At 40.0% G+C, this 194000-nt stretch carries 145 protein-coding genes, 1 tRNA gene and 1 pseudogene; 79 read left to right on the forward strand and 68 right to left on the reverse strand.

Going from position 1 to position 194000, the window contains the following annotated elements; genetic code table 11:
• Positions 1-228: 228 nt before the first annotated feature.
• The 5 genes from H6G76_RS09440 to H6G76_RS09460 all read left to right on the forward strand — a co-directional run bounded on the left by H6G76_RS09440 (position 229) and on the right by H6G76_RS09460 (position 16650).
• On the forward strand, positions 229-1119 hold the full coding sequence (locus H6G76_RS09440) for a hypothetical protein (protein ID WP_190698891.1): 891 nt from the start codon (positions 229-231) through the stop codon (positions 1117-1119).
• 24 nt (positions 1120-1143) lie between these two features.
• Positions 1144-4971 carry a caspase family protein gene (locus H6G76_RS09445; RefSeq protein WP_190698894.1) on the forward strand — a complete coding sequence of 1276 codons (3828 nt, stop codon included), beginning with the start codon at positions 1144-1146 and terminating at the stop codon, positions 4969-4971.
• 131 nt (positions 4972-5102) lie between these two features.
• The gene (locus tag H6G76_RS09450; protein WP_190698897.1) at positions 5103-6761 is read left to right on the forward strand and encodes an alpha/beta hydrolase; all 1659 of its coding nucleotides are present in this window, start codon (positions 5103-5105) and stop codon (positions 6759-6761) included.
• A 60-nt stretch (positions 6762-6821) separates the two neighbouring features.
• Positions 6822-11870 (forward strand): tetratricopeptide repeat protein, encoded by a 5049-nt coding sequence (locus tag H6G76_RS09455; protein ID WP_190698900.1) that lies wholly within the window; start codon positions 6822-6824, stop codon positions 11868-11870.
• Between the two features lie 103 nt (positions 11871-11973).
• A complete protein-coding gene (locus H6G76_RS09460) occupies positions 11974-16650 on the forward strand; it encodes an eIF2A-related protein (RefSeq protein ID WP_190698903.1) in 4677 nt (1558 codons plus the stop codon).
• Between the two features lie 520 nt (positions 16651-17170).
• Here the strand turns inward: H6G76_RS09460 and H6G76_RS09465 are convergent.
• The 8 genes from H6G76_RS09465 to H6G76_RS09495 all read right to left on the reverse strand — a co-directional run bounded on the left by H6G76_RS09465 (position 17171) and on the right by H6G76_RS09495 (position 26573).
• Positions 17171-18550 carry a TniQ family protein gene (locus H6G76_RS09465; protein ID WP_190698907.1) on the reverse strand — a complete coding sequence of 460 codons (1380 nt, stop codon included), beginning with the start codon at positions 18548-18550 and terminating at the stop codon, positions 17171-17173.
• 18 nt (positions 18551-18568) lie between these two features.
• Entirely contained in the window at positions 18569-20152 is a 1584-nt protein-coding gene (locus H6G76_RS09470; protein WP_190698908.1) for a TniQ family protein, read from the reverse strand.
• Positions 20142-21347, reverse strand: a complete 1206-nt coding sequence (locus H6G76_RS09475; RefSeq protein WP_190698910.1) for an AAA family ATPase — start codon at positions 21345-21347, stop codon at positions 20142-20144. Before H6G76_RS09475 ends, H6G76_RS09470 begins: the two co-directional genes overlap by 11 nt.
• Positions 21348-21349: 2 nt before the next feature.
• Positions 21350-23521 carry a DDE-type integrase/transposase/recombinase gene (locus H6G76_RS09480; RefSeq protein ID WP_242056357.1) on the reverse strand — a complete coding sequence of 724 codons (2172 nt, stop codon included), beginning with the start codon at positions 23519-23521 and terminating at the stop codon, positions 21350-21352.
• The gene (locus H6G76_RS36935) at positions 23514-24074 is read right to left on the reverse strand and encodes a heteromeric transposase endonuclease subunit TnsA (protein WP_242056358.1); all 561 of its coding nucleotides are present in this window, start codon (positions 24072-24074) and stop codon (positions 23514-23516) included. Before H6G76_RS36935 ends, H6G76_RS09480 begins: the two co-directional genes overlap by 8 nt.
• A 501-nt stretch (positions 24075-24575) precedes the next feature.
• Positions 24576-25883 carry a hypothetical protein gene (locus H6G76_RS09485; RefSeq protein ID WP_190698912.1) on the reverse strand — a complete coding sequence of 436 codons (1308 nt, stop codon included), beginning with the start codon at positions 25881-25883 and terminating at the stop codon, positions 24576-24578.
• A gap of 104 nt (positions 25884-25987) precedes the next feature.
• The gene (locus H6G76_RS09490; protein WP_190698914.1) at positions 25988-26269 is read right to left on the reverse strand and encodes a helix-turn-helix domain-containing protein; all 282 of its coding nucleotides are present in this window, start codon (positions 26267-26269) and stop codon (positions 25988-25990) included.
• Positions 26262-26573: a hypothetical protein gene (locus tag H6G76_RS09495; RefSeq protein WP_199337310.1), complete on the reverse strand. Its 312-nt coding sequence runs from the start codon at positions 26571-26573 to the stop codon at positions 26262-26264. The genes H6G76_RS09490 and H6G76_RS09495 overlap by 8 nt, the downstream gene beginning before the upstream one ends.
• A gap of 98 nt (positions 26574-26671) precedes the next feature.
• Here H6G76_RS09495 and H6G76_RS09500 point away from each other — a divergent pair, with 98 nt between their 5' ends.
• From H6G76_RS09500 to dut, 7 genes are all read left to right on the forward strand, one after another.
• Complete coding sequence (locus tag H6G76_RS09500; RefSeq protein WP_190698916.1) at positions 26672-26932, forward strand: helix-turn-helix domain-containing protein; 261 nt, start codon at positions 26672-26674, stop codon at positions 26930-26932.
• Between the two features lie 120 nt (positions 26933-27052).
• Positions 27053-29278, forward strand: a complete 2226-nt coding sequence (locus H6G76_RS09505; protein WP_190698918.1) for a type I restriction endonuclease subunit R — start codon at positions 27053-27055, stop codon at positions 29276-29278.
• Between the two features lie 9 nt (positions 29279-29287).
• Positions 29288-30940 carry a class I SAM-dependent DNA methyltransferase gene (locus H6G76_RS09510; protein WP_190698922.1) on the forward strand — a complete coding sequence of 551 codons (1653 nt, stop codon included), beginning with the start codon at positions 29288-29290 and terminating at the stop codon, positions 30938-30940.
• Positions 30937-32259: a restriction endonuclease subunit S gene (locus tag H6G76_RS09515; RefSeq protein WP_190698925.1), complete on the forward strand. Its 1323-nt coding sequence runs from the start codon at positions 30937-30939 to the stop codon at positions 32257-32259. Before H6G76_RS09510 ends, H6G76_RS09515 begins: the two co-directional genes overlap by 4 nt.
• A gap of 72 nt (positions 32260-32331) precedes the next feature.
• On the forward strand, positions 32332-34110 hold the full coding sequence (locus H6G76_RS09520; protein ID WP_190698928.1) for a DUF3696 domain-containing protein: 1779 nt from the start codon (positions 32332-32334) through the stop codon (positions 34108-34110).
• On the forward strand, positions 34085-35140 hold the full coding sequence (locus H6G76_RS09525; RefSeq protein ID WP_190698931.1) for a hypothetical protein: 1056 nt from the start codon (positions 34085-34087) through the stop codon (positions 35138-35140). Before H6G76_RS09520 ends, H6G76_RS09525 begins: the two co-directional genes overlap by 26 nt.
• A 1269-nt stretch (positions 35141-36409) precedes the next feature.
• Complete coding sequence (dut, locus tag H6G76_RS09530) at positions 36410-36865, forward strand: dUTP diphosphatase (protein WP_190698934.1); 456 nt, start codon at positions 36410-36412, stop codon at positions 36863-36865.
• A gap of 80 nt (positions 36866-36945) precedes the next feature.
• On the opposite strand, the gene H6G76_RS09535 is transcribed toward dut, so the two are convergent.
• The 5 genes from H6G76_RS09535 to ebsA all read right to left on the reverse strand — a co-directional run bounded on the left by H6G76_RS09535 (position 36946) and on the right by ebsA (position 41466).
• Positions 36946-37524, reverse strand: a complete 579-nt coding sequence (locus H6G76_RS09535) for a dCMP deaminase family protein (protein WP_190698937.1) — start codon at positions 37522-37524, stop codon at positions 36946-36948.
• Between the two features lie 388 nt (positions 37525-37912).
• Entirely contained in the window at positions 37913-38404 is a 492-nt protein-coding gene (locus tag H6G76_RS09540; RefSeq protein WP_190698940.1) for a YajQ family cyclic di-GMP-binding protein, read from the reverse strand.
• A gap of 476 nt (positions 38405-38880) precedes the next feature.
• Positions 38881-39384, reverse strand: coding sequence for a DNA recombination-mediator protein A (locus H6G76_RS09545; RefSeq protein WP_190698944.1), 504 nt, complete (start codon positions 39382-39384; stop codon positions 38881-38883).
• Between the two features lie 284 nt (positions 39385-39668).
• Entirely contained in the window at positions 39669-40763 is a 1095-nt protein-coding gene (locus H6G76_RS09550) for a DRTGG domain-containing protein (RefSeq protein ID WP_190698947.1), read from the reverse strand.
• Positions 40764-41091: 328 nt separating this feature from the next.
• On the reverse strand, positions 41092-41466 hold the full coding sequence (ebsA, locus tag H6G76_RS09555) for a type IV pilus biogenesis protein EbsA (protein WP_190698950.1): 375 nt from the start codon (positions 41464-41466) through the stop codon (positions 41092-41094).
• Between the two features lie 723 nt (positions 41467-42189).
• On the opposite strand from ebsA, the gene H6G76_RS09560 reads away from it, so the two are divergent.
• Together H6G76_RS09560 and H6G76_RS09565 are read left to right on the forward strand one after the other, a co-directional pair.
• The gene (locus tag H6G76_RS09560; RefSeq protein ID WP_190698952.1) at positions 42190-43596 is read left to right on the forward strand and encodes a glycosyltransferase family 2 protein; all 1407 of its coding nucleotides are present in this window, start codon (positions 42190-42192) and stop codon (positions 43594-43596) included.
• Positions 43597-43705: 109 nt separating this feature from the next.
• Positions 43706-44443, forward strand: a complete 738-nt coding sequence (locus H6G76_RS09565; protein ID WP_190698955.1) for a class I SAM-dependent methyltransferase — start codon at positions 43706-43708, stop codon at positions 44441-44443.
• Between the two features lie 33 nt (positions 44444-44476).
• On the opposite strand, the gene H6G76_RS09570 is transcribed toward H6G76_RS09565, so the two are convergent.
• The gene (locus H6G76_RS09570) at positions 44477-46393 is read right to left on the reverse strand and encodes a DNA polymerase III subunit gamma/tau (RefSeq protein WP_190698957.1); all 1917 of its coding nucleotides are present in this window, start codon (positions 46391-46393) and stop codon (positions 44477-44479) included.
• Positions 46394-46588: 195 nt separating this feature from the next.
• On the opposite strand from H6G76_RS09570, the gene H6G76_RS09575 reads away from it, so the two are divergent.
• Together H6G76_RS09575 and H6G76_RS09580 are read left to right on the forward strand one after the other, a co-directional pair.
• Positions 46589-47287, forward strand: a complete 699-nt coding sequence (locus H6G76_RS09575; RefSeq protein WP_242056359.1) for a hypothetical protein — start codon at positions 46589-46591, stop codon at positions 47285-47287.
• A gap of 211 nt (positions 47288-47498) precedes the next feature.
• On the forward strand, positions 47499-51458 hold the full coding sequence (locus tag H6G76_RS09580; protein ID WP_190698959.1) for a CHAT domain-containing protein: 3960 nt from the start codon (positions 47499-47501) through the stop codon (positions 51456-51458).
• Between the two features lie 360 nt (positions 51459-51818).
• On the opposite strand, the gene H6G76_RS09585 is transcribed toward H6G76_RS09580, so the two are convergent.
• From H6G76_RS09585 to H6G76_RS09595, 3 genes are all read right to left on the reverse strand, one after another.
• A complete protein-coding gene (locus H6G76_RS09585; RefSeq protein ID WP_190698962.1) occupies positions 51819-51995 on the reverse strand; it encodes a hypothetical protein in 177 nt (58 codons plus the stop codon).
• A 677-nt stretch (positions 51996-52672) separates the two neighbouring features.
• Positions 52673-53008: a hypothetical protein gene (locus H6G76_RS09590; protein WP_190698963.1), complete on the reverse strand. Its 336-nt coding sequence runs from the start codon at positions 53006-53008 to the stop codon at positions 52673-52675.
• A gap of 201 nt (positions 53009-53209) precedes the next feature.
• Complete coding sequence (locus H6G76_RS09595; protein ID WP_190698966.1) at positions 53210-53611, reverse strand: fasciclin domain-containing protein; 402 nt, start codon at positions 53609-53611, stop codon at positions 53210-53212.
• Between the two features lie 196 nt (positions 53612-53807).
• Here H6G76_RS09595 and H6G76_RS09600 point away from each other — a divergent pair, with 196 nt between their 5' ends.
• Positions 53808-54746 carry a putative 2-dehydropantoate 2-reductase gene (locus H6G76_RS09600; RefSeq protein ID WP_190699253.1) on the forward strand — a complete coding sequence of 313 codons (939 nt, stop codon included), beginning with the start codon at positions 53808-53810 and terminating at the stop codon, positions 54744-54746.
• Positions 54747-54909: 163 nt separating this feature from the next.
• Here H6G76_RS09600 and H6G76_RS09605 read toward each other — a convergent pair whose 3' ends face one another.
• The gene (locus tag H6G76_RS09605; protein ID WP_190698969.1) at positions 54910-55314 is read right to left on the reverse strand and encodes a hypothetical protein; all 405 of its coding nucleotides are present in this window, start codon (positions 55312-55314) and stop codon (positions 54910-54912) included.
• 347 nt (positions 55315-55661) lie between these two features.
• Between H6G76_RS09605 and H6G76_RS09610 the strand changes: the two genes are divergently transcribed.
• Positions 55662-55802: a hypothetical protein gene (locus tag H6G76_RS09610; protein ID WP_190699281.1), complete on the forward strand. Its 141-nt coding sequence runs from the start codon at positions 55662-55664 to the stop codon at positions 55800-55802.
• A 205-nt stretch (positions 55803-56007) separates the two neighbouring features.
• Here H6G76_RS09610 and H6G76_RS36550 read toward each other — a convergent pair whose 3' ends face one another.
• The 3 genes from H6G76_RS36550 to H6G76_RS09620 all read right to left on the reverse strand — a co-directional run bounded on the left by H6G76_RS36550 (position 56008) and on the right by H6G76_RS09620 (position 57386).
• Positions 56008-56220 (reverse strand): DUF1830 domain-containing protein, encoded by a 213-nt coding sequence (locus H6G76_RS36550; protein WP_199337311.1) that lies wholly within the window; start codon positions 56218-56220, stop codon positions 56008-56010.
• A gap of 24 nt (positions 56221-56244) precedes the next feature.
• On the reverse strand, positions 56245-56541 hold the full coding sequence (locus H6G76_RS36555; RefSeq protein ID WP_199337312.1) for a hypothetical protein: 297 nt from the start codon (positions 56539-56541) through the stop codon (positions 56245-56247).
• A 152-nt stretch (positions 56542-56693) separates the two neighbouring features.
• The gene (locus tag H6G76_RS09620; RefSeq protein WP_190698971.1) at positions 56694-57386 is read right to left on the reverse strand and encodes a response regulator transcription factor; all 693 of its coding nucleotides are present in this window, start codon (positions 57384-57386) and stop codon (positions 56694-56696) included.
• A gap of 274 nt (positions 57387-57660) precedes the next feature.
• Between H6G76_RS09620 and H6G76_RS09625 the strand changes: the two genes are divergently transcribed.
• Positions 57661-59052: an ATP-binding protein gene (locus tag H6G76_RS09625; RefSeq protein ID WP_242056360.1), complete on the forward strand. Its 1392-nt coding sequence runs from the start codon at positions 57661-57663 to the stop codon at positions 59050-59052.
• A 306-nt stretch (positions 59053-59358) separates the two neighbouring features.
• Here the strand turns inward: H6G76_RS09625 and H6G76_RS09630 are convergent, their stop codons facing one another.
• The 3 genes from H6G76_RS09630 to H6G76_RS09640 all read right to left on the reverse strand — a co-directional run bounded on the left by H6G76_RS09630 (position 59359) and on the right by H6G76_RS09640 (position 65271).
• Positions 59359-59736, reverse strand: a complete 378-nt coding sequence (locus tag H6G76_RS09630; protein ID WP_190698974.1) for a response regulator transcription factor — start codon at positions 59734-59736, stop codon at positions 59359-59361.
• A gap of 171 nt (positions 59737-59907) precedes the next feature.
• On the reverse strand, positions 59908-63279 hold the full coding sequence (locus H6G76_RS09635; RefSeq protein ID WP_190698977.1) for a PAS domain S-box protein: 3372 nt from the start codon (positions 63277-63279) through the stop codon (positions 59908-59910).
• A 12-nt stretch (positions 63280-63291) separates the two neighbouring features.
• A complete protein-coding gene (locus tag H6G76_RS09640) occupies positions 63292-65271 on the reverse strand; it encodes an ATP-binding protein (RefSeq protein WP_190698979.1) in 1980 nt (659 codons plus the stop codon).
• A gap of 846 nt (positions 65272-66117) precedes the next feature.
• Between H6G76_RS09640 and H6G76_RS09645 the strand changes: the two genes are divergently transcribed.
• Positions 66118-67323, forward strand: a complete 1206-nt coding sequence (locus H6G76_RS09645; protein ID WP_190698982.1) for an HhoA/HhoB/HtrA family serine endopeptidase — start codon at positions 66118-66120, stop codon at positions 67321-67323.
• Between the two features lie 137 nt (positions 67324-67460).
• Here the strand turns inward: H6G76_RS09645 and H6G76_RS09650 are convergent, their stop codons facing one another.
• The 3 genes from H6G76_RS09650 to ispD all read right to left on the reverse strand — a co-directional run bounded on the left by H6G76_RS09650 (position 67461) and on the right by ispD (position 69507).
• The gene (locus H6G76_RS09650; protein ID WP_190698985.1) at positions 67461-67808 is read right to left on the reverse strand and encodes a DUF760 domain-containing protein; all 348 of its coding nucleotides are present in this window, start codon (positions 67806-67808) and stop codon (positions 67461-67463) included.
• A gap of 192 nt (positions 67809-68000) precedes the next feature.
• Entirely contained in the window at positions 68001-68552 is a 552-nt protein-coding gene (scpB, locus tag H6G76_RS09655) for an SMC-Scp complex subunit ScpB (protein ID WP_190698987.1), read from the reverse strand.
• Between the two features lie 277 nt (positions 68553-68829).
• A complete protein-coding gene (ispD, locus tag H6G76_RS09660; RefSeq protein ID WP_190698989.1) occupies positions 68830-69507 on the reverse strand; it encodes a 2-C-methyl-D-erythritol 4-phosphate cytidylyltransferase in 678 nt (225 codons plus the stop codon).
• A gap of 184 nt (positions 69508-69691) precedes the next feature.
• On the opposite strand from ispD, the gene H6G76_RS09665 reads away from it, so the two are divergent.
• Positions 69692-70651, forward strand: coding sequence for a glycosyltransferase family 9 protein (locus H6G76_RS09665; RefSeq protein ID WP_190698992.1), 960 nt, complete (start codon positions 69692-69694; stop codon positions 70649-70651).
• Between the two features lie 90 nt (positions 70652-70741).
• Here H6G76_RS09665 and H6G76_RS09670 read toward each other — a convergent pair whose 3' ends face one another.
• From H6G76_RS09670 to H6G76_RS09690, 5 genes are all read right to left on the reverse strand, one after another.
• Positions 70742-71290, reverse strand: coding sequence for a Uma2 family endonuclease (locus H6G76_RS09670; protein ID WP_242056361.1), 549 nt, complete (start codon positions 71288-71290; stop codon positions 70742-70744).
• Positions 71291-71375: 85 nt separating this feature from the next.
• Complete coding sequence (locus tag H6G76_RS09675) at positions 71376-73046, reverse strand: hypothetical protein (protein WP_190698994.1); 1671 nt, start codon at positions 73044-73046, stop codon at positions 71376-71378.
• Positions 73047-73214: 168 nt separating this feature from the next.
• Positions 73215-74951, reverse strand: a complete 1737-nt coding sequence (locus H6G76_RS09680; RefSeq protein WP_190698997.1) for a diflavin flavoprotein — start codon at positions 74949-74951, stop codon at positions 73215-73217.
• Positions 74952-75081: 130 nt separating this feature from the next.
• Positions 75082-75570, reverse strand: a complete 489-nt coding sequence (locus H6G76_RS09685) for a phosphate-starvation-inducible PsiE family protein (RefSeq protein WP_190699000.1) — start codon at positions 75568-75570, stop codon at positions 75082-75084.
• 164 nt (positions 75571-75734) lie between these two features.
• Positions 75735-77465: a diflavin flavoprotein gene (locus tag H6G76_RS09690; RefSeq protein WP_190699003.1), complete on the reverse strand. Its 1731-nt coding sequence runs from the start codon at positions 77463-77465 to the stop codon at positions 75735-75737.
• Between the two features lie 298 nt (positions 77466-77763).
• On the opposite strand from H6G76_RS09690, the gene H6G76_RS09695 reads away from it, so the two are divergent.
• A complete protein-coding gene (locus H6G76_RS09695) occupies positions 77764-78693 on the forward strand; it encodes a 1-aminocyclopropane-1-carboxylate deaminase/D-cysteine desulfhydrase (RefSeq protein ID WP_190699006.1) in 930 nt (309 codons plus the stop codon).
• Between the two features lie 130 nt (positions 78694-78823).
• Here H6G76_RS09695 and H6G76_RS09700 read toward each other — a convergent pair whose 3' ends face one another.
• Entirely contained in the window at positions 78824-79084 is a 261-nt protein-coding gene (locus H6G76_RS09700) for a hypothetical protein (protein WP_190699009.1), read from the reverse strand.
• 197 nt (positions 79085-79281) lie between these two features.
• On the opposite strand from H6G76_RS09700, the gene H6G76_RS09705 reads away from it, so the two are divergent.
• The 6 genes from H6G76_RS09705 (at position 79282) to minE (ending at position 83945) form a co-directional block, all read left to right on the forward strand.
• The gene (locus tag H6G76_RS09705; protein WP_190699011.1) at positions 79282-79635 is read left to right on the forward strand and encodes a Rieske (2Fe-2S) protein; all 354 of its coding nucleotides are present in this window, start codon (positions 79282-79284) and stop codon (positions 79633-79635) included.
• A 197-nt stretch (positions 79636-79832) separates the two neighbouring features.
• Positions 79833-81155, forward strand: coding sequence for a four-carbon acid sugar kinase family protein (locus tag H6G76_RS09710; protein WP_190699014.1), 1323 nt, complete (start codon positions 79833-79835; stop codon positions 81153-81155).
• A gap of 203 nt (positions 81156-81358) precedes the next feature.
• Positions 81359-81523: a hypothetical protein gene (locus tag H6G76_RS09715; protein ID WP_190699015.1), complete on the forward strand. Its 165-nt coding sequence runs from the start codon at positions 81359-81361 to the stop codon at positions 81521-81523.
• Between the two features lie 90 nt (positions 81524-81613).
• Complete coding sequence (gene minC, locus H6G76_RS09720; protein ID WP_190699018.1) at positions 81614-82765, forward strand: septum site-determining protein MinC; 1152 nt, start codon at positions 81614-81616, stop codon at positions 82763-82765.
• Between the two features lie 45 nt (positions 82766-82810).
• Positions 82811-83617 (forward strand): septum site-determining protein MinD, encoded by an 807-nt coding sequence (gene minD, locus H6G76_RS09725; RefSeq protein ID WP_062287403.1) that lies wholly within the window; start codon positions 82811-82813, stop codon positions 83615-83617.
• 28 nt (positions 83618-83645) lie between these two features.
• On the forward strand, positions 83646-83945 hold the full coding sequence (minE, locus tag H6G76_RS09730; protein WP_190699021.1) for a cell division topological specificity factor MinE: 300 nt from the start codon (positions 83646-83648) through the stop codon (positions 83943-83945).
• 417 nt (positions 83946-84362) lie between these two features.
• On the opposite strand, the gene H6G76_RS09735 is transcribed toward minE, so the two are convergent.
• Entirely contained in the window at positions 84363-85679 is a 1317-nt protein-coding gene (locus H6G76_RS09735; protein ID WP_190699023.1) for a hypothetical protein, read from the reverse strand.
• Between the two features lie 982 nt (positions 85680-86661).
• On the opposite strand from H6G76_RS09735, the gene fmt reads away from it, so the two are divergent.
• Complete coding sequence (gene fmt, locus H6G76_RS09740) at positions 86662-87657, forward strand: methionyl-tRNA formyltransferase (RefSeq protein ID WP_190699026.1); 996 nt, start codon at positions 86662-86664, stop codon at positions 87655-87657.
• A gap of 24 nt (positions 87658-87681) precedes the next feature.
• Here fmt and H6G76_RS09745 read toward each other — a convergent pair whose 3' ends face one another.
• On the reverse strand, positions 87682-88041 hold the full coding sequence (locus tag H6G76_RS09745; RefSeq protein WP_190699029.1) for a DUF6464 family protein: 360 nt from the start codon (positions 88039-88041) through the stop codon (positions 87682-87684).
• Between the two features lie 90 nt (positions 88042-88131).
• Positions 88132-89133 (reverse strand): glycerophosphodiester phosphodiesterase, encoded by a 1002-nt coding sequence (locus H6G76_RS09750; protein WP_190699032.1) that lies wholly within the window; start codon positions 89131-89133, stop codon positions 88132-88134.
• 365 nt (positions 89134-89498) lie between these two features.
• Between H6G76_RS09750 and ligA the strand changes: the two genes are divergently transcribed.
• Together ligA and eis are read left to right on the forward strand one after the other, a co-directional pair.
• Complete coding sequence (gene ligA, locus H6G76_RS09755) at positions 89499-91532, forward strand: NAD-dependent DNA ligase LigA (protein WP_190699034.1); 2034 nt, start codon at positions 89499-89501, stop codon at positions 91530-91532.
• A gap of 147 nt (positions 91533-91679) precedes the next feature.
• Positions 91680-92858 carry an enhanced intracellular survival protein Eis gene (gene eis, locus H6G76_RS09760; RefSeq protein ID WP_190699037.1) on the forward strand — a complete coding sequence of 393 codons (1179 nt, stop codon included), beginning with the start codon at positions 91680-91682 and terminating at the stop codon, positions 92856-92858.
• Positions 92859-93174: 316 nt separating this feature from the next.
• On the opposite strand, the gene H6G76_RS09765 is transcribed toward eis, so the two are convergent.
• Positions 93175-95172, reverse strand: coding sequence for a cytochrome-c peroxidase (locus H6G76_RS09765; RefSeq protein WP_242056362.1), 1998 nt, complete (start codon positions 95170-95172; stop codon positions 93175-93177).
• 324 nt (positions 95173-95496) lie between these two features.
• Here H6G76_RS09765 and H6G76_RS09770 point away from each other — a divergent pair, with 324 nt between their 5' ends.
• The 3 genes from H6G76_RS09770 (at position 95497) to truB (ending at position 99589) form a co-directional block, all read left to right on the forward strand.
• Positions 95497-96426, forward strand: coding sequence for a DMT family transporter (locus H6G76_RS09770; protein WP_190699040.1), 930 nt, complete (start codon positions 95497-95499; stop codon positions 96424-96426).
• Between the two features lie 392 nt (positions 96427-96818).
• On the forward strand, positions 96819-98573 hold the full coding sequence (locus tag H6G76_RS09775; RefSeq protein WP_190699043.1) for an alpha/beta hydrolase: 1755 nt from the start codon (positions 96819-96821) through the stop codon (positions 98571-98573).
• Positions 98574-98710: 137 nt separating this feature from the next.
• Positions 98711-99589, forward strand: a complete 879-nt coding sequence (gene truB, locus H6G76_RS09780) for a tRNA pseudouridine(55) synthase TruB (protein WP_190699046.1) — start codon at positions 98711-98713, stop codon at positions 99587-99589.
• A gap of 277 nt (positions 99590-99866) precedes the next feature.
• Here the strand turns inward: truB and H6G76_RS09785 are convergent, their stop codons facing one another.
• From H6G76_RS09785 to H6G76_RS09795, 3 genes are all read right to left on the reverse strand, one after another.
• Positions 99867-100565, reverse strand: a complete 699-nt coding sequence (locus H6G76_RS09785) for a J domain-containing protein (RefSeq protein ID WP_190699049.1) — start codon at positions 100563-100565, stop codon at positions 99867-99869.
• Between the two features lie 158 nt (positions 100566-100723).
• Positions 100724-101317 (reverse strand): ATP-dependent Clp protease proteolytic subunit, encoded by a 594-nt coding sequence (locus H6G76_RS09790; protein ID WP_190699052.1) that lies wholly within the window; start codon positions 101315-101317, stop codon positions 100724-100726.
• 102 nt (positions 101318-101419) lie between these two features.
• Entirely contained in the window at positions 101420-102082 is a 663-nt protein-coding gene (locus H6G76_RS09795; RefSeq protein WP_190699053.1) for an ATP-dependent Clp protease proteolytic subunit, read from the reverse strand.
• Between the two features lie 234 nt (positions 102083-102316).
• Here H6G76_RS09795 and H6G76_RS09800 point away from each other — a divergent pair, with 234 nt between their 5' ends.
• Genes H6G76_RS09800 through H6G76_RS09810 form a run of 3 tightly spaced genes read left to right on the forward strand, consistent with a single transcriptional unit; the run spans position 102317 to position 105265 of the window.
• The gene (locus H6G76_RS09800; RefSeq protein WP_190699056.1) at positions 102317-103573 is read left to right on the forward strand and encodes a VWA domain-containing protein; all 1257 of its coding nucleotides are present in this window, start codon (positions 102317-102319) and stop codon (positions 103571-103573) included.
• Positions 103570-104853, forward strand: a complete 1284-nt coding sequence (locus tag H6G76_RS09805; RefSeq protein ID WP_190699059.1) for a VWA domain-containing protein — start codon at positions 103570-103572, stop codon at positions 104851-104853. The genes H6G76_RS09800 and H6G76_RS09805 overlap by 4 nt, the downstream gene beginning before the upstream one ends.
• A gap of 25 nt (positions 104854-104878) precedes the next feature.
• Complete coding sequence (locus tag H6G76_RS09810; RefSeq protein ID WP_190699061.1) at positions 104879-105265, forward strand: VOC family protein; 387 nt, start codon at positions 104879-104881, stop codon at positions 105263-105265.
• A 14-nt stretch (positions 105266-105279) separates the two neighbouring features.
• Here the strand turns inward: H6G76_RS09810 and H6G76_RS09815 are convergent, their stop codons facing one another.
• On the reverse strand, positions 105280-105468 hold the full coding sequence (locus H6G76_RS09815; RefSeq protein WP_190699063.1) for a hypothetical protein: 189 nt from the start codon (positions 105466-105468) through the stop codon (positions 105280-105282).
• A 49-nt stretch (positions 105469-105517) separates the two neighbouring features.
• Between H6G76_RS09815 and H6G76_RS09820 the strand changes: the two genes are divergently transcribed.
• Positions 105518-106291, forward strand: coding sequence for an Rpn family recombination-promoting nuclease/putative transposase (locus tag H6G76_RS09820; protein WP_190699066.1), 774 nt, complete (start codon positions 105518-105520; stop codon positions 106289-106291).
• A gap of 216 nt (positions 106292-106507) precedes the next feature.
• Here the strand turns inward: H6G76_RS09820 and H6G76_RS09825 are convergent, their stop codons facing one another.
• Positions 106508-107584 (reverse strand): PIN/TRAM domain-containing protein, encoded by a 1077-nt coding sequence (locus H6G76_RS09825; RefSeq protein WP_190699068.1) that lies wholly within the window; start codon positions 107582-107584, stop codon positions 106508-106510.
• Positions 107585-107832: 248 nt separating this feature from the next.
• On the opposite strand from H6G76_RS09825, the gene hemW reads away from it, so the two are divergent.
• Positions 107833-109014: a radical SAM family heme chaperone HemW gene (gene hemW, locus H6G76_RS09830; RefSeq protein ID WP_190699071.1), complete on the forward strand. Its 1182-nt coding sequence runs from the start codon at positions 107833-107835 to the stop codon at positions 109012-109014.
• Between the two features lie 61 nt (positions 109015-109075).
• Here hemW and H6G76_RS09835 read toward each other — a convergent pair whose 3' ends face one another.
• On the reverse strand, positions 109076-109633 hold the full coding sequence (locus H6G76_RS09835) for a DUF2808 domain-containing protein (protein ID WP_190699073.1): 558 nt from the start codon (positions 109631-109633) through the stop codon (positions 109076-109078).
• 770 nt (positions 109634-110403) lie between these two features.
• On the opposite strand from H6G76_RS09835, the gene H6G76_RS09840 reads away from it, so the two are divergent.
• The gene (locus tag H6G76_RS09840; protein ID WP_190699075.1) at positions 110404-111993 is read left to right on the forward strand and encodes a glycoside hydrolase family 57 protein; all 1590 of its coding nucleotides are present in this window, start codon (positions 110404-110406) and stop codon (positions 111991-111993) included.
• 106 nt (positions 111994-112099) lie between these two features.
• Here the strand turns inward: H6G76_RS09840 and H6G76_RS09845 are convergent, their stop codons facing one another.
• On the reverse strand, positions 112100-112666 hold the full coding sequence (locus tag H6G76_RS09845) for a dual specificity protein phosphatase family protein (protein WP_190699079.1): 567 nt from the start codon (positions 112664-112666) through the stop codon (positions 112100-112102).
• Between the two features lie 70 nt (positions 112667-112736).
• Between H6G76_RS09845 and H6G76_RS09850 the strand changes: the two are divergent.
• Positions 112737-113132, forward strand: a pseudogene (locus tag H6G76_RS09850) (DUF2887 domain-containing protein); the annotation flags it as partial.
• 60 nt (positions 113133-113192) lie between these two features.
• On the opposite strand, the gene H6G76_RS09855 reads toward H6G76_RS09850, so the two are convergent.
• Entirely contained in the window at positions 113193-113420 is a 228-nt protein-coding gene (locus tag H6G76_RS09855; RefSeq protein ID WP_190699087.1) for a photosystem II protein, Psb35-related, read from the reverse strand.
• 164 nt (positions 113421-113584) lie between these two features.
• On the opposite strand from H6G76_RS09855, the gene H6G76_RS09860 reads away from it, so the two are divergent.
• Positions 113585-114385, forward strand: a complete 801-nt coding sequence (locus tag H6G76_RS09860; RefSeq protein ID WP_190699090.1) for a carbonic anhydrase — start codon at positions 113585-113587, stop codon at positions 114383-114385.
• Between the two features lie 146 nt (positions 114386-114531).
• Here the strand turns inward: H6G76_RS09860 and H6G76_RS09865 are convergent, their stop codons facing one another.
• On the reverse strand, positions 114532-115350 hold the full coding sequence (locus H6G76_RS09865; protein ID WP_190699093.1) for a response regulator: 819 nt from the start codon (positions 115348-115350) through the stop codon (positions 114532-114534).
• Between the two features lie 1089 nt (positions 115351-116439).
• On the opposite strand from H6G76_RS09865, the gene scyA reads away from it, so the two are divergent.
• The 24 genes from scyA (at position 116440) to H6G76_RS36560 (ending at position 147438) form a co-directional block, all read left to right on the forward strand.
• Entirely contained in the window at positions 116440-118341 is a 1902-nt protein-coding gene (scyA, locus tag H6G76_RS09870) for a scytonemin biosynthesis protein ScyA (RefSeq protein WP_190699096.1), read from the forward strand.
• A 227-nt stretch (positions 118342-118568) separates the two neighbouring features.
• Positions 118569-119630, forward strand: coding sequence for a tryptophan dehydrogenase ScyB (gene scyB / locus H6G76_RS09875; RefSeq protein ID WP_190699100.1), 1062 nt, complete (start codon positions 118569-118571; stop codon positions 119628-119630).
• A gap of 36 nt (positions 119631-119666) precedes the next feature.
• The gene (gene scyC / locus H6G76_RS09880) at positions 119667-120641 is read left to right on the forward strand and encodes a scytonemin biosynthesis cyclase/decarboxylase ScyC (RefSeq protein ID WP_190699104.1); all 975 of its coding nucleotides are present in this window, start codon (positions 119667-119669) and stop codon (positions 120639-120641) included.
• 126 nt (positions 120642-120767) lie between these two features.
• Positions 120768-122033: a ScyD/ScyE family protein gene (locus H6G76_RS09885; RefSeq protein WP_313934763.1), complete on the forward strand. Its 1266-nt coding sequence runs from the start codon at positions 120768-120770 to the stop codon at positions 122031-122033.
• Positions 122034-122099: 66 nt separating this feature from the next.
• Complete coding sequence (locus tag H6G76_RS09890) at positions 122100-123434, forward strand: ScyD/ScyE family protein (RefSeq protein WP_190699109.1); 1335 nt, start codon at positions 122100-122102, stop codon at positions 123432-123434.
• Positions 123435-123576: 142 nt separating this feature from the next.
• On the forward strand, positions 123577-124734 hold the full coding sequence (scyF, locus tag H6G76_RS09895; protein ID WP_190699112.1) for a scytonemin biosynthesis PEP-CTERM protein ScyF: 1158 nt from the start codon (positions 123577-123579) through the stop codon (positions 124732-124734).
• Between the two features lie 307 nt (positions 124735-125041).
• The gene (locus tag H6G76_RS09900) at positions 125042-125797 is read left to right on the forward strand and encodes an EboA family metabolite traffic protein (protein ID WP_190699116.1); all 756 of its coding nucleotides are present in this window, start codon (positions 125042-125044) and stop codon (positions 125795-125797) included.
• On the forward strand, positions 125790-126725 hold the full coding sequence (locus H6G76_RS09905; RefSeq protein ID WP_242056363.1) for a TatD family hydrolase: 936 nt from the start codon (positions 125790-125792) through the stop codon (positions 126723-126725). The genes H6G76_RS09900 and H6G76_RS09905 overlap by 8 nt, the downstream gene beginning before the upstream one ends.
• A gap of 73 nt (positions 126726-126798) precedes the next feature.
• Positions 126799-127698 (forward strand): UbiA-like protein EboC, encoded by a 900-nt coding sequence (gene eboC, locus H6G76_RS09910; RefSeq protein WP_190699118.1) that lies wholly within the window; start codon positions 126799-126801, stop codon positions 127696-127698.
• A 110-nt stretch (positions 127699-127808) separates the two neighbouring features.
• Complete coding sequence (locus tag H6G76_RS09915; RefSeq protein ID WP_190699121.1) at positions 127809-129098, forward strand: glycosyltransferase family 4 protein; 1290 nt, start codon at positions 127809-127811, stop codon at positions 129096-129098.
• A 17-nt stretch (positions 129099-129115) separates the two neighbouring features.
• Positions 129116-129946, forward strand: coding sequence for a bifunctional chorismate mutase/prephenate dehydrogenase (gene tyrA, locus H6G76_RS09920; protein ID WP_190699123.1), 831 nt, complete (start codon positions 129116-129118; stop codon positions 129944-129946).
• 221 nt (positions 129947-130167) lie between these two features.
• Positions 130168-131370, forward strand: a complete 1203-nt coding sequence (locus H6G76_RS09925; protein WP_190699126.1) for a 3-dehydroquinate synthase — start codon at positions 130168-130170, stop codon at positions 131368-131370.
• A 107-nt stretch (positions 131371-131477) separates the two neighbouring features.
• Positions 131478-132719, forward strand: coding sequence for a metabolite traffic protein EboE (eboE, locus tag H6G76_RS09930; RefSeq protein ID WP_190699129.1), 1242 nt, complete (start codon positions 131478-131480; stop codon positions 132717-132719).
• An 81-nt stretch (positions 132720-132800) separates the two neighbouring features.
• Entirely contained in the window at positions 132801-134177 is a 1377-nt protein-coding gene (locus H6G76_RS09935) for an alkaline phosphatase family protein (protein WP_190699131.1), read from the forward strand.
• Between the two features lie 304 nt (positions 134178-134481).
• Complete coding sequence (locus tag H6G76_RS09940; protein WP_190699134.1) at positions 134482-136686, forward strand: anthranilate synthase; 2205 nt, start codon at positions 134482-134484, stop codon at positions 136684-136686.
• Positions 136687-136729: 43 nt separating this feature from the next.
• A complete protein-coding gene (gene trpC / locus H6G76_RS09945; RefSeq protein ID WP_190699137.1) occupies positions 136730-137554 on the forward strand; it encodes an indole-3-glycerol phosphate synthase TrpC in 825 nt (274 codons plus the stop codon).
• A 6-nt stretch (positions 137555-137560) separates the two neighbouring features.
• Positions 137561-138379: a tryptophan synthase subunit alpha gene (gene trpA / locus H6G76_RS09950; RefSeq protein WP_190699140.1), complete on the forward strand. Its 819-nt coding sequence runs from the start codon at positions 137561-137563 to the stop codon at positions 138377-138379.
• A gap of 124 nt (positions 138380-138503) precedes the next feature.
• Entirely contained in the window at positions 138504-139820 is a 1317-nt protein-coding gene (locus H6G76_RS09955; protein ID WP_190699142.1) for a tyrosinase family protein, read from the forward strand.
• A gap of 13 nt (positions 139821-139833) precedes the next feature.
• Positions 139834-141060, forward strand: coding sequence for a tryptophan synthase subunit beta (trpB, locus tag H6G76_RS09960; protein ID WP_190699145.1), 1227 nt, complete (start codon positions 139834-139836; stop codon positions 141058-141060).
• Between the two features lie 6 nt (positions 141061-141066).
• Positions 141067-142158: an anthranilate phosphoribosyltransferase gene (gene trpD / locus H6G76_RS09965; RefSeq protein ID WP_190699149.1), complete on the forward strand. Its 1092-nt coding sequence runs from the start codon at positions 141067-141069 to the stop codon at positions 142156-142158.
• Positions 142159-142315: 157 nt separating this feature from the next.
• Positions 142316-143380 carry a 3-deoxy-7-phosphoheptulonate synthase gene (aroF, locus tag H6G76_RS09970; protein ID WP_190699153.1) on the forward strand — a complete coding sequence of 355 codons (1065 nt, stop codon included), beginning with the start codon at positions 142316-142318 and terminating at the stop codon, positions 143378-143380.
• Positions 143381-143826: 446 nt separating this feature from the next.
• Positions 143827-144609, forward strand: coding sequence for a hypothetical protein (locus H6G76_RS09975; protein WP_190699156.1), 783 nt, complete (start codon positions 143827-143829; stop codon positions 144607-144609).
• A 410-nt stretch (positions 144610-145019) separates the two neighbouring features.
• Positions 145020-146306: a hypothetical protein gene (locus H6G76_RS09980; RefSeq protein WP_190699159.1), complete on the forward strand. Its 1287-nt coding sequence runs from the start codon at positions 145020-145022 to the stop codon at positions 146304-146306.
• Positions 146307-146499: 193 nt separating this feature from the next.
• A complete protein-coding gene (locus H6G76_RS36560; protein WP_199337314.1) occupies positions 146500-147438 on the forward strand; it encodes a DUF6174 domain-containing protein in 939 nt (312 codons plus the stop codon).
• Positions 147439-147680: 242 nt separating this feature from the next.
• On the opposite strand, the gene H6G76_RS09990 is transcribed toward H6G76_RS36560, so the two are convergent.
• Both H6G76_RS09990 and H6G76_RS09995 read right to left on the reverse strand, forming a co-directional pair.
• Entirely contained in the window at positions 147681-148424 is a 744-nt protein-coding gene (locus tag H6G76_RS09990) for a carbonic anhydrase (RefSeq protein ID WP_190699162.1), read from the reverse strand.
• Between the two features lie 329 nt (positions 148425-148753).
• Entirely contained in the window at positions 148754-149467 is a 714-nt protein-coding gene (locus tag H6G76_RS09995; RefSeq protein WP_190699165.1) for a carbonic anhydrase, read from the reverse strand.
• A 454-nt stretch (positions 149468-149921) separates the two neighbouring features.
• On the opposite strand from H6G76_RS09995, the gene H6G76_RS10000 reads away from it, so the two are divergent.
• Complete coding sequence (locus H6G76_RS10000; protein ID WP_190699168.1) at positions 149922-151340, forward strand: choice-of-anchor Q domain-containing protein; 1419 nt, start codon at positions 149922-149924, stop codon at positions 151338-151340.
• A 39-nt stretch (positions 151341-151379) separates the two neighbouring features.
• On the opposite strand, the gene H6G76_RS10005 is transcribed toward H6G76_RS10000, so the two are convergent.
• From H6G76_RS10005 to H6G76_RS10050, 10 genes are all read right to left on the reverse strand, one after another.
• A complete protein-coding gene (locus tag H6G76_RS10005) occupies positions 151380-153623 on the reverse strand; it encodes a polysaccharide biosynthesis tyrosine autokinase (protein WP_190699170.1) in 2244 nt (747 codons plus the stop codon).
• 252 nt (positions 153624-153875) lie between these two features.
• Positions 153876-155039, reverse strand: a complete 1164-nt coding sequence (locus H6G76_RS10010; RefSeq protein ID WP_190699173.1) for an endo-1,4-beta-xylanase — start codon at positions 155037-155039, stop codon at positions 153876-153878.
• Between the two features lie 4 nt (positions 155040-155043).
• A complete protein-coding gene (locus tag H6G76_RS10015) occupies positions 155044-156165 on the reverse strand; it encodes a glycosyltransferase (protein WP_190699176.1) in 1122 nt (373 codons plus the stop codon).
• A gap of 66 nt (positions 156166-156231) precedes the next feature.
• Positions 156232-156981 (reverse strand): WecB/TagA/CpsF family glycosyltransferase, encoded by a 750-nt coding sequence (locus H6G76_RS10020; protein WP_190699179.1) that lies wholly within the window; start codon positions 156979-156981, stop codon positions 156232-156234.
• 20 nt (positions 156982-157001) lie between these two features.
• A complete protein-coding gene (locus tag H6G76_RS10025) occupies positions 157002-158069 on the reverse strand; it encodes a glycosyltransferase family 4 protein (RefSeq protein ID WP_190699182.1) in 1068 nt (355 codons plus the stop codon).
• Positions 158070-158085: 16 nt separating this feature from the next.
• Entirely contained in the window at positions 158086-159336 is a 1251-nt protein-coding gene (locus H6G76_RS10030) for an O-antigen ligase (RefSeq protein ID WP_190699184.1), read from the reverse strand.
• 156 nt (positions 159337-159492) lie between these two features.
• Positions 159493-160500 (reverse strand): glycosyltransferase family 2 protein, encoded by a 1008-nt coding sequence (locus tag H6G76_RS10035; RefSeq protein WP_190699187.1) that lies wholly within the window; start codon positions 160498-160500, stop codon positions 159493-159495.
• Positions 160501-160538: 38 nt separating this feature from the next.
• Entirely contained in the window at positions 160539-161981 is a 1443-nt protein-coding gene (locus H6G76_RS10040) for an oligosaccharide flippase family protein (RefSeq protein WP_190699190.1), read from the reverse strand.
• A gap of 51 nt (positions 161982-162032) precedes the next feature.
• A complete protein-coding gene (locus H6G76_RS10045) occupies positions 162033-163034 on the reverse strand; it encodes a glycosyltransferase family 2 protein (RefSeq protein WP_313934759.1) in 1002 nt (333 codons plus the stop codon).
• Positions 163035-163310: 276 nt separating this feature from the next.
• Complete coding sequence (locus H6G76_RS10050; protein WP_190699193.1) at positions 163311-164762, reverse strand: sugar transferase; 1452 nt, start codon at positions 164760-164762, stop codon at positions 163311-163313.
• Positions 164763-165623: 861 nt separating this feature from the next.
• On the opposite strand from H6G76_RS10050, the gene H6G76_RS10055 reads away from it, so the two are divergent.
• The gene (locus H6G76_RS10055; protein ID WP_190699195.1) at positions 165624-166265 is read left to right on the forward strand and encodes a nuclear transport factor 2 family protein; all 642 of its coding nucleotides are present in this window, start codon (positions 165624-165626) and stop codon (positions 166263-166265) included.
• Between the two features lies 1 nt (position 166266).
• On the forward strand, positions 166267-167535 hold the full coding sequence (locus H6G76_RS10060; protein ID WP_190699198.1) for a glycosyltransferase family 2 protein: 1269 nt from the start codon (positions 166267-166269) through the stop codon (positions 167533-167535).
• Between the two features lie 8 nt (positions 167536-167543).
• Here H6G76_RS10060 and H6G76_RS10065 read toward each other — a convergent pair.
• A tRNA-Ala gene (locus H6G76_RS10065) sits at positions 167544-167616 on the reverse strand.
• 72 nt (positions 167617-167688) lie between these two features.
• On the opposite strand from H6G76_RS10065, the gene H6G76_RS10070 reads away from it, so the two are divergent.
• From H6G76_RS10070 to H6G76_RS10080, 3 genes are all read left to right on the forward strand, one after another.
• A complete protein-coding gene (locus tag H6G76_RS10070) occupies positions 167689-168594 on the forward strand; it encodes a rhodanese-related sulfurtransferase (protein ID WP_190699201.1) in 906 nt (301 codons plus the stop codon).
• Between the two features lie 316 nt (positions 168595-168910).
• Positions 168911-169102, forward strand: a complete 192-nt coding sequence (locus H6G76_RS10075; protein WP_190699204.1) for a hypothetical protein — start codon at positions 168911-168913, stop codon at positions 169100-169102.
• A gap of 328 nt (positions 169103-169430) precedes the next feature.
• Entirely contained in the window at positions 169431-169886 is a 456-nt protein-coding gene (locus tag H6G76_RS10080; protein ID WP_190699207.1) for a response regulator, read from the forward strand.
• Positions 169887-169941: 55 nt separating this feature from the next.
• On the opposite strand, the gene H6G76_RS10085 is transcribed toward H6G76_RS10080, so the two are convergent.
• From H6G76_RS10085 to H6G76_RS38010, 5 genes are all read right to left on the reverse strand, one after another.
• Positions 169942-171141, reverse strand: coding sequence for an argininosuccinate synthase (locus tag H6G76_RS10085; protein ID WP_190699211.1), 1200 nt, complete (start codon positions 171139-171141; stop codon positions 169942-169944).
• Between the two features lie 159 nt (positions 171142-171300).
• Positions 171301-172494: an ATP-binding protein gene (locus H6G76_RS10090; protein ID WP_190699213.1), complete on the reverse strand. Its 1194-nt coding sequence runs from the start codon at positions 172492-172494 to the stop codon at positions 171301-171303.
• A gap of 34 nt (positions 172495-172528) precedes the next feature.
• Positions 172529-174253 carry a WD40 repeat domain-containing protein gene (locus tag H6G76_RS10095; protein ID WP_190699215.1) on the reverse strand — a complete coding sequence of 575 codons (1725 nt, stop codon included), beginning with the start codon at positions 174251-174253 and terminating at the stop codon, positions 172529-172531.
• A 252-nt stretch (positions 174254-174505) separates the two neighbouring features.
• Positions 174506-175138 carry a hypothetical protein gene (locus tag H6G76_RS38005; RefSeq protein WP_313934760.1) on the reverse strand — a complete coding sequence of 211 codons (633 nt, stop codon included), beginning with the start codon at positions 175136-175138 and terminating at the stop codon, positions 174506-174508.
• 93 nt (positions 175139-175231) lie between these two features.
• Positions 175232-176071: a hypothetical protein gene (locus H6G76_RS38010; RefSeq protein WP_313934761.1), complete on the reverse strand. Its 840-nt coding sequence runs from the start codon at positions 176069-176071 to the stop codon at positions 175232-175234.
• A 154-nt stretch (positions 176072-176225) separates the two neighbouring features.
• On the opposite strand from H6G76_RS38010, the gene H6G76_RS10105 reads away from it, so the two are divergent.
• Positions 176226-176513 carry a hypothetical protein gene (locus tag H6G76_RS10105; RefSeq protein ID WP_190699218.1) on the forward strand — a complete coding sequence of 96 codons (288 nt, stop codon included), beginning with the start codon at positions 176226-176228 and terminating at the stop codon, positions 176511-176513.
• A gap of 457 nt (positions 176514-176970) precedes the next feature.
• Positions 176971-178413, forward strand: a complete 1443-nt coding sequence (locus tag H6G76_RS10110; protein WP_190699221.1) for a sensor histidine kinase KdpD — start codon at positions 176971-176973, stop codon at positions 178411-178413.
• An 86-nt stretch (positions 178414-178499) separates the two neighbouring features.
• On the opposite strand, the gene H6G76_RS10115 is transcribed toward H6G76_RS10110, so the two are convergent.
• From H6G76_RS10115 to H6G76_RS10130, 4 genes are all read right to left on the reverse strand, one after another.
• Entirely contained in the window at positions 178500-179858 is a 1359-nt protein-coding gene (locus H6G76_RS10115) for a DICT sensory domain-containing protein (protein ID WP_190699224.1), read from the reverse strand.
• 319 nt (positions 179859-180177) lie between these two features.
• Positions 180178-181680, reverse strand: coding sequence for a UDP-N-acetylmuramoyl-L-alanyl-D-glutamate--2,6-diaminopimelate ligase (locus tag H6G76_RS10120; RefSeq protein WP_190699227.1), 1503 nt, complete (start codon positions 181678-181680; stop codon positions 180178-180180).
• Positions 181681-181712: 32 nt separating this feature from the next.
• Complete coding sequence (locus tag H6G76_RS10125; protein WP_190699230.1) at positions 181713-182018, reverse strand: glutaredoxin family protein; 306 nt, start codon at positions 182016-182018, stop codon at positions 181713-181715.
• A 306-nt stretch (positions 182019-182324) separates the two neighbouring features.
• A complete protein-coding gene (locus H6G76_RS10130) occupies positions 182325-184058 on the reverse strand; it encodes a pentapeptide repeat-containing protein (RefSeq protein ID WP_190699233.1) in 1734 nt (577 codons plus the stop codon).
• 982 nt (positions 184059-185040) lie between these two features.
• Here H6G76_RS10130 and sbcD point away from each other — a divergent pair.
• The 5 genes from sbcD (at position 185041) to H6G76_RS10155 (ending at position 193740) form a co-directional block, all read left to right on the forward strand.
• Complete coding sequence (gene sbcD / locus H6G76_RS10135) at positions 185041-186294, forward strand: exonuclease subunit SbcD (protein ID WP_190699236.1); 1254 nt, start codon at positions 185041-185043, stop codon at positions 186292-186294.
• Between the two features lie 426 nt (positions 186295-186720).
• The gene (locus tag H6G76_RS10140; protein ID WP_190699238.1) at positions 186721-188211 is read left to right on the forward strand and encodes a catalase; all 1491 of its coding nucleotides are present in this window, start codon (positions 186721-186723) and stop codon (positions 188209-188211) included.
• 1076 nt (positions 188212-189287) lie between these two features.
• Positions 189288-190055 (forward strand): hypothetical protein, encoded by a 768-nt coding sequence (locus tag H6G76_RS10145; protein ID WP_190699241.1) that lies wholly within the window; start codon positions 189288-189290, stop codon positions 190053-190055.
• A 66-nt stretch (positions 190056-190121) separates the two neighbouring features.
• Positions 190122-192818: a filamentous hemagglutinin N-terminal domain-containing protein gene (locus tag H6G76_RS10150; protein ID WP_313934762.1), complete on the forward strand. Its 2697-nt coding sequence runs from the start codon at positions 190122-190124 to the stop codon at positions 192816-192818.
• A gap of 595 nt (positions 192819-193413) precedes the next feature.
• The gene (locus tag H6G76_RS10155) at positions 193414-193740 is read left to right on the forward strand and encodes a hypothetical protein (protein ID WP_190699244.1); all 327 of its coding nucleotides are present in this window, start codon (positions 193414-193416) and stop codon (positions 193738-193740) included.
• Positions 193741-194000 lie beyond the last annotated feature (260 nt).

Raw genomic sequence — 194000 nt, forward strand, 5'->3', positions numbered from 1 at the left:
CGAACTCTAGCTAGTGCCACTGCCAAACTCAACCTCTGCTTCATCAGGCTCATGATTAAGAGGCTTGCAGGTTCTTCCTAAGATGTCAAATGGGTTCTATAAAGGTGTACTTTTAATTACACTTTTACAAGCTGGTTTATCTATTATCAAATAGACAGAAAACATCATGCAAAATGGTGCAAATCAGCTTGTCTATAATCACAACAAATTAATATCCAATACTTACGTATGATGAGAAATTTTCACAAAACATTCGTAGTAGTTGCGATTATTGCAACCTTCGCAAGTGGCTGTAGGTCTACAGATGAGTATAAAAAATTTGCCGAAGCAGGAAATAGTTTTGCTGAAGCTACTAATTCTCTATTGATGGATGCTGAGAAAATTACAATCAATACAACATCTGAAAGATTACTAAATGATAGAAGAACTAGCGGAGAATTTCAGCCTAGTGATGAAGCTGCTAAAAATTTTGTTGCTCGGTACACTAAATTATCAGAAGAAGATAAAAATCGGTTGGAACTTATCAAGGAGCTTCGTAGGCATAACCAATTTTTGCAAGCTTACTTTAATAAACTTATAGAGCTAACTGGTTCTGACTCTCCTGAAAGAAGTAAAACCGCAGTTGAGAGTATAGCCAGCAATTTACAAAATAGTGGTAGCAAACTTGTAAGCCGAAGTCCCATCAAAATTGATAGGCTACCATCGGTAACTAAGATAGTTCTTGATGCTCGGATTCGTGGCGCACTTAAAGAAGAATTAGAAAAACGTAAATACACTATTTATCAAGAAATAACTACCCAAGAAAAAATACTAAAACAAATCAGCGATTCAGTGGAAAAAGATATAACAGAACTACGAAAATTACAAGAATATCGCTTAGTCTTAAAACCCCTTACTCAGTCAGAAGAAGTTGATGACAATACCTGGATAGAAACAAGATATAAGGTTCTGACACAGGATGCTGAAGTAGTAACAAAAATCAAGGATGCAAGTGAGAAATTAACAAAATTCAAAGAGTTATTTATTGCTTCCATAGAGGGAGATTTAACCAGTAAACGTCTTGATAATTTCATCCAAGAAACTAATTCATTCTCAGCACTTGTTTACAGCCAACAATAATTGTTATTCAGGAAAAATTTAAATATGTCTATTAATTCTGAAGCTGAAGCTCAAGCACTTTTGGAGAAATTAAGACAAGTTGATGCAAAACTTAACTCTCCACAAGTTTTATTCACCATTGATAATGAAAGAGATCAACGTAAAAAAGATGCTTTTAACGAAGCGAGAACTAAAATCGCTGTGAAAATTCGACAACTAGAAAATCAGAGCCTTTCTTTATTATTAACAGGTCTACAATCAAATGAAGCTTCCTTCAAAAAAGGAATAGATAACTTAAACCGCGAAATTGAAACAACTAATAATATAGCTAAAATTACACAGGCAATTGATAGAGTTTTGAGTGTTGTAACTGCGATAGTTATTCCCACACGAGGAATCGGAAGCCGGAAAATATACGTTTTCCTAGTGGGAATCGATAACTATCCCGATCCCAAACATCGCCTCGACGGTTGTGTAAACGACATTACAGCTATAGAAGAGTATCTCAACGAACGATTTGACCCGCAAGAATACCAACTACATTTACTCAAGCTTCAAAACGAACAAGCAACCCGTGAGGCAATTATTCATGGCTTCCGCAACCATCTTTGTCAGGCACAAAAAGATGATGTAGTTTTGTTCTACTACAGTGGTCATGGTTCCCAGGAATTAGCACCGAAGGAATTTTGGCACATAGAACCAGACCATCTGGATGAAACTTTAGTCTGCTACGACAGTCGTACCGTGAACGGTTGGGATTTAGCAGATAAGGAATTGGCGAAACTAATTGCAGAAGTCGCAGAAAAAGAACCACACATAACCATCATTATGGATTGTTGTCACTCTGGTTCTGGCACTAAAGACCCGATGCAAGCAGCCAAAGAACGTCGCTTAAGCGCCGACAAGCGAGAACGTCCCTTGGATAGCTTTATTTTTACACTGGAAGATTTAGAGAAACTCACAGATTCCCCTGAACGTGATCCCGAAAAGCACCCCACAGGTTGGAAGATTCCTAAAGGTCGTCATGTGCTGTTAGCTGCTTGTCGAGACTACGAAACAGCCAAAGAATACCCAGGTAAGCTTAGGGGTTATTTCTCTTATTATTTGCTGGATACACTGACCAAGACCAACGGAAAGCTGACATATCGGGATTTATTTGCACGCACAAATGCCATTGTCCGTAGTGAAAGTAGAGAGCAGTCTCCGCAATTGGAAGTGAATCATCCCCAAGATGGTGACAAGTTCTTTCTTGATGGTGCGATCGCCGAAGTTGAACCATACTTCATTGTCAAGCATGACCAAACTGCTGGATGGGTGATTGAAGGTGGTGCTGTTCACGGAGTACAACCACCCAAAAATGGCGAAACTACCTCATTAGCACTGTTTAAATTTGATGCTAATAACGATGATTTGCACGACCCGTCAAAGTCTGTAGGTACAGCAAAAGTAACTCAGGTATTGCCAACTAAGAGCAAAATAGATATCGAAGGGATAGACCACCTAGCTACTGATACCACTTTTAAAGCAGTTGTCACCAGTTTACCCCTACCACCTTTAGGCGTTTACTTTGAAGGAGAGGAAACAGGTGTAAATTTGGCGCGTGAACAGCTAAACAAAGCCGGACTCAATGGTAAACCTTCAGCTTATGTCCGCGAGTCAGAAGAAATTGACAACGCAGAATTTCGCTTGTTGTGTCGCAACAACCAGTACATCATAACTAGACCCACAGATGAGCGTCCCTTGGTGGCTCAAATTGATGAGTACACCCCACAAAACGCAGATAAAGCAATTAAACGCTTAGAACATATTGCCCGGTGGACAACAATTGCTCAACTGAAAAATACTGCGGCAACTCAAATTAAAGCTGGTGATGTGAAAATGGAACTCATCTTTAAAGACGAGGATTTATCACAATCACAGCAGATGCGTTTGCAGTACAAGTATAAGGGCGGTGAGTGGCAAAATCCCGAATTTAAACTGAAACTTACCAATACTACTACAAAGCCACTTTACTGTTCTTTGGTTACTCTTTCAGACAGTTTTGCTATTGAGGCACCATTTTTTGAATCTGGTAGCATCAGGCTGCAAGCAGGAGAAGAAGCTTATGCTCAAGTCGATGGAGACGTATGGGTGCCAATCGGAGTACCAGAGGATTACTGGAAACAGGGAATTACTGAATACAAAGATGTAATTAAGTTGATTGTCAGCAATGAAGAATTTAATGCCAAATTGCTAGAACAAAAAGCTCTGGACGCGCCTCAAACTATAACTAGAGATATAGAATCTACCACTCGAAGTAGTCTTGAGCGTCTAATGGTGCGGACGCAGAATCGTGACATCATACGCAAAAGAGACGCAGTGAAGTTTGATGATTGGTATGCAGAGGAAATCACAATTATCACAGTCCGCCCTTTGGAATCTACGCCAGTTTCCCCAGAACAAGAACAACAATTAGGAGTAGGGGTAAAATTACAACCCCATCCGAGTCTAGTAGCAAATGTTCGCCTCACAACCACACCACAAGTCAGCCGAGATTTGGGTAATAAAATTTTGCCTCCCATCCTACGGGAAGATCCTCAAGTGACTCGACCCTTCCAATTTACTACCAGTCGGGGTACAGACCCAGGATTAAGCGTACTGGAACTGAGGGACGTTGCCGACTATGAAGTTGTCACTCCAGATGCACCTCTCAAGCTATTAGTTGATGCACCCCTAACAGATAACGAATATCTGCTTCCTATAGGTTATGACGGTGAATTTTTCTTGCCTTTAGGGCGTGGGCAAACAACTAAAGATGGTAAAACAGAAATTATCCTCGAAAGATTACCAGCACCTGTGAGTGAGGGAGAACGCAGCCTGCAAGGTGCAATCCGCATCTTCTTTCAAAAAGTAATCAGCCAAGGTTTAGGGCGGGAATTTACGTATCCAATATTAGCAGTACCGGAAATAACAGAGAACCCGAAAAAGAAAGTCATCTATCATCAGGATGTAGCTGATGTCAGGGAGCAGGTAAAAAACGCTAACAGAATTGCTCTCTACATTCACGGAATTATCGGCGATACCGAAAGTTTAGTATCTACTATTAAACAGCCTGTATCAAAACCAGATGGGCAAAAGGTTTCCATCAGCGAACTTTATGACCTAGTTCTTACCTTTGATTATGAAAATTTGAATACTTCTATTGAGCAGAATGCCCAACATTTGAAACGACGACTAACAGATGTAGGTTTAGGAGCAAACCACGGTAAAGAACTACATATTATTGCTCACTCAATGGGTGGTTTGGTATCTCGGTGGTTTATTGAACGAGAAGGAGGTAACAAAGTTGTCCAACATCTAATTATGTTGGGTACACCAAATGCAGGTTCCCCTTGGCCTGTAGTGGAAGATTGGGTAAAACTGACTCTGGGTATTGCGCTCAATGGTCTTTCTTTAGTTGCTTGGCCTACCAAAATAGTGGCGATGCTCATGGGTACATTAGAAACAAATATTCGGGTAGCCCTAACCCAGATGAACCCAGCTTCCGATTTTCTCAACTCTCTCGCCGCTAGTGATGACCCTGGTATTCCCTACTCAATTATTGCTGGCAATACCTCTATTATTCCCGCAGCATTAGAGGAACAACCACAGAAACAGTCCAGTATCTTGAAACGGTTACAACAACGTTTATTTAACAAGGTGGTAGAATTACCGTTTTTTGGTGTGCCGAATGATATAGCAGTGAAGGTTGATAGTATTAAGAGTGTTCCTATAGGGCGATCGCATCCTACCCATATTCAAGAAGTACCTTGCGACCATATGAGTTATTTCTTGAATGAACCTATTGACGTTGGGTTAAAAGCTTTGATTTCTGCAATTACAAGGCAGAAATAAATACGAGGAAGGCATTCATTAGGAATTCTCATGTCTAATGAATGCCTTCCTCATTTTTGCATTTACATTTATGTGCTAGTGCAAAAGCCATACTATTTAGTAACAAAATAAACAATTTTCAAGGTGCAATTATGAAATATAACTGGAAAAATACAGCCAAAAATATTGGTTTATTTTGTACACTATTTACTACCTATTTTATCAGTTTAAATACTTCTGCAAAAGCAGCAGAAACTGTTGTTTTGCGTTATGGTCAGTGGGAAGAATCAATCTCAGTTACTGATTTACAAAGTATTGCAGAAACAGGACAAGTACCTCAGAAATACAAAGTTTATACTAATAAATTTCCATTAGAAGAACGCCAGAAGTTCTTAAAAGCACTACAAACGGAAAGTCGTGTAAATTTTGTCACTTTAAGTCGATTATTAAATACTTCAGTTGGTAGCACTATCCTTCAGGATTTCGCTAGACTAACATCCCGCAAAGATGATGCTGGAATGCAAGCTCTGAGAACTGGATTGGTACTTGGTGCTAAAGCTAACGAAGGACTTTCTATTATTAACTTTATCCAAAATTATCCTAGCGATCGCTTGGTGATTAATTTGGCAGAAGCACTTCCAGTCTTTAAAAATTTGAACTTGTCTTATCAGCAAACTGAGCAGTTCAGAAAAGCAATTACTCCTCGACTGGCTGCAAAACCTACTTCATTAAATTTATCTTTTGACCCTAGCGCAGCAGGAAATGGCAAAGTAAAGGTGATAAACTTACCAAAATTAAACGATGAACAACGCCAACGTCTTGTTCCTGTTGATATTTACTGGTCAGATTCTGTAAGTCCTGCTAAACCTGTGGTGATTTTGTCACATGGTTTTTCCTCCAATCGCAAAGATATGCGCTACATCGCAGAACATTTAGCATCTCATGGCTTTGTAGTAGCAGCAGTGGAACATATTGGTAGCAATGAGAAATATAAAATTGATTTGACTGATTTGACAAAATCTAAGCTGGCAGATATGAAACCACAGGAGTTTCTGGAACGTCCCCAAGATATCAGTTTTGTTTTAGACGAGTTAGAAAAGTTAAATCAAACAGACAAACACCCACTGCAAGGTAAGCTGACAACTGATAACGCTATGGTTATCGGTCATTCTTTTGGAGGTGGGACAGCTTTATCTATTGCTGGAGCAGAATTGCAAGTAGATTCTTTAAAAGAACGCTGTCCTCAATTCCTGCGTACTACTGTTAGCGCTGGAGAGGGTTTGCAGTGTGTTGCTAAAGATTTACCAGAAAATCGCTATCAATTGCATGATTCTCGCATTAAACAAGCGATCGCTCTTAACCCCACAAGTTCCATAATGTTTGGTGAAACTGGGTTAGAAAAGGTACAAATTCCAACCCTGATTTTGGCATCATCTGCGGATAAAACGACTCCAGCTTTAAATGAACAAATCATTAGTTTTAACAAAATCTCTTCACCAAAATGGTTGATTGGAATTGTTGGCGCAACTCACAGCAGCATTAAAGATCCAATTTCAACTGCACAGAGGGAAGAGAAAAAAGGTGAAGAGAAAGTCGGTAAGGAAGCTGTTGATATTCGTAAGTATATGAAAGCCATTACTTTGGCATTTGCTTCTCAAATGACTTCAGAAGCTAACGAATATAAAATATTTCTCACCCCAGAGTATGCCCAATATGCTTCTACACAAGCATTCCCGATTCGTTTAGTAACGGATATCCCGGACGATATTCTGAAAGAAATCAACAATGCTGTAAGCAATAATCAGCAATAATTAAGTTTTAATCAAAGGCTTTTAAGCTATTAATTTCTTATTCGCATAGAGGTTATCTTCATGTCAAAACATAACTTCAACCGCAATTTTGCAGTTATTATTGGCGTTAATAATTACCAAAATAATATTAAAGAGTTAATAACCGCAGTTCCAGATGCTCTTAAGTTAGCTGAAATTATTCAAAAGCAACATGAGAATCTAAAACCGCAATATCAGGCACAAAATAAGTATGAAGTGCAATTATTGTTGAATCAACGTGCTAGTCTTAGCCAGCTAAAACAATTAATTGCAGACTTCAAACAAGGACAAATAACGCTTGACAAAGAAAAAGTTACAGTTACAGAAAGCGATCGCCTCCTCTTCTATTTTGCTGGACATGGCATTGCTTTAGATGCGCTGGAAAATCAAGAAGGGCCTGTAGGTTATCTAATTCCTCAAGATGCTATATCCGGTGATAGTAGTACCTACTTGCCGATGCAGGAATTACATGATGCTTTGAACGCACTGCCTTGTCGGCATATGTTAGCAATTCTTGATTGCTGCTTTGCTGGAGCTTTCCGTTGGGCAAGCCTGAAGCGGGAAGTTGTACGCAAAGTGCAGATATATAAAGAACGCTACGACAGATTCATTAGCGATCGCGCTTGGCAAGTGATTACTTCCGCATCTGACGACCAAAAAGCCTTAGATTCCTTGGGATCTCGTGGGAGAGCCACAGACGGAAACGAAATTCATTCTCCCTTTGCTAAAGCTCTGTTTGATGTTTTGCTGGGCAAAGGTGGAGATTCAAATCAAGATGGGATGGTCACTGCAACTGAGCTTTACTCATATTTGCGCGATCAAGTAGAAATCGCCTCAGAAAATTACTACCAGCGACAAACTCCTAGTTTATGTCCACTCAGGAAACATGATAAAGGAGAATTTATCTTTTTGTTGCCTGATTTTGACCGAGATAAATTAGAAGATGCACCACCACTAAACGTAGAAAATAATCCGTATCGAGGATTATCTTCCTATGATGAAAAAGACAGTCATTTGTTTTTTGGTAGAGAAGAGCAAATTCAAAATCTTTACCAAAAAGTAGTTGATAACAAGCAACAATTAACATTAGTCTTGGGTGCTTCGGGAACAGGTAAATCTAGTTTGGTGAAAGCTGGACTTATTCCTAAACTCAGAAAGGATGACAAAACCTGGCGTATCCTGCCGCCTTTTCGACCAGGGGAATCGCCTTTGAAGTCATTGAATAACGTACTAGAATCGGTCAAGCAGCCTTTAATCCAAGCAGGAACATCTTCCCGTTTATTCACCCCAGCCGAAGAAAGTTTGGGAAATTGGTTCAAGAATAATCCTCAAGCAAAGCTACTGGTGATTATCGATCAGTTTGAAGAATTGATAACTTTATCTAAGAGTGAAGAAGCCGAGAAATTTCAGATATTTATTAAAAAAATACTTGCTAAATATTCTAATAACATCCATGTAGTTATTACCTTGCGACTCGATTTTGAAGCGCAGTTTCAAACCTCGGTACTTAACGACTTTTGGAATAATGATGCTCGGTTTGTTGTTTCACCAATGAGCCAAAATGAATTCCGCCAAGCAATTGAGAAACCAGCACTAGAAAAAGTTATATATTTCGACCCTCCGGGCTTGGTAGACGAACTAATTAACGAAGTCGTACAAATGCCAGGTGCTTTACCTTTGCTTTCTTTTACCCTGAGTGAATTGTACTTGAAGTATTTAGGCGATCGCACTAGGGATAACCGGGCTTTAACTAAGAAAGATTATGAAGAGTTGGGAAGGGTGGTTGGTTCTTTGACTCAGCGTGCTAACCAGGAATATGAGAACTTAGTTAAAGAAGACAGTGCTTATCAAGATACAGTGCGGCGAGTAATGTTACGGATGATTTCGTTGCAAGGTGGCGAGTTAGCACGGCGACAAGTTCCTAAATCGGAACTGGTGTATTCTGATCAGGAAGAAAACAAGCGAGTGCAAACAGTCATCAAACGTTTTTCTGAAGCTCGCTTAATCGTTGAGGGTTCTAATGCTCAAGGTGAATCCTATGTAGAACCAGCCCATGATGCTTTGGTGCAGGGGTGGGATCAGTTACTAGCTTGGAAGAAAGAAAACGAGGAAAATGTAATTTTACAAAGGTCATTAACTCCTGCTGCTGTTGATTGGGCAAATCAACAATCGGCACGCTTTCTTTGGAACGCTAACCCACGTCTTGATTTATTGAAACAGGTACTCAATTCCAATAACAACTGGCTTAACAAATTAGAAGCAGAGTTTGTGCTGCGTAGCATCGGGCGAAAAAACTTTAATACTCGTCGTAATTGGGGTATTGCGATCACAGTTATGTTGGGATTAAGTGGGTTAAGCATTTCTACTTTGATTGGACAAAGAAATGCTCAAATACAAGAAATTGACGCTTTAATAGAAGCTTCTGAAGCAAATCTCGTATTAGATAATCAATTAGATGCTTTGCTTCAAATTTTGCGAGCAGGAATGCATCTTAGAGAAAATCAATTACTAAAACTATTTCCACCAGATTCTAAGAAACGAGACAAAGTAATAAGCACCTTACGAAAAGTTTTCTATACGGGAAAAGAAACCAATATATTAGAATTAGCTTCAGGAAAGATAGTGGGTATGTCCCCTAGTTCCGATGGCAAGTATTTAATTGCTACCGATAACAATCAAGGTACAGTTAGCTTGTGGAACTGGAAAAATCCACAAGAGAAACTAGCTGAATTTACTGGACATAAAGGAGAAATTGCTGTTTACTTTAGTCCCAACGGAGAACAACTAGCTACGCATGATGTAGTGGGTGAAAAAAGATTAATCCGCCTGTGGAATATTAAAAGCAAAAAATACCTAATGTTTCCAGGCAAAATCACTACCGATAAATTTCGTGACTTCATTTTTAGTGCCAATAGTAAGTTCATTGCTATATTGGCTGAAGATAATGCCTTTGTGTGGAATTGGACAAATAATCAAGTTTATAAATTTAAAGAATCTCAAGCAGAAGAAACGCCTATAGGAATTAGTTTTACTAAAGATAGCAAAATACTAGTAGTGACTGAAACAGGAAGAATTTTTGACTGGTCTGTTAGTAAGCAATCTGCTTTAAGAAAGTTAGAAAATTTTAATAATATTAATACTTTGGAGGCAAGATTTAGTCCTGATGGTAACCAATTGTTAGTTGTCAGCTATATTCATAAATGTTTGCCTGTACAAAAGTACGAATTATCAGAAAATGTAGGGGCTTCAGAACTTCAAGATGGTTGCGAAATTGAATATAGTCCCGATGGTAGAAAAATTGCAATCGGCAATGAAGATGGCACTATTTACTTATACAATAATAATTCAGACACGGAACAGTATGCTGAGTTTAGAAATATACATAAAGGTGAGATAGGAAAATTAAGTTTTAGTTTTGATGGTAAACGACTGTTTTCTTTGGGAAGTGACAATACTATTAAATTGTTTGACTTGGAGCCTAATGATTTCGATAATTCTAAATTATTCAAGATGGATTTTACATCACAAAATGCAGATACTAATCAAGATTCATTAAAATTTGTAGGTTTTAGCTTTGATGGTAATAAAATAATTAGCGTTCAAAATGATGTAAGTATTTTTTCGTCAAATCTATCAGGGAAGAGTGAGTTATTACTGACAACTGAACCGAATTTCAAAAATAATATAGTTAGTGCAACCGTTAGCTATGGTAACAATAAAATTGCTATTGCTAGAGAAGATAATACCATCGAACAAAGGAGTATCTCCTCAAACAAGCCGGGCAAAAGTTTTCAACTGCCTGAAGGGAAAAAATTCCATAGTATGATTTTTCATCCTAAAAATGGGAATTTAATAGTGATTACTGAATATAAAGATTCGCAATCAAATAGTATTGGCAGAGACTATACTACTGATGTCTGGTATGTTGATCACTCTAAAAACCCAATACCGATTCTTGGACAGCCAATTGGCTTGTCTTTTGATTCTAATAGTGACCTACTTGTACATACATTACAAGACATGACTGGAGGTTTGATTAGACTTGTATCATTAAATTTAGACAAACAACAACGAGTATCAATATCCGATTTAAGCACTGATAATAGGAAGATAATAGTTAGTCAAGATACCCAATTAATGGCTACAGTTACTGACCAAGGAATTGTGAAGTTGTGGGACTTTTGGAGTAAGCGGTTATTAGTAGAATTCAACGCCCATCAAACTAAGATCGAAAGTATTAACTTTAGCTCTGATAATAGTGTGATGATTACTGTTGGTGAAGATGGTATTACAAAGTTGTGGCGGCTCGGAGATTTAGATGATTTACTTTCAAAAAGCTGTGATCGGATTCGTGATTATCTTAAAAATAACCCCAATGTCAGTGAAAGCGATCGCAACCTATGTGACGATGTGCCAATACCAGTTATATCTCCAACTCCTACGATGTCTTCTCCCACTACATCTCGTCTTACTGCAAATATATTCCTCCCGTCCCGGCAAGCGCTCGCCGAAGACTATTACACTAGGGGAAGTGAGCAGGCTGACAGCAAATATATTCAAAATTTTCCCAAAATTCTTGCTAACAGTTTTACTAAAGCCCAAAAAGCCGACGCTTACATCAACCGAGGAGTAATTTACTATAGACAGAAAAAATATACTCTGGCAATCAAAGATTATGAAGAAGCACTCAAACTAAATTCTAAAAATACTGGTGCTTACATTAATAGAGGAATTGCTTATTCTTCTTTGCAAGAACCCGAACATCAACGAGCCATTGATGATTACAACAAGGCTATTAGTCTGGATTCTAACAATACTGATGCTTACATTAATCGAGGGATTGCCTACTCTGGTTTGGGCAAACATGAAGCGGCGATCAAAGATTACGATCAGGCAATAGCGATTGCTCCTAACAATGCTGATGCTTACTATGCCAAGGCTTTTACCCAAACTCTAATAGAAGGGAAGAAACAAGAAGCTATTAATAATTATCGGCAAGCAGCACAACTTTATCAACAACAAAACAAACTAAAGTATTCCGATAATGCACTTAAGAGAATTGAGGAGCTAAGTACATCTGAATCACTTTGAGATAAATAATCATGATGGGCGATCGCCATCTCTGTGACAATGTACCACCAATTACTATAAATCCCAAAAACTAGGTGAGTTAAAAGCGAACTGCAACCATCCTATGTCAAAATCCAAGTACGATTTTCACCGCAACCTAGCAATAATTATTGGTATTAATAACTACTCAAATGGTATCCCAGAGCTAGAGACACCAGTTGCTGACGCTGAAAAACTTGCCAAAATTATTCAAGAGAATTATCAATATGAAGTGCAGATATTACTAAATGAAAAAGCTACATTATTACAGTTAACTTCTCTATTAGCAGACCTTAAGCAAAAAACACTACATTTACCTGAGAAAACATTACAGATAGAAGAAAGTGACCGTTTAATATTTTACTTTGCCGGACATGGAATAATTCCCGCAGATGGGCTGGAAAACAGGGATAATCTGGCAGGCTATCTTGTCCCCCAGGATGCCAGAGGAGATATTCTTCTGCAAAAGCAAATAGAAATTAACAAAATTCTTCTGCCCATGCAAGACTTGCATGATGCCCTTGTAGAACTACCTTGCCGTCATCTGCTAGTTATACTAGATTGCTGTTTTGCTGGGGCATTTAGGTCAAGCTTATATCGAGAAATTCTCCCGGCGCGAAAAGTATATAAACAACGGTACGATCGCTTTATTAGAGATAGAGCATGGCAAGCGATCGCATCTGCGGCTCATGACCAAAAGGCGATCGATTATCTCGGTTGTTTCGGACAAAGAGGAACTACAGAAGATAACAAACACTCACCCTTTGCTGAAGCTTTATTTGCAGCTTTACGCGGTGCTGCGGACACAATAGGAACAGGTGATGGTATCATCACGGCAACTGAACTTTATTGCTATGTGCGCGATCAAGTTGAAGAACTTACCGACGAACTTGACAAACGCCAGACTCCAGGCTTGTTTCCTCTGAAAAAGCATGACAAAGGCGAGTATATTTTCTTACTACCAAATTTTGACCAAAACAAGTTAGAAGATGCACCAGCACTCAACGAAGAAAACAACCCTTATCGGGGTTTAAAAAGTTATGAAGAACAGCATTCTCAGTTGTTTTTTGGCAGAGATGAACTAATAAAGCAACTATATGAACGTTTTCTTCATCCTAACAATCCACTAACTGTAGTTTTAGGCGTTTCCGGTTCTGGCAAGTCTAGTTTAGTCAAAGCTGGGTTAATCCCTTATATAAGGGCTAACCATAACGAAGATTGGTGCATTATACCTACATTCCGTCCTGGTGAATCTCCCTTCGCCGCACTGGCTGAGGTAATTGTTGTAAATACTGAAATTAATACAAACAAAATAGACGAGATTAAATCTCTAAGCGAAACGCTCAAACAAGCACCGAGGCAATTCATTGAAATTGTAGCCAATGGCAGACAAATCCCTGCAAATGCAAAGCTTTTATTGGTGATTGACCAATTTGAAGAACTAATTACCATCTGTAAGCAACAAGAGCGAGAGCAGTTCTTAAATTTCCTGGCACAAGTATTAGAGGCTAATGCTCAAAAGTTGCACATAATCATCACCTTGCGCTCTGACTTTGAACCGCGTTTTTTAGATTCTGCACTCAAACCCTATTGGAGTGGCGATCGCTTTCCAGTACGCGCCATGAGGTCTGATGAATTACGGCAGGCCATTGAAAGACCAGCTAACGAAAAAATGTTGGATTTCGACCCGCCAAATCTAGTTGACCTGCTGATTGACGAAGTAGGGCAAATGCCCGGTTCGCTATCACTGTTATCTTTTACTTTAAGTGAACTTTATACTAAATGTATTGAGAGAGAAAGTAGAACTTTAACTCAGGCAGATTATCAAGAGTTAGGCGGAGTTGCTGGTTCTTTAACACATCGAGCAACGGAAATATACAACAAACTGGACAAAGCCCAGCAACTCACTATGCAACAGGTGATGCTGCGGATGGTGATAATTGAAGGTGGGGAGTCAGCACGGAGAAGAGTGCCTTTATCTGAGTTGAAGTATCTAGATGACGCAGAAAATGAGCGAGTAGAGGAAATCCGTCAACTGCTGGATAAAGCGCGTTTGATTGTAGGTGGACAGGAACCAGGGGGTGAACCCTATGTAGAACCAGCCCATGATGCCTTGGTACGTGGATGGAGTAAGTTGCAAGAGTGGAAAAATGACGAGCAGGAAAATTTGTTATTGCAACAGCGTTTAACTCCTGCGGCTAATGATTGGGACAGAAATAATCGACCTATTGGCTTATTGTTACCTGATGGCGATCGCCTCAACCAGTTGGAGAAAATCAAGGCATTACCTGATAACTGGTTGAATCAGCGAGAGGTAGAGTTTGTTCAAGCCAGCATTAATTATAGAAATATTCAACAAAGGCTCTCTAGAGAACAACAAACAAGAACAGAACTACTACGGAAAGTAAATAGAGTAGAAGATTTACTTACTTCTCAACCGTTGAACGGTTTAATCTTAGCAATTCAAACTATAGGGGAAAATTTAGAAAAAATTCCCCATAAAATTTTAATGGCTGCTCAGTCTAGTTTACATAAAACGGTTTCCCGCTCCAGAGAGTGTAATTTTTTTGGTACTGGAAGCTTTTGTGTAGATTTCAGTCCTGATGGAGAAATGATTGTTAGTGGTGGCGGTGAAGGTGTTGTTCGATTATGGGATCTAAAAGGAAATTTAATCAGTGAATCTTTATCTCACCATGACTCTAGCATTAGTACAGTAGTTTTCAGCCCTGATGGTCATAATATTGCTAGTAGTGGTGGCAGTGGATTTTACTTATGGGCTATAGACAGTACAAATAAATCCTTCCATCTTGTAAAATCAAATCCTGATTTCTCTATTAAATTTATAACTTTTAGTCCTTCGGGAAACTACATTATTAGTGGCAGTAATGATGAGAAACTGCAAGTTTGGGATAGTCAAGGAAATTTACTTGCTCATCAGTTTTCTGCTGAGAACGGATGGTTAAGAGATAATGGAGAGGCTATTAATTTAGCTTTTGGTTCTTCAGACAACGATTTTGTTAGTGCTTGTGGTGAAATCTTACAACTTTGGGATACTTTTGTTAACCGAAAAAGTAACAGCATCCACATACTTTCTCAAGTAAATTCTGTAGCCTTGAGTCCAGATAATAAAACCATAGCTATTGCTTCTAATAATAGTCATATTCGTCTATGGAATATAGAAGAGCAATCTCTGGGCGAACCTTTTAGCGGATACGAATCTTCATATCCAATCCAATCAGTGAAATTTAGCCCTAATGGAAAATACATTGTTAGCGGGAGTTTTGACCAAACAGTACGTTTATGGGATTTGGACGGAAAACTGATTAATGCTCCTTTTATTGGTCACGAGAAATTTGTCTATTCTGTAGCTTTTAGTCCCGATGGTACAAGTATTGTCAGTGGCGGTTTAGATGGCATCAGAATTTGGGATACTCATGGCTACAAAGCTACCCAAGTTATTAAAGATCACCAAAAAGAGGTGAATGTGGCAGTTTTTAGCCCAGACGGAAATTATATATTTAGTGGTGGTGATGACGGTAATTTAAGACTTTGGGACATCAAGGGAAATCTTCTTGACAAAACCTCCACAAATAGTCAGGATGCTATTACTTGTCTCTCTATAAGTCTTGATGGAAAATATATAGTCAGTGGCAGCTATAAAGGTGATTTAAGACTTTGGAGCATTCAAAATCAACGTCTACATCAGCTCTTCATTGTTCATCAAGATGGTATAAATGCTGTAGCTTTTAGTCCCAGTGATAACTTAATTGCTAGTGGTGGTGAATCGGGAATTGTAAAACTTTGGAATTTGGAAGGTAATTCTGTTGGTGAACCCTTCATGGGTCATCAGTCACGGATTACTTCTATCGCATTTAGTCCTGATGGAGCAATGCTTGCCAGTGGAAGTTCTGATGGTAGTCTTGGACTATGGAACATTAATGGTCAATGTATCATCCAACCTTCTAGAGTTGATGGTTGTTGGGTTGATTGTCTAGCCTTTAGTCCAGATGGAAAATACATCATAAGTGGTATCAATAATGATCCTCTCAGTGGGCGTGGTTTTGCTGGTGTACTGAAACTTTGGGATTTAGAAGGTAACATTATCGGTAATCCCTTCACTGGTCATGAAGACAGTGTTACTTGCGTAGCTTTCAGTCCTGATGGCACACTAATAGTTAGTGGCAGTGTTGATGGCACTGTTAGACTTTGGGATCAACAGGGAAATGCTGTTGGTTCACCGTTTATTGGTCACAAATTTCGTGTTACATCTGTAGATTTTGATCCGACTGGAAAGCAGGTTGTCAGTAGCGGTGTGGATGGCACAGTGCGTTTGTGGCCAGTTGATTGGGTATATTGGTTGCAATTAGGATGCGATCGCCTCCGCTACCATTCTGTTCTCAAGAATCCTCAAACTGAAGTAGAGAGACAAGCCTGGGAAACTTGTCAAAATTATGTCTGGGAACCAGAAAAAGGTACTCAAAAGTTATATGAGCAAGCACTACAAAGGATTAAGGACGAAGAAAACTTTCCCGCAGCAGAAGAAAAAAATTTTTCAGACGCGATCTCAATCTGGAATCTAGTGATTCAGTTTAATCCAGATCATGCTGATGCTTATTACCATCGGGGCAAGTGCTATGCTGATTTTCATAATAAGCACAAAACGATAGTGGATCTTAACACGGCTGCGACTCTCTATCGGCAGCAAGGAAAAACTGAAACTGAGGAGTACCGGGAGGTTATGAAATTCCTTAATCAGATTTAATTCTAAATTATTTCTGTTTGTGGCGATGTCTTGAAAGCCAAGTAATTGCCTTCGGGTACTAAAAGTTATTCAACCTCGGCATATAAAGCTGAAAATGCTTTGCTGATGAGCGTTATGAACATAAGCTTTTCTAAAAAAAATATGTCATCATTTAATTTAAAAGGTTACGGCATTTATGACACCATTTACTTTAAAAATTTTTGATAGAGTGCTTTGATGGCAAAATCACCTAAAGCCTTATCAATTAAGGCTTTAGGTGATTTCTAATCTTTAAAGGAAATATGACAAAAATTCTTTAAAATGGACAATAATTATTTAAAGGACACCATTTGTACATTAAATAATTATTGTCAGTTTTAAATGTCACTGGAAGCATAACTTTTCCGTCACGGAAAGCTTATGCTTCCAATGCACCTCGGAAATATTATGCTTCCAATTTTTGGTATTTGACAAAAACATTGTAAAGTGATAAAAGGATTTTTACTCTAACTTACTAATTTTAGTAAACTAATCTAATACATCAACTATCTAAACCTAGATCCCGTCGCGTTTCACGTAAAGCTGCACGAACCTGCTTATATCGCAAGAACCCAGGTTTAGATATTAATTCTGAAACACGAGCCTCGGAAGGATATTCACCATTTTCATACAACTTTAACGCGGCTTCTCGTACTTTCTGACAGGATTGAGCTACTGTTTCTACATAATTAGTTCTACGGTAACTAAGGTATTTAGCAGAAATAGCATTACATAAATCTTTAAAATGATTGTAAACAGTGCGCCTATCACAATCTAAACGCCTTGCTACTTCTTCCATTGAAGGCGGTGGAAACTCATTATTCTGTAATACATTTTCTAGGTACTCTTGTACCTTTGCAGATTCAAATGGTTTAGGTGTAGCTCTTGGTTTAGCTGAAAGTTTAGTCAAACATGAAGTTGTTTTTTGAAATTGCTCTAACAATAATTCCTCTTGGTTTAAGAAACTCAGCAATGATACTTGGAAATAATAGCAAGTTCTAACAAGTGCATCTAGAGATGGCTGATTTTTGCCTTGACACCATAACCAAACCGTATTTCTAGGTTGATGAAGATAACGAGCAAATTCAGCAATATTTCCTTGAGAAACATAGTCAGCGTAATTTCTTAAAGATGCTGCTACTTGATTTTTTAGAGGAACAAAGTTTAAATGTGAGCCAGCAGCTAGTAAATCCCCAACATTATTTGCAGCCCACAAAGGCAACTTAAATTCTTGATTTGCGATATCCTGTTTATTTACAAATTCAGCATTTTCCCTGTAGCCAAGCCACTGCCCACATTTTGAACAATATCCAGGTCGAGATTTCCAAGCTAACAGACTATTTCCCTTATGGCAGTAATGACATTTTTCACTCAAGTATTGCTGATGATGTGGACAAACTTTAACAACATCTAGTGACCAAAGCAAAGGTTCATAAACTTGTTTTTCCGTTTCATACCACTCTTGATAACAAATTGGACACCAAGCTTTAACAGAACGAAGCAGATTTATAAACGGGAATATCTCAGACCAGTTTATCATTGTTAATAGCTTCAAATCATCACGTAGTGTCAGGCTTTGTAGAGCTTGAATTAAATCATCTGCCATAACACCTGTGCCATTAAAGGCTCGTGTAAAAGTGTATATTTTATGTAAGTTTGCACCTCCGTAAGCCTTATTAACAACTGGGGCTAGTTCCCTTTCCATTAAAATCCCTGGTACTACACAATGAACCTCAGCTAGTCTAGCTACATAGCCTGTCAAACTTTCTACTAATGGTGTTCCAATTCCAATAGGTTCCAACGAATAAAGGTAACTACGTAATGGAATGACAGACTTCTTAAACTCGCAAAATTTATATTTAATTAGCCCTTTAGGTTGCATTTTTAATAAACATATATTCTAAAGTAATTCTAAATAGCCAAGTTCAGACCATATTTCCTTTACAATTGACATATTTATTTTATTTAAAACTTTTTGAGGTATGCCAAAATAGTTAATCAAATTCACAATATTTGGAATAATACCTCTAACGTGTAAATCAATTACTGCTTGACGAAGTTGATGGCGATTCTCAGTTATAACCTTGAGTTGATTTTGCCGAATATAATCTAGATATTTATCTGTAATTTCATTACATAAATCTGGAAAATATGCGTATAAAGTTTTATAACTTACTCTTAGCCTGGTTGCAATTAATGTAACAGGTAATGGATTAGCATTACTTTTATCTTGAATATCTAGAAAATGCAATAACCTTTTTTTTATATCATTCATTTTATATTCCTTACGTATTGATAAAAGTTTAAGAGTTAAATCCGGAAAATATTTATGAAAAGATTTATGACTTTTAATACCTGAACAAATTATTAATTTTTTTAATGTTGGAGGTGGATATTCATTTATAGCCACATTTAATAGTTGCTCCATTTTTACTAAGTCAATACGCTTCCTAGATAAAGATGGCTTGGGTTTAGCTGATTGATTTACATAATTTCTTCTAAAAATACTAAAATCAATATCATCAAAATTTTTGGTCAAAAAGTCAAATAAATTAATTTCAAAATAATTACATAGTTTTAATAAATAACTTAGTTGTGGAAGAGTTTGTCCGCTATACCATTTATATAGTGTGGTATGAGGAATTTTTATACTATCTTGAAATGAGTTGAATTTGCTTACAAAAAACTCATTTACACAACCTACAAGCATATCTTGTATTTTATTTCTGCCAACACAAGAGAATAAATAAGGTGCATTAGCAATTAACTCACTAATATCATGTATAGCTGATTGCTGCCAACCTAGTTCCTCTTTGGTTAAATTAGCCACACTCGATGATGCTAGTTTTGAAGTATCTCCCAACCAGCTTTGACATTTTGGGCAGTATCCTGGACGAGAATACCACTCTAATGAAAATAGTTTCTTATTACAGTAGGGACACAACGTTTGCAAGTATTGATAGTGAACAGGACAAACTTTTACTATTTCTAGCCCCCAAATTAAAGGCTCATAAATTAACTTTCCTGCTGCCAGCCATTCTTTGTAACATATTGGACACCAAGCTTTAGAAGGACGAAATAAACCATGAGCAGAGATTACTTCGCTCCAAGTTATCATTGTTAAAAAGTTTAAATCGGTACGTAGTGTTAATTTTTCTAAGCTTTGAATTAATCGGTTGGCTATTATACCAGTTCCATTTAAAGCTCTGTGATGCTCAGAGGAACCGATTAAATTCTGTATGTTCTTTTTCTTACTATCTGAGGAAAAATTTTCTTGATAGCATGAGGAAATTTCAGTAGTTATTAACAAACCTGTAGGAACACAATGGACATCTGCTAGTCGAGTAGTATAGCTAGTTAAACTTTCACTATAAGGTGTTCCTACACCAATAGGGTCTAGAGAATATAAGCGGCTACGTGGCGGTATAGTGGGCTTTTGCAGATTGAACGACTTGTAAATAGTGAAATTTTTTTCATGTAGCATTTTTGGTCATTCCTACTTCATCTCGTTGAGGATTCCGCTGACCAACACCCTTACGACCTTTATTTGATTGTGTAGTTCCCTGTTGTTTTTCTGGTTGTTCCTGATGAGGTGTATCTGATTTGGAACTAGCCCTAGATTTAGGTTTTGACTTTAAACTTAGTGCTTGTCGTAATCCATCTACATTTCCTTCAATCTCTGCATACCTTGCCTCACCTTGTTTAATAGTCTTGAGTATATTCTGGCATTGGCCTACTGATAGCGCGCGCCGTTCTAAATGCTTAAGTGTGACAGCCTTAGCGTTTTCATTTAAAGCATCCTTCAAAGCCAGACTAGTCCAATTTTTTAATATCCCCACACATCCGAGACTGCGCTCGTACAAGTATTCCCAATGAGATGTAAAATCAGTATCTTCATCCGTGGGAATATTCTGCTGAAAACTCCAAACTACACTCTGCCACATTTCTATATCTTCTATAAATTCGGCATTATATCGAGGGATGTGTATATATACACTACGTCGGCTTAATTGATCCCCAATATCTTGCAGAGCTAGCAATTGATAAGTTCCAAATAAACCATGTAAAATCTTAGTTCGATTTGCTAAGGACTTAATTGCTTCCGGTACATCAGTAAGTTTACGTCCACTTGCCACTGAAAGCATATGATGTGCTTCATCAATAAGAAAGATATAAGGATGTCTTTGTTTAAGTGCTTGTTCTAATGCCCATCCAAGTTCAGTTTCTAAAATTTTTGACTCTACAACAATTTCTCCTTTATCATTTCGATAAATACCGCGAACACCATAGTTAATCTTATGTTCAATAAGATTTTCAGGCTCACTCAAAGCATATAAACAACGTTTGAGATAGGCTTTAGGATTGAAAAGCCCAGATTTTTCAAGACTTGCCTCAACATCAGCAACCGGAATACATCCTTTGTCAGCTTCTAAAGTGGGTAATGACATTTGTTTTACCCAATCTTTTGTAAGCTCTAGTAATGTTGTCTTACCTACTCCAGTTGGGCCAGTAATTAAAACTATGCGTGAATCACCACAGAATTCGATATGACGTTTTAGCCGATTAAAAGCATCATTAAGATACGGATGCAACATAAAACATTCATTGCTGTAGTAATCAAGTCGTTTATCTTTAGATTGATTGAGTAATTCAGGTGGAAAATCCCTATTAGTAGACATAATTAATATTTCTTATAGAGTGTAAGTTTGCTTATATCAACTGGTTGAGTAAATACTGACTCAATCGGAATTTCCTCGCTATCATGAGTAATAGCTCTCTTACTTTCCTGCAATTCTTTATACGGGAAAAGATTCGGCAGACTACCTTCAATTACACGAAATACTTCTTTATTTTGTTCATCACACAATTGTTGCTTTAGTAATACTTCCTCAGCCTCTGCACTAGCGAGAAATTCTCCCAAATGCTTGGCTCTAATTTTGTAGTTACTGGCATGGTTTTTATGACGCTTTTTTAACTCAGCACTAGCTAGCTCAATCTCTTTTTCAGAACGTCCTTGAAAAAGAGAATAATATTCACTAACACACTCAACCCAATTCCCTTTAACGTAGGCATAAGCAATCCCCGCGTTAAAAGGTTCATAACGAATGCTTACTTTTGTATTGACTACATTAGGATCTTGGAAGGCCTTAGACCAATAATATTTATAGTTAATTTTCACTCCTTTATTAGGTTGAACTTTAGCTTTTCCTTGTTTTGTCGTCGGCAAAGTAATAAGACGAAAAGTTTCGTCATAAGGTATTCTTTTGTGGTCACGGCTGCCAAATTGGGTAATTCCTGCTAAATATGCATCTCGTGGGCTTTGCCCTTCCAATGCTGAGTGTTCGGTAGTGTCGTAGATTTCATAAATCCACTCGCAAAGATACAAATATAAAAGACCAAGTGACCATAAAGATAATTCTTCAGGATTTACAGATTTAGTCATCAGCCTGACTTTCTTTTTAATTTGGGTATTACCTTGCAAACTATAGAGAAATTGAGTATTGGTTGTTCCAAACAAGCGTTCACAGACTGCGCTAAACCTTGAACTATTTGCTGGGCGATGCTTTAGCGTGCATTCACATAAAGCTAGAAGAGTCTCGAAATAAGTGCTGTGAAATTCTTTTCCATTATCTGTAATGATAATTTGAGGTATTCTTCCATATCGCTTGGCACAAATCCGTAACACCATCATGCAACTACGGTATGAAGGTGGATCATAGGTGACGTACACTGCCAAAATACGTCTAGTAAAAGCATCAACTAAAAATGTTACCCAAGCCCGTCCCAGAACTTTACCTGTACGAGAACATCTGAGGTCAATATCTAATTCAGTATGGTCGATATGTCCAATATGGAAAGGGAAATCGCCATGACGAGGAGTGGTAAATTCTAATTCCCAGTACCAAGGCTCTAGTTGATAAGCAGCACGGGAACCTTCACGTTTTTGAGTCTGTTCGTAACCTGAACGCCGCTTAATTTCATTGATAAAAGTTTTATAACTAGGTATCTGGTCGTCAGGAATTCCTTCTTTTGCACAGTAGTTAGCAAATAGATTATAAACTGCTTGCTTTGGCTGTTGTTTCTTGGTTTCATAGTTTGATGTAATAAATTTTTCTATTGTTTGGATAGAATATTCATTTAACTTACGGGTACGATTACCTTTTTTATTTGTAAAATGTATAAGCCCAAGATATCCAAACCCATATTTCTGTTGAGCATTGTGATATTTATTGAGCCAATTTCTTAAAGAGCGTTCTTGCTCTGTATTTGCTCGAATTGACTGTCCATCCAAATAAGGCTTGATTTTTAAAAATCTATGGTTAGCCTCTTTTAAATCTTGTTCACTTGCTTTTTTTAATAATTCTTGTATCTCTGGAGCAAGTTCGTTTTTGTATTCACTTTTAATACTACTTATTTTCCCTAATTGCACAAAGTTATCAAATGTAGCCCATTCTAGTTCAATTGGCTCGTTGTTTTCTGTATGCAGTAGAAGGAAATTATTTCCAACTAAAACAATAGTTAAAATTTTCCCATCATAAGAAACTTGTGTGCCAGACACAATATCTATTACTGGTGAATTGATAGTATCAAGATTGGATTTTGATTCCCCACATAAGGTATAAGCTCTAGCTGTTGATTGATCGCGAAAGACAAGACATCGTTGAGGTTCAACTAAAGGTGCAGATGTCAAATCAACATAAATTAATTGATGAACAATCATAAAGTAAATGTCATCAGGGCTAACTCCATGTGCATGATGAATTAACTCAGCTAGAGTAATCCCTGGTTGGCTAGAAGTTAAAGCCAAAACTGTATTTTGTGCTGATTCTTTTACTGGACAAGTATCAAGCATGATAGTAGTCCCTTAAAAACTCAATGTTGCGAAATAAAATCCAATTGATTTCCGCATCTGACCACAGTTGGAAGAAAAAACCGAATTGTTCGGCGTAACTTTCTCCCGGTGGTGTATGCCATTGATTATCTTCTCCAAGAAAATAGCGATTAGGGCTTTTTTCAGCAAGTTCTTGCAATTTAGATTCGGTTTTGCATTCTACCCAACCTGCTGTTTTTGTACGAATTACGAAAAAGTCTGGAGTTATATAAAAACCTAAATTACGTCCTTTTTCCGATTGATAACTAATTTTGATAGAAGGTGGTTGGTCATAGTATTCTAAAACTTCCTCATCCTGTTCTAGCTGGTAAATAAAAGGAAGTTCAACCTTATGAGATTCAAATTGTATAGTTACTCCCATCTTTCGGCTAGGATAGCGACCAGAAACACTCCTTTTACCGCCTCCTACACGACGTGATGGTGGTGACGAACGAATTTGTTCTACAAGTTTTTGAGCTTGTTCAGATAAATTCAAGCTATAACACCATTGATTAAACTCTTCATTAGTAAGCATTGAGTCATTCTCATTAGCAAACAGAATATACTATGCTGGCTGAAAACCTTAACTTTTCTATAGCAGCATAAATCTGTATCCAATAATTTAAATTGGATAGCTAAATTCATCATATAGACCTATTTAGTAAATCTAAATATGGTCTATATAAAAGTTTTTTTGACAATGATTCATTTCAAAGTCCAAATTGACTATTGCTCCTTAAGTTTGTATTTAAAAATTATTAAATAAATATATGCTTCATCTGTATAGAGAAAAATTGCTGATTTTTTTTGAAAAATCACCAATAATAAATACCAAGCTTTTCTCCGGTATTATTTACTGTTAAAATGATACGGGTATATATTTCAGATGTTTAAAAAATATATATACAATATTGCAAAACTTTATCTTGATTCATGTTTATATGCTAATTCTATTCTTAATTGATGTGATTATTGCTAATAGTATTTAATAGCGATTAAAAAGATTACTCACTAACTGGCATTGCCATGTCTCAAACTAGCCTGTAGTTGAAAGAACATTTAGGGCTTGCTCAATAGATTTAATCGCTGATTGGATATCTGCACTCAGCGCATCAGCCTCAGCTTGAATTAAAGTCACACCCTTCCCAATTTCTGTCAAAGATTTTTTGATAGTCCTGATGCGTCCCAAAGCCGTGCGAATTTGCTGAAGCTGTTGTTGAACAACACTCACATCTATTTTTGAATGAAAAGTACGCAATTGATTCACTCGTTGTTGAATGACTAGAAATCGAATTGCAATTATCAGAAATGGGTGTGTTGTCGCAATCCAGTAACCACCTTCAGTTACACCCTCAGCCCAGTCACCAATTTCCTGCCCTAATCCCTCACGCGAATAACTCAAAAAAATTGCCGCATTTGCAGAACGTCGCAGCATTGCTTGCTGTAGGTGTTGAGCAATTGCTTGGCGACCAAAAGGCTTTGACGGTCTGTTTCTTGCTTCAATTACAATTGACAATTCTATTGCTGCCAAGGATTTGCTGGTCAGTTTCACAAGAATATCGCCAGTATCCCCATCACTACCAATATGCTCTACCTCTATGCCATTAGTCTTTGACCAATTCTGTAATTCCGCAACAACTAACTCTTCATAGCTAATACCTTTTGCTGTGGTCTGTTGAAGTGTCTGTTTTGCCACCTGTTGGTCACGGATTTCTCTGGTCAGTTTTTCAACTTGTTCAGCTAGGGGCTTGATAGACTCAGCCACAACATTTCTCACCGCCACAGCCAAAGTACCGTTTTCTTTAGTGACATTTGCCAACGCTGCTTTGAATGCACCTTGAATAGAATCTGAGCGTTTGGCATCTAACAGATTACGTAACGTTTGAAGAAAGCGACCGACAACAGAAGTTTCTCTAGCTGGGTCTATATCCTGTGTCAGCAAGATGCTGACGTTGTTGAGTTTCTCTGTGAGAATCGCAGCAGTGTAGTGAATTTGGTTTTGCAGTGGGGCTAGTAATTTTCCGTTATCTGTACTAATTTGATTGACTAACTCTTGCTGAAAGGACTCAGCAATGACTTGGACTGCTTGCTGAAACTCCACCAACAGTAATTCCATCTGCTGTTTAACTACTTCGTTACTCTGCCGAGCTTGAGTGGTTTGCAAGCACAGAAATCCCAACTCCAAAGCATCAAAACAAATCTCTTCATATTCTGTCTGGGGAAATTGTTTGAGGTAGCTGATGGCATTGGTGAGGGGTATTGCCATGCGATAAATCAGGACATGGGTTTCTGTAATTTCAATACTAGAGGGCTGATAGTAAGAGTCCTGAGTGGCATGGTTCATGGAACTGTTGGTAGCTGGTGACTATAACAAGCACCCTACTACCTGCTTTTTATCTCGGTCAAGCAGATGAACAAAAGTTTTGTCAATTTGCAAAAACGCAGCGATTAATTTGACCGTTGAGAATGATGCCACCCCTCCAATAAAGGTTGAATGACCTCAGCGTTGGCGAGTAAAAAATCAGCGACAGCCATAATTCTCTGATAAGGTAATCCAGCAGCGCGGCGGCTAGCTTGTCCACCTAACCAGTGATAGGTGGTGGATTTTGAGATGGAACAGATTTTGGCTAGTTCTTCATAACCTAATCCCCAACGGTAGCTAAAGTCTTGGGGGGACATGAACATTTGATTGTGCAGTTCTAGTAACTGCTGATGTTGAGCTTCAGGCATAATTGCCTCTAAGTCGTTCCAAGGATGACTGGTCTAGGGGTTCGATGTCTTCCTCAAAAGCGAAGTCGCAGGAGCAAAGTTCATGGGAAGGGCTAAGTTCATCTAAAAGAACTAAGTAGTGTAAGCCAGTGGCAATGCAACTTGCTTGGTGAGTGTAAATAACGCCAATAATGCGACCAAAGTCGCCGTTGGGTACTTGGAACCATTGCACCCATTCACCAAGTTGAAATCTTTGTTGGGGTAAGACTTGAGGAATTCCCTCTAGCAAAGCTATGGGCGGTATTGAGAGGGGTATCTCAGGCATAAATTTTTTTACTCATTACTCTCTTATGTTATTTATACACTACAAAAGTTTACTTATAATCTATAGACAAGTTTCCTGCACTTTCTGAAGATTGTGCAGTGAGTGAAAATAATGAACTAGACATCAAACAACGCTTTGGCAAAGCGGTCAGGCGGCGTAGGCGTGAACTGGATTTATCACAAGAACAGCTTGCAGAACAGGCTGGGCTTCATCGTACTTATATTTCCAACCTGGAAAGAGGTGAGCTAAATCCTTCGCTGGAAACCATTGAAAAGCTGGCAAATGCACTAAGCTTATCTATTCCAGCATTGTTTATTAATTACAACATTCATGTAGAGCATGAAGAATACAAGGATTGAATGCCAGAAATTGCAAGATTGGTGGTGAAGTTGAGAATTAGTTAAGTTTTTAGGGAAAAAGGGAAAATAGCATCGACTTTGGGGGCTTCGTGCTAACTTTGGTAAGACAGGAGTGAGTTGATGAGCGATTTTAGCAAAGAAACAGACGCACGTATTAATATTGATGACCTTCTCCGCCAAGCTGGATGGAACCCGGCTGATAAATCTCAGGTAATGACTGAGGTTTCGGCTCAAATGGCAGATGGTAGGAGAGGTAGAGCCGATTATGTACTGCTTGACCAAAGAGGTCGTCCCTTGGCTGTGATTGAAGCTAAGAAGCGTGCGATTGAGCCTTATGTTGCTAAGAATCAAGCACTTCCCTATGCTCGGAAGCTGGAAGCACCGTTTATTTTCCTCAGTAATGGCGAACTGATTTATTTCTGGGACTATCAAAACGATGATGCCCGGATTGTTAATTCTTTTTTCTCACGGCGAGATTTAGAGCGATTGCTGGAAATGCGCTCAACCCGTCAACCCCTAGCTACTATTGAAATTCCTGAGTATTACACTCGACAGGGTGAAACTCGCTTAGTTCGTTCCTATCAAAGGGAAACGATGCAAGCCATTGACCATGCGGTTGAATTGGGCAAACGGCGATTTTTACTCGAACTGCCAACTGGAACAGGTAAAACTGATTTAATTTGCCTGCAATTAAAACGCTTGATTCAATCGGGATATGCAGAAAAAATCCTGTTTTTAGTGGATAGAGAGCAATTAGCAAAACAGGCATTAGAAGCAATTCAAGATGTTTTAAATCAGTATGGTAGCTACTGGCTAAAGCCGAGTGTGATTCGCCAGGAGCAGCAAATTACAGTTTGCTTACTCCAAACAATGATTAGCCGTTATCGAGAGTTTACTAGCGGCTATTTTGATGTTGTTGTGGCTGATGAATGTCACCGTTCGATTTATGGTGTTTGGCAGACTGCACTTACTCATTTTGATGCGTTTCATATTGGTTTAACTGCTACGCCAGCAGCTTACATTGAACGTAATACTTTTGATTTTTACAACTGCCGAAATGAGCAGCCAGATTTTACTTACTCTATTCAAACAGCATTTGAACAAAAATATCTTGTTCCCTATCGGTTTGCTACTGGCATAACTGAAATTATTGCTGAAGGTGCTGAAGTTGATGAGGTTTATTATGACCCAGCAGCTTTTGAACGCAAGTGGACTAATGAGGCGAGTAACCGCCTAATGATGCAGGAATTTGACAGGCTGGCTTGGGAAAATTACCAAAAATTAGCACCAGGACAAAAGATTGGGCCTGGTAAATCAATAGTATTTGCTTTGACAAAAAATCATGCGGCGCGGTTAACCAGATATCTTAACGAGTTACATCCAGAATGTAAGGGGCGTTACGCTGAAGTAATTACAAGTGATGTTGCTAATGCTGATGATTTAATTCGCCAGTTCAAATATGAGGATTACCCACAAGTTGCAGTCAGTGTTGATATGCTCAATACTGGTTTTGATTGCCGGGAAGTTTTGCATTTAGTTATGTGTCGAACAGTGCGGAGTCCAATTCTTTATCAACAGATTCGTGGACGGGGGACAAGGACTGCGCCACATATTGATAAACGCAAGTTTGTTATTTATGATTTCTTCGGAAATCACCAATATTTTAATGACAGCGATACTGATATTTATGCTGAAACTGGTCGAGGTCATGTATCAATTAGAAGCAACCAGCAACAATCCCGTCCTCGGTCAGAATTAATTGAATTAGGACTTAGGGATAGATGGCAGCAATATGTCAGTTATGTAGAAGTAGGTACAGAAGGGGAGCGGGTTGATAAGCGTGATTATGTCACGAATTGGGAGCAAACTATTCAATCTGCTGTGAATAACGATCCAACACTCCAGAAAATCCGGGATGGAGAATTGTTGACGGAAACCGAAGAAACGGAACTGGTGCGGCGTTTGAATACACCGCGATACTACTTTAATGAAGAAAACCTGCGGCGAGCGTACCGCAATTATAATGGCAGCTTGATTGATTTTATTCGGGCAGCATTGGGAACATTAAAGATTAAAAGTCACGAAGAATTACTGGAAGAAAACTTTAGAGCTTGGTTGGTTTCTCACTCTTTCGCACCAGCCCAAGCTCAGTATCTTTCTTTGTTGAAAAATCGGGGTATTGCCAAAGGTCAGCTAACCATAGATGATTTATTCTTGCCACCCCTCTCAGTTCTGAATGCTGCTGGTTTAGGTATAGAACTGTTTGGTGAGCAGGGATTGCGGGATATTTTTGATGAATTAAACCGTTCTGTGTTTACGGTGGATGCTACAGGTACAGAGGGTTAAGAGAACAATATGGATCAAGAAATTCGTCGCAAACTCAAGCATATTACTGATACTTTGTGGGCTGGTGGGGTAACAAATCCTGTCACCTACATTGAGCAAATTTCTTACCTGATATACCTGAAGCTGTTGGATGAAGAGGAAGCAAATCGTGAGTTACGCGCCCGTCTGACGGGTAATAATGGTAATGCTAAATTACTATTTCCCCAGCAAGCAGAACGTTATCGCTGGTCAAAATGGCGTTTCAAAAGTGGTACTGATTTGCGGGACTTTCTGCGGGATGAAGTTTTCCCCTACATGGCAAATTCTTTGCTGAAAGATGAGCCAAAAGTAGCAGAGTATTTCCGGGATGCGGTTTTAGAAATTAATGACCCTAATGTTCTCAAGTTGGTAGTTGATGAACTCGATACCTTGGATTTCCTCAAAATGGGTCAGGATGTCAAAGGTGATATTTTTGAGTACCTGTTAACCCATTTAGGTCAATCTGCGCTTAATGGTCAATTCCGCACTCCCCGACAAATAAGGGCGTTTATGGTAGAGATGGTTGACCCTGATTTGGGGGATACTATCTGTGATTTAGCTTGTGGAACAGCAGGATTTTTGATTGATAGTATTGAGTATATTTTGGCTAAATACAGCGAAAATCCCATAGAAGTGCCGATTTATGGGGAGGATTGGCTGGAAAAACGGGGGTTAACTTTGGCTGAAGCAAAACAGCAAATCCCCAATCTCCAGACTTATCGCAAAGGAAATGGGGATAGATTACCTGACTGGAAATTGTTGGAAGAATCGATTTATGGCTTTGATGTCTCCCGCCAGATGATGCGAATTTCGATGATGAACTTGGTGCTGCATGGAATTCGCAACGCCAAGCTGAAAGTAGCCAATGTATTGTCTGATATGGGGGGACTGACAGAAGATGATTTGCGCCGTCGCTATAAGGTGATGTTTGATAATCCCCCTTTTGCGGGAACGTTACCTAAAGATTCTATCCGTGCGGATTTACCAACAAATTCCAAAAAAAGTGAATTGCTGTTTTTGGCTGCAATTATGAAGTCTTTGGTAGCTGGTGGAAAGTGTGCGGTGGTTGTACCAGAAGGGTTACTATTTGGTTCTACTGGCGCTCATGTGGATTTGCGTAAAAAACTGGTGACAGAATTTGATTTATTGGCGGTGGTTTCTTTACCTGCGGGGGTGTTTAAGCCATACACGGGGGTAAAGACGGCGGTGCTAGTAATTCGCAATCCTTTAGAGTCTGCGGTGCGTCAGGTCAATCAAGTTTGGTTCTATGAAGTTAAAAATGATGGTTACGATCCTGATAAGATTTCCGGCGGGAGTAGACCGGAAACGCCAGAACTAAATGATATTCCCAATTTATTAAAGCAGTGGAAGGTTTATCGGGAGTCGGGTTTTATGCAACCCCCAGGTTTTGAAAAGGGGGAGTTGTTGAAGCCAGGAAGTGAGGAACCCCGATGCTGGTGGGCATCTTTGGAGACTATTGCCGAAAATGATTACAATTTAGCTGCTGGACGTTATAAGCCACAGGTAACTGAGGCTGTTTCTGATGATGATCCAGTTGAGTTGATTAGAGAAGTGTTGGAAATTGAGCGAGAAATTGCCTCTGGGTTAGAAAAGCTGCTTCTGGATGTGGAGGCAGTTTCATGAAGTGGTCGTTAATTAAACTTGGTGAACTTTGTGAAGTAATCACAAAAGGAACTACTCCTCGCACTCTTAAAAGAGGTTATGTATCTTCTGGTATCCCATTTTTACGTGCAGAGAACCTTCAAGGAGATGAAATTATTTTAGATAAAAATACGCTTTTTATTGATCAAGAAACAGATGAAGTTTTATCTCGTTCCAGAATTTATCCTGGTGATGTATTGCTATCAATTGCAGGGACAATTGGACGGGCAGCTATTGTTTCTGCTAAATCACCACAAATGAACTGTAACCAAGCAGTTGCAATTATTAGAATAGCTAGGTATATTGATAAAAAATTTTTGTTATATTGGCTCAAGACTAAGCAAGCCCAGTCACAAATTTATGGTGCTCAGGTTACTTTAACTATATCAAATCTTAGTCTTGGGCAGATTAAGAACTTGCAAGTTCCCCTTCCCCCAGTTTCTGAACAACGCCGTATAGTCGAAATTTTAGAGCAAGCTAATACACTGCGAAGAATGCGGGCTGAGGCTGATGCAAAAGCAGAGCGCATTTTGCCTGCGCTATTCATCAAAATGTTTGGCGATCCTTCAACAAATCCGATAGGGTGGGATGTTGTATTAGTCGAAAAGCTATTTTCAAGAGAACGACCAGGGACTAAATGTGGCCCCTTCGGAAGCGCACTTAAAAAACACGAATATGTTGATAATGGTATACCAGTTTGGGGAATTGACAACATAAAGCCGAACCAGTTTGTTGAATCAGGTTCATTATTTATAACTCCAACGAAATATGAAGAACTTAAAAGTTATTCAGTAGAACCTGGAGATATTATAATTTCGCGTGCCGGAACTGTTGGACGTATGTGTGTAGCCCGACCACAACACTCACATTCTATTATTAGTACAAATCTAATTCGTCTTAGTTTAGATAAAGAATATATTTTTCCTGAATATTTTACATCTCTTCTCTCATACTTTCCATCACTAGTTAATCAATTGCGTGCAAGTGCTGATGATGGAGCTTATTCATTCATGAACACTACCATTTTAAAGTTATTAAAAATTCCATTGCCACCATTCGCTCTTCAAAATGAATATACCCTTCGTATGGCAGAAATAAGAAGATTAAATGCAAAGCAAATTGAATCTCAAGCTAAATTAAATAATCTATTTCAATGCCTACTCTATCGTGCTTTTTCTGGCGAACTCACAGCCAAATGGCGGGAAGCACACATGAAAGAACTGCTTGCAGAAATGGAAGAACAAGCAAAAGCCCTCAATTTGAGGGATAACACAGATCCTCAGCAGCTTTCTCTGTTATAAAAAGACTGACCTCAGAATACACGGATGACACTTATAGAATAAATGTCTAAAATGTGTCATTAATATACTAGTATGCCTAAAAAAAATTCTCCTCCCCGGAAAACAGATTCATCAGATAAAAACAAAGCCAATTCACCAATAACTGGTTTCCGTATCAGTAATTTTAAAGCATTTGCTGATACTCAATACATTCCCATTCGTCCCCTCACGTTGATTTATGGTGCTAATAGTTCGGGTAAATCGAGTGTACTTCACAGCCTGTTGCTGGCGCATCACGCCATTACAAACGAAGGTGAGCTAGATGTTTATCGCACAGAAGCGGGGGGTGATTCAGTTGATTTGGGAGGTTTCGGGCAATATGTTCATAAACGAGATCGCACTCGCCTTGTAGAGTGGGCGATAGACCTTGACCCCAGCAACATTAACTTATCAGATAAGGGACTTGGCAGTTTATTAGAACCAATCAAAAAATTAACTGTGGGTGTAGGTATTGGGATGCACTCTTCAGGAAATGGAGGGATAAAAGTGCGATCGTTCTTTTTAGAAGCTGATGGTGAAAGGGTGCTTAATATGAGTTCCCGCCGCAAAGGTAAGCTTCAGTTAGATCGGCTTGATCACAAGCATCGAATAGTTAGTCTGTTGATAGAAGCGATTATTGAAGCAAACACATTCAACTTAAAAATAACTGCCCAAGATCAGGAACAAATAGAGCAGGTAATCAATTTTCTTGTACCAGAGATTACAGCACAAGTTTCCCGCTTGCTACCAATCAATATTCAAGCTGAGTCTTCACAGCAAGGAATTTTTGAGCATATCACACCTGGAAATGCCCAACATAGACAGGATACTTTAGCTGATGTGATGCGCCTGTTTATACCTTATCGACTAAATGATCTAGTCAGCGCGATTGCCCAAACAGTAGAGACTGAGTTAGAAAAAATACGATACCTGGGGCCATTCCGCACTTATCCACCTCGGCATTTTGCCTTTTCTCAACAGCAAGATGCCAATTGGCAGGCTGGTGGTGGTTATGCTTGGGATGTTTTATTAAATAATTCTGAAGTACGTCAAAAGGTAAACGCTTGGTTAGGGGATAGCAACAGAATGAAAACTCCTTATGAGTTAAAAGTGCGTACTTTATTACCAGATTCACACTTAGAGGATGAACTTTACTCTCGCATTGCCAAAACCTTACAAGACATAACAGCCAAGTTGATTTTCCACGCAGCAGGATTCGGGAGTGACATCCAAGAAGAAATTGAACGACTAAAAGCTGACTTGGAAACTACAGGTATCGACTTAAATAATGCTAAAAGTTCTCTTCCCGAAATTGAACAAATTGTTTCTATGATGACTGATGTCGAAAGTCTCTCAGAAACTTGGGTGCAGGAAATGACTTCAGGAGGCGATCATATTTCAGATTTAGTTCTAATTGACAAGAGAACTAAAACACCAGTAAGTCACCGCGACGTAGGAATAGGTATAAGTCAAGTTATTCCTATTTTGGTTTCCTGCTATGGTTTATCTGATGCTTTGGTTGCTATTGAACAACCGGAGATTCATTTACATCCTAGACTCCAGGCTGAACTAGGTTCTGTATTTGCCGAGAGTATTAAACCTCCATATAACAATAGATTTATTTTAGAGACGCACAGTGAGCATCTTATGCTCAGGCTACAGAAATTAATTCGTGAAGGAAATTTAAGTCCGGAAGATGTTTCAGTGATTTATGTAGATTGTGACTCCGAAGGTTCACAATGCCTAGAGTTAAGACTAGACGAGGAAGGCGACTTTATTGATGAGTGGCCGGACGGATTTTTTGAAGATGATTTTAGAGAAATATTTTCTTGATATGCTTTTTAGAACTATTGTTTCACCCACTATATTCAATGGAGTGCCTGAAGATGTTTCAGCACAAAAATCATTTTGTAATACAAATATTCAATTGCTATATGATTTGACAGAAAATTGTGTGGTTCTTTTAGATAGTGATAAATCTATATCGCAAGCAATTATTGACGCTATAGAACAATGGCCAGTTAAATTTAGAAAACCAGCAAAAGAATTAATAAAGGAACTGAGAAATAAAAATCGTTTAGTCGTAGCACCAAAAGAATATACAGTATGTTCATATTGCAATATTGACTATTGTCAAAAGTGTATTGGTATTGCCTTAACTTGTTTACCCAATGCTATTTTTACAACTGAAGATTGTTGTCAGTGTGTTAAAAACCAAAGTTTACCAATTCGACCGATTGATACTGCTGAATACTCAATATCCAGATTTTTTCAACAGAGAAGGCAAATTTCGCCACTAACATTAAATAATAGAGAATGGAATCAAGAAAAATTTGAAGAAAAAATATTAATCCCTTTGTTCAGGGATGCTAAACATATTAAAATCTATGACCGAATGATTGGACGAGCAACAAAGGACTTTATCCCACAACACTATAAAAATACCCTCGAATGGGTTTTTGATATTTTTCTACAAGAATCCTCCTCTCGGTCTGGACGAATTTTTGAGGTGTATAGCGGTCTAGATACTAGATATTTATCTAATCAACAAATAACTGATATCAAGAATTTGCTACGCCAGTTTGAAGCTGATATGCAACGAATATATAGCTTTCCTTTTACATTGAAACTCAAAGAAGAGTATGGGCGTGAGCAAGAGATGCCTCATGCTAGATACTTGATTACAGATCAAATAGGAGTTTTAATCGAACGTGGGTTTGATCTGTTGTGGACTGATCAACAGATGCGAGACAATGGGCTTCATCCCAGTAACGATGAGCGTCCTATTCGGGATGTAACCATTTCTAGGATTGCAGAGCCTAATAAAATCGAGACAGTAGTACGGAGATTACCGGATTTGTAATAATTAAAGTATCAATGCCATTAAGAAATATCTAGGTACTATAAGCCTAAATTGCTGATTAATACTTCTACTGCTAAATTCTTTGTATCGTCAGGTAGATAACCAAAAAATTTTTTAAAAGTTATGGAGACACATCTTGAGCAAACTAGTATTCATTATGATTTTTTGTAATGTTTGTAATTTTTGAAGTGAGCAAGCTCAACTTGTGGCGATCGCATCCGGCATCAAACCCAATACTTTAACTAATGCTTTTAAATGCTAGAGAGAGGGTAAGCCATTCAATCCAAATTATTCGCAAGAGGCTATAGGCAAAGTCTCACCATAGGCGAGTGATATCGTGTCCGGTGAAAGAGACCGCAGGGGAGCAGAGGGGCAAGGGAGCAGGGGAGAGGGTTTTGCCGTTTCTGCACAGATGTATCAAATTACCAGTGATTAGCCGGACATGATATGATTCCCTATTGTCTTTATAAAAATTAACAATGTCTTTCGGAAAGCTTATGCTTCCAATTTGGACTTTCGGAAATATTATGCTTCCAATATGATAATTTGGGTTGCGATCGCCCAACGTAACAATCTGGGTTACAGTATTACTTACGGAAATATTATGCTTCCAGTCACGGAAAAGTTATGGTTCCAGAGACATTAAAGAATTCTTGTCCAAATAAAGGTATACCTGTCGCCAGATACATTGACTCTAATTTATGAGAAGACATTTGTGCTTTTTATTTTTATGTGATCGCTTAAGGTAAGAGAGCGGTTAGTTTTTAATTAAACTTGTATCGCTTTGCAACCAAATAATAGTAGTCACAGATCCATAACCAAAAGCAGGATCTTTCCCAAGACTGTAGAGAAACTAAGGAAAATTAGACCTATACTATTTTCTACACCTCCAGCAGTAATGATTGTGAATGCAACTGCAAGAGCTAGCTGAAGATTGGCAAATGCTATGAGTACAATGGGAAAGCTTAAAGTAATAAGAGCAAACCCAATGAGTAACCCTGTCCCAACTCTCCAGTTAATAAATTTCTTAGAGAAGTATTACGGTTGAAAGATAGACCTCTAACTAACGATCACTTCTATTCATATACTGATTGCAGATGTCCTTTTCATCAATGATGTAAACGGCTTCGACAGCATGGAATGCTTTACCAATTTAGATGCGTTTTAACTGATCTATTTAACAGTGATACTAATTCCTGAACTAGGATAAAAAAATGAAAGTTATAATGTGGTTGGCGGCAAAGTAATGCTTCCAGGGGCGGCAAAGTTATGGGTAAAGTCACAGTGGAAAAACAAGTCACAATCAAAATATTAAAATTAAATAAGTCAGCAACTACACCCAGATATGAACACCCCGGAGATGCTGGATTAGATTTGTTTTCTATAGAAGAACAAGAAATTCCTCCTCAAGAAAGTAGGTTGATACATACTGGCATTGCAGTAGAGCTACCTATAGGTACTGAAGCTCAAATCAGACCAAGAAGCGGATTAGCTTTAAAGTATAAAATAACTGTACTTAACACTCCTGGAACAATAGATGCAGGATATAGAGGAGAAATTGGAGTAATTTTAATCAATCATGGAAAAGAAACCTTTCAAGTTTTGAAAAATATGAAAATTGCTCAAATGGTTATTGCACCAGTTATTTATGCAGTTATTGAAGAAGAAGAAGAACTAAGTAATACGCTGAGAGGCGAAAAGGGATTTGGTTCGTCAGGCTCGTAACCTAATTTTTTTTATACTTAACTTAATTTGCTAATCTTTTTAAGTTAAATAAAATCAAGAATGTAGTTAATAATTTATGCTTAACCTTTGTCTTCATTACCTCTATGATTTGATTGAATTGGGTCTAATTTGGAAATAGAGGTCAAATTTAATAGAAAAGAGCCTGCTTTTTCAGCTATATATTCAGAAACTTGTATTTGTTTAAGTGTAATTAAACCTTCTTGGATAAAAGAATCTCTAACAAAGAGACTGTTTCCACTGTTAAAAGATGTTTCGTAAATAACTTCACGAATACCAGCAGAAATGATTAATTTTAAGCAAGAAAGACAAGGTTCTAATGTGACATAAATTTTAGCACCATCAGTTGCAACTCCATACTTGGCTGCTTGTGCGATCGCATTGGCTTCTGCATGAACAGCTCTGGACGGTAAGGTTTTGCTGGCATCACAGCTACTTAAGCCAGGGTAGCAATACCCCTGAGCAGTACAATGAACTGAACCCGATGGAGAGCCATTGTAACCAGTGGCCACTACTTGCTTGTTTTTAACAATCACCGCACCAACTGGAAAAGCGAGACACGTTGAACGAGTTGCTGCTAATTTAGCCAGCATAAGGAAATACTCATCCCATGTTGGTCTTTGTTGTTCTTCAAAATTCATTTGTTTAAAATAAAAAGACTTTACTATCTTTTATGGGTTTTTTAGTTAACTAACGTACTATTATATGGTTGCGGCACTCGATGATTTTAACAGATTCTTTATACTTATTAATTACTATAATTTTGTGCGTCTGGTCTTTGTAAAATATATATTACTTCAATAATAAAATATAAGAGACATAACCTTTAAGCTTTTCCGCCAATTTTCCTAGCGTCAAACTGAACCCCTTGCTACAGATAAGTTTCATTTTATAGCAATTATTATGCTCACGCTCTCACATTCTTTTTTCAAGTTGGTATAATTTCTGAAATATCTCAAGCTTTAGCTTAGGAAAAAATAGGACAGGTAAATTACCTATCCTATTTTGTTAACTAAATTTTCTGATTTTCTAACGATAATTTGTAAATTGCAAAGCTACTGGGTAGTCTTCTTGCTTTAATCGTTGGATGATAGTTTGCAATTCATCTTTGGATTTGGCAGAAACTCGCACAGCATCACCTTGAATTGATGCTTGCACCTTTTTAAATTCGTCCCGAATCAGTTTAGAAATTTGTTTGCCAATATCTTGACTGATACCTTTTTTGAGAGTGATTTCTTGACGTACTCTGTTACCGCTAGCAGATTCAACTTTCCCAAAGTCAAAAATTTTCTGAGAGAGACTACGCTTGGCAGCTTTTTCTCGCAGGATATTGTGGACAGAATCTAAGGTAAACTCACTGTCGGTATTAACAGTAATAGTTTGTTCACCTAACTCGACGGTTGTTTTAGTATCTTTAAGGTCATATCGACTGCTAATTTCGCGTACAACTTGATCAACAGCGTTAACTAATTCTTGTCGATCAAAGTCGCTCACAATGTCAAAGGAGTAAGTAGAAGCCATAGAAAATGTTGAATTTGGAATTGTGAATAAGGTATCTAGTAATTGGCATTCTCCTCTTGTCTGCTTTTAACTGGTTGCTTAAATGATGCCGAAGAAAATGAAAGTTGCACAGCCAAGTGAAGCAATGCCAAAAATGAGCGAACCCCGTTCTGAGGAACTTCACTAACGCAAAAGCAGTATATTCAAAATATAGAAGATAGAGTATAGCAAAAGAGACATAACAAAAGCGATGTCTAACGAACAGCTGCTACTGCCGCTACAGAAGAATTTACATTAATTAAATATTTATTAGTCATTAGTCCATAGTCTATAGCCAGTAAGTTTTTTGACTGTTGACCGTTGATTGACTATTGAACGCCAGTTGCTTCTCCTAATCGGAGACGCTACGCGCACAAGTCGGCAGAGCCGACGACACTTGCTTCAACGCGGGCAACCCGCGCAACGCAGTGTCTCCCCAACGCACTGGCTCCTGTTGACTAATCAAAGTAGAACAATGTTACTACTTTTCTTTGTTCTTCTGCATCTCCGCAAGTTTGTAGCAGAGTACGACTGTCATGAAATGCAAAGCAAATTAACTGCTGACAACGAGAGACTATCTCTTTGTTACAGATGTAACTAGCTTCAGCCAGAGACAGATTATCATTGCTGGGATTTTCTACCAGATGCATAACCTGTTCTAGCTGCTGGCGAGATTCTATAGGTTGGCGTTCCAAGCTTTGGGGAAGAATCACTGTCAGCAAATTGGGATCGGCGCGCATTGCTCCCTTAATGGCAGCAGAGTTAGTACCGATTGCACCAGAGGTGATAATCCGATTTCCTGATAAAACCAAGGCATAGGTCATCATTTCAATCAGGCTTTGATGCGTAATTGGGACATGACGTGAACCCAACAAAGCAATTCGCTTAGAACCAGTTTGCTGGATTGTCGCCAGTTCTTGCGCTAATGTATCGAGGTTGATAAGGTCTGTTGACTGGCTCAAAGATGGAATTAATTATAATTAAACGACCCAGCTATTCTACCAAACAGAGTGTAGGTGCGAAGCCACATTGAGTCAGACATTATTATAATTTCTGAAAATATGCTGTTATTTACAGTAAATATGCAAATATGCCACTTATTAATGGGCAACGGAACGGCAGAAAATAACTAAATAATAATTAGCTGCCATTCAGAAATGGCAGCTAATTATCTGTACCCTGATTAGCAACAAAATCTTTTAACGGATGACTGAGCATTGATGCTCTCAATTGTTGAGTTATGAAGCTAAGGTAAGGCCGCCGCAGGAGTTAAGCCCAGTTTAGATAGTAAACGCTCAATGTCGAAATGCTCAGTGGTCAATTGTCGAATACACTGTACTTTAATCGGTTCGTGGACGCGTACTTGGCCAAAAGTGCGGTCAACAATTTCTACGGTCGTTAGGGTATCTAAATCCACAGATAAAATGGGAATTTCTAACTCTTCAGCGCGACTGAGTATGAATTGGGGGGGTGGTAGTTGCCCTGTGAGGATGAGGCATTGGGTAGATGTTTCTAAAGCTGCTTGTTGAATTTCTACACGATCGCCTCCTGTAACTACTGCCATGTTACGCCGTTTGCGGAAATATTTGACAGCCGCATTGACGTTCATTGCACCAATTGCCAAACTTTCTACCATTAAATCTAAGCGATCGCTACGACAGAGAACTTCGGCGTTTAACTGCTTTACCAGTTCACCCACGCTGACGCTACGCAGCAAATCATTTTTCGGCAGCATTCCCAGTACGGCAATACCTTCCTGTTCTAAAAATGGGCGTACAATATTTGCTACCATTTCTAGTTCTTTTACAGGAATGTCATTGAGGACAACACCAACCAAGCGATCGCCTACACGCTCTTTAGCTGCTAATAAAGCATCTATCGACAGTAGCGAGTTATAGCGAGTTACTAACAACACAGCCGCATCCAATACTTCCGCTACTTGCAACGCCGACAAATCAAACAGATTTCCTGCTGTTAAATTGCCTGGCCCCTCCAGTAAGACTAAATCTCCGCGAGGAACTTGCAAATATTGTTGTACTAGCGACTGCCGATAATTAGTATTATCTTCGCCGCTTAAACGTTTCTGCACACTGACTTCATCTAAAGCCAGCATAGTAGGCGCAATGCGGTTTGCTGCTAGGTTAAGGCTAGAAGCAATAAACTGGACATCTTCTTCAACTATGGTGCCACCAGATGCTCTTAGGCAAGTTCCCAGTGGTTTACCGTAGGCAATATCCAGTCCTTTTTGCTGTAGCTGATAAGACAAACCCAAAACTGTTAGAGATTTTCCACTGTTAGTTTCGGTTGATCCAATCAGCAAATGTTTAGCAGATTTTGGCACACATGCACTCCTAATTTCAAAAGGAAGTAGAACCCAGCTAGGTGTTTTCTAATTTTAGTTTGTTCCAGCAGAAGACTTACGCTCTTAGTGAGCATAGTTTTTTAGAATTAACATTTTTTTTGTTAACAAATCAGCTTCTATTTACAGTATTTTTTCGATAAAATTACTAACTGCTAGTATTTAATTTAATGATTTAACTGTTTTCAGCTTGATGCTAAATTTATGAACTATGTCATTCTGAAATACTGAAATAATGGCTCTCTGGGGTAGGTTATAAGTAAATAAATTTTCCTTGCTATCCTACACCCTAGAATTTTAGCCAATTAATTTATTCATCTATACGGAGCAATTTTCGGTAAAAAGATTGTGAAAAGTCTGTTACACGATAACGCTTATAGTTGTCCATTAATTCAATTAAAAAAACAATAAACTCAAAACTGGCCATCATCACTTCATAATTTAGTTCAGAATTACCATCAAACTGTACTCGGCAACGCGTTAAGTCTGAAGGTAAGGTGGCAACATTCCAAGAAGCGACAAACGGAATATTTTCACTAGCTTCTATTTTACGGTGTCCCTCTAATATGCCTTTTTGATAGAGACTAATGGCATAGGGCAAGAAATTACGCTTTGTACCTTGAACATACGGCAAGTAAACGCTAGCTTGCTGCTGAGTTGCAGGTTGAAGTTGCTCAATAGACATTGTTGAATATTCCTCAAGTTGGTTGAAACTGGGGATATTAGTAGTTGTCAATAGTATTCCCAAAAAAAATTTGTAGTACACACTACAGACTGGCAAGGCAAAGAAATGACTGTAAGGGTGTGTGAGCAATACGGTTCGGTTAAAGGGGAAAGGCGAAGGGGGAAAGGGAAAAAAACCTTTAACCCTTACCCTTTAACCTTTTCCCAAAACCAGATTACAAGTTAAAAATGCTTATCCGAACCGTATTGGGTGTGAGGAAAGTTAAATTTTCGTTTTTCCCTACACCCTCTTGACTAACAAGAGTAAAAATTGTTTAGAAAATCTTAATTAAATGTAAAAAAATAATAAGTATTTCTTTACTGTTTGTCTTTTTAGTTTTGACATTGTGATAGTGAAACTAAAGTTACTACTAAGAAATATTAAAATTTCAGTTACAATAAGGCTGCATTAGCTTTTATCACAGCTGAGGCAGTAGCGACCAAAAAGCCTAGTATTAGGTAGTAAATGCGCTTACTGCAATGTCTAACAACAAAAAGCTGTGCCTATCTTGCGATTACTTTGCTTAATCTCAAGTTGCCCTCAAAAGGCAGCAACAGGTAGGTAAATTGCTACCATTCGCTGATGCGGTAGTTCAATACAGACAGCACGGTTTAGGTTTGACGTTAAGTAATTCTCAGCTTATTTATGGGTGTAGAAAAATACTGGTATTGCATCAAGTAACCTATGCCAGCGAACTCCTGGCCTGAAAACGATTCATACAAAGAGCTTGACCCGCTTGACTCTCTGTTGGTTGACCTATCAGCTACAGAAGATTCTTTGGTAGGGACAAATCGTTTGTCTCAACCATCCCGGTTTCAAGGACGTAGACGTAAAGCCGCTCTAGTTTTGTCAATAGTTTGGAGTGGCACAATCGCTCTACACTTAGCCTCTTGGGCTTACATTTTTGTTTTAGGATTGACCACAATCTTAGGACTTCATGCCTTAGTGGTGATATTTGCTAGACCTCGCCACTATCAAAAAGAAATTCAGGGCGAATTACCCTCTGTCTCTTTGTTGGTAGCTGCCAAAAATGAGGAAGCAGTAATTGGTAAATTAGTCAAAAGTCTTTGCAGTCTGGAATATCCAGATGGGCAGTACGAAGTTTGGATAATTGACGATAACAGTACCGATAAAACACCGCAAATACTGGCAGAACTAGCAAAAGAATACAAGAAACTCAAAGTTCTTAGACGTTCTCCACAAGCTGGTGGTGGTAAATCGGGAGCATTAAATCAGGTTTTGCCACAAGCCAAAGGCGAAATTGTCGCAGTGTTTGATGCTGATGCTCAAGTGCCATCAGACTTGCTACTCCAAATAGTACCTTTGTTTCAAAGAGAAAAAGTTGGCGCAGTACAAGTACGCAAAGCGATCGCCAACGCCAAAGAAAATTTTTGGACTAAGGGACAGATGGCAGAAATGGCTCTGGACACTTGGTTTCAGCAACAGCGCATTGCTTTGGGTGGACTTGGCGAATTGCGTGGTAATGGTCAATTCGTCCGGCGTACAGCTTTAGAAAGTTGTGGTGGATGGAATGAAGAAACCATCACCGATGACCTAGATCTGACCTTCCGCCTGCATTTGGACAACTGGGACATTGAGTGCGTATTCTACCCAGCAGTTCAAGAAGAAGGCGTAACCAATGCGATCGCGCTTTGGCATCAGCGCAACCGTTGGGCTGAAGGTGGTTATCAACGCTACTTAGATTACTGGGATCTGATTTTAAGAAATCGCATGGGTACCCGCAAAACCTGGGATATGCTCATGTTTATGATCACCATGTACATCTTGCCAACAGCTGCCGTCCCAGATTTATTAATGGCAGTTACTAGGCATCGCCTGCCACTTTTAGGCCCGGTTACTACCCTATCAGTATCTATGTCTGTTGTGGGGATGTTTGCCGGACTGCGGCGGATACGTCAAGAGCAAAAATTCACAGTTTATACCTATCCAGTGTTATTACTACAAACTCTGCGCGGCACATTATATATGTTGCACTGGTTAGTAGTGATGAGTAGCACAACTGCTCGGATGTCTATCAGACCAAAACGCCTGAAATGGGTAAAAACTGTACATTCTGGCAGTAAAGAATAGTAAGGCGAAAATTAAAATGCAAAGGGCAAAGGAATCTATTTCTTTTGCCCTTTTGCTTCTGGATGAGAAAAAAGTAAAGTTACAAAATAACAGAAATTAATACATTCATATGGAGAAGACAGGCCCAAACTTCTTTGATGATGAGGCAGTTTTTGCAAACTATATGCAACGTCGTCAAGGTGTAGACACGCCCAATGACACGCTAGAAAAGCCAGTGCTGATAAATCTCATTCAACCCATCACTGACAAACGTATCCTGGATCTTGGGTGCGGTGATGCGGCCATTGGGCGCGAAGTTCTCCAGCAGGGAGCGGCAAGTTACATTGGGATTGAAGCTTCACAGAAGATGGCTAGCGTTGCGCGTCAAACCCTGGCAAACACTTCTGGTCAAATTATTTTGCAGACTATTGAAAATTGGACGTACCCACATCTAGCGTTTGATTTAGTTATCTCACGACTGGCTTTGCATTATGTCTCTGATATCGCCGCAATTTTTACCAAAGTTTTTGATGCGATCGCCCCGTCAGGACAGTTTGTTTTTTCAGTTGAGCATCCTGTAATTACCTCGTTTGACGGTGGCTGGACGGCTGGTACATCCCGCCAAGATTGGATTGTCGATAACTATTTCAAAACTGGACTGCGAGTTACAAATTGGCTTGGTGGCACAGTGCAAAAATATCACCGCACGGTTGAAGACTATTTTCATCTCCTCCAGGAAGTTGGATTTATCATTACGGATCTGCGTGAGGCACATCCGCAACGCGAGTATTTCCAAGATGTGGAAACTTATGAACGAAGAAAGCGCATTCCGCTATTTTTGATTCTCGCAGCACGCAAACCTGGTTAGCCAAAGCAGCTATCATACCTGTTTACACTGCTATTAATCATCGACTTCAACTTCTTCTACCCAGTCAGAAGCAGTGATAGAACCAGATAAATCTGAGCTATCGTCAGCAAAACGGATGATTTGCCCATCAAAAAATTGTGCCAACTGTTGCGCGGCTCTGGTTACTTCGTCCCACTCTTCGGAAGAATTTTGAGTCGGTTGTGGCGGTGGTTCTATCCTGACAGTGCCATTATTATTTGCGGGAGCTTCGGTTTTTACTGGTGCTGGTGTAATTGTTGGTTGCGGTACAGGTGAGGGTGTAACTGGCTGCGGTGTTGATGGCTTTTGGGCATTGTAATTAGCAGAAGGTGGTTGCTGAACACGATTAGCACCATTGGCTGATGGTTCTTTTTTAGCAGTAGAAGTTGCAACAGTCGCTTTTTCAAGACTAACTTCGACACTATGATTCACAGTCTGCTGAAAAGCTGCTGCAATCATAGTTACGTCAGATTTAACTTTGTCGTACCATGCAGGTTTCACACCGACACGCGCAGTAGCACCATCAAACTCAATTAGATGGCACATTTGCCCTAATAATGCTCGACGGGGAATTTGTTGAATATTGCTTAATACTTGCTGCCAAATATCATTAACTTCTAATTCTCCAGTTGCAGCTGGTGTCACTTCTGCGGGGACTGGTGCAGGAGTGGCTGATTGCTTCTCCTCACGGGGGGTAGGTATAGGCGGAGGTGAAACAGATTGCGGAGGAACAGGTGCAGGAGCTGTTTTTTCTGTTGGTAACTGTGGCGGCGGTGATGTGTGATTGTTGTTTTGCGGTACAGGCTGATGAGGTGAAACAACTGCGGTTGGTGGTGCAATACTCGCGCTTGGTAACAATCCTAACAATGTTACTTCTAACCACAAACGTGGTTGGGTGGTGTTTTTCAGTTGTAATTCTGCTGTTCTGAGGTGCTGCTGTCCTGCCAAAATTGTACTTATGGGCAACTTTTGCGCTAAATCAACTAAGGCTATCCAAGTTTGACTGGTACAAACTACTAAATCTTGGCGATTAGGTGCTGTTTTGGCAATGAGTAAGTCGCGGTAGAGGTTGGCGAGATTTTGCAAAATTGTCAGTGGTTCCCGGCCTCGCTCAAGAATGTAGCGGCTACAGTCTAAAACTGCTTCTGGATGATCTTGAACGATCGCACTCAATAATGCTAACAAGTCCCGTTCACTAACTGAACCGACTAAATCCCAAACTCTATCGGGCGTTACTTCCCCCGACAACAAGGCTAATTGGTCAAGTAAACTTTCTGCATCCCGCAATCCGCCTTGGGCAATTTGGCCTACTAAAGTAATCGCTTCATCAGAAATATCAATGCTTTCTTTCATGGCGATCGCAGTTAAATGCTTGACCATCGCCTCTAGTTGAATGCGTCTAAAATCAAACCTTTGACAGCGAGAAATAATTGTTGGTAATACTCGCTGCGGGTCTGTGGTTGCTAAAACAAAAACTACGTGTCTCGGTGGTTCTTCTAGTGTTTTAAGTAACGCATTGAATGCCTGATTACTGAGCATATGACATTCATCGACCACATACACTTTATACCGACACTGCACTGGGGCAAACTGGGCTTTTTCTATCAGTTCGCGGATATTATCAACACCAGTATTACTGGCAGCATCAATTTCAATTACGTCTAGAGAGTAGCCTTTAGTGATTCCCTGACAAACATCGCACAAGCCGCAAGGTTCAGGAGTTGGCTTGTCACTTTTGAGACAATTAAGCGATTTAGCTAAAATTCTGGCACTAGATGTTTTACCCGTACCTCTTGGCCCGGTAAACAAATAAGCAGGCGCAATTTTAGCTGTACGGATAGCATTTGTTAGGGTGGTAGCGATCGCCTCTTGCCCCACCAGTTCAGCAAAACTCTTTGGGCGATACTTGTGGTGTAGGGGTTCGTAAGGCATGGAGGGAAATTAATTTTACACAAGCGCCCAATTTGGCGTTCAAATATTGTAAACGAATGGCGGAAATCTGTTTTTTATTTTAGTACATTTATACTATAAAATCTCAGTCAGAAAAGTTAAGATTTCATACTTCACACTTCACACTTCAGCCTTGAGTTAGAGCGATCGCTACAATCTTAAAGTACACAATACTTTATGGTGGGAGAAATGCTCAAGCGGTTCGTTCAATGGCTCAAAAAGCTCTTCCAAAGCTTATTTGGCAGAAAACCAACTTCAAAAAAAGCAACAATTAGCGTCGAAACAGAACCAGCACCACCTCTGGGCGATACAGATTTAGAATTTTTATTCACAGAACTCCTAGAAGGCGTAAATCAGGCGCGAGGGCAAGCTTGGGCGATTAAGTGGCTACAAAACATTGAACACCGTGTGCCAAAAGAACGTTGGCTAGAGTGGTTACGGCGTTTTGGCGATCGCTTGTTAGCAGCAGCCACACCCAATAATGAACTAGCATCGCGGTTAGTACAATTGGGTGATTTAGGTGTGGGTGAAATCGGAGATCTGGCTTACCAAATTGGAATGCAGTTGTTAACACGTAATTCTGCTGAACCTGTATGGGAGTATGACGGGCCTGATGCTGTTAACACTTTCGCCGCACCAGAAAGCTACCCACAAGCAGGCGAAGCAGAAATAGCAGGAAACGCTGCTGCCGAAGGCGATTACCAAACCGTCACCTTAGAGCAATTGTTTGGCATGATGCAGGAAGACCATGATTTACGCCAGCAGATTGCCCAGCAGCTGGCAATTGAGTCAGATGATCCAGAAGTTATTATTAAGGAATTGATTAATCAATACTACACTCCTAATGAGTCAAATTCAGATGAAGCTCAAGCTTGACTAAATTAAAAGTAACAAGTACAACAGCAAAAGATTTTTCTTTTAACTGTTAGCTTCCAGTTCAGCATGAAAACTGACAAAGTTTTGTATATTTTTGATAAACATCTACCCGGAAAACCTGCTAGTAGCAGTAGGTTTCACCTAAATATTTATCTTTTTGACACAACGATAGCTACAATCTAGGATAAACAAAACCTCAGAGTATGTGCAGATGCTCACGCAGCTATGGCAGTGGCTTAAAACACATTCAAATCAACCAGTTAGTAAGCATACACAACCTCTAAGAGAACAGAAGGTGGGGGAACCACCTCCTGAATTAACTAATGGGGATTTAGAACTTCTGTATACCCAACTGCTAGAAGGTGTGCATCAAGGACGAGGGCAACAGTGGGCAATTAAGTATCTACAACGCATGGAAGACCGCATTAGTACTAAGCGTTGGATAGATTGGCTACTGGAATTCGGCGAAAAATTGCTCATCTCTCCTGTTCCCAACCAGCAGTTAGCCATGCAGATGGTTGAACTTGGTGAACTCAATATCGGCAAAGTTGGAGAACTTTCCTATGACATTGGTATCCGAATAATGACGCGGAATACCGACGAATGGAATGAAGAAGTTGAGGAGCCAGCTACTGCAACTACTGCTGATAGTGAAGAAATTCTGCCTAATTCTCCTGGACAAAATCTACTCCGCAACTTAGGCGAAACACTCTGGGAGTATGAGGAAGAAACATCTCAACAAGTCGCAGACACAACATCTCTGGAAGTTTCTACTGAAAATGTAGAAGAACTAGTTTGGGAGTATACAGGGGAACAATTTGTTCCATCATCAGAGGAAACAGCGTGGAATTACTCACAGGAAGAATCTGCTCGACCGCAGGAAAATTCAATAGATCCAGCATCACTGTGGGAAGATCCAGAAGAAGATGCTGCTACTTCAGATCAAGAAACTGACGCATCTGCTTGGGAGTATCCAGAAGAATTTACCACTACCTCATCCCAGCAAGCGACAACGGAAGTTACTCCAGAATCATTGTGGGAATATCCAGAACCAGAATTCACCACCATATCACCACAGGAAACTCCAACGGAAATAGCGCAATCTCGTTCGATAGATACAGAAGAGACATTTACCACGTCCGCAGCAGTGGCGTTTCTTCCTCCATCGGAAGAAGATGTGATTGGTGATTTAACCCAATTGTTATTGGAATATCCAGAATATACCAGAATCGTTAGATCGGCACCCAGCTCAACGAACTTATCCCCAGGGAACTCTTGGGATCAATCTTTAGCAAATTTAGCTCCAAATGTCGCCTACACCCTAGATGAACTGTTTGTCAGGTTGGAGCAAAGCGCCCATTTAGTGCAGCAGTTAGCAGTGAATCTGACAACCCAACACAGCCAATCTCCGGCTACCAAAACTAATCCGGCAAATACCCCTATCCAAGCACAAGCCTGGTTTTATCAAGGTCTGCAACAAGCCAAAAGTGGAGATTTAATAGGGGCGATCGCATCTTATGACCGCGCTATCGAATTGCAACCACAGTCTCATGAATATTGGTTTAATCGAGGTTTGACGCTTTTCCACTTAGAACGTTTTGCTGAAGCTGTGGCTGCGTATGATACAGCTATCGACCTGAAACAAGACCACTATAAAGCTTGGTACAACCGGGGCGGAACTCTGGGGGAATTAGGACTGTTTGAAGAAGCGATCGCATCTTTTAATCGGGCGATAGAAATCCAGCCAAATTACGCAGAAGCTTGGGCTAGCAAGGCTTTAGCACTGCTGAAATTAGGTCAAATTTGGGAAGCGATCGCTTCTTATGACCGCGCCTTAGAATTAGAACCCCAAGACCCGGAAACATGGTATTACCGAGGCATTGCTTTAGCTGTCACCGAACATTATGAAGATGCGATCGCATCCTACAACCAAGCTTTGGAACTGCAACCAGACTATTACGAAGTCTGGATTGACCGGGGTGTAGTGCTGTTTAATTTACAACAGTGGTCAGAAGCGATCGCTTCTTGGGACAAAGCCCTTTCTAGTCAACCAGATTTTTATTTAGCTTGGTATAACCGAGGTGTCGCGCTGGATAACTTAGGCAAGCGCGAAGAAGCGATCGCATCCTATAAAAAAGCCATAGCGATTAAACCAGACTTTCATCTAGCTTGGTACAACCAAGCAGTAGCACTATTTTATTTAGCAAGATACAGCGAGGCGATCGTTTCTTATGACAACGCCTTAAACATCAAACTCGACTATTGGGAAGCTTGGATTGGACGGGGTGCAGCCGTTGGTCATGTAACTAGTATTGATACGCCGGCACATTTGTTAAATAACATGGCTGCCAACAGTCTCGGCTTACAGCAAGGCGGTTATGCAGGCAAAATCGCCAGCTACGAACAAGGGTTAAAGCATATCCGCCCAGACACTCACCCCGAAGGTTGGGGCAGATTACATTTTGCCATTGGTAATACTTACTACGAGCAAGGTAAAAAACAACCTACATCCCGCCACAATTGGCGTAAGGCAGTAGTTGCGTTTAATCAAGCACTATTAACTCTTAGCTGGCAAGGTTTTCCCTTGTTGCATTTAGAAATACTGCAATCTTTAATCAAAACTCTGTTGAGTTTAGGACAAACTACACAAGCACAGGAATTACAACAACGGGCTGCGAACTTCTTGCAACAACTTCTGAATGATTCGACTCGCACCGATGAGAATAAAAAACAGTTGGCGTTGAAATTTGCCCCAATTGGGCAATTGGCAGTTGACTTTTTTGTCGAGTCTGGTGATTTGGTAGAAGCTTGGGAACTGGCAGAACAGGGAAAAAATACTTGTTTACAGTGGTTGCTGTTTGGCTGGCAGGATGAAATATATTCACCCAACTATCGCACAGTTCAACAGCTACTTAATCCCACAACTGCCATTATTTACTGGCATATTAGTCCCGCCGCCTTGCATACCTTCATTATTAAAGATGAAGCACCATCGCCGATTTTATTGTTCATACCCGTACAAGAACAAGGTCACATATCTTTCGAGGGAACTACCACGCCTCTACAAGAATTGCCGTTACCCGAAGCAGCAAGAAGGCTGATTGCTTTTGAGAACTGGCTGGAAGATTGGAGCCAAGGATATCACGATTATTATGATAAAGCCCACGACCCACAAACTAAAAGCAATCATCCCTGGCGATCGCAGATGCAACAAAGGCTAGTTGATTTGCAAAAAATCTTGGAAATCTCCAGCATTACCCAGGAACTTGAGGGGATAACAAATCTGATTTTGATTCCGCACCGGGATATGCACAGATTACCTTTGCATATGCTGTTTAATCTTGCTGATTCTGAGGCAGAAATAGCAAGTCCCGAATCAAAATTTACTATTACTTATTTGCCTAGCATCCAAACAGGTTTAAACTTACCACCTAAAAGTATTGGGCAACTCTCAGAGCAAAAATTAATCAGCGTAGAGTCACCTACAAGTGCAGATTACATCGCGCCAAAATTTGCCAAGTTAGAATCACAAGTTATCAGTCAAATGTTTGCTCTACCTCAACGTATCCAAGAGGAAGCAGCTACTAAAAATATTGTCGAAAATGCCTTAGCTGATGATTACAACATTTTCCATTTTACGGGTCAAGTTATAAACAATTTGATTGAACCTACAAAGTCAGAATTAGCATTAGCAGGTAAAGATAAGCTCACACTAGATGAAATATATCAAAAAAATCTTATTAGTTACAACTTAGCCATTCTTTCAGCGTGCAGATTTACTGGTTTTAGTAACCAAAATATTACTACCGAATATGTTTCTTTAGTCAACGGTTTTCTCTGTGCAGCAACACCGCGCGTAGTTAGTACCCTTTGGAATGTAGAATCATCTGCTAGTGCTTTATTAATCATTGAGTTTTATCGCCGACTCCAAGCTAATAAATCACCAGCGACTGCATTAACAGAAGCAACCACATGGTTACAAGAAGTCACAGCCAGAGAATTAACTAAATGGTATGAAGACTTAATCAAATCTCTGCATCCTAATGAATTAAGAATTAGAACTTATTTAGCAACACATTTATATAGACTGAGCAAAATAGTTCCAGATAAACAGCCTTATAATCATCCTTATTATTGGGCAGCGTTTACTTTGACGGGTATAGGTAATTAATAAATCAAAACTTTTATTTTATTTAACATGAATTCGATGGAACCTAACCCCACCCTATTGCGATGAGGGTGGAGTAGTTCATTGATTACTAACTAAAAGTGACAACTTTCCATCCATTAACGTGAGTTCGATGAACCTCTCCCCAACCCCTCTGTCTTGAAAAGTTTTGCGCCGGGAAACCCGGACGCGCAACGCCAGTTGCTTTATGCCGGGGAACCCGTCCAACGCACTGGCTCAACTTTTCGCTCCGACGCGGAGAGGGGCTAAAACATTGTGATATTTCAACGAAAGATAAGGGTTTCAAAGCCTCTCCCCCACAGGGGGAGAGGTTTGGAGAGGGGTTTTTTAGCTCAGTCGAACTCACGTTCCATTATTACCAGGCCCACCGGAATTAGCACCATTTCCAGCCTTGTCACCCGCAAATCCATTGCCTTCTCTAATATTTTTGATTAATCCAGGTCTGTCAAGAGCAAATTTGATACCTGCTTTTTCTGTAAGTCCTGGAGGCCCAGCAACAGTTACTCCTCCTGAAATCATAGATGCTTCATCATCTTAAATTTCAGTCACACAATCTCTAAACAAATCTTGTAAATCCATAAAACTTCCTTTTTTTGAGCCAGTAGTAGTTTGTGTTTTGGCTTGAGATGATATCTCTTATAAATGAGAGAACATTTAGCCATGAAAAAAAGTATTTGAACACTGAAAAGTAAGTGTTGCACATATTTATTCGCCTCAAAATTTTACGATTAATATCTACATAAAATGATATTTTAATTATCGAAATAACTTATATTAATAAGCTACTTTTGCTCTATATTCTCATTATATTTTTTATCGAATACATGATAAAATTCCGCATTTAAATAACAATAATTAGTGTATATATTTATGCATTAAATCGTTAAAAAATACGGATTTAATCTTAATATAGTTCGGTTAATTTTTAAATTATTAAAGTTAAGTGCATTAAAAAAGAAGGCTAAAACTTTATTTTAGCCTTCTTTATAAAGGTAGCTGTAATTAGAAGGATTAAATTAACCGTCTGGAATCCACTCTTGTAATAGTTAATTTCTAGTCCACACAGTTATCGACTATTTAATAATTTATTTATCAAAGTAGACAAGTCAATAAAAATCACAGAAGAACATAGTTATACTACCTATGTTCTTCTGTGCTTCAACTTATTAAAGCTTAGTATTCAATTTAATGCAATTTCAAATTTTATTTGCAAGACTAGGGCTATTCATGAAGTGTTTGTGGACGAAAATTGCTGTAAAATTAGTGACTAAAGAAGTGATAGCTAGAGACAATAGAATATAAGTAGGAGCCAATACTACGCCTACAAGAAACCAAGTATAGACGTGCAGTATCATTACCACAGCCAAAATACTAGCAATTCCAACAACTGACTGCAATTGATATGTAGGGCGACGTAATACAGTCAGAATAATTGTTAGCAGCGTGGCAATTAAAATTGCTGGTACGAGAAAGGCACAAATACCAATACAGTTAACGCGGGAAAATTCAGCTAAGAAATTGAAATCTATCATTAACTTATTTCGATAATATCAACATCTTAAAATTAATTAATTAAGTACATTTTTATGTATACTCACTAACAATAACTTAGTTTAGAGTAAATACTCCGCTAATGTTACATAAATTAAATTAGGTCAAATTAAATAAATATTGCAAATAGTTAATATTAAAAAATAAAATAATCAAGGTGGGTGGTTCCCACCTAAAGAGGATTAACCTGGCAAAATCACTGTATCAATAACGTGAATTATCCCGTTATCGGCTTCTATATCTGCTGCTAAGACTGTAGCGTTTTTGACTTCAAAACCATCAGAACAATCTATTTTAATGGTTGAACCTTCGACCGATGTAACTGTACCGAGTTGTGCTAAATCAGCCTTTGAGAGCTTTCCTGACACAACATGAAATTTTAAAATTCTAGTTAATTGAGGTATATTTTGCACTAGAGTTTGAATAGTTCCTGGGGGTAACTTAGCAAAAGCATCATCGTTTGGTGCAAATACAGTAAATGGCCCAGGGCTTTTTAATGTTTCAACTAAACCAGCAACCTGTACCGCAGTTACAAGAGTTTTAAAAGAATCTGCACTTACTGCAATATCAACAATATCAGCCATATTTTTTAACCTATTTGCTGTTATAGATGTTAATTATATTAAAATAGGTTAATTTTTTGACACAAAAGTTTAAAGGTCATAAACAAAACCAATTTAGTTAAGATTCTATAGAAATTATTTATTCTGCACTTGCCTGTGTCTCCTAGTTTGAGGTGCAATGGAGGCATATGATAAAGATAATTGCTTTGTAGGAAAAATGCGCGATCGCAAGTACGCCATCATCGGAACTGGTGCATTAGGTGGGTTTTACGGTGCCAAACTGCAACAAGCTGGTTTGGATGTCCACTTTTTACTTAAGAGTGACTATGAACACGTCAGCAAATTTGGTTTAATCGTCGAGTCTAAAGATGGCGACTTCACCCTTCCGCAAGTAAACGCCTATAACAACGTCGAAAAAATGCCACAATGCGACGTGGCGATAGTTGCGCTTAAAACAACGCAAAATCATTTACTCCCGCAATTATTACCGCCTGTGGTTAAAGATGGCGGTGTAGTCTTAGTATTACAAAATGGGCTGGGTATAGAAGAGGAAGTTGCCCACATTGTTAGCAATGTCAATGTCATTGGGGGGTTGTGTTTTCTCTGTTCTAATAAAGTTGGACAAGGACATATCCACCACTTAGACTATGGACACATTACCTTGGGTGAATATGACCATAACTATAATGCTGCGGGAATTACCCACAGAATGCAGCAAATTGCTGATGACTTTCAAAATACTGGTATAGCAATTGAATTAGCAGAAGACTTATTATGGGCGCGGTGGAAAAAATTAGTCTGGAATATCCCCTACAATGGGCTGTCTGTAATTCTCAACGCCAGAACTGATGAATTAATGGCAGATGCCAATACTCGCCAACTAGTTGAACAATTGATGTATGAAGTAGTTGCAGGGGCAAAAAGTACTGGGCGCATAATTCCTGATGCCTTCATTGAAACAATGCTTGATTACACAGTCAAGATGAAGCCATATCGCACCAGTATGAAAATTGATTATGATGAACATCGCCCTTTAGAAGTAGAAGCTATTTTTGGCAACCCATTACGCAAAGCCCAAGCAGCAGGCGTAAATTTACTGCAAATTAGTTGTTTATATAATCAGTTAAAGTTTTTGGATACAAGAAATCAAAGTTAATGTTGTAGACAATGCAGACGTTAAAAGGCAACATTGAGCCTAATGAATCATCGATATTCCTGCTCAACATTGCCTTTTTATGATTAATTACACAAGATTGCAGGTGAATAAAGACTTTCATTCCTGTTCCCTGTCACCTGTTTCCTGTTCCCTACTCTAGGAATTAACGCAAGAAATTTCTTTGTAATGATGTAAGTTGTACATCAACTGCACTTATGTAAGTTTTATCTTGCAAAATTTGAGAGGGTAATTTATTAGCATTAACAGCAGCTTTGACTAAATCTTTAGCGTTAAGAGTGCCAATTTGATTTTCAAATATCAAAGTGCTACCACTAGGAATACCTTGTGCTTTTAAATTACCTTGATAAGCAAGGTAAACAAGATTAAATGGTTTAAGAGAATTGGCATTAGTGGTACTGCTGCCTATTACCTCAGAGTTAATTGCTGTATTTATTGCTGCTTCTGCGACAGGTTTACGGTTTGTATCTGTTTGAGCAGAAGCAATACCAGCAGAAAGAATTATAGAAGTGACTGTAAGAACAGAGGCGGTTAAAGCTGAGAGTTTCATAGGTTTGTTTTGAGTTAAAGTTAAAATTTAGCTGTAAACATTCAGTAGGTTCAGCATCTCTTTTCTTTTATCTCTAAACCTCCTGCACTTGGCTCACCCAATTGGTTGAATTGTTTATCACCCAAAAAGATGAGGTTCTATGAAAGCTACACAGCTATTATGCTTAATTCCTGAGATGAACTCATCAGCAAAATATTATTTCTACCCTTGTTAAACACCCGTTGTCAAGGGGTGTTTATGGGGTGTTCTTTCTATGCATTTCCATCAGAAAATGATATAAATTTTAAAAATATAGAAATTACAGTATAAATTAGAACAACAAATAATCATCAAATATGGACACTCAGATGCTTGCAAACCTATTCTCTGGGATGACATTTATGGATAATGATTTAATCGCTTTTTTTGCTGGTGTTGGCTTGCTTGTGCTTTATCTAATTTTCTCGGCTTTAACTGAAATGGGTACCAAACTACCTTGGAAAAAATAGCGTAACGCGCCTAGATAATTGGTGCGTTACGACTTTAGAGTAAGTACAGAAGTGAAGCTAGATGTAAACTCCTGGTATATTTCTCTTACCTACCACTGCCGCGATCGCAGTATATCAAATTCGCAAAAAATGTTGGCTTCATGGGCTGAAAATTAACAACTATAAGGTTCTGCACCCTGGATAAATGTTTCAATAACTCTCATCTTCACTCTAAGACTTGAAGATTGAGGCATGGAACTTTATTGGTAGCAACTTCACCTGTTATTACTTCTGACTCAATTTTTAGTTCAGCATCCGGAATAGCTTCAAATAAAAGTTGTTCTCCGGGAAACACTACTTGTTCAAATTGTTGAGAAAGGCTAGCAATTTGAATTTGATTAGTTGTGTTTTTATAGAAACAGAGAATTTGCTTAATCATTCGCTAAGTTCCAAATCACCAAATTTAAGATTGACTGGCTGAAGCAGTGAAATCGAAAATCGAGTTTGTGAGAGCCAGATGCTCTTTAATGCTCAGATTCCCACTTTGGTGGTATTCATTAATAAACTGGATCAGTACTAAACTTGCAGACTCCAGTCTTACCCTTTTTCTCGCTGCTTTGATAGCATCAATAGGACTTGGATAAATGTAATTATTGCTAATTCCTACTTGTGCATCTGGTATCCAACACTTAAATAGATAACCTTGCGAGGATGGTATTAGTTCAATTACCCATCCACGATATGAGTCCTTCCATGTCATTCACAATTATCCTCCTGGTTCAGTGATTGAACACTTGAGTCTTCCTGCTCTGCTTCTCAAATCTAAAGATATAACTTACTTATGCAATCACTGTGTAGAAGTTGTGTAGAATTTGTGCAGGTTGCTCAGTCTAACCTAATATTATCAAGCTATTATTGCAGCCGATATCCTAAACCATGCACTGTCTCAATAAAATTTTCCGAAGCACCTAAAGCTTTCAGCTTTTGTCGCAAACATTTAATGTGAGATCTGACAGTTTCTTCTACAGGAGAATCATCGATTGACCAAACTTGTTCAATAATGCTAGAACGGCTCAATACTCGTCTACCATTAGCAACTAATAACTCCAAAATTGCGAATTCTTTAGGAGTTAATGACAGTGGTAAACTATCATAAGTTACTTCATAAGTACTAGGATTTAAGTGAAGTTTTTCCCAAGACAAACTTACTGTAGTTGCAGAACTACCACGTCTGAGTAAAGCACGTACACGCGCCATTAACTCTTCTAAATCAAACGGCTTTGCGACATAATCATCTGCACCTGCATCTAACCCAGCAATTTTGTCAGCTACAGTATCACGGGCTGTTAACATTAGCACTGGTGCATGAGAATTTCGATGTGCAGGGTTATTTGTCCCAGTAGTGCGTAAGCGTTGACAAAACCTTATACCATCTAGTCTTGGCAGGGTGACATCCAACACTACTAAGTCATACTTCATAGACTCTGCTGAGTTCCAGGCTGCTTCGCCATCTTTGGCTATATCTACCACATACTGACGGCTGCTTAAAGCCTCGGTCAGTACCTCTGCCAGTTGAACATCATCTTCAACCACGAGAATACGCATAGTTTATCCTTAATTTCGCGGCAGGCAGGAAGACATCAGCCTAACTTTATCACGTATGAACTCTTCTGTGTAAGTCAAGAAGAAGGGTGTGGGGTGTGGGGTGTAGGGTGTAGGGGTTGGGAGTGGGGCTTGAACCCTTCTTGGTTTCGCTTCTGGGTGTACAAAAAATATAACTTTCTTTTTCCCTCCTTCTCACACTAAGCACCACTAACCCTGTTTTGGTTACTTTATTACTGTTCTCGCAAAACAGCAAAATATCACTAACTTGAAGCGTATGACACAAGAATCTATGAAAATGTTATTACCAGGAAGATGGATTCTTGGTGGCTTTGGCATAACTTTAATACTTATGGGACTAGTTACCTTCGCTTCACTTAAAAATACGGACGAAATTAGACAAGGTGCTAACCAAGTACAAAATACTTACCTAACTCTCAATACTCTCACTAACTTTTATGCATCCATGACGGCTGCGGAATCAGCACGACGAGGGTATATTTTTTTGGGTTATCAAGAAGATTTAGAACGTTACCAAAATGAAGTAAAAAATATGCAGTCTGAAATTCAATTGCTCCAAAAACAGCTGCATCCTAGCTTAACCCAAAAACAAAAATTTGCAAACTTAAACTTATTGGTTATTCAAAGATTAACTATTTTACAACAATCAATAGAGCTTTATCAAAAGGACAAAAGTGCAGTTCAAACGCAAACTAATATTACCGATCGCAGTATCAAACTGCGAGAACAAATCTTGCGAGCGACCGCAGATATTAAAGCTGAAGAAGAACATTATTTGAATAGTTCTCTAAAACAATCAGAAAACAGTATTTATTTAAGAATTAAAATAGAGTGTTTAGGAACAATTTTAAGTCTAATTGTAATTTTGAGTTTATGTTTTATTTTGGAACGTCAATGGATAAATCGGAAAAAAATTGAGTCTTTGGAATCATCTCTCGCGCAGGAAAAAAAATTGGGTGAACTGAAAGTTAATTTATTTTCGATGATTTCGCATGAATTTAGGACACCTTTAAGTGTAATTTTACTCTCATCCCAGCTATTAAAAGAAAAACTTGAAAAAATCGTAAACAAACTTGAATTAAAAAACCTTTATCGCATTCAGACCTCAGCTAAATTAATGAATCATCTTTTAACAGATATATTAACCATAACTAGAGCCGAATCTGGGAAATTAGATTATAAGCCTCAGTTAATTAATGTAGAAACATTCTGTCTAAACTTAGTAGAAGACTTACAGTTATTTGTCACTAACCCGCACCCCATAGAGTTTAGAAGTCAGGGCAATTGCTTTCGTGTTAGTTTAGATGAAAAATTACTGTATTCTATCCTGAGTAACTTACTTTTAAATGCCATTAAATATTCTAAAGCTAATTGTAAAATCTCCTTAATTTTAACTGCTGAAACAGAATTTACAATTTTTCAGGTAATAGATGAAGGTATAGGTATTCCTTTAGCAGAACAGCCAAAAATTTATGAGCCTTTCTATCGCGGCGAAAATGTTGAAAACGTCGCTGGTAGTGGTTTAGGATTAGCAGTTGTGAAAAAATGCGTAGAAAGGCATCAAGGAGAAATTTATGTAGACAGTGAGGTAGGAGTAGGTACAAAATTTACTGTCAAGATACCTCACCAGAATGTAGTAGTTGCTTAAAGTTAACGTGAGTTCGATGAACCTCTCCCCAACCCCTCTCCGACGCGGAGAGGGGCATAAATCTTCCTAGTTTTGAACGAAAAAACAAGTTTTGAAAGCCTCTCTCCTTGCAGGGGAGAGGTTTGGAGAGGGGTTTTTAGCATCCGTCGAACTCACGTTAAAGTTAACGAATATTTGTGAAAACCATGCTTGCTTAAATCCCCGACTTCTTCAAGAAGTCGGGGATTTAATATTTACGAATGATATTAAAGAAACTGACTAATCTTAAAAAGTGCTAAAAACTGCTTTTATATTATAAATTTTTATTCAAAATCCTAATACCTGCATTGATTTCTCTAATACCTCTTTAGGGCGAAATGGTTTAGTTAAATATAAATCAGCACCAACATCCATTCCTTTTTGTTTATCAAATTCTTGCCCTTTCGCTGTCAACATAACAATATATATTTCATCCATATGCAAGTCATGTTTAACGATTTGACAAACTTCTAAACCACTCATTTTAGGCATCATTACATCAAGAAATACCAAGTTTGGTTTTTCTGTTTTAATAGTTTCCAAAGCTTCTTGCCCATTTCTGGCAGTTAGTAGCTCAACTCCTTCATCTTCTAATAATTCCAAAGCTTGTTCCATCAAAATTACGATATTAGGTTCATCGTCAACAATCAAAATTTTCTGGCTCATATAACCTCCGAGAGAGGAACGAAAAATCAGAAAGAAATTCAAAGGCAAAAATTAACTATTTTTACCTTCTAATTTCAGTTGATATAGCCATCAAAGTCTAGATTATTTTATTTTGAAAGAGTAAATATTAGGAATAGTCATGTTTTTACTTTCTGGCTGCTACTAGAAAAATTACTGATCAGAAAGCATAATGAAGAATACATTTTCTAACTCATTTTCAAACCGTAAGGTTTTTACTAAGTCGGTTTCCTGAGAAAAGATAGAATCAAGGATAATCATGTCAGGTTTAGCGGACAGAGCTTTACGAATGCATTCTTGCGGATCAGAGGCTTCTATTACACTGTATCCCTGAGTTTGTAGTACATCTGAGAGGATTTTTAATGTTGATGCATTTTTATCAACAACTAACACCTTTTTACTAGACGTACCTTGAGAAAGCAGTGAACCAATTTCATTGAGGAGTTGTTCTGTATTGATCGGCTTAGTAAGATAGCGATCAATCCCAATATGGTAGCCACGTTCTTTATTTTCAATAATTGACAGAATAATAATCGGGATTTCTGCTGTTTGCGGATCGTTTTTGAGAACAGCTGCCACATCAAAGCCGTTAATTTGAGGCATCATCACATCGAGGAGAATTAAATCGGGATGGGCTATTTTAATTTGGTGAATCGCATCCATACCGTCTTTTGCTTCTCTAACGTTGTAGCCTTCGTTTTCTAGTTGTTGCCGCAACAGTTCTCGAATGTTAGCATCATCATCTACCACTAAAATAGTTTTGCGTTTTTGATTCAATACAGCGTTGTTAGTAATGACGTGTTCTTTAAGTTGTTTAACCAGCGCATCTAAATTAAGTTTGGCATTGGCTTGATGGTCTGCAACATAGTTAGGGATCAGGAAAGAAAATGTGCTACCCTTACTTGGTTCACTTTCTACCCAAATTCTGCCGCCGTGATGTTCAACGATTTGTTTGCAGATGGGCAGCCCTAACCCTGTACCTTTGGGTTTATCGGTGAGAGTGTCACCAACTTGCCGGAATTTCTCGAAAACTTTGGGTTGGTCTTCTGGTGCAATACCAATACCTGTGTCGATGACACTGATGCAAATGCCTTCTTTTTCTTGGGTGACGCGACAGGTGATAGAACCGGAATCGGTAAATTTTACGGCATTAGAAATCAAGTTGATCAGGACTTGTAATAAACGGTTGCGATCGCCTACTATTTGCGGTAATCCAGGTTGAATCTCGCTGACTAGCTGCAAGCCATTAATTTCAAACAACCCGGCTGTGGAAGTGGTTGCCCAATCTACTAACTCGCTGGGATCAAGCGGCTGCATCTGCCATTCCACCTTACCCGCTTCCATCTTGGCAATATCTAAAACATCATTAATTAAAGATGTCAGTCGTTCAGCTTCAGAAACAATAATATTGAGATTGTCTGCCACCCGCTTAATCGTTTTTTGCAGCTTGCGGTCTTCATTCGACAGTATGGGGAAAACATCTTTTTCCAGCTTTTCTTGAATAATCGAGGCAAAACCGAGGACAGAAGTTAATGGTGTCCGCAACTCGTGGGAAACCGTGGAAATAAAGTCGGTTTTCATCTGATCTACTTCTTTTTCTGCCGTCACATCCCGAATCAGCAACGCAGAACCGAAACAGGTAGCAGGTTCATTAGCAGTTGTTCTTTTGAAGATTGCGGTTGCTACTGCTTGACCAATGCGTTCCTTGGCTAATGAAACTTCGGCCGCGAATACCTCTTTGGGATGAGATTGAGTTTGTTCAACCAAATGTGTTAAACCGGATATTGGCAGTTGTTGATAGTGACCTTTGAGGGCGGTGGCTGGTAATTCATGCATGGCTAAAAACGCAGGATTGAAGTGAGTAATTTCGCCTGCCGTATCCACCACCAACAGACCATCTGCTAAGTTATCTAAAATTGCATTCAAACCTTGGGCTTCTGCAAGAGTATTTTGTAGGTCGGCTGTCCGTTGTGCAACTCTGGCTTCTAGTTCTTGGTTTAGTTGCCGTAAAGCGATTTCAGCTTGTTTACGGGCGGTAATATCAGTATTAATTTCTAACACCGCACAGGGCTGTCCGTCGGCATCTCGTTGTAAAGTCCATCGGCTTTGGACGGTAATGAGTTTGCCATCATGGGTCAGGTGTTGCACTTCTCCTTCCCAGTTACCTTGCTGTAATAACTCGACTGTAATTTCTTCTTTTGGTTTGGGAAATATTTTTTGGAGAAATGTATAGATGTATTGGTCTTTAACTTCATCTCGCGTCCAATGGTAGAGCCTTTCCGCACCTTGATTCCAGTACAAGATTTTGTCGTTCATATCACGGACAATGATCGCATCGCTGGAATGATTCAACATATCAAATAAACGTTGATTTTCCGCTTCTGCCAGCTTGCGATCGTGAATATTGGTGCAAGTCCCAATCCATTCTCGAATGCTACCATCTGCTTCCAGAACAGGAGCGCCACATACAGTGAAATAGCGGTAAATTCCATCTTTGCCAAGCAGCCGATATTCGGTTTGGTAGAGACTGCGCTTCGCCACAGCCTGATTCCAGGCTTCTAGGGAGTGGGGACGGTCGTCTGGGTGAACCGCATCAAGCCAGCCCCAATCTGCGACCTCCTCTTCAGTTTGACCTGTATAGGCTACCCAGGTAAGCATTTCACTGCTAATCCCTAGTCCTTCTGGAGTAGCCCCCCAGACAATTTGTGAACTAGCAGTTACTAGAGTACTATATCGTTCTTTCAGGCGTTGATTTTCGGCTTCTGCGAGTTTGCGATCATGAATATCAGTGCAAGTGCCAATCCATTCCCGCACACTACCATCGTCTTCGATGACGGGCGCGCCCCAGACCCAAAAGTAGCGGTAATTACCATCCTTTCCTCGAATCCGGTATTCAATTTGATACATACTCAGATTGGCTACAGCAATACCCCAAGCTTCTCCGGTGTAGCCGCGATCGTCAGGATGAACGGCTTCAATCCAGCCGCCATTCTCTGCTTCAGCTAGACTTTGCCCTGTATAAGCTATCCAATCTGTTAATTCAAAGCAAATTCCTTCTGGTGTGCTAACCCAGATAATTTGCGTGTTAGTTTTGACTAAAGAGCGGTATCTTGCTTCGCTCTGTTTCAAGATTTTTTCGGACTCTAAGCGTTCCTGTTGAGCTTGTTTGAGGTCGCTAATGTCCTCCACACTCGACCAAATTAACTGCTCTCCATCCTGTTCAATAAGTTGTCCAGAGATTCTGACTGGAACTAAGTGTCCGTCTTTGTGGATGTATTCTTTTTCATAGGGGCCATAGCAGCCATTATTTATGACCTTATTTAAGAAATCTTGATCAGCAAAGGTATACTTTTGTGGCGTAAATTGCTGATAGGTGAGATTTAATGTTTCGGAAACAGTGCGACCCAAAATTGCAGCATAGGCCGGATTAATATCTATTAATGTTCCATCCATCCGGTATAGTGCTAAACCAACAGGACATTTTTCCAAAAGTTGAAGGCTGTATTCATTAATTTGGTTAGGCATGGTGGCATTTCCTTAGTTGCGTATTTGGGTAGGTTTAGAACAACAAAACCAGGATAATAAAGTGGCGTAAAGCTTTAAGGAAATCGGGTAACGTTGGAACATTCGGTAAATTTGATCGGGTGATGTCATGTCAACATCTGAACTATGTTGCGAAAGCCGCCGGATAATTTGAGCGTGTCGGGTGAAGAGATCTGCTGGTTTGAGCATTGGAGTTGTTGCAGGGATGAAGCCATCTGTATCGGTAGTAGAAGGTGGAGAAAAGGCAATTTTTGTGCCAGAATTTGTACTACTGAGTTTTTCAGCAATCTCCACTGCTGCACCATTGGCCGGAATCTGAAGCCAAAATTCTGTTCCTTCCCCCGGTTGAGAGCGACACTTAAGAATTCCTTTGTGTATATCGACAATAATTTGGTGACTAATTGCCATACCTAAGCCAGTTCCTTTGCCAATTCCTTTTGTGGTGAAGAAGGGATCGTAAATGCGTCGGATTACTTCTTCTTTCATACCTGGGCCGTTATCGGCAATGCGAATTACAACCCACCTATCATCCAGATTTTGGGTGCGAATAGTAATTTGGGGAGTGGGGAGTAGAGAGTGGGGAGTAGTGGTAGATGGTTCCCTATTCCCCATTTCTTCTAAAGCATCAATGGCATTCACCAGAATGTTCATAAAAACCTGATTCAACTGTCCGGGATAGCACTCAATTAACGGCAGTTCGCCATAGTCTTTCAAAATTTCAATTGTCTGATGGTGAGTAGTTGCTTTGAGCCGATGGCGCAAAATCATCAGTGTGCCTTCGATACCATCGTGGATATTGACGGTTTGCATTTGGGTTCCGTCGTGGCGGGAGAAGTTTTTTAGGGATTTGACAATTTCTACAATGCGATCGCTACCCATCTTCATGGAATCCAGCAGTTTAGGTAGATCCTCCATAATAAATTTCAGATCGATATTGTCTAACTCTGATTCCAGATCTGGCGGAGCTACAGGTAAAAATTTCTGATACTCTTGCACCAGATACAACAAATCATGGCTATATTCGGCAATATGCCGCAAATTGCCGCAAATAAAGTTCACAGGATTATTAATTTCGTGGGCAACTCCGGCAATAAGTTGTCCCAAACTCGACATTTTTTCGCTTTGAATTAATTGGGTTTGTGCTAATTGCAAATCATGAAGAGCTTGCTGAAGCCTTTCTGTTTGAGCTTTTGCTTGGGCAGTTGCATGAATGCTTTGTTCGTAAAGCAGAGCTTTTTCTATCGCTACTGCTGTTTGCGAGGCAAAGATACTCACCAGCTTGAGGTGTTCAGCTTTGTATGCGTCGGTTTTGTTTGAGCCAATGGCGATCGCTCCTATAATCTGCCCCTTGGTTCGCAAAGGTACACAAATGAGAGCGTTAACATTTTGCTCCCCCCATAATCGCGGATCGGCTTTGACATCATTAACGAGTTCGGGGCGACCAGATTGGACTATATCTCCAATAATTCCTTCGCCCGGTTCCGGCTGACTGTGACCAAAAAAATTGCCAAATTCGGTAATGATTTCAAAGGAAGTTGCATCTGCATTCAGGAGCAGAATTACACCCGCAGATGATTCAATTAATCGACTTACTTCTTGAAGTACGAGTTGAGCAATCTGTAGTTTATCCAAACTCGTGGTCAGTTGAGTCGAGATATCTTCAAACAAATCAATTTCTTGATATCGTTCCAGCAATTCTATAGCTAATTCCTTCTTCTCGGCTTCTTGTTTTGCCAGCAATGAAAGTAAAGTTGCAACTGTGTTTGTCTGGGCTTCCCCCACAACCCAACCGATGATTTCTCCTGATACCTCAATTGGATATCGGTTTTTGCCAGTTTGTTTGCCAATGCTGACTAATTTCGTACCATCTGGCAAATCAATCTCAATTGCACTGTTAATCTTGCAGGCTAAGTCCTCAAGCAGAGACGGCAACTCTTTTTTGTTAATAATTTTTTTGAGGCTAACTGTGGACATGAAACACCTCATCTAAAGCATATTGGTAATTGTCAGCAATTAGGCCTAATACCATTTCCATATGAAGACGCATAAAAATAACCCCACTGCCTGCGGTACCTCCCCTTGTTAAGGGGAAGTTGGGAGGGGTCAAAATAATGTGCAGCTTTACAGAGAATTGGTATAAAAGATTTTTAGGTACCAACCGAGCTAATAATTTACTGTTCTGTGCTGATTGCAGTTTTGCATTTACAAGAGAATTGCTTCGTTTCGCAAGCAAGTTGAAGATTTTGCCGAGATTTCTGTGTAAATACTTCCATAAACTGTTTGATGATAATGGGGAATTGGTCAACATAGCAAACTACTCGATAAACTAAAGTACGACCCCCAGAATCAATCTCTCTGGCGATGAGATAGCTAAGAATTTGAACAGTTGCCTAGCTGATTCGCAACTAAGAGCAATGGTCATAACAGTCTAGGGATCTTATCTAGACTAAAGATTAGTTTTCCCAAAAAAATTGGCAGCATAACGATGCATGGTTAATCGGTATTGGTCAAAAACAGGGTGTGGGGTGTAGGGGGTAGGGTGTAGTGAAGACGGTGATGTCAGGTTCTTGTATCCCCTACCAACACAATTGCCCTAAAGGACAGGGCTTGTATCCCACTGGTTGTTGGGGCGGGTGTAGGGAAGTCTCCACCAATGCCGTCTTCCCAACACCCGACACCCTACCCCCTACACCCCATTGTTGACCTTTGTGTGTAAGTCTTGATTAATAAACTCTATGTTAAGTTTCTCTGTCCAGTTGCGGCTTGCTTGACTACACTTAGAAATTAGCAACCGCATTGCTGTCCTTAAACGAAATTATTATGAATTTATCTCTGAAGCAATTGGCTATTTATTTATCTTTACTGGTAGTTGGCGGTGGTGCAGGTGTGTTTGGCAGTCGCTATCTTCTACCACAAAATCGCTCATTTCAAGAGCTACGGAATGTGACGGTGGCTTTACCGCCCGAATCTGTGGTTCCTTATGCTGGTAGCGGCAATACAGGGAATAATGGCGGCGATAACGTGAATTTTATCGCTACGGCGGTACAAAAAGTCGGCCCTGCTGTAGTCCGCATTAATGCAACACGTAAAGTGGCAAATCCTATTTCGGAAGCTCTAAAAAATCCGTTATTACGCCGCTTTTTTGGTGAGGAGGAACAAGCAATACCTCAAGAGCGAATTGAGCGTGGTACAGGCTCAGGTTTTATTTTGAGCCAAGATGGTGAATTGCTCACAAATGCCCACGTAGTTGCTGATACAGATACAGTACAAGTAACCCTCAAAGATGGTCGAACTTTTGAGGGCAAGGTGATGGGTATAGATACTATTACAGATGTGGCTGTGGTCAAAATTCCCGGTGATAAGTTGCCGACTGTAAAGCTTGGCAATTCTCAAAATTTAATTCCTGGACAGTGGGCGATCGCTATTGGCAATCCTCTAGGTTTAGATAATACTGTCACCATCGGTATTATTAGTGCTACTGACCGCACTAGCGCACAAGTTGGTGTCCCAGATAAACGCGTTAGTTTTATCCAAACTGATGCGGCTATTAACCCTGGAAATTCAGGGGGGCCTTTGTTAAATTCTCAAGGCGAAGTTATTGGCGTTAATACAGCCATTCGTGCTGATGCACAAGGCTTAGGTTTTGCTATTCCTATTGAAGTTGCCGCCCGTGTTGCTAAAGAACTATTTACAAAAGGGCGTGTAGATCATCCTTTTTTGGGGATTGAAATGGCAGATCTATCTCCAACCAAAAAACAGCAAATTAATCAGGAAAACAAGCTCAACATCAAGCAAGATACTGGCGTTGTGATTAAGGGAGTCTTAGATAACTCGCCAGCAAAACGGGCTGGACTGCTCCCTGGAGACGTAATTCAAAAAGTTAACGCGAAGCCAGTTAAAACAGCCGCCCAAGTGCAAAAACTAGTAGAATCCAGCACAGTCGGAGATATCCTAGTACTTGAAATCAACCGTAGTGGAAAAATTCAGACTTTAAAAGTGCAGTCAGGAGCGTATCCCAAAAAATAGCCAGCAGTCAACCAATTTGGGATTGTTTTTTTTCGGTTCAAGTTCCACCCCGCAGAATTTTAGATTTTGGATTGCCGATTTCGGATTGCGGACTTGTTCAATCTAAAATCTAGAATTTATAATCCAAAATTAGCTGACTATTGACCGTCAGATAAATAATCTAACTGCATCCTTTGTTCCATCTGGCGTAGGAAGTATCCCGTCATCATTGCTGATGCTAATAGCCCAGCCAAGTTATCTCGGTCTGTGGTAATTTGCACATTGAAATTTTCAGAGGGAAGCATTCCCACCAGCCCCTGGACGTTTTGGGAGATAATTTGTTTAATTTCAGGGCTGACAGACTGGGCGACACGGGCCAAAACATCAGGAGACTGATGTTGCAAATATTGGAGTAACTGATTGGGGTTTTCCTCAATGTTCTCGCTTAGAAGTTGATTGGGGTGTTCCTCGGAGTTGTCATTCAAAAAATTAGGATCAAACACCATTGGCAGTCTTTTTTAGCTTAGTTGCTAATTCTACTCTAAACCATACTAATAGGGTAGGGCATTTTCCAGAGGTAGGCTTTTATATCTACCTGGGGGCTAAGGGAAGGGGAAGGGGCAAGGGGCAAGGGGTAAAGGGAAATTTGCCTCTTAACCTTTAACCCTTCCCCTTTAACCTTTCCCCTTTCCCAGATCTTAGCTAGCATCCTCATCGCCATCCTCGATCGCTAAATCTAATTCCAGTTGTTGTTCTTTGCTATCAAAGGGTTGGGGAAGTTGATCGATTTGGAAATATTGATGAAATTTTGGTGTTATTTGTAGCGAGTAGGAACGAGATTCATTATCTCGGCGTTTTTTGACGAAACCTAATTCGACTAATTCCGGAACGTGTTGGTAAACACCGGAACCACGTAGATTAATTAAATCACTTTGTAGAATCGGACTATTGAGAGCGATCGCAGCTAAGGTTCGCAATGCCCCTAGCCCTAATTCTACCGGAATCAGCGTTTGCACTAAATCATGAAAATCAGACCTAAGTTGGAGACTATAACCAGCAGTGGTTTCAACAACTTCTAAGGCACTATCTCTGTGGGCATAACTATCGATGAGTTCAATTATGCCTTCTTCCGCAGTTGAGCGATCGCAAGCGGCATACTCGGCAATTTCACTCAGTGATAAGGGTTTACCTTTCAAATAGAGGATCGCTTCTATTTTTGTCGCTGTCTTAGTTGCGGTGGCTGTTTTCATTAGTGTTAGTCAATGGTCAATAGGAGCCAGTGCGTTGGGGAGACATTGCCTTGGGCGGGTTTCCCGACTTAAGGCAACTGTCGTCGGCTTTGCCGACTTGTAGCAACTGGCGTTCATTTGTCATTTGTCATTAGTCACTGGCAACAGATGACTGTATAACTGACGATTAACAAATGTGTGGCATAATACTAGCTTTTGTTTTATAAGTCAAAAACTAACTTAACAATTCTCAATATTCAAATTTTCCCCTTGGCTCCCCTGCTCCTCTGCTCCCTTCTCATCGGTGGCTGAGGATAAATTCAGCGATCGCTAAATCTTGGAGAGTTGTCACTTTTAAATTCGTTTCCTCGCCCTCAACAATTCGGACTTCAATCCCGCATCTTTCAAACAAAGCCGCATCGTCAGTTACTTCCCAACCTTGACGAATACCTTCAGCGTGGCACTGTTTCAACAAATTGACGTTGAATCCTTGGGGGGTTTGGGCTGCCCACAAATGCCGTCGGTCAGGAGTACTTTGAATTATGCCACTTTCATCAACAACTTTAATCGTGTCTTTCACTGGTATGGCAGCAATCAAACCAGCACAATGGCAAATTGCTTCTGCACAAGCGTTGAGTAAATTCGGTGTAGCCAAACATCTAGCACCGTCATGAATCAACACTTGCTCGGCATTTGGTGGTAGTGCTTGCAAGCCGTTATAAACTGATTCCTGACGCGTAGCACCACCAGTAATCAATTTCACAGGTTTAGTCAGCTGTAAGTCAGCGAGAATCGCCTTAAAGTCGGGCCAATCACAAGGTTGAGAAATAATCCCAATCCAACTAATAGAACTGGCGGCTTCCGCAGCTAACAGAGTCCAAGCAATAATCGGTTTTGACTGTACCTCAAGTAAAAGTTTATTACGGTTACTACCCATTCTCTTGCCGACTCCGGCAGCAGGAATTAATAAATACACAAGTTTCCTCGATCGCTAAACTGGAGGTTACAGGTTATGGGTTATAGGTTATAGGTGAGAAAAAACATTTTTTAAACTAATCCCTAGCCTCTTATCCCTACTCCCTACTTCCTACTCCCCACTCCCTAATCTTTAATACCTATATTCCCCTAAAATAGGGAGCGAGTAAGCGTCAATAATTATTATGCGAGTAGTAGCCCTTGTACCTGGCGGAATTGGCGACCAAATTCTCTTTTTTCCGACTTTAGATGATTTGAAGTGCCTTTATCCTAACGCTCAGATCGATGTCGTTACCGAACCCCGGTCAAAGGCTGCCTACCGGGTGAGCAAGTCTGTTCACGAGGTACTGACCTTTGATTTTAAAGATCGTAACAGTTTGGCAGATTGGGGAAACTTGGTAGGCACAATTCGCGATCGCGAGTATGATGCCGCCATTGCATTTGGACAAAGCTGGTTAGTAGGACTAATGCTTTGGTTAACGGGAATACCCACACGTATTGGCTTTAAAGGCAAAGGAGCCGCTTTTCTGACTAATACTGTGCCGTTTAACCCTTCTCAGTATGTGGCAGCAGCATATCATGATTTGCTCAAACCCTTAGGCATTACCACCCCTTGCCCAGAGTTAGCAGTAAATGTGCCAAAACCCGATATTGACTGGTCACAAAATGAACAAAAACGGCTAGGGGCGAGTGAAACGGGTTACGTCTTGATTTATGGCGGTGCTGACCAAGCAGCACGGGGTAAAAGTACCGATAAAATATATCCTGTGGAGAAATGGCGGCCTATTATTCAAGAATTTCAAGTTAAGCAGCCAGATTTGCCTGTAGTTGTAATTCAAGGTTCCGACGATGAAGCATTTGTGCGATCGCTTCGAGAGTCTTGTCCTGAAATTAAGGTGACATCTCCAGATAATATCGGTAAGTTGACAGCCATGATTGCCGGTGCAAACTTAATGCTGACAACTGAAAGTGCGCCATTACAGTTGAGTGTGGCAGTCCAAACCTACACAATCAGCTTAATTGGTTCCTCCGATCCAGAGCAGTTGTTACCAAAAAGCGAAAAGTTTCTTGCTATTAAATCCCCGACTGGGAAAGTGGCAGATATTTCGCCAGCAACAATTTCCGAAAAAATCTGGGGCGGTTGATTCAAAGAGGCAGGAGGCAGGAGGCAGAAGGCAAGAGGCGTTTCACTAGATCACCTTTAACCTGTAACCTGTCACCTGTAACCTGTTACCTTAATGCCTTCCAGTCATAGCAATGACCGCATTAACTGTAAGTTCAGGGAGAATGTCTAAACTTGGCAAAAAGTCTTCTCCTGCAAAGATTATCGGTAAGTCATCTCCTTGCCAAACCCATATTTGTTTACGAGCAATATCGATTAACCAAGCTAGTTGCGTTCCATTGCTAAGGCAGTGGAGAATCTTATTTTGTAAGTCTAAGGTGCTTTGGTCGGGCGAGCGAATTTCAATTAACCAATCGGGCGCGCCATTAAATGGGCCGTCCTCATCACCAAGGCGGTCGCAGGCAATAATAGCAATATCTGGCACTGGGGAGTAAGGCGGTACAATGCAACGTAGCTCTTGCACGGCTTCAAATTGATCGGTGCGATCGTTAATATAATTGACTAGGTTACGTTGTAGCCGTGAGTGAAAGAGGGTTGGCATTGTTTTTTGAACAACTCGCCCATCAATTAATTCCCATGCAGGGGAAGTCTCAATATTAGGTTGAGCAAGAAACTCTGCAAGCGAAATCTTAGCGATCGGCTGGGGCATATCTGTTGGCAAAATTTGACTATGCTTGCTTGCACAGACTCTGATGATATTTCATATTTTATGTGCTTTCTAGGCGATCTCTTACTTTTAAAACTTTTCAATTTACTGAACTTTTTTGAATAGGCATAACTCTCCAAAGCACAGGTTGTTTTTTTGATGATTGAGACAAGCTGAATACAATAGGCTCAAATTTATAATTTTGCTGTTTTGTCAATTTTTCCCGCCAGGATTTTCCGGGAAAGTATACAAAAACATCACTAAAGCGAACTAATTCTTCTACTATTGGTATCTGAAGACTAAATTTTCTGGAAGATTGGATTACACAAGTATCACAGTAGTTAGGTTTAATTAAAATTTGTACATTCGGATTAAGTGAATGACTTAAAGATAAAAGATAACCTACTGATGCATCGCTAATCAAAAGAGGATTCTTTGTCTGATTAATAATTTGTGTAATAGCTATATGTTCTTTATTAATGTCTTTGTTATACCAAACTGTTGCTTGAGAACTCACAACACAGGACAAAACGCTCCCCAAGAATATCATAACTAAAACTAATCGCCAAAATTTCTCATGCCAAGATTTTAACGAAGGACTAGCTAAATTTATGCCTAGCAAGTAAGTAATAGCTAGTTGGACTGTCAATAACCCAGGAATCATATATCTTGCCCTTGTGGATCGCACCCCCCCTGAAATCAAATCGGGTATTATTAAAGGCAATGTGCTAACAGCAGTCAGAAGAAAAATCAGTAACCAAACTGACAGGGGCGTTTGACGGCAGAGGCGATAAAAAGCATACACGGTCAAGACTAACAACAGTCGATGCACATAAAAATCCCAAGGATCTTGATTAACATCGAAAAAGAGCCGACCTATGTGCATAATCCATCTATCCCTGAGTTCTGCGTTTTCAATAGTATTACTGGATGTCCAACTAACTACTGTATTAACGTGGGATATATTAGTGATGACTATCCAAGCCCAAGGAAGAAAAGCGGTAACACCTACCAAGGATGCTCCGAGGTAGGCTTTTAAAATTCTGATATGGTAAAACCTATACATTAGCAGGACATAAATACCATGCGCGATCGCTACTAACCCTGCAAGTAAAAAGGTATTAAGATGAATTCCTAAAGTGATTGCATAAATAATCCAGCTAATTATAGTATTTAATCTGATTGCTCGTAATAAAGCTGCTGTTGACATTAAAGTAGTCACAGTCCATAAACTATAGTGCCTAGATTCTTGGGCATAAAGCACGTGAAATGGCGAGACGGCGATTAATCCTATCATTATCCATGTAGGCAGTTTTGAAGCAAAAATGCCTCTTTCAACAAATAGCTCTTGACACAGCCAATAAATGCAGGGGAATGCTAGTAGGCTAAGGAAAGCAGGTAACAATCGAGCTAATGCTACTGAACTACCGATAGTATGAAACCAAATATTCGCCATACTATAGTAAATTGGCGAATATTTTTGATTTTCTTTAGCTGCGCCTTGAAAGGTATTAATAATGTTTCTTGTGCCATCAGGGTGCTGATATCGCTGGAGTTCAGTTACACTAACTATTGACCTTTGAGAAAAGTGCTGAACAACTTCTTGTTCAGTGTAACCAGAAGCTCTCAGAGATGACATCGCCTCATCATACCAGTACACTTTATGGTCAAGATTAGTAAAACGGAAAAATATACCCAACAACAGCACAATCAGGAAGAAAAGATGCAATACAAAATTATAATTTGATTTGTATTTTCTTATGAATTCCATGAATCAGTTCATCCAGAAGCAGATTTGTGTCTATATTTAGACATATTGGCAGAATACAACATAATATTTTTATTCCTGCCAAAGTTTTTTATATCTTACAGAGACAAACTCTGCTTCTGTGTGATTATTGAATCTGTTGTAAGCATCGATATACTGAGCAGACCAAGTTTAATAAAAACTGCCAGATTTACGATGTTCAATAGCAGTTATCCCATCATTTGTTAACATATCACCTTTATCTACTACTGCATAAATCAACCACCTATCGCCACATTCAAGTTGATTGTGTACAGTGCATTCTAAATAGGCTAATGCGTCATCCAAAATCAAACAACCATTAGCAGCAGTTTGGGTTGAAAGATTAGCAAATGGGTTATCGCCTGAAGTGCTATGACGAGAAAAATAGCGTCTCACATTTCTGCCTTCTTTCAAAATATTCAGTACGAATTTATCGCCAGGATGACGCATTAAATCAGCATTTTGCTCTTGGGAAATCGCAATCATAATTCCTGGTGGGTTAAAGGTGGCTTGTGATACCCAAGAACTTAAGATGCCTTTGTGGGTATTTCCGTCACGAGTTGTAACAACACACAAGGAACCAACTATTCGCCCTACAGCTTGTTCGGTACGGTCTACTTGCGCTTCTGTAACTACTTGACGGGGAACACGTAGTTTTTTATTTTTTTTCAGGGTTTGGGCAAAGGTTGCACCCGCAGTTGCACACTCTTGGAGATTTTCAGGAGTCGGGCTAAAACGCACCCGAATTGTTTCAAACCCTAAACGATAATTGGCATCTTGGAGTTTGCTTTCTAATACATCTATGGCTTCACCACTCCAGCCATAGGAACCAAAGACACCTGCTAACTTGGTTTTTGTGGCTGTTGACAGCACTATTCCCAAGGCGGTTTGAATTTGGGTCGGTGCATGACCACCTAAAGTAGGTGAACCAATAATAAAGCCATCACAGGCTTCTACAATGCGAGTGATTTCTGCTGTGTCTGCTAGTTCACAGTCAATTGACTCAACATTAACGCCATTTTGAATTAATCCTTGAGCGATCGCATTCGCTACAATTGCCGTATTCCCATAAGCAGAAGCATACAGCAACGCAACACTAAATTCTTGTGATTTCTGCCCCTGACACCATTGGCGATAATCATAAGTAAAACGGCTGAGGCTGTAACGCACAACTGGGCCATGTGCAGGAGCATAATATCTTGCTCCTATGGCTGTCAATTTATCTAAAGCAACTTCAACCTGTTTGGCTTGGGGTGCATGAAGACACTCAAAATAATAACGGCGTTCTGCATCTAACTTTTTCCAATCTTCGTCAAAAAGGGTGTCTTCGCAGATATGTGCGCCAAAAAATTTATCTGTATATAGTATTTTGCTAGCGGAATCGTAAGTGCAGAGTCCATCTGCCCAACGCGGAGTTGGTACAGTGATGAATGATAGAAGATGTCCCTGTCCTAAATCTAAAGTATCCTCGGAACGTACCTCTTGAATATGTGCTTCCCATTCAGGAAATGTTGATTTTAAAGCATTGGCTGCTGGACGTGAGCAAATTACTGTAGCTTGCGGGGCGTGAGAAAGTAATACTTTGAGTGTGGCTCGGCGGTTAGGATTAACATGATTGAGAATAATGTAATCTAGAGTTGCAAAGTCTAGGTGTTGCCCTAGTTCCTGAATGTAAATTTCGGTAAAAGATTCACCAGGAGGGTCAATTAAAGCTTTTTTATCAGCTTGAATTAAATAAGAATTTGCTGTGGTTCCTTTTTGACGAGAGTATTCAACTTCAAATTTAAGCCTTTCCCAAGTACGCGATCGCAAAATTATTGTATTTTGTCCAATTTCTGCAACCTGAACATCTCTAGGACGACTGGGTGTAATAGTAGCAATGGACATAGTAACCTCCTAAAAAAGTATGAAGTGGGAAGTATGAAGTCTGAAAATTTGTCTTTTAAAGTTTTTAGTACAGCATGGTGTAAATGAAGCTAATTTTTACAACAAACACTTTTTTTTGCCTTTTTACTTTTTATTTGTGCATTTGTTTGTAGCGTTGTGATACTTGTTGTTCTGGATCAATGCCTTCAAAGGTTGGGGGTAGCCAAACTCGCAAGACTAATAATACGCCTAGAACTAATAAGAAAGCACAAGTCGCTAAAACTTGAGTCCAATTAGTTTCCAGAACACCTTTAACAATCACTTCGCGCAAGGCAGAAACAATAGAAACTTCGACTGCTACCCCAATAGATATACGTTGTTCTTGTAAATAAATAATCAGCAGTCGGAACAACTCAACCAAAATCAAAAGAAACAGAATATCGGCGGTAACAACTTGGAAATTTAGCGGAGGAAGCAAAGAGAGAAACATATCTCTCACCTGAATCACCATGAAGCTAAATAAGCCAATACATAGAGAAATTACAATTACATCTTGGATAAGTTCTAGGCTGCGAACAATGCGACCCCGATTGAGTTCATAGGCAGCAGTAATTGGGCTATCATCAACAGGCTTATACATAGGAAGTATGAAGGGTGAAGTGTGAATTATGAAATGTGAACGGTGAAGTATGAAGAGTATTACTAAGTGAATTATTGGTACGAAAACAATCATTCAATTAACTAGTAACTCTGAATGAAGTATGACGTTTTATACTTCATAATTCATACTTCACACTTCAGAATTTAGTAGTGATTACCAATTTTGCGATGATGCACGGCGGTGAGTGCATTAAGTTTGGCTACTCGTCCAGTTTTCACGGTGCTGTAAACCACCCAATGATCGCCACAGTCCATGCGGCTAGTGATTTCACATTCCATGTAAGCTAAAGCATCAGCGAGAATTGGGGAACCATTAGCCGCAGGATAGGTTTTTATCCCTGCAAAGCGATCGCTACCAGGAGGAAAACGCTTGAGGAAGTGTTTCATGTAGCTTTGATAGTTACCTTCTTCGAGGACATTTAAAACAAAGCGATCGCCTATATGCAGAAAGGATTCAATCGCTCGTTCTTTAGCGACAGCAATTGCTACTCCTAAAGGATTGACGCTGGCTTGTGTCACCCAAGAAGCAAACATCGCGCTTTGAATTTCTTCTTTCTTGGCTGTGATGATATATAAGCCTGTGCTAATTCTTCCTAGAGCTTTTTCTAAATCTGTATTGATGGATTTGATTTGTTTAATAGTGCGATCGCGGTTTAACCAGAGTCCGATATCTGTACCGGCTTCATCACACAATTGTTCTGTGGCTCTGGTGGGAGTTTCTTTGATTAAAATTGGTGGAAAAGTTTCAGTTAATCCAATTTCTTGAAACTTGTTACGTAAAGGATAAACTGGTTCATCTTCTCCGCCTCCTGACTCAAATAAACCAATAGCTTGTTTATGATGAGCAGCAGCCAATATTGTGCTTAATGCTGTTTGCGCGGCTATAGCAGATTGGGGTGGCATTCCAATTACTAAACCACTGGATTGAGTAACTATTTCGCGTATTTCTTGAGGCTCAGTATTATTTAAGGGTACTAGTTCTACTGCTACTCCAGTTCTGGTAATTCCATGTGCTATGTAACGCGCTATGTTTTCGCTGTAACCGTAATCTTCAGTGTAAAACAAAGCGACAAATGACTCAGTTTTTGTTTGCTCTAAACTCCAATTTTGATAGCGGTCTAGCCATTCGGAAATATGGTGTTGTAGCAATGGCCCGTGACCTGTCGCTACCGTTGATATTTCTAACTTTTCAATCCGTTTTAAAGCTGCCAAAACTGACCGAGCATTTGGCCCCATCAAGCAGTCATAGTAATAATGAAAATCTTCTTCAATGATGGCTAGATTTTCATCAAATGTATGGTCATCGCAATAGTGCATTCCAAATACATCACAAGTGTAAAGAATGCCTGTTTTGTAATCGAAAGTGAAGATTGTATCTGGCCAGTGGAGATTGGGAGCCGAGATAAATTCTAATTCATGACCATTACCTAAATCTAAGCGATCGCCACTTTTTACCGTTATCGATTTAAACGGTTGGTGAACCATATTTTCTAAAAATTGAATCGCCACTTTTGCACCAACAACAGTAATATTAGGTGCTAATTGCAAAATATCTTTGACTAGTCCACTATGGTCTGGTTCTGTGTGGCTAATAATTAAATAATCTATTTTTGTTGGCTCAATTAATCCCGTGAGTAATTCTAAGTACAATTGCTCAAACTTACGATGTGAAGTGTCAACTAAAGCAATCTTTTCACCTTGAATTAAGAAAGAATTATATGTTGTGCCATTACGTAAACCAAATTCGACATCAAAACGGTCTCTATCCCAATCAAGGCAGCGAATAGCGGTGGTTTGAGTGGCGATTTCAATAGTTTGTATAGTTAAACGTGATGGATTAGAAAGAATTGAAGTATTTTCTGTAAGTGCAACCATTGGTTTTCTCCAAGAAGAAATTTATCTGGAGTGAATCTGCTTACTCTTATATTGAACGGTTATCTTCATTTGGTAAAATGCCAATTTCTAAAGATACTCATCAGAAAGATTTATTCATTATGAAGATTGCTTTACCATTGAAATTAATCAATGTTTATCATTAGTTTTATGACGACTAATTTGAATGACTAGATCCCCGACTTCTTCAAGAAATCGGGGATCTGAAGCCACTTCTACTCTCTATTCCCTACCTCAACGAATAGTTTATAAATCAAATAAGATTGCTATATAAGTCTACATGACCTCAATTTTTCTTCCGCCTTCAACACAAAAGATTGATAGCGACATCACCCAAAGTGTAGGGGTAGAAATGTCTGTGTTACGTCTCGACCTCATGCACCCGTGGGTTAATGGAAATAAGTGGTATAAGCTGAAATACAACCTGTTAGAAGCGAAGGAAAGGAATTTCACGACGCTGCTGACATTTGGCGGTGCTTATTCAAATCACATATTTGCAACCGCCGCCGCAGGTAAATTATTTGGGCTGAATACAATTGGTGTCATCCGTGGTGAAGAAACAAGTCCATTAAATTCAACTTTGAGTTTTGCTGTACAGCAAGGTATGCAACTGGTGTATCTTGACCGGAAAACTTACAGACAACGCAATACAACAGAACTACAAACTGAACTCAGAGAACGCTTCGGTGAAGTGTTTATTATTCCTGAAGGTGGAAGTAATTTAAACGGTGTGCGTGGGTGTATGGAGATACTTGCACAAGCAGAAGACTTTGATGTTGTTTGTGTTGCTTGTGGTACGGGTACTACCTTTGCTGGTATTGTACTTTCACTCAGTCAGCAAAAACGAGCAATTGCTTTTCCCATTCTCAAGAATGGTGCATTTCTGAAACAAGAAATTGAAACTCTATTACAGAATTACCTTTCTGCTGACTTACCTGTACCAACTAAATCTTCGTGTGCGTGGGAATTAGTCTGTGATTATCACTTTGGTGGTTACGCCAAGGTCAACGATGAACTGCTAAAGTTTAGCCAGCAATTTCAACAAATGCATGGTGTAACTCTCGATTATGTCTACACCGCCAAGATGTTTTATGGAGTGATGGATTTATTAAAGCAGGGATTTTTTAGAAAAGGCGATCGCATTCTACTGATACACACAGGCGGCTTACAGGGTAATGTAGGTATAAAGGAAAAGCTAATAAAAGCATGAGTATAAATATATTAATATCTTATTTATTTTTACGATAGAACGTCCCCTCATTAGGAACGCTCTATCGTAAAAAATATTCGTTAATAAAAGCAAACTTGCTATCAGCCAAAATATTCCACATCTGGCTAAATCAAGCATGAAGATTTGCTTGTTCTTGCAGCCAAGGATCTACAGGTTGTCCATCTTTGCGACGTAATTCAATTTCGACAACCATCACTTCTTTAGAACCAGGAGGCGCAGGTTTTTGATGAAATATAATCTCAAAATCTAAAGGATTTTGATTGCGTTCTTTTAACCATTCCTGCACCTTGGTTGTGGCGAAAAATGATTGCCCTTGGTCAAACATTCGGGTAATCTGCATTTGTAGCGTGTAGGGATTTATTCGCCCCATTTTCTACCGCCTTTGTAAAGTAATTTAAAGTTAATGCCTTGCCTACTCTATGTTATACCTGCTGTTATATTTTACGAGTTATAGGATTACAGGTTCTAAAATCTTCTGGTTCCCTTGAGCAAAAACACCAATGCGTTTACTCAATGGTCACAATTGCGTCAAACTAAACATCAGAGCAATTAGGAGAGGAACACTGAATGAGTTGGACTAAAGTTCTTACAACTGATGCCCTTGCCCCTGGTGCTAGACAAGTTGTGAACGTTGGCAAGCGCAAAATTCTCTTGTTAAACCACGAAAATCAACTATATGCAGTCGATAACGTCTGCCCGCATTTAAAGTTGCCTCTCAAGAGTGGGAAAATTCAAGATGGTGCAATTGTTTGTCCTGCCCACCGTAGTGCTTTTGATTTGCAGACTGGTGAGGTAAACACTTGGTGTCCTTGGCCACCTGGGGTAGGCAAAGTATTTTCTTTGATTTCACAACAAAAAACATTGCCAGTCTTTCCTGTGCGTGTAGAAGAAGGCAATATTTTGGTTGATGTACCCGAATAACTGCACATTGAGAAATAGTAATCGCTAGCTTGCAGTTGATTGAAAAATTAATTAGCAAGATTAGCTCATTTGTAAGCTTGACAGCCAACATTCAAGCTAGCGATTATTAACTGTTGTTAAATCTTGATTTACAAATCATAATCAAAAAATTTCAGCATATTTAATCTTTTCACGCAGCATCTGCATCGCTAATTCTAATGAGTAATAAACCAAAAATAATTGTTTTGGATGATGACCCTACAGGTTCGCAAACAGTTCATAGCTGCTTGTTGCTAATGCGGTGGGATGTAGAGACTTTACGCATTGGCTTGCGTGATGATTCACCGATTTTTTTTGTGCTGACGAATACGCGTGCTTTACCACCAGAGTCAGCAGCAGCTATTACAAAAGAAGTTTGTCAGAATTTAAAACAAGCCATAGCTGCTGAAGGAATAAGCGATTTTTTAGTAGTCAGCCGTTCTGATTCTACCTTGCGGGGGCATTATCCCATCGAAACTGATGCGATCGCCACTGAACTCGGCCCCTTTGATGCCCATTTTCTCGTCCCAGCATTTTTTGAAGGCGGACGCATCACCCGCGACAGCATACATTACTTAATGGTTGACGGTGTGCCTACACCAGTTCATGAAACTGAATTTGCCCGTGATTCTGTCTTTGGCTATCATCACAGTTACTTACCTAAGTATGTCGAAGAAAAGACCCAAGGACGCATCAGTGCGGAGTCGGTCACGAGATTTTTACTCAATGATATTCGTGCTGGTAGTTTAGAACAGTTACTCAAACTGACGGGTAATCAATGTGCTGTGGTTGATGGTGAAACACAAACTGACCTCAACACCTTTGCCAAAGACTTATTAACAGCAGCGAGTCAAGGTAAGCGGTTTTTATTTCGCAGTGCCGCCAGTATTTTAACAGCCTTAGCCGCATTACCTCCCCAACCTATAGCAGCCGAAAACATGGCAGAATATGTGCGGCAAGGCAAACCGGGCGCAGTAATTGTCGGTTCCCATGTGCAGAAGACAACTCAGCAGTTAGCAGCCTTACTACAAACCGAGGGGATAGTAGGAATTGAAGTCGAGGTGAAGCGATTACTTGATAAGCCTGATCAATCTGCTGCACTGCTAGACGAAATATTAGAAAATATCCGCACTGTACATAGTTCTGGCAAAACACCAGTAATTTACACTAGCCGTCAAGAACTCACCTTTGATGATGTTAATACACGTCTTAATTTTGGCATCAAAGTTTCAAGTTTATTGATGGATATTGTTCAAGGTTTACCCTCTGACATCGGTTTTTTAATTAGCAAAGGTGGAATTACCTCCAATGATGTCTTGAGTACGGGTTTAGCTTTAAGAACAGCGCGTTTACTAGGACAAATTCTCGCTGGTTGTTCGATGGTAACAACACCATCTGACCATCCGCAATTTCCTAATTTGCCAGTAGTATTGTTCCCTGGTAATGTTGGCGATGCTAGTGCATTGGCGACAGTTTATAAACGCTTGACGCAAAAATTATGAGGTGTAAAGTATAAAGTATGAAATTTTATACTTTATACTTAATAGTTCATGTTTACTTTATCTTCAAATATCATTTGTCATTAGATCCTGATAAAGGAGAAATTATCAACAACTAATGACGTTATTCCTAAAAAAGTGCAATATATATGCTTACTAGCTGTCTACAGTTGTAGTTAAGAATAATAAATCAGGGTTGATAGAAAATGGTTTGTTCTGAAATACTTCAGAAACATCAGTTTGATGAAAAACTCAACAATTTTGAGCATCGGCTGTTAGTGCATCCCAAGGGAGCGCAAGGAAGCGTTTACATCACTCAGCAAGAAGTCAGGGTGGCATATGTGGCTGCCTTGAACTTCGGTCACTCATAACTTTCTTGGGTGAGAATGTTGTTGCGTAGAGCAACTAATTTAATATAAGTAATTACCCGGAGTTTCTGTCGTGTTTATGGCTGGTGCTGCATGACTTCTGATTTTGCCATCCCTCGCCCAGAGTCAAATTCTGCACGTCCTGATGCAGAGTCAATTTCTCACTTATCAGATGTAGAAATAAGCCCTATCGTTTCTAATATTGATAACGAGTCAAATTCCGCTATTTATGATGCAGAACCCAATCCTGTGATCCCGGATGCGGAGTTATCATCTGTTCTTCTTTATTTAAAGACAAATTCTCAACCTTTGGTGTTAAATACAGATTCTGTTCCTCAAGAATCAGAGTCAAGTTATCAAGATCAGCATATCAAGTCAGATTCGCTTCCAGGGGAATTGGAGTTAACTTTGACTAGAGATTTAGAAACCAATGAAGAAATCCCAGAGGTAGATTTGAGTTCCGCCCTTTGGGATCATAATGTCCAAGAAGTAGACAACCGACTAAAAAACAGTATCCAAGTTCAGTTTAAGAATGAAGTTGGCAAACTGTTAGTCATCTTGCCAACAGAATCTCAATTACCAGCCTCTGAAGTCGCTTGGTCTGATATTTGGCAACAATTAAAGGTGCGATTAAACGCAGGCGATCGCTTAAGAACACCCAACACACCTGTATATTTGATAGCCCATGACAGGTTATTAGATGGCAGGCAACTGCAAGATTTAGCCGACAGCTTTAGCGAAGTGCAACTCCAGCTAAAATCTGTTGCCACTAGCCGACGACAAACTGCGATCGCGGCTGTCACAGCAGGCTATTCTGTAGAACAACTACAACCACAAACATCCCTGAGTTCTGTAACCCAAACAACTCCCACAACCCAAGCAGATGCCCTTTATCTGGAAATGACAGTCCGTTCTGGAGTCGAAATTCGTCATCCGGGAACAGTAATTTTGCTAGGAGATGTCAATCCAGGTGGTATCGTAGTTGCAGAAGGAGATATTTTAATATGGGGGCGTTTACGTGGAATTGCTCATGCTGGTGCTGGGGGGAACCGTGAGTGCCTGATTATGGCTTTACAAATGGAACCTACTCAATTGCGAATCGCCGATGCTGTAGCTAGATCACCAGAAAAATTACCAGCGCAATTTTCTCCAGAAGTGGCACATATCACGCCGCAAGGAATTCGCATCGTTAGGGCTACTGATTTTTCGAGAAATCAATTAGCTAGGATCAATCCAGTACCATAAATATTTATTATAATTCCTTAACCCTCATCGCTCGCAACTCTGAACATGACTCGCATTATTGTGATTACCTCCGGCAAAGGAGGGGTGGGTAAAACTACAGTGTCAGCAAACCTAGGCATGGCCCTAGCTAAGATGGGCCGTCAAATTGCCCTGGTTGATGCAGATTTTGGTTTGAGAAATTTGGACTTGCTGTTAGGACTAGAAAATCGGATTGTCTACACAGCCGTAGAAGTTCTCTCAAGAGAGTGTCGATTAGAACAAGCTTTAGTTAAAGACAAACGTCAAACTAACCTCGTACTCCTACCAGCCGCCCAAAACCGTTCCAAAGATGCAGTCACCCCCGAACAAATGAAGTTATTGGTGAATGCACTGGCACAAAAATATCAGTATGTAATTATTGATAGTCCGGCAGGGATTGAAAACGGATTTAAAAATGCGATCGCCCCAGCCAAAGAAGCCTTAATTGTCACAACTCCTGAAATCTCCGCAGTTCGGGACGCTGATCGGGTAGTTGGTTTACTAGAAGCACAAGGTATTAAGCGTGTACACTTAATAATAAACCGCATCAGACCAGCAATGGTACAGGCAAATGATATGATGTCTGTCCAAGATGTTCAGGAACTTCTGGCAATCCCCTTAATTGGCGTGATCCCTGACGATGAGCGTGTCATTGTCTCAACCAATCGCGGCGAACCTTTAGTATTAGGCGATACTCCCTCTTTAGCTGCCTTAGCTGTAGAAAATATTGCTCGGAGATTGGAAGGAGAAACTGTCGAATTCTTAGATCTCGACGCGCCCCCCGATAACATCTTCGCCCGGTTGCGTAAGTTGTTGTGGACAAAGATTGTTTAATGTTTCAGTCTCCTGAGATCTATTAGCAATGATCATTGAACTTATCGAACGACTTTTTTCTCGAACTCCTGAAAACAGTCGCAATCAAGTAAAACGTCGCCTACAAGTAGTAATCGCCCACGACCGCGCTGACCTAGATGCTCAGACGCTAGAAAAAATGCGTCAAGAAATTCTAGATATCGTCTGTCGCTATGTGGAAATCGAAACTGAAGGCCTAGAGTTCTCTCTAGAAAGCAACCAAAGAACCACAGCCTTAATTGCGAATTTACCCATCCGGCGGGTGAAAGATCCTATGTCTCTGTTAGAAAGTGGTGATAAATCATCGTAGTTGGCAAAAGTGAATTTTTTAACCAAGTATAGGAAGCCTAAATTAGTTGCAAACAAATATATTGCCTATTGCCTGCCTCCATAAGCAGTTTGTAAATCAAATAGGATTGCTATAGTACTAAATTCATTTCAATTACTGTGATTCTTAGCCAAGTCTAGTACCGCAAGGCGAAAATCAAAAGTCAAAAGTCAAAAATCAAAAGTCAAAAGTATTATGGAATAAGCTGTTTAGAACTTTTCAATGGTCTGCTTATTTACGCCGTGGTGTACTAGTTTAAAAACAATAGATTAATCTCCTATGTAATAAATTCTTTGGATGTTACTCTCATACACCTATTTGCTGATCTATCGGCCAAAAATTTCCCGTTATTAGCTGTGCCAACAACGGGAAAAATAAAACTTTTTATACACTTTAAAATTATCGAGTTGCAACTTGTGGCTCTGCCCAAATTTCTGACAATTTATCTCCATAAGTCACAGGCTGATCAGCATCAGTGGGATTCACTGTTTTGCCATCAGTAGCAACTTGTACCAGAGGCCATTCCTCTTCACCCATTTCTCCCTCACGGAACAGCACATGATCAGGTTGGTTTTTACTCCAACCTAATAAGACCGCAATCTTTTCATGATCATCTTCGTGACGGCTGGGAGCGACGGTATTGGTATGATTTTTTTGCCGATCCCAAATAACTGCGTGATCTGTAGCATCGCCTGTATTGAATACACCTTCAAACTTGCGTGCTAAAAAGCGATCGCTTTTTTCTGACCAACTAACAGGAACTAGTACCCCAATTTGTCCATCTTCACGGATTTGTTCTGGAGGTGCAACACTAACCTTTAATAGTGGATCGTTGATTTGAGAAGTCGAAGCCATTACCCGCAACTTTTTAGTCTGTCTATCTTCGACAAACATCACGCTGGTAACACGGCTATTGTACATTTCGGGTTTAATTTCCATTTTCACCCGACTGTAAACAGCATACTTACCATCAGGAGAAATCACTGGGACACTACGGTAATAACGCACACCAGAACTACCCTTAGAACCAATAGCCTCCTGATTAGCCAAAATCCACTTCCAGGGAATTGGATGCGGACTACCTATAGGATCTACCTGTTCTGCTTGCTCTTCACTAGGTGCTTCAGTTGTCGAGTCTGGTTCTGCTTGAGGGAGCGGTTCAATAGTTGGAATTCGAGGTGTTCCCGATAATGCTACTTGAGGATTTTTCTTCAGTGAAGCACTTTCTTCTGGCAGCAAAGATTCGATTTCAGCAGCTGTGAGTTCTGCCCTTAATTTTAATTTATTAATAGATGTGTCAGGAATTGGTGCCAGATCTACTGATGCTAAAGGATCGATATTTGTTAAAGCGTGTACATTAGTAGATATTGAATAATCTGCTACTACTAGAGAATCAATTTTTGCTGCTTCTACAACTGGTTGTTTTCCAACTTCAGCTATTGTTTGGCGTACTGAGTCAGATTCTCCAGGTAAAAAATTGCTAGAACTATCTTGAAACATTCCAGCTAAATCAGGTTCGGCAACATTGGCCGTCTCTTGTGGTAAAGCTTCAGATTCTCCAGTTTCTGGAGTAATTTTAGCTAGTATTTTTGATTGTTTAGCAGAGGTAGAGTGACCTGATGCCGCAATTAAAGGAGCAATCAGCATCACTAAGACAACATAATTAAGAAATGGTTGCACACGGAACCATCCTGACAGCAAGAGGGGTTTGAGCATGGTGGACTCTCTAGAATTGCGGGTGCTGTGTGAAGAGCAATCGAAGCCTATGCAGTGAGGGGAAGGTGATCATTATAGGTATAACAGCAAACTCAAAGTTTGACAGAGTTGCTGAAGATAATTTTTTTAAACTTGCAAAAGGTTACAAAAATTTAGTATCATCACTTTCACTTTTAATTACTAAATATTAGTTATTGACGATTGTTTTGCCAGCACAAAACCTACGCAGATGAACCCAAGCAATTACTGCATAAAATAAGATTTTGCTGCCAATAAATACTTAACCACTCCAAAAAACTGGTAATTGGTTAAAAAGTACTTAGCGTATCATGTCGGCTACAGATACTGGCAGCCTAGAGGTAGAGCGAATAGCTGAACTGTTGGGATAGACATTAGCAACAGCTAAGTCGCAGGAGGCTCCCCTATTTATCCCTGCTACAACAGCGCAGACCCCGATAACGGTAGAAGTGAGGCGTTACTTTAAAAATTGAGAAAGCTGACGCACAACACATAATACTCGAAAACTATAGTTAGTATCCACCTTTATCATGAAAGTGAAATCTAACTGTAACAATTGTCAAAAGACAACTACACTTATAACCTTATCTGGGGCAAAATTTAGATTTGAGATTTTAGTTTTCGATTGTACATCCACAAGAGTATGCAGTTTAAGGATTTTAGATTTGCTCTGCCACAAGCGACAGGGCTTAAACCGAAAGAACAATCCACAATCCAAAATCCTGATGGTCAAGCTGGCTAGCTAAACCTGACAAAGCTAATTGTGATATGTAAGTGAATCCGCCTAATAAAAAACTATCAAGTTGATATCAATTTATCAACCTGTTAAGTTAAATTATTTTCAGTTTATCAAGAAAATCTGAATTTCGCCAAGTGAATTTGAAGAATAGGGAGTGAGGTAAGGGGGATAATGACAAATAACTAAGTAGCTATTTATTAGCTGTTGATCATTGGATCTCGACTAATGAAAATTGTATTTTTTGGTACTCCTGAATTTGCCGTCCCTACCCTAGAAAAATTGCTGAATCACCAAGAATTTAAAGTGTTAGCAGTTGTCACCCAACCAGATAAACGTCGAGAACGAGGAAACAAGCTAACTCCTTCACCAGTCAAAACAGTTGCTCTTAAGCATAATTTACCAGTTTGGCAACCAGAAAAAGTCAAAAAAGATGTTGAAACTCTGACAAACTTACAACAATCAAATGCTGATGTGTTTGTTGTAGTAGCGTATGGGCAGATTTTATCCAAAAAAATCTTAAATATGCCTAAGCTGGGCTGCATTAACGTGCATGGCTCGATTTTACCTAAGTATCGCGGTGCGGCTCCAATTCAATGGAGTATCTATAACGGCGAACCAGAAACAGGAATCACGACCATGTTAATGGATGCTGGAATGGATACCGGGGCGATGCTGCTAAAAGCAACCACACCAATTAAATTGTTAGATAACGCTGACAATTTAGCCGAAAGACTAGCAACAATGGGTGGAGATTTATTAATAGAAACTCTGTTAAAGCTGAAGCAGCAAGAAATTCAACCAGTTCCGCAAGATAATTTAGAGGCTACTTATGCACCTTTGATTCAAAAGCAGGATTACGAATTAGATTGGTCAAAGAGTGCGGTACAGTTACATAATCAAATTCGGGGTTTTTATCCTAATTGCTTTACGACTTTTCGTAACCAAACTCTCAAAATTACAGCCTCCTTTCCCCTTGGTATTGCTTACGCGGGTGAACTACCACCAGAATTAGAAAAGTTACGTCCAAAATTGCCTGAGTTATCAAATATATCTGGGAGTCCAGGAGAAATAGTAAGCATTGCCAAGGGAATAGGAGCGATCGCCCAAACTGGTGACGGTTTATTATTATTACGAGAAGTTCAGTTAGCTGGTAAGCGTCCCCAGTCAGGATGGGATTTTGTGAATGGTACGCGTTTAACAGTAGGAGAAGTCTTGGAATAAGTATGAAGTGTAAAGTCTGAAATTTTATGCTTCACACTTTTCGTAGTAGCGACAACCATTGCATGGGCCGTGCGGGTTGACAGCACAGCGCACAATTTCTGAATGGGCGTTATATACACAGGTAGCATCGCCAACTATCCAACGTCCATCTACCAAACTTTTTTCTGTCGGCCTTTGAGCAGATTGGACGTAGAGTGCTATATTATACAGCCGATAACGCCCTGATTTAAATTGATATCTATGCCGACGCTCTAGTACAGCATAGGTTTTACCTTCAAAATCAAGATAGTTTCCAGGTTGGGGTGTCCAGTCCAATTGAACTTTACCGAGGGACTGACGCGGGTGTGTCAGTATCACCTCGGTTGGTAGAGAATTTGGCTCCATAACTTTAGGTGATGTGGTTTACATTATAAAAATAGTATCGCAGGAGCCTACTCTTGCTAATCCAACTTAGATTATAATTATTGATTCTGGTTATTTTTCAGCAGTGTGAATTATGCGATCGCGCACAGCCACAGCATGATCAGCAAAGTCACTAAATACACCATCAATACCTAAATTAAAGAATAGTTCATATTCTTTTTGCGGATTACCTTGAAAGTCTAAAGGTAAAAAATAGTCTTCATTGCGAAAAGTCCAAACATGAACTTCTAAACCAACAGCATGAGCATCATGCACCAAAGTTGTGGGAGACTGTAACTTTCCGGTACTATCTCTAGGAACTAAAATATCTTTATGAATGCCAATTGCTTGGGCATATTTAGCAATTTCTTCTAACCCTGATTTAGCTGTTAAATCTGCATAGGCGAGAGTTTCATCACTCACGATAAAATCATAAGGTTTACCAGTTAAGTTAATTAACTGCACTAGAGGTAAATCAGTTTTTTTCGCTAAATATTGTAAGTTACTGACTTCAAAAGACTGAATAAAAACAGGTGCATTTGCCCCTTGATAACCGTTAGCTTCGAGATTGCCTATTAGGGTATCTTCTAATGGTAAACCTATAGATTGGAAATAAGTCGGATGTTTCGTTTCTGGGTAGATCCCAATGTTGCGTCCCAAAGCAGAATTTTGATTTTTTGCTAAATCAATGATTTCTTGTAGCGTCGGAATTTCCCATACTCCATCATACTTTATGTTTGCAGAACGCAGTTGAGGAATTCTTTCTTTAGCTCGGAGGGTTTTTATTTCTGTTATCGTAAAATCTTCAGTAAACCAACCCGTCTTTACTTCTCCATCAACTATTTTAGCCGTTTGCAGATGAGCAAATTCACCATGACTAGCAACATCTGTAGTTTGCGAAATTTCATTTTCATGCCGCGCAATTAAAACACCATCTTTAGTAGAAACTAAATCAGGTTCAATATAGTCAGCACCTAAATTAATAGCTAATTCATAAGCTGCCAAAGTATGCTCTGGACGATAGCCACTAGCACCGCGATGGGCAATGACAATAGGGATTTTAGCGTTAGTCATTCATGAATTTTTTATCGAACCGCCAAGCGCGCAAAGAACACAAAGGAAATACAGCATTTTTCACTTGGATGAGGTACATATTTCTAGTCTCTAGCCCTCTCCCCTTGAAAGGTTTACTGCACAACACTGAGAAACACTGTAAGTAATCTTCTAGAGGAAGGGAGTATTTTATGCCTTTTCTCTTTATACCTCTTACTGGCTACTGCATTAAACCGACTGACGGATGCCATTATAGGTATACCAGCGAGTACCCTGGAGAAGTACACTCTGATTTATCTAAGTTATTTGTAATAATTATCAATTGACTGACAAAATTTGACTATTATCTTTAAATTTTATTCTCTCGGTATTTCGCAATCAATCCCATGACACAGACTCAGACTGAAGCAAAGCGCGTAGAAGAACTACGCCAACTTTTGCAACGAGCTAGTTACGCTTATTATGTCTTAGACACACCCATCATGGAAGATGCAGTCTATGACCAGCTATATCGTGAATTGCAGCAGTTGGAAATTCAATATCCAGAATTGATAGCACCTGACAGTCCGACTCAGCGCGTGGGTGAAAGACCAGCAACTCATTTTACTTCGGTACGGCATAACATCCCCTTATATAGTTTGGAGAATGCTTTTAATGTTGATGAGTTGCACAACTGGGATCAACGGTGGCGGCGACAATTACCAACAACAGACTCGGTAGAATATGTCTCGGAACTGAAAATTGATGGTTCTGCTTTGGCACTTACCTATGAAAATGGGGTTTTGGTTAGGGGTGCAACTAGAGGCGATGGGGTAGCAGGAGAAGACATTACCCAAAATGTGCGGACAATTCGCTCTATTCCTTTACGTTTAAATTTTGATGGTTTAGAAGCGATAGAAAGGGTAGAAGTTCGTGGTGAAGCATTCTTACCTTTAGAAGTCTTTAAACAAATTAACGAGGAACGCCAGAAAGCAGGTGAACAGTTATTTGCTAACCCCCGCAATGCCGCAGCTGGTACACTGCGACAGCTAGACTCGCGTATTGTGGCACGGCGGCGGCTAGATTTTTTTGCTTATACGTTGCATATTCCCGGAATGGATGATGCCAGTATTGCTAATACCCAATGGGAAGCGTTGGAATTGTTGCAAAAGATGGGTTTTCGAGTCAACCCTAATCATAAATTGTGTGCGTCCCTGGTGGAAGTCGCCCAATATTATGAATACTGGGATACGGAACGGCTGAATTTACCCTACATGACTGATGGGGTAGTAGTGAAGTTGAATTCTTTTAAGCTGCAAGAACAGTTAGGGTTTACTCAAAAATTTCCGCGTTGGGCGGTGGCGTTGAAGTATCCGGCGGAAGAAGCACCGACGCGAGTAGAAAATATTGCGGTAAATGTTGGCAGGACAGGGGCGTTGACACCTTTAGCAGAAATGCGTCCGGTACAATTAGCCGGGACAACAGTTTCTCGCGCTACTTTACATAATAGCGATCGCATCGCCCAATTAGACATCCGCATCGGTGATACTGTCATTGTTCGCAAAGCCGGAGAAATCATCCCGGAAGTGGTGCGCGTCATTAAAGAATTGCGTCCTGATGATACTGAACCTTTCGTGATGCCTTCCCATTGTCCGGTTTGCGGTCAACCAGTGGTACGCGAGTCAGGTGAGGCTGTAACTCGCTGTGTCAATGCTTCTTGTGCCGCAATTCTTAAAGGTTCAATTGAACATTGGGTCAGCCGTGATGCTTTAGATATTAAAGGTGTAGGCGAAAAGCTAGTACATCAACTTGTGGATAAAGGTTTAGTACATTCCGTTGCTGATTTGTATAATTTGACAGCCGAGAAATTATGTACCTTAGAAAGAATGGGGCAGAAGTCAGCAGAGAAATTAGTAGATGCGATCGCCCAATCAAAAAATCAACCTTGGTCTAGAGTATTGTATGGTTTAGGCATCCGTCATGTTGGCAGCGTTAATGCCCAACTCATCACCGAGAAATATCCCACAGTAGAAAAGTTAGAAACAGCCAAGCAATCAGATATTGAAGGTATTTATGGAATTGGTGCAGAAATAGCCCAGTCTGTTTATCAGTGGTTTCATATTGATGCTAACCAAATTTTAATTGAACGTTTAAAAGCCGCAGGAATACAATTTGCTACCCAAGAAACAGAATTAGTTACTAAAGGTAATCAGAAGTTTGCTGGTAAGACTTTTGTAATTACAGGTACATTGCCAACCTTAAAACGAGATGAAGCCAAAGCATTAATTCAAAAAGCAGGTGGTAAAGTCACTGACTCTGTTAGTAAAAAAACAGACTATTTGGTAGCAGGAGAAGATGCCGGTTCTAAATTAGAAAAAGCCCAAGCTTTAGGAATTGCACAATTAACTGAAGGGCAGTTGTTAGCGATATTAGAGGAATAAACCAATTTGTAAAGGTATTCAGATCCCCGACTTCTCAAAGAAGTCGGGGATCTTTTTGTTCACTTCCCTGGATGAATCAAAAGGAAGAAGTACGGCTTGTAATATATATTGTAGTATAGAAAGGTTTCTTTGCTTATGGTGTAAGCGATGACACCTTCATTTGAATACAAGAGTCTTGTCCAGCCTGAAGACGCGAAACGTTTGGGGTCTATTCTCGAACAGTGCTTTGTCATGGCTGCTGGTGACAGTGAAATGTACTTTAACCGTATTGGGTTAGAGAACTTTCGCGCTATTTATCGAGATGGTTTAGTTGCTGGTGGACTAGCGACTTTATCAATGGGGTTATGGTTAGGTGGCCAGTCTGTACCAATGGCAGGAATTGCCGCAGTGGGTATTGCTCCAGAATATCGTGGAAGTGGAGCCGCGATCGCACTTTTACAAAACACTATCAAAGAACTCCATACCCAAGGTACACCCATCTCTGTACTTTACCCTGCTACGCAACAACTGTATCGCAAAGTAGGGTATGAGCAAGGTGGTAATTCTTGCGTTTGGGAAATTTCGACGAAAGATATCCAAATCCAAAAGCAACCTTTACCTTTACAACCGATAGCAGACCTGAATCATGAAATCTTTCATGATTTATATCAACAGCAAGCTAAACTAACTCATGGTTATCTAGACCGTAATCAAGCTATCTGGCAAGAAAAAATTCTGACAGATGGGCAAGAAACTGTCTATGGTTATTTTATTGGTAGCCTAGACCAACCCCAAGGTTACATTATTTTTAGCCAGCATTCCGAAGGCGATGAAACAGTAATTAGAATTAGAGATTGGGTAGTTCTTACTGATGCTGCTGCACAAACTTTTTGGGCTTTTCTTGCCAAGCATCGTACAACTCTCAAAAAGGTATTTTGGCGGAGTTCAATTATTGATTTCCTCACATTGCTGCTACCAGAACAAACAGCAAAAATTAAAAATCAAAAACGTTGGATGCTGCGAATTATAGATGTATACAAAGCACTCCAATTGCGGGGTTATCCACTTGGAATTGAAACAGAATTACATTTGGCAGTTCAAGATGATTTGTTAGCTGCCAATAATGATAAATTTATTCTCTCTGTTGCCAATGGACGAGGCGAAGTTACCCAAGGCGGCAAATGTGAGTTACAGCTAGATGTTAAAGGATTAGCATCTTTGTATACCGGTTTATTCACACCTAGTAATTTAAAACTAACGGGAAAATTAGAAGCAACGGAAACAGCACTCCTAGCTGCAACCCAAATTTTTAGTAGTCCTTCCCCCTGGATGGCTGATTTCTTTTAAAAAACCCTGTAGAAATACAGGGTTAGTTATTTCTTAACGTGAGTTCGACGGATTGAAAAAACCCCTCTCCAAACCTCTCCCCTACAAGGAGAGAGGCTTTAAAAGCTTAATTTTTCTTGCTATTTAAGCCCCTCTCCGCGTCGGAGAGGGGTTGGGGTGAGGTTCATCGAATTCACGTTATTTCTTAGGTTTTGGGGAGAAAAAATTTATCCGAGTAGGGTGTGTTACGGCTTCAGCCTAACGCACCCCTAGATAGAAGAAATCTAAATGGTGCGTTGCGCTGTACAACAACGCACCCTACTAACCATAAAGAAATTTACTTATTGGCTAAGAAATTAGGCGTACCCTTCCCACCATATTTACCAACAGCCGGAATCTCTAAAAAGCGATCTTTAGCTTTGCCATTACCGCCGCTAGTTACAAATGTAGAATCACCCTGATGTCCATTAGGAACAAGTAATTGTGGGTGGTCAAAGGGAGCTTTTTCATCGCGAACTCGGTCATCAGTTAGTGCCTTCATGAAAGCCACCAAATCAGCTTGCTCTTGTTCTGTGAGATTCAATGGTCTGAGGGCGCTTTGCTGACGAAAATCTCCGCCACGATTATAAAAGTCCACCACTTGTTCTAAGGTCAAGTAGCCACCGTTATGGAAATAAGGTGCAGTAAGTTCGATGTTACGCAGTCCTGGTATCTTAAAACTACCGTCTGCCAGAATTACGTCACTGGAAGTCACAGTAGTATTAGGTTCCGAGCCAAGCAACTTCTTGAAAGTGCCTAACAAAGCTAATCTCGGTTCCGATAGCGGATTACCAAAGGGATCACTACCACCAACACCAACATCTTCTAAGGTAGGTCTTACCCCAATATTGACCCAACCCTCATCAAAGACAAGTCTGGCGTTAGGTATTTGTATTGTCCCAATACGTTCTTTATCTACAGCACTCACTGTCGCTTTAGTGAGTTCTCCGCCATTGTGACAACCTATGCATTGAGCTTTGTTTTCAAATAACGCTTTCCCTCGTTTTTGCTCGTCGCTGAGATTAGCTTTGCCTTCTAAAAAGCGATCTAAAGGTGTATCGTCCGAAATGAGTGTAGACTCATACATCTGTACCGCCAGCCCAAAGAACAGAGGGAAGTTGTACTCCATCAATGTGTAGTCATTGGTCTGCAAGGAGTTATCTGGCTTGTTAACAAAAGTTCTGCTACCGTCAGCATTGACTTGAATGATGCGATTTGAACGCCACCATTGAGGTTGGAAGGCCTCGGCAATTAGTTTTTCATAGCTGGAAGTTTGCATTCCAGTTAGTGGCCAACGGCTCTCTTTTCCTAAAACGCTGTCTTGTGGATGGACAATCTGTTTACCTAAGGGTCTAAGAGCTTTACCTTTCCCTATTAACTTTTTCCCTAGCCTTCGGAGTATTTTCCTACCTTTGCCAAGGCCGTGAGATTTTTGATTAGCTGCTCCAAACTTATCACCAATCTCTGCAAAGGTGCGACCATCAGCAGACATTTCAGAGGAACTGAGTGGTGGCCCGACAGCTTGGGAAGCTAAAGACGCATGATTGAGGCTCACTTTCAAAGATTCTAGGCGATTGGGAGTAATTGCTTTCACAACAGTGGCGTTGGGGTCTCTTAACCCAAATTCATTCACGCCATTGAAAATTTCTTGCGCTCTCCCGTCCCAGAAGTTACGAAAGTTGAATACTGCGCCAATTACAGTTGGTGTATTACGCGGCTGAACGCGGCGTACATTAATATTATTTACATTAAATACTGGGTCGGGTAAATCTTTTACTTGGTCTGTATCATTACCAGGTTTAACATCCACAAACTCAGTCTTAAAGGCACCTTGAGAAGAGACAACATCGTTAGTCTGTAAGGGGAAATCTTCAGTCTTGAGTTGATAGTTAGGTGCGCCACCAACATCAAAAACTGTATCTGGATTTACTGTTTTATCAGCGTTAACTCGCAGCAGTCCAGGAGAAACCTGATTTTTAGATCTATTGTCGGCTCCAGCATGAAAGTGACAACTTGCACAAGCTGTTACGCCGTCGCTACCAATCTGCATATCCCAAAACAGGGCTTTGCCTAACTTGATGGCTGCTACTTTGTTTTTGACAAACTCTGTGAGGTTGTCAGGTTCTGGAACTTTTACTGTCTTCAGCGAAGTTAAAGGTCGCGTCGTCACCTGTGCTGATACGGTGTTTCCAGCAATAATGGCAATACTAACGATCGCCGCAATTACAATAGGTTTAGAAAATTTAGCTCCTAGCCGTTTAGATTGCAGATGATTTAATATCTGCCTTTTTTGCAATCTACTCTTTGAAGTAAGTAGAAAGTAAACAATTAGGCTAGTAACAAGTGTTAACAAACTTATAAACAATATAACTCTCACGTTTTTTGTTATTCAAAAATATAGATGTGCGACTTGATCAAATAATTTTTGCGTTAAAAAGCTTATCATAATTGGTTTGATTTTTTAATATTTATATACATCAACTGAATAAACTTTATATTATTATTGATTTTGGTTAATAATATCTTTGATAATCTACTTTAAAAAGCATTTAGAAGTAAAATATTTTTTTTGAATCATCATTATTTAACATAAAAGTTAGAGTTTTGATACCATAAATAAATGTCACTACATCAAAACTCTGGTCGCTGGCGTTTAGGGCTAGCCTTATCTCTCCTAACAGTCTTATTGTGGGGAATCTTACCTATTGCGCTAGCAGTGGTATTACAAGCACTTGATGTTTACACAGTTGTTTGGTTTCGCTTTTTGGTGTCTTTCGTACTGCTGGCTACTTATTTAGGCGTACGAGGAGAATTACCAAAGTTAAGACAAATACATTCTAATTCTGGGAAATTATTAGCGATCGCTGCAATTATGTTAGCAGCTAATTATTTCTTATTTATGCAAGGTCTAGGGCTGACATCTCCAGCAAATGCGGAAGTTCTAATTCAACTATCTACTCTTTTATTAGGCTTAGGCGGGTTAGTAATTTTTCAAGAACGTTATACGCTCCAGCAATGGCTTGGTGTCGGTATACTGACCTGTGGTTATGTTGTGTTTTTCCGTGAGCAACTAACAAATTTAATAACAGCGCATGGGACATATATTTTTGGTAGTGGTTTGATAGTTTTGGGCGCAGCCGTTTGGGCTATTTACGCCTTGGCACAAAAGCAATTGTTACAATCATTATCTTCTTCTAATATCATGATGATGATTTACGGGTTATGTACTTTATTGCTTACACCCTTTGCTACACCAGAGGCTATTTTTAAATTAAATGGTTTACATTTAGGCACATTAATTTTTTGTGGTTTAAATACATTAATTGCTTACGGTGCTTTTGCGGAGTCATTAGAACATTGGGAAGCATCCAGAGTCAGTGCCGTGTTAGCTCTAGCACCTATTGTGACATTAATGGCAGTTGAGTTAGTGGCAATATTTACACCTACACTAATTCCGCCAGAGAATATTACCTTGATAGGTATTTTGGGTGCAGGTTTAGTAGTAGCTGGTTCTATGGCGATCGCGTTAGGAAAAAGCTTTAATAGATAACTATTGCAAAGTTTAAATGTAGTCTAAATTACAATCAAGTTTGTCTATAGCAACTCTAAATGATATTCAAACAAATTTATTGCCTATTGCCTATTGCCTGCCCCCATGAATAATTTGTAAATTAAATATGATTGCTATATCCGCAAGTTACATTACATATTCACATATACCGAGGCAGAGTAATTTTTTATTTGTTATGATTTCTGAGGCTGTGCAATCTGATTTCGTAATCACCTCATGTCTATACTGGAGAACTCAAGGCACGGATATTAAGCTGTTTGAATCTCCAAATATTACAAATTAAGTATTACGAGTTACAAATTACTTTAATAGGGTGCTTGCATAACTACCAAAGCCAACATCCCGTGAAACATCACCGAAACAGTTGAGCGATGAATAGTTTGTTTGGTAATTGGGCCAGCACCCTGAAAAAAAATTCGCTCTTGCTGGTTCCATCACTTCTGCTGCCAATATTTGGTATTAATACATCTGTAAAAGCAGCAGAAAGAGTTTATGTATCATATTCTGCTTTAGAGCTATCAATTTCTGTAGCTGCTTTGGAAAACTATGCCAAAAAAGGTGTTGTTGATCATGAATTAGCAATTTATCAACAATATCTATCACCAAAACAGTTTCAGGAATTGCAGCGAATTTTAATCACGCCTGTAAAATCTAGTCCGGTGATAGTAGGACAATTTCTCTCGACACCGCAAGGAGAATCTTTGCTACGCCGTTTTGCAGAGGTAATTCAAAGTAAATCGCCTCAGATGCAACCAGAATTGGATAATATGCGTTCAGCGTTGGTTCTCGCGCTTGCAGAACCAGAAGGTTTAAATTTATTGAATCTGTTACGCAAGTATCCAGCTAACAATATCCGCATTGATTTAGGGCGTAGCTTTGCTATAGCTGGAGAACTAGAAGATATTGTCAAAGCAACTAATGAGGCGATCGCTAAAGTCACACAAAGGTCTAATCTAGAAGCTGTGACGATCCCCAAGCCGAGCAATCTTTCACAGTTAGCCGACTTACAAAAGCCAGGAAGCTTTAAATCTAATAAATATACATTAAATTTTTTTGACTACACCCGCAATAGATTATTACTCACTGATATTTATATTCCTAATGTTTTCCGTCCTACATCAGTCATTGTAATTTCTCACGGTTTGGGTACAGATAGCAGTAACTTTCAATATTTAGCCACCCACTTAGCTTCTTATGGATTTGCTGTTGTAGTTCCTAACCATCCAGCAGGTGATACCAAAGAATTATTCACTGCTAATGAATTTACAGATAGACCTTTAGATATTAAATATATGCTGAATCAGCTAGAGAAAGATTTGCGATTTAAAAGCAGACTAAATCTGCAACAAGTAGGTATTTTTGGTCAATCTTTTGGTGGTTACACGGCATTAGCTTTAGCAGGGGCAAAAATTAATTTTGAGCAGTTAGCACAAGATTGTCAAAGCGCAACCCTGCATCAAACTTGGAATATGTCGTTACTGTTTCAATGTCGCGCTTTGGAATTAAAAAATCGAGCCAATATCAATTTACAAGATACCAGAGTCAAAGCAGCGATCGCAGTTAGTCCAGTTACAAGTTCGATTTTTGGTAAGGCTGGTTTAAGCCAAATCCAAACGCCTGTTATGATTTTCGCTAGTAGTAACGATACCGTTGCACCAGCGTTAAATGAGCAAATTATCCCTTTCTCGTGGCTTGCTAATTCCCAAAAATATCTGATAACGCTTGTTGGCGGAACCCACTTCTCAACTATTGGTGATAGCAACTCTGCATCTGGGCAAATACAACTACCCTCAGATGTCGTTGGGGATGCTTCCCAAGCACGTCGCTACATCAATACTTTCAGTTTGCCTTTCTTTCAAACTTATATTGCTAAAAAGCCACAATACATCTCTTACCTGCATCCAGCTTACGCGCAAAAGATTTCTAGCCCATCTCTGGGTTTAAATCTTGTCCAATCTCTTAGTACTGTGGAAATTAGTAGCCAATTCCACAAAGCCCCAGTCTCACAAGCAGAATGGCCTTACGCCATAGTCTACTTTGGATTTTGGTTGTTGAATAAGGGTCAAGATTTACTGATGGGTAACGGACAATCGAACCACCGAGGCGCAGAGGACACGGAGAAATAAGAGGTTTGGAGAGTCAAGCGATCGCTAACTTAGAATTAGAACGTCAGCGCAATGCAGCATTAGCCGCAAAGTTACGAGAATTAGGCATAGATCCCGATGCTAGTTAAAATAGGGATTTGGTACTCAAAATTACTACTGTGCAAGGTTTTCTTAACTTAAACAAGCCCTTTGGCTGGACTTCTCACGATTGTGTAGCGCGGGTGCGAAAACTGCTGCGCCTCAAACGGGTAGGACACGCTGGAACTTTAGATCCGGCTGCGACTGGAGTTTTACCCGTGGCGTTGGGTAAAGCCACTAGATTATTGCAATATCTGCCATCAGACAAAGCTTACAACGCTACGATTAGATTTGGTGTCCGCACTACAACTGATGATTTGCAAGGCGAAATTATCGTTTCACAACCTTGTGCTGATTTGAGTTTAGCCCAGGTTAAAACTGCACTCAGCCAATTTCAAGGCAAGATTGAACAAATACCGCCAATGTATAGTGCAATTCAAGTTGAAGGTAAACGCCTGTATGATTTGGCGCGTCAAGGTGAAACGGTAGAAGTTCCGGTAAGGACTGTAGAAATTTTTAGTACAGAAATTTTAGACTGGCGAGAAGGGGATTTTCCAGAATTAGATGTGGCGATCGCCTGTGGTAGTGGTACATATATTAGAGCGATCGCTCGTGACTTAGGTGCAGCCTTAAATACTGGTGGAACTCTTGCCGCTTTAACACGTACGCAAAGCAGTGGTTTTCACTTAAGTAATAGTCTGACTGTGACCCAGTTAGAAGCCCAATTGCAAGCAGGGACATTTCAACCTACTCTGCCTGATGTCGCTTTACAGCATTTGCCTACTGTGACTCTACCTGGGAATCTGGCTCAAAAATGGTGTCAAGGGCAGAAAATTTCTATTGAGGCTGATATTTCTGGTGTTGTGCGCGTATATGAAGATGAAACGCGATTTTTAGGGATTGGACAATTAGAAAAAGAAGTCTTGGTTCCACTTATGGTATTTGAACCAATTTCTTAAACATAAATACTCAAAAATCTGTCTGTAGACGTAGACGGATAGCACCTAGCTACTTGTATAAAAAAAGGATAGCCAGTAAAATGAAACAATACTGGCTATCTTGTAATTGTTTCCTGTTAAGTGTATTTTATCAATGTCTAGAAACATTGGTGACTGATTACTGGTGACTTTACCAAAAAATAAAATTTAATGGTTACATCAACGTACCATCTTTATATGCAAGACTGGCTAAAACTAGCTCTCGCTATCTCTTGGGTTGTGTAGCATTCAGGGCATCTCAAAAAATCTGTTCTATTTTCTGAAAATCACGTTGTACCTCATTCCACAAAGCTTTGTTATTAGGGTCTGTTTTTAAAGCTTTTTTCAGGTAAATTCTGGCTTTGAGGACTTGATTTTCGTTAATTAAGGTTCTTCCCCAAATTTGATAGGCGATCGCTAGCCATTGGCGGACTTCTGCATCTTTAGGCAAACGGTCTACCAATGCTTCGGCCAGTGCGATCGCCTGGGGAAATCTTTTTTCTTTTAAAAATCTTTGGAGTTGCTCGTAAGTCTTCCACTTCAGCCGTTGTTCGATTTCCGCAATATTGGCTGGTGGTGTATTTGGCTTTTGGGTAGCAACTGTAGTTTTGGGCGCAGTCTCTTGACGAGTCGCCTTTGGTTTCTCACGTCTAGAAACAACTGTTTCAGTAACGACAGTTGTTTTTGGTGCTGTTTCTTGACGAGTCACCGTTGGTTCTTCACGTCTAGGCGTGAACGACTGATTTGACGGCTTTTCGACTGTTTCTTCTGGCGGTACTACCGTTAAGAGCAGCCTATAAGCTTCCGTCAAGGCAATAAACTTATCTTTAGCTTTTTTGTCATCCGGGTTGATATCGGGATGATATTGCTGCGCCAGTCGTCTGTAAGACGTTTTGATTTCCGCAAAAGAGGCTCCCGACCTTAAACCTAATAAACGGTAGCAATCTCCTAGATCCATTTCGAGCTATCAGCCATCTAATATAAAGCTAGCAGCTGTATGCTGTTAGCCTAAGGTTTTAATGATAAACGCTAATCTTCTAATTTATAGTTCAAACTAGACAATTTTGTAAAAGAGTAGGGAATAGTGAATTGTTCCGACTCCCTACTCTCTTACTTCTAGATTCGTTCTTCAATTACACGGTCAATTAAACCGTATTCTTTAGCTTCTTGAGCAGACATAAAAAAGTCACGATCCATGTCTTTCTCAATCTTCGCTAAAGGCTGACCAGTATTTTGAGCGTAAATGTTATTGAGTTGATGACGAATCCGCAGAATTTCTCTGGCTTCAATTTCAATATCAGTGGCTTGTCCACGGGTACCACCAGAAGGCTGGTGAATCATAATCCGGGAATGAGGTAATGCCAACCGCTTGCCTTTAGTACCAGCAGTCAACAAGAAAGAACCCATTGAAGCAGCTAGACCAACACAAATGGTTACAACATCAGATTTGATGTGCTGCATCGTATCATATATTGCCAACCCAGATGTGACCATACCACCAGGAGAATTGATATACAAATATATATCTTTTCCTGGATCTTCTGAATCCAGATAGAGCATTACCGCAATGATTTGGTTAGCAATTTCATCATCAACATCCCTACCCAAGAAAATAATTCGTTCCCGGTAGAGGCGATCGTAAATGCTAATCCAATCTGTGAACTGCCCTCCGGGCATCCGGTAAGGAACTTTAGGAACGCCGATAGGCATTTTCTTTACTCCGTTTGTGATTTAGTAATTATTTAAAGGAAGAGGAAACAGGAAATTTAATTTTTTCTACCTCCTGCCTCCTGCCTCCTGCCTTCTGCCTTCTTAAAGGACACTAGCAGGCAGTGGTGGATTGGCGAGTTCTTCTTTTTCAAACACGCGGTCGATTAAACCGTAGTCCCTAGCTTGGTAAGGACTCATGTAGAAGAGACGATCCATGTCTTTGGTAATTTTTTCTACCGACTGTCCGGTGGTGCGAGAGAGAATCTCAAGCATCGATGCCTTGTTCGCCAGAACTTCCTTCGCCCGAATCTGAATATCCGTTGCTTGACCTTGGGCGTAGCTCTTGGGCTGGTGCAGGATAATGCTAGAGTTGGGTAAGCTGGCGCGACAGCCTTTAGTACCAGCACTCAGTAGCATTGCCGCCATACCCATCGCAGAGCCGATACAGATGGTGTGGATGGGTGGCTTAATGTATTTCATTGTGTCAAAAATGGCGAAGGCTTCGGTTTCAAAGCCAACTGGGTCGCCACTGTAACCGGAAGTACCGGTCGAGTTGATATAGATTTTAATAGGTTTTTCGGGATCGTCTGACTGCAAATACAAAAGTTGCGCCACAATCAATTCTGTGACAGCAGGCACCAGTGGCATTCCCAGATAGACAATTCGCTCCTTTAAAAGTAGAGAGGGTAAATCTGGCGGCGGTGTCCGGTAGAAGTTATCGCCGTAGTATTGGGCTTGAACAGCCTTGATGGGGGAAATGTCCATAGCAACTGATCGCCTGAATTATGCCGTTAACTGTAATACATCCTAGCGTGATGCCAGCTTTCATCAGGTGCGGTTTCCTCGCTAATGGGCGAGATAGCTGGCATCTGCTAAAGCTAGGCTTCTAAGATATTGTGAATATCTTAATCGATCTGGGCAGAATCAGTTTTCCGTATCGCTGATTTGGTAATTTGAAGTTATTTATATGTATATGTCCTGTGTTAGGAAGTTTGGGTTATGAAGGTCAATTTGCAGCCTGCCCTGAATGATGGAAATGTTGATGCTAATCAAACCAGCAGCCAGCGTCAGCTGTCGGTTTCGGTTTCTGCGATCGCAGAAATTCAAGACCGTAAACTCCCGATTAATTTATGTTTAATTCTTGACCATAGCGGTTCGATGAATGGCCGACCACTAGAAACGGTCAAAAAAGCCGCTAGTTTGTTAGTTGACAAACTCAAGCCTAGCGATCGCCTCAGTGTGGTAGTCTTCGATCATCGAGCAAAAGTCTTGATCCCCAATCAATCTGTTGAAGACCCAGAACAAATCAAAAAGCAAATTAACCGCTTATCTGCTGATGGCGGGACTGCAATTGACGAAGGTTTGCGCTTGGCAATTGAAGAGTTAGCCAAAGGCAAAAAAGATAGAATTTCCCAAGCTTTCTTGTTAACAGATGGCGAAAATGAGCATGGCGATAATAGTCGCTGTTTTAAGTTCGCCCAGTTAGCTGCTGGCTACAATTTGACTTTGAACACTTTGGGCTTTGGCGACAACTGGAACCAGGATGTTTTAGAAAGAATTGCCGATGCTGGTTTAGGTACTTTATCTTATATTCAAAAACCCGATCAAGCCGTAAATGAGTTTAGCCGCTTATTCAGCCGGATTCAAACTGTCGGCTTAACTAATGCTTATCTTTTATTTTCCTTAATGCCTAATGTGCGACTGGCAGAACTCAAACCCATCGCCCAAGTTTACCCAGACACTATCGAACTCCCTTTCCAACAAGAAGCAGATGGACGCTTTGCAATCCGCTTAGGCGATTTAATGAAAGATGTAGAACGAGTAATTTTAGCTAATATTTATCTGGGACAGTTGCCCGAAGGTAAACAGGCGATCGCAAATGTTCAAATTCGCTATGATGACCCTGCACAAAATCAAACTGGGTTATTTACGCCTAATATGCCTGTGTATGGAAATGTTACCAGGGCTTACCAACCGGATATTAATCCTCAGGTGCAGCAATCGATTTTGGCTTTAGCTAAGTATCGCCAAACCCAACTCGCAGAAGCAAAATTGCAACAAGGCGATCGCGCTGGCGCAGCCACCATGCTGCAAACTGCTGCTAAAACTGCTTTGCAAATGGGAGATACAAGTGCAGCCACGGTTTTGCAAACTTCTGCCACTCAACTGCAATCTGGCGGAAATTTAAGCGAAAGCGATCGCAAGAAAACCAGAATTGTCTCGAAAACTGTGTTGCAAGTTAACCCACCGCAATGAAAGTTCAATTGTTCTGGTCGCTCAATGATAGTAACGTTGATGTGGCTCAAAAGAGCAGCCAACGTCAATTAGCAATTTCGATTTCTGCGTTTGCCGATCAGTTTGAGGAGCGTTTGCCGCTCAATTTATGCTTAATTCTAGATAAAAGCGGTTCCATGCATGGCAAGCCTATGCAAACTGTAATTAAAGCAGTAGAGCAATTATTAGATAGATTACAGCCAGGCGATCGCATCTCAATTGTCGCCTTTGCTGGTTCGGCAGAAGTGATTATTCCTCACCAAGTAGTTCACGATCCCAGCAGCATCAAATCGCAGTTGAAAGACAAACTCAACGCCAGTGGTGGTACAGCCATTGCAGAGGGTTTGCAGTTGGGAATCACAGAACTCATGCAAGGTGCAAAAGGTGCTGTTTCCCAAGCCTTTCTCCTTACCGATGGACATGGTGAAAGCAGTTTGCGGCTTTGGAAGTGGGAAATCGGCACAGATGACAATAAACGCTGTTTAGAATTAGCGCAAAAGGCAGCTAAAATCAACCTGACAATCAATACTCTAGGATTTGGCAATAACTGGAACCAGGATTTACTAGAAAAAATTGCCGATGCTGGCGGCGGAACTTTAGCTTATATTGAGCATCCAGAACAAGCAGTAGAGCAATTTAGCCGTTTGTTTGGTCGAATCCAATCAGTAGGGCTAACAAATGCTTATTTGCTGTTTTCCTTTGTGCCTAACGTCCGACTCGCAGAACTCAAACCCATCGCGCAAGTTTCCCCAGATACTATTGAGTTACCAGTACAGCCAGAAACTAGTGGCGGCTTTGCTGTGCGTTTAGGCGATTTGATGCAGGATTTAGAACGGGTAGTTTTGGCGAATATCTATCTGGGACAATTACCAGAAGGGGAACAAGTGATTGGGCATATTCAAATTCGCTACGATGACCCAGTAAGGAAGCAAGAGAGTATACTGTCACCGCTTGTGCCAATATATGCAAACATAGTTAAGAAATATCAACCTGCATTAAATACTCAAGTACAGCAGTCAATTTTGACTTTAGCTAAGTATCGCCAAACCCAGTTAGCCGAAGTGAAATTACAACAAGGCGATCGCATTGGTGCAGCAACCATGCTGCAAACTGCTGCCAAAACCGCCTTGCAAATCGGAGATACCAACGCCGCATCTATCCTACAAACATCCGCCACGCGTCTGCAAGCTGGCGAAGAACTCTCCTCAGCCGAACTGAAAAAGACGCGGATTGTCTCGAAAACAGTTTTACAAGATTCATAGTTATATTTTATTTCTAAAAAATATTATGAAAACAACTGGTATTCATCATGTAGCTATCATTTGTTCTAACTATGAACGCTCTAAAAAGTTTTATGTGGAAGTTTTAGGTTTTTCTATTATTCAAGAGACATTTCGTGCAGAGCGGAATTCTTATAAATTAGATTTGCGTGTAGGCGAAAATAGCCAAATTGAGTTATTCTCTTTCCCAAATCCTCCTCAAAGGCCAAGCCAACCTGAAGCTTGTGGTTTACGGCATTTGGCATTTAAAGTTAACAATATTGAGCAAGCTGTGATTGACTTAAAATCTCATAATCTTGATGTAGAAAATATTAGGATTGATGAAATTACCGGTAAAAAATTTACTTTCTTCAAAGACCCAGACAATCTACCTTTAGAGATTTACGAGCTTTAATTTGAAATTGAAAGTTACTTTTTATTCTTTTTAGCTTTCCAAGTACCGCCATAAACATAAAAAGGGTTATCTGTACTAATTATTGGCCAACATTCAGGACAGACAAAAACCCATTCGCCGTCTTCTTTATATTTAACCCTATATAACATGGGTGCAGGTTGACTACAAAGTTCGCACAATTTAACTCGAATGGAACCTGGCATTTTTTGTACACTTGTAAAGCATTTACACACCAGTTGATAAAATTGCAATATGTTTGACAACATTTGCAAATTTCTGGCTGAAAACTTTTCTGCTGACTTCGCTACTTGGTTGTTAGGAGAACCCATCATCCTAACAGAACTTAGTCCTTCAGAATTATCTCTTGAACCTATTCGTGCTGATGCGCTAATTCTGCTACAGTCAGCACAAAATGTTTTGCATCTAGAATTTCAAACCCAGACTGATCCTGAAATTCCCTTTCGGATGCTAGATTATCGGGTTCGCGTTTATCGCCGCTTCCCAGATAAGGCGATGAATCAAGTTGTAATTTATCTCAAACCAACAAATTCAGAGTTAGCGCGACAAAATATATTTAGTATTCCTGGAACCCGCCATGAATTTCAAGTTATCAGGCTTTGGGAAGAACCAGCCGAAGTCTTCTTGCGAACGCCAGGACTTTTACCTTTTGCAGCCTTGAGTAACACAGATGACCCGGAATCAATACTTAACGATGTGGCGCAACAAATTAACAGGATAAATGAATTAAAAACTCAAAGTCATATAGCTGCCTCTACCGCAATTTTAGCTGGTTTAGTATTAGATCAAGAGGTCATCAAAAGAATTTTGAGGTCAGATATTATGCGTGAATCAGTAATTTATCAAGACATTTTAGCTGAGGGTAAAGCTGAAGGTAAAGCCGAAGGTAAAGCTGAAGCTTTAATGGAAGTTGCCAGAAATTTAATTAATACTGGTATGCCATTAGAACAAATAGCACAAGTTACAGGCTTATCAATAGAGCAAATACAGTCTTTACAAGCTGGGTAGAAAGCATGAATTTAAACACCTTTCGAGAAACACAGGCAATAGGCAATAGGCAATAAGGCAATAAGGCAATAAGAAAAGAAATTGTGTTTCTTCTATATTTTGCTAGTGGCGTGAGCCGTTAGTAGGATGTTCATTAAATAAATAATCGGTGCAGTTAACCTGCACCGATATTACGCGCTGATAGATGATTTAATTTGAATTGAACAGGCATTTCCCTCACGCCAATGCTGAAGCTTGGGGTTTGGCAAAAATCATGCGTCCGGCGGAAGTTTGTAACGCGCTGGTGACTACTACTCGCAGTTCACCGCCTACATAACTGCTACCTTCTTCCACAACGACCATTGTGCCATCGTCTAGATAGCCTATACCTTGACTAGGTTCTTTCCCTTCTTTGAGAATTTTGAGGTCTAAGTAGTCGCCTGGTAAGTAGGTAGGACGCACGGCGTTAACTAAATCGTTAACGTTCAAAACAGGTACTTTCTGCACGCTAGCAACTTTAGATAAGTTGTAGTCATTGGTTAGCAATGTAGCGTTGATTTCTTGGGCAAAGCGGACTAATTTCGCATCGACTGTGGGAATATCATCGTAGTCTATGGAATTAATTAAGATGCGATCGGGGTAAGCTTCTTTAATCCGGTTGAGAATTTCTAACCCGCGTCTTCCCCGCACCCGTTTTTGGTCTTTACTTGCATCAGCTACTTGTTGCAATTCCTGTAAAACAAATTGTGGCACGATAATTTGCCCTTCTAAAAACCCAGTTTCTAGTAGTGCTTCAATACGACCATCAATAATACAGCTAGTATCTAAAACTTTGGTATTAGCAGGTTTTAATGTACCTTCTACTACCATTGTTTCCACAGTGTTCGGATTGATTAACCTTAACAATCCTCGCCCGTGGGTATCTGCCAAATTCATGCCAGTAACAGCTAGAATAATACTGCCCACAACTGCTACCAAGGGCTTAATAAAACTAAAATCTGGTGGTATGGGTAGCAAAAATAGCGGAGCCAGCATTAAGTTTGCTAGCAGTAACCCAATGACTAATCCAATAGCACGAGTTAAGATAACTTCGAGTGGCATTTCGCGGACTTGTGCTTCTAGGCGGCGGTAGGTCGTCTGGAAACTTAGTCCAACTGCACCGCCAATAATGGCGGCAAAGACGGCAACTGTTAGGCGTAAAGCTTCTAGGTTGGTGACTCGATCTAGCGTGCCATCAGGTAGCAGATCGGTGCTGTAGAAACCTATGCCTGCTGCTGCCAGGATGAATGAGAGAATAATAATGGCATCCAGCATGGTTGTGTTGTTTTCCTGCAATTGTTTGACCTGATAAAGTCAAATTTCTTTGATTTCATCGCAAAAGGGAATAATCAATATTGACTTAGGCTAAGGGTTTAAGCAGGGAATATCTGCAAATATTATAACTAAAGAGCTTTATTTTAATATTTTTCATGGTTTTGTTGTAAAACGATAAGAAATCGTAAAAAATCTAATTATTTTTGTAATTTGTAATTCTTAGTTAAGTTAAGTAATTATTGCTCAAAATGATTCAAAAAGTTGATATTTTCTGCATTGCAAGTTCTGCTTATGTGCATATTCCCTTTTGCAGACGGCGGTGTTTTTATTGTGATTTTCCTGTGTCTGTGGTAGGCGATCGCCTGCGGGGTGAAACCTCTGGTACTATCTCCCACTATGTGGAAGTACTATGTCAAGAAATCGCCATCACACCGAATTTTGGTCAACCCCTAAAAACAATTTTCTTTGGGGGTGGAACTCCTTCGCTGCTGTCTATCGAACAGTTGGAACGTATATTAGCAGCATTAGAAAAACGTTTTGACATTGCACCTGAAGTCGAAATTTCAATGGAAGTAGACCCAGGCACGTTTGATTTGGCACATATAACAGGCTATCGGAGCTTGGGAGTGAACCGTGTAAGCTTGGGCGTACAAGCGTTTCAGGAAGAATTGTTAAAAGTCGCTGGGCGATCGCATTCAGTTAAAGATATCTTTGCAGCTGTAGAATTAATTCACCAAGTCGAGATTCCCGAATTCAGCATAGATCTAATTTCGGGTCTGCCGCATCAGTCTTTAGATCAATGGCAAGATTCTTTAAATCAAGCAGTAGCTATTGCACCGACGCATATATCTATATATGACCTGACGATTGAGCCGGGAACTGCATTTGGTCGCTATTACCAACCAGGTGATAATCCTCTACCTACAGATGAAACTACGGTCAAAATGTACCGTATGGGTCAGCAAGTATTGACTGGTAAAGGTTATGAACATTACGAAATTTCTAACTATTCCCAGCCTGAGCATCAATGCCAGCATAATCGGGTTTATTGGGAAAATCGTCCTTATTATGGCTTTGGTATGGGTGCAGCAAGTTATATAGAAAAAAAACGCTTCACTCGTCCCCGTAAAACTCAAGAATATTATCAATGGGTACAAGCTGGTTGTGCGATTGATGGTGAAATAACTCCATCCACAGATATATTGTTAGAAACTTTAATGTTGGGGTTGCGTTTAGCAGAAGGTATTAGTATTTCCACTTTAGAGAGAGATTTTGGCAATGCAATGGTTGCAAAAATTCACCAATGTTTACAACCTTACTTTGAAAAAGGTTGGGTCGAAGTTTTAGAAGGAAGGTTGCGATTAAGTGATCCAGAAGGTTTTTTATTTTCTAATGTAGTTTTAGCTGATTTATTTAATAAATTAAGCTAAGGCAATAGGCAACAGGGAACAGGCAATAGTAAAAGAATTTCCTATTCCCCGCTCCTACTCCCTAACTTTCGTTGTAGGTGTCTTGATAAAATTGCAGACGACCAACGCCGAGAAATTGACCGACTGTTTGTTCACCAGATGGGAACGCTTTGACACCAAATAAATAAACTCCACTATTAGAGGGATTGCGGTAAGTCCGTAACGCAATAGTTACGGTTTGACCTGGTTGAATAGGTTGAGCAAAATTAACTGTGAAATTCTGATTATCGTTGCTGGATAAAGATTTGACAGCTAACTTTTCACCACGGCGATCGCGTGTTCCTAAAAAAGCAGCAGTATTATTTTGATTGAACTCAATCTTTTCAATTCCTGATACTTGCGTAAAAGTTACTTGTTGTAGTGATTCCTTAGTAGTGGCTGGGACTTCCACCGTAAAGTAGTAGGTCGTATTAGACGCACTCGCATCATTATATGGCGTACTAGCACTAACTAGACGTGGTGGTTGCTCAAAAGCGATCGTGCCACTACCTAAAGTAACTGCATTCGCTGCTAATTGAGGCAAGGAACAGATCCCTGCACCAATTAGCAGCGTGCTTAAAAAGCTGCTGACGTATTTCATGATTTTATTTTTGTCTAACTCGTTAACTCATTAAATGGGTTTAACTACCCATATAGAACCATCAGCAAATTTATTTTGTTTGCTGAGAAATTCTTATTTAATTAGATTATTAATTTAGTATAGCAACTATTTTTTAAGTTGATAAACGCGTAAACTCCCACAAAAGACATAAGTTTTATCTAAAGTTTATTCCACCTAAGACGATAGTATTATAGGGCTTTTGAGAGGGATAAATAATAGATGTTCTGCCTAGAGATTGATGTCTTTGAAATTAAAATTATAGCTTTTGATTACAGTTCTAATTGCTTTCTCAAACTTGCTTTTATCTTCAGGGCTAGATAAATAACCATACATTTTTTATCAAAATAAACTAGTTTCATACAACTTGAGCAGTATGTTTGCAGCTAGCGAAAAAATAAAATTACTAAAAGGATGAAGTCGGTACAAATTAAGCTAACTATCTAAAATTTCTTCTTGTCATTTCTCTACCTCTGCCTACCCTGACATCCAATACTTTTCGGTTAAGGGGGAAAAGAGAAGGGGAAAAATTAGAAGAAAACCTTTAACCCTTACCCTTTAACCTTTTCCCAAAACCAGATTACAAGTTAAAAATGCTTAACCGAAAAGTATTGCCCCCACACTCCCTTATCTCCCAAATCCAATTTTCTCAAGACAATCGGACTAATACGATCCCCAGAAGGTCTTAAAATATTGTTAATTTCCGCCAAATCCCTCGACATTAAATTTATAAGTATCACCCCGAAACTACTATGGCTATTGGCTACGTCGCGCTTGTACTCCATGCACACCTGCCTTTTGTACGTCACCCAGAAAGTGATTATGTATTAGAGGAAGAATGGCTATATGAAGCTATCACTGAAACATATATTCCCTTACTGAAAGTCTTTGAGGGCTTAAAGCGAGACGGTATCGACTTTAAAATTACGATGAGTATGACACCACCTTTAGTGTCAATGCTCCGCGATCCTTTGTTGCAAGAACGCTATGATGCCCACTTAGCCAAGCTAGAAGAACTGACAGAACTGGAAGTCGAGCATAATGCCCACAACGGACATATCCGTTATCTGGCTGAACACTACGCTACAGAATTTAACGAAGCACGCCAGATGTGGGAGCGTTACAAAGGTGATTTGGTAACTGCATTTAAGCAGTTCCAAGACACCGATAACCTGGAAATTATTACTTGTGGTGCTACACACGGCTATTTACCACTGATGAAAATGTATCCGCAAGCCGTGTGGGCGCAAATTCAAGTAGCTTGCGAACACTACGAACAAACTTTCGGTCGTCCGCCTAAAGGTATATGGTTGCCGGAGTGTGCCTACTATGAAGGTCTGGAACGGATGCTAGCGGACGCTGGGTTGCGTTACTTTCTCACGGATGGGCATGGTATTCTTTACGCCCGTCCCCGCCCCCGCTTTGGTAGCTATGCACCAATTTTTACAGAAACAGGTGTTGCAGCTTTTGGCCGCGACCATGAATCTTCACAACAGGTGTGGTCTTCTGAGGTTGGTTACCCTGGCGCAGCAGAATATCGAGAGTTTTATAAAGACTTGGGCTGGGAAGCAGAATATGAATACATCAAACCCTACATTATGCCCAATGGTCAGCGCAAAAATACAGGGATTAAGTATCACAAAATTACTGGGCGGGGCTTAGGTTTATCTGATAAAGCACTCTATGACCCTTACTGGGCAAGAGAAAAGGCAGCAGAACACGCTGCTAACTTTATGTATAACCGCGAACGTCAGGCGGAACATCTCTACGGCATTATGCAACGTCCGCCAATTATTGTTTCGCCTTATGACGCAGAATTATTTGGCCATTGGTGGTATGAAGGCCCTTGGTTTATCGATTACCTGTTCCGCAAGTCATGGTATGACCAAGGTACATATCAAATGACTCACTTGGCGGATTATTTACGGTTAGAACCAACACAGCAAGTTTGCCGCCCTTCACAATCAAGTTGGGGTTACAAAGGTTTCCATGAATATTGGTTGAATGAAACCAACGCTTGGATTTACCCGCATCTGCACAAAGCCGCAGAACGTATGATTGAAATCTCGAAGCTAGAACCAGCAGATGAGTTGGAATGGCGCGCACTTAACCAAGCTGCACGCGAACTGCTGCTAGCACAATCTTCTGACTGGGCATTTATTATGCGGACAGGAACAATGGTTCCCTATGCAGTGCGCCGGACGCGATCGCACCTTATGCGCTTTAATAAACTCTATGAGGATGTCAAAATCGGTAAAGTTGATAGCGGTTGGTTAGAAAAAGTTGAATTAATGGATAATATCTTCCCGGAAATTAACTATCGCGTCTATCGTCCTTTGTAAGTTTAGGTAGACAAAATATTTTTTGTCCTAAAGGTTAATTTTTGAAATTGGGTGTAAGAGAGCAAAACTCTTACACCCTTTTATTTTTTGTATCACTACATCAGTTTTATTCATCAGAATTAATCAAGTGGACTGCTAGACGACAATCATTTAAAAGTTCATTCAGTTCATTTACAACTTTTAGGGGGTTTCTTAAAGTGAACACAGATGCGATCGTAGCTTCATAAGGATTTCGACCTGTGCTTTTAACGGCTGCGATCGCATCTTTATTAGATAATCCCCGCACACTAACTAGCCATGCCGCTAGCACATGACCAGTACGACCAATACCACCAGAACAGTGTACAACTACTTTTTCATTTTGTTTGTCGGCTGCTATTAAAAAAGGCAATATTTTCTGTGTGAGTGCTTCTAAACTAGCAAAATGGAAATCTTTAATAGGTGTCCAGCAAACTTTTTGGCTACCAAATTCTTGTTGATATCTCTCTAAAAGATTTGAGTAAGAAGCTAGTTGTTTTTCGGCAAGAAGACAGCAAACTCGTTTGATATTTTGCTGTTTCATGAACTCAATCCAATCAGACACCTGTTGATTAGAGTAGCCTGGTCTGGAAGCCCCAAATACAATCTGCTCATGCTCCCAAGCAGCAGCAAATCTGTATGCGTTTCTAGTCATATGTTCTGATGGCTGTGAGTTTTGTAAGCAAGTTTATTAAAAAAAGCGAATAATAATTAATTATTTACTTACTCTGCCAATAGGCATCAATTTAATGCAGTTGACAATTGCATCGGATGAAGCAATGGCGGAGCAAGCAAAGCAATTAATCGAGCGGGTAAAATTAGAGTCAACTGCTGCACTGCCTAAAAACGAAATAATAGATATTATTACGACAATTGCTGTTTACAAATTTTCTTCGTTGAGTAGAGAGGAAGTAGAAGCTATGCTGGGACTGACTTTAGAAGAAACCAGAGTTTACCAAGAAGCAAAAGCTGAGGGACGGGAAGAACAGAAAACTGAAATGTTGAGAGTAGTCGTGCCTTAACTACTAAAAACGGGGATGAGTGCAGAACAGATTGCTCAACAACTTAATGTTGAATTAGAAGCTGTCCGGCTGGCTGCACAGGAGAATACAGACAAGTAAACCGTTTTTACAGGTAACAGTAGTAGTTCATGTTGCTGTTACCTGTGCATCAGTCCTATTTTACTGAGGTAAAGTCCTGCTGGCATAGGCATCCATTGCATAGGCAGGAGTGCGATCGCTATAATCTATTTCCTTACCTGTAATGGATTGAGCTAACTTTTCAAAAGACTCAGAACGCCAGTTCCTTTCGTGGATAGGCTTAGTTTGCTCACCTAAGAAATAAGCTAAAGAACCTAATGTTGCTGCGGCGACCCAGCCCAAAACTAATGATGCAACTAAGATTGTCATATCCATTACTGATTAATATTTATAACTTTATGTAAATAAACATAACGTTAACGTTACAAAACTTGCAATTACAGTATGAGTGTGCTTATCACGATAGAGTAAGTAGGGTATTCCGCACCTTGTGATCGTTTGCCCTCAGCGTAAGTAACAGTTTGGGTAATGTTATGAGTGGTAATTTAAACAGACGGCAACTACTCAAGTTATTAGGTATGAGTGCTTTAGGCACTTCGCTTTCTAATTGTGTTACCTCTTCAGCCGCAGCGACAACAGCAAATTGGGGATATATTGGCAAACAAGGCCCAGAGTATTGGGGTAAACTTTCATCTGATTTTCAGCTTTGTTATACAGGCAAAAGACAAACACCTATTGATTTAGAATTTGCCAGTGTTAAAAATGCTGACAAAAATCAAGATTTACTGGCGATTAACTATCAGCCATCACCATTGAATGTGATTAATAATGGCAAAACCATCCAAGTTAAATATCAACCTGGAAGTTTTATAGAGTGTAATCGCCAAATTTTCAACCTGCTTCAGTTCCATTTTCATCATCCCAGCGAACACCGCATCAATGGAGAATTATATGATATGGAACTGCATTTCGTTCACCGTCATCAAACAGGTAATTTAGCAGTCATAGGTGTATTTTTAAAAGCAGGAAAATTTAACCCAAACTTGCAAACTATCTGGGATACTATGCCGGAAAAACAGGGAGAAGAAAACACAGAAGCGGGTGTAGTGATTAATGCTTCTCAATTATTACCAGCAGAACACAGGTTTTTGACTTATTCTGGTTCTCTCACTACCCCACCCTGTTCAGAAAATGTGACGTGGTACGTGATGGAAAACCCAATTGAAGTATCTTATGAACAAATAGCTAAATTTGCACAGTTATTTCCTCATAATACCCGCCCAATTCAACCGTTGAATGAGCGAATAGTTTTGGAGAGTACAAATACTGTGTAAAATTTCTACTGCTTTTGGTTGATAGTGATCGCTTTCACCTGACAATATTTTATGGCAATCGGAGTATAGTTGAGGAAATCATTATACACTACAAGCCTTTTAAGCCTCTCACCTGTAATCTGTCCCCTGTCCCCTACTATATTTGCTCAAGACTGTTTATTTTTAGAACACAACCGCCAAGCATGGGGTGGTAAATCATGATGTTGGCGAAATTGACGCGAGAAATGGCATACGTGTTGATAGCCTAATAGTTTTGCAATTTGCTCGACTGTCTCATCAGTACTTTGTAATAAAGAGCGAGCTTCGGCCATGCGACGTTTAACAATCCAATTATTGACAGTTTCTCCTGTCTGTTTGGCTACTCTATTAGTTAAATAAGCAGGTGAGTAACCAACAGCTTCCGCCACATCACAAAGAGTAATCCCTTGATTAAAATAAGCTTCAATGTAATCAAATACTTCTTTGAGTTGCGGCATCGCCGGAAATATAGATTTAGAAGTAGAAGTTTCAGTTGAAGGTGGTTCGGGAACTACTGATTGTGTAGTTTTCTGCACTATGTTATTGCACCACTTTTGAATAGAATCTTGCTTTTGTAATCTAATAGCGATCGCTCTCAGTAATTCGTCTAATGTAGAGGGTTTAGTAATATAATCATCAGCTCCTAATTCCATTCCTTTACGAACTTCTTCTCTGGAGTCGCTAGCAGACAGAAAAATGAAGGGAATAGCTGCTGTCTGAGGATTTTGGTGTAGCGCGCTCAAAACGCTATAACCATCCATGTGAGGCATCATGATATCGCAAACTACCAAGTCAGGCAGATTTTCTTGGGCTTTTTTAATGCCTACCAAACCGTTTTCAGCACCTATTGCTTCAAAACCTTCAAGTTTAAGACCCTTTAGATAAAGATTACGGGTAATACTATCATCTTCAATAATCAGAATTTTTTTTGATGATTCAGTAATCATTTTTCTGCTACTAAAACTTTGAACACAGAATATCTAGCAAACTATTTGCCGAGTCATAAACAGGGATTGGGTTAACAGCTTAGTTCTAAGTTGTGAATTTTGAGTTGTGGAGGCTCAACACTCATAACTCTGAACTGCTACAGTTTTGCATACTGAATGGCAGCTTAATCGTCAATATCCTAAACTAACCTCACTCCAAAAATAATTATTTTTGTCCTTCCATGAAGTTTCCTACTGGAATTGAGGAAGAGTTAGCTATGACGTTGAAGATAAATGTTAAACTATGCAGATTTGCTTGGTAATACTGTTAAGTTTTGATAGGGTTGTAAATCTTATTCTTCACTTTTAAACTTTGAGGTTACAACTACCAAAACTTTCTCTAGCTCTGCCCTGATTGAAATATGGCTATGTAGTTTTCAATGCCATCCTATTGAAATTAAGATTGTAAGTTTTAGCTCATCAATGCCACCTCTTAATTTTTCTTAACTCCTTCCTCAGGAATCTAATATACAGAAATCCCATTTCTCATCTGTCTAAAGTAATACATTATTTTTAGTTCTTTCATAAGTATTATTGATTCATCTACCTTAAGAAGGAAGTTATATATAAGCGATTGAAAATATTCACTGAGTAATTTTTGAAACTTTAATTTAACCATAAAAATGAGCGATTAATGTGAAAATTTGACTATGACAGTGCTGAATAGCATGAAGTTATCATTAATTTATTTAAACTTAATTTGACACAACTTGCTAATTAACGCAAGATATCAATCAAGAAGCTTGACTAAGTGCCTAAATGTAGCGAGTGCAACAATTGCGAAAGAATTGGTAACGGCATCAAAAGATTTTTCATTGCAAATAGGTATTAATCTCCCCTAATCTGGATTTTATAAGTACTGCCTTGATTTTCTTCACTTTTTTCAAAAATTTTTTATTCCTGGGCTAACAAGCCGCACAAACATCTAGTCTTAACCTAGCCCGGTCATGTCCGTAAAATAAGCAACAAGTTTCTTAGTGTTATATATCACTGATTTACTAAGTGAATACTCAAGAGCCTTGTGCAAGTATCGGGAATTAAGTGAAAGCAATGAGCCAAAATTATACTGATTCCAATTCTCCGCTCGTAACTACAGAGCTGTACGAAGAATTACCCTCTAACGGTATGACATATCTAGAATCTGCCTCAAGAGATTCCCATCCGCTTGAGCATTTAGAAAAGAGTACTGTGATTGAGCAATTTATACCCACCGAGGTCAGCCCGACGCTGACGGTTGCAGAAGCGATCGCCCAAATGCTGTTCAACCTAGGTGTATGTGATGCCTTTGGCATTGCTGGGGGTGCAATGGCCAGCCTGTGGAATGCTTTGTCGAACAGCAAAATGCAGGTACTGAACTTCCGTCATGAAGCGGGTGCTGCATTTGCGGCTGTCGAAGCCTACTTCGCTAGCGAGCTGCCAACTGTAGTGTTTACCACCGCCGGGCCTGGAATTACCAACGCCCTCACCGGGTTATTCGCTGCCCGTGGTGAAGGTGCAAAAGTAATTCTGCTGTCGGCTTGTACCTCAGCACCCCAACGTGGACGTTGGGCAATTCAAGAAACCAGCAGCTACACCTTGCCTAGTGGAGGAATGTTCACCTCAGGGGCATTGTTCAACTATGCAATCACCGTTGAGTCTGCTGCCCAACTACCACAAATTTTTCGTAAACTAGCGTTGGGTTTAGCCCAGCCAGGCGGATTTGTCGCCCATTTGAGCATCCCAACTGCCGTGCAAACAAGTCTAGTCGAAGGCATTTCCTGGCCACAACTAGATGTTGCGCCTTATCGAATCACTGCTCAAAAAGAGAAAGTCGCTAAATCTGCGGAGTTATTATTCTCCGAACCCTTTGCTATCTGGGTAGGTTTTGGGGCGCGTCATGCTGCTGATGAAATTTACGCCTTAGCAGAGAGAACTGGTGCAGCCGTGATGTGTTCCCCTCGTGGCAAAGGCATCTTCCCCGAAGATCACCCGCAATTTGTGGGTGTTACAGGTTTGGGTGGTGATGCTTCCGTCATTACATATATGGAAAAGCATCGTCCTGCTCGTACCCTCGTACTCGGAACCCGTCTCGGCGAACCGACTTCTTTCTGGAGTCCGACAATGGTGCCTGCAAAAGGCTTTGTCCATGTGGATATAGATCCGGAAGTTCCTGGTGTGGCTTATCCCCATGCTCATACTTTCGCAATTCAATCTGATATTCAAGCCTATTTACAGGAACTTTTGGAGCATTTACCAGAAACTCCTTTTGCTACTGAGTTACTACCTAACCCCCAGCCTGAACCAATTGAAGCAGCCTCAGACTATCCAGTGCGTCCAGAAATATTGATGGAAGCAATTCAAAAGATAGTTGTTGAGGGTAGTGATGCATTAGTTTTAGCAGAGTGCGGTAACTCCTTTACTTGGTCTACTCATTGCCTACGATTCACCGAACCCAATCGTTACCGGGTGAGTACCGGAGTTGGCGCGATGGGACACGCTGTTACAGGCGTAGTCGGTGCAGCCCTCGCTCGTAAGGGTAAAGCTGTTGCCATTGTCGGTGATGGGGCAATGCTGATGAATAACGAAATCAGCACCGCCGTTAAATATCAAATCCCGGCGGTTTGGATTGTCCTCAACGATGCCCGATATAATATGTGCTACCAAGGCATGAAAATATTGGGCTTAAAAGGTGCAGATGCAGAGATGCCACCAACCAACTTTGCGATGATTGCGCGTGGTATGGGCGCAGAAGGAATCGGAGTCTTGAGAGAGTCTGATTTAGAAGCCGCCCTAGAAGAAGCGATCGCCGCCACAGGCCCCATTGTTATCGATGTTGTGATTGATCCTGACCGCCCCGCCCCATCTGGTGGACGCAATAAGAGTTTGGCAGCCCAGGGTGTAAAAGCAAATGGCTCAAATGGCTCAAATGGTATAAAAACTCCAGCCAAGCAAGTTTCCTTTCCCTTAGTATAACTTTCCGGCTGGAGTATTTAGGCCATTGGCGATCGCCAACTAAAAAGAAGACTTTTTAGCTAACCAAAACACCACAAACATTCAGTTTTGACCTGCCTGCATCTTACCAAAGTAGCAAAGTTAGCTAAACCTTTTGTTAGAATTTTTCACACTTTTAGCTAATTTTGCTGCCTTCATTTCATTATTCCTACCTCTAACCAATTCATCATCAAAATAAAGAAACCAAAATGCAACTATTTGAAACTGTTAGAGAAATGGGTCATGAGCAAGTACTTTACTGTCATGGAAAAAACCCCGACATTAGAGCAATTATTGCCATCCATGACACTAGCTTAGGCCCAGCAATGGGAGCTACAAGACTTTATCCTTATATCAACGAAGAAGCTGCTTTAAGAGATGCTTTGCGCCTCAGCCGTGGTATGACTTATAAAGCAGCTTGTGCTAATATTCCTGCTGGGGGCGGCAAAGCAGTTATTATTGCTAACCCCGCAGATAAAACAGATGAAATGTTGAGAGCTTATGGACGGTTTGTAGAAAGCCTCAAAGGTCGTTTTATCACAGGTCAGGATGTCAATATTACCCCTCACGATGTCCGCACAATTAATCAAGAAACTAAATATGTAGTTGGTGTTGAAGAAAAATCTGGAGGCCCCGCACCAATTACAGCCTTGGGTGTATTTTTAGGACTGAAAGCTGCTGTCGAATTTAGCTGGCGCACTGAAAGACTTGAAGGAATGAGAGTTGCTGTACAAGGCTTAGGGAACGTGGGCAAAAACCTCTGCCGCCACTTACACGAACATGGTGTACAACTGTTTGTTACTGATATCAGTCCAGAAAAAGCAGCAGAAGTCAAACACTTGTTTGGTGCGACTGTTGTCGAACCAGAAGAAATTTATGGGTTAGATGTAGATATATTTTCTCCTTGTGCGATGGGAGGAATTATTAACAGTCAAACAATTCCTCTCATCAAAGCCAAAATTATTGCGGGTGCTGCCAACAATCAACTAGAAAATGAACGCCTCCACGGTCAGAGACTGGTAGAAAAAGGTATTCTCTACTGCCCTGATTATGTAATTAATGCTGGCGGCATCATCAATGTTTATAACGAGATGATTGGCTATGACGAAGACAAAGCCTTCAAGCAAGTAAATAATATATACGAAACACTGCTCAAGATTTTTGGCATGGCTCAACAGCAACAAATTACTACGAACGATGCCTCTAAACGATTGGCAGACGAACGGATTTTAAAAGCCAGAACCAGAAAGACTCAGCAAATTGCTGCTTAGTACAGAGCAATTAGCTATTAAATTTAGGAGCCAAAAGTGGAAAAAAATACATTTGCAACATCAGCTTATATAGCTACTTCTCCAGAGAGTGCCTTTGAGTATCTTTGTAGTTTAAAAAACTTAGATGAATGGACACTCTATAGCCGGATGAAAGAGCAAATTGACGAAGATACTTGGCTTGGAACTGCCTCTGGCTATCAAAAAAATCTCTACTATCACGTTAAGAGGCTCGAAAGCTCCCTCTTTTATGGCATTGAGTGGCATTGCGGGCTGGAGTACAACAAATACTACCAAGTTTACCCCGTCCTACTTTTCCCACCCAACTATATAGAGCCAGGAACAGACGAACAAGGTGTGTACTTCCATTGGTTAAGCTTTGTTGACCCCAAACGCCAAACACCAATGATTATGCAGGGAATTCACACCGTACACACCTCCGAGTGTCGTTCTCTCAAAGCTAATTTAGAACGCAAAGTCGGTCATAAGACAGCAGCTAAAGGACGCTACTTTATTGATACAGATACGATCTATGTTGATGCTCCCGTAGAGATTGCCGTTGATTATTTAAAAGATGTCAAAAATATTGACGACTGGGCGCATTTAGTACGTCCCGTAGGCGAAGTTAGCGGACAGTCTGGTGACTTTTTGGATGAGTATGACCAAAAAGTAAAAATCTCAATCCGTGTTCATAGCCTGAGCAAGTATTACTTATTAGAAGAAGAATACTTCTATCCAGACTACAACTATTATCAACGTTCTGTAGCTCTGCTCATCCCTACAGCTTACGCTTTTAACGACCCTGATGCTTCTGGTTTAATCCTGCATCGCATTACCTTCTGGAAAAACGGTGAACAACTACCTCACGGCAAACTCCAGATAGAAGACTTCGGTGCCGAAAGCATGAACATCAAACGCCTTCTAGAAGGTAAAGCTGGCAACCTCAAATCCTTTGATAGAGGTATGAGCTATATACCAGTAGCAAAAGAACCAGAATTAGTTGGTAGTAAATAAAGGTTGTATGGGAGTAGGGGTGTAAGGAAAAGAATATCAACAACCTACCCTACACCCCACACCCTTCATTCTTCATTCCCCTCCGCGTTTACCTTTGCGATCCTCTGCGTTGAAAAAATGCAACACATCAAACTCTCACAACTCACACTCGCTCTTCTCTCATTCTGTGTTGCTGCTGTTACCGGAATTAAAACAGCTTCGGCAGCCTCATTTTCCGTCATCGCAGACGGACTAAATAATACCAGAGGTTTAAACTTTGGCCCCGATGGCGCACTGTATGTCACCGAGGCTGGAACTGGAGGGAATGGAGATTGCGTTCCAACTGTTAGCGGCCAAGGTGGTGATTTGTGCTATGGCACAAGTGGTCAGGTTCTTAAGATAGAGAACGGTCAGGCCAAACCTGTACTTACAGGACTGCCTTCTATTGCCTTAGCCAACGGTACAGAAGCCGGAGGGCCGCGCGACATCCAATTTGATGCGACAGGTAAGCCCTATATTTTGGTGGGATATGGGGCCGATCCGACCTTCCGCGATCGCAACTTTGGCAACACTAGTCTCGGAAAAATCATTACCCCGGATTTCCAAACTCATTCCTGGACAACTGTTGCCGATTTAGCCAACTATGAACTTCTCAATAACCCCGATGGAGGTGATTTAAATAGTAATCCCTTAGGCTTTGTGATTGATGGCGATCGCTTAGTTGCTGTGGATGCTGGAGCAAACAACTTACTCAGTGTCAAGACAGATGGTAGTAACTTGCAAGCACTCACAGTATTTCCCCAAGAAATATTGAGTAATCCAATCTTTCCCTCAGCAGGTACTCCATCCAACGAACCTGGACAAGTGCCAACTTCCACAGAAGCACCACCATCGCAGTTGCCGATTCAAGTAGTACCCTCTAGCGTCGTCAAAGGCCCTGATGGTGCATACTACGTCAGCCAATTTACAGGCTTTCCCTTCCCTGAGGAGGGAGCCAAAATCTACCGCATTGGTACTGACGGTAAAGCCACAGTTTATGCGGATGGTTTTACCCAACTCACAGACTTAGAGTTTGATCCTGCGGGTAATTTGTATGCTTTGCAGTATGCCAATAAGTCAGCGTGGAAAGGTAATTTCGATGGTTCTCTGATCAAAATAGCTACCGATGGCACACGCACCACAATTCTGAGTGGCAATGGCTTAGAGTCACCCAATGGTTTAACCATTGGGGCTGATGGTGCAATTTATATTTCCAATCGTAGCGATCGCCCAGGACAAGGACAAATCATCAAAATAGACAATCAAAAATCTATTCCTGAACCTACTTCTGCTTTTGGCTTAGTAGCATTTAGCGTTTTGAGTATTAGTTGGTTACGAAATCGCCAACCCAAACCTAAAAACTCACTCGCATAGTCATTTGCTTTAAAAAATGACTGACCACAAATTTTCACACTTTACTAATATCCTAATTTGCGACCAATGAAACTAAAGCATTTAACTATTACACTATTGAGCGTTTGTATTGCGATCGTTGCTGGGTCAAAAGCCGCCGAAGCTGCTAGTTTCTCAGTAGTTGCCGACGATTTGGATAATCCCCGAAATTTGGCATTTGGCTCTGACGGTAGTATTTATGTAACTGAAAGTGGTCGTGGAGGTGATGGCAAAGACGGAAGATGTATTGCTTCACCAAGCGCACAATATATTCCTTTATGTGCTGCACCCAATGGTACTTTACTCAAAATTGCTAAAGACGGCACAAAAACCAATATCCTATCAAATCTCACCTCTATAGCATTAACTCCTTCTGGAGAACAAGCCGCCGGGCCAGCAGATTTTAAATTTGATTCTCAAGGTAACGCTTATCTATTGACAGGTCTAGCAGGTGATCCAAAGAACCGAGATACTGTATTAAAATCGCCTGACCTGGGCAAATTATACAAAGTAAACTTAGCAACTGGCGCGCTGACAACTCTTGCCGATTTCGCCGCCTATGAAACCAACTATAATCCTGATGGTTCAGATTTAATTTCTAACCCTTATGCTTTTGCCATTAAAGGTGATAAAGCTTTTGTCGTAGATGGGGGTGGAAATACACTCTATTCTGTAGGTCTTGATGGCAGTGGAATTAAAAAAGTAACTGCATTACCAACTAAACAGCTATCACCTGATAAACTACAGTTTCCTACACTTCCGGAAGGAACAACAGACCCAACAGGAGGCGCACCGCTACCTCCAGGTTATACACAGGGTGCTGGCGGTCTGCCAGTATCGAACCAATCAGTACCTACAGGAATTGTGGTCGCTCCTGATGGCACTTTAACAGTCAGCGAATATACATACTTTCCTTATCCAGAAAAAGAAGCACGTATCTTCTCAGTTAATCCTGATGATTTGAGTATCAAAACTATCGCTGATGGTTTCACTCAGCTAACTGGTGTTACCTATGACAATGAAGGCAACTTATATGCCTTGCAACACATTAACAATTCCGAATGGAAAGAAATTCAGCAAGGCGGCATTATTACTGGTGATATTAGTGGTTCCATTATCAAAATAGCTAAGGATGGTACTCGCACAACTATCTTGGATGGCAATGGATTAGAAGCGGCTTCTGGTCTGACTTTCGGCCCTGATGGGTTTCTCTACACCTCCAACCGAGCTAGACTTGCAGGTACAGGACAAATACTCAGAATTGATCCGAAGAAAGTACCTGAACCCGGCACGATTTTCGGCACAATTTTGGTCGCGGCCTTTGGCAGAATGGCGATGAAAAAGCGCAAAAGTCAAGCTTTAACTAAAGCAGAGATAGTCTAATTCATTAACATACAGAATGGACTGCTGCCTCACTGGGAAAGAGTTGGATCACACAGGAGGCAGCAGCCCGAATTTTCGATTTCCCAAACGAGGTCTGGGAGCGAGATTAGTCTAGCAAAAGTATACCAGAACTGTAAAACTCATGGGATTAGTAAAACATTTTGCGATCGCTATTGCCAGTACCGGATTTATGGTATTGGCCACATCTGCCCAAGCTTTGTCGTTAAGTTTAAAATACGAACGTAGCATTGGTGGCCCTGGCTTTGCCCCTGGACAGCTGTTTGTCCCCCAAGGTATTACCGTGGATAAAGACGGCAATACCCTCGTCAGTAACGGGCGCGGTCTGAACCCCGACGGAACTTTTAACCCGAATATCGGTAACAAAGTTGAAGTCTTTGACCCTCAAGGTAACTATATTGGTGCAATTGGCAAAGGCGGCAAAGGGGTAGGAGAATTCGACGAACCATCAGCCCTAGAAATCTCACCGCAAACGGGGAACTTATACGTAGGTGATGTTTTTAACAACCGCGTTAATGTTTACGATCCTCAAGGCAACTTTATTAATTCCTTTGGCTCATTCGGTGGTCTCATTCCTGGTAGAGCTTTCTTTGGTCCCTCTGGCGTGACATTCGATAAAGAGGGGAATGTATATATAGGTGATTTTAGCGGCGATAAGATTAATAAATACACTCCAGATGGCAAGCTTCTAGGCTCCATTGGCTCATCTGGGACTGCACCTGGACAGTTTCAAGGGCCAGCAGGTGTAAGAATTTCCCCAGTTAGTGGTAATTTCTATGTGAGTGACCAGTTTAACAACCGCGTTCAGGTACTGAGTCCCGAAGGTAAGCCTATATTGACCTTTGGTAAACAAGGTACTGGCCCTGGAGAGTTTAATCAGCCAATTGGTTTAGAAGTAGACGAATTTGAGAATATCTACGTAGCAGATTCTATCAATAGCCGCGTTCAGGTATTTGATAAAAACGGTAACTTCCTAACTGCATTTGGTGAACCTGCCCGTGATGCTTCTGGCGCAATTGTGCCAGCACCTAGATTAGGTGAGCCACCCTTTGGCGACCCCCTTGACCTCACTCCAGGGAGATTTAACTGGACAGGTGGCACAAGCTACAAAGATGGCAAACTTTATGTCGGCGATTTCTTCCAAGGTCGCGTTCAAGTTTTAGCAGTTGAAGACAGAGCTAAAGTGCCTGAACCTACTTCAATCTTAGGTATAGGATTATTTGGCTTTGGTGCTGCTGCTGTTAAGTTGCGGAAAAATCGGCAACAGAAAGCCATCGGTTAAACACCAAAGAATGTTTTAATCACCTAAAGCTATGAAGGGTGAAGATACAATTTAGACTTTATCCTTCATACTTTCCTCAAGTGTATATTAAGCATTAGCATCTACGTATAAATCTTGATATTTCCTTTATCAAGCTTTTGCAAATTATACAGTATAGTAAATTTTATTCAAGGATAAAATTTGGTTTCAAATTTTAAGCGTTTAAACAATCACAAGCCATGCCAAAGCCTATTTTTAAATTGTTTGAATACATCTAGACTGACAATTTTTTGACAGGCTGGATTATAACTTTACGGACAAGTTTATTATGTCTGCTGTAACAAATTTAAAATTAACAAGCATTAATGAATTACTAACCTACTGGGTAACACGACAAGTAAGTTTGGAAGCTCTTACTTGGTTAGATGAAATAAGAAAGCAGATAAGCAGTGGTGCTGATGCAAAAGTATTTTTTAGTTCTTTTAGCAAAGTTCCGCGCTATGTAGGTAAAAATCAACTTCAGTTAACTACCCAAGACCTAAAAACAGCTTCAACCATGAGGATAGGTTGGTTTCCTAGCCATTGGAGCGTAGACCAAGCTGCACGTACATTGCTAGTATTAACTCTGCCACAAATAGATTCTGACAAATATTTATATATTTTAGAACAAGTCTTTAAAGCGGCTGATGTCGGTGAATTAGTTGCACTTTATCAAGCTTTACCTCTGTTACCTTACCCAGAAAAGTTTCAAAAGCGCGCCGCCGAAGGAATTCGCAGTAACATGACAGCAGTCTTCAATGCTGTGGCTTTACGCAATCCTTATCCAGCAGAACAATTTGATAATTTGGCATGGAATCAGATGGTGCTAAAAGCACTATTTGTAGGCAGTCCGTTGCATTTAATTCAAGGTTTAGATGTGCGTGCTAACCGTGAATTATCCAGAATGTTGATTGATTATGCTCACGAACGTTATAGTGCCAACCGCTTAGTATCACCAGAAATTTGGCGATTGGTAGAGAAATTTGCGGACGCTGAAATGATAGAAGATTTGCGAAGAAAGGAAGCGGAAAAAATTTATGGATAACAACATTATTACTAACAACATGATGTTTATCGACCCCCACATTCACATGAGTTCCCGTACTACTGATGATTATCAGATGATGCGGCAATCGGGAATTGTGGCAGTAATTGAGCCGGCTTTTTGGTTTGGTCAACCACGTACTAATGTTGGTTCCTTTCAAGATTATTTCAGCAGCTTAGTTGGGTGGGAAAGATTTCGGGCTTCACAGTTTGGCATTAAACATTACTGCACCATTGGCTTGAATTCTAAAGAAGCGAATAACGAAGCTTTAGCAGAGCAAGTAATGGAATTATTACCGTTATATGCTTGTAAAGAGGGCGTGGTTGCCATTGGTGAAATTGGCTATGACGACATGACCCCAGCCGAAGATAAATATTTTCGCCTCCAGCTAGAACTAGCAAAAGAGCTAGATATGTTGGTGATGATTCATACACCGCACCGCGATAAAAAAGCGGGTACAAGCCGCAGTATGGATGTCTGCATTGAACATGGTTTAAAACCATCACAGGTGATTGTCGATCACAATAACGAAGAAACGGTGCAAGAAGTTCTTGACAGAGGCTTTTGGGCAGCATTCACCATTTACCCGAATACTAAAATGGGTAATGCCCGGATGGTAGAAATTGTCAGGCAATATGGCAGTAATAACATCATCGTAGACAGCAGTGCCGACTGGGGTGTAAGTGACCCCCTCGCAGTACCGAAAACTGCCCTACTCATGCTAGAACGCGGCATTTCGGAAACAGATGTGCAGAAAGTCTGCTATCAAAATGCCCTAACGGCATACAGCCAAAGCGGTCAAATGCAGGAATCAGACTGGCTAAATCCCGCACCCATCGACCAACGACAAAAATTTAGTGATAATTCCGTCCTCCGTGGGCAAGAACCTTTAGTAGAGTCACCCCGTGAATACGCACTAATTGAATAATTCGTAATTCGTAGTTCGTAATTCGTAATTCCATAACTCCCTTCCTCTCTGCGCCTCTGCGTGAGTAAAAATCATGAACACCGCCACCTTAAACTCATCCCGCCTCTGGGCATACCTGCAATTACTCCGGCCTGCCAATATTATCACCGCCTGGGCAGATATTATGGCTGGGTTCGCGGCTTCAGGGTACTTTTTGCACTCTAATCAAACACCACTGTTATGGTTATTGTTAGCGACAACTGGCTTATATGGTGGTGGCATTGTATTTAACGATGTATTTGATGCCCAATTAGATGCCCAAGAACGCCCGGAAAGACCAATTCCGAGTGGTAGGGCTTCTCGGATGGGAGCGGCTTTATTAGGAAGTTTGCTGTTGAGTGTGGGTGTAATGGCGGCGGTGCAAGTTTCGTTGTTGAGTGGGATATTAGCGATCGCCATTGCCACATCTGCTTTATTGTATGATGCGATCGCTAAACATCACCCGATTCTCGGCCCGATCAATATGGGGCTTTGTCGAGGCGGTAACTTATTGCTGGGTGTAAGTGTTGTACCCGCAATGCTAGAAAATTACTGGTTTTTAGCTTTAATCCCCATCGTTTATATTGCAGCAATTACCGCCCTCAGTCGAGGTGAAGTACATGGAGCCAAACTCAGCACTGGCATAGTTGCAGTATTGTTGATTATGGCAGTTCTTGTCGGGCTTTTGGGATTGGGATTGCTGACAGATTATCAAGTTATTACTGCCTTACCATTCCTAGTATTTTTGGCTTTCCGTGTTTTGCTGCCTTTTATCAAAGCAGCGCGCCAACCTAACCCAGAGCAAATTCGCCTTGCCGTTAGAGCCGGAGTGTTATCACTAATTATTTTAGATACAACTTTAGCTGCGGGTTTTGCTGGCTTACTCTACGGCGTGCTAGTTTTGAGCCTTCTGCCAATTTCTATGATTTTGGCTCAAATTTTTGCGGTGACTTGAAAATAGGATGCTCAAGGTTAGAGACTAGAGGCTAGAAACAATAATAATACTTCTCCCCTGCCCCCCACGCCCTTTATTAGCCAGGTGCTTTTAAGAAAGATTAATAGCTCATGCACATTCTCATTTATTCTTACAACTACCATCCAGAACCAATTGGCATTGCACCCTTGATGACAGAACTCGCAGAAGGACTAGTTAAAAGAGGTCATCAAGTGCGGGTGGTTACAGGTATGCCTAACTATCCCGAACGCCGCATCTACGATGAATACCAAGGTAAGTGGTATGTCACCGAAGAAAGAAATGGTGTTACTGTCCAGCGTTGTTATCTGCGGATTAAGTCTAAACCAAATCTGATAGATCGGCTTCTGTTAGAGTTAAGCTTTGTTTTAACTAGCTTGCCTCAAGCTCTTAAAGGTGAACGGCCAGATGTAATTCTTTTAACAGTTCCGCCTTTGTTAGTGACTGTACCTGCGACTTTGTTAGGTTGGTTGTATGACTGTCCAGTAGTATTAAATGTGCAAGATATTTTGCCTGAAGCTGCCGTGCGGGTGGGGCTGATTAAAAATAAATTGATGATTAAGGCTTTTGAAGCCCTAGAAAAATTTGCCTATCGTGCTGCTAATACTATCAGTGTGATTGCTGATGGTTTTGTAGATAATTTGCTCAGTAAAGGAGTACCTGCTGAAAAAATTGCCTGCATTCCTAATTGGGTAAATTTAAATTTTATCAAGCCTTTACCTAAAGAAAATAACCCTTGGAGAACAGCACACAACCTTGACGATAAATTTGTGGTGCTTTATTCAGGCAATATTGCGTTAACCCAAGGTTTAGAGACAGTAATTAAAGCCGCAGCTAACTTGCGTCATATCAAAGAAATTGCCTTTGTAATTGCCGGTGAAGCCAAAGCTTTAGAAAGATTACAACAATATTGTGTTGATTGTGGTGCAGATAATGTTGTGTTGTTACCGTTACAACCTAGAGAAAAGATACCACAAATGTTAGCCGCAGCTGATGTGGGGTTAGTAGTGCAGAAGCAGAATGTAATTTCCTTCAATATGCCTTCTAAAATACCACTGCTATTAGCAAGTGATCGCCCAATTATCGGTTCAGTTCCGGCAACGGGTACGGCTGCAAAAGCTATTCGTAAAAGTGGCGGCGGTATTGTTGTCCCTCCAGAGTCACCAGAGGCTTTAGCCCTAGCTGTGCTGAAGTTATATGAAAATCCTCAACTTGCAGCACAGCTAGGGCATCAAGGCAGAAAATTTGCTGTCGAAAATTATGCTTTTGAACAAGCGTTGGATAAATATGAACAGCTATTTGCTGATATTATTGCCAGCCGCGCCACAAACTTAGAAGTATTGCCTGAATTGAGTCCCAAGGAATCAGTTGCTGATATTTGAAAATTGGAGACTGGCATATGGTTTTACAATCCTCATTTAACCCAGAATTGACATCAATCAATCATGTCAAACCCCGACAAATTACTATTATCGGTGGACATGGGCGGATGGGTCGATTATTTCGAGAACAACTTTTAGAAGTAGGTCATAAAGTAAATATTCTCGAACAAGAAGATTGGGAATATGCAGGACAACTTTTAAACCAGACAGATTTAGTATTAGTCAGTGTTCCTATTAAATATACGGTTGATGTTATTAAACGTGCAGCTAAATATTTATCTCCGGATATAGCTTTGTGCGACATTACCAGTATTAAAACTCAGCCATATCAAGCAATGTTGGCTCATCATTCTGGCCCTGTCCTGGGGTTACACCCAATGTTTGGGCCGAGTGTCAAATCTTTTTGTTCTCAAAAAGTAGTAGTATGCCCTGGACGACATCATGAATCATTTCAATGGCTATTAGACTTTCTGAAAAATCAAGGGGCAGAATTAATTACCTGCACACCAGAAGAACACGATCGTATGATGGTGTATATTCAAGCAACGCAGCATTTTTGTAGATTAAGTCTAGGGGTTTTTCTAGCAGAAGCCAATATTGATTTAGAACGCAGTTTATCAATTTCATCTCCTAGTTATTGCCAAGAAATTGACATTTTAAAACGTTTGTTTCGCCAAAATCCTCAATTGTGTGTAGACATTATGTTAGCGACAGAGGAAAGATGCGAAGCAATTAAATCTTTAGCTCATACCTATAGCCGTTTGGCAAAGTTGGTAAAAAAGAAAGACAGAGAGGCGTTAATTAAAGAGTTTGAAAGTACGCAAGTATTTTTTCAAAAAAATAGCTGATGTCAGAAAATAATCAGGGTTATGTGCTTTTTTAACGCAGAGTTACGCTGAGTTTAACGCAAAGTTACGCGGAGGTTTTATCTAGGTAGGTGCATCTTTATAAGTCGGCAAAAAATAAGATTAATTTTCTAATTTTATGCTGATTGACGTTTTTAAAGTTCTGCCTCAGGAAAATTATTTATCTAAGCTTTTAATCGTGCTGTAATAATGGAAGCAAAAATATGATAGTTGATATTAACAAAAGAACTAAGTTTAACATTCAAGCTATTCAGCAAAGAGTTGCAGTTACTTTTAACTACGAAGTTCAATTTACTAATAATATATTCGATTTAAAAAATCCTACTTTAGCACAGGCGATCGCAGCTGATGGTGAAAAGAAACCTAAAAAAATCATAGCTGTAGTTGATGCCGGATTATTAGAATTTTGGCCGAACTTAGCCGCGCAATTAACAAACTATACAAACTTCTATGCCGAAGTGCTGATACTAGCTGCTGAACCGATGGTAGTTCCTGGTGGAGAAGCTGCAAAAAATGATCCAAAATTATTAGAGCAAATTCAGCAATTAATTGAAACGGCTGGAATATGTCGTCATTCTTATCTGTTAGGAATTGGCGGCGGTGCAGTTTTAGATTTAGTAGGCTATGCAGCTGCAACCGCACACCGAGGAGTTCGCCTCATCCGTATTCCGACAACAGTGTTAGCGCAGAATGACTCTGGAATAGGCGTGAAAAACGGTATCAACGCCTTTGGTAAAAAGAATTTTTTGGGTACATTCGCCCCACCCTACGCTGTAATTAACGATTTCGCCTTCTTGAGTACATTATGCGATCGCGATTGGCGTTCTGGAATTGCCGAAGCCATCAAAGTCTCACTAATTAAAGATGCTAACTTCTTTAATTTTATTCATGACCATAGCACAGCCCTTGCCCGTCGAGACATGGATGCTATGCAACAACTTATTTATCGTTGCGCCCAATTACACCTAGAACATATTGCCACAGCAGGCGATCCTTTTGAAATGGGTTCATCTCGTCCCTTAGATTTTGGACATTGGGCAGCCCATAAACTAGAACAATTAACAGATTATAAATTAAGACATGGCGAAGCAGTAGCAATTGGTATTGCTTTAGATAGCACCTATTCTTATCTTTTAGGAATGCTGTCTCATACAGACTTGCAAAAAATATTAAACACACTTTCTGCACTCGGTTTCACCTTATATATACCTGAACTAGCCGCCCAATCATCTATCAACAATTCCCGTTGTTTATTCCGAGGTTTAACAGAATTCCGCGAACACTTAGGTGGCGAATTAACCATCACCCTACTGCAACATATTGGTAAAGGAATTGAAGTTCACGAAGTAGATATTTCCTTGTACAAACAAGCTACATCCCTGTTGCGTGAGTTTGAAAAACAATAATAAGTCTAAAGCAATCCTAAATCTTCTCTGCGTTCTCTGCGTCTCGGCGGTAGCCTGCGGCAAGCCGCTTGCGCGTCTACGTTAAAAAAATCATCTTGGTCTAAAAAATGAAAATAGGAACCGACAACAACCTTCACCTAACCTACTGCACCAACATTCACCCCGGCGAAGAATGGCAACAAGTCTTTGCTAACCTCCAGCAATATATACCACCATTAAAAGCAAAACTATCACCCAATAAACCATTTGGTATTGGATTACGTTTAGCATCCGTAGCAGCTAAAGAATTACTGCAAGAAAATACATTGTCTCAGTTTAAATCATGGTTAACTGAACAAGACTTATACGTATTTACATTAAACGGCTTTCCCTACGGACAATTTCATCGACAAATCGTAAAAGACCAAGTTTATGCACCAGATTGGACAAAGCAAGAACGCTTAGACTATACATTACAACTAATGCAAATTCTTGCCCAATTGTTACCTCCAGATATAGAAGGTAGCATTTCTACATTGCCGCTATCTTATAAACCTTGGTTTGAAGGAAATCAATTTGTTCAAGCATCAGTAATGAATACTGCTAGCCTTCACATAGCACAGCTAGTAGAACAAATGGTACGCATCCGAACTGAACAAGGACAACTCATACATCTAGGCTTAGAACCCGAACCGGACGGCTTAATAGAAAACGCAGACGAAGTAGTTGATTATTTTCAAAAGCACTTATTACCCATTGGTGGAGATTATTTAAGTCAGCAATTAGGCATTCTTCAAGAAACTGCCGAACAATACATCTTAGATCATGTGCGTGTGTGTTATGACACCTGCCATTTTGCTGTAGAGTACGAAGACCCCATCTCAGTTTTACAAAAATTCCAAACTGCGGGAATCAAAATCAGTAAAATCCAAATAAGTGCTGCATTACAAGTCAATATACCCAAAGATTCACCACAACGTCAATTAATCTTAGAAAAGTTACAACACTTTGCTGAATCTACATATTTACATCAAGTAATTGCACGCGCACAAAATAACAGACTAATTCACTACTCAGACTTAGAGAATGCCTTACCAAACCTAGCAAAAAATACAGATGAAGAGTGGCGAATTCACTTCCACGTTCCCATATTCGTGCGTGATTATCAACTATTACAATCAACTCAAGACGATATTGTAAACGTTTTAAACCTGCTGCAAAAGCATCCTTTTTGCAACCACCTAGAAATCGAAACCTACACTTGGGAAGTCTTACCCGATGAAATGAAATTAGACTTACCAGCCTCCATTCAACGTGAATATGAATGGGTTCTTACAAACTTATTAGCAAAACAATTAGTTCCTAGTTAAGATCGTCATTTGTCCTTGGTCATTTGTTTGGTTTCTTAACTCAACTCTTCCTTCGTGTCCTTAGCGTCCTTTGCGGTTCGTATGCAAAAAACAGTCATCCTCAACGTAGTCGGCTTAACTCCCAACCTGATAGGTCAACACACACCCTTCCTTTCCCGTTGGACATCCACCGGAAAAGCCGTACCCATCGAACCCGTCTTACCAGCTGTCACCTGTACAGTTCAAGCAACATACCTCACAGGTAAAACACCCGACGAACATGGAATTGTCGCTAACGGTTGGTACTTTCGAGATGAGTGTGAAGTTAAATTTTGGCGACAGTCTAACAAACTAGTTCAGTCTCCCAAAATCTGGGATATTGCCAAACAACTAGACCCCAACTTTACCTGCGCCAACTTATTCTGGTGGTACAATATGTACTCCTCGGTTGACTATGCTGTGACTCCCCGACCGATGTACCCAGCAGATGGGAGAAAACTACCAGATATATATACTCAACCAGAAAATTTGCGATCGCAACTTCAATCTCAGCTAGGTCAATTTCCTCTGTTCAACTTCTGGGGGCCTAACACCTCAATTCTATCCACTCAATGGATTGCAGACTCAGCCAAATTTGTCGAAGAATGCCATAATCCAACCCTAACCCTAATTTATTTACCACATCTAGACTACTGCTTACAAAAATTCGGCCCAGACGCAGATAAAGTAGCTAAAGATTTACAAGAAATTGACGCAGTTTGCAGCGATTTAATTCAATATTACGAAAATCGTGGCGCACAAGTTATTGTTTTATCAGAATACGGTATTACATCAGTATCTAAACCAATTCATCTTAATCGTGTCCTGCGGGAAAACGGCTTGCTAACAGTGCGTGAAGAACTGGGACGCGAACTGCTAGATGCTGGCGCAAGTAAAGCCTTTGCAGTTGCAGATCATCAACTAGCCCATGTATATGTTAATGATCCATTTTATATCCCGAAAGTGCGATCGCTCCTTGAAGAAACCGAAGGAGTTGCATACGTTCTAGACGACAGTGAAAAATCAACCTATCATCTCAACCATTCTCGTTCAGGCGAGTTAGTTGCAGTTTCACAACCAGACGCTTGGTTTACTTATTATTACTGGCTTGATGATCATCGCGCGCCTGATTTTGCCAGAACTGTCGATATTCATCGCAAACCAGGTTATGACCCTGTAGAACTTTTCATCGACCCTGAAATCAAATTTCCTAAACTAAAAATTGGTTCTAAACTTTTAGCCAAAAAACTTGGGTTCCGCTACTTAATGGATGTGATTCCTTTAGATGCTTCTTTAGTGCGCGGTTCTCACGGTTGTCTTCCCCCTTCGCCATCTGAGGGGCCATTGTTAATTACCCAACAAACTGGATTACTTGATTCCTCATCTATACCCGCTACTAGTGTTTGTCAGTTAATTTTGGAACATTTAAATATGAAATAAAACACCCGCCTTTTGGTAGAAATAAAAACTAATAAATCTCTCTCTTCAGGAAGCTTGCAAAAAATTTAAAAACTGATTTTGTATTCTTAAAAACAAAATTATATCAAACACAAATAAAATGTAACTTTATGCGAAAAATTATTCATTCATTAGCCACTGTTTATTGAGTAGGCTAAATAGAGAAGTATGATTTTTGCTAGCTACACCACATCTAAAAACCATACAGAAAATAAATGAGAAATTCTCAACTTTGATAATTTTCCCATTTTTCCAAGTTGTTTCCTGCAAATCTAAATAAATATTTATGATTACCGATTCCTATTCCTACACAACCTTGGATAATGTACGCGTCTCTCGCTCAGTGACAAAAGTGAAAATGGAGACTGCCGTTGAAGAAATTCTTTTCTATCTCAACTCTCAGCGAGGAGGTTTGTTAACCAGCAGCTACGAATATCCAGGGAGATATAAGCGATGGGCAATTGGATTTATCAACCCACCATTAGAATTAACTACAAGAGAAAATACTTTCACTCTCACAGCCTTAAACGAGCGTGGTCAGATACTCTTAGCCCTGCTGCATGAGCGTTTAAGTAAATTACAAGAACTGGAAAATCTCACTCAAAATCAAAACTATATAGCTGGTTCAGTTAAGCAGACACAAAAATGCTTTACTGAAGAAGAACGTAGTAAACAACCTTCAACATTTACAGTTGTTCGAGAAATTCTCCATACATTTTATAGCCAAGAAGACGAACATTTAGGATTGTATGGTGCATTTGGCTACGACTTAGTATTTCAATTTGAACCAATCTCTCATCACTTAGAACGCCCTTCAGATCAACGAGATTTAGTCCTATATTTGCCAGATGAACTGATAGTTGTCGATTACTATCAGCAACAAGCATTTAGATTAGAGTACGATTTTATTACAGCATACGGTAGCACTTATAATCTGCCACGTACAGGTGAGTCTGTTGATTATCGAGGTCAACGTTTAACACCTACTCAAAATGCAGATCATCAAGTAGGTGAGTATGCTAAACAAGTTGAATTTGCTCTTGATTACTTCCGTCGAGGTGACTTATTTGAAGTAGTTCCCAGTCAAAACTTTTTCACAAGCTGTGAAGAACAACCCAGTAAATTATTTGAAACCTTAAAGCAAATTAATCCTAGCCCTTACGGATTTATATTCAATTTAGGTGGCGAATATTTAATTGGTGCATCACCAGAAATGTTTGTCAGAGTTGAAGGTCGGCGTATAGAAACTTGTCCGATTAGTGGCACAATTACCCGTGGACAAGATGCCATAGATGATGCTGTACAAATTCGTTCCTTACTCAACTCTCACAAAGACGAATCAGAGTTGACCATGTGTACTGACGTAGACCGCAATGACAAATCTCGCATCTGCGAACCTGGTTCAGTCAGAGTTATCGGTCGTCGCCAAATTGAATTGTATAGCCACTTAATCCATACAGTAGACCATGTAGAAGGCATATTGCGACCAGATTTTGATGCTTTAGATGCCTTTCTCAGCCATACCTGGGCAGTTACAGTTACAGGCGCACCTAAACGGGCAGCAATTCAATTTATCGAACAGCATGAACGCACTGCTAGACGTTGGTATGGTGGTGCAGTTGGTTATTTAAATTTCAACGGTAATTTAAACACTGGTTTAATTCTGCGAACCATCCGCTTAAAGGATTCCATAGCCGAAGTGCGAGTTGGTGCAACTCTGTTGTATGATTCTATCCCACAAGCAGAAGAACAAGAAACCATCACGAAAGGCGCAGCTTTATTTGAAACTATTCGGCGTGCCAAGCTAACAGATATCAAAATAGAAGAGTGTATTGGTGCAAATTTGAGCAAATCCGTCCCTGATGTTCAAACTGGTAAACGCATTTTACTAGTTGACCATGAAGACTCATTTGTTCACACCCTAGCTAACTACATTCGTTCTACAGGTGCCAGCGTCACCACACTCCGTCATGGCTTTCCTGAGTCAGTTTTTGATACAGAACGCCCAGATTTAGTAGTTTTGTCTCCTGGCCCTGGTAGACCACATGATTTTAAAGTCCCTGAGACTGTTGCTGCCTGTATTCGTCGGCAAATTCCTATTTTTGGTGTGTGTCTAGGATTACAAGGCATCGTCGAAGCTTTCGGTGGAGAGTTAGGCGTGCTGAACTATCCCCAGCACGGTAAATCATCCCGTGTTTTTGTCACAGATGCCGATTCTGTAATGTTCAAAGGCTTACAAGAATCCTTTACTGTCGGCAGATATCATTCATTATTTGCCTTACCGCAACGCTTGCCAAAAGAATTGAAGGTGACAGCCATTTCTGAGGATGAAGTAATTATGGGTATCGAACATCAGACCCTTCCCATAGCTGCTGTACAGTTTCATCCAGAATCAATCATGACCTTAGCCGGAGAAGTAGGTATGGCGATTATTAAAAATGTGGTGCGGTCTTACACGCAAACTAAAGAGTCATTGGTCATTGGTCAATAGTCAATAGTTACTTGTCATTTTCCTTTCCCTTCCTTTCCCGCTTATGACAAACCAAATTGCCCCTCCTCGGCATATCCTTGACGAAATAGTTTTGTATAAACGTCAAGAAGTTGCACAGATGCAGCAAGAACTATCTTTGTCTGCTTTGCAACAGCAGTTAGCTGCTGCGCCGACTGTGCGAAATTTTTTGAAGGCTTTACAACAACATCCCAAACATCCCAGTTTAATTGCCGAAGTCAAAAAAGCATCGCCAAGTCGCGGTGTTATTCGGGCTGACTTTGACCCCATAGCGATCGCTCAAGCCTATGAAAAAGGTGGTGCAGCTTGTCTATCGGTTCTCACTGACCAAAAGTTCTTTCAAGGTAGCTTTGATAACTTGCGTAAAGTGCGATCGCAAGTATCATTACCTCTACTTTGCAAAGAGTTTGTTATTGATCCCTACCAAATTTATCTAGCACGGACAGCAGGTGCAGACGCAGTGCTGTTAATTGCTGCTATCCTCTCAGACCAAGAACTCCAAGACTTTTTACAACTCATTCATGACTTGGGTATGAATGCGCTAGTAGAAGTCCACACTTTGGCTGAACTAGATCGCGTGTTAAAGCTAAACGGACTACGTTTGTTGGGAATTAACAACCGCAACCTTGAAGATTTTACGGTTGATTTAAAAACAACCCAACAGCTTTTAACACAAAGACAAGAACAAATACAAAACTCCCAAATCACCGTTGTGAGTGAATCGGGAATTTATACACCTGCTGATTTAGCTTTTGTTGCTGAAGTTAGTGCTAGGGCTGTTTTAGTTGGTGAGTCATTAGTTAAACAACCTGATATAGAACAAGCTGTGCAGAGTTTATTACTTAAATAATTCATAATGACTACTATTTCTGACCATTTTCAAACTTTACGCGATCGCCAACAATGTGCTTTGATTCCTTTTATCACAGCTGGCGACCCTGACTTAAACACCACCGCCGCAGCTTTACGCATCTTAGACCGTAATGGTGCTGATTTCATTGAGTTGGGCGTACCTTATTCTGATCCTTTAGCAGATGGCCCCGTAATTCAAGCGGCTGCAACCCGCGCCTTGCAACGCGGCACAAAATTAGAGCAAGTGCTAGAGATGTTGGCAGAAGTAAGTCCTAGCATCAAAGCACCCATCATTTTATTTACTTACTACAATCCAATTTTGCATCGCGGCATTGAGCCATTTTTACAAACAATCGCTGCGGTTGGGGTCAAAGGTTTGGTAGTCCCAGACTTACCCTTAGAAGAAGCAGAAGAATTAATCCAAACTGCGGCTACTTTTAACATTGATGTGATTTTACTTGTAGCTCCTACCAGTTCTAGAGATAGAATTGATGCGATCGCACGTCAATCTCAAGGCTTTATCTATTTAGTAAGTGTTACAGGCGTTACTGGGATGCGTTCTCAAATCCAAAACCGTGTAGAACACTTACTAACAGACTTACGCAGCGTCACCGATAAACCAATTGGCGTAGGCTTTGGCATTTCTGCACCAGAACAAGCCCATCAAGTTAAAGAATGGGGTGCAGATGCAGTCATCGTCGGTAGTGCCTTCGTCAAACGCCTTGCCGAAGGTAGCCCAACCGAAGGGCTGCCAGCCGTAGAACAATTGTGTAAAGAACTTAAAGCGGCAATTGCACCAGCCTCGCAACCAGTAACAGCGTGAGCGCATAACTCTTTTAGTGTGGGCATTCTGCCTGCACTGGACAGGCTAGAGAGCTTATCCTATAATGCACTCTTTTAGTCTTGTCGTGCAGTAAGTTCAGTGCTAGGTGTCTTAAATTAGAGCAATGAAAATCTTGCAAACATCCTTTAAGGTATTAATTTCTAGCATAGTTGCAACTAATGCGATAGCACTGCCAGCTTTTGCTCACAATAGCATTGACCACACAGAGCATAAGGAGCATCACGAGACACCACAACAACATACTCACCTCAAAGTGAGAAAGAGCGTTACTAGCCTTACTTCAACTGATAAACAAGCTCTAGTCAACGCTATTAAAACTTTAAAAAATACTACTCTACCAGGTAATCAGATTAGTATTTACGACCAGTTTATTGCTATCCATTTGGGAGCGACCCGCTTAATTCATAATCATGAAGGCCATTCAAGTTCAACTCAAGAACTGGCTCATGAAAATACTGCTTTTTTACCTTGGCATAGAGAGTATATAAATAGATTTGAAGAAGCTCTACAAAATGTAGACTCCACTGTTACCCTACCTTATTGGGATTGGACTGATGCGGAAGCGTTGGATGTCATTTTTAATGATGACTTTCTTAGTCCCAACGGTCAAGGAGTAACTATCAATATCCCTAAATTTGGTAGCTTTACAGGTGGGCCTGTTCAATCTGGTGCTTTTTCAGTTGCTAACGGTTGGGTGCTTAACCCCCAATTGAATTTCGACCCAACAGCAGAAAAGTCTTTAGGCACGTCACTTGTACGCTTTTTGCGCGTACCTCCAGCTAGTGATTATCCCCTGCCGCAAAGAGATATTGATCGTGTCATGGCGATTAATGATTATTCTCTATTTCGCACTGCTTTAGAGGGATTTATCACTGTAGATGAACAAGGTAAGATTATTCCAGGCGGCTTTACACATAACTATATTCATGGGTTAGTAGGTGGAGTGCAGCTAGACCTCAGCACAAGACCTGTGAGTTTTAAAGGCTTGGGAACTATGAGCAATATTCCTAGTTCCCCATACGACCCCGTGTTTTGGTTGCATCATGCGAATGTAGACCGTTTGTGGGCTGAATGGCAGGAAGACGGACATCAAGGTAGTTTATATTACCCTGCTGACGGTCAGCCTTATGGACACAATCTTAATGACCTGATGTGGCCTTGGGACGATGGTATGTCTACACCCAAAGCGACAAAGTTAGGAGATTTATTATCTTTACTACCAGACTTTGATGCTAATGATTTAGTCAGACCTGTAGATGTTCTGGATTACAAAAAACTAGGTTATACCTACGATACATTGCAATCTGTTCCAGAATCTGGTTCTATATTCGCTTTGTGCAGTCTGGCGGCAATGCTCGTTATTTCGCGGCAAAAGCGTCATACCAATTCGCAATTAACAACTCGCAATTCGCAATTATAAAAGGAATCAAACAGTGGTCAGTACTCCAGATATCAAAAATACAGCCCAACCTGATTTATTAGGTAGATTTGGTAAATTCGGCGGTAAATACGTTCCTGAAACCTTAATGCCCGCCTTAAGTGAGTTGGAAGCCGCCGTTGAAAAATATCGTAACGATGCCAGCTTTCAAACTGAGTTACAAAATTTACTCAGCGACTATGTGGGAAGACCTAGCCCGTTATACTTTGCTGAACGTCTAACAGCACTCTACGCTAGACCAGATGGCACTGGCCCACAAATTTATTTAAAGCGGGAAGATTTAAATCATACAGGCGCACACAAAATTAATAACGCATTGGCGCAAGTATTATTAGCCAAGCGGATGGGTAAGCAACGCATCATTGCTGAAACTGGCGCAGGTCAGCATGGGGTAGCGACTGCAACTGTATGTGCGCGGTTCGGTTTGGAATGCGTGATTTATATGGGCATCCATGATATGGAACGGCAAGCCCTGAATGTGTTTCGGATGAAGCTGATGGGGGCAGAAGTGCGTCCTGTGGAAGCTGGTACTGGCACTCTCAAAGATGCTACATCAGAAGCTATTCGAGATTGGGTAACGAATGTTGAAACAACCCATTATATCTTAGGTTCTGTAGCTGGCCCACATCCTTATCCCATGCTCGTCAGAGACTTTCACGCCATCATCGGCAAAGAGACTCGCGTACAGGCTCAAGAGAAATGGAACGGACTACCAGATATTCTTTTGGCTTGTGTAGGTGGCGGTTCTAATGCAATTGGATTGTTCCATGAGTTTGTTCATGAATCTTCTGTGCGTCTAATTGGTGTGGAAGCAGCAGGAGAAGGTGTCAATACAGAAAAACACGCTGCGACTCTGACGCTAGGTAGGGTTGGAGTTCTGCACGGTGCAATGAGCTACATTTTGCAAGATGATGATGGTCAAGTTATCGAAGCTCATTCAATTAGTGCTGGATTGGACTATCCAGGTGTTGGGCCTGAGCATAGTTATTTAAAGGATTTAGGTCGCGCTGAATATTACAGCGTTACTGACGAAGAAGCACTAGAAGCATTCCAACGACTTTCACAACTAGAAGGGATTATTCCGGCTTTGGAAACATCCCATGCGATCGCCTATTTAGAAACCCTCTGTCCACAATTAGAAGGCAGTCCACGCATTGTGATCAACTGCTCTGGTAGAGGTGATAAGGATGTTCAAACTGTCGCTAAATATCTTAACCATTAACTAATCATGGTAGCTATAATTCAAACCCCATCTATTCCTGCCATTCCTACCTCTTCTGACTGGCCAGGGATATTACAACAGTTGCTCAAACGGCAATCGCTCACAGTTGACCAAGCTACAGATTTAATGCACGGTTGGCTGACAGATGCCATTCCCCCTGTCTTATCAGGCGCAATCTTAGCGGCGATTCAAACCAAAGGCATCTCGTCTGAAGAACTAGTAGGCATGGCCAGTGTCTTACAATCTCAATCTTCTGCTTCTACTCCCAACTCTCAACTTTCTACTCCCCTAATTGATACTTGCGGTACTGGTGGAGATGGTGCTTCTACTTTTAATATCTCTACAGCTGTGGCTTTTGTGGCCGCAGCCGCAGGGGTAAAGGTTGCCAAGCATGGTAATCGTTCTGCATCTAGCAAGACTGGTTCTGCTGATGTCTTAGAAGCTTTGGGGATAAATCTTAACGCCAATCCCGAAAAGGTACAAGCAGCCGTTGGTGAAGTAGGCATTACCTTTTTATTTGCTCCTGGTTGGCATCCAGCACTCAAGGCGGTTGCTGACTTGCGAAAAACGCTGAAGGTGCGGACTATTTTTAATTTGCTTGGGCCTTTGGTTAATCCTCTGCGTCCGACAGGGCAAATTATTGGTGTGAATGACCCATTGTTAATCGAAGAAATCGCTCAAGCCTTATCACAGTTGGGATGTAGACGAGCGATCGCCCTCCACGGCAGAGAAAGGTTAGACGAGGCTGGCTTGGCTGATGTCACAGATTTAGCTGTACTTCAAGACGGAAAAATTAGTTGTCTGACCATTAATGCTGAAGAACTGAGTTTAAATTCTGCACCAACGGGCGCATTGCGCGGTGGCGATGTGGAAGAAAATGCCGAAATCTTAAAGGCAGTTCTCCAAGGAAAAGGCACTCAAGCACAGCAAGATGTAGTCGCTTTGAATACAGCTTTAGCGTTGCAAGTCGGTGAAGCAATAGAAGGGACAACAGACATTTCCGAAGCTTGTATCAAAGGCATTGCTTTAGCTAAAGAAGTTCTTCAAAGTGGTGCTGCTTGGACGAAGTTAGAACAACTGGCAGCCTTTTTGCACTAAATCTTAATAGCAATTCCCAAACATAAATTATCCATCTTCATCTTGTGGGGTAGGCATTCTGCCCGCCATGAATATGGAAAGGGTGAGGACACCCATCCCACAAAAATTTGGTCATTACTTATAACTCTTGTTTGTTAACTATACGAAGGAAAAAAAGATGATTGTAGTACTTAAAAGTGGTACACCTACTGACGAAATTACTCGCATCAGCGAAGGTTTGAGAGACACTTGGGGTGTCACAGTCGAAAAAAGTGTCGGCGCACATAAAGTCATCTTGGGGATGATTGGCGATACTTCTACTATGGATCGGATGCAAATTCAAGAGTTCAGTCCTTGGATTGAGCAAGTATTGCGTGTGGAAAAACCTTTCAAGCGGGTTAGTCGAGAATTTCGCTATGGAGAAGCCAGCGAGGTTGTTGTACCTACGCCTAATGGTGATGTCTATATCGGTGAGCAGCATCCGATAGTAGTGGTAGCTGGGCCTTGTTCTGTTGAGAATGAGGAAATGATTGTTGAGACGGCAAAGCGCGTTAAGGCAGCTGGTGCTAAGTTCCTACGTGGTGGAGCTTACAAACCTCGCACCTCACCTTATGCTTTCCAAGGGTATGGTGAGAGTGCTTTAGATTTGTTAGTAGCAGCCCGTGAAGCAACAGGTTTGGGTATCATCACAGAACTGATGGATGCTGCCGATTTACCAGCATTAGCAAGAGTGGCTGATGTAATTCAAATAGGTGCGCGAAATATGCAAAACTTCTCGTTGTTGAAAAAAGTAGGCGCACAAGATAAACCTGTGCTGCTCAAGCGTGGGATGTCTTGCACAATTGATGAGTGGTTGATGGCAGCAGAATATATCCTCGCAGCTGGAAATCCAAATGTTATTTTGTGTGAGCGTGGTATTAGAACTTTTGATAGTAAATATGCTCGCAATACATTAGATTTGTCAGTCATTCCAGTATTGCGATCGCTCACTCATTTACCAATCATGATTGATCCCAGTCATGGTACAGGTAAATCTGAATATGTACCTTCTATGGCCTTCGCTGCGATCGCCGCAGGTACAGATGCGTTAATGATTGAGGTTCATCCTAATCCAGCTAAAGCTTTATCAGATGGGCCACAATCTTTAACTCCTGAGAAATTTGATCGTTTATCACATGAAATGTCAATAATTGGCAAAGTAGTTGGACGTTGGCCACAGCCTGCTTTGGTTACTGCTATTTAGTTTTGATCACCTGCATACAAATAAAATACGTAGGGCAAAATTCTCCATTGACTGCTATTGTCTCCTGCCCTACGTTTTCTCTTTAAATCTAATTGATATTAACCAAACACTTAGATATTTATTAAATAATAATTTTTATAGATGCTATTAAATCAAATTTTAATTTCTTTTTTACCTACAAAATTAGTTATTAAATTAGTTAAAAAATATCTAAATATTTATCATTGCAAATATAAATTTTTCTATCTAATATTATGTCTATAAACAGCATTATTCACAGGTTGTTTATTACAAAACCAAGCATTATTTCATACAATTCCATAAATAAAAAGTGGAATTTCTACTGTACAAATTCAACAATTAACCCTGGATTTTTGTTGTAACCGCTCCATTTAATATTCCAGGAGCAATGATTTTTTTAACTACGAAATAGGAGAGTATTTCTAATGGCAGATTCAAGTAATGCTAGTAGCAACCCATCTAATCAAAATGAAGAACTCCTTCGTCAATCACCCTTTGGTGCTTTGCTAGATATTCCAGGTGTAAAACCAGAAGATATCAGCAAATCTTTCGCCCAATCTGCTGGTGGTGCTGGAAATCCCTTTGGCCCTGGTGGTAGCGCACCAAATGCCAGTGAAGGCCCATATGGTGGTAATCCCTTTGCAGGCTTTGGCGATCCAAATGCTCCAGGCAGTCCGTTGACTGGTGGTAAGAACCCTTGGGCAGCTATCCCTAAGGGTGCTAGCGATCCTTTAACTGGTGGTGGCAACCCTTCCACAGGCGGTACAAGCGGTGGTAGCGACCCCTTCGCAGGCTTTGGTGATCCAAATGCTTCAGGCAGTCCGTTGACTGGCGGTAAGAACCCTTGGACTCCTCTCAATCAGATTCCCAGCGATCCTTCAACTGATAGCAAAAGCCCCTTCGCTAGCTTTGGTGATCCAAATGCTCCAGGCAGCGCGTTGACTGGCGGTAAGAACCCTTGGACTCCTCTCAATCAGATTCCCAGCAATCCTTCAACTGGTAGCGGCAGTCCCGTGCCAGGTGGTGCAAGCGGTAACAATCCCTTTGGAGGCGGTAGTAACCCCTTTGCAGGTGGTAGCAATCCCTTGGGAGGCGGTAACAACCCCTTTGCAGGTGGTGGCAACCCCTTAGGAGGCGGTAACAACCCCTTGGGAGGCGGTAACAACCCCTTTGCAAGTGGTGGCAACCCCTTTGCAGGTGGACAGTAGTGGTAATCCTTTCGCAGATGGTAGTAGTTTCCCGTTTGCTTCTTAGCAGTAGTCAATAGAATCTTTCTAAAAAACCGCAGTTAAACATAAATCATGAACTGTGAAATGGTTGTGTTTAACTACGGTTTCATTTCCTGTGATTGATTACTGTAACAACTCTACTGTTGGATTATTGATATAAATCTACGGGTAAAAAAGCAAAAAAATGTTATGTATATCAAAAAATAAATCATTGCTTAATAATTAAAAATATAATAGATTTGCTTGAGATATATTTAATAAGAACAAATTTAAAAAAATATAAAAATATTATCCAAGAATAAGAAAATAATCTATTAAAAATCTTAATCTAAGTAGAAAATACTGCTGTTATAAAAAATATTTGAAGTCAAAATAGGAGATTAAAGCTGATGGAAGAATCTGCTGTCAACCCATTCGGTTCAAGTAATCCTTTTACTAGCAATAATGGCAGTGTGCCTCAGCGATCGCCTTTTGGAAATCTGTCAGATATAGGTCAATATATACCAGAAGGCGTTAGCAATCCTTTTACAAGTCCCAGTACCCTTCCTGGTGGAATTAACCCTTTTGTCAGTGATGGTGGTAGTCGGTTTGAGCAACTAATTTTTGGTCGCTTGAAATTAGTTTTAGGCGACGACTTCTTTAATGGTAGTAATAGCCCATTTACAAGTGGTAAATTACCTCAATTTATTGGAGGCGGCAATCTATTTAATGTAGGTACGCCACCTTTTAATGCAAATAATTTACCTGTTGGTAATGGCAACCGAGATTTTGGTAATAACAACGCAATTATTGGAAATTTCAACTCAACTTATGGCAGTGACAATGCCACGATTGGCAATGGCAACTGGAACTTTAATACTAATAACACCACAATTGGCAATGGCAATTGGAAGTTTGGCGGCAACAATACAATAGTTGGTAATGGTAACTGGCATTGGGATGAGGGTAATAACAATGCCACTTTAGGCAATGGCAATTGGCAATTTGGTAAAAGTAATCAAACCGTTGGTAATGGTAATTGGAACTTTGGTAGTGGCAATACAACAGTTGGTAATGGTAACTGGCATTGGGATGAGGGAACTAATAATACTACTTTAGGTAATGGTAATTGGCAATTTGGTAGCAGCAATAAAACCCTTGGTAATGGCAACTGGGATTTTGGTAAAAATAACACAATTGTAGGTAATGGCAATTGGGTTTTTACCAATGACAACACAATTGTAGGTAATGGTGTTAGGCTATTAGAGGGTAATAACACAACAATTGGTGTTAATGGTAATGCTGAAAATTTAAATTCATTATTCCAAAACCAGAAAAGCGATGTTGATAGTTTAATTAACGCTCTGGTAGGAAAAATAGGTCAAGATTTTCTGCCACTAACTAGTAAATTTGATAGTTCTGAAACTGAGACGTTTAACCGACTCATCCTTTTTAGAGGTACTGACGGGGATAACAGTAATATATCTAATCAACTTGATCAGTTTTTCAGCAGCTTATTCGGTGATATCCCATTCAATGAATTACCTTATGTGCCTGGAACCAATTTTCAATCTGTTCCAGAACCTACAACTTCAGTACCGTTAATATTATGTGGCTTTGTATTTTTGCTATTGTCTAAGTTCAAACCAAAAATATTGCTAAAAAACAAGAATAATGAGTGTAGCAGTCTGAAATAAGTTATAAATAAATCTACTTCTTACCCCGTATTTCCTTCTTCAAGCAGTAACTTATAAATCCAAAAGCTTATTATAGGCGATCGCACTCAAAGAGCGGCTGATCTGCTGATGTTGGGTATATCAGCTAACATCGGAAACTTTTTGTAATTAGTTCTGTCTATCAGACTAATTCATTAGTTTATCAGGAATTTATATGCGATCGCCTATCGTAATGGGTACAGGCTTACTTGTATCCTTAATTTTTAATGCTCAGGTATTAGCGCAATCTACAGTACAGTTACCCCAACTCACTGCACAAAATACCACTCAACAAATCTTTAACAATAATAACAAAAAGCTCCAATCAAGCATTATTACTTTGGAAAGAACGGCGTGTTTTGGTGCTTGCCCAATCTATAAAATTACCATATTTGGTGATGGTAGGGTAGTCTACGAAGGACAGCGTTTTGTTAAAGTTGTAGGTAAGAGAACAGCCAGAATTAGTCCTCAAGCAGTTAAAAGATTAGTTGCAGAATTTCAAAAGCTCAACTATTTCTCATTGTCAGATAACTATCAAGGCGGCCCTACAGATTTACCTTCTGCAATCACATCTTTCACTATCGGTAAACAGCAGAAAACTGTGAACCATTACCTCGGTTCACCTAATGCACCGCAAGCACTAACAGCCTTAGAAAATAAAATAGATGCTGTTGTTAATTCTCAGCGTTGGATTGGTGCAAAAAATGAACCAACACAAAATCCTAGTGATTCAAATTCTACTCAGCTAAAAGTTAACCGCCAGTTGTGGAATCAGCAAAAGCTGTCTAATTATCGCTTTACATTTAGCAGGAGTTGTTTTTGTGTACCCAAGGCTACCCAACCAGTTGTAATTACAGTCCGTAATGGTCAAGTTGCTTCTGTTACTGCTGTTAACAACAATGACCCAGTTGATGCAGAATTATTCCAACAATATAATTCAATTCCTAAACTGTTTGGCATAATTGAGGATGCGATCGCCAGAAAGGCATCCAATCTGGCAGTCAAATATGATCCTAAACTTGGATATCCGACGCAAATCAATATCGATTACAATCAACAAGTTGCCGATGAAGAATTATTTCTTACTATCAGCAATTTGCAACCATTGAATTAGTTACTTTCAAAAAATAAATTATCCTTAAGGATTTATGCAAGATGCTATTCTGCGGCATTATATCCCAAGGATTGCTTATATTCCTTTGTTGAGAGCTATAGAAGAGTGGATATTTTTAGGGTGAAACATACTAAACCTAAAAATATCCGCTCTTATTTTCATAACCGTCTCAGACTTTAAATTCATTAAAACCTAGTTTAGGTTGCACTTTGCAATTGTTATTTACAAAGTTATAGGCTATCTTAAGTTACTAATGTAAATTTACCTGTAGCAAGGTCATAACGGCCACCGACTACCTTCAGTTTGCCTTCTTTTACTAAGCCTTTTAAAATTGTGGAACTTTCGGTTAATTTTGCTACTTGATATTGAACATTAGCAGCAATAGAATTTTCTATTAAATTACCAGTTTTGTTTCTAACAGATTCTACTGCGGGTTTTATTTCCTCTACAAAAGAGCTAAGTCTACCAGGAAGGGGATCACCTTTAACAGCAGCTGATACCGCACCACATTTTGCATGACCTACAACTACAATTAATTGAGAGCCTAATACAGCTGAGGCAAATTCTAGGCTACCTATAGCTGTGTCGCTGGCGACATTGCCAGCTAATCGAACGACGAATAAATCACCTAATCCTTGATCAAAAACAATTTCGGCAGGTACTCTAGAATCAGCACAACCTAATATAGATGCAAATGGATATTGAGCTTCAGCAGTTTCTTGTAAACGCAATTTTGATTGGTTTGGGTTAAGGCGCCTTCCTTCTATAAATCTTTTATTGCCCTCTAGAATTCTTGTTAAAGCTGCTTGAGGATCTACTGGTTTAGGTGCTTGAGGTTTTTTCTCAGTATTAGATTGTTGTTGAGCAGCAGCTTGCTCTCCGTTTAAAATAACATTAGCAGCAGCTGTAGCACCAATGCCAAGGCTGCCCACACCTGCTAACTTTAAAAAATTACGTCGTCCAACAAATCCATTAATCCGGCTCATCAATTCCCCCCCCACTTCCAAAAGTAAACAGAGACTAAGTTGCCATAATCTAAATAAAATTAATTCCTCTAGCCTTAAGATGCGATCCCTCCATAGCATACTTTGTCTTTCAGGCAAAGAGAAATTTATTGATGCAACTTAGAAATATTAAATCTTTGTTATTGATTGAACTATATCAGAATGGTGTATCGCACTTAAACTAGACTTGCATATAAGAATAATATGGTTAAGTATGTGTTTGCTCTATAGTTGGTATGAAACCTAAAAGCAAAATCTTGTTAAGAAAGCTTGACATAGACGCAACTTGTTGCATCTATGTAGTCTATAAATCAAGTAATGAAATTAACTTGACCAGTCTCAATATCGTAACAAGCACCAACAATTTTGAGTTTGCCTGCTTGGATCAATTTAGCTAATATTGTCGAATTTTGTTGTAATTTTTTCGCCTGATATTGAACATTAGCAATGACTGCATCGGTTGAATTTAAGCTGTTGAATGCAGGTTTGATGCTTTCAACAATATAGCCAATCCTACCAGGCAGAGGTTCGTTTGCAATGGCTGCTGCTACAGCCCCGCATTTTGTATGACCTAACACGACAATCAGCTGTGTGCCTAGTACGGTTGTGGTATATTCCAAGCTACCTATAGCCATATCACTAGCAACATTACCAGCGACTCGCACAACAAATAAATCTCCTAGCCCTTGGTCGAAAATCATTTCCGCAGGTACTCTAGAGTCGGCACAACCTAAAATAGCGGCAAAAGGGTACTGCGCTTTGGCGACTAATTGCAAACGTGCCAATGATTGATGGGGATATTGGCGTTTGTATTGGATAAATCGTTGATTACCATCCAGCAAAAGTTGCAAAGCCTGATTTGAGTTAACTGGATTAGGATTAACGGGACTAACATCAGCAATCGCAGTTTTGGGCGTAGCGCCTATTAGGCTACCACTAATAGCCGTAGCGGCGATCGCTAAACTACCTGAGCCGACAAACTTTAAAAAATCACGACGACCAATAAATCCATTAATTCTAGCCATTCATCTACCTGGCAACATTTGCGTTGTTGGCAAGAGGATATCAAACTTTGGCTATGTGCAAGAGTTAGTTCTGACACTGTTTTATCAGATATTTGTAGTTAATTAGCTAGTGCCTCAGGCTGACACTCAGTATTGATAAAAATATTATTTGAGAATTTAACAATTTAATTGTAATCTGCAAGCAATATTTTCTTGTTTGGTGAAAAAAAGATTGTAAAAACTTGAAAATCAATAGTAAAGCTATGCATTCTCCTCCTATTTAGGACTAACGCAGCTTTTTCACTATTTACATTGTATTAAAAATGCTCCGTATTTTTATAGCAATATTTTATACATATTTTTTGTAAGCAAATGTTTTTTAATAACACTGTTGCTTAGTAATCTCACAGATGGCACACTGAACTGTTCAATGTATCTTTGTATGGTGATATCAAATACAAGTGTGTTTCCTGTTATGAAAATTAGTTTGAGTATTGGCGCATCTTTTGTGCTTCCTTTGATGTTGACCAGTTTAATTGATGCACAAGGGATCAATCTATCTTCCAAGACATTTGCAAGTTCTTCATCTACTGTTTCCAAAGTTTCTACTGTTTCTAATGTTAAAGAAACAATGGTACGTGGCCGCAAGCTGATTAGCGCAGCAACAAGTCCAGTTACATATTATGTAAGTGGATCTGGAAGCGATAGCAATGATGGTCTTTCTTCCTCATCCGCTTTTAGAACCATTCAAAAAGCAGCAGATCTCACCAAACCAGGAGACACCGTTTTGATTATGAACGGACTCTACACAAATATGTACCCTGGTTGGGTAGTAAATATCACCCGCTCTGGAACTGCTAATGCATGGATCAAGTACAGAGCATATCCAGGACACTCACCTAAAATTAAGCATAATACATGGAATGGAATTGTCCTTAGCAAAGGAGCATCTTATATTGAGGTTCAAGGATTAGAGATTGAAGGAAATAATGCTAACATTACCCTTAGTTATGCTCAGAGTCAGAAGTATAACGCTAATAACGCACAGACAAACGGAAACTGTCTCTACGTTGATGGACGAATGGGTGCTACTCCTCACAACATACGTATCCTGAACAACAAAGTATATAATTGCGGTGGAGCTGGGATTAGTTCAGTTCGAGCAGACTATATAACTATAGCGGGGAATGAAGTATTCAATAATGCTTGGTATTCTGTAAACGCGAACAGTGGCATTTCCATTGGGCAGGGTATAGATATTGATAACTACAGAGGATACAAGATGTTTATCCTCAACAACAAAGTCCACCACAATCGGCAGTATATTCCTTGGATAAAATATGGGAGTATGACAGACGGTAATGGCATAATTGTTGATGATACTCAACATACCCAGAATGGTTCCACTGAACCACCATATAAAGGACGTACCTTAATTGCTAACAACATTACGTATAAAAATGGTGGTTCAGGCATTCATACCTTCAAAGGTGACCATGTAGATATTATCAATAACACTGCCTATATGAATAGCCAGAGTCCAGAAATTAATAATGGACAAATTTTTACCAGTAAGTCAAATGATGTCAAGATTATGAATAACATTATTTATTCTACTCCTGACAATAGGGTGAACAGTAACTGGGGTAATACAAATGTCACCTTTGACTACAATATATACGCCAACGCTAAAACTTCTGATATTTTAGTCAAAGGGCCTAATGACATTATTGCCGATCCCCAGTTTGTTAATCCCTCAGCAAATGACTTTCGTTTAAGGTCTAGTAGTCCAGCAATTAACAGAGGTGTTAAGTTTATGGACACAGATTATGTACAAAAACCTCGTCCTTCTGGCGGAGGATATGATATAGGTGCATACGAGTACCAATACTAGTAACGAGGTTAGTAGGAGGTTGTGTAGCAAAAACGTAAATTATCGAGAAGAACTTCTATTTCCTCTCCCATTTTGTAACACAACCTCTTTTCTTGATTTTTGAGGGCTAAAATATTCTGACGCATGGTAGAAATAATTGCTAGATTCATGTTTGTCAATTATTCCATTCACCACTAAACCTAAGATATTGTGATTAGCTCTATCTAACATCTCTTGCAGAGCCGATGCACTGCTCGAATCAATCACACCAGGTCTGCTAACTAATAAAATACCGTCAGACATTTGGCTTAAAGCTAGAGCATCAGCAGCTAAAAGAGCAGGTGGAGCATCAATAATTACACAATCATACTTAGATGAGAAATCCTTGATTAAGGATGCCATCCGCTTTGAGTCTAGCAAAGCCAGGGGATTGGGCGGTCTAACTCCCGCAGTTAAGACATCAAGATTATCTATTACTTTATTGACAGCAATATCAAATTGTGACTGGCCTACTAAAACTTCACTCAAGCCTGCTACATTTGTCAGTTGCCAGAGATGATGCTGTGAAGGAACTCGCATATCTGCGTCAATGAGTAAGACTTTTCGACCTAATTGCGCGATCGCCGTTGCTAAATTTGCTGAAACTGTAGACTTGCCTTCCTTAGGCACTGCACTAGTTACAACAATCGTTTTTACCACCTTATCAGAACTAAGGTATTTCAGATTAGCTTGAATCATCCGATATATTTCGCTAGTTAGAGAGTTAGGCATATCTCTAACAGCAATTTCAGGAGTAGTTAATTCTGTATCACGCTTGCGGGAGTTGGTTTTGTTTACAGACAGAGGAATAACCCCCAATAAGGGATATCCAAACGCTTCTCTAATTTCTTTAAGTGTTTTGAAAGATTTATCTCTCATTTCTAACAAGAGGACAGATGTAGTAGACAAGAATGTCCCAAACATCACTCCTATGACTAAAATAATCAGTTTTTTACCTGTTACTGGTTGTTCTGGAACTAAAGCTTGAGCAATAATCCTGGCATTAGCTGTATTTCTATTTTCTGCTACTTGTAATTCTTGAACTTTTTTCAGTAGAGTCTGATAGGTTGATTGAGCAACTTCAACTTTTCGCTCTAGTTCGCGCTGGGTTTGTCTTAACTGGGGTATGAATTTCATCCGTCTTTCGTAAGCAGCACGAGAACTATATAGAGAAGCTAATCTTTGGTTTAAGCCAAAGCTCTGCACTTCTTGTTGCAGAAAATTTTGGATTAGGTTTTGTCTAAGTTCCCCAATTTGCAGTAATCTCGGTGCAAATTGCGATTGTTGCCCAACGGTTTGTGTAATTTGCTGTTGTAGCAAGTTGTTGAGGTTAGCTTTTCTAGCTTCTAAACCTACAATTACAGGATTATCATCTAGAAAACGACTGCGTTCATTCGCTAACTGTCGCTCTACATCTTGAAGTTGTGTTAAAACGCCTTGCACTGCTGGTGACTGACTCAGCGCACTTACAGCTAGAGCATCTTGGGAATTTAGCCCTAGTTTTTGTTGAAGTTCATTACTTTGAGCATTGACTTCAGCTAGTTGAGCCCTAATAGCATTAATCTCGTTATCTAAGTTGGCAATAATCCCTACGGATGACCTGGTTTCTTCATCTAAATCTGCAATGTTATTCTTCTGTCTGAAGACTCTGAGTGCAACTTCTGCCCTATTTACACCATCCTGAGAGACTGGCAATTGCCTTGCCATAAATTTACGAGTTGCTTCGGCTTCATTACGGCTAGCCAAAATATCATTTTCTAAGTACAAATTCATTACTGTGTTGACTACTGCTGCTGCTTCTTCAGGGTTAGTATCTTGATAACTAACCCGTAACACATCTGTACCACCAATTATTTTTAGTGTTAGTTTCTTTTTTAGTATGTCAACTTCCAGTGGTTCACCGTTTTCATCTTTTAGTTGAACTTTATCAATAACTTGCTGAAGTAAAATTGGAGAAGAAATGACTTCTATCTGTGTATTAACAGGATTTTGAGTGGCTACTAAGCTCTTTAAATCTGGTGCTTCATCGCCTTCATTATTGTTAGGTAAAAGATCATTACCTACTACTTTAAAAGAAGGCATCCTGAATAAGAGTTTTCCTTCAGCTTCATAGGATGGCTTGGGTAATGTCGTGGCGAAAGCACTGAGGGCGACTGTACCTAGAAAAATACTGGCTAGAGTTAACCAGCGCCGTTTTAATATCATGAAGTAACGACCAAGGTCTAAATCCAGGGATTCGTTTGATTCGATAATGTTTTTTGACATAAATATATGACCCCGTGTATTGTATCTTGAGTTAATAACCGTTAAATTATTTATAATAGTGACTTCTATACTTAGATTTCATCAATTTTGAATGAAATTTACTGCATGAAATTTGCTATATTTTTAAAGTAGTGTAAAAAATGATTATACCAAATTGTGTCATCAATTTAAGGTAAGAAGACGGAGACAGATTGGGAATAGTATAAACTGAATTAAGTAAAAAAAATATATAATTTGTAATTTGCAGTCATTTTAGCGTTTCGGCGCATTATCAAAAGCACGAGCGATCGCATTCCAGGCTAATTTACGGTGCATCTGAGTATCAAAGGGCAGAGGGCGTACAGCAGATTTATCCCGTCTAGGTTGAAATCTACTTAACCAAGTATAGCGATCGCTTAGTCCCCAGGTAATAACTGCAATTACATCTGGTTCATCTAATATGGCTGAAAGATAATCTTCATAAACAGAGGCAACAATGCGATCGCGGATAGCTATGTTTTGAGGTAAATGTTTGTCTATCACATCCATCTCTGTAACCATAATTTTCAGACCTAAATCGCTGACATTCTTCAGAAAATTACGTAACCTTTGAGGATTAAAGCGAGTTTCATCAGCCAAAAGATGAGATTGTATACCCAAAGCGTGGATTGGTGTGCCTTTAGATTTCAAACGCTCTAGTAACTTTAAAACTGCATTTCTTTTAGCTTCATCTTTGGGTATGTCATATTGCAACCCGTAGTCGTTATAAACTAACAAAGCTTTGGGGTCAACCTCAGCCGCAATCCGAAAAGCTAAATCAATGTAATTTTCTCCTAAAAACTCTAACCAGGGAGTTTTTCGCAACCCATTCTGCTGTCCATCTTTAACCTTGATTGCTTCATTTACCACATCCCAGGAGTGCATTTGTCCAGCATAACGTCCTACAACCTGCGTAATATGTTGAATTAAAAACTGCTCGGCATTTCTCCTATTGACTGTCTCCTTAAACCAGGATGGTAAAGACTCATGCCATACTAAAGTATGTCCTCGCAAAAGCATTCGATTTTGACGAGCAAACCTAGCATACCAGTCACCCTGCTGAAAATTAAATTGCTTTGCTGTAGGGCGCAGAGTATCCCATTTGAGAAATCCGGCAACTAACATTTCACATTCTTGTGCTATGAGACTGCTTAATTTGGGATCAGATTGTAAGTTTAAGGTGCCACAATCTGCTCCAAATATTAAACCCTTACTAGCGGCTCGCTGTTTTAAAGTTCTTCGCTCATCAACTTTAAAATCTCGTTTTGAATTAATCAGAGCAGCAATTTGCCAACTGTTACTGATAATTTTGATAATTTGTAACAACCCTGTAGTTGCTAAAGCTCCTAAGCCTAAGTAAATAGTCTGCCGCCTAGTAAGGGGTTTTAGAGTAGACATTGAATTAATATTTATTATCTATCTTCACAAGACTCTTTAATGCTTTAGCTAACTGTAAAGAAAAAGTTTCTAAGTTATATTTTTCCTCCGCTAATTTCCGAGCGCGTTTGCCCATTTCTTTTGTTTCCTCAGGATGTTTTAGCATATAGGAGATAGCATCTTGCCAACCTTTAACATCACCTGGTTCAACCCATAAACCAATTCCCTCTTTTTCAATATCAATATTCGTTTGTCTATGCTTAGTCATGACTACAGCCTTGCCCATAGCCATTGCATCTAAGAGACTTGTCAGTCCATACAGTGGAGTAGTGTCTATCCTATGTGGAGGTATATACAAGGGAATAGCGATCGCATACGCCTTAGCATACTCTATCAATAATTCTTGCCATGACAAAGCTTTCCAAGCGAGAGCTAAAGTTTGTTGATTGCTATATTGAATCTTAACGTTAGGTGGAACAGGAACTATAGGTGCAGACTTGCTAGAACAATATATGTGCATTTGACAGTCTATTTCATTAAAAGCCTGAACAATTGTATTGTAATCGCGGCTTTCGTTTCCTGCACAAACAATCAAGGGATATTCATAAACATCATTAGTGTTAAATTTATAATCATCATAGGATGGCAGATATGGCCCCCAATCTAATAGAGCTAATTTATTTTTATCAATTTTAAAATCGTCAATTAAGCGGTTTTCTGTACTCTCACTTAAGCATAAAATTTTATCGTGTCCTGCTGCGAAAAGCTTGAGTAATATATTATTCAAAGCATTCTTTTTAAATGGACGTTCAAGCTTAACGACAAGTGGCTTTCTCAAAATTCCCAGAATGCGTAAAAATGCTAGAAGCAAAGTGCTGGTTTGGCAAGTTGAGTAGATTAAATCGTATTTATGAGCAATTAGCATGACTCTAATTTGTTGTTCTAAATCCCCAAGTTTAAGTTTTTCTCCTATCTTTTTAATAAACGGGTATTTTTCATATGGCAGCAGATCAACATCAATACCGTACTGATGCAAGTGAGTCACCCCCCAAAGGTGATGTTCTGGACTCTCTCGTTCTTGTTTGTTTTTCCATCGCTCCCAACTACGATCAGCAGAAGCATAATCGAAAAGACATAATATTTTCATAAGTGTTCCTGTACTTAGCTGTTTTGAAACTATTTAATAAAATCCAGCATTGCCAGCATTAGTTAATTAAGATATCCCCAAGCGTTGTTTTAATACCAACCAAATAAAAGTAGGATTACCCACAATATAACGCTTCCACAAACGCTGAGGCTCAACAATCAAGCGGAACAGCCATTCTAAACCTGTTTTTTGCATCCAAACAGGCGCTCTTCTCACCATGTTGGCTACTAGCTCAAAGCTTACTCCTATACCAACACTGATTGGCACCCCTAACTCTAAATAGTTAGCTGCTATCCATTTTTCTTGTTTGGGAGCGCCTAAACCTACAAAGAGGATATCAGGAGATGCCGCTTTAATTTGAGAATTAATAAAATCTAACTCTTCTGGTTGAGACTCAAAACCGTAGGGTGGGCAGTAAGTTCCAACAATTGCTAAGTTTGGATGTCTAGCTTCAAGTACCTCCTTAGCTTTTTGGGCTGCGCCTGGTCGGCCTCCTAGTAAAAATACTTTTAAACCTTTTTGGGCTGCCACAGCGCAAAGTTTTTCAAATAAATCTGTCCCATTAACTCTACCTTGAAGAGGAGTTTTTAAAAACTTAGCAGCCCAAAGCAAAGATACTCCATCAGGCACAACTAAAAAAGATTTGCTATAAATATTGTGGAATTCAGCATCTTTTTGTAAGAGTAGAATATGCATAGCATTAGGAGTAACTACATATTCGGGTTTTCCTGAAGCTACTGTGTGTTTGACAATTTGTTCTATTACTTCGTCAAAACTATATTTATCAATTTCTACTCCACAAATGTTAACTCTCATACCACACCTGACCTTCAAATTTAATATGTAAGCGAACTATATATATTAGCTAAAATTTGGCAATAATTTTTAATATCAAATTTTTCAACGTTTTCTCTGGCAACTTTACCCAAAGAAATTCGCAAAAATTCATTGTTAATAACTAACTTCATTGCATCTGCTAACTGTTGAATATTGCCAGGACTAACTAATAAACCATTTTGATTAGTAATAACTAATTCAGGAATTCCACCTACAGGAGTCGCAATTACAGGTAAACCCCAACCCATCGCTTCTAGTATTGCCATTGGCAGACCTTCGTTATAAGAAGGTAAAACAAATACATCTGCTTTTGACAATAAATCATCTCTCTGCTGAGAATTAATCCAACCTAAAAAAGTAACTTTTTCTTTCAAGTCAAGCTCATCAACCAGTTGTTGAGCCTTTTCGATTTCACCATCTCCTGCTATTATCAACTGAGATTGCCTTTGCTCATCATCGGTCAAATTAGCAAAGGCATTAATTAAATCAAATGCCCCTTTGCGCTGTCCAACTCGACCACAAAAAGCAAATTTAGTTTTAGCTTGATTTCTCCGATCTGGAATATGCTCTGGTAATTCGGTAGGATTAGGTAAAACAATGACTATTTTTTTATTTAAGCCAAGATTGTTAACATAATAATCTTGCCAATTGTTTGACAGAACTATAAACCCTTTACACCGACAAAAAACCCAATTTAAAGCTTGCTGGGCTATTTTAGGCAGTTTGGCATAAGTAACATGGAACTCAGCACCATGTGCATGCATCAATACAGGCTTACTAAATATTAAGCTAACAAGAGTAAGAATTGCTTTGCGTAAAACGCTACCTCCATCTGAAAGATGAATATGGACGATATCTATTTTCTCTGTGATTAATTTTTTAATTAAAATCAATACACTTTTAGAAAAAACCTTAATTCTATGGTTGATTGTACCCTCGTCATGGCTAGTAACATGCTGAATCTTAATATCAGAAATCATGTACTTAATGATTAGTTTTTCCACGGTTGCGATACCACCATTTTGGTCTAAGCTCGCACCAAACATTAACACATTAATTTTAGCCATTGTTTGTTAATAAATTTTATATGAATTGTTCTTTTTGACGTTCAGGGCGCATTAATACAGACAGAGCGGCTGCTACATAAAGAACCCATAAAATATTGTTTTGCACCATCAAGAATGATTCACTCAGGTTGGACAAAAACATATAGATCATATAAATTCCAGGCCAAAAACATTCTGGTGTTTTGCCATAGCGTACCCAATAAATTGACCGCAAAACACTATATACATATCCCATAGCACATAATATTAGACCTACAAGCCCTAAGGTGAGCCAAATGTCTAACCAACCATTATGAGCAAACGGTGCTTTCCAACCAACTATGTTCCAGATAGTTTCAGCTTCGCTACCTTGCCCTGCCCAGAATGCACCATAGCCATAACCCAGCCAAGGACGCTTCCAAATCATATCTAATACAGCAACCCACAACTGTGAACGACCAGTTAAATCAGAACTTTTATTGAAATAAGCTAGAAAGACATCAGCATTTGTTTGAATTATTACTGATATAGTTGTGCCTAATGTGAGCAGCATAGAGATCAGTGGCACCATTTTATCAACTCGCAAACGTAATGCATAAAATAAAAATAATGTACTCAGCAAATTAAAAAAGTTAAATAGAGATGATGTTGAGCGTGCCATCAACAATATTGTTAGCGATAATCCCAATCCAATAGAGAAAAGTAAACGTTTTTCCTTATTATTTATAGCCTGGAGCAGAAACACCATAGAGGTGAGAACCATGACAATTCCTGTAGTGTTCTTATGAGGAAAAATTCCTCGCCACGCTCCTGCATGTACACCCGTCATAACGCCATATCGTGGCAATAAAAAGATGAATAATAAACTCAATATTAATGAGATACCAAATGTCCAACCTAGTATTTTAAGCTGCTGTTCTAAGGTATAGCGAGTTGCTAAATAAACTCCAAATAAGCTTGTTCCTATTAATCCTATAATCCGCGTCTGTGTAATTGAACTGTTAACAGACCAGAATATAGATAGCACTGCTAGGGCTACTAAGCTCCAAATAAATTTATCTTTGTTAATTACATAAATAACCTTCTTCCAGCGCACAATCAATAATAGAAGCGTTATTACATAAATTAATATAAATAGTAGACGTACAGGAATTGGATCAAAAGTTTGGGTTATTTTATCTCCTTGACTTTGACCTCCAGATAAAATTACAACGAGCGGGCCGCCTGCATAGTGTAATAAAGATAAAACAGTAAAAGCATGCTCGGCAAAGCGTAAAACTTTTGTCATATATTGGTTAATTTAGAGCATTTGCTAGTTTGATGATAAACTGCAACTGGTTAAGCAGCAATACTTTGCAAATGCAAATCAGGCTGAAAGCAAGTTATTACCTTTGCTCTGATTTGATGGCAAATACTGCGATCGCTTAATAGAGAAACAATAGCATTACTTAGTTATCATTTTTTTAAAGCTTTGCACTAAGGCGTTAACTTGCTTACGCACATCTTGTGGAAACAACCACATAACCAGATATAAAAAATAATCTCTAAGTCTAGGTTTGCCGAATTTGATAGACTCTCGCAATAGTATCCAGAAAGCTGACCGGTCGTTTCTACTAGAGGCTTCGTAGCAGGCAACAGTCATGAGGTAACTAGAATATGCTTGTGGCGTAATTAGGTGCTGAACTGATTTAATCCATTCCAGGCAGTATTGCCAATTACCCTTATTACTCAATCGCTGTTGACCGATATCTGAATGCCAATATGCTGTTGGTTCCGGTACAAACTCAATCCCTACATCTTCTTGGTTATTAACTTCAAACAGCCATTCCCAATCTTCATGTTTAGATTTGTTTATATTAAAAGGAATTTTTATCAATAATTCTTTTTTAGTAAAAAGCGTTGAAGTGTGCATAAATCCTTCTCCAAGAAATAGAGATTTACGCACAAACAGATATTCACTTAGATGTTCAGTAGGCTCTAATAGCCTTCTTGGCCAGATAAATTCACCTTTTGGAGTGAATGCTACAAAGCGACTGGATACAACAGGAAATTTGAACTGTGAATTTTTTGCTACATCAATTTGAAGTTGTAGCTTTTGAGGCATCCATTCGTCATCATCATCTAAAAAGGCTATCCAATTACCTTTAGCTTCTCTAACCCCAGTATTTCTCGCGCCTGATGGGCCAACATTTGTTGCTAGTTCTATAACTCTCAATCTTGGGTCAGTTATCTGAGATAGTGCTTGGACTGTTGCTTCGTCAGGCCCGTCTACTACTACAATCACTTCGACAGTTGGCAGAGTTTGGGCTAATGCGCTTTTAACAGCTCTAATGACAATTTGCGGTCTATTTCTTGTAGGAATAACAACGCTCACTAGTTCTTGGGTATTTTCCTCTAGTAAGGCTAAATTTTGCTCTGTGAAATTTTCTGATTGCAAAAACTGAGTATTCATTACTTTAACCATTGGGAATTAAGAGAAAGTTTTAGCTATTATTGAATGTATTTATTTTTGATTTTTTTAAGCCATCTACTATTAAATCCATCTAAACTTTGTAGCAAGAAAAAGCTAACAATTAAAAAATAACAACAACTAGAAATTATTAATTTTGTTAAAAAATTTAAGTTAAGTATTTGTAGTATTATAAATATAGGTATTAATAAAATACTAATAATACTAGGTCGGCGCATCATCTGAATTAAATTTAAGGAAAAGAGACGACCATAAAGATAGTACATATTGTACCCAGCAATTAAAATTGTTGTACATAGGTCAGTAATAACTGCACCCATTAATTTAAATTGAGATACTAAAACAATTCCTGCTAAACTTCCTAAAGTTGAATTAATAATTAGTATACGTAAATTTAACCTTTCATAACCATTTGCTAATAGTACGAAGGGTATTGCCCGATTGAAACACAAGAAAAATAACGCAAAAGAAATTATATTAAGATATACGTTAGCTTGAGCGAAACTAGGATTGTAAATAAAAACAAGCAAGTCTTTACTAAAGAATAAACATCCTATGATTAATGGACAAGCAAAAATTAATAATATTTCTATAAGATTTTTAGTAATTTTTTGCTGATATTCTATACCCTGACTTACTGACTTAGAAAGACTCGGAAATATTGCTGTGGCTATACTATTTGCAATAATCAGAAATGGTTGAATTAATTGTGTAATTCCACCATAAATACCAACTAAAGCCTCATTCCCTATAAGTGAAAGTATTAGTATTTGGAACCTATTATGAACTACAGCCATTCCTTCAATGGCAAAAAAAGTACGTGCGGCTTTGAAACTCTCCCAAATAAAGTCTTTATCAATCTTCCATTTTACTTTTACAATCCTTACCAGCAATAACCATTGAGCTACTAGGATGATAGACTCTGAAACAAAGAAAATTTTTGTTATTTCTTCTACTCCATAACTCATTTGCATTGCCCAAATCATAACCAGTATACGCAAAATATAAACAGGCACTGTAGAGATAGCAATTAAATACATCCTCTCTTGAGCCTGAAAAATTGCTTCGGTGATATTAGACAATGAAAACGGAATAATCGTTAAACCCATAATGTAGCAAACATTAGAGGTTTCAGGAGTATAAGGGAGTAAAAAAACTAAAAGTACTAATGCTCCATAGCTAACAAGACTTAAAAGCAATTGTAGCCAGCTACCATTAGTGAGGAAAATTGGTGTTTTTTCAGGATTACGAGCTAATTCTCTGGTAAATAAGGTTTTTAATCCCTGTGAAGCAATGCTGACAAAGATAAAATAATAACTAAATGCTAGTAGATATTGCCCTAATGCTTCAGAGCCTAAAATCCGAGCAATTGCTGCTGTTAACACAAAAGTTGTAATACTTTGGGTTAAACGATTGATCAGAATAGAAAGCGAATTGCTAATTAACTTACCTTTTTCTACCATTAGGAATTCGATGATAAAGCTACAGTGAAATCTGATTTTAACAAAAGATTATCAACTGTTTCTGCGATATGCCATTTCGTAAACTAATTTATCTTTAAGAAGATAGGCTCTAAGACGACGGAATAAAATTAAGGGAATTTGATTTATAAACCGGACAAAAAAATAAGGGTTTTTTACTGCTTGAAATAAAGCTGTGACAAATTTTTTCTGCTTTAAAGGTTCGACGACGCAATAATAAGCTCTACTTTTCTTATAGACTTCCAGGTGATAGGACATTGCATTTAACAAATCTGGTTGATTTTTGACAGTTTCTTGTTGCAGAAAGTCATAAGTAACTCTACAATAGTGATTAAGACGTTCTACTTGACTTTGCTTGACTAAAGAACCAGGGCGAGAACGGTAGAAATAGTATGCTTCGGGTACTAGAAAGTAGCTTGCTCCGTTCATCAAGCATTTAAGGTAGAGCCAAAAATCTTGACCCATTCTTAAGCTCTCATCGTACTCAATTCCGTATTTATTCAGAAAGTCGCGTTTTAATAAAGGTTTGCTTAACCCCAGATGCAAACCTTTTTGTCCATAAATATCACTTGTAACAAATTTTATTAGATCAATTTGGCAAGTTTCATTAATCTTCTCTTCACTCTGAGTAATCAGAGTACTCCAAGGAGATGCGTCGCCATCTATGATGTAATTGATATCATCTGCAACCATATCGGCATTTTTGTCGTTAGCTATAGCTAAAAGTTTTTCCAGCCTTTCTGGTGCATACCAATCATCAGAATCAAGTACAGCTACCCATTTACCTTTGGCTTCTCTTAAAGCACGGTTTCGTGCGCCTCCAGCACCAAGGTTTTTTTCATTTGCTAACACTTTTAGTCGCTGGTCATTGAAACTCTTAGCTATTTTTAAGGTGTTATCAGTAGAAGCATCATCTACTAAAATTATTTCGATATTTTTCAGTGTTTGATCTAAAGCAGAAGTTATGGCACGCGCAATATAATCTTCAGTATTATAGGCAGGGATTATGACTGATACTTCTGGATTCATATTCATTGTTATCTCTCACTAATTATTAATTGTGAATAATGTCTACTATTTGAGTAAGATATTTAACTTATAAAATTAAATATCGCAAACTTAAACCTTAATATTCAAATTGTTTTTGATGAGTTTTAAGTGTTGTTGCAAATAGTAAGTGGTGCATCGCTGAATTTTATATTAGTGGGAGACATATCTACATCATTTTCAATTGACGCTGCAATATATAGATAAGATGGCTAATGTTAAATATATTAGCCATTGCTCTTATCTAGGGCTACTCTCTTAAGTTTAGTATGCGCCCTCTTTTTTTAAGACAACTTTAATGGTTCTCAGCAAAATTTCAAAATCTAGTTGCAGTGACCAATTTTCGATATAGCTCATATCAAGATTGATTACTTGTTCAAAATCTAAAATGTTAGACCGTCCTGAAACTTGCCAAAGACCTGTTACACCTGGGAGTACTTCTTGGCGAATGAAATGATGTTCTAAAAATTTATCTACATCTCTAGTAGGTAATGGGCGTGGGCCTACAAGGCTCATCTCTCCTAAAAGGACATTAAATAATTGTGGTAACTCGTCTAAGCTGTAGCGACGGAGGAATTTACCAATTCGGGTGATCCGAGGGTCATCTTTGATTTTAAAGATAATACCATCTTTAGTTTCGTTTAATGCTTCTAGCTCTTTTTGCAGTTTATCAGCATCAGGTCGCATGGTTCGGAATTTCCATACTTTAAATGGTTGTCCATGTAGACCAATGCGGGTTTGTTTATAAAATATAGGGCCTGGTGAGTCTAATTTTATGGCGATCGCGATCGCTAGATAAATAGGGAATGTAACAGTCAAAAACAGAGCAGTAAAACAGAAGTCAAAAAATCGCTTGATCCAAAAGTCTTTACTGATAATTGTTGGGCAGCTAACACTCAGGCAAGGCATTCCACCTACTTTTTGAAAATATACTTGTCTGTTTATTGGCCTTAATTGCATAGGTAAAACATGGACGGTTATACCAGATGCCTGAAATAACCAGCATAAAAACATCCTATTTTTGATGGCATCCCAATCAATGAACACTTCTGTGATGCCTAGTCTGTTCATCTCCTCTAAAGTTTGCTGACGATTATATCTATCTAGGGATCTAGCTGTGTCACTGCCACGAATAATGTACCGTTTTTCGTTCCTGATATAGTTAATAACTTGTTCTTTGGAGCCTGGATCGCAAATAATATAAACAGAGTTGCAGCCTAATATTTTGCGTTGACGGAGATATTGCAAAATTAGCACTACGAACAATCTACCAAGGGAAACAAAAGTTATACCCAGCAACCAGGATGAAGTGAGTGTAGAGAAGTTAAACTCCACAATTGGTTGATATAAAATGCTCCAGAGTAGTATTAACCCGTGAGCAAAAGTTAGCGTTTTAATAATATTGAAATAGTCATAACGTTGCTTACCAGGTTCATATGTGCCTTGGATCGCTAATGTGGCTATTTGTATCAGAATTAAACCAGGAATGTAATTACTTTGTGTATATACAGCACTATCTACAGGAGTAGGTTGATGCTGGGCTAATACCCAAGCTAAAAATAGAACGAAACAATCTACCACTAGTAGTGTTGCTAGTCTTAGCCACCAAAATCCTTTGCTGACCCTAAAAAACGCAGAAGCTCGTAAATCTACAGGAGTAGAACTCCAATTATTAGTGTTAGTTACCTGCTTAGTTGCGATGCCCTGATTACTCATACAATAACCTTGCTTTGGGTTTAGTGATTAACTGTCTTAACGAGTAGTAAAGTCAACCTCATCTTAGTTGCATACTTCAGACTTACTCTGCTTTACTGAGTGTGCTGAAAAATAAGCAAGTTATCTCTGCATTAGCTTCATGGTTTTTTTACACGTAGATGACTTTGTTGTAAACATGAATGTTTCTTATTTTTTTTAATACTTAGGTATTATTTGGTATTTCAAATAACTTTAAAATCTTAGGTTACGTAATAAATAGTACTCTTTGGAGATGCAAAGTTGGATATATATACTGTGACTTTATAGAAACTTTACATATTTTTAGTTTTATTTTAGATTTAGATGTGTACAACTTGCTTTTAGGTAAAGATAGTGTTATGTTAGTTTGCTGATTAAATGTAATTTATAAATAAAAGTTTATATTACAATAACAATACTTTTGTAAAAACTTTACTTAAGCTAAAAAAATTTACTTAAGTTATTAATCAGAGTCTTGGTTGATTTACATCTTGCACCTAGCCCTAGCGACTAGAAGTTGCACCCAGGGCGGCCGCATCATGTCAATAAGGCTAGATCATTCTCAATAGTCTCAAAAATAATCGCATTAAGCCATGTTTATTGACAAAGATTTTAGCGATCGCTTTGAGGTTTGGACAGTGGTTCAAATGATAAATGCTGATTTTTCCGTTGATTCTCAATTTCAGTAGTCACTAAGTATACTTTAGATGAGTTCGCCCTGAAGTTGCACCACATTTAGTTTGATTGAGCGATTTACTGATTATTGATAGAACTTAATGCTGAGTTGACTAGATAAAAGTTTAAAATCCATCCTGTCTAGTAGTTTCAAAAGAATCATCCGTTATGAAACAGAGATGGGCAACTGAATACAGATGTACTCAGCTACTTTGGAGTGTTTTATTAGTGTTGGCAATTTGGAATATACCCCAATACGCTCTGGCGGACACCAACCAACAGGATATCAACGCAATTATAAATACACGCGAGATTGCCCTAGAAGCCATTAACACTCGAAATTTTGGCAAAATTGAACCTTATTTGCATCCATCATTTACGATTACAACAGTTGATAACCAAGTTTTTCACAAAGTGCCAGAATTTGAAAAATATTGGAACCAACAGTTTTCCAATTCTATTCAAAATATCAAAATGGCTCTTAAGGGAGATGTTGTCAGAACTTTTCTTTCTCCTGAGACAGCTGTTTCTTCGGGAGAGGCGATCGCAACTTTCTCTTTCAAAGATGGTAACTCAGCTGATATGGCGATGCGGTGGACAGCAGTACTGCAAAAATTCCAGGACAAATGGACAATTCAATCGCTGCATTTTTCGTCCAACCTCTTGGATAATCCAGTCTTAAACGCCGCCCAAAGTCTAGGAATAAATGTGGCTATTGCCGCCGGGGTAGGCGGATTTCTGCTGGGTGGACTCACAATGATGGTGTTACGCCGTCGTCCCAAGCAAAAAACCGCAGAATCTAGCAACTAAGATGGCAAGTATCTTCCAGCCAAACCCCCATCGCCGTTTCAAAGCCATCCTTATATTTATCATGATGTGGGGTTTTGTAAGTTTGCTGCACTGGCAACCACAAACCCAGTGGCTAATAGTCGGATTAACAGTTGTGTTGGCTGTGCAAACAGTAAGGATGCTGGCAGCAAAACCAACCTCTGCGGTGATTGATACTAACGAGTATTTACCGCAAGTTTCGATTTTAGTGCCTGCTAAAAATGAAAGTGCCGTCTTGGCTGATTTAGTTCATAACTTATTTCAATTAAACTATCCCAGCGATCGCTTAGATATTTGGGTGGTAGATGATGAAAGTACTGATGAAACTCCTCAGATTATAAAAAATTTACAAAGTTCATTTCCCGCTCTACAAGTTCACCACAGACAATCACAAGGAGGTAAATCAGGCGCGCTGAATGCCGTTTTCCCCTGGACGCGAGGCGAGATTATTTTGATCTGCGATGCCGATGCTATACTGCCAGCAAATTTTCTGCGGCAAACAGTACCTTTATTTCAGCAAAAGAATATTGGTGCAGTGCAAGTGCGAAAAGCAATAGCCAATGCAGAGGCAAATTTCTTAACGGGTTGTCAGCAAATGGAAATGGCTTGTGATAGCTTTTTGCAAACCCATCGCATTGCTGTTGGCGGAATGTCGGAACTGCGTGGGAACGGGATGTTAGTTCGTCGGCAACTGCTAGAAAAATGTCACGGTTGGAATGAGGACACTGTTACAGATGATTTGGATCTTTGCTTTAGGCTGTATTTGACAGGTAGTGAAATTGAGTTTGTCACAGTTCCAGTAATTCAAGAAGAAGCAGTGACAACTTGGAGAAAACTTTGGCATCAACGCAGCCGATGGGCTGAAGGTGGCTATCAGCGTTACCTAGATTATTTTCCGCAAATTTTAAAACTGGGCTGGGCTAAAGAAATCGATTTGTTCTTATTTTTTCTCTTGCAATTTGTATTGCCCATTGGGCTAATTCCCGATTTAGTTTGGACAATATTTTACCGCGATCGCCCGGTTTTGTTGCCACTCCAGACGCTACTAAGCATAATTTTGACAGTTGCTTTCATCACTGGACTGTACCAATTTCAAAATTTACGCGGATGGTCTTTGCTCTGGGCAACAATTCAAGGTTCTGTTTACATGGTGCATTGGATTCCTGTGATGATTGTGACGACTTTCAGGATGTGCGTGCAGAAACAGCGATCGCAATGGATTAAAACCGAGCATCGCGGCCATAAAGTTTAATCATTTAATGGAGGTTAGCGGACTCGAACCGCTGACATCCTGCTTGCAAAGCAGGCGCTCTACCAACTGAGCTAAACCCCCGTAAAATTAAAAAGGTAGTCTAATTTATCTACCGTAGATATCTTAACTGAAAATTGTACCATTACTAAAGGAATGAACCAAGAAAATACGCAAATTGTTGCAGCACTTTATAAATTTGTCAGTTTGCCCGATTTTGCCGAGAAACAAGAGCCATTGCTGTCTTATTGCCTAGAACAAAATATTAAGGGAACAATTCTGCTCGCCGCAGAAGGTATTAATGGTACGATCGCAGGTTCACGCCAAAGCATTGACGCGCTTCTCGCCTATCTACGTTCTGATCCACGTTTAGTAAACCTAGAACATAAAGAATCTTACGCACAGACACCACCTTTTGAACGGATGAAGGTGCGGTTAAAAACAGAAATTGTCACTTTGGGCTTGCCAGAAGTTGATCCTAATCAGCAAGTTGGGATTTATGTCACCCCCCAAGAGTGGAATGATTTAATTTCCGACCCCGAAGTGATAGTCATTGATACTCGTAACAATTACGAAGTGAAAATCGGCTCTTTTAAAAGAGCGGAAAACCCCCAAACCCAATCGTTTCGGGAATTTCCTGAATATGTTCAAAACCACCTTGACCCTAATCAACACAAAAAAGTCGCCTTATTTTGTACTGGTGGTATTCGCTGCGAAAAAGCTTCATCCTTTATGCTGGCCCAAGGATTCACTGAAGTTTATCACCTCAAAGGCGGGATTCTAAAATATTTAGAGGAAATCCCCGCAGCAGAAAGCTTGTGGGAAGGTGAATGTTTTGTGTTTGACGAGCGAATAGCGGTTCGTCATGGACTGGAACAAGGAACTCACGAATTGTGCTTTTGCTGTGGGTATCCAATTTCTGAACAAGATAAAGCTTCACCTAAGTACGAAGAAGGTATTTCTTGCCCCTATTGCTTTGATAGTCTCACAGAAGAGAAACTAATTCGTCAACAAGAAAAATGGCGACAGTATCAATTGCTGCAAGAAAGGCAGCAGCAATAACGCTGAAAGCTTTTAATGATCAGCAGGCTGCTATTATAGCATTTCAACAAATAATTTTTCCTCTTGCCCCTCTGCCCACGTCAGTCGCTACAAGTCGGCAAAGCGCGATAGCTCCCCTGCGACCTATTTGTATCAAACTTAAAGTGAAACGGTATTAGTCGGGAGATATATATCTAACTTATACCAAAGTCAGCTTTTACTCATTCTCTTGCCACATGACGAAATACAACAATTATCGGTATGATTACAACCAAATTTGGTAGATGATGGCTTATATCAAACCTCTTTAACAAATTCTGGTTTCGGAGTTGTAAAAATGTACGACAAAAGTGAAATAGAAACACTGATTGAGAATATGAGCTTACCTGGTGTACTTAGCATCCTTTCTCAAGTTTGTTATGAGAAGGCTGAAGATCTGAGAAATAATTACCAAGACCTCGAAACAGCTAGAACCTGGGAGAAAGTTGGTAGAGCCGTAGGAAAAATTAAGATAAAAACTGATTTATAAATCTTATTAACTAAATACCGGGTTTGTTAAAAATACATCTAATTTCAAAGCGTCTAAATGTTTCTCAACCCGGTAAATGATATTTATGTAGATATAGCAACCCGTCTAGGAGATCTAAACAAATCTATTGTCTATTGCCTATTGCCTGCCTCCACGACTAGTTTGTAAATTAAGTAGGATTGCTACAGTCAAACATAAATATCCTTAAGATATCTAACTAATGTCATGGTAGGTTCATTAATAATTGCCCAGTGTAGTTAGTATGCGGCTAACTACACTGGGGCTTCCTCCGTAATTGATTAGGCCAACCAAGGAGGCACACCTTATCATGGCAAACAACTTTGACAACTCACATCTTCAAAATGAGATAAATGATTACCAATCTTTAGAAGGTTTACAGATTCTTGTTGTAGATGATAACGAAGATAGTTTGTTTTTGACTACTCTGATTTTGGAAAACTACGGTATGCAGGTGACAACTGCAACATCAGCGACACTTGCATTGGAAGCAATCAAAAATTTAAGATTTGACATTTTAATTTTTGATATTGCTATGCCAGAAGTAGATGGATATTCTTTAATTCGCCAAGCCAGACGAATGTTGCTGTTACAAAAACGGCATCCTCCGGCGATCGCTCTGACTGCTTTAAGTTCCGATGAAAGTTATAATACGGCTCTGCTTTCAGGTTTTCAAAGTTACATCAATAAACCTGTAGACGCTAGTATTCTCATAGAGGAAATTGCCAAGGTTTTGAGATTTTCTAGTTGGGAAAATGAAGAGTAATATCATTTTGTTGGGTTTAGCTATTGCAAAACCCAACGCAGATTTTGATGATTAATTATCTATTTTGTTGCGCCCAAATACGGGTGGGAAGACCCCAAACATAGATAAAGCCTTCGGCTGCTTTGTGGTCAAATTGGTCTTCAGCACCGTAGGTGGCTAAGTCGGGGGTATAAAGTGTGTTGTCACTCCAACGACCAACTATGGTGGCGTTACCTTTGAAGAGTTTCACCCGCACGGTTCCTGTGACGCGTTCTTGAGTTTTTTGAATGAAAGCATCCAAGGCAGCTTTGAGAGGACTGTACCACAATCCGTTATAAACCAATTGGGTGTAAGTCTCTTCGATACCGCGTTTGTAGTGGCTGACATCTGCGGTTAAAGTCAGGCTTTCTAAATCACGGTGTGCTTGAATGAGCAACATCATTGCGGGTGATTCGTAGATTTCCCGTGATTTGATTCCCACCAAGCGGTTTTCAATCATGTCAATGCGACCGATGCCATGATTGCCTGCTAATTCGTTGAGTGTTTCAATTAATTCAACAGGGTTTTTGGCTGTACCGTTGATCGTGGTGGGAATACCTTGGGTGAAGCCGATTTCAATATATTCTGGCTCATTGGGAGTATTGGCGATCGCCTTGGTCATCTGATAAATTTCTTCTGGGGGTTCGGCGGCTGGATCTTCCAACACACCCGCTTCAATACTGCGACCGAGCAAGTTTTTATCAATACTGTAAGGCGAAGATTTTTTCACAGGTGCAGGAATGCCAAACTTTTCACCATAGGCGATGGTTTCTTCTCGGCTCATGCCCCACTCCCGCGCGGGTGCTAAAATCTTGAGGCTGGGATTTAAGGCAGCACAGGAAACGTCAAAGCGTACCTGATCGTTACCCTTACCAGTACAACCATGTGCGATCGCATCAGCACCGTATTTCTCTGCTGCTTCTACTAATATTTTGGCAATTAAGGGACGAGCCAGCGCAGTTCCCAAAGGATAGCGATTTTCGTAAAGGGCATTGGCTTGAATCGCCGGGAAAGCGTAATCTTTAACAAAGCTGTCTTTGACATCAACTACCAGAGATTCACTAGCACCCGATTTGAGAGCTTTTTCTTTAATTGGATCTAATTCATCTCCCTGGCCTAAATCTGCTGCGAGAGTTATCACCTCTTCCACACCCCACTCTTGCTTGAGGTAAGGAATGCACACAGAAGTATCTACACCACCTGAATATGCTAAGACAACCTTTTTGGCGCGACCCATTGGTTTCTCCAGTTAGGAAAACAAAGAATGAGTCACTATTATAAGGGACTAGAGGCTAGGGGCTAGAGGTTAAGGATTAGTATTTTTATTAGGGGCTAGAGGCTAGGGGCTGGGGGCTAGGGATTAGTATTTTTATCAGGGACTATCAACGAGACAATTTCACACTTCATACTTTTGTTGTTGCAACCAGTCGCGGAAGTTGGAGTGATAGAGGCGGTAATGGGTTTTATCTGCGATTTGTTCTTGATGCAAGAATTCCGGCCAGTTTTCTAAGATTTCTTCGACATCGTACTCATCTGCATCAATTGTATGAGCGATCGCATCTACTGTGGTTGGTTGCTGTTGCACTAAAGCATTCAGCACTGCTAGGCTCAAGTCATCGTTTGCAAGCATCTGCTGTAAGTGTTGCTGATAATAGGCGGCTAAACCTGGGGGAATTAAATTGTCTGGGAACGGTTCAGGATAGAAACCCTCAGCAATGGCGGTGAGAACTTGACTGACGTACATGAAATTATTTTCGGACTTGGCGGTGAGGCGCGTGCAGAATTCCTGCTCACTGATATCGTGATTACTCAGCCAAGATTTGAGATTTGACCCCTCCCCCAACCCCTCCCCTGCAAGGAGAGGGGAGTAATTATTTCCCCCTATTTTGGCATCCTGTCCCCCCATTCCCTCATAGGGAAGGGGGGCTAGGGGGGTTAGGTTCTTGTGAATATAAGCCTGAATATCCGCTTGATTTTCTGCGTCATAATCTGCTAAATCAAGACTTTGAAAGGGTGCTTCAATTAACAAACCTGACTTCTCGCGCAAAAAAGGTCTGCGGGTGAGGAGAAAATAAACCCCATCGGGGAGATAGCGCGGAAGATAAAACAAATTTGCACCAGGAGATTGACTATTGCGGTCAATAAAATTTAAGCCATCAATTGCAATAATTAATTTTTGATTGGGTGCTAACCCATCACTGATTTGCTGAAGAAGCAACGATAAAAACCAACTCCCTTCTGTAGTGTTTTCGGGTTGGTTATCTAGAGAGATTGCAAACATCTCTATTAATTGCGTGCAGATATTTCGCAGAAATTCATCAGCACGATTTTTACCCTCAATGTCAACGTTGTAATAGACAACATCAGGATTATCTAGGGCATATTTAGCCAAAATTGCACTTTTACCGCTACCGGGTGCGCCAATGATAGTAAAGTAACCGCGATGATAGCGGTGAATGAATTGATTAATTGCCGTGAAGACAAAATTGCGCCCGATAAAGTTGTAGCTTTTTGCGTTAATAATTTGCTCAAACTCCCTAGGGTGTCCTCTGGGATGATTAGTAGTGTGTGGTGTAGGTGGTGAATTCATAATTATGAGAAATAATTAAAAGATAAGGTACTGCTTATCCTCCTGTCATTCCTTCAAGACACAAAAAATGCATCCTACCTGATTGTTCCCCTGCGACAATTGTTTCGCCATCAGGTGTAACTGTACAGCAATATATGATACTTTCCCCTGTGAAAGTGGCAATTACCTCCCCTGTCGCCAAATTCCAGACTTTGAGGGTGTTGTCATGGGATGCAGAAATCACCCTTTGCCCATCGGAGGTGACGGCGACGGCATTTACCGAGCGACTATGACCATTGAGAGTGAACAGTTCCTCCCCTGTCGCCAAATTCCAGACTTTGAGGGTGTTGTCCCAGGATGCAGAAATCACCCTTTGCCCATCGGAGGTGACAGCGACGGCATTTATCGAGTCACTATGACCATTGAGAGTGAACAGTTCCTCCCCTGTCGCCAAATTCCAGACTTTGAGGGTGTTGTCATGGGATGCAGAAATTACCCTTTGCCCATCGGGGGTGGCGGCGACGGCATTTACCGAGTCACTATGACCATTGAGAGTGAACAGTTCCTCCCCTGTCGCCAAATTCCAGACTTTGAGGGTATTGTCATATGATGCAGAAATCACCCTTTGCCCATCGGGAGTGACGGCGACGGCATTTACCGAGTCACTATGACCATTGAGAGTGAACAGTTCCTCCCCTGTTGCCAAATTCCAGACTTTGAGGGTGTAGTCAAAGGATTCAGAAATCACCCTTTGCCCATCGGGAGTGACGGCGACGGCATTTACCCAGGAACTATGACCTTTTAGGGTGAATAGTTCCTCCCCGGTAGCCAAATTCCAGACTTTGAGGGTAGAGTCAGCGCAAGCAGAAATCACCTGTTGCCCATTGGGGGTGACGGCGACGGCATTTACCGAGTTACTATGACCTCTGAGGGTAAATAGTTCCTCTCCAGTAGCCAAATTCCAGACTTTGAGAGTGTTGTCACTGGATGCAGAAATTATCTGTTGTCCGTTGGGGGTAACGGCGATGGCATTTACCGAGTTACTATGACCATTGAGAGTGAATAGTTCCTCCCCAGTAGCCAAATTCCAGACTTTGAGGGTCTTGTCACGCGATGCAGAAATCACCTGTTGCCCATTGGGGGTGACGGCGACGGCATTTACCGAGTTACTATGACCTCTGAGGGTGCATAATTCTTTGCCATCTGCCAAATTCCAGACTTTGAGGGTGTCGTCATCGGATGCAGAAATCACCTGTTGCCCATTGGGGGTAACGGCGACGGCATTTACCGAGTTACTATGACCAGTGAGGGTGCGGATTAAGCGTCCTCCTGGCGGGGTTAAACTGGGGGTTAAGCTACGTAGCCAAGGGGTAGTGGTTTTCTGCTGAATTTGTGTTAATAATGCCTGAATTTCTGCTGAGATTTGCTGATTTAGTAACCGTCCATGCAATTGAGTGCCTACTTGTTGCTGATCTACTACTAAAATATGTGCTGACAGCCTTAATGCACCTTGAATCAATTTGAGAATTTTGACTTTCTCAACTTTGTATTCTGGGCAATTAACTATCTCTTGATTATCAATCAAATCATAATCTTCTATTAGCGGCTGTACTCCGAACTCAGGATGGTTAAGCTTTGCCACTAAGAAATCAAAATCAGTCAGAGTTTGATAATACTTATCTAAATTTCCCGATTTCACTAAGTTTGGAGCTAAACTACCCAAGTAAGCACGTTGAAAAGCGGGATTTTGTGCCGCTAATTTGTCTGCAAGACTTCCCATTTTAAGCTATTTTCCTTAGCTCGACTTTATCCAAAATTAAGAACTTGACTACACAATTTATAGAATCACTACCAGTTTTAGAATTACCCCACCCTAACCCTCCCCTTGGAAAGGGGAGGGAACTAGATTTTCTGATTTCCCCCCTGTATAAGGGGGGATTAAGGGGGGTAAATCGACTGGTGTGAACACTGAAGCCTGTTTAAGAGGCGTAGGGGGGATCAATAAGTGCATGGCATCACAGTCAATTACTTGTCACGCCATCTTACTTACAAGGTAGTTGGCAATGCGTTGATTAACTTCTTGAAATAGCTTGCGTTCAGCGTCTAAAACTCGTTTTTCTTTCAAAAAGTCTAAAAAACTAGCGTGATAGATGCTATAGCAGTCTTCTCCTTTAATATTTTGCTGTTTTAAATACTCAACCCAATTATCTAAAACTACTTGCACATCATATTTATCTTGTTGGGCAATATCCACCATCATCTTGCAGGGAATTGGTGTGCCAATCTCGACTAAAATAAACAAAATAAATACCTTTAGTTCCTGGGGCTTTTTATCCATCCCCATACGTTCCCAATGGATTTGATAATATTCTTGCAAACCATCTGGTAATTGCTTTAAACTCAGGTCGTTATACTCACCCTTAGCAATTCCTGGCAAAACATAGCGCAGGTACATAAAGTTATTTTCACTTTTAGTTGCTACCTGCTCAATAAAATCATGCTCAGAAATATTGCGTTCTTCAATCCATTGTCTAATTGCATTTTTATAATCTGGATCATCATTTAAAAAGAACCGAATATACTTTTTAATATCTTCCCGGCTTAAACCAGCATACTGACTTGCTCTTAAATCTAACTCTTGTGTCGGCACATCTGGTGCAGACAAGCGTTTTTTATCAATAGTATATGGTCTTCTAGTTAGCAGAAAATAGACGCGTTCAGGAAGTACTGTAGGTAAATCTAAAAGATTCCCGCCTGTTTATTGTTCTACTTCATCTAGTGCATCAACTACAATTATCAAACGTTCACTATCAGCAAGTTTTTTACTAACCTGTCCTAGTAAATCAGCTAAATTAGCCTTATCAGCATTTTGCAACTGATAATGCTTAATTAATTGTTTGCGAATACTCTCAAGAAATAGCTCGGCTCGATTGCGACCATCAGAACGAATATTAAAATAGCATGGCGACTTATTATCCCAGACGTATTTAGCAGCAATGGTACTTTTTCCCATCCCCGCATCACCCACCACAGTAAAATAACCACTGCGATTTTTGTCACAAAATTGCTTAAATGTTTCAAAAACAAACTGACGACCACAAAACGAGCGAATTTTTTCTTTAATTAATGGCTTAAATTCTGTGGGATACTCGTCTAAATCCCATTCGGGAAAAGGCTGAAAATCAGCAGAGCCACTTTTTTTGGCAACTTTAATAAATGTTTCGCCAAACTCTTCTAACTCTGCGCGCAGGTCAATTCTCAATAATTGAATATCAAATTTTAAATCATTACCCTGCAAAAACTTTTCTACTTCCTTGTAGAAACCCAAGGCATTATTAGAAGTATAAGCACTCCAAAAAGCATTTTTAATTTCTCTTTCTCTAAAAAGATTTAAAATCGCTTCTGGCTTATCTACACCATACTCAATTAAAGAATAAACATAAACTCCATCAACATCTTTGGGTGGTTGTGTTGGGTCAAAATTGAATTGCTTTAAAAGTCTCACTACGGTTTCGTTGCGTTGAGCTTGATTAATAACTAGAGAAGCCGCAGGTTTAGCAATACTCTTAAGGGCATTAACTACAGGGTCAATACTCATTTTTGCTATGGGTAGAGATAATTTTTACACCTTTTAACTTATGTTAGCGAAAGATAGTGCAAATTAGCGCGTGTTAAGCCATATTACTGCTTTAGCTATCTCACGCAGAGGCGCAGAGGCGCAGAGAAGGACGCTAGAGGTATTGTAATTTTCTTTGGGGAAGTGCGTTAGCGCAGCTTACCGGAGGTATCGCTCGATCATACCTAAAATAACATCAAAAAAGGAGCGATCGCTCCCTCATTTCAGCCTCAAAGGCTCAACTGTCAGCCTCAAAGGCTCAACTGTCACCCTCAAAGGCTCAACTGTCACCCTCAAAGGCTCAACTGTCAGCCTCAAAGGCTCAACTTTCACCCTCAGAGGCTCAACTTTCACCCTCAGAGGCTCAACTTTCACCCTCAGAGGCTCAACTTTCACCCTCAAAGGCTCAACTGTCATGTTTTAAGGCTAAAGCTTCAAGTATAAAGGGCGATGTCTGCATCATTTCTCTGCATTGCTTACTCCATAATTAAAATACAAGAAACACTGGAGGTGGATATCAGCATATCCAAAAGTTTTCTCTTGGGGAAAGTTTAACAATTCCCGGCTTTGCTGATGTCACAATTACAGTCAATGAAATCTTCGGTAGATAAATTATTGCTTCATAATATTACTGCGATCGCACTTTTATTAAACGCAGAGGATCGCTGAGGTAAACGCAGAGTATGAGAAGATAAGCCTCTATATTTGACTGTTAACTGATAACTGATAACTGATAACTGTTTACTGTTTACTGTTATTGCGCCTAAATTGTTCGGTTCTACGACTGTCGCTGATACACAAATGCCGATAACCTCTTAATTAGGAGGAACTTATTACATCTCCGCGTTATTAGTCGCTCTCCACTTAAGGGGTGAAAACCTGTGTACGAATGGATCTTGCCAAGTCTGAGTGAAGTTTTAGCCGAAAGTCAATCAACTGTGGCTGAATGTTCACCAGCCAAAGCGGAGCGACAGTGGCGTATGAGTTTAGCAGCTACAGAACATTTGCTCATCAATACTTTAGCTGCTACTAAAGGTTTAGTGTTAACCGCACCAGCACCTTTATTTAGTCAACCAATCCTGACTCAAAATTTACAAACGGTGACTTTCACCGCCAAGCCATTTAATCCTTTGGCGTTGATGCCGTTTCAAATGCCTGCTACGGTGATGGAGACAAAAGAAGATGCGCCAGACGAAGCGGTGCTTCCTTTACTACCTGCTGATCCCCTAGTGACAGAGCAATTTTGCTTGGTGTTCACAGATAAGTTTAGATTAGTTTTGGTGTTGGCAGAACGCAGGGATGGTAAGAAAAAGTTTGCGTTTTCCTTTGAACCGGAGATAGTGCAGCAGGCTTGGCGAGCGATAGGGGCGCGGGTAATGCTGACTAACCCTGATTTTTGCGCTCAACTAGATGCTTTAGTGCAGGAATATTCACTAGTAGAGCCAGATTATCGAGTGGTGATGCAGTTTAGCCAGTTTTTGCTGCAAGAATTACCAGCAGAAGCAAGCAAAGAGTGGGAAGCAGGAACGAATGTAGTCAATAGCCAATCTTCAAGCAATAATCCTCAATGTCCAATTTCCAATTCTTCATCTTTAAAACCAGATGTAGAATTGCTGCAAGCTTTTGCTCATGAAGTCCGTACTCCTTTAACAACTATTCGCACGATGACTCGCCTGCTATTAAAACGGCGTGATTTGCCTCCTAATGTGATTAATCGCTTAGAAATAATTGATCATGAGTGTACTGAGCAAATTGACCGGATGGAGTTGTTGTTTAAGGCGGCAGAATTAGAAACTTGTGCTTCAGGGAAATCTGCTAACACTCATCTCACGCCGATGTCATTAGATCAAGTATTGCAACAAAGTATTCCGCGTTGGCAACAAGCTGCAAATCGGCGCAATCTCACTTTGGATGTGGTTTTACCTCAACAATTGCCCACAGTGGTGAGTAATCCGAATATGCTAGATCGGGTACTCACAGGTTTGATGGAGAATTTTACCCGGAATTTGCCGGCTGGTAGCCACATTCAAGTACAGGTTATCCCCGCAGGTGATCAATTGAAATTGCAATTATCGCCACAACCTCAGTGTCACAACACAGACTCAGCAACACCGCCAATTAAAAAAGCTCTTGGTCAGTTGTTGATGTTTCAACCAGAGACAGGCACAATTAGTTTGAATTTAAATGCAACCAAACATTTATTTCAGGCGATCGGCGGTAAGCTAATTGTGCGCCAACGTCCGCAATATGGGGAAGTCTTGACTATCTTCTTACCTTTAGAGGTTAGTAGTCAGCATAAGAAAAGTATCAAGTATGAAGTGTGAAGTCTGAAATCTGCTTCTCTGCTCCCTCTGGAGTCTTGATGATAACTCTTTCACCGAACACAATATTAGACTTCATACTTCATACTTCAGCCTTTTTTGATGAGTAGCTGTACTATAAAAGTAGAACCTTCATCGGGTTTACTTCTAACAAGGATGGAACCACCACAGCGCGACAATAGCCGCTTGACAATGGTTAAACCTAAACCAGCACCACCAAGTTCTTCTGCGGTTCCTGAACGCACCCGAAAAAAGCAGTCAAAGATTTTAGAGATTTCACTTTCTGCAATGCCGATACCTGTGTCGCGGAATTCTAATTGCACGTAATCTCCATAAATACGCGCTTTGATTGAAACTTGCCCGCCTTTGGGCGTAAATTTAATACTGTTATGTAACAAATTATTGACTATTTGTTTCAGTCCCCCAGTCACGCAGCAAACGGCTGGTAAATCTGGGGATATGGTAGAGGCTAAAATAATACCTTTTTCTTGGGCTACAGGCAGGTAGGTACTAACTACTCCAGGTACAACATCCGATAAGCGGACTAATTCTAGGCTGATTTGTTCTAAATGATGCTCTAGGTTGATCAAATCTAATAAACCAGTAATTAGTATACTTTGGCGATCGCACTGGGTATTGAGCATCTGTAAGTAACGTAGTCGCTGTGGCGGTTTGAGAGTGGGAGAATTTAACAGTGACAGCGCAGTTTTCATATGTGTGAGGGGTGTACGCAATTCCTGACACAGACTCGCTAAATATCCTTCTTTAAGTTGGTCTCTATTTTGCAATTTTTGATTTTGCTCTTTTAATTTGACAATGCGTTTATTGCCAATTTGACGATTGATTTCATTCTGGCGTTGGAGTTGTTTTGTTAAGAGTCTACTGATGAGTGCTGGTTCGATTGTACTTGGATAAATCAACTCAGCAGGTAAAGTAGGCAATGATTCTGGTGCGATCGCCTGTTGAATTCCCTCTAAAACTTGCTGAATTATTCTTGCTTCCATTGCCGTTACAGCTACTAACGACGGAGTTTTTTTGTTATTTTTGGCTTTATTTGAATTGCCGGGTTGGCTTTTTTTCCGCAGACGGCGGGCTACTATTAAATTACAAAATTGCGGCGAGACTACTATAAAAAAGTATTCTCGCCGTAGTTGATAATTTGGTAGCAGTTGCAGGTAATTGTCCTGGCTAGATTTGAATCGATACGTATTAATTACTCCAACTTCACCCATCGCAGATTGATAGCGTTCTAATTCTGCCTGCCAAACTTTTCCTGGTGGTAGCTTAACCCAAAAAGTTGCAGTAATTTTCTGCTCAATTAGTAAATCTATTTGCGACCTCAGTAGTGCTAACAAACTTGCAGGGTTACTGGGGAATGCTTGAGGTGGTGCTTCCACTCCCACGGTCAACTGATATATGGATAGCTGCTTACGTAGAGTGTCATTCATGAGTTAAGCCTAACAGGAAAGAGAAGGAATAATTATGACATTGTTTTTCAGTTTTATGTATCAGTCTTTTACAAAAGACTACGTGCTGTATATTCAGTTATGAATAGTCTCAAGAAACACAGGCAATAGGGAAGAAGGCAATAGGCAATAGGCAATAGGCAATAAGTAATAGGTAATAGGGCAATAATAGAAGAATAGTGTTTCTTCAATAGGGTATGAGAATAGAGACTGGGAACTGAGGAGGATGAAGGTTTTACTGCATAGCAGAACTCGCAAGGTAGGTGGCAATTCATACTTTTCTTTTCCCAGTCTCCACTATTTAACTCTCGATTTTTAGCCTAGCTTGTAAAGCGTCGCGTGCGTGTTCTCGGTCGTCAAAGTGGATTTTTTCGGTGCCGAGAATTTGGTAATCTTCGTGACCTTTACCTGCTAACAATACTCCGTCACCGGGCTGGGCTTCTAAAATTGCGGTACGAATGGCAGTAGCCCGATCGCAGATGACGGTAGGCTGTACTGTGTCGGGAATTCCTGCCAAAATATCTTGCAAAATTTTCTCTGGGTCTTCGGTACGGGGATTATCAGAAGTCACTACTGCTACATCTGCTAAGTCAGCAGCGATTTTTCCCATTTTCGGGCGTTTGGTACGATCGCGATCGCCGCCACAGCCAAACACGCAAATCATTTTGCCAGGAATAAACGGCCGTGCAGCTTTCAGCAAGTTTTCTAAACTATCAGGGGTATGGGCATAATCAACAATCACGCTGATATCTTGTTGTGGCGTAATTTGCACCCGTTCCATTCTTCCCGGAACACCAGGAAACTCAGCAATTGCATCGGCAATTAACTGTAAGTCTAGTTCTAAGTGTAAAACTGCTCCAACTGCTGCTAAAACATTTTCTAAATTATATTGTCCGACCAAAGGTGAACGAAATGCGACTTCACCTTTGGGTGTGTGTAAAACTCCACTGACACCATTGGGCTGATAGTTTAAATCACTCAGCCATAAATCAGCATTGCGATTGCTGACACTATAACTCCAAACTTTTTCCGGCGACAATGCGGCGATTAAACGTTTGCCGTAAGCATCATCAGCGTTAATTACCGCCCGTCCCTTGAGATAATTCGGACTAAATAACAACGCCTTGGCCGCAAAATAGTCTTCCATGTCGCTGTGGTAGTCCAAATGGTCTTGGGTGAGATTGGTAAATACACCCACCTCAAACGGACAACCCAAAACTCGACCTTGCGCTAACGCGTGGGAACTCACTTCCATGACACCAAACTCACAACCAGCATTTACTGCTGCTGCTAATTGCTGTTGTAATTCCACTGAGAATGGCGTGGTATGGACAGCAGTTTGCACAAACCCTGGCCAGCGAGTGTAAAGAGTACCCATCAAGGCGGTAGACAGATGCGCTTTGTTAAGGAGAAATTCAATTAGGTGCGTCGTGGTGGTTTTGCCATTAGTGCCAGTCACACCTACTAACTTAAGTTTTTGTCCGGGATAATCGTAAAAAGCAGCAGCTATTTGGGCGCAAGCTTGAGTCATATCACTGGCACTAATAACTACAGCCTCCGGCGTGGGAGGATTTTTTTCAGCAGCTTCGGCAGAAACAATCGCCGCTACCGCACCAGATGCGATCGCACTTGGCCAAAATTCCCCACCATCTACCCTTGTTCCTGGCATTCCAATAAACAAATCCCCCGTGCTACAAGCATGAGAGTTAGTTTTTAAACCCCTAACCTCTGCATCTTCTAAGCTGGGATTGCTGGGTATTTGTGCCACACTGTCTACTACTGCTAGTAATTCCCGCAATTTCATGTTGTGAACCTCGCCACAAGTTTTTCTTGCGCCTATTCTGCATTATTTTTTTTGGTATTGGATAAATACTTACACAACATTTGCTCAATTTGCAGGACATTTGCACGAGGAGAGGGACGCGGTAAAGGTTGTTCTACTATCTCGGAACCTTGAAAGCTAGCTAAAAACAGCACCGGCACTTCATACTGATACGCCCCAAACCAATCTTCACGAGTTGTAATGTCACGGATTTCTAACTGTAGAGATGTAAAATTTTCTGTCTTTAAGATTTGTTCTAGTTTTTCTTGTAAGCCCTCGCACAAATGACAACCGGGTTTGCTGTATAAAATCAATCGCATTTGCTGTTTACCAATACGTATGCTGTCCAGATGCGATCGCTCGCATCCTTAAAAGCCATGATAATCAGTTATCAGTAAACAGTTATCAAAGCGTATTATATGGTATTTTAGCGCATTACAACTTATCACCATATTGTGGCAGACTCTGACCTAAAGATACAGCGTTTCTCGGTTGGGTGCAGTACATCTTTCTAGGAGAGCTTATGCTAGAGACTACAGATTAGAAGTACTTAGGCTAGGATAATATACCTCATCCAAACGAAAAGTGCTGTAAATACATCACTGATAACTGTTAACTGTTAACTGTTAATTGAGAAGCCCTGCAATAACCTGCTGCACTCGCTCCAAACTAGCACTATCTTGTTTTTGAGAATAAATTTTTATCGCTTGTTCAAAGGCTTGTTTAGCTTCTACTTTCTTTTTCAAAGCTAATAAAGAATTACCTTTATTTTCATATGCTGCGGCATAATTAGGGTCTCTTTGAATTACGCGCTCGCAATCTTTAATTGCATCCTCATATCGCTTACGATTATATCTAGCTACACTGCGTTGATAATAAGCTTCAGTATAGTTATCATCTATTTCAATTGCGCGGTCATAATCTTTAGTTGCATCTTTATGTTCGCCGATAGCTGCACGGGCGAGTCCACGATTAAAATATGCCCAAGCCCAACTATTAGAATTATCAATTGCTCTATTATAATCTTGAATCGCGCCTTGATAATCTTCCAGTGCAAAGCGAGCTAAACCTCTATTATGATAAGCATCGGCAAATTTAGCATTGATTCTAATCGCCTGGGAAGCTTCTGTAATTACGGCTGCATAATCTTTTTGAATACGGCGAATTGTTGCGCGTCCATTATAAGCTTCTGCATTGTTGGAATCGAGGCGAATTGCTTGGTCAAAATCAGTTAATGCACTTTGATAATCTTTTTGCTGGATGCGAGTTAGCCCGCGATTGCTGTATGCTCTGGCATAGTTAGGGTCAAGTTCAATAGCTTTGTTATAATCAGCGATCGCAGCTTGATAATTTTTCAATTTACTAGCAGCAAAACCGCGACTAATGTAAATTTGAGCATCTTGAGGATTTAATTCAATAGCTTTGTTGTAATATGCGATCGCGCTTTGATATCGTCTTTGGCTGCTGAGTGTATCTCCCCAACGGCTGTAATCTCCAGCATCAGCACGAATATTGTTAGGTAGGCTATCGAAATCAAGACTCGCACCCCTTAAATCTACATTCTGCAAGTTTGCGCCATTTAGTTGACTCCCAATTAAGTTTGCACCCTGCAAATTAGCATTGTAGAGGTTAGCATTCTGCAAATTAGTACCATTAAGTTTTGCATTACTCAGGTCAGCATTTTGTAAGTCAGCATAACTGAGATTGGCATTTTTTAGTTCTACACCCCTCAAGTTGTAACCATTTAAATTTACTCGGCTGAGGTTAACGCCATTGAGAGACACACCACGGAAGTTAAAATTCCTGAAGTCTGCATTACTTAAATCAACACCATTGAGATTTACGCCTTGCAGGTTGACATTATCAAATCGCACACCCCGCAAATTGACATTACTAAGAGTAACACCACTCAAGTTAGCACCACTTAAATCAGCATTACTTAAATCTGCACTAGTTAAATTAGCATTTCGCAAATCAGCACCACTCAAGTTTGTTCCACTCAAGTCCGCATTACTCAGATTTGCACTTTGTAAATCAGCACGGAATAAATTTGCGCGGAATAGTTGAGCTTCACTCAAATTAGTATTACGTAAATTAGCACCACTTAAATCAACTCCACTTAAATCAGCAGCACTCAAGTTAGACTGATAAAGGTCAGCACGAATCAGGTTTTTCCGGCTTAAGTTGGCTCGGCTTAAATCGCATTTAGGACATTTGTTGGAGTCTATTAGCTGCTTAACGTGTTCAGGTTTTTCTGCATAAACCGGAACTGCGATTAACAACGGAGTTAATAAAGTAAGAGCAACAAAAACTTGCTTAATGATTTTTGGCTTAGTGATGATAGTAATTTCTTCTCGCATCCGTACCTAATCCTTCAGCTTTTTATCTTAGAGATAAACTACTCTACAATCTCAAACTCAAGAATTAAGGATAAACTCAAAGTTATTTTTGTTCCTTACGGCATTGTTTATACTGAGCTTTAGCAATTTAACTTACAAACTCTTCACGTATAGGAATGTGGTTTGATTCCTATACATACTTGTGTAGAGAGGCAATAGGCAATAGGGAACAGGAAAGAAGGAACAAAGGTAAAGGTATACTGAGTTTTTTTTCAGAAATCAAATATGAGTCCTATAGATTGACTAAGTATGAAAGTTTTTTGTGTTGATCCCAATTTTTTAGATAACAAAATGTAAAAACCCTGTTCAGTATTGAACAGGGTTATGTAAAGTTTCTTTGTTAAAATTCCGACAATTCAAAACTAGAACATATTCATGATTGTAATAACACTTGCGCTAGTCAACATAATCAAAGCGCCCATAACTACGGATACACCTAGGTTGTTGGGTTTGGAAGTGTTCATTTTTTTAAATTCCTAATAAGTGATTATGCTTTGTTTAAGAATAACAGTCTCCGTATAAATAACTATTAATGCAATGCAAAACTTAAAATAGCGTAAAGGTTCTTAGTAAAGGCTGTTGTATATACTCACAAACCCTGAGCCAGCAAATTTTTCTGCTTGTGTAATTACGGTTGACAACTATCTTTGGACATATAGCAATCTGATTAGATATGAAAGAAAGGCTCAGATCCCCAGCTTATCAAAGGATACTGTTAGCGAATAGGAGGTCTGACCACTTGTTTACCTACAAATTGGCTTGTAGAGACGTAGCATTGCTACGTCTCTACATTTGGTGGAATGTCGAAATTTCGTGAGGTGTTCCTTTAATATGAATAGCCTGAATGTAAAATTCCTTAAATGAGTTAACTTCTTTAGAATTAAGAGGAATTCATATCTATAAATTCCCAGCCCAAAGTAATTCACGTTAACTATAAACTTTTATGATTCAAATCCTCCACCTCTCCGACATCCACATGGGAAGCGGTTTTTCCCACGGTAGAATTAATCCGGCGACAGGTTTGAACACGCGTTTGGAGGATTTTGTTAACACTTTATCGCTGTGTATCGATCGCGCGTTAACAGATCCAGTCGATTTAGTAATATTTGGTGGTGATGCTTTTCCGGATGCGACACCGCCGCCCTATGTACAAGAAGCTTTCGCCAGTCAATTTCGTCGCTTGGTCGATGCTAATATCCCGACAGTATTGTTAGTAGGAAATCATGACCAACATTCCCAAGGTTTGGGAGGCGCAAGCTTAAATATTTATCGGACTTTGGGTGTACCGGGTTTCGTGGTTGGTGATACGTTGACAACTCATACTATCGAAACCCGCAACGGTAAAGTCCAAGTAATTACTCTCCCTTGGTTGACTCGTTCTACTTTAATGACGCGCCAAGAAACTGAGGGTGTGTCATTGGCGGAAGTCAACCAGTTGCTAACAGATAGGTTGCAAGTTGTCATTGAAGGAGAAATTCGCCGCCTTGACCCCGATGTACCTACTATATTATTGGCTCACTTGATGGCTGATAATGCTAGTTTAGGAGCAGAACGTTTGTTGGCGGTGGGTAAGGGTTTTACTTTACCGTTATCTTTGTTGACGCGACCTTGTTTTGATTATGTGGCGTTGGGACACGTCCACAAACACCAGAATTTAAATAAACATAACAACCCGCCAGTAATTTATCCCGGAAGTATTGAACGGGTAGATTTTAGCGAAGAAAAAGAAGATAAAGGCTATGTAATGATTGAACTGGAACGGGGAAATACTACTTGGGAATTTTGTCCCTTACCAGTTCGGAGTTTCCGCACCATTGAAGTCGATATCTCCAAAGCTGAAGATCCACAGGCGGCAATTCTCAAAGCGATCGCAAAACATGATATTCAAGATGCAGTAGTGCGATTAATTTATAAACTGCGATCGGAACAGTTGGATGTAATTGATAATGCTGCCTTACATACTGCCTTAAAAGCAGCCCATACCTACACCATTCAACCAGAATTACTCAGTCAGTTAGCACGTCCCCGCGTACCTGAACTGAGTGCGAGTAGCAGCATCGACCCAATGGAAGCCTTAAAAACTTACTTAAATAACCGAGAAGACCTCAAAGACATCGCCGCAACCATGCTAGAAGCAGCTGAAAAACTCCTATCAGATGATGTCGAAGTCTGGTTAGAAGGTGCTGCATCTAATTGATATGTGGGGTGTGGGGAATAGGAATTAATTTCTTCAACTCTCTGCGCGACGGACACTTTGACAGCAGTTGCTACAAGTCGGCAAAGCCGCCCAAAGCACTGCCTCCTCAAGTCGGGAAACCCGCCCACGCAAGCGGAACGCCTAGCGGCGAATGCGTGAGGCAAAAAATTCTTGTTTTCCAACACCTCACTTTCTTAAAATTTTCAGATTTTTTCTCCTAAATCCAGTTTTCAACCCGATACTAACGCTGGTTACTATTTTGGGATAGTTGAAATATTACAGATTATTGCAATCTCTGCTTTATCCTTGTCATCTCATAATCATTCCGACTACGCTATAGATACAAACTCATAACGACTATAAATAAGCTGACTATCTCAACAAATATTGCAACCTCTAAGTAAATTGCTGGAGAAATCATCCACTATGGCAGACCCCAAAACATTGACAACCGCCGATGGTATTCCTGTTGCAGATAACCAAAACTCTTTGACAGCAGGTGAGCGTGGCCCTGTACTAATGCAGGATTTCCACTTAATGGAAAAGCTGGCTCACTTCAACCGCGAACGGATTCCTGAGCGTGTTGTTCATGCGAAAGGCGCAGCAGCATTTGGTACGTTCACTGTTACACATGACATTACTCAGTATAGTAAAGCTAAGGTTTTTTCTGAGATTGGTAAGCAAACCCAAGTTTTACTGCGCTTCTCTACAGTAGGTGGCGAAAAAGGTTCAGCCGATGCGGAACGTGACCCTAGAGGTTTTGCAGTTAAGTTTTATACGGAAGAAGGTAACTGGGATTTAGCAGGTAATAATACGCCAGTCTTCTTCATCCGCGACCCGCTCAAGTTTCCTGATTTTATCCATACGCAAAAGCGCAACCCACAAACTAATTGCAAAGATGCTAATGCGATGTGGGATTATTGGTCACTCAGTCCCGAATCTCTGCATCAGGTGACAATATTATTTAGCGATCGCGGTACTCCTAAAAACCACCGCCACATGAACGGCTATGGTAGCCATACATTCAGCTTAATTAATGCTCAAGGTCAACGGGTTTGGTGTAAGTTCCATTTCAAAACTATTCAAGGAATTGAAAACTTCACCGCCGAAGAAGCCATTAAGGTGAAGGGAGAAGACCCAGACCATGCAACCCGTGACTTATTTGAATCTATCGAGCGCGGCGACTATCCTAAATGGCGAGTCTGCATTCAGGTGATGACAGAAGAGCAAGCCGCACGTCATCAAGATAACCCCTTTGACTTAACTAAGGTGTGGAAGCATTCAGAATATCCCTTAATTGATGTAGGTACTTTGGAACTCAACCGCAACCCGCAAAACTACTTTGCGGAAGTTGAGCAAGCTGCCTTTTCTCCTTCTAACGTCGTTCCGGGGATTAGCTTCTCTCCCGATAAAGTATTGCAAGCTCGGATTATGTCTTACGCCGATGCTCACCGCTATCGTATCGGTGCAAACTATCAGCAATTGCCAGTGAATCAACCGAAGTGTCCGGTGATGTACTACCAGCGTGATGGTGCGATGGCGTTGGGTAACAATGGCGGCAATACACCTAACTACGAACCCAACAGTTATGAAGATGCACCAAAGCAAAATTGTGCTTATGCAGAGCCAGCCTTGGATTTAGGCAATGTTAAAGTTGATCGCTTCGACCACCATACAGGTAATGATGACTACACTCAAGCAGGCGACCTTTATCGGCTGATGACACCAGACCAACAAGAGCGTCTGATTCAAAATATTGTCGGTAGTTTGAGCCAAGCAAGACAGGATATTCAGATGCGCCAACTCTGCCATTTCTTCCGCGCAGATATGAATTACGGTCGGCGTGTAGCTGAAGGCTTGGGGATTACAATTGATCCGTCCATGCTGCAAAAGGCGGCTCAAGCAGTTGGAGTGTAGGCAGGAGGCAGAAGGCAAGAGCTATCCTTTGTGTACTACCCTGCGGGTTCGCCGTCAGGCGTTCTCGAAGAATAGCCGCTAACGCGTCTATGCGACCTTTGCGGTTCGTTTAAAAAAATTCAGTCTTCCACGATGAGATAGACATAATTCAGATACGCGGCTTTTTTAGAGAGTCGCGTATTTTATTGTTAATTATTTCCAAATCTTAGGAGCGATCGCAGTATATTCCATTGTTTACTGATAACTGATAACTGATGTGCGATCGCATCCGCAAAGGTACAGCTACTCGTTTAAAATCTGCCCCACAAGAAACTGTCAGCAGTACTAAATCTTGAGTAAAAAATGTGCAAGTTTAATAAATTGACTATTAGTTATAGCAATTCTATTTGATTTCCAAACTATCCGTAGGGGCAAGCAATAGGCAATAGATTTGTTTGATTTATCAGGTGAGTATTACGCACCTGATTTTTTTTACGCAAAAAACCCTCAAACTCCTATAAGCTGAAGCACACATTTATTACATAATCGCTTCATAGATTCGTTAACCATTGATAATTGACTATCAACATCATTCAAAATCAACACAGAAATTCGTGAAGGCATTGGTATATATAGCAATCCTATTTGATTTACAAACTGCTTATGTGGATAGGCAATAGGCAATAGATTTGTTTGAATCTCATTTAGGACTGCTATGGTACTCATATTTGATTTTGGAAAAAAATCAGTATATTATTACCCTCCTTCTCTACTCTTGCCTATTCCCTATTCCCTTCTTTACTCTTGCCTATTGCCTGTTGTCTATTGCCTATTCCCTATTCCCTTCTTACACAAGTATATCCAGTAAGCAAACCCAATCCCTCTATATGAGAATTTCATAAAGAAAAGATAATAAGCAGTTAAAAGCTTGTGATTTCTGCTTCAATCAAAATAAATTAAACAATAATAGCTATGCAGCAACTTCATGGTTAATAGTGAACCGCACAAGTTGTTGTATACATCTTTTAACAAACTCTTAAAACGTTAGCTGGGCTATGTTTAGCAAACATTTATCTCTCATACTAAGGGTGTATTGCATGATGGAAAATAGCTTCAAAAAAGCTGTAGGAGTAGCTACAGTATTTGCCGTTTTAGCTTATTTAACACCAGAGTTTGCTCAAGCGCAAAGAGTACGTTCACCAGGGCCAAGTTCGTTGACTACGGTAGTAGGTTCGCCGGAAGAACAGGTGCCTACTATAGACTTTACTATTAGGCAAGGAAAACGTATACAAAGTAAGCAGGATTTAGGGTATTTTCCTAAAGCAATTAAAAACTTTACATTTGTATCTGGAGGTGTTTCTAATAATGTATTCATTTGTGGTAGACCAATTTGTCAAGATGGTAACGTGAGGGTTACTAAATTAACAACCGATAATAATGGTAATATCAGCAATCTCAGAGTTGGTATTAATGAAGCTCCCATCACTTTGGCAGAACTCCAGAGTATTTTTAATAGTAAGAATCCTTCGGGTATCAATTTTTATCAGGATGTCATCAGGTTTGATGTAACATTTGATGAAAGAAGTTCTAAACCTGCATTAGTCTGGTTTGTGCAATCTAATGGCAATAATGATTTCATTTATAATCTATCCAGCTTGACTAAAGTAAGATCAATTCAAGCTATGTTACCTAGTCGTGTTAAAATTAGTTATGGTACTGTCAAAAACAACAGTACATTTCCTCTGACTGTTAGCCAACAAACTCCGGAATCAAACACTAAAGTCGGTTTGTTAGGCTTGGGCGCATTAGGTGTAGTCGCAATTTATCAGCGCCATCAGTGCCGGAAAAGCAAATCTAATTTTTGACAATCACACAGGTATCATCTGTAAAATTATTGACTTTGAATGTTACATAACTAAGGTGCGATCGCAGTGGTAAAAGTAGATTCTCTGATGCGATTCTGGACATGGAATTGTAGTGCAATATTGTGGTTGTTAGCAGGCAACCCAGCAATTGCAGACATCGTTCCAGATACCACTCTCCCTACCAATACCACTGTCAGCAACTCTGGTAACGTGAAAGTTATTCAGGGCGGTACCCTTAGAGGCACAAACTTATTTCACAGCTTTCAAGAATTTTCCTTTTCTGTCAATACAGCTGCTACTACAGGTGATACTGCCTTCTTCAACAATGATGCGGCAGTCAGCAATATATTTGCACGGGTAACAGGTGGCTCAATCTCCAATATAGATGGTGTAATTAGAGCCAATGGATTAGCTAATCTATTTTTAATTAATCCTAGTGGGATAATATTTGGCCCCAATGCGAGCTTAAATGTTGGTGGTTCTTTTGTTGCCAGTACCGCCAATAGTATTAAGTTTGCTGATGGTCAAGAATTTAGTGCCACAAACCCAAATCCTAACCCATTATTAACAGTCAGCATTCCTGTAGGGCTAGACTTTAATTCTAACGTCGGTAGAATTGTCAATCAGTCCCAAGCTAGCCCCAATGGAGAAGTGACTGACGCTTTTCCGCCGAACCCCATTGGGTTGAAAGCTGCTATTGGTAAAACCTTGGCATTGATAGGCGGTGAGGTAGCCATCGAAGGGGGAAACCTGACCACGACAGCAGGCTCAATTGAACTTGCTAGCGTCAGTACAGGTTTAGTTAAACTAACAGACATTGCCAAAGGTTACGCCTTTGACTATTCAGGCGTACAAGACTTTGGACAGCTTCAAGTTTCGCAATTTTCAATTATTTACGGCAGTGGTAATGATGGCAGCGAGATTCACTTGCAAGGTGGAGATATCAAGCTGACTGATAGTTCTTTAGTATTTATTAATAGCTTTGGGGAAGGCAAACAAAATAATTTGTCAATCAATGCCAAAAATTTAACTATAGATGGTGGAGCATTTTTAGCAACCTTTGCTGTTGGTGAAGGTGACGCGGGAAATATACAAGTAAAAGCTTCAGAAACGGTGGACTTGGCAGGTACAACTCCAGACGGTTTTTTTCCTAGTGGTATAGCCTCTCAAGTTCTGGAAGCAGCCGAAGGCAATGCTGGTAATGTAACACTGGAAGCGAAAAATCTACTAATTAGAGATGGGGCAATTCTAGATTCTTCTACCTTTGGGTTTGGTCAAGCAGGAAACGTGAGTGTCAAAGCCTCAGATTCCATAGAACTGCGGGGAACAACCATAAATGGACTATTTCCGAGTGGAATTTTTGCTATAGCCGCTCAATCAAGTGCAAATAATTCCAGCAATGGCGGGAATATAACTCTTGAAAGTCAAAAACTTAGCGTTGTAGGCGGCGCACAGATATCTGCCGTGACTCGCAACAGTGGCACAAGTGGAAATATCGATATTACAGCTTCAGATGCGATACTTGTCAGTGGCACTGGGTCTTTAGCTACTGCTTCACCCTTTGACAGTTATCGTAGTGGTATATTTGTCTCGGCTCAACCAGGTGCTACAGGTAGTAGTGGCAACTTGAACATCAAAACTAGACTTCTGACTGTAGAAAATGGAGCGAGGATAACAGCCAGTAACGTTGATTCTCTTCAAGGAGGAGGCAATGCAACTTTCGATCTCAGCCAATTGCTAGTCCAAAATGGTGGAGAAATAAGGGCTGATTCTTTTGGTAAAGGGCCGGGTGGGACTTTAAATATCAAAGCTTCTGACTCTGTAGAAGTTGTGGGTGTTGGGAATATTGGCGGTGAAAGTGTCATTAGTAGACTGTCCACCCAAGCGCAAGCTTCTGGGAATGCTGGTAACTTAATTGTTAATAGCGATCGCTTGTCGGTACGAGATGGCGCAGAATTAACAGTAAGTAGTAAAGGCTCTGGACAAGCCGGAAATTTAGAAGTCACAGCCCGTAGAGTTCTCTTAGATAACCAAGGTAAACTAATTGCCGAAACAGCCTCCGGTAACGGCGGGAATATTAAACTCACATTAGATGAGTCATTAGTACTTCGGCGCAACAGTTTAATTTCTACTACAGCCGGGACTAATTTTGCTGGGGGAAATGGTGGCATCATCAATATTCAATCACCCTTAATTGTCGCTATCCCTTCCGAAAATAGTGACATCCGAGCTAATGCTTTTACAGGCAATGGCGGTCAAGTCAACATCACAACTAGAGGTATTTTTGGCATTCAACCCCGACTAACTGAGACACCCAAAAGTGATATTACCGCTAGTTCGACCTTTGGTATTAATGGCGTGATCAACATTAATAACCCAGATGTTGACCCCAGCCAAGGTTTAGTTAACTTACCTGAAAGTGTAGTCGATATTTCCAATCTGATAGCACAAGGTTGCAACGTACAACCACAACAGCCTATCAGCCAACTAGTTGTGACAGGACGTGGGGGTATGCCTCCTAGCCCCAATGATAGTCTTAGCGATGATACAGTGTGGTCAGATACACGCTTGACTAACGCAGTTAAGCTACAGCCTCCCGTAGCAACTACCACTGCGGCACCAATCAAAACACCTAATACATCTGTAGTGCCTGCATCTAGTTGGATGTTCAATAACAAAGGTGAAGTTACACTTATTGCTCACGTGCCTAATGCTACGTTAGATAGTATAGGGACTAATAGCACTACTTGCCGTAATCCCTGAGTTGAGATTTATAGTAAGCAACAAAATTAAAAGTGTGATGTCTACCAAAAGCCCCTTTGCATATATGTACTTTCAACATTACATCTAGTTTTTGCAACAGCGATCGCATCTGCGGAATGTAGGATCAACCATAAAGTGGCGTTCTTTTAGATAATTGGTATTAAAATTATAGTTAATCAGAAAAATTTAACTTTTTGACAAACTCAAATATTGCATACTTATCTGAATAAACATTGCGTATAGTTGCAATATATTGATAATTGAAACTCAAAAAAAGATAAGAATTAAAGTATAGGTATCATTAATTTTAATTAATTCGGAAAAAGGAGTGTAATACAGCATTTTTCATCCCAATGAGGTACATTCCTCTAGCCTAAGCGCCCCTATTTACTTGTACTGCACTCAACCGAAAAACGCTGTATTATGGCTATTTGCTAAATTATCTAGCCATATATTTTGAGTGTGAAAATCTTTTTCAGATAAAAACTTTGCTGCATCAGCTTTTTAGTCTCAGCCTGAAACTACTTTAGCTCTAAGATTACACGCCTCTTGTCGATTCTATAAATTTTATCGCATAGCAAAGGAGTGATAGCTCATGAAGGCTAAACTTTTTAAGTATTTGGGTTTATCTTGCGCTGTAGTGATGCTGAGTAATACAGCATCTCTAGCTGACAGTGCATCAGGTAAAATTAGAGAATATCATCTAAATAGTCAAGTAGCACAAAGGGGTGTGTGCATTCAACTAAACCCTACATTACCAACTCCTGGTGGCTGGTTATGTTTGTGGAAAGACAATTCTTTGTACAAGGAAATTACTGATTTACTTCTAGAAGGTTATTCAGCACAAAAAACTTGTTCGGTTACTTGGACTACTTATCGCGGTGGTTACGCAGCTATTGATTATATGAGCTGCTTCAACTAAGTTTTTCTAAAGTTGAAACCAAATACAGGCTCCCAGTATTTCAATGACAAATTAACTTTTGTCAAGATAAATTGATGGCGTAAATAATTACTTAGGCTAATAGTTTGCCAAAGAAAAAATGCAAAGTCAGGGGAAAAGGTAGTTTTATCTTTTCCCCTTTACAGCAGTTTCCTGTGTTATGAGGTACAGTAACAGCAATTAGTAAACCAGTTTCTTAAATGTTGAGGATTCATTAAGTTGAGTGCAACTGAGATAACTGT

Source organism: Nostoc sp. FACHB-152 (assembly GCF_014697475.1).
In the GTDB taxonomy this organism is placed as follows: domain Bacteria; phylum Cyanobacteriota; class Cyanobacteriia; order Cyanobacteriales; family Nostocaceae; genus Nostoc_B.

Coding starts and splice junctions, on each gene's coding strand:
- H6G76_RS09440 (WP_190698891.1), top strand. CDS start 229: ATGATGAGAAATTTTCACAAAACATTCGTAGTAGTTGCGATTATTGCA.
- H6G76_RS09445 (WP_190698894.1), top strand. CDS start 1,144: ATGTCTATTAATTCTGAAGCTGAAGCTCAAGCACTTTTGGAGAAATTA.
- H6G76_RS09450 (WP_190698897.1), top strand. CDS start 5,103: ATGAAATATAACTGGAAAAATACAGCCAAAAATATTGGTTTATTTTGT.
- H6G76_RS09455 (WP_190698900.1), top strand. CDS start 6,822: ATGTCAAAACATAACTTCAACCGCAATTTTGCAGTTATTATTGGCGTT.
- H6G76_RS09460 (WP_190698903.1), top strand. CDS start 11,974: ATGTCAAAATCCAAGTACGATTTTCACCGCAACCTAGCAATAATTATT.
- H6G76_RS09465 (WP_190698907.1), bottom strand. CDS start 18,550: ATGCAACCTAAAGGGCTAATTAAATATAAATTTTGCGAGTTTAAGAAG.
- H6G76_RS09470 (WP_190698908.1), bottom strand. CDS start 20,152: ATGCTACATGAAAAAAATTTCACTATTTACAAGTCGTTCAATCTGCAA.
- H6G76_RS09475 (WP_190698910.1), bottom strand. CDS start 21,347: ATGTCTACTAATAGGGATTTTCCACCTGAATTACTCAATCAATCTAAA.
- H6G76_RS09480 (WP_242056357.1), bottom strand. CDS start 23,521: ATGCTTGATACTTGTCCAGTAAAAGAATCAGCACAAAATACAGTTTTG.
- H6G76_RS36935 (WP_242056358.1), bottom strand. CDS start 24,074: ATGCTTACTAATGAAGAGTTTAATCAATGGTGTTATAGCTTGAATTTA.
- H6G76_RS09485 (WP_190698912.1), bottom strand. CDS start 25,883: ATGAACCATGCCACTCAGGACTCTTACTATCAGCCCTCTAGTATTGAA.
- H6G76_RS09490 (WP_190698914.1), bottom strand. CDS start 26,269: ATGCCTGAAGCTCAACATCAGCAGTTACTAGAACTGCACAATCAAATG.
- H6G76_RS09495 (WP_199337310.1), bottom strand. CDS start 26,573: ATGCCTGAGATACCCCTCTCAATACCGCCCATAGCTTTGCTAGAGGGA.
- H6G76_RS09505 (WP_190698918.1), top strand. CDS start 27,053: ATGAGCGATTTTAGCAAAGAAACAGACGCACGTATTAATATTGATGAC.
- H6G76_RS09510 (WP_190698922.1), top strand. CDS start 29,288: ATGGATCAAGAAATTCGTCGCAAACTCAAGCATATTACTGATACTTTG.
- H6G76_RS09515 (WP_190698925.1), top strand. CDS start 30,937: ATGAAGTGGTCGTTAATTAAACTTGGTGAACTTTGTGAAGTAATCACA.
- H6G76_RS09520 (WP_190698928.1), top strand. CDS start 32,332: ATGCCTAAAAAAAATTCTCCTCCCCGGAAAACAGATTCATCAGATAAA.
- H6G76_RS09525 (WP_190698931.1), top strand. CDS start 34,085: ATGATTTTAGAGAAATATTTTCTTGATATGCTTTTTAGAACTATTGTT.
- dut (WP_190698934.1), top strand. CDS start 36,410: ATGGGTAAAGTCACAGTGGAAAAACAAGTCACAATCAAAATATTAAAA.
- H6G76_RS09535 (WP_190698937.1), bottom strand. CDS start 37,524: ATGAATTTTGAAGAACAACAAAGACCAACATGGGATGAGTATTTCCTT.
- H6G76_RS09540 (WP_190698940.1), bottom strand. CDS start 38,404: ATGGCTTCTACTTACTCCTTTGACATTGTGAGCGACTTTGATCGACAA.
- ebsA (WP_190698950.1), bottom strand. CDS start 41,466: ATGTCTATTGAGCAACTTCAACCTGCAACTCAGCAGCAAGCTAGCGTT.
- H6G76_RS09560 (WP_190698952.1), top strand. CDS start 42,190: ATGCCAGCGAACTCCTGGCCTGAAAACGATTCATACAAAGAGCTTGAC.
- H6G76_RS09565 (WP_190698955.1), top strand. CDS start 43,706: ATGGAGAAGACAGGCCCAAACTTCTTTGATGATGAGGCAGTTTTTGCA.
- H6G76_RS09570 (WP_190698957.1), bottom strand. CDS start 46,393: ATGCCTTACGAACCCCTACACCACAAGTATCGCCCAAAGAGTTTTGCT.
- H6G76_RS09575 (WP_242056359.1), top strand. CDS start 46,589: ATGGTGGGAGAAATGCTCAAGCGGTTCGTTCAATGGCTCAAAAAGCTC.
- H6G76_RS09580 (WP_190698959.1), top strand. CDS start 47,499: ATGCTCACGCAGCTATGGCAGTGGCTTAAAACACATTCAAATCAACCA.
- H6G76_RS09585 (WP_190698962.1), bottom strand. CDS start 51,995: ATGATTTCAGGAGGAGTAACTGTTGCTGGGCCTCCAGGACTTACAGAA.
- H6G76_RS09590 (WP_190698963.1), bottom strand. CDS start 53,008: ATGATAGATTTCAATTTCTTAGCTGAATTTTCCCGCGTTAACTGTATT.
- H6G76_RS09595 (WP_190698966.1), bottom strand. CDS start 53,611: ATGGCTGATATTGTTGATATTGCAGTAAGTGCAGATTCTTTTAAAACT.
- H6G76_RS09600 (WP_190699253.1), top strand. CDS start 53,808: ATGCGCGATCGCAAGTACGCCATCATCGGAACTGGTGCATTAGGTGGG.
- H6G76_RS09605 (WP_190698969.1), bottom strand. CDS start 55,314: ATGAAACTCTCAGCTTTAACCGCCTCTGTTCTTACAGTCACTTCTATA.
- H6G76_RS09610 (WP_190699281.1), top strand. CDS start 55,662: ATGCTTGCAAACCTATTCTCTGGGATGACATTTATGGATAATGATTTA.
- H6G76_RS36550 (WP_199337311.1), bottom strand. CDS start 56,220: ATGATTAAGCAAATTCTCTGTTTCTATAAAAACACAACTAATCAAATT.
- H6G76_RS36555 (WP_199337312.1), bottom strand. CDS start 56,541: ATGACATGGAAGGACTCATATCGTGGATGGGTAATTGAACTAATACCA.
- H6G76_RS09620 (WP_190698971.1), bottom strand. CDS start 57,386: ATGCGTATTCTCGTGGTTGAAGATGATGTTCAACTGGCAGAGGTACTG.
- H6G76_RS09625 (WP_242056360.1), top strand. CDS start 57,661: ATGACACAAGAATCTATGAAAATGTTATTACCAGGAAGATGGATTCTT.
- H6G76_RS09630 (WP_190698974.1), bottom strand. CDS start 59,736: ATGAGCCAGAAAATTTTGATTGTTGACGATGAACCTAATATCGTAATT.
- H6G76_RS09635 (WP_190698977.1), bottom strand. CDS start 63,279: ATGCCTAACCAAATTAATGAATACAGCCTTCAACTTTTGGAAAAATGT.
- H6G76_RS09640 (WP_190698979.1), bottom strand. CDS start 65,271: ATGTCCACAGTTAGCCTCAAAAAAATTATTAACAAAAAAGAGTTGCCG.
- H6G76_RS09645 (WP_190698982.1), top strand. CDS start 66,118: ATGAATTTATCTCTGAAGCAATTGGCTATTTATTTATCTTTACTGGTA.
- H6G76_RS09650 (WP_190698985.1), bottom strand. CDS start 67,808: ATGGTGTTTGATCCTAATTTTTTGAATGACAACTCCGAGGAACACCCC.
- scpB (WP_190698987.1), bottom strand. CDS start 68,552: ATGAAAACAGCCACCGCAACTAAGACAGCGACAAAAATAGAAGCGATC.
- H6G76_RS09665 (WP_190698992.1), top strand. CDS start 69,692: ATGCGAGTAGTAGCCCTTGTACCTGGCGGAATTGGCGACCAAATTCTC.
- H6G76_RS09675 (WP_190698994.1), bottom strand. CDS start 73,046: ATGGAATTCATAAGAAAATACAAATCAAATTATAATTTTGTATTGCAT.
- H6G76_RS09680 (WP_190698997.1), bottom strand. CDS start 74,951: ATGTCCATTGCTACTATTACACCCAGTCGTCCTAGAGATGTTCAGGTT.
- H6G76_RS09685 (WP_190699000.1), bottom strand. CDS start 75,570: ATGTATAAGCCTGTTGATGATAGCCCAATTACTGCTGCCTATGAACTC.
- H6G76_RS09690 (WP_190699003.1), bottom strand. CDS start 77,465: ATGGTTGCACTTACAGAAAATACTTCAATTCTTTCTAATCCATCACGT.
- H6G76_RS09695 (WP_190699006.1), top strand. CDS start 77,764: ATGACCTCAATTTTTCTTCCGCCTTCAACACAAAAGATTGATAGCGAC.
- H6G76_RS09700 (WP_190699009.1), bottom strand. CDS start 79,084: ATGGGGCGAATAAATCCCTACACGCTACAAATGCAGATTACCCGAATG.
- H6G76_RS09705 (WP_190699011.1), top strand. CDS start 79,282: ATGAGTTGGACTAAAGTTCTTACAACTGATGCCCTTGCCCCTGGTGCT.
- H6G76_RS09710 (WP_190699014.1), top strand. CDS start 79,833: ATGAGTAATAAACCAAAAATAATTGTTTTGGATGATGACCCTACAGGT.
- H6G76_RS09715 (WP_190699015.1), top strand. CDS start 81,359: ATGGTTTGTTCTGAAATACTTCAGAAACATCAGTTTGATGAAAAACTC.
- minC (WP_190699018.1), top strand. CDS start 81,614: ATGACTTCTGATTTTGCCATCCCTCGCCCAGAGTCAAATTCTGCACGT.
- minD (WP_062287403.1), top strand. CDS start 82,811: ATGACTCGCATTATTGTGATTACCTCCGGCAAAGGAGGGGTGGGTAAA.
- minE (WP_190699021.1), top strand. CDS start 83,646: ATGATCATTGAACTTATCGAACGACTTTTTTCTCGAACTCCTGAAAAC.
- H6G76_RS09735 (WP_190699023.1), bottom strand. CDS start 85,679: ATGCTCAAACCCCTCTTGCTGTCAGGATGGTTCCGTGTGCAACCATTT.
- fmt (WP_190699026.1), top strand. CDS start 86,662: ATGAAAATTGTATTTTTTGGTACTCCTGAATTTGCCGTCCCTACCCTA.
- H6G76_RS09745 (WP_190699029.1), bottom strand. CDS start 88,041: ATGGAGCCAAATTCTCTACCAACCGAGGTGATACTGACACACCCGCGT.
- H6G76_RS09750 (WP_190699032.1), bottom strand. CDS start 89,133: ATGACTAACGCTAAAATCCCTATTGTCATTGCCCATCGCGGTGCTAGT.
- ligA (WP_190699034.1), top strand. CDS start 89,499: ATGACACAGACTCAGACTGAAGCAAAGCGCGTAGAAGAACTACGCCAA.
- eis (WP_190699037.1), top strand. CDS start 91,680: ATGACACCTTCATTTGAATACAAGAGTCTTGTCCAGCCTGAAGACGCG.
- H6G76_RS09770 (WP_190699040.1), top strand. CDS start 95,497: ATGTCACTACATCAAAACTCTGGTCGCTGGCGTTTAGGGCTAGCCTTA.
- H6G76_RS09775 (WP_190699043.1), top strand. CDS start 96,819: ATGAATAGTTTGTTTGGTAATTGGGCCAGCACCCTGAAAAAAAATTCG.
- H6G76_RS09785 (WP_190699049.1), bottom strand. CDS start 100,565: ATGGATCTAGGAGATTGCTACCGTTTATTAGGTTTAAGGTCGGGAGCC.
- H6G76_RS09790 (WP_190699052.1), bottom strand. CDS start 101,317: ATGCCTATCGGCGTTCCTAAAGTTCCTTACCGGATGCCCGGAGGGCAG.
- H6G76_RS09795 (WP_190699053.1), bottom strand. CDS start 102,082: ATGGACATTTCCCCCATCAAGGCTGTTCAAGCCCAATACTACGGCGAT.
- H6G76_RS09800 (WP_190699056.1), top strand. CDS start 102,317: ATGAAGGTCAATTTGCAGCCTGCCCTGAATGATGGAAATGTTGATGCT.
- H6G76_RS09805 (WP_190699059.1), top strand. CDS start 103,570: ATGAAAGTTCAATTGTTCTGGTCGCTCAATGATAGTAACGTTGATGTG.
- H6G76_RS09810 (WP_190699061.1), top strand. CDS start 104,879: ATGAAAACAACTGGTATTCATCATGTAGCTATCATTTGTTCTAACTAT.
- H6G76_RS09815 (WP_190699063.1), bottom strand. CDS start 105,468: ATGCCAGGTTCCATTCGAGTTAAATTGTGCGAACTTTGTAGTCAACCT.
- H6G76_RS09820 (WP_190699066.1), top strand. CDS start 105,518: ATGTTTGACAACATTTGCAAATTTCTGGCTGAAAACTTTTCTGCTGAC.
- H6G76_RS09825 (WP_190699068.1), bottom strand. CDS start 107,584: ATGCTGGATGCCATTATTATTCTCTCATTCATCCTGGCAGCAGCAGGC.
- hemW (WP_190699071.1), top strand. CDS start 107,833: ATGATTCAAAAAGTTGATATTTTCTGCATTGCAAGTTCTGCTTATGTG.
- H6G76_RS09835 (WP_190699073.1), bottom strand. CDS start 109,633: ATGAAATACGTCAGCAGCTTTTTAAGCACGCTGCTAATTGGTGCAGGG.
- H6G76_RS09840 (WP_190699075.1), top strand. CDS start 110,404: ATGGCTATTGGCTACGTCGCGCTTGTACTCCATGCACACCTGCCTTTT.
- H6G76_RS09845 (WP_190699079.1), bottom strand. CDS start 112,666: ATGACTAGAAACGCATACAGATTTGCTGCTGCTTGGGAGCATGAGCAG.
- H6G76_RS09855 (WP_190699087.1), bottom strand. CDS start 113,420: ATGACAATCTTAGTTGCATCATTAGTTTTGGGCTGGGTCGCCGCAGCA.
- H6G76_RS09860 (WP_190699090.1), top strand. CDS start 113,585: ATGAGTGGTAATTTAAACAGACGGCAACTACTCAAGTTATTAGGTATG.
- H6G76_RS09865 (WP_190699093.1), bottom strand. CDS start 115,350: ATGATTACTGAATCATCAAAAAAAATTCTGATTATTGAAGATGATAGT.
- scyA (WP_190699096.1), top strand. CDS start 116,440: ATGAGCCAAAATTATACTGATTCCAATTCTCCGCTCGTAACTACAGAG.
- scyB (WP_190699100.1), top strand. CDS start 118,569: ATGCAACTATTTGAAACTGTTAGAGAAATGGGTCATGAGCAAGTACTT.
- H6G76_RS09890 (WP_190699109.1), top strand. CDS start 122,100: ATGAAACTAAAGCATTTAACTATTACACTATTGAGCGTTTGTATTGCG.
- scyF (WP_190699112.1), top strand. CDS start 123,577: ATGGGATTAGTAAAACATTTTGCGATCGCTATTGCCAGTACCGGATTT.
- H6G76_RS09900 (WP_190699116.1), top strand. CDS start 125,042: ATGTCTGCTGTAACAAATTTAAAATTAACAAGCATTAATGAATTACTA.
- H6G76_RS09905 (WP_242056363.1), top strand. CDS start 125,790: ATGGATAACAACATTATTACTAACAACATGATGTTTATCGACCCCCAC.
- eboC (WP_190699118.1), top strand. CDS start 126,799: ATGAACACCGCCACCTTAAACTCATCCCGCCTCTGGGCATACCTGCAA.
- H6G76_RS09915 (WP_190699121.1), top strand. CDS start 127,809: ATGCACATTCTCATTTATTCTTACAACTACCATCCAGAACCAATTGGC.
- tyrA (WP_190699123.1), top strand. CDS start 129,116: ATGGTTTTACAATCCTCATTTAACCCAGAATTGACATCAATCAATCAT.
- H6G76_RS09925 (WP_190699126.1), top strand. CDS start 130,168: ATGATAGTTGATATTAACAAAAGAACTAAGTTTAACATTCAAGCTATT.
- eboE (WP_190699129.1), top strand. CDS start 131,478: ATGAAAATAGGAACCGACAACAACCTTCACCTAACCTACTGCACCAAC.
- H6G76_RS09935 (WP_190699131.1), top strand. CDS start 132,801: ATGCAAAAAACAGTCATCCTCAACGTAGTCGGCTTAACTCCCAACCTG.
- H6G76_RS09940 (WP_190699134.1), top strand. CDS start 134,482: ATGATTACCGATTCCTATTCCTACACAACCTTGGATAATGTACGCGTC.
- trpC (WP_190699137.1), top strand. CDS start 136,730: ATGACAAACCAAATTGCCCCTCCTCGGCATATCCTTGACGAAATAGTT.
- trpA (WP_190699140.1), top strand. CDS start 137,561: ATGACTACTATTTCTGACCATTTTCAAACTTTACGCGATCGCCAACAA.
- H6G76_RS09955 (WP_190699142.1), top strand. CDS start 138,504: ATGAAAATCTTGCAAACATCCTTTAAGGTATTAATTTCTAGCATAGTT.
- trpD (WP_190699149.1), top strand. CDS start 141,067: ATGGTAGCTATAATTCAAACCCCATCTATTCCTGCCATTCCTACCTCT.
- aroF (WP_190699153.1), top strand. CDS start 142,316: ATGATTGTAGTACTTAAAAGTGGTACACCTACTGACGAAATTACTCGC.
- H6G76_RS09975 (WP_190699156.1), top strand. CDS start 143,827: ATGGCAGATTCAAGTAATGCTAGTAGCAACCCATCTAATCAAAATGAA.
- H6G76_RS09980 (WP_190699159.1), top strand. CDS start 145,020: ATGGAAGAATCTGCTGTCAACCCATTCGGTTCAAGTAATCCTTTTACT.
- H6G76_RS36560 (WP_199337314.1), top strand. CDS start 146,500: ATGCGATCGCCTATCGTAATGGGTACAGGCTTACTTGTATCCTTAATT.
- H6G76_RS09990 (WP_190699162.1), bottom strand. CDS start 148,424: ATGAGCCGGATTAATGGATTTGTTGGACGACGTAATTTTTTAAAGTTA.
- H6G76_RS09995 (WP_190699165.1), bottom strand. CDS start 149,467: ATGGCTAGAATTAATGGATTTATTGGTCGTCGTGATTTTTTAAAGTTT.
- H6G76_RS10000 (WP_190699168.1), top strand. CDS start 149,922: ATGAAAATTAGTTTGAGTATTGGCGCATCTTTTGTGCTTCCTTTGATG.
- H6G76_RS10005 (WP_190699170.1), bottom strand. CDS start 153,623: ATGTCAAAAAACATTATCGAATCAAACGAATCCCTGGATTTAGACCTT.
- H6G76_RS10010 (WP_190699173.1), bottom strand. CDS start 155,039: ATGTCTACTCTAAAACCCCTTACTAGGCGGCAGACTATTTACTTAGGC.
- H6G76_RS10015 (WP_190699176.1), bottom strand. CDS start 156,165: ATGAAAATATTATGTCTTTTCGATTATGCTTCTGCTGATCGTAGTTGG.
- H6G76_RS10020 (WP_190699179.1), bottom strand. CDS start 156,981: ATGAGAGTTAACATTTGTGGAGTAGAAATTGATAAATATAGTTTTGAC.
- H6G76_RS10025 (WP_190699182.1), bottom strand. CDS start 158,069: ATGGCTAAAATTAATGTGTTAATGTTTGGTGCGAGCTTAGACCAAAAT.
- H6G76_RS10030 (WP_190699184.1), bottom strand. CDS start 159,336: ATGACAAAAGTTTTACGCTTTGCCGAGCATGCTTTTACTGTTTTATCT.
- H6G76_RS10035 (WP_190699187.1), bottom strand. CDS start 160,500: ATGAATACTCAGTTTTTGCAATCAGAAAATTTCACAGAGCAAAATTTA.
- H6G76_RS10040 (WP_190699190.1), bottom strand. CDS start 161,981: ATGGTAGAAAAAGGTAAGTTAATTAGCAATTCGCTTTCTATTCTGATC.
- H6G76_RS10045 (WP_313934759.1), bottom strand. CDS start 163,034: ATGAATATGAATCCAGAAGTATCAGTCATAATCCCTGCCTATAATACT.
- H6G76_RS10050 (WP_190699193.1), bottom strand. CDS start 164,762: ATGAGTAATCAGGGCATCGCAACTAAGCAGGTAACTAACACTAATAAT.
- H6G76_RS10055 (WP_190699195.1), top strand. CDS start 165,624: ATGAAACAGAGATGGGCAACTGAATACAGATGTACTCAGCTACTTTGG.
- H6G76_RS10060 (WP_190699198.1), top strand. CDS start 166,267: ATGGCAAGTATCTTCCAGCCAAACCCCCATCGCCGTTTCAAAGCCATC.
- H6G76_RS10070 (WP_190699201.1), top strand. CDS start 167,689: ATGAACCAAGAAAATACGCAAATTGTTGCAGCACTTTATAAATTTGTC.
- H6G76_RS10075 (WP_190699204.1), top strand. CDS start 168,911: ATGTACGACAAAAGTGAAATAGAAACACTGATTGAGAATATGAGCTTA.
- H6G76_RS10080 (WP_190699207.1), top strand. CDS start 169,431: ATGGCAAACAACTTTGACAACTCACATCTTCAAAATGAGATAAATGAT.
- H6G76_RS10085 (WP_190699211.1), bottom strand. CDS start 171,141: ATGGGTCGCGCCAAAAAGGTTGTCTTAGCATATTCAGGTGGTGTAGAT.
- H6G76_RS10090 (WP_190699213.1), bottom strand. CDS start 172,494: ATGAATTCACCACCTACACCACACACTACTAATCATCCCAGAGGACAC.
- H6G76_RS10095 (WP_190699215.1), bottom strand. CDS start 174,253: ATGGGAAGTCTTGCAGACAAATTAGCGGCACAAAATCCCGCTTTTCAA.
- H6G76_RS38010 (WP_313934761.1), bottom strand. CDS start 176,071: ATGAGTATTGACCCTGTAGTTAATGCCCTTAAGAGTATTGCTAAACCT.
- H6G76_RS10115 (WP_190699224.1), bottom strand. CDS start 179,858: ATGAATGACACTCTACGTAAGCAGCTATCCATATATCAGTTGACCGTG.
- H6G76_RS10120 (WP_190699227.1), bottom strand. CDS start 181,680: ATGAAATTGCGGGAATTACTAGCAGTAGTAGACAGTGTGGCACAAATA.
- H6G76_RS10125 (WP_190699230.1), bottom strand. CDS start 182,018: ATGCGATTGATTTTATACAGCAAACCCGGTTGTCATTTGTGCGAGGGC.
- H6G76_RS10130 (WP_190699233.1), bottom strand. CDS start 184,058: ATGCGAGAAGAAATTACTATCATCACTAAGCCAAAAATCATTAAGCAA.
- sbcD (WP_190699236.1), top strand. CDS start 185,041: ATGATTCAAATCCTCCACCTCTCCGACATCCACATGGGAAGCGGTTTT.
- H6G76_RS10140 (WP_190699238.1), top strand. CDS start 186,721: ATGGCAGACCCCAAAACATTGACAACCGCCGATGGTATTCCTGTTGCA.
- H6G76_RS10145 (WP_190699241.1), top strand. CDS start 189,288: ATGATGGAAAATAGCTTCAAAAAAGCTGTAGGAGTAGCTACAGTATTT.
- H6G76_RS10155 (WP_190699244.1), top strand. CDS start 193,414: ATGAAGGCTAAACTTTTTAAGTATTTGGGTTTATCTTGCGCTGTAGTG.